Genomic DNA, 228,571 nt, shown 5'->3' on the forward strand with positions numbered 1-228,571 from the left:
CACTGATGCCCCTGACAAGGAAGGCAACATGCTCGACCTCAAGCTTGCGCTGGCTAAGGCCTTCTACGATGGCGGCGAAAAGATCCTCAAGACCGTCTGGGAGATCATCCCGGTTGTCGGCGACCTCGTTCCGGCTGATTTCATCGATAAGATTTCCGGTAAGACCTGGGACGGCATTGCCAAGCTGGTCAAGGAAGGCGAGAAGGACAAGACCGTTACCTGGGATCTCTCCCGCGCCCAGGGTATGGCCATCGGCCGTATCGATAACGCCGATGCCGACGTTGATATGAACAACCCGGATGGTGCTAAGAAGACCGTCTCCGGCCTGCTTAAGTTCGCCGACGGCGCCTTTGGCAAGGGCACCAAGGTTATCTTGAAGCTCTTTAATGCAGCCGTTACCATCGCCGGCCTGGTTCCAGGTGCGAGCGTCGCCGGCGACCTGAAGCTGAGCAAGGACCAGCAGAAGAGCATCGAAGACTCCCTGAATAACATCTCCACCGCAGCTTCCGATCTCGCGGCCGTCAACGCCCCAGCCGGCCAGCTGTGCTCCGATATGCTCAACGGCAAGAAGACCAAGGACCAGCCTTCTGAGGAGCCTTCTTCTGAGGAGACCACTTCCGAGGCTCCGGCTTCTGAGGATGCTACCTCTGAGGAGACCACCCCGTCCGAGTCCGCAGAAGAGACCTCCACCGAGGAGACCTCCGCTGGAGAAACGGCCACCGAAGAGCCGACCTCCGCTGAAGAAACGGCCACCGAAGAGCCGACCTCCGCTGAAGAAACTTCCGCTGAAGAGCCGACTTCTGAGGAATCCACCGAGCCTTCCACTACCGAAGCTGCGGTCGTTCCGGGCAAAGACGGCCAGGACGGTAAGGACGGCCAGGACGGCGAAGATGGCCAGGATGGCCAGGATGGCCGCGACGGTCGCGATGGCCGTGACGGCCGTGACGGTAAGGATGGCGAGAACGGCCGCGATGGCCGCGATGGTCGTGACGGCCGCGATGGCGAGGATGGCCAGGATGGTAAGGACGGCCGCGACGGCGAAGATGGCCAGGATGGTCGCGATGGCCGAGACGGACGTGATGGCCGAGACGGTCGCGACGGACGTGACGGCCGCGATGGCATCAACGGTAAGGACGGCAAGGACGCAGACATGTCTTCCGTCGCAGGGTTCTCCTTCCTGGCTGCGCTCGTAGGCGGCGGCACGGTGCTGGGCATCCTGTCCACCATTGACTACCTCTACACCCACGGCATGCTGCCGAAGAACAGCGTCCCATGGCGCATCAACCAGTAAGACCTTCCTGTTGAGGCATTAGCTGGAAGTAGTAGAGCCTTCGCGAGCATATGCTCGCGAAGGCTCTTTCTTCTTGCAGGCGAAGTTTCAGTGGGTTCTCTTGCAAGGCATTCGCCATCGCCCTCCCTTCGCGCTCACCGGCGCAGCCGACTCCGCGGCGAAAGCACCGCTGGTGAGCGCGAAGGGCGGCGGGGTAGAGGATGGCGGGAGGCAGGAAGCGTGGACTTAGGCAGAACGGGCGGCTTTTTGTCTGGCGGAGATGGTGGAAATGAGGTCGGTTAGGAAACGAGTGGGGCGGTCGATGAGCTGTCGCGGGGTATAGCAGAGGACGGTGAAGCCAGCCTCGCGCAGACGTCGGTGGCGCTCATGCTGATGGCGAAGTGCCTTCGCGGGGATGATGTCGATGAGGTAGGCGCTGTTGATGCATAGGGCGGTCGTGATGCCAGGCAGCGCGGTGAAGGGCGCCTCGAAGAACATGGGCCAGGGGAAATCGGCCTCAATGAGGAGGGCGCGGGCGAAAGACTCGTAGGGAGAGCGGGAAAGGGAAGAGGCGTGGTGGATTACGGAGCGGACGATGCGGCTATTGCGCACCCGGCCCATGCGGGCGAACTCTTCCTTGAGGTCTTCCCGGCTGAGGCCAGAACGCAAAGCCGAGTCGGCGGCGATGAGGCCGTCGGTGAAGCCGTGGTAGCGGGCGACGTCGATAACCGCGCGGGCCTTGGAAACGCAGCGGGTGCCGTCCACAAGGACGGGCTCAGGGAGTAAAGCTTTGCGGTAGATGCGCTCGGGATGGCGGCGGTCCTTGTGGGGAAGCGTATTGGTGGGAAGGGCCATTTCAATCTTTTCCTCGGCCGTGGCGATGACCCACAGTCCGTGCACTCGGGCGGCGGACTTGGAGATGAGCACCGCGGTATAGGCGCTGCGGGCGGCGGCGATGGCGCGCAGGCGCAGCTGGGAGGGGAAGTCGAGGCAGTGGTAGTGATCGCGCCGGACTGCGATGCGCGGTGCGAGTTTGAGGTAGGTGCCGTTTTTCAGGTCGGTCCAGAAGGTGGGGTGGTTGGCGCGGATGGAGTCGATATTGGTCAGTGGTGGTGTCATGCCTCCTAGGAAAGGGCACGCTGCCGGCCGGCGCGAGGAGGTGGCGGCCGGGCCTGTGGATAACAAGGCCGCAGGGAAAAGCGAGTGAGCGAAGTGGCGGGTGGGAAAGTTTCGGCCACAGTTATCCACAGTCGGGAGCAACATCCCTTGCGCGTGGGTGCAAAAACGGCAACGCCCGCGCCGGCCACAATGAAGCGGGCGCGGGCGCGGGCGAGGACGCGGCGAGAACTAGACGGCCGGGGGAGGGGTGACCTTGTCTAGCTGCTCGGTAATCTGCGGCCATAGTTGGCCCATGATGTCGTCCCAGGTGAGGATCCACACGGCGTTGTCCTTATCGGCCTTGCCCACCATGACGAGCTGCTCATTGCGAGCGCGCATGTGGTCCAAGGTCTTTTGCACGGTGGTGGAAGAAGACACGGACAGGGCAGGGCGGGAGAACTCGAGAACCGGGGTTTCTGGTTCTGCCAGCAAGGTATCGCGCACGTGGACCACGCGGGGGACTCGGGAGTCCTTGGGGAAGACCAGCACGCGCATGATGTTCTTGCGTACGACGAGGTCTTGGAGGTCCTCCACGGTGGCGTCGGAAGGCAGGGGCACTACCTCCGAGCCGTGCTCGCGGGCCATGGCGCCCACGGTGGAGTTTTCCAACTCGATGACATCAGAAATCTGGTTGGCAGACTCATCATCCAGAGCACCGGTCTCGCGGGAGTGCTCGACCAAGGTGCGCAGAGTCTCAGCGTCGTAGCCGGCCGCACCGGCGCGGTCGACGGGTTCTTCGCCAGCCAGGGACACCATTTTGTTGGCCATGACGTTGATCCACTTCAGCAGCGGGCGGAAGATCCACACGAAGCCACGTGCGGGGACCGCGATGAACTGCAGGGCGGTCTCCGGGTGGGTAATGGCCCAAGACTTCGGCGCCATCTCACCGAGTACGAGGTGGAGGAAGGTAACGATGAAGAGGGCGAGGAGGAAGCTGACGACGTCGGCAATGCCCAGCGGCAGTCCCGCGGCTTCTAGTGGTGCCATGAGCAGGTGGTGCACCCAGGGCTTGGTTACAGCACCGAGCACAAAGGTGGCGGCGGTAATGCCCAGCTGCGCGCCGGCGAGCATGATGGTCAGCTCATTGAGCGAGCGCAGGCCGGCGCGGGCGGTGCGGGAGTTTTCCGCATCCTCTTCTAAACGGTTGCGGCGAGCGCCCATCAAGGAGAACTCGATAATCACAAAGAAGCCGGAAGCGGCGATGATAAGGAGGGTAACGAGGAGGTTAAACCACCACGATTCGGTCATTATGCATCCTCCTTCTTATCGGCATCATCGGAGTGGTCGGAGTAATCCTCCACCAACTCGATGGCGAGCACGGACGGTACGTGGCGGTCCACCTCTTGCACGCGCAGGCGGAGGGAGCGGACGGGCGCCTCATCGTGGTCCACCCAGTCATCGGGTTCGGCCTCGAGCTGGATGGTGTGTTCCTCGCCTACCTCAGGCAGCGCACCGGAGTGGGCAATGACGAGGCCGGCGACAGTCTCAAAGTCGCCCTCAGGCAGGTCGTGGCCGATGGCGCGCTCGATCTCATCAATCGGCGTATCGCCGTCGACCAACCAGTGGGATTCGTCCTGCTCGGTGATTTCCTCGGTTTCTTCGATATCGTGCTCATCGGTGACATCGCCCAAGATTTCCTCGGCCAAGTCCTCCATGGTCACGATGCCCACGAAGCCGCCGTACTCATCGATCACGCACGCCATCTTCTGGTCGCTATCGCGCAGCTCTTCCACCACATCCGGCAGCGGCATCAACTCAGGGACCACGACGGCCTCCTGCATGATGCTGGTGGCCTTGGTGGCGGCGGGCAGGTCGCTTCCCAGGACGTCGATAAGATGCACCACACCCACCGGGTTGTGGTCGTCATCAATGACGGGGTAGCGCGTGTGGTCGGTAGACATCATCTCGCGGACCTCACCGAGGGTGGTGTCGGGGTCAATGACGTCCACGCGGGAGCGCGGAATCATGGCGTGCTCAACATCGTGTTCGGGGAAGTCCAGCAGGCGGTCGAGCACCATGTAGGTATTTTCATCCAGATCGCCGGCCTCATGGGAGGAGTCCACGATGGATTCCAGGTCATCGGCGGTGGCGGAGGAGTCCACGTCTTCTACCGGTTCGATGCCAAAGACCTTGAGGATGGCATTGGAAGAGTACTCGAAAAAGTGGATGAGCCAGCCGAAAATCCGCAGGTAAAGCTGCGTGGAGGCGGCCAGCCAGCGCGCCGTCTTCATCGGTGCGGCGATGGTGTAGTTCTTGGGGAAGAGCTCCGCAAACAGCATCGTCGCAATCGTGGAGATGAAAAGTGCCGCGATGGTACCAACGGTGACTGACACTGCGGACGGAACGCCGACGCCGCCAAGCAACGTACCCAGTCCCTGGCCCACGAGCGGCTCGGCCACATAGCCGATGAGCAGGCCGGTAATCGTAATACCGAGCTGCGCGCCCGAGAGCATGAAGGAGGTCTGCTGAGTAATAGCCAGCGCGCGTTGGGCTGTCTTATCCCCCTCAGCAGCCTGGGTCCGCAGCTGCGTGCGGTCCACGGACATAAAGGAAAACTCTTGGGCCACGAAGTATGCGTTCGCGACGATGATGAGGCCAATGACTACAAAGCCGGCCAGGATCATCACAATAGCCGATAACATGATTTACTCCCCACCGCCTAGAAGGAGGTAGGGACATCGACTCGGAGGTTCCACTGAGGGTGCCTTTCTACTTGGGAAGATGGAAACATACTACATGCTCAACCCCGCTTTCGGCCATTTTGTTCCCGGCCTATTAGGGTTTTATCCATGACTGAACCCTTCGGGCTGTATATCCACGTTCCTTTCTGTGCCACTCGTTGCGGGTATTGCGATTTCAATACCTATACCCCGGGCGAGCTTGGCAGCCCGCGCGATCTCACTGGGCCATACCTGGATGCCTTGGACCGCGAGCTGGAATTGGCGGCCGCGCGCGTGGGTCGCCCGGCCGAGACCGTCTTCATTGGCGGCGGCACGCCTTCGCTGCTGGGCGGGCAGGGCCTGAGCCGCATCCTGAACACCGTCCGTTCCACCTTCGGCCTAAAACCTGGGGCGGAGGTCACCACCGAATCCAACCCGGAGTCCACCTCACCGGAGTATTTTGCCCAGCTTGCCGACGCCGGCTATACCCGCATCAGCCTCGGTATGCAGTCCGCATCCCCGGGCGTTCTCCAAGTCCTGGAACGCGCCCACACCCCCGGCCGCGCCTTCGACGCCGCCCGCGAGGCCCGAGCCGCCGGCTTCGAGCACGTCAACCTGGACATGATCTATGGCACGCCCACCGAAACCGATGACAACGTGCGCGAAACGCTAGACCGAGTGTTAGAAACCGGCGTAGACCACGTCAGCGCCTACTCGCTCATCGTGGAAGACGGCACCCGCATGGCGCGCAAGGTCAATAAAGGTATCCTGCCCGCCCCCGATGAGGACGTGCTGGCACGGCGCTATGAGATGATTTCGACCACCCTCGAGTCTGAAGGCTTCGAGTGGTACGAGGTTTCCAATTGGTCTAAGCCCGGTGGCGAGTGCGAGCACAACCGTATCTACTGGGTAGATGGCAACTGGTGGGGCGCAGGCCCCGGGGCCCACTCGCATTTGGGCAACGAGCGTTTCTTTAACGTCAAACATCCCTCGCGCTATATCGACGCCCTCGGCCGCGACGAGCTGCCCATCAAAGAAACCGAGACGCTTACCGACGCCGACCGCCACATGGAGAAAATCATGCTCGGCCTGCGCCTGCGCGAGGGCATCCCAGAGGCCTGGCTCGATGCCCACGCCGCTCCCGCCCTCGAGCGTTTCATCGGCCGCGGCCTGCTCGAGCGTGCCGGCGACCGCGTGCGCATCACCAAGCCCGGCCGCCTGCTGGCCGATGGCATCATCACCGATCTCCTCGTCGCCGAAGAAACCTAATCCTCGTTCCCAGACCTTTAGACTTAATTCAGTAGAAACCAAACCAGTTAGTTTTGACTCAGTCGATGGGAAACCTGTTATTCCGCTATTTTCTTGTTAGTCTTTTGATATGGACGATGCACTAAATCCGTATACGCCCGGTTCGGGACTTGCCCCTACAGTCCTCACCGGGCGTGACAGGGATCTACAAGCTTTTGACAACTTGATTAAGCGTGCTGAAAACAGTCTGCTCGGCCGTCCGATGTTGCTTATTGGCCTTCGTGGAGTCGGCAAGACGGTCCTTTTGAACCAATTGAAATCACGGGCCGATAAGTGTGACTGGCTCACGGTAAAAGTTGAAGCTTCGCAAGGAGTGCGCGGGGCAGAGAGCGTACGGCGGGCAATTGCCAACGGGCTAGGAAAAGCTTCGCTGCGCTACCGTGCGAAGGCGTTGGTGAAAGAGAGTGCTTTGGCACTGTCTCGTGCAGTTGCCTCATTTCATCTTTCCCTGGGAGGCGGAGCATTGAACCTAGGGGTGGAGGCTAAGGATTTAGCTCCTGCTACCGGAAACCTCGAGCTCGACCTACAGGACGTAACCTCTGCTGTGGCTGAAACGCTGGTAAAGGACGGCAAGGCCCTCGCATTCTTCATCGATGAAATGCAAGATCTTGATGAGGAAATGCTGGAGGCATTAATTTCGGCACAGCATGAGGCTGGGCAAAACCGGTTACCCTTTTATATTATCGGCGCTGGTCTTCCGAGTCTGCCTGGCAAAGTTGCACGGTCCCGCTCCTATGCGGAGCGAATGTTCGAGGTACACACCATTGACCGCCTTGGCTTGCATTCGGCGCGCAAAGCTCTATCTGCACCCGCTGAGCGCCAAGACGTGGAATTCGAAGATGACGCTCTGGATTTTCTTGCGGAGGCAAGTGGACAGTATCCGTACTTTTTACAGGAGTTTGGATCCCAAATTTGGAAGGTAGGCGAAATCTCACCGTTTACCATTGCGGATGCAAGGCAGGCCGCTCGCTTGGGAACAAAGCAACTAGACGCAGGCTTCTTCCAAGCTCGCTGGGATCGAGCTACGCCAGCTGAAAGAGACTATCTCAGTGCCATGGCAGCCTTAGGCGATGGTTCAGCGGAAACGAAAGAAATCGGTGAACGTCTGGGGAAGGATAATAAAGCTCTTGGTCCGGTGCGGGCTAAGCTCATAAACAAAGGTCTCATTTATTCCCCTGAGCACGGTAAAGTCAGGTACACCGTCCCGAACTTTAAAGAATTTATCATTCGCCGAAGCGAATAGGAGCGCCATAGTGTCTACCTCAACCGATGCCCGCCGCAAGGAAGTCCTGCGCGCCATCGTGGCGGACTATATTGCCTCCCAGGAGCCGGTTGGCTCTAAGTCGCTGCTAGAGCGCTACCAGCTGGGAGTTTCCTCGGCCACCATCCGCAATGACATGGCCGTGCTCGAATCCCAGGGCCTTATCTCCCAGCAGCACGCCAGCTCAGGCCGCGTGCCCACCCAGCAGGGCTACCGCCACTTTGTGGACTCCCTCCACGAGGTCAAGCCGCTTTCGGCCCCGGAGCGCCGCGCGATGCTCAACTTCTTGGAAGGCGGCGTCGACTTGGAGGATGTGCTGCGCCGCTCGGTGCAGTTATTGGCGCAGGTGACGAAGCAGGCGGCCGTCGTCCAGCTGCCCAATCTCAAGGTCTCGCGCGTCAAACACTGCGAGGTCGTGGCGCTCTCCCCAGTGCGCCTGCTGCTGGTGCTCATCACCGATAACGGCCGCGTGGACCAGCGCAATGTGGAGCTCGATGAAATCATCGACCAGGACCAGACCTTCCGCCTGCGCGACATCGTCAACAGCGCGCTAGTGGGCAAGACGCTTAGCGACGCCTCCGTGGAGCTCGCCCACCTTGTCGACGACGCCCCCTTGGATATCCGACACCACGTACTAAAGGTGGCCACCACGCTCATCGAGACCCTAGTGGAACAGCCCTCCGACCGGCTGATTATGGCCGGCGCCTCCAACCTCACGCGCGTGGCGCGCGAGTTTCCGGAAGGTCTGCCCAAGATTATTGAGGCACTAGAGGAGCAGGTCGTCGTCCTCAAGCTGCTCGCCCGCGTGCCCGATTTGGGCAACGTCTCCGTGGTTATCGGTGAGGAAAACGAGGAAGACCAGCTGCGCCAAGCCTCCGTGGTGGCCACGGGCTACGGACTGGGCACGGGCGATGAGGTGGCCACGCTGGGCGGCCTTGGCGTGGTGGGGCCGACCTTTATGGATTACTCGGGAACAATTTCTAAGGTCTCTGCCGTTGCACGGTATGTGAGCGAAATTTTGGCCGGCGAGCAGTGCGAGTAAACTGGCTGGCCGCGCATTATTTTTTCAAGTTAACCCCAACAAGACGAATTAGAAGGAATATCTCTTACAGTGGCTCGTGACTATTACGGCATCCTCGGTGTTGATAAAAACGCAACTGACCAGGAGATTAAAAAGGCCTACCGCAAAATGGCCCGCAAGTATCACCCGGATCTGAACCCGGATGATGACGCTGCCGCGGAAAAGTTCCGCGATGCCGCGCTGGCCCAGGAGGTCCTGCTGGATCCGCAAAAACGCCAGATCGTGGACATGGGCGGCGACCCCATGGAACAGGGCGGCGGTGGCGCCGGTGCCGGCGCGGGTGGTTTTGGCGGCTTCGGTGGCGGCGGCCTCGGCGATATCTTCGCCGAGTTCTTCGGCGGGGGTGCTGGCGGCTCCCGCGGCCCGAAGTCCCGCGTCCAGCCGGGCAATGATGCCCTGCTGCGCACCCGCATCACCCTGGAAGAGGCCTACACCGGCCTAAAGAAGAAGGTCACCGTGGATACCGCGGTGCTGTGCGATAGCTGCGGCGGTACCGGTTCCGAGTCCAAGGCCAAGCCGGTTACCTGCGATAACTGCAATGGCATGGGTGAAATCCAGGAGATGCAGCGCAGCTTCCTGGGCAACGTCATGACCACCCGCCCGTGCCCGAAGTGTCAGGGCTTTGGCGAGGTCATTACCGATCCGTGCAACCACTGCGCCGGTGACGGCCGCGTGAAGAAGCGTCGCGATATTACCGTTAATATCCCGGCCGGCATCAATGATGGCATGCGCATCCGCATGGCCTCCCAGGGCGAGGTCGGCCACGGCGGCGGCCCGGCCGGCGACCTGTACGTTGAGGTCCACACGGAGGATCACCCCGTCTTTCAGCGCAATGCTGATGACTTGAACCTCACCGTGCGCGTGCCGATGATCGATGCAGCACTGGGCACTAACTTCACCATCGAACAGCTAAGTGGCGAAGAGCTCACCATCGATATCGAGCCGGGCACCCAGCCGGGCGAGTCCATCAAGGTCGATGGTGCCGGCATGCCGCGCCTGCGTACCGATGGCTACGGCAACCTCTTTGCCCACGTGGACGTCGTTGTGCCCAAGGACCTGGACCGCAAGACCCGCGAGGCCCTGGAGAAGATTCGCAACTCTCGCGACGAGGGCGCGCGCGTGCGTACCACCGGCGACGGCCAAGAGGAATCCTTCTTCAGCCGCCTCCGCGATAAGTTCCGCCGCTAATGTCGCTGCCCGTCTTCATCCACCCGGATCTCTTCCGCCGCGCGCACCGGCGAGGCTTTCAGCTTTTCCGGCCCAGAGGCCCGCCATGCCGTGACGGTCAAGCGCATGAGGGAGGGCGAGCGCCTCGAGCTTATCGACGGCACCGGTACCCGCCTTACCCTCACCATCACCGCTACCTCGGGCAAGGACTCCATGGAAGGCACGGTCGACTTCATCGACACCGCGCCCGATCCCACCCCGCGGGTGAGCGTGGTGCAGGCCATCCCGAAATCCGAGCGCGCCGAACTCGCCGTGGATTTGGCCACTCAGGCCGGCGCGGATGAGATTATCGCCTGGCAGGCGGATCGCTGCGTGGCTAAATGGGACGGCAAGAAGGCTCCGAAGGCGGTGGCCAAGTGGCAGGCGGCCGCGGATTCCGCGGCCAAGCAATCCCGTCGCGCCCGCATCCCCCAGGTGCGCGGTCCGCTGACCACCCCGCAGCTCGTTCAAGAGCTCACCGGTGGCCGCGACGGCGCTTCCTCCAACGCCCCCACCGTGCTCGTGTTGCACGAGGAAGCAACCGTCTCCATTAAGGACGTGCCGCTGACGGACGATGTCGTCCTGCTCGTCGGCCCCGAGGGCGGCATCGGCGAGGCCGAGCTTGCCCGCCTCAAAGAAGCCGGCGCCACGCCCATCAAGCTCGGCCCGGAAGTGTTGCGTACAGCGAGCGCGGCAATGGTGGCGCTGGCGGCAATCGGCATGCGCACCGAGCGTTGGTAGCAGGCGCTGGTAGCCTAAAGCACGTGCCTATCATCACGAAGAAATGTGAGCTAGATTCCGCCTACGTCAGCAGTGTGCTGGGTAGTGCGGACGATAACCTGCGCGTGCTCAATAACCGCCTGGATGCGGACCTTTTTGCCCGCGGTAATGTCGTCACCGTCACCGGTCCTGATTATGAGGTGGCCCGCGCCGCCAAGATCCTCGATGAGCTCGAGGCAATCGCCCGCCGCGGCCACGCCGTGTCCACCGATACGGTCAAGCACACCATGGACATGGTGGCCGTGGAGGCGCCGCAGTCGGTATCGGCGGCGCTGGCGGCGGACATCGTTAAGCGCCGCGGCAAAGCCGTCCGCCCAAAGACAGTGGGGCAGTCCGAATACGTGCAGGCCATCGACGATAATACGGTGGTCTTTGGTATTGGACCGGCCGGTTCCGGCAAGACCTACCTGGCGGTGGCCAAGGCCGTGCAGGCCCTGCAGACCAAGCAGGTCTCGCGCATTATCCTCACCCGCCCGGCCGTGGAGGCAGGGGAGAAGCTCGGCTTCTTGCCGGGTACGCTCAATGACAAGATTGACCCGTACCTGCGCCCGCTGTACGACGCCCTGCGGGACATGCTCGACCCAGAGATGATTCCTAAGCTCATGGAAGCCGGCATCATCGAGGTCGCCCCGCTGGCCTATATGCGCGGCCGCACGCTGAACGATGCCTTTGTCATCCTGGACGAGGCCCAAAACACCACGCCCGCGCAGATGAAGATGTTCCTCACCCGTCTGGGCTTTGGTTCCAAGATTGTGGTTACCGGCGATATCTCCCAGGTAGACCTCCCGCACGGCCAGGTCTCGGGCCTGCGCATCGTGCGCCGCATCCTGCGCAATGTGGATGATATTCACTTCGCGGACCTTGGGTCTAAGGACGTGGTGCGCCACCAGCTGGTCGGGCGCATCGTCAATGCGTATGAGACCTTTGATAATAAGAAAGCCGCAGAATACGAGGAAATGGAATGAGTATCGAGTTTCTCAATGAATCCGGCTTCGAAGGCGTCAACGAGGAGATGCTGATTGACGTCGCCTCTTATGCCTTCGGCGCGATGGACATCAACCCCGATGCCGAGTGCACCATCACCTGTGTGGATCTGAAGACCATTGAGGATCTCCACGTGCGCTGGATGGATCTGGAAGGCCCCACCGATGTTATGAGCTTTCCCATGGATGAGCTCACCCCTGGCGCCATCGCCGGTGGCGGCCGCCCCGATGCCGCCGACCCGGGCCCGGCCATGCTGGGCGATATCGTCCTGTGCCCGAGTTTGCCCTGCGCCAGGCGGAGGCCGCCGGCCACTCCCTAGGCCACGAGCTGGCCCTGCTTACCGTCCATGGTTGCCTGCACCTGCTGGGCTATGACCACTCCACCCCGGCCGAGGAGAAGGAAATGTTTGGCCGCCAAAACGAGCTGCTCGCGGATTGGTACGACGACGCAGCCGAGCGTGGCGTTTCCTATCAGCCCAAGCCTTCTGGTCCGAAGGCTTTTCCTGACGCCGCCGAGCGCGCCAACCTAGACAAGCAGGTTCCCGGCGGCGGAATCCCTGCGGTGGGCGAGCCACAAGATCGCCCCGAGGAATAATTTTTGTCTTTTCCTTGGTGAGCGCGCGGGCAGCGTAGCACAATGGGTAGCTATGACTATCCTTTCCATCCAGTCCCACGTCACCTACGGCCACGTTGGCAACTCCGCGGCCGTCTTTCCCCTGCAGCGCGCCGGCCATGAGGTATGGCCGGTCCACACGGTGAATTTCTCTAACCACACCGGCTACGGCGACTGGGGCGGACCGATGATTCCAGCCAGCGACGTTACCTCCATCATCGATGGCATTGAAAAGCGCGGCGCCTTCCCGCAGATCGACGCCATCCTTTCGGGCTACCAGGGCGGCGCCGACATTGCCGACGCCATCGTGGAAACCGTCCGCCGCATCAAGGCTGCCAACCCCAAGGCCCTCTACGCCTGCGACCCTGTAATGGGCAATGCCAAGTCCGGCTGCTTCGTCTCCGATGAGATCCCGCCGCTTTTGCGCGACCGCGTCGTGCCCGTCGCCGATATCATCACCCCCAACCAGTTTGAGCTGGGCTACCTCACCGATTCCGAGGTCGGCACACTTGATCAGACCCTCGCCGCAGTAAAGAAGGCGCAGGAAATCGGCCCAAAGACCGTGCTGGTGACCTCCGTTAAGCGCCCCGAGACTGCCGACGACCAGATTGAGATGCTTGCCGTCGACGGCGACCGCGCCTTCCTCGTATCCACGCCGCTGCTGCCGTTCAAGCGCAACGGCTCCGGCGACGTAACCGCCGCCCTGTTTACCGGCCACTACACCGAGACCAGCGACGTCAAGGAGTCCCTGCGCCGCACCGCCTCTTCCGTGTATGACCTGCTAGAAAACACCTACGAGGCTGAGACCTCCGAGCTCCAGCTCATCCAGTCCCAGGACGTCTTTGCGCACCCGCGCATGCAATTCAGCGCCGAGGAGCTCTAAACCCTGCGCGGCCCGCGTTCTCGCGCGTGGGATCCCGTTAAATTGGGCCTCCTAAAGTTAGGTCCATTCTGATCGGGCCGATCTGAGGAAAATTACCCCTCAGATTGGCCTTTTCGCCCTCAATTCAGCCTGATCTCTTTCGACTTTTCTTTTCCGCCCCCTTAAGAACCCGTACCTACGCCCACCCAAGGTCTATCGAGTGTCGGCCGAGCTGAGTAGCCTTCCCCTCAGCTCGGCTCTCTTATTTCATCAAAGGCGGCTTACGATGAGTCTCTTATACGAGACTACTTCTCCGGGCTAATAGTGTGACGTACCACTAGTGCGTCGGTAATATGGCTCCCGTCACATCATCTACTTTGCGATAGGAGTCCACTATGTCCAGCACCGGCAGCATTAGCGCATCCCCCGACGGCCTGTTGATGGCCCTCATTCAGTATCCCGTTCCGGTGGTCAATACCCCGGAAGACGTCCAGGCTAGTGTGGACGAAATCTGCCGCATGGTGGGTTCCACCAAGGCCGGCTACCCAGACCTCGACCTTATTGTTTTCCCGGAATATTCTTCCTCCGGTCTCAACACCAAGATTTGGTCCTATGATGAATTCCTCATCGGCCTCGATGACCCAAAGGTGGACCAGTTCAAGCAGGCCTGCAAAGACAATGATGTCTGGGGCGTCTTTTCCATCATGGAGCCAAACCATGAGGAAGGAAAGCCGCCCTTTAATACCGCCATCATCATCAACTCCGATGGCGAAATCGCACTGCACTACCGCAAGCTGCAGCCATGGACTCCCATCGAGCCTTGGTACCCAGGCGATCTGGGCATGCCGGTTTGCGACGGCCCGAAGGGTTCCAAGCTTGCCGTAAACATTTGCCACGATGGCATGTTCCCTGAGCTCGCACGCGAGGCTGCATACAAGGGCGCCAACGTTTATATCCGCATCTCTGGCTACTCCACACAGACCCAGGATCAGTGGATCATGACCAATAAGACGAATGCCCTCCAGAACCTGATGTACACCGCATCCGTAAACTTGGCTGGCTACGACAACACCTTCTACTACTTCGGTGAAGGTAACGTCTGCAATTACGACGGCCACATGATTTCTGAGGGCCACCGCAATCCCGGCGAGATCGTCACCGCCGAAATCTTCCCAGAGTTGGCTGACAAGGCCCGTATCAATTGGGGCCTAGAAAACAACATCTTCAACCTGGGCAACCGCGGATACGTGGGCTACCCCGGCGGCAAGACCGACAACTATCTCACCTGGGTCGAGGACTTGGCTAAGGGCAAGTATAAGCTGCCGTGGGCTGACGACGTCCGCATCAAGGATGGCTGGAAGTACTACCCGGACGGCCCGCAGCTTGGACCGCTGCCGGATGAGTTTAAGTAAGCTTCACTAGTTTAGCGGCAAGCCCTGCACCCGTTTCGACGGGCGCAGGGCTTTGGCGTTGTCCAGCGTGCGGTCTTTCCCGCTAATACTCGTAGCCTTCTACCGCACCAGTATCGGCATCGGCTGGCGTATCTAACACTGCGTCGGACTCTGGCGTGTATCCAGCATCTACGTCGCCATAGTCATTCAACGAATCTGAATCTGAAGGCGGAAGGCCTCCATTGCACAGCTCGGCCCATTCTTCGGGGTACTTATATCGTCCGTCTAGACTGCCGCACACTCCTTCTGCGCGTGCAGATCGGCGATGAGCGGGAGTATCGCATAGCTCTGTGGGCCTTTGCGTGCCGTCGGAAAATGTACCGATGATGGTCAAATTTCCCGGATCGCAATACAGCAGCTCCGGCTCGGCAGCCGCGGTTTGAGGCTGGGTCTCCGGCTCAGGAGCGGCGCTTTTTGCAGGTTCTTCCGCCATGCTCTCTTCGCTGCTGATGGTAGCGGCAGAAGAGGCCGTACTTGAAGAACTGGTGGCGGATGAAGAAGAGGTAGCCGAAGAACTAGTACTCGTCTCGGCGGGTGACTCGGAATTAGGCGAGGAGCATGCGGAAAGGATGAGAGTAAGGGCAGCGCCCAAAAGTAGGGCAGGGGATTTGCGGGGCATGAGGAGCCTTTCGGAGAGTTAGCGCGGTATGCGCTGGGGAGAAGAGGTTTCTCCATAGATTAGTCCTTTGCTGTGTCACCGGTGCGAATTGGATATGAACTAATCGGAGATCTTGACTCCGTGGGCTATTATTGCGGGTAATGAGTTCTGATTTTGATGCACAGTTTGATGCGGCATTCGAGGGCCTGCCAGAAGACCCCGATGATGCCGTGCCGGAAGGCGCCGAAAATACGGCAGCCCCGCTTGATTATTCGCAATACACCGACACCCCGGAGGGCTTCCGCTCTGGTTTCGTCTCCTTTGTGGGGCGTCCGAATACCGGCAAGTCCACGCTGACTAATGCCCTGGTGGGGCAGAAGATTGCGATCACCGCGGACCAGCCGGAGACCACCCGCCACACCATTCGCGGCTTGGTTCACCGCGATGATGCCCAGGTCATCGTCGTGGATACGCCGGGCCTGCACCGCCCGCGGACCCTTCTGGGCGAGCGCCTCAACGAGGTAGTCAAAGACACCTATGCCGATGTGGATGTAATCGGCCTGACCATCCCGGCTGATGAAAAGATTGGCCCGGGTGACCGTTGGATCCTGGAAAACGTGCGCAGCATCGCGCCAAAGACCCCGATCATCGGTATCGTCACCAAGCTGGATAAGGCCAGCAAAGATCAGGTTGGCGCGCAGCTGCTGGCCCTGCACGAGCTACTCACCCAGGATGACCCGAATGCGGTAGTCATCCCGGTTTCCTCCAAGGAGGGTGTGCAACTGGATGAGCTGGTGCAGGTCATCGTGGATCACCTGCCGGAAGGCCCGAAGTTCTACCCGGATGACCACATCACCGATGAGGGCCAGGAAAAGCGCATCGAGGAACTCATTCGTGAAGCCGCCCTGTCTGGCTTGAAGGCGGAGCTGCCGCACTCGGTGGCGGTGCAGGTTGATGAGATGCTGCCGTCGCGCACCCGTGAGGGCGTGCTGGATATCCACGCCATTTTGTACCTGGAGCGCCCAGGCCAGAAGCGCATTATTGAGGGCAAGGATGGCCTGCGCTTCCGTCGCATTGTGGGCAATGCCCGCAAGGAGATTATCGAGCTGCTCGGCCACAATGTGTACCTGGATCTGCGCATCAAGGTGCTGAAGAATTGGCAGTCTGACCCGAAGTCGCTGGGTAGGCTCGGGTTCTAAACCACTATGCGCGAGAACTATCGTGACCGCGCAGTGGTCATCCGCAGCTATGACTTTGGTGAGGCTGATCGCGTTATAGTCCTGCTTACCCGCGATCATGGCCTCGTGCGCGCGGTGGCCAAAGGCGTGCGCCGCGCCAAGTCGCGCTTTGGTTCGCGCCTGCAGCTCTTCGTCAACCTCGATGTCCAGCTGTATGTGGGCAAGAATCTGGCTACCATTTCCCAGGCGGATACGGTCGACTATTTTGGCGCGCGCCTCATTGAGGACTATGAGCGCTACACGGCCGCGTGCGCGGTGCTGGAATCGGCCGAGCGCCTTGCGTTTGCCGACGCCGCCCAAGACCCCTACCTCTACGACTCCGTCACCGCGACCTTGGAGCAGCTGCAAACCGCGGACCCGACCATGGCGCTGGATGCCTTCTTACTGCAGGCCATGGCGCATGCAGGTTGGGTGCCGAGCCTGTTTAACTGCGCCCAGTGCAACCGGCCGGGCCCGCACCACGCCTTTCACCCGGCGGTAGGCGGCGCGGCGTGCCACGAATGCCGTCCGCCAGGCGCGGCCGAGGTAGACCCGGAAACCCTGCATCACCTGTGGCTTTTGGCGCATAATCACCCGACGAATCCGACGAATGCGCAGAAACAGGAGGGGCATCGCCTAGCGCGGGCGCACCTGCAGTGGCACATGGAGCGCAATGTTTCCGCATTGCAGGTTATGGAGCAGTAGAATATAGCCCGTGATTACGCCAGACCCGAACCGCACTTTGACCCCGCCGAATATCCCGGACGAGTTCATGCCGCGCCACATTGCGTTGGTCATGGACGGCAACGGCCGCTGGGCCCAGGAAAAAGGCATGAAGCGCACCGAGGGGCATAGGCGCGGAGAAGCCGTGCTTCTCGACGTCGTCGATGCTTGCCTCGCCGCCGGCGTTCCCTACCTTTCGGCCTATGCCTTCTCCACGGAGAATTGGCGCCGCAGCCCGGAGGAGGTCCGCTTCCTCATGGGCTTTAACCGCGACGTGCTGCGCCGTCAGCGCGAGTGGCTCAATGAGCGCGGCGTGCGGGTGGTGTGGGCGGGCCGCCGCCCGCGCCTGTGGCGCTCGGTTATTAAAGAGCTCGAGGCTGCCCAGGAGCTGACCAAGGACAATACCAAGATGACCTTGGCCATGTGCGTGAATTACGGCGGTAGGGCAGAGCTGGTAGATGGCTTTAGGGACATCGCCAAGCAGGTGGCCGCGGGCGAGCTCAACCCGCGCGATATCAAGGAAGAAACCATCGCGCAGCATCTTTATGACCCGAGCATGCCGGACGTGGATCTCTTCCTGCGCCCGTCCGGTGAGAAGCGCACCTCAAACTTCCTGCTCTGGCAGTCCGCCTACGCGGAGATGATTTACCAAGACAAACTCTTCCCGGACTTCACTCCGGAGGACCTCTTCGCCGCCATCGAGGAGTATGCGCGGCGCGACCGCCGCTTCGGTGGCGTGAAGAAGTAGCGCAAAAAGAAAACCTCAGCCGCCGGAAACTGGAGGCTGAGGTGAGGGGGAGTGGCTGCGCGCGAGGGCGTGCGGCCGTTTAGGCGGAGGCGGCGCAGTCGCTGCAGATGCCAAAGACCTCGGCATCGTGGCCGGTGAGCTCGAAGCCATACTCCTTCGCTACGGAGGTGGCCCACTTTTCAATCGGGCCGCCGTCGATCTCCTCGGTGCGGCCACACTTGGTGCATACCAAGTGGTGGTGATGGGCGTCGGTCTCGCAGTGGCGGTAGAGGGTTTCGCCATTGGGCATGTGGAGCGCGTCCACTGCATCGATATCAGTCAGGGACTGCAGGGTGCGGTACACGGTGGTCAGGCCCACCTTTTCCTCGCGCTCTTGGAGCTCGTGGTAGATCTCCTTGGCGGAGGCGAATTTCTCCATTTCCCGCAGTACCTCAACCACTGCGGTGCGCTGCTTGGTATTGCGCGCGCCTAGTTTGGGAATACTGTCGTGTAAAGCCATGACCGCAATATTATCAGTGCTTTTTCAATAACTGCACAGTCAGGCGGCTTTTTATGCAGGAGGGGAGGGGCTAGGAGGCGATCTTGGCGGCGTCGGCAAGCAGGTCCAAAACCCGCGGCGCAATGAGCGAGTAGGTTACCTCGCGGCCGCTGCGCTCGGAGTCCACGATGCCTGCCTGCTTGAGCACGCGCAGGTGCTGGCTGATAAGGGGCTGGGACTTGCCGGTGGCCTTGACCAGCTCATGGACAAAGTGATCGCGCTCGGCCAAGCGGGAGATGATTGCGATGCGTAGGGGCGAATCAAGGGCAGCGATAACGCCGGCAGCCGCAGAAGTATTTGGGGCCTTGTAAGTGGTCGTCATAGGGAATGTCACCTTCAATTAAATACCTATTACCTGTCGGTTACCCTTATATTACCCGATACTTGCAATACGTTGTATTTATTTCAGATTAAATTCATGCCCCAATCCCACCGCCGGGAAGCGCTTCGGGTTAGACTGAACGAGATTGTCAAGACTGTCCCCTACCAGAGGAGTCCGAAAACTTATGGCATCCGTCATCGATACCGTTGTAAACCTGTGTAAGCGCCGCGGCTTGGTCTACCAGGCAGGTGAAATTTACGGCGGTTCCCGCTCCGCGTGGGACTACGGCCCTCTTGGTGTAGAGCTCAAGGAAAACATCAAGCGCCAGTGGTGGCGCCACATGGTGCAGTCCCGCGCAGACGTCGTGGGCGTAGATACCTCCGTCATCCAGCCGCGTCAGGTCTGGGTATCCTCCGGTCACGTCGAGGTCTTTTCTGACCCGCTGGTGGAATCCCGCCACACCGGCAAGCGCTACCGTGCCGACGACCTTATTGAGGCCTACGAGGAAAAGCACGGCCACGAGCCAGAAAACGGCCTGGCAGATATCAATGACCCAGAAACCGGCCAGCCGGGTGACTGGACCGAACCGAAGGCCTTCTCCGGTCTGCTCAAGACCTTCCTGGGCCCGGTGGACGATGAGCAAGGCCTGCACTACCTGCGTCCGGAAACCGCACAGGGCATCTTCGTTAACTTCAAGAACGTGATGACCTCCTCGCGCATGAAGCCGCCGTTTGGCATCGCGAACATCGGCAAGTCCTTCCGCAACGAGATCACCCCAGGCAACTTCATCTTCCGTACCCGCGAGTTCGAGCAGATGGAAATGGAGTTCTTCGTTAAGCCGGGCGAGGACGAAGAGTGGCAGCAGTACTGGATTGATGACCGCTACAACTGGTACGTGGACCTGGGCATCAAGGAAGAAAACCTGCGCCTGTACGAGCACCCGAAGGAAAAGCTCTCCCACTACTCCAAGCGCACCGTGGACGTGGAGTACGCCTTTGGCTTCAAGGGCTCCAAGTGGGGCGAGCTGGAAGGCGTGGCCAACCGCACGGACTATGACCTGTCCGTCCACGCCAAGGGCTCGGGCGAGGACCTGTCCTACTATGACCAGGCCAACGAGGAGCGCTGGATCCCGTACGTTATCGAGCCGGCCGCCGGCCTGGGCCGTTCCATGATGGCCTTCCTGGTGGATGCCTACGACGAGGAAGAGGCTCCCAACGCCAAGGGTGGTACCGATAAGCGCGTGGTCCTGCGCCTGGACCGCCGCCTGGCACCGATCAAGGTGGCTGTCCTGCCGCTGTCCAAGAAGGAAGAGCTTTCCGAGCCGGCGCGCAAGCTGGCCGATAAGCTGCGCGCACACTGGAACGTGGACTTTGACGTCTCCGGCGCCATCGGCCGCCGCTACCGCCGCCAGGATGAGATCGGCACCCCGTTCTGCGTCACCTTCGACTTCGACACCCTCGAGGACGATGCCGTGACCGTGCGCGAGCGCGACACCATGGAGCAGGAGCGCGTGAAGCTCGATGACCTCGAGGCTTACCTCGCTGCCCGCCTGATTGGGTGCTAGTAATGCATTACACCAGCTGGGATCGCTCCGACCGCGCAAAGCCCGTGCTCTTGGCCGAGGAAGGCCCGGAGCAACTAGGCGTATTCTCGGAGCATTCCGCGGAGGTGGACGGTCACTTCTGGCGCACCGAGGTCAGTGACCTTGGCGCTTCTGCCACGCTTGCCGACGGCTCCATTTACCGCCTTGCCGGCCGCCCCGGCCGCGACAAGCGCCTGGAGGCATCGCTTAACGGCCGTACCTTCACCTTCATCAACGAAAACAGCGGCGACTGGATCATCGATGATGTCGATGATGAAAAGGTAGGGCAGTTCACCGCCCGCAATTCCGGCGTGCGCAAGTCCATCCTCGAATTCGAGCACGATGCCGAGGGCCTGACCAGCGCGGAAATCGCCGGCCTGAGCTGGTTTACCCGCGTCATCCTGGATGCCAATACCCAGGGCAAAGCCTGGGCGTGGATCATCACCTTGGTCCTGGCGTCCATCGTCGCCCTCGTCGCGCTATTCGTCCTCTAATGCCTATCCAGTGGACCTGGCGCGCGGGCGCTCTCACCAACGCCGAGGGGCACGAGCTTGCCTCCGTGCGCGACGGTGTGCTTGCCACCACGGCCGGCGAGCGCCTCACCTTAGAATCCTCGTTGGATTCTTCCTCCCCGCGGTTCTTCCTGCGCGCGCAGACCGCCGCGGGCGAGGATTTCTCGGTCACCCAGGCTGGGATTACCGTCACCCGCCTGCGCGCAACCTGCGCTGACCGCGAGTACCTTCTCGAGCGCCGCAACCCCTTCCGCCGCGAGCGCCGCATCGTGGCCCGCGGCACGGGCGCCGAGGTTGCCAGCACCGCGCCGGCCGGCGATGGCCTGCGCGTGAGCGTGGGCGATCTGCCGGAGCTCGACGCCATCTTCTTGAGCTACGCCTGCGCGCTTCTCGACGCCACCCCGCGCACCCTGCGCACCTAGCCCTGCGCCGGGGAGAGCTGGGAGCCGGGCCACCCGCGCGCGAGCCTAGGGCAGGGCTGCCGGGCCGTGGGGCGGACTGGCCGGGCTAGACGGAATGGGCGGGCTAGAAGGAGCCGCCGCGGAAGCCGCCTCCGCCACCGCCGAAGTCTCCGCCACCAAAGCTGCCCCCACCAAAGCCGCCGCCTCCGAAACCACCGCCGAAGCCGCGGCCGCCGCTGAGCATCTGGCCGAGGACCATACCGGTTACGACATTGCCGGCGGCGTTGCCCATCTGCTGGCGCTGCTGACGGCGGCGGTGTTCGTCGATGTCCTCCTTGGCGCGCTGCAGCGCCGCCTGGGCGGCGGCCACCGCCTCGCGGGAGGACTGCAGGGCGGCGCGGATATCGCTGCGCTCGGTGTGGAGGGCTTGGGCGTGGAGACGTTTGGCGTCGGCAAGCGCGGTGCGCGCACCCGAGCCGATGATGCGCCCGCGGGAGGAAATGAGGTCTTCTGCGGCCTGGATATTGGATTCCGCTACGGAAATCTGCTGGCGGAAGAGGTCTAGCTGGCGCGCGTGCGTGGAGGTCTTCTCGCGCACGCGGTCGAGTGCTTCATCCAGCTCGGTATCGATGGAGGTCAGCGCGGTGTGCTGGCCCAGCGGATCCTGTTGGCCGTGGGCCTTGGCCTCGTTGACGGCGGTGCCGGCGCGGCCGAGCAGATCCTCGAGCTTGTCCCAATCCGCGGTGGTTCCCTGTGCCTTGCCTTGGCGCTCGAGCTCGCGGGCCTCGTTGATCTCGCCCTCGACCTCGGCGATAAGCGCCTCGAGGTTGCCGCGGGCGGTGGCGATATTCTCCTCGGCGTTTTCCACGCCGGAAATGAGGCGATCCGTCATCTCGCAGGCGTGCTCGATATCGCGAATAAGTCCCACCAGCGGGCCCTGCTGGCCGGCCGGCTGGGCCTGGACCCCACGGGCCTTGTCGAGCAGTTTTCGGCCTCATCGAGGGACGCGGCGGCAAGCTCGGGGTTATCGGCAATGGAGGAGAGCACGTGCTCGTCATAGTTGGACTTCAGGCCGGCCAGCGTGGACTCGGCCTCCGGCAGGCGGGCGCGCAGGCCCACGGTGCGCTGGGTGAGCTCATCCAGCTTTTCATCGGAGTGGATGAGCAGATCGCGCATCTTGGCAAACTCCTCGGCCTGCGCGTCCAGGGCATCATCGGCCTGGCCGCAGGAGGAGACGATTTCTACCAGCATCTGGCGGCGCTCGGCCGGGGATTCCGGCACGGCATCATCCAGGCGCTGGCGCAGGTGGAAGGCCTTTTGCAGGGTAGAAGTGGAGTGGTTCATCGCCTTGGTAAAGGGGCGCACGCGCTCGGGACCGAACTCAGAGAGCGCGATATTGAGCTCTTCCTTGCCGCGGCGGATGGACTCATCGGTAGAGACCAACTCCTCCTGGGCCAGCTGGTCCAAGGTCTCCAGCGGCAGGCGGTCCAACTGATCGGTATCGCCCGGGGCAATCTCGCGGGCGGACTCCAGCGTCTGCGCATTATTTTTCTTGGTGTTGCGGCGCGAGTAGTACATGATTCCGCCACCGGCGGCGACGATGGCGGCCGCGCCACCGCCCAGCCACGCCAGGCCGGAGGAATCGGAGGCGGAGTTGCCCAGGGCGGCGTCGGCAAGCGCGACGGCCGAAGCACCGTATTCATCGCTGGCCAGCTTGTCATAGGCGGCGTCATACATCTGGTCCAGCCGGCCCTTAGGCCATGCATCGCCGGCCTGCACGCCCATCTTGCGGTCATTGATGGATAGCACATAGACCGCGGAGTTCGGCCCCTTGTCCTTGACCGCCTGGCCAGCAAAGCTCTCCGGATCCGTGCCCAGCTCATCGGTGATATAGACAAAGAGCGTCAAGTGCTCGTCCTTTTGCAGCTGGCCAATCTTCTCCCTGAGCTCGGCCTTCTCTTGGGTGCTTAATACACCCGCATCATCGGTAACCTTTTCCGTTAGGGCTGCCGTATCGGTGCCCTGCGCCACCGTGGTGGTCTCGGCGGCGAAGGCAGACCCCGCACCGAGGGAGGTGCAGCCCAAAATGAAAGCGGCAATGGCCGCGCGGCCCAAACGTGCACTCAAATTCATGCCCACCACTTTACCGGCTTAGCTTAGCCCTCCGGCAGGTAATGTAGTGGGGCAGTGAAGTACGCAATTGTTTTAGGAACCGCCCAATACGATGGCCGCCCCTCCCGCATCCTGGCCGGCCGCCTGCGCCACGCCGGTGAGCTCGCCACAGCTGAGGGACTGGAGGTTATTACCGTGGGCGGCAAGCTGCCCGGGGATAGGTTCACGGAGGCCGGCGTCGGCCGCACCTACCTGCGCGAGCACTTCCCGCACCTGACCGTGCACGCGGTGGAGGAGGGCATGGATACCCGCAGCTCCCTCAGCGCAGTCAAGGAAGCCTTCGCGCTTTCCGACGCCACCATCATCACCGATCCCCTCCACCGCCTGCGCACCGCACTCATCGCCCGCCAAGAGGGCATCACGGCCACCGTCTCCGGCACGCCGTACTACCCGGCCGCGCGCTTTTCTAAGCCCTGGTGGCGCTACCTTGCCCACGAAACGGGTGGCGTAGCCTATGCGTTGGTGGCCGGCCTTTTGCCGCCGCGCGGCGCTGCGGCGCTGCGCAATGGTTTCTACCGCGTGGAGCAAGTGCTGCGGCCCAATCAGAAGCTGCGGCATCAGACGATTCAGCAGGAAGACGACCGCGCTTAAGCCACGTTGCTCACCCAAAAGGCCTGTTCGCGGAATAAACTTGGCGCCGTGACCTATTCTTATTCCGCCGCCGACTTTGCCCGCCTGGCCGATGAAAAGCCGAAGGGCTCAGCCTTCCACCCCGTGGAGGAGCACCGCGGGCTCTTCGCCCGCGACCGAGCCCGCGTGCTGCACTCGGCCGCGCTGCGCCGGCTAGCGGATAAAACACAGGTCGTCGGCCCGCGCGACGGCGATACCCCGCGCACCCGGCTGACCCACTCGCTGGAGGTGGGCCAAATCGCGCGCAGCATCGGCTCCGGGCTCGGCCTCGATCCCGATCTCTGCGATATGGCCGGCCTGACTCATGACATCGGCCACCCGCCCTATGGCCACAATGGCGAGAATGCGCTCAATGAAGTTGCCCTTAACGGCTTCGAGGGCAACGCCCAAACCCTGCGTATCCTCACCCGCTTGGAGCCGAAGGTCATCGTGGACGATGCCCGCGGCGAACCCCAAAGCTTTGGCCTCAACCTCACCCGCGCGGCCCTCGACGGCGCCTGCAAATATCCGTGGACCAAGACCAACCCGGATGGCACCACCAACCGCAAGTACGGCGCCTATGACGAGGATGCGCACCTTTTGGACTGGCTGCGCGAGGGTCATACCGATAACCGTAAGTGCATCGAGGCCCAGGTCATGGACTGGTCCGATGACATCGCCTACTCCGTGCACGACGTGGAAGATGGCATCATCTCCCGGCGTATCTCATTGAGCGTGCTCTGGGACTTGGTGGAGCTGGCCCAACTGGCAGAAAAGGGCGCCAAAGCCTTCGGCGGCACCGCCGACGAGCTCCTAGAAGCAGCCGATAGCCTGCGCAACTTAAGTGTCATCAACGCTATCGGTGACTTTGACTATTCCTTGCGCGACTACGCCAACCTGAAAAAGATGACCTCGGAGCTTGTTGGCCGCTACGTGGGCGCAACCGTTGGCGCCACCAGCGAGGCCAATGCCGATCTCATCGCCTCCAATAGCCTTGGCCGCATGCACGGCGACCTCGTTGTGCCCAAGCAAGCCGAAGCCGAGGTCAAGCTGGCTTAAAACCATCGCCGTCCTCTATGTCATGGACGTGCCCGCCCACTTAGCCCGCCAAGACCGCCAGCGCGAGCGCATCTACCGTGTCTACGATTACCTCGTCGCCGGCGCCCCCGGCTCCCTCGATGCCACCTTCCGGCTGTGGTGGGAGCAAGCCGATACCGATGCCGCCCGCGACCGCGCCATCATCGACCAGATAGCCTCCATGACCGAGTCCCGCCTGGAGCGACTGGCTCGGCGGAGTGCGGAGTTGTCCGGGTTCCTCAGCTAAACCTGGCCCACCCAGCATCGCTAGAGTTAGGTCGAAACTCATCGGGCCGAACTGAGCGCGAAAAGGCCGAATTGAGAGCTCACAACCCTCAATTCGGCCTGATATCTATGGACCTAACGCCCCATCCCCAGTCCAGGGACCCGAGTCGCTAGCGCACCAACGCGACACCTTGGTCCTCGAGCACGCTAGTTATTGCTGCCAGGCCTTCGCCTTCGATATCCATATTGGAGGCAATGATGACGCTGGTGCGCTGCTCGCGCAGGAAGTCCGCGAGGTCATCGAGGTTGCGGGGGCCGCAGTCCTCGCAGCCGCGAGTGCGGCCTAGCGCGTTGAAGAAGTCCGCTCGGGTGCGGATGTGTTCAGTAATGAGGATGCGTTGCATTATTACTCCTCCGCGTCTGGGATAGAACAGAAGCTTTCATAGTGGTCATCGGTGTAGTACCACACGTCCGGGTCGGTCTCGCTGCCGCCGCCGGTGATAATGCGGCGGGCGCCGCGGTTCTTGCTGCCCGGGGTTTCTACCGTGTATTCGCGGTAGTAATTCTTGTCCTGCTGCGGCAGGCGTCCCTCGTAGTTGCCAAAGCGGGCATTGTCATTATCCGGGTAGTCGTAGGGTCCACCAGCCAAGATATCGTCCGCGGTGTCCTTGGCCTCGGCGGGGAGGGAAGACATCTGGCAAGTATCGGCGTCGCTAGCCTTAGCGCCACCTGCGGACTCAGACGGCGAAGAAGCAGAGGAATCATCATTGCCGCCGAGGTCGAAGCCGAAGTAGCCTGCAACGACGGCAAGCGCAAGGCCGCCGAGGGCTACTGGGAGCGATTTCTTAGACGCTTGGGACTTGGACATACCTTTATTCTTGCAGGTGCAGCGGTGAATACCGAAATCGGCCTAAGCTGCCAACAAGGCCAAAAATTCCCCCGTCACGGGGGTAGGTAAAGGCAGGCGGAATACACCCCATCAGAGGGTAATTTCCGCCCAAACCGTGAACCCACAGGCACCACACCATCCTGGCCCTGCCATTTGAACATTCCCGCCGCGCGCGGGGTAGTCTGTACGCATGGCAAAAGGCAGAATTCCGGACAGCGACATTCAAGCTATCCGTGAACGCGCGCCTTTAGAAGAGATCGTGGGCGAGTACGTTCAGCTCAAGCCCGCCGGACATGATTCGCTCAAGGGGCTGAGCCCCTTCAAGGATGAAAAGACCCCGTCCTTCCACGTGCGCCCGCAGCGCGGTTACTATCACTGCTTTTCCACCGGCAAGGGCGGCGATGTCTTTAGTTTCCTGATGGAAATGGAGCAGGTTTCCTTTCCAGAGGCAGTGGAAGCGGTAGCGCAAAAAATCGGCTACCACATTAACTACCAGGGCGGTTCCACGGGCGCGCGCAATGAGAAGCCTGGTACCCGCCAGCGCCTCATCGCTGCGAATAAGGCCGCGCACGAGTTCTACCGTCAGCAATTGGAGACACCGCAGGCAGCTACCGCGCGCGATTTTCTGTTAGATCGCGGCTTTTCCCGCGAGGTCATCTATGACTTTGAGTGCGGCTATGCGCCGGAGGGCTGGGATACCGCCACCAAGCACCTGTTGCGCTTGGGCTTTTCCTTCGAGGAGCTGGAGGCGGCCGGCATTTCCAAGATGGGCAAGCGCGGCCCCATTGACCGCTTTCACCGCCGCCTGTTGTGGCCCATCAAGGACCTTTCCGGCAACGTGATTGGTTTTGGCGCCCGCAAGCTTTTCGACGACGACAAGCTCGGCAAATACATGAACACCCCGGACACTATGCTCTATCACAAGTCCAAGGTGCTCTTCGGTCTCGATCTGGCCAAGCGCAATATTGCCGATAACCACCAGGCCGTGGTGGTAGAGGGCTATACGGACGTCATGGCCATGTACGCCGCCGGCGTGAAGACCGCAGTGGCATCGTGCGGTACCGCCTTTGGTGGCGAGCACCTCCAGGTGCTGCGCCGGCTGATGCTGGATGATTCCTACTTCAACGGCGAGCTCATCTATACCTTTGACGGCGATGAGGCGGGGCAGAAGGCCGCCATGCGCGCCTTCGATGGCGAGCAGAAATTCACCGGGCAGTCCTTTGTCGCCGTGGCCCCGGATGGCATGGACCCGTGCGATCTGCACCTACAAAAGGGCGATGCCGCCGTGCGCGAGCTCATCGCGGACCGCATCCCCATGTTCGAGTTCGTCATTCAATCCGTCATCGCGGAGTACCGCATCGATACCGCGGAGGGCCGCCTGCAGGCCCTGCGCCGCGCAGTCCCCGTGGTGGCGCAGATCCGCGATCAGCCCCTGCAGCGCGAGTATGCCCGCCGCCTTGCCGGTTGGGTGGGGTGGGCCAATCCGGAGGAGGTCCTCCAACAGGTCCGCGCGGAGGCGCGCAAGCCCAAGAAGGCCGAAAAACCGACCATCCGCCGCTTCGACAACGCGAAGCAGCAACCGGCGCAGCAGGACGTGCCGATGATCCATCCGCCGAGCCCCAAGGAAACCCACCTGTGGCCACAGCGCGAGGCCCTCAAGCTGGCCTTGCAGATGCCGCAGGTAGCAGGCTCGTACTTCGATGGCATTACTGCCGACGCCTATACTAACGACGCCTACCGCCTCGTCCGCCAGGCAATTTCCACCGCCGGCGGCGCCGCCCAGGGTGCGTCCATGCCCGCCGTGGAATGGATTGCCGCCGTTGCCGGCGAGATGCAGGATCTCACCGGCCGCAACTTTGTCTCCGAGCTTGCCGTAGAAGCAATCCTGCCTACCGACGTCGGCCCCGAAAAATACGCCGACTCCGTCCTTTCCCGCCTGCAAGAAACCGTGGTGGGCGATCAGATAGCCCAGCTCAAGGCCCGCCTCGGCCGCATGCGCCCCTCCGATGATGAGGCCAGCTATAACTCGCTCTTCGCCGACCTCGTCGCCCTCGAGCAGGCCCGCCGCGAGCTCAATGACCGCGCCTTCCGCGGCACGCCTCCCCAAGCATAAAAATCTCCCCTCGGCACGCGACCAAATCGTCGTCGCGCCGAGGGGAGGGGAGAGGCCTAAAGGCTAGTCTGCAATCGACCTAGTCCTCATCGGGCTCATAAATGCGGTCCGCATTATCCACCTGCGATCCGCGCAGCCGGCCCTTGCCCTTGCGCTTGGAGGACAAATCGCGAACCTCGCGCATGCGCGGTTCTGGGTCCAGGCGATTAGCCACCGCCTTGCGTGCCGAGGTGACGGCAGACTTGGTCACGGGGGAGTTGACGGCCTTTTCGTAGGCGCCCTTGATCTGGTGGTAGCGCTTGCGGCCAGCCTTAGTGCCAAAAACGTATCCTGCTGCGGCGCCGAAGACGAATTGGATCATTATCTAGCGTGTCCCCTTATTTCTGTGCGAGTAAAAGTTCCCCACCAGCCTACCGCGAAGCCTAGCCGCGCGCCGCCAGCCACGAGTGAGGGGTAGCGCTAGCCCCGCATTGGACTAGCACTTTTCATGGCGCGGGATACGCGCTAGTTTAAGTGTGTGGAAAATAACAAGCGTAGGGATTCGGCTGCGGCCTCGGCAGTAGCGCTGGCCGCGCTTTTTACCGCGAGCATTTCTGCGGAATCCTCCGGCCACCAACCGGAGGCCGCCGCGGCGCACCAAGGTCCCAATTGGCCTGAAGAGTGCTGAGTGGTGACCGCAAAAGTCTACCCACCAATCCACAATTGTGCATGCGAGTTTAGCGCAGCGTTTACTTCCCCGTAACTTTAGCTGGATATTATTCGTAGGAATTTGATGCTAGTTAAAGGTTTCTACGTTGAACAATCGGAATAAACTTCGACCCGCAGCCCGGGGGCTCGCCCTGTGCGCGACTACTGGGCTGACTATAGCCCTCGCACCGTCGGCCACAGCCCTTCCCGTAGCCGTGCCCCAGCTGCGTGAGCCTGTCACCCAGCAGTCCACCGGTCCGGCCCCAGTCCAGCACCCCGGTGCCCCGGTTCCGGAGCCGTTTAGCACGGACTATATCGCGGGCTTTGAATCCGATGTTTCCTCTTATCAATTTGGCAACTACTGGCAGGTAGTCCAGCTTTTTGATCACATCAAGGCCCAGCCAGAAATCCGCCAAGAAAATATGGACAAGGCCGTGGCCATCAACAACGCCGCAGCCGGCGACCCCGCTCTGATCCGGCGCGCGCAGGCCGACGCCAAGGCCAGCTCCACCAGCGTGCTCAACGCCGTCTCTGATTCCATGGGCAAAAACCTAGGCGATGCCTTCCGCGCCGCCTTGGCCGAGCACCGCCTGCCCAAGACCGAATACCTCCTAGGAAATGGCTATGCGGCCCGCGCAGGCGGACTGGCCAATTCCACGATGTCTGAGAAGTACTACTTCAACTATCAGCGCCCGTACCAGCGCGCGCCGCAAGCGATTAAGCGCTACGACGATGGCTCCAAGGATCTCTATCCCACCTCACCAGCCTTCCCTTCGGGCCATACCAATCAGGCAACGTGGATTACCACGCTGATGTCCTTCATGTTGCCTGAGGTAGGTCCGCAGCTCATGCTGCGCGGCGCGGAGGCCGGCAACCACCGCGTGGTCCTAGGAGTGCATTACCCGCTGGATGTCATCGGCGGCCGCATGACCGGCCAAGCCGCCGCGGCAGACCGCCTCAACGACAAGCGCATGCGCAATGCCCTGTGGCAAGCCTCGATGGAGGTGCGCAAAGAGATCAAGTGGCGCACTGGCAAGACGGTGGAAGAATTGGTGGCCCAGGATAGGGCAGAGGGTACCGACTACCGCTCCACCCAGGATGCGGTGGAGCAATATTCCAAGCTCATGGACTATGACTTCGCCCCGCGCTACCGAACCGACGCCCCGATGGTGGTTCCGCAGGCCGCCCCAGTGCTGCTAACAGCGTCCCACCCAGAACTGACCTGGGAGCAGCGTGCCGAGGTTCTCCGCCAGACCGCGCGCCCAGCCGGCAATCCATTGGATTGGCAGGCAGAAGGCGGCTCCTGGCAACGCCTCGACCTAGTCCGCGCCATGGCTGCCACGGTGACTATCACCCCTGAAGGCGGCGTGAGTGTCAATGGCTAGCGATTCCAACAATCTGCGCGGGGGTACAACGCTCCCGCGCATGGTTCAATAAAGAAGTATCCCCATCAACCAAAAGGAAATGAGTAATGACTAAGCCCAAGGTAATGACCATCTACGGCACCCGCCCGGAGGCCATTAAAGTCGCCCCTGTGATTAAGGCGCTAGACAATGATGAGCGCTTTGACTCCATCCCGGTTTCCACCGGTCAGCACAAGGAAATGCTGGAGCAGGTCAACACCATGTTCGGCATCACTCCGAAGCACGATCTGGGCCTGATGAAGCCGGGCCAGGGCCTCAATGAAATTGTCTCCCGCGCGATTGCGGGTCTGGATTCCATCATTGAGGAAGAACAGCCGGACGTCATTATCTCCCAGGGTGACACCTCTACCGCCATGGCCGCAGCACTCGCTGGCTTCCACCGCGGCGTAAAGATTGTGCACCTGGAGGCGGGCCTGCGTACCGGCGATATCCACTCGCCGTTCCCAGAAGAGGCTAACCGTAAGCTCATCGGCCAGGTAGCCGAGCTGCACTTGGCTCCTACCGCTGGATCGATGGAAAACCTGCGCCGCGAGAACGTGCGCTCCAAGGACATTGTGGTCACCGGCAACACTGTTATCGATGCCCTACTGGAAGCAGCATCCTGGGACACTAAGTTCGAGGACCCTGCCCTGCAGGAGGCCGCAGATTCGGACAAGCGCCTCGTCGTTGTGACCACCCACCGCCGCGAAAACCTGGAAGCTATGAAGGAAATCGGCGGCGCAGTCAAGGATTTGGCTGAGGCCTACCCAGAGATCAACTTCGCTCTGCCATTGCACCTAAATCCCAAGGTGCGCGAGGCGGTTCTCCCTGAGGTTGAGCACCTGCCGAATATCGTCATTACCGATCCACTGCCGTATGACCAGTTCACCCAGCTGCAAAACCGCGCGACCATCATCCTTACCGATTCCGGCGGAGTCCAGGAAGAGGCTCCCGCGCTGGGCAAGCCGGTTCTGGTTATGCGCCAAAACACTGAGCGCCCCGAAGCCGTTGTCGCCGGCACCGTGAAGCTGGTGGGTACCAACCGTGAGCTCATCGTGGCTGAGGCTAAGCTTTTGCTTTCCGACGACGCCGCTTTCCAAGCCATGGCCAACGCCGTTAACCCTTATGGCGATGGTAAGGGCGCGCAGCGCGCCGTCGCCGCCATCGCGGAGCTGACCGGAGTAGGCGAGCGCGTAGACGACTTCCTGCCCGAGGTTGATTCCTCCAAGGCCGCCCAGAATAAGAAATAACCTGCGCATGGGGGAGATATAGCGGATATAATAGAGGTATGAAACCGCTGGATATCCGCTGTAACCACCAAGACCGCATGAAGGCTGCCGACATCCTGGGAGATGCGCTGTCGGCCGGTCAGATTGACCTCACTGAATTTGAAAAGCGCTCGGCCGATTGTGAGGGCGCCACCACCCGCGGCGAGCTCATTGAGCCCCTTGCTGACCTTGTTGAAAGCCCGGAAACAATCCTCTTTGGTGCCCACAGTCAAGTCACCAAAGCCTACTCCGGCCACCAAGAATCCAATGCCATAGCCAAAGTTGAGCAGGCAATGAAGCAGATTCAGCCTTCGGTGGGGCAGCCGCAAACCCTAGCACTGGGCATCTTCGGTGGCTCCACGGTCAATGGCGGGGCAGTAGCCCGTACCCTGACAGCTATTGGAGCTTTCGGCGGTGTTGACATCGACCTGACCGGCGTAGCCCTTCGTAACCGTACGACCACCATCAATGCGGTAGGAATTTTCGGTGGTGCCGATGTCTACATCCCAGAAGGTTTCCGCGTCCGCGTTGGCGGCTTCGGCCTATTTGGCGGCCACGATCTCAAGGTTGAGCACGGCGCTATCCACCCGAATGACCTTCCGATAGATGCACCAGAAATCATCGTCAACTGCTTCAGCCTATTCGGTGGAGTGGATGTGCATGTGGGGCGCCGATACGGAAGTTAAATAGCCCTCGTGCTTTGCTGCTTAAATCGAGGCTGAATCTTAAAAGAAGAACCTTGTAAGGTGCTACCCGAACCGACGGTACCTATTGACTATCAGGAATAAAAACAAAATTTCCCGCTTAGAATACTAAGCGGGATTTTGCTCCTCCAACTGGGCTCGAACCAGTGACCCTTCGATTAACAGTCGAATGCTCTGCCAACTGAGCTATGGAGGAATATGCGTATGCTGTACTTCGAACTCGCTGTTCTCTGTGCAACGAGAATTAACTATATAGGCAACATTGCTGTAGTGACAAATCAGCAGGTAGAGGGCACAATTTTCTAATTGTCCTTTCGTGCTTGGTTGCTACACTCTAGAAATTTCAGAGACGACAACGTGCACATGTTCTTATAGGTCTGATGTACGATGTCAGAATAGATATTGCTCAAATTGGAGGTGCGGACAGATGAGGCTTCTTGTCCTTTCGCAGTTTTGGTATCCAGAGAATGGTGTCCCGCAGCGGCGTTGGACATGGTTGAGTAATATTTTCTCCGAAATTGGTGGTGATATCTCGGTTGTAGCGCCCCCGCCAAACTATCGGCGGAAGCTTGGATTTAGAGACTCCTTGAAGTCCTTCCTTCCAAACGCTCAAATTGAAACTGGGCCGGCAGGGGAAGTAATTTACCGTAGTCCCTTTCTTTATGCCGGAGAATCCTTGGCGGGCCGTGCGTTTTCGCAGGCTTTTATTGCTGCAGGGGCGTTAATTACGGTGGCTAGGAATTGGGGGCGAATCCGTAATGTAGATGCAGTAGTTGGCACAGTTCCTGCATTGCCGACTGCCGTTGTATCTTTCCTTGTGGCGCGAGTACTTCGAGTTCCGTACGTGATTGATCTTCGAGATGCTTGGCCGGACCTCATGAAAGAGCATCGAAATTGGAATCGAGCGTTGGAAACTCGGTCGAGGCATGAAAAAGTTCTTAATTTGGGTCCGATTCGTATCCTAAGTTGGCTAATCGAAAAGGGGCTAACCGCGCTACTTGAGCGCGCCAACGCAATCATGGTCACTTCCGAAGATCTCGGAGCACAATTACGGAACAAGCGGTCAAGTCGGCTGACCGGTAAACGTCAGCAATTGATCACAACAATTAGAAACGTTTTTCCAGCCAGCGTGCCGAAGGAAGTTAAAAGGCATTCTTTTGACGCCCATTCGCTGCGAGTACTTTATGCTGGAACGCTGGGGCGAGCGCAAAATCTGAGAAATGCGGTTGATGCGGCTGTAATTGCACAGAATCAAGGAACCCCAGTTGAACTTGTCTTCGTTGGTGGGGGTGCCGCAGTAAGAGATCTTCAGACTTATGCAGGTCTGAAGGAAGTAAACGCTAGTTTCTACCAGGTGCGTTCCGCTGCGGAGATTGTGGGATTCTACGAGTGGGCTGATACTGCCCTAGTTCATTTAACCGATTGGGAACCGCTAGATAGAGCAGTTCCCTCCAAGACCTACGAGTTAATGTCGGTAGGAATCCATATTTCTGGTGTTGTTAAAGGTGAGACTGCTCGAATTATTAAGTTTCTCGAAGCGGGTGATACCGTTTCGCCTGAAAATCCATATGAGCTTGCTGATCTTTGGACTGCTTTGTATAAAAACCCCTCTCGGCTTTCGATTACAACAAAAGGGAGCATTTGGGTGGAATCACAACGGGAAACCGTAGTTCCCGGCGAAGTTAAAAAATTGGTTGAGTGGATTGAGAACTTAAAATGAAGAAGGTCCTCAGATGGTTAAACTATAGCGCGGTGGTAATCCCCTTTGCGGTAGAAAAGTTCCTGTTGGAGCCTGGACATTTCATACATCAAGCAAAGCAGCGGTTTTTGGGGTATCAGGCTGTAAGACAAAGGAAATTTAGACCCTTCGATATTTTCGGTTCTAGCAAGTCATTTGAAGGTAAGTCCCTATATTTTCTGGTGGAAACTGGAAACTATGAAGAGTTTGAGTCTGCATATTCGAAGCTCCCCTTAGTAAAGAAGTTCCTTCACTCTCACAAGCTTTTTCTCGTGAGAACTAAGCGAAAGCAATTTGATTTCAAGATCCACAAGGGGGTAGAGCGAGTTGCCTGTGGACGAGAAATTAGCCTTTTGTACTATGTCAACAACGCGTCGCCCTATACGCAGTCTGGGTACACTGTACGAACAGCAGCGTTGGTTAACTCTCTCCGAGGAAAAGTAAAGGCCCTTTCCGTGGTGAGCAGGTTGGGGTATCCACTGGTAATAGGAAAAGTCCCAGATTCCAGCAAATGTGCGCCTTATCTAGTGCCACTCATTCCTAAAATTTGGCCATTCGGCGAGCAGAAGAAATATGACCTAGCCAAGAAAATGCTTCTTGAAATCTGTAGGAAACAGGACATAGCAGTTATTCAAACAACTTCTGATTTCAAAAATGCAGCTTTGATTTCTGATGTGGCATACGAACTGGGGGTGCCGTGGATTTACGAGATGCGTGGTGAGCCGCATAATACGTGGTTGTCCAAATTCCCAGACTCATTGGCACCAGAAGCGAAGAGATCCTTCTACTACCGCGAATCCCAGAGTCGTGAGTTGGAAGCTGCGAAAAAGGCAAGTGCGGTGATTGTACTTAGCAAATTGTCTCAAGAGAATCTCGTCCAATCAGGGGTTTCTGAGAGCAAAGTGACCATAGTTCCAAATGCCGTTGATCGGCATATGAAGCTTGATTCAAGTAGTGCCTTTGCTATACGCCGGAAACTGGGGTTCCAAAACAAAAAGATTGTTGGGACTATTAGCTCACTAGTTTCATATGAGGGCCTTGAGACATTAATCCGTGCTGTACGGTTTCTCGATGATGATATTCAAGTAGTTCTGGTGGGAGATGGAGAGGATCGCAGAAGACTCTTCACTCTTTGCAAGTCTTTAGGAGTGAGCAACCGAGTGTATTTTGCGGGGAAGCAGCCCGCAAACGAAATCCAAGGCTGGTATTCAATTTTTGACGTTTTTGTGGTTCCAAGAAAAGACTCCACTGTCACAAGAAACGTTACTCCCATTAAAATCTTAAACGCCCTGGCTTTAGGTACACCTGTCGTTTGTTCGGATTTGCCTGCTCTCAGAGAGGTTACTGGGGGATTTGCTATGTTCGTTCCGCCAGATTCCCCCTCTGATCTCGCAGTCGGAATCCGTGAGGCTATCAAAGACCCGGCGGCATTGACGGCCGAGAAGTCATGGCTTGATGAAAGAACTTGGGAAGCTAATTCTAGAAAATTGGCTATGCTATACCGAGAACTAACCACTGAATCTTAGGAATTTTAGGGCAGGAAGATGTCTAAAGTTATTGATGCTTGGAATAAGGCTGACTTTGAATTCGTTGCTGGACAGAAGCTGAGCCGATTCAAGCGAAAAGACATTAGGGGAGCAATCAGGGAGTCGAGGTATGCACTCAAACTACTTGAGCGTACTCGTGCTCTTGGGGAGGGTGAGAAACAAGCTGCTTCTGAGGGAATGGATGACATCAAAGTCGTGACCATTCTTCACGCGAGCTTGCCGAATCATACTGGTGGCTATACAGGAAGAGCGCAGGGACTGCTTAAGGGGCTGATGCGCAACGGAATCAATGTTCGGGCATATACACGGCCGGGTTTCTATTCCGAACGAGTAAACTCCAAAGAAGATTTTCCTTTTCCGGTCGATCAAGTTGACGGCGTGGAGTATAGGCATCTCCCGGCGGACTTCCCTCGCAAAAGCGGCGAATTTGAGTACATGTTTAAGGCCATCGACTGGTACCGAGAGGTGTTCTTAGTGGAGCGGCCCAATGTGGTACATGTTCGGTCCACATACCTTATTGCGCTCCCAGCATTGATTGCAGCCCATGAATTGGGGGTGCCGGTGCTGTATGAAGTTTCAGGCCTTTGGGAACTTGTGTTTGAAGGTCGAGGGCAAGCTGGCAAAGCCCAAAGAATTGAGCGCATGGAAGACACCACTTGTCGATTCGCTGATCGTGTAGTCACTATGAATAGCTCCATGGCGAAGTTGTTAGATGACCGGAGCGAGCATGGACTCGACATCGGGCTGGTACCCAACGCTGTCGACACGTCAAAGTTTGTTCACATCACTCCGTTGGAGGAGAAGGAAAAATTTAAGTACGACGTAGGCTACGTAGGGTCTCTAGTCGACTATGAAGGACTTGAAACCCTTATTCGAGCTGTTGCTTTGGGAAAGCAACGGCAAAAATTTCTTCGCGTAAGAATCGTAGGCAAGGGTGCTGAGTTGGAAAAGCTCAGAAGCCTAGCTGGAGAGTTAGACGTTTCGGATCTGGTGGATATACCGGGCCCAGTTTCCGCAGACGAAGCGGTGGGGGTTTTTGAAGATACAAACCTAATCGTTCTTCCACGACTGTCAACTCCTGCTACCGAAAACGTAACTCCGTTAAAGCCGTTCGAAGCAATGGCTGCGGGGAGGCCCCTCGTTGTATCTTCAGTTTCTGCGCTCTCGGAAGTTTCACGTGGGGGGAAGGCTGCAGTTGTATTTCAACAAGGCGAACCGGAAGAGCTACTCAACAAGATCTCGGATCTTTTAGGAAATCGGGAAAAGCAAATTGCACTTTCAAAGTTCGCAAGTGCGGTAGTGACCGAGGAACACAACTGGGATTGGGTGGCAGCAACCATGGCGCGTGAAATTAGAGCTACCGCATCGCCTTTCCGGCACTTGCCATTTCTAACCGATGTAGTGCAGGTTCATCGCCGCGGCGATATTGTCTATCCATCAGTATCTTAGGAGAAATATGAAGAATTTTTCACGCCGTCAGTTGTTGCTTTTTCTGATACTCATATTGTCCATTGTTTGCGCTGTTGCAGGCATTGTCTTGAAAAGTGTCTCCTTGCTCTATATCGAGGCTGTCCTAGTGGCTTTAGGGCTCATCGTCGTGTTGCGCGCAACTGAAAGGGGCAGCTTCAAGGCATTTCGCAAAATAGAAAAGGTACAGCGTCAGCTGAATAGCGGAATCGTCAAATTAGAAGAAAAAGTTGATAGCTTTTCTAGCCATGCGTCGACCGAACATGTCAAAGCTGACGAAGTTGAAAGTCTCCGCCAGACTGAATCGCAATTGCCGAGTCAAATTGAATCGTTTATATGCGAAATAAATGAATATCGGCCCACGGAAGATGGTATCCCATTGGCTTCCTTGGTATCTATTGACAAGGTCGTCAAATGGATGGGCCCTACCCTAGTCTTAACTACAGACATATGGTGTGAGCGATTTAGTCGAGAATTGAAGATCGATACTGAAAAGTGGACCAATCTTTCTTCAGATCTACTAGAAGAAAGTTCGGTCAACTTAGTCATCGTTGACGGAGACAGTTTTAACTCGGAGCGAGGACTACTTTTGTCGAGAAACTATCTACGGCACAGTGCACTCTTGATTGTTGAAGCTGGGTGCAAGGAACGGGTTTCGTCGATTTCGGGTTTCAAGGAAATTGCACCCGTTGGAATCATGTATGGTGTGCGTCTGTTCTACCCAAATGCGGCACTCGAGCCGGCTAAGTACTCCCAACTTGTCGAGTATACGAGGTGAGTGGTTTTGAAAACTTATAGTCTTGATGAGATCAACCAAATATCTGACCAGGAGCTGGAAGGAGGGAAGCGTGGTGAATCTCGATTTATAGTCGCAGTCGGGTCCTGCCGCGTCCCCGTTCTTCTAAGTCAGGCGAAGAACAACAGTGATACTTTGCTGGTCACTTATAACGGAGCTATCCAGAGATCGAAGGCTCCTGACGGTATTGTTTTTCAAAGATCGTCATGGTTGGATGAATTTGAGGCAACGGTAGTCCAAATTGCTGACCCGACGATGCTAAAACACGAGCGGTTACAGATTGGATGGGCGCAGAATTCCGAAAAGGAGTGGGCAATTGATGCCTACTACGACGTTATTCAGGCACTTCGCGAGCGCTTCGACTTAGCAGACTCCGATAAGACCGTACACTATGGAAGTTCTGCTGGTGGCTTCCAAGCCGTTTGCTGTGCTGCTAAAGACCGGGGTAGCACAGCCATAGTAAACAATCCTCAGCTTGACTGGTCTTTGTACAACGAACGCTTTGTAAATGCTCTTCTTAGAGATGTTTTTAATGGCTCTGAAATCGAAGAGGTGCGGACACGGCAGCCTTGGCGAGTAAATGTGATAGATTTGTTCGAACATGTTGGTTATGTTCCGAAAACTGAAGTTCTTTTAAATATTGCTAGTGCCGGAGACGTTGAACAGCAGCTAAAGCCAATCTTGTCGAGACTGGAGGACTTCGAGTCATTAGGTAAGAAGCCAACTTTCAGCTTTAACCTCTATCATGATGTGAACATGGGGCACAATCCTCTCGGAAAGCCTTATACTATCCAGAAGATCAATCGAGAACTAGAGCGATTACGTAGCGAATGAAATTTGTTCGTCAACTCGCATGTGGATCACATATGAATCCTAAGGTTCTTCTTTCAACCGCTGGACTACTTCAGCATAGGGTCGCATTGAAAATGTATGCGTTGCTTCTGGGCTCAATTTCAAGGCAGTCGTATGTCCATGGTTCTGAGTCTGGCCGGGAGCTTTTAAAGGCGGTGTCCTCCGATATAGAGGCGTCACGACAAGTCGAGACTAGACTTTACAGTCAGCAACTTTTCAATCGCTTTCCCAGTGTGAGGATGCCATTCTCCGGTAAGTTAACTTCGGACCTTGGGGAGAATTTGGAGCTGATCTGTGCGTTTAGACAGTGCGCACTTTGGTATGAACAAAGTAGGCTTATCGGCGACAACGGTGCTCGGGCAGGTTCAGTTAAACGACGAAACAAAGCAGTTTGGGACGAGGTAAGAAGTTGTTCCCAAGCTATTTCTCTGGGGCCAAGTGTGTTAGACGTTGTTGTTCCAGTCCATAACAACGGCATTTTCTTACTCGCTAAGTGTCTTCCGAGTCTTGTGGCAAACAATGCGTGGAAAAGAATGCGCGTTCTGATAGTGGATGACGCTTCGGATGATGACAGAACAAAAGAAATATTGACTGAACTTGAATCCGGCATCAAAAATGTAGAAGTAATCAGGCTCAAAGGGACACCCAGTGGTTCTGCGTCGGTTCCTCGTAATAAAGGCCTATGTAAGGCAACTTCAGGCCTCGTCTCCTTCCTTGACCCGGACAATGAAATTTCTGTGGGTGGCTACGACGAACTGCTCCGCCAATTTTATTCTGGCTCGAAGCGCCCCGAGGCGGCAACAGGGTATCAGCTAAAAGTAGGGAAGCGTCTAAGCGTTAATTCACGCCATACTTTTCGCAGACGAAAAATTTTATCAAACCCCAAGTCGCTACTGCAGCAAGCGCATCGTTTCCCCGTTATTTCGACTCAGGCCTCGGTGATTGACTTGCAGTTCCTCCAGAATTGCGGTTTGAGGTTTATAGAAGGCGCTGTCGGGCAGGATACAGTTTTCGGCTGGGAAATATTATTGAAAGCAAACCGTATCGTATTGTGCTCACGCCCCTACATTGTCTATTACGCTGAACGAAATGATTCAGTCACCAATGAAATAGGGTCGGAGTATTTTTCCAAGGCGTTGATTCGAGAGAGAGCTCAATCAAAACTCTTGAGAAAATATGGCCTAATCCAGCGGTTTAGAAAGTATCAACTCGAACCAACAATGTCTGAAGTGTATAAGCCGAAACTTGATAGTCTTCAGGGCGATAATCTTATCTATGCGGAAAAAGTATTAGAAGAAATCTATAGGCTTTATGATGCTTAAGAAGTCAAGATGGCTGTGTGTTCGCCCTGCTTCTGGATCAGGCGCCAGTGATAGGATTAAGGGTATTTGTTAGGTTCTCAATAGGGAACATCCAGTAGGATTCAGAAGAGGGAGATCAATGGCTGATCAGCAAGAAGCTGATGCGATCCGCTTCCTTCAAGATGCAGCTCCAAAACAGAGGTACACCGTACTGGTGCCCGATGAGGGGCTGTCTGCAAGCAATAAAAGAAAGTCGTTAGCCGCTTATATTTCGGAGACCTGGCATTACCGGAATTTTATTTATGAGCATGCTAAATTCAAGGCTTCAGCTGACAATGATGATATGTTCTTGGGGCGTCTTTGGAACCTGCTTGAACCATTGTTGCGTATCGCGATGTACGGACTCATGTTTGGATTAGTATTGCGGACATCTCGGGGAGTCGACAATTTTGTAGGGTTTTTGATCATCGGCTTAACCTATTTCTCAATGATGTCGCGCGGGCTTGGAAGCGGTTCGGGGTTGGTCCAGCGATCAAAAGCAATGATGCGGACCTTTAGATTTCCTAGGGTATCGTTAGTGGTCGGTGAAGCCATTAGAGGTTTTATTAGTAACCTCATTCCAGGGCTGCTTGCTGTAGTGGCTGCATTAGCTTTTCAATGGGGAACTTGGCCTAAGTGGACGATTATTCTTATAATTCCGATCTATTTTCTTATTCACATATTTTCGTTCGGGCTGCTTTTAATTTCAGCGCGAGTGACTGCTTTCCTTCCTGATGCTAAAAAGGTCGTGTTTTTCGTTAACCGTGCTTGGTTTTATGTATCAGGAGTGTTTTCTCGGTCGAACGATATGCGCGTATTCCTGAGGTCCAGCAGGTGATGCAAGCAAACCCTGCGTACCAGTTTCTTCAGGCAGCTAGGGGTGTTGTTATGTACGGGCATTGTCCAAATGCTATGGAGTGGTTAACACTTGTTCTTTGGTCCGTTGGTACGGCTGTAGTTGGGTTTATTTTTTTCTGGAGAGCTGAAGACCGATATGTACACGTTAGATAAACCAAGCGTTATTGTACGGGATGTTGCGCGATACTATCGAGCAGATAATAAAAGAAGTATTTTTCGCAGACCGCAGTTATCTAATGAGCGTGAAGGCGACTTTGTACGCGCCCTTGACGGAGTTTCGATGTATGCCAAGAAGGGTGAATGCATCGGCGTACTCGGACGTAACGGTTCGGGTAAGTCTACGTTGATGCGATTGATCGCGGGAAACGAAGCCCCTGATGAAGGAGAAATACTACTCTCTTCGACACCGACGCTTCTAAATGTATCGGCAGCCTTACAACCTAGGCTTCCCGGAAGAACAAATATTAGGCTCGGATTACTTGCTCAAGGAGTAGATCAAAACCAAATCGATAGCCTTACAGACGAAATTATTGATTTCGCCGAGATAGGCAAGGCGGTTGATCGACCTATGAAGACCTATTCTTCTGGAATGGGGGCCAGGCTGAAATTTGCTATATCTACTGCGGTGCAGCGTGAATTGTTGCTGATTGACGAAGCTTTAGGTACAGGTGACGCATCATTTACTGAACGGGCGCAAGAGCGGATGAACACCTTCCTGACTAATGCCGGAACCATTTTCCTAGTCTCCCATGCCATGTCCTCAATCAAAAGTATGTGTACAAGGGTAGTTTGGCTACACGATGGGCAAATTATCGCTGATGGAGATGTAACGACAATTACACTCCTATACAATAAATGGACTGCGAGGATGGCTCGAAAGAATTTTGAATCTGCCGAGGAACTGATTTGCGGTGTTAAAGGTGTTTACAAAAAGCCGTCTATTTTGTTCGACTCTCAAGTAAGTAAATTTCTAAATTGATTTGACAGTTGGGTCTCCTGTTTTAGGGGAGATGCTCTAGGGCGTTTGCTGCAGTATGGTGAAGTAGTTCGTGGGTCAGGCTCCAGACCGAAGAAGAATAGCGAAACTGGCTAGCCTAGAAGGCAGAGCAGAGACTGCCTACGACATCTGGAGCTGGCATTGCGCCAAAGACTAAAATTAGTTGCATCCGTGCGGTCTTGGGGTCATGGGTAGAGAACAATTGAGGACTTGTTCTCTACGAACCAATCATCGTACAACGTGTTAACAGGTGCCAATTAGTCGGGATTTGGCAGAGAAAAGTTTCTAGTTGATGCAACCAAGAGCTGCGGCGGAAGGGCGTCAGATTTGCATTCCTGCCACTCAGTTAGTTTCAAAAGGCTTACATTCTTCCAAGCTGGACCATTAGTACGTGTAGACCTGATCCCTAAGTCGATTTCGTCCCCTTGTTTCAATCCATCAATTGAGACGGTACAAGGGTCATTTCTTTTCCCAATTGGAAGAGTGTAAAGGTCTTCTCCATTTACCCGAATAAAAATTACGACGTTTTTTGCATCACGGCCGATGTTGTAGTGATTGCTAAAAGTAATACGAATTGAGCCCATTTCCGTCTTAAAGGGCTTGCGGAAGAATTGCTCACCGCCTTTGTACAGGTTTTCGGACCTAAGCTGGATTAAGTCTGGGATGTCCTGCCTTTCTTGTTCAGCAGGGAGGCCCTCGGCTGTTCTGCTATAGACCTTTCCGCCGTCGACGTGCGTACTCCACTCAATTGAGAATTCTTGGCCATTAACTGGGAAAGTTGTCAAAGGAGGGAATGCACTTCGAATGAAGGATTTTGCGAAGACGGCGTTTTTGCGGTCGTAAAAGGACGGAGCCTGAGCTAGTTCGAAAAACTTTCGAATTGCCACTGGGTTTATAGGCAGGAAAGCGGTGGCTTGGCAATTAATGGCTTCTGATTGGAACCTTCCAGCTCGAAGTTCTTGATACAGTGCGTTCGCGACTGGATAGCCGTATTTTTTGACCGACTGTACATCAAAAGTCTCCCAAAGCTCTCTGGCTGTATCTATGGTGAAGCTTGTTTGATTACCTTCCTTGGAAAAGCCTCCAAGGTTTTTTACGATCCGAGAAAAGTTTTCAAACTCCGTTGAAGGCCTTCTAGATTGAGAAAAATAATCCCTAAAGGACTCAAATCCGGTGCCTACAAAGCAGATTGCAGGTTGGGCGCCAAGAGAGTTTTCATAAAGGCCTTGGAAGTTCAAAGCATGCTTGCCGACCGTATTTTCTCGAAGTATTTCCTTTTCCTTAGCAGAAAGGGGAAAGTCTTTAACATCCTCCATTGCCAGAACTATGTGTTCCTTATTGAAGGCCTCAGCAATATCACCCGAAACCTGGACATCTTGTTTGTAAGATTTCTTTGTATTCCCGTCCTCTGGGGTGGGTGCTTCGTTACTTCCATAGGTGACGAAACTGAAGTTCGCATTCGCTGCCAACGCGGAGGCTGCGCAGACTCGTGTATCCATTCCGGCTGTCAGAGCACAGTAGACTTTGTAGTTAAGGCCGTTCCAGTGTTCGACAGAACGGATGGCAAGCTGAATCGAGGTGTTGATCGCTTCCTCGAACGGAAGACTATGCGCCGCAAGAGCCTTATGCGGATAGAACCTCTTTAATTTCTTCTGTGTAAAGTCGAAGAAGAAATTCGGAGGCAGAGCCGAAATTCGAGAATCCTCAGTTTGATCCCAAAGCTTATATTGACCTAGGTTGATTAGTTCTTCGACTTGGCCCGTTCGCGCGTTCAGTTCGCGGTGTAGAAGCGGCAGATGTGATGCGAAAAGGATTGATTCGTCGCGCGCGATATAAACGGGTTGGCTGGCCAGCGTGTCATTATAGACAGAAACCTTTCCGTCTTTAACGATTAAAGCTGCCCAACGGCCTACTACCAGATCTAGGAATTCGTGAAATGCCTGCCAGCTTGAAGAAACTGCCTCATATGCTTCGTCGATAAAGGGCTTTCGGGCCTCATCATCTCCGACGAAAGCAGCATGACCGAACCATAGTATGTTTGCATCATTGCCTGTGATCAATTGAACTGGTTCGTCCGGTTGGACGTAGACTTCCAAATCGTCCCAAGCATCCATTTTCTTGAAATGGGGCAGGACAATTTCTTGGTCTGCAATGGGTTTGTCGCTGACTAAGAATCCAAACGGATATGGCCTTACGGTCATTGTGGCTACTTTCGTCTCAATTTTCGGGCTTAGTACTACTGCCAGAGACCCTTAGTGTCGATTACAGTCTTGGTCTTCAGCTTTTCAGCATCGAATTCCTTGAACTGACGGTGGTCGACTAGGAGAAGGACAACGTCGGCAGAATCCACAGCTTGTTCTAGTGGTTTGAGTTCTACGTTATCGAAACCGGAAAGTGAATCAGGAAGCGATTGGATATTTGGTTCGACGACATCAATTTGAGTGTCCTCGAACTGAGTTGAGATTCTTTTCGCGATTTCGAGGGCTGGCGACTCTCGAAGATCGTCAATGTCTGGCTTAAAAGCCAATCCCAGGATTGCAAGCTCCTTGCCCTCGGACTTTTCAAATGCTTCAACGACCTTGTCAATGACCCACTCAGGTTTATCGTCGTTGATGCGGCGCGCGGTACCGATGAGCTTCGAGTTTTCCGGATCGCTTGACACAATAAACCATGGATCTACGGCGATGCAGTGGCCGCCAACTCCGGGGCCTGGTTGAAGAATGTTAACCCGTGGATGGTGGTTAGCTAGCTCGATGAGTTCCCAAACATTAATGTCAAGGTTGTCTGCGATTAGCGAAAGCTCATTTGCGAAAGCGATGTTGACATCGCGGAACGAGTTTTCGGTCAATTTTGCCATCTCGGCGGTTACGTCGTTCGTCGGGAGTAGCTCCCCTTCACAAAAGCTAGCGTAAACTTCGCTGGCGCGACGCGTCGCTTCGCTGGTCTGTCCGCCAATAATCCGGTCATTCGTTCGCAGCTCTTCCATTGCCTTACCGGGAAGAATTCGCTCTGGACAGTGCGCGAAGTAGACGGTTTTCTCTGTTGGGTCAGTACCTTCCTTATCAGCACGGAGATCGGGCCTCAAGTCGAGGATTCGTTGTGCCATTTTTTGAGTGGTTAGCGGAGGGGAAGTCGATTCGAGGACGACGAGCTCATTTCCTTCAAGCTGAGGAGCGATGGCTTCGGCGGCTGAATAAATGTATTTCATATCGACGGCATGGCCGTCAGTGAATGGAGTCGGGACAGCAATAATGTATGCGTCCGCATGAACTTGCTCAGTGCTGGCAGAGAATCGTCCAGAATCGAGAGCCTTCTTAAGCTCATCTTCAAGGCCCGGCTCGATTATGGTTACTTCGCCTCGATTAATCTTTTCAACATTGGCAGCATTTACGTCAACACCTGTGACTTCCAATCCAGAATTGGCCATAACTACTGCTGTGGGGAGGCCGATATAGCCTAGGCCTACGAATGCTACGTGTGAAGCGGAACTCATCTCATCCTCTACAAATCGTCGAATATGGGGCGTATCAAAGTATACGTATGTTTGTTTTCGCTCGTGTCTCTACTCCTGTTTTGTTAGCTAATCCGAGCCGGTAGCCTCTTGGCTAGATGTTATAGGGGCTTTACAAACCAAATGGTCCTCGGTTTCAAAATCGGAAGATTGGTAAAGCGGTTACGGCGGTGGGGCGTCGAGGTTCGCGCTTGCGAGGTCGACAAGCTAGAAAATACGCTGCTACCTTTTGATGCGCTCTCTGTCATAGTAAGTATCTACGAGCGACGGTTGAAGGTGCAGCGTGCGACGGTGATTAATCATCAAGTTGTGGTGACTTAGAGGATCCATTGAGTTTGGCCGTTCTGCGGGGCTGGCTAAGCCGGCTTTGGATGCCGGCGCGGATTATTTGTGATTGTGCTTCTTGACGACGCTATTGAGCTAACCGTCGCCATGAGCGAGATGATTCGGGTGCGCTAAGAGCGTGGCGGCTTGGTGTTGTCGGCGGTGGAGGTTGAGCCGCCGATAATGCCGAATTATGGGGCAATTGATGTTGCGACTACCGACGAAGATTGGGTGAAAAGGCCGCGAGAACGGCGGAAAGCCCACAGTTGAGGATGCGCCGTCGAACTTGGTGGCGCTACTTATTGGATCGCGCGACTTTCGATTCCTTTCATTGCATCGAGCCAGGCAAGGGCAGGGAAATGCAGCTTACCGGTGCCATCGATATGCTCATTTCTGAAGGCCACCCCGTCCACGTCCTAGTCCGTGATGGCATCCGCCACGACCCTGGCAACTCGGCCGGCTTCATTCCCGCCAGCGTCGAATTCGGCCTTCGCAACCCGAAGTACGGACCGGCATTGTTCTATGACCTGGAAGCGATTAGGGAAAACTACCGGCTGGAGCGACACTAGGCGTCGGAGAAGGCAGCGCTCGCCGCGACCTCAACCTTGCCCATGGAGTAGCGCGGACGGGACCTCATTAGGGGCTCGAGTGAAGGCGCGGAAATGTGGGCACTCTCGGTTTCAGGATTGGGAAAGAGGGGTTGGGGGAGGCGTCGCCAAGCGCCCGCTCCTTGTATACCGAGCCCCCGCAGCGCGGCCAATGCTCCACCGAGGTTATGGAGTTCCGATTCACCGGCGTTGGTCTTCTCCACGGACCAGAAACTCTCCGGGCGCAGGTCAGCAGCCTTATGGAGGTGCAGTGCGCCGGTGCGGATGAAGGTGGTGATGCGGAAGGCTTTCGCAACGACGCCCCGCTTAGCGACGCCCCTTATCCATCAAACAGCGCACACCCTCAAGCGCCATCTCCAGCCCAAAAGTACTGGGTAGGCGCTGTGTGCGGGGGTTGGGGTGGTAAGGGGCGTCGGCAAGCGGGGCGGTGGCGGGGACCCGATGGTGCACAGAGCGAAGGTAGATGCGTCTGCGTGGCGTGAATGTTGTGGAAGCCGGACGCGCTAAAGTAAGGGGCCTCCTGGTCGCAAGGCTACAAGCATCACAAGTGGTCGGCTTTAAACGTTGTCCTTGGTTGCGGTGCTTGTGTGCATCCGTATGTCGTTCCGTTTCATACCTTAACCCAGCAGACGCTGGTAGCGTTTAAATTACATACTGCAACCGGTAGCCACGGGAGGTCATATCCATGGACATGGATATTCCCTATCTGCTCTTTTGCGCCGGGTCAGTGCTTGCCATGGTGCTCTTCTGGGCCTACTACATTTTGGAGGTGCGCAGGAATCCCAGATCGGAAGAGTGGTACGACGAATTCGACTCTGAAGGCGCAGCAAGGGATGGCACCCTTTTCGTTTATCCTTACGGCTCGCTATTTTTCGGCGTTGGCGGTATCGCAGGCTTGTTCGAAAATGTAAACCCTCCTGAGTTTGTTTCAGCGGCGCTGGTGTACGTGGGCATGGCAACTCTCGGCATCAGTCTCATTGGACTTACGGGCGCGATCGGGGTACCGCTTCCGTGGCCGTTTGTTCCGCGTTGGGTCGTCGGCATCCGCAAGGCAAAGCGTGCTCGAAGGCGTGCGCGCAGGCAAGCCAGGAAAAGGGAACGGCAGGAATAGGCCTTGCCCCTGTTTGGTAGGCACCTCTGCTTCCTGCCGTGTTGGGTTGGGGGAGAGGCAGTTTACCTCCATGCCTAGGGAAGCTTATTCGGATCAGGTCAAGCGCGACGTGGTCGCGATGTACGAGGACCACTCGCATGTTTCGCTCAAGGCCGCAGTCAAGGAGTTGGGGACCGACCTCGGTAGCCGAGGGGTTGGTTGGGAGGGCGTCGGCAAGCAAGGCGGGGCAGAGGACTCGCTGGTAAGCAGGGCGAAGGCGGGTGCGTCCGCGTGGCGCGAACGCTGTGGAAGTTAGGCACGCTAAAGGGAAGGAGCCTCCTGGTCGCAGGGCTACAAGCATCGTAAAAGCCAAGTCTTTTATAATTTTCCTTGGCTGGGGTGCTTGTGTGTATCCATATTTCGCTTTCGTCTCAGTACTCTCCCCAGTGAACGCTGGTAGCGTTTAAATTACATACCGCAGCCGGCAGCTATAGGGGGCCATGTTCTATGGACTTGGATACTGGTGAACTGCTCTTTTATGCTGGGTCAGTGCTCGTTATGGTGCTCTTCTGGACCTACTACATTTTGGATGTGCGCAGGGATCCCAGATCGGAAGAGTGGTATGACGAACCCGCCTGGGAAGGCATGGAGAGGGATGGCGTCCTCTTCTTCTATCCTTACGGCACGCTATTTTTCGGCGTTGGCGGTATCGCAGGGTTGGTCGAAAGTGTAAACCCTCCTGAGTTTGTAACAGCGGTGCTGAGGTATGCGGTCATAGCAGCCCTCGGCATTGGGTTCATTGGATGCACGGGTGCGTTCGGGATTCCTCTTCCGTGGCCTTTCGTTCCGAGGTGGGTCGTCGACATCCGCAAAGCAAAGCGTGCTCGAAGGCGCGAGCGTAGGCAAGCCAGAAAAAGGGAAAGGGAAGAATAGGGCTGGGGACCTATCGAGAGCCGAAGTCCGTTGAAAATCTTGACTATCAGGATGTAGGCCCTTCAACTCCGAGGCATGGCGGCGGTGTGAAGGTGTTCAGGTAGAGGTACTAGCGTCACGGATTCGGCGGAACTACAAAAGCTTCCAGGACAAGGCTGATGAGGCTATTCCGCGGAAGCAGGTAGAAAGTCCTCAGTCAGGCTAGCGCTACTAAAACATCAGGCGTGGACTAGCTAAAGCGGCGGTAGGTAGCGCGGTCGTTGAGCTCAGTTTCTTCGAAGGGGAGGAGATTGTCGAACTTCGAGAGTTTATCCCACACCCGTCGTGATTCGCCGCGGTCCGTGAGAATGTGAAGCTGCACGCAGCGGAGTAGCACTGCTTCGATGGTAAAGACTGTCGCCGCCTGTCGCTTATTGATGAGCCGCTTCGCTTCTTCGTCATCGATGATAATTGCGGTCTTTACACTGGGATCCTCCTCAAGGGTTGCAAGACAGTGGGCGATAGCGGTGTATTCGCCAAGGTTCTTCGCCTTGCCGCCCTGGATGGTGTAACCAGGGCCAGAGAACAGATGGATGTGCTTCCAGAGAAGAGCATAATTATCCTTGAGCACTTTCACGTGACCATGCGTAACCAGGGAAGTCCAGGTTGTAGAGCCGCTTTGGAACTTTAGCGTTTTTAGTTTTCTTTCCACTTCGTCCTTGACGGCTTCCGGTACTTGAAGCTGTTCATTTCCCACGAACTTGAGGAGTAGATCTTGCTCGCCGGCGCAGATGAAATCGAGCAGCACGCTGGTATCGGCAATAATGAATCTTCTGGTCATGTCGAACCTACTAGTCAGCGAAGAAATCTGCCAGGTCAGCTTCGATATCGCTACGGTCTGCGTGTTCGTTGTTGGGTAGGCGCTGCGAACCACCCGTTGACTCGAGGACTTCCTCAATGCTGACTTGTTCAGCGAATGCAACCGAAGGAAGGGCGATGAGTCCCTGGTTGTAGGCCTTGTAGGCATCGGCTACGAGCCTGTCAGAGGAACGAGGCAACGCTGAGATTTTGGCGGCGTAATCGTAGTCGGCTTTCCAGCCGAATTGAGAGGCGAGAAGCTTGGTGGAGTAGCTTTTGAGTTCTTCTTTAGTCGCCTCCGAAATGAGTCCGGCCTGGCAAAGTTGGATTGCTGCCACAGTGGGGGAGACTTGGAAGCGCTGAACGACGTATGACAGGAGCTCTTCCGGGGTCGAACCCTGGGAAAGATTGTGGAGTGCCTCCACAGGGCACAGCACGCACCGTGCGAAAGTGTTCGCGCGTGTTTCTGAAGGAAGAGTTGTATCGCAGAGCAGGCCGGCTCCGTCTTCTGTGACGTCACCGGCGACGATGTGGCCAATTTCGTGCGCCACAGTGAGCCGTTGGCGGTACGGATTACTGCTCGTTCCAATTCCCACTGTTACAGCACCCGAGCTGGGATCTCGAAGTGTCACGGCATCCAAGTCCTGTGGCAAGTTCAGAACAATGAAGTCTGCCTCGACCAGCTTCATAAGAGCATTGATGTCATTGATCGGTTCCGTACCCAGCATGTGATCTTTTCGAAAGCGGGTAGCTAGTTCAAGACCTTGTTGTGATGGGCTTTTCGATTTATGCATTGAGGCCGTTCAAGTTCACGCGTAGTTGAAGAAATGGCAATAGCTTCTGCGTCGCAGTATCCACTCCGACGCCGTCCCCACGAGCGGCAACGCGTACGCGTTGGGAGAGCGGGGTGACGTCCACAAGCTCAGCGGCATCGATGCCCAGAGCCCATGCGAGGGCCATGATGTGGTGGAGAGTCGGCGTGGCCGTGCCTTTCTCTAGGCGGGCGAGAGTCGGCTCGGACAGAATGCCATCGGTCATAGCGACAAGATCGGTCTGGTTTAGCTCGCGCAGTTCGCGTTGCTTGCAGACGCGCTCGCCAAAGTCAGTAGGGATATTCATTGTGGTGCTCCTTCGTGGCTTCGATTAAACGCGTGAATCAAAAATCAGTCAATGTGATTCAGGGACCGGGGGCTCCTGGGGAAGAGCTTAAATTGAGCTGGCCCATATATCTCTCGAATCTCCACACTCGCATACGCAAAAGAAATCCGCTCTTCCGCAATGCGCAGCCGGCCCGCTGTGAAAGGGAAGCGGTAGGTGCGCTGTTCTTCGATGCCCAGGTGGGGCGGCAGCGGTGCCCGGAGCCGAGGAGGAGATGGAGTTAGGGGCGTCTTAATGAGTGGGCAGTGCGTGGAAGGTTTGTTCTCTACGATGAGCATGCAGGGACGGGTGTCGAGGAAGGTTCGCGGGAGTTAGGGTTGGCGCGCAGCCAGAACAGACTCGATGCTCATGGTTGGTTCGGTGAGCATGGGTTCCCTGACTGAACTCAATGGTTTCTACACTGCAGCAAGCCCTGTGCTGTTTACCTTGGGCTGGGCAAACTTGGTCCCGCGCCGCTTGGGTGAGCTGAAGGGTGACGAGCGCACACCGCGCAATGTGATTCTCTTGGTGTGCTTTGGTGACTCCCTGGATTGGGCGCGCGGCGTTGATGTGGGTTGTTGACATGTCCAGCACCGGCATCACGGTGGTGTATTTCTATACCTGTTTCTACGCGTGGAAGATTGCGCGCAATGGCAGGCGCTTGCGATGCCTAGGCCTATTGAGTCGAATAGGTTTTACGAGTATTTCGCATTGGCGGGATGTGTCCTCTCCATCGAGTTCTTGGCGCTGCTCTTTGTCCCGGGATTGCCGGGCATGGAGGGAACAGCCCCGCTTATCACGTTGGTGTCGTTGCCCATTTAAAGGCCTGCAGCTGAAAGATGTGCCGCCCGAGGAAACAGCGTCGTTGATTTCGGAGTAGATGGGGTGGTTCCCCTTCGAGATTCGCCAAAACTGCGCTTCTGTTAGCGGGAATGTGAATTGAAGAAAACTAGGGTCGTCTTTACTCCTGGTGTGCTTGCGGCACTGTATTAAAAGACTCTTGAGCTATTCTGAAATAAACCTGCCCCAACCTGCAGCTGAAAGTGAAAGACTATGTTCCAGGGAACTGAATGGCTTAAGACTGATCTCCATATTCACGTGCCAAAGACCGCGATGAACGGCCAATACAAGTTGGACGAGACGAGTCAGGCTCTTCTCCTAGAAGACAAGCGCCGGAAATTGGGCGGTCTTGATAAAGCTAGTCTCACCCAGGAAGAAAAAGATAAGGCAATCGAAGAAAAGTTCTTAAAGGAACTGATTGAGTCTGACCTTGACATTATAGGACTCACGGACTACTTCTCTGTGGCTAACTTTGAGGTTTATGCCTCCGAACTGCGAAAACATAAAAAGAAGGTGTTTCCGAACGTGGAACTGCGCCTTACTGAAGACGCTGGGCGCGGGCATATTAATCTGCACCTGATATTTTCTGACCGGGTAAAACTTGAGACGATCTCTGAAATGTTGAACCGTTTAACCTGCAATGGAAGTCCCTTGGGTGCAATCCCCCGCAGTGAATACAAAAACTTGACAGTTTCTCTTAATTCGCTAAAGGACGAACTCGAAAGGACTTTCCCTACCCGAGAAGAATCCTACTTCGTGGTTGTTCCAGTCCGAGGCGATGGTCTGTATGATCCTTCAATGAATTCGGGCAACTCTGGACGTTACCAAAACGTAGCCAAGGACGTTGCGCGGTTTGCAGATGCCCTTTTTGGCAACGCGAACGATCTAAAAAACATCAGGTCAATCGACTGGACAGGACGATTACCCGAGAAAAAGTCATTAAGCTCAATTGAAGAGCTTAGGGTGCGCATCGGTAGACCTATGGCGGTTTTCCGAGGGTCTGATGCGCATAGCTTTGGGCGTTTAAGTGCTTATCCCGACGACGGATTGCACACTTGGGTCCGAGGTCTTAGAGATTTCAGTGTATTACAGCAGACTGTCATTGAACCAACGTCACGCCTAGAGATTTGCCAAAGAAAGCCTGGCCTAAAGCAGCCAGAGCATGTGATCAAGAAAGTAACGTTCGGAAACAGTCAGTACATGCCCGACGTAGAGTTTAATCCGGGATTGAATTCGATTATCGGTCCTCGCAGTTCCGGAAAATCAACCCTTCTGGCTCACACAGCCTATGCCGTCAACTCTGCTAAGACAGTTGAGGCTCAAAAGGCGGCTATCCCAGAAAGAGGTGAAGAAGAATTCGGTCCGGCGGAAGGGCACCGCTGGCAGGACGTTTTGAATTCTTTAAATGTTGAAGTGGAGTGGGCTGATGGGGTAGTAACATCCTCTAGTAGCCGCCAAGGCGACAAGATGGTGCATTACGTCCCACAAAACTTCTTGTTTCAACTTTCTTCGGGAGATCGCCGCAATATCGACAAGTTGGTACAGAAAAAGATAGCTCAGATTCCTTCCGCTAAAAAAGTCTTTGACAAGATATGCGCCGAACATTCCCAGTGCAAGATTGGCATCCGAGAAGCCGCTGAACGCTTTAGATTGGCAATCATTAAGCGGGAATCGGTTGGCTCGAAAATCATGGAGGCAGGTGATCAAAAGGCACTTCAAAATGAATACGAGGAGGCCGAAAATGCGCTCAGCGGAATCTCAGCGGAAGGTGAGGACCCCGACGGTCGAGTAGCATTGCAAATAGCCGAATTCCATAAAGAGATCGAGCACGCGGCGACTGATTTGGAGGCCTCTGCTAATTCCGCAGCGGGCCGGCTAGAGAGTTTAAACGCCGAAACCCTCTGGTCTGCCATTTTTGGAGGGACTGAGAACGATGAATACCTTAAGTCGATCTACAAAAGAGTTGAGCCAGACTTGGTACTCGCAGTCGCTAATGTTACTTCCGAGGTTAGACGTCTTTTGGCGGAAGATACCCTGGTGGCGGAGAAAATCCGGACTAATCTATCAGAGTATATGCAAAGGGCAAATGTTGTAGAACGCGCTAAAGTTTTTTCTGAATTGCGCGGTTCTCGTTTGACTGAGGCCAGCCAAAGGTATGAAAGTGCCAAGACGAAACTAGCCAAATACAAGGAGCTGCAGGCTGAGCTTGAGTCAGCTGAAAAGCAGGTGAACATTGAGCTCGATTCGTTGGTGAGACAATACGAAAATTGGGTAGAAAGTTTCGAGAAAATGCGCGGGGAATTTGAGCAACAAGCGTTGCCCACAGGCGCCGATTCTACTTATATGAACTTTGTTGAGTGCGCCCGTGATCCTAAAAAGCTCGATCACTTCAGAGACTTTTTTCTCGAACGCAAGCAAGATAAGGAGTTCAAGGAGCTGCTCGCCAAATTAGAGAGTGTGCCCTTCGCATCTGAAGTTTTGTCTAGCATGTCTCTTAAAATTATGACTGGGGAAGCGAAGGTAGCAGCGAAGCATCGAGAGCGGGAAGACCTGTTTCTAGAGTTATGCGAGGTCTTAATCCCTGAGCCTCGCTTTGGTTGTAAATTTGAGGGAGACACCATTGGTGGGTTCAGTCCAACCTCTATGACAGCCGGAAAGCGCGCGCTTTTTGCGTTAACCGTACTTCTTGAGGACGATGAGTCTCCTTGGCCACTGCTCTTGGATCAACCTGAAGACGACTTAGACTCGAGATCAATTTTTAAAACCATCGCTCCGTTTTTAAGAAAAGGGAGTCTGGACCGTCAGGTTTTGATGGTCACACACAACGCAAACCTCGTGGTGGGAGCTGACTCCGACTTGACCATTGTAGTTAATCGTCACAGCGATGATTATCCAAATGGTGACCAGAATCCACCGCTCTTTTCTTCCTTGGCGGGCGCCTTGGAGGAACCTCAAGGGAACGCGAAACCCAGTTCGCCTATGTTCTTAAGGCGAAAGAGCATAAAGCGTCACATCTGTGAGGTAGTTGACGGAGGACGTGATGCTTTCGAGAAGCGGCAGACGCGTTACAAGGGAGTTGGCAAATAGTTGGTTCTGCCAGTTCAAGGTGCAGGTGAACATCCTCAATACGAAGAACAGCCTCGTCATCCCTTTTGATGTTCCTCGGTGTTCGTGCTTGAGTTTGACCCATTTGGCTAAAGTCCGCTGGAAGAACCGATTTACATAGTCATATTCGTGAACGGGTGCTCTGACGGTCTTACCGGGCGTCGGTACTCCAGCGTGTACTTCTTGCGCTGATGACTCACAATGAGCATCCATATCCGGTGGCAGTGCGATCTGTAGAGACAGGGTTTGCACCAAACGCGAGTAACCTCATGTTTGAACCTGTAGTTGCGGTTGTTTTCTGGGATTTAAAGGGAGCCGATGGGAATGCGAAAGAAAAATAAAAAGCTTGTTTACCCGATATATCTGGACACGGCGATGCTATTGAGCCTTGTCGCCATGGTTGAGGATGGTGTTTCGATGTCGCGCGAGGTCACAGAAACCATTGGTAGCTCTCGGAATGGGAACTTGTCGTTCGAAGGTGAGGGTAGTTCGGCCCCACTTCTGACAATTTTGGGAATGAATGTGGGTCTCGAGGGGAGTGCTCAAGGCGATTTGGTAAGAGAAAAGGAACTGCAAAAGACTTATGTACTACAGCATTCCTTCGCTTCATTGTTTGGAAAGCTATTTGAATACTTAGAAGCCAATGAATACGTGTGTACGAATCCCGACGTTTCGAGCTTGGAGCCTGGCGAACTGGTTTGCTTTACCGCAACAGTTAACGAAAACCCGGTCGATGCGATTACAGATTTAATTAGAAAAACTCAAAAAGTAGCGGAGACGGCATCATCCGGTTTGTTTGAAAAATCGCGGGGAGCAAAGAAGAAGGCGAACCAGCTTTCAAGTGAAGAAGCTGTGCAAAAAGAAAACATAGAGATTGCAGGAAAGGTATCAGAATTGCTCGGACAAGAGTCTGAAGAGTCCCCATTGACAGACCTCCTTGCGACCGGTGAAAAGTTCCAAGCACTGTTGACAGCTGACAGAGAGTACTTTACGGCCGCTTCTCGCGCCTCGATTATTGGCGGACGATTTCAAATTCTGGGGAAGGTTTCGTACGTTGAGCGGGATAACGACTCATCTGTATCGCTTGGCCGGAGAACTATGTTAGCTCAAGTCCTGGAAAATTCCGGAGGGATGAATGAAATTCAAGAAGGTTTCGGCGAGCTCATCGGCGCACAGGATTTTCCGTCTCTTACCATCGGAGGCCCCTTTATTCAGGTTTTACCTCTGGCAATCTTTATCTAGTAGGTTGCAAGATGTGGGCGAGCAATAGCGGCTTAAGTCCAGGTCACACGATTTTTATTCGGCCAATCATCTCATTAAACAGTTCGAAGAAAGCGAGCCAGAGATTGCCAAAATGTACCGACAGGGACTGCTCGCAGAGCAAAAACGCCATAAAGCATCCGTGAGACTCCGGACAGACCATTAGAGTCTGACCAATTTCCAGTTAGGGTTGAGTATTGAAGACGGCGTTGGGGGCGATAGGTACTGCATCTTTTGACTGAATAATGCTAAATCAAGCATTATTTGGGCCAGGAGCAGCCCTACATCGTGTATAGCTGCTCGACCCTCACCGAAGCTACTGGCAGGTGAGGGTCATTTTTCTTGTGGCGGGGTGTTGGTGCCGCTATGTCGGGCCGAGTTTCTGCTGAATCGCCGCACTCGCACGCGCAAACGGAATCCGCTCCTGCTCAATGCGCAGCCGGCCCGCGGTGAAGAGCAGGCGGTAGGCGCGCTGTTCTTCGGTGGTGAGGTGGGTGAGGGAGGCAGAGCCGTCGCCGGGGTCGGGGACGGCGAGGTGTTGGAATGTGGTGACGGTGGCGGTGTCCATGAGCAGCGACTTGGTGTGGGGGAAGTGGGCGCGCACGGCGTTGAGGATGGCAAAGCCGGCAGCATCGAGGTCGCCCCAGTAAGTGATGTCGGTGTGGTTGAGCCAGTCCAGTGCGTGAAGTTGGTGGGCGGCGGTGCCGGAGCCGAGGAGGGCGATGGTGGGAGGGGTGGCGTCGGAAAGCGTGGGCAAGGCCAGGAAGGTTTGTTTGTTCTCCACGATGAGGACGCGGGGAGGGCTGTCCGTGAAGAGGTTGGCTGCCTGGGCGAGGGGGATTTCGATATCGCTGAGCGCAGGGGCGTGGTTGAGGTAGCGCAGGCGCAGGCGGGTATCGCTGCGGCGCAGGCCCAAGTCCGTGATGCCAAACGGCGCGAGGAGCGAAAGGAGCAGGCGGCGGTGCGCACCAATCCACTTGCCGTCCACGCCCTCCACCGGGACGGCGCGCTCCCATTCGCCGGAGTTGGGGTTGGCGCGCAGCCAGGTCAGGCATGGTGCGAGGCAGCGCAGATCGTAGGTGCTTAAGTCCTTCCACTGGGTATAAGACCGGCGGACGGTGTGGGCGAAGTCGGTGGAGTCGGGAAAGATGGCAGCGATGCTGTGCGCACGCTTACGGGCGCGGGCGTACTCGGCGGTGAGACCGGCAGCAGCGGCGATGCGTTCGGCGCCGTTGATGGTGATGCGGGTAGGGACGTTATTCGTGCCGAGGCCCGCGCGCGACCAATTGCGGGACGCGTAGATGAGCTCATCCTGGTGCGGCCAGCGCTGCCAGGCGCGGATGAAGTCTTGGGTGGTGCCGATATCGCGGGCGGCGGCAGTGGCTGTCGGTGGGTGCAGTGGCCACGCCAAGTGCAGCGAATCCGGTTCGGCGAGCGCTTCGGCGAAGTGGTTGCGCAGGTATTTTGCGGTGTGGTCCTGCAGATCTTTAGGACTGCGCATAGTCCGAGTCCTTGTAGGTGGAGGCGTCGATAAGCGAATAGCCCGTGCGTGCTTGCGGGCGGCCATTGATAGCGGGCTCGTCGTACTTGACCACAATCGTGCCATCCACGTAGGGCGAGAGTGTCTGGATGAGCTTGAAAGGCGTGGCCAGAATCATGTGGAAGCCAAATGAGGTGAAGACGGACATGGCCGTGCGAGTGAACGTAGGATCGGCGCGGTCAAAAGCCTCATCCAAAATGATGGAACCATAGGTGGGCACGTCCTGATCGGGCTCCGCCAGGCGGAAGCGTAGGGCCGCAGCCAGGCAGAAGAAAACGAGCTTTTGCGCCTGGCCGCCGGAGAGTGAGGCGGAATCCTGATAGGTATTGGCCGTGGTGCCATCCGGGTAGCACTCGCGGCCGATGAAGCTGACGTGCCGGCGGGTGTCTAGCACCACGTTGCGCCAGCGGATATCCTCCGGCTGGCTGGAGCCCAAGCGGCTTAAGATCTTGTCCAATGCGTGATAGCGCGCGAGGGCCGTCTCTGTATCATCGGCGCTGATTTCGCCCAAGCTGTGGGAGGTAGCGGCGTCGAGATCCCGCTGGAAATCGTGGACTACTTGGCCGCGGGCATCCTTGACGTCGATGCGCAGCGTGCGCTCCCCGTTGAAGGGTGAACGCTCTAGCGACTTGTTGATAAACTCCATGCGCATTTCAATATCGCTGCGGGCGCGCCGCAGGTCCGTGGTGAGGTGCGAGAGGTTACGCACCGTTGCGCCGTTGAGCAGCTCGAGGAAGCGGGCGCGGAAATCCGCCAGGCGGTCAGCGCGCAGGAACTTGAGCTTTTCGATGCCCTCGCCCGCGTAACTCGCCTGCGGCTCAATGTCTGCGGCTTCTGCCGGCCACTGAGCTAAATACGAGTGGAGGACGGAAACGATCTTCGCGTTGGCGTCTTCGATGCGCCGCGTAGCAGCGCGGGCGGTGTTCTGGAGGCTAGCTTGGACCTCATCGCGCCGAGCGTCGATGTCATCAATGGTGAGCTTGCGCTTGCCTTTGTGTAGGGCTTCTTCGACAGCTTTCGCGATGTCCTGATCCTCGATGTCGGGTACGGTGCCGATGCTGCTACGGCGCGCAGTGGAGCGCTCAAGCTCGCCTTCGATGTTTCCCAGGTGTTTCTGGGCGCCGACAAGCCGGGCGCGTGCAGCCTTGAGCTTAGCCTTGGCCTGCGTGTGCGCGGCGGCTAGGGCTTGAGCTTCCGGGGAGGAGGCTAGCGAGTCATACTGCTCCTGCAAATCCCTCCTGCGAGCCTCAGCGGAAGCGGTGTCGATGTCCTGAAATGAAGTTTCGAGCACCTGCTGGGCCTTATCGCGCTGGGAGCGCAAAATGTCCATCTTCCGGTTGAGGTCCTGGACCTGCTTGGCCGTGGCACGAGCGGTGGCTTTGGCCTCAGCAAGTTGGTTGCGCAGGAGCTCAATCTTGGCGGTGTTGGTGGTGCCCACCCGGTACCAGGCGGTGCCGGTGAAACGTTTGCGGTCATCTTTGATGAAGCGGGTAGAGCCGTCCTTATCCTTGGGGCGGCTTTCCAAGCCATCGCGAGTCACGGCCGGGGCGGCGGTGACCTTATCTAGCTCCCCTACCGAGTCCACGCACTCGTAGTTGAAACGGCGCGAAATATGCTGGCGTACCCAATTCGCCATGGCGTGGTCTGGGAATTCCAGCTTGTGGATGAGCTGCCGCGGGCTGCGCGCGGAGGCCGGAACGGGGGCGAACTCCGGGATGGTGCGGTATTCCAAGCGGGTGCCCACGTTGCGGGAATTGACCCATCGGTTGATGGTGTCGCGCGCAGCTTCGGGCACGAGCAGGGTGGCGGCAAAACCGTGGAGGAGTTTTTGAATCACCGGCTCCCAGTCCGCCTGCTGCGGGCTGATGTCGATGAGTTCACCAGCGAAGGGCAGCTCGGATTCGGTATATCCGGTATCCCGAGCTAGCTGCGCGCGCAGTTCTACCAGAGTCTTGTCGATGTTGGTGCGCCGCGAGCTGAAGGAGCGCAGCTCGCTATCGACCATGGCGCAGGCACTGGCTGCGTCGCGGGCAGCCACGCCGGCTTCCTGCTGCTGGTCGGTGAGCCTGGCGGAGTCAATTTCAAAATCCGCGATGCGCAGCTTCGCGGTAGCCTGCAGCTCAGCAAAGCCGTGGGGGCTAAACTCGTAATCTTTAGTCCATGCGCCAGCGGCCGTGCTCAGACGCTGGAATTCCTTCGCGCGGTGCTCAATCTCCTTATCCGCAGTCTCCATCTTGGCGCTTAAAGCATCGAGCTCGCCTGCACTGAGCTGGCTAACGGCCACCGCGGCGCGGCGTTCGGCATCATCCAGGTGCGCGACCTCAGCGTTGAGGGTCTCCGACTGGGACTGGGCCTCCTCCAGCTGTGCTGTGAGCGCACGGATGCGGTAGTCCAGTTCCTCTGCCACTAGGCGTGCGCGTACCGCCGGCAGCGCCTCACTCATGGCCTCTGCCTTTTCCTTCTCCGCCTCGGCGCTTGACCGTTGAGAGTGGAACTGGGGCAGGGGAGCTAGCGTATCAATCTGGGCCTTCACGTCCTCGACCCGCAGGTAGGCTTGGCGCAAGTCCTCAAACTGTTCCACAGCTTCATCCGCCCTGGTAAAGGTATTCGGCACATCCAGCATGTAGTCCCTAAAGAGCTGGTCCAGGCTGGATAGTGACTTCGCGGACTGTGTGCGGTGCAATAGAAGCTGGCCCTCCACATTCTTAATGCCTAGACGTTTGCGAAAGCGGTCCGCAAACGTGGCATAGGTTGGCGTGAAGGATGCACCGGGCTCCTTATACAGGGCCTTTATCTTGCGAGTATCCAGGCTGCGGGTGAGCAAGGGGCTGAGCTTAACGACGTCCTCATCGCCCGGCACCAGTCCGTACAATTTCTTGATCTGGCCAACGGAGTTCTCGCCGCCGTTGAGGCGGAAAATGGCGAGGAGGGTGTGCTGTCTGCCCTCGCCATTGTCGTAGGTCAGCGCCACCACCGAGTTTGTGGCACCCTCGCGCAGGTACTCTGGGGTAATCTCACCGGTCTGAGTATTCTCCTGCTGCCGCCACGCACCACGCACGTAGGAGACCAAATTGCGGCCGTTGTGCCTACCGAGATCTTGCTGCGAGGCCGCGTTGAACTTCACGTGGTTCTGGGGGACAAGCACTGCCGACATGGCATCCAGCAGCGTGGATTTACCTGACCCCGAGCCACCGGTGATGAGGAAACCTTTGCGCGCTACCGGAATGGAAAAGTAGCCGTGGAAGGTTCCCCAGTTGATGAGCTGGATGCGACTGATGCGGAACTGGCCTGGGTAAAGGGTTGTGTGCTTAGTCATCGGAAGAGTCCTCCTCGGTATCCTCCGTCTGGGCCAAGCGGGCGTATTCATCCCGGATGGCGGTGACCGTGGAGGCGTCGAAAAGCTGGCGCAACACTGGGGAGACCTCCAGCCGGCCTTCGGTCTCCGTGGTGCTGAGCAGGGAATAGTCATTTTGCATACGCTTAATGGCCGCATTGAAGCGCTTGGTGAACCCGGCCTCGTCGCGGTTATCCACCGCGCGGACATAGCCGATGTTTTCCCGGAGATCCTCCACGTCCACGACGACTCGCTCGCCCGGCAGCGCGAGGCCAAGCTCCTGGCGCAGATTCAATAAGATTGCGGTATCTATGTGCTTGAGCTTGTCCGTGCGCAACACCTGCGGGATGCTCAAACTGTCTTTCTCCACCATGCGGGTAAAGGCAAAGCCCTCAGTCTCATCGATGACGAGCTCGAGGAACACCTCGTGCAGCCGGGCACGGAGATTTTCCTCGTCGGAGATAATCGCTGACCACAGCACCGGCTCCTTTTGTGCACGGATGAGTGGGCCTTGAAGTAGCTGTACCAAGGCACGGCGCGAGTGGTAGGTCAGCGTTCCCTTATCGTGCTCCCACAGCGGTGGCTCGTGTGCGGAATCAACGCGGGGACTGTTAGCGGCGGTCACTGGAGCTCCTCAACGGTTGTGTGATCGAAATACATAGTAGGAATCTGCGCGGCACGTATGGTGCCGTCCTCCTCAGCCCACGTGACTTTCTCATAAGACTCTCTCATAGCAGGCAGCGGATGTTGGTCAGCGATGTGGACTAATCCCACCACGCTGGCTAGGCCTTGCGTTGGAGGATAGGCCTGCAAAACTTGAGCGATGGTGCATGGTCCAAAATCACTTACGGCCTTCCGAATTGCTTCGTGCAATTCCTCGAAGTCGATCTCGGACTCGCGTACCAGCTCGTACAGGGCTTGTGCATCTTCCTCGCCCGGTTGGAAGGCCACGGGCGCTTCCTCCACCACCTCCCGCCCAGGGTTGGCCAGACGAATGCGGGAGACAGAGTGAATGGACATGCCGATGCGCTGCAAGGGTGTGTCCATCCGGTGGAAGGCCTTGAGCTCACTAGTTTGCGCGGCATCAATGGCCATGCCGCGGGTTTCTCGCAGTATCTCAATCATGCGGCGATCCTCTGCGAATTGTTCCGAGGATACGTAGTGTCGCAGGCTGCGCGCCAAACCCGTCATGGTCTGGTTTACCTCAAAGCTGGTTTCTTCCATATCGCGAAAGAGGCTGCGCAGCTGCCTACGCCTAACCGGCGCTATGTCTCGCCCGGCATCGCTATCGAGTACCTGCTCAATCCACTGGTCTATCCAGGCGCTGCGCTCCCTATCCATAAGGAGGGAATAAAAGCCCTGGAAACTGCGGCCAGCGTCTGATTCCGCGATGTGGTCCACACCGTTGAAGATCTCCTCCAGCACGTCACCGCGGTATCCCTCCGGATCCAAAAGCTGCCGGCGAAGCTGATGGTTGAGCGCCTCGAGCTCGTGGCGCACTCGGGCGAAATCGCTCGGTACTGCCATAGCCATATTGAGAACGTCCTGGACTCGCTCCTCCGTCTCCGCAGCGGTAAGTCTTTCAAACTGACCTAGCTGTGCTTTCTCGATCTCGCGGTCAATCCGCGCGCGTTCTGCCTCCAAGCTGGCCACGCGGCTGGCGATGTCCTCATTGGTATCCCGCGCCAACCTCTGCAGGGCCGAGCTTATCGATTCCACACGGGAGGCTGTCACCGTGGTCACTGGTGCTTCCCAGCGCTCGATAGCTTCCAGTGCAGAAAATGCTTCCTCGCTGGGCTCGAGGGTTTCACCCAGTGAGCTTCTCCCAGATTTGCGCACCAACCAACCGGCCTTGACCCAATCATTGCAATAGCTTTGTGGCGTGCGGGGCATGGGAAACTCGCTGGCGATGACTTCGAAATCAGTGACCATGAGTTCATAGACTTCCGCCGCCGGACGCGCACGAGTACCGCGCGGAAAGTACTCCGCAATGACAGCCAGGATCACCGGCGCATTATCCGCAGCAAGAAGCCGGATCGCGGCAGAATCGTGCATCAAACGCCGGAGTGACAGCGCGCGAGCTTCAACAGACATGATTCGATTCTGACAGGTGTGATGGACATGCGCAGGAAAGTGAGAACAGTATTAACTCAAGGAGGAGTTTTGCGTTTAGGTTGTGAGTACGACGAGCTGGTTACCGAAACATTGACGCCTAGAGCCGGGTAGGTTCCAGAGCTTTTCTAAGGAATCCGTTACGGATGTTGATGAAGACTATTTTGCCGTCATGCTTCCTGATGATGTTATTGAGCCCACCGCCGCCATGGGTGAGATGATTCGGGTGGGCTAGGAGCATGGTGGTTCGGCGTTGTTGACGGTGGAGGGAGAGTCGTCGCAGGTATCGCATTGTGGCGTTTTTGATGTGGAGTCTACCGACGATGATCGGGTGAAGAGGGTTGTGGGCATGGTGGAAAAGCCTACGGTTGAGGATGCGCCTTCGGATGTGGTGGCCACGGGGCGCTACCTTTTGGACCGCGCGATTTTTGGCGCTCTCCGCCGTATCACTTCCGGCAAAAGCAGAGAACTGCAGCTTACCGAGCCATCGCTCTCTTCATCTCCGAGGGCGACTCCGTCCCCGTCGTGGTCCATGATGGCAACCCGCGACCTCGGCAATCCCGGCGGCTTCATTCCCGCCAGCGTCGAATTCAGTCTCCGCCACTCGGAGTACGGACCGGCATTGTTTCATGACTTGGAAGCGATTACGGAAACTACCGGCTGGAGCGAAACTAGACGTCGGAAAAGGCAGTATCGGCCGCGGCCTCAACCTTGCCCATGTAGAAGCCTGAATGGGCCTTCTTTAGCGACTCGAGTGAAGGTGCGAAAATGCGGGCAATCTCGGATTCAGGATTGGGATAGAGGGGTTAGGGGAGGCGTCGCTAATCGCCCGCTCCTTTTATGCCCCGGCTCTAACGAGCTCCCGCGGCGCGTCCAATGCTTGGCTGAAGCTGCGGAGTTTCGATTCACCAGCGTTGGTCTTCTCTACGGACCAGAATCTCTCCGGGTGAAGGGCGGCCGCCTCATGGAAGGCCGGTACGCCGGTGCGGGTGAGGGCGGTGATGCGGGAGGCTGTGCTAAGCAACATGCGGCAGGTAGACCACATCGTGTACCACTGCGCGGGCGAGCGTGGCGCGGACTGCGGCTCAAAAGTACTGGGTTGTTGTGGGCGGGGTGGAAAGGGGCGTCGGCAAGCGAGGCTGTGGCAGAGTACTCGATGGGGAGTAGAGCGAAGACGTCTGCGCGGCGCGGATGCTGCGGAAGTCGGGCATGATAAAGGCCTTAAGGGCGCAAGACTACAGGCGCGACAATTGTTTGGGCCTATTAGTTTCTCCGTGACCGGTGTGCTTTCTGCAGACGTATTTTGTTTAGTCTCACGCCTTACTCAGCGGGCGTTGGTAGCGTTTTATTGCATACCGCCACCAGCAGCTACAGGAGGCCATATCCATGGACGCGGATACTTCCGATTTGCTCTTTTGTATCGGGTCGGTGCTTGTCATGGTGCTCTTCTGGACCTACTACATCCTGGAGGTGCGGAGGAATCCCCGATCGGAAGAGTGGTACGACGAACTCGCCTGGGAAGGGGCAGCAAGTGATGGCGTGCTGTTCTATTATCCTTACGGCTCGCTAGTTTTGGGTGCTGGCGGTGTCCTAGGGTTGGTCGCAAGTGTGAACCCTCCCGAGTTTATCGGCACGGTGCTGATGGTTGCGGGCATGGCATCTGTCTTTATCGGCTTTGTCGGGATTACCGGTGCGTTCGGGATCCCGCTTCCGTGGCCTTTCGTTCCGCGTTGGGTCGTCGACATTCGCAAAGCGAAACGTGCTCGAAGGCGCGAGCGTAGAGAAGCTAGGAAGAGGGGAGGGGAAGAGTAGTCCTGGCAGCTTTTCTGGGGTGTGGGGGTTGGGGGAATCTCGGCCACTAGGCTGTAAAACCTTCGGCGCTGAGTGACCACTCGTTTAGCGGGCCGCCCCTTGTTTGGCTTTCGTGTCCGTGGAAGAGGAGATTCATTGTGAGTCAAAACCGCCAGAAGTGCATGCCAGTGTAGCTGAGTGAAGCGGCTAACTTGGTAATCAAGTTAGAGCGGTCGATCACTCATGTGTCTGAGGAAATCTGTGTTTCCGCCGGGCTTTGGGCTGGGTAGGAAAACTGGGGCGTGAAGTCTGGGAGGCGTTTGAAGGGGGAGTGAAACTGACCTTCGGGCTGAGAATCCTCGGCTGTGTCGTGAGCGGGCAGAAGTAGAGGGGGATAATGGGGTTTGCCGAAAGCGACAACCTCGAGTTAGGCTTCCGCCACCTAAAATGTGACCCGCCTTTGCTCGCAGGCTCAGGGGTTCTTTTGGAGAAGTATCGGGGGAGAGCGCGGTAGTTGCGCTGGTGTTTGGCGAGCATTGAAATGGAGAATTCTAATGAATTTAAACTATTTCTGGCCCGTGTAATAAAGTTCCGTAATTCGTGAATTAGGATTATCTGTAGTTAGTTTTCTCTTTTCTAGGAGTCCGTAGTCGTGCCAAAGAAGCTGCAAGTTTCTGCTCCCGACGAGCAAGCTTTGTATGAAAGTGCCCTGAATACCATTAACTTGGCATCGAAAATTCCATTTGTGAAGGTGGATCGAACTGCATTCTTGAAGGAGCGATTTAAAGACTCTCCATACTTGGATGAAATTTTAAGGCTTGGTCCGCAGGCGGTATTTTCTCAAGCGACGCTTCGTAAACATGCCAAGAAGGTTGTAGCGTCCAATTCAACCAAGACAGCGGCGGTATCTTTTGCGTCTGGTATTCCGTCCAACATCCTCATGATGATTCCGGCTGGTGCTGCAGACGTTGTGCAGTATTTCGGCTTTGCAATGCGTATGGCGCAACAGATTGCGTATCTGTATGGAGAAGATGAGCTCTTCGAGTCAAATGGGGAATCTGGTCTTTCTGATGAGGCAAAGATCCGAGTTATGGCGTATTTGGGAGGCATGTTTGGCGCTGCCGGCGCGGCAGCGCTTGTTGCTAATACTTCCCAAAAAGTTGGAGCTCAGATAGGCAAAAAGGTTGCTGGAAAAGCCCTGACCAAAACATTCTGGTACCCCATTCTCAAGAAGACCGGCACGATGCTTGGTGCAGAGGTTACTAAGAAGACCGTCGAGAAAACCATTACCAAAGCCGTTCCAGTATTAGGCGGAGCTGTTTCTGGTGGTATCGCGTGGGCCTCGTTCAGGCCGATGGGTAATCGGCTTATTGACGTTTTCGAACGTCAGTTAAACGGTGAGTTTGATGACATCGATGAACTGTCACCGGAGTTCGTTGACAAACTTGAAGGTGAGTCCGCCGAGCTTCCCGTAATTGATGGTGACATAGTCAGCGGGGAGTAGGGGGTTGCCTCCAATTTCCGTATAAAGTGCTTCCCGCCAATCTGTAATCATATGTCCCTTTATCCACTCTATTTTCGGCGGTAATAAAATTGTCAACCTGATGACCCACACTAATCGGAGCGTGGCGAGGGGGATAAGTGGTTCAGCTCGCCCGACTTCGTCCGGCATTTTTCTTAGCGAGATCCATTTCGATCAATTAGCGCGGCTAAGTGAGGAACGAGGGGAACCCTAATTGTTGAAAATCGCTGGTTTTATAAAATAAGCGCTCCAGCTGGCGGGCCAATTGATAAAAACTCGCGTTTTTAAAAAATAGGGTTTGGACCTTGCTGAATCACCGAGCGGTCACCGGGATGTAGATGAAAGAGGTTGCGCAACGCATAAAAAGACCCACGCGGCGCTGAAAGTAGCGCGGCGTGGGCTGGGGGAGAGGACTAGGAATTAGTCCTGTGCAACACCAACGTTGACTTCGATGTTGCCGCGGGTGGCTTTGGAGTAAGGGCACATCTGGTGGGCGGCGTCGGCAAGCTCTTGTGCCTTGTCGTCCTCAACGCCTGGGATGGTGACCTCGAGGTCTACGCCGAGGTAGAAGCCCTCGTCGTTCTTGCCCAGGGAAACGCGGGCACCGACGGTGGAGTTCTCCACGTCAACGCCCTTGTCCTTGGCCACTGCCTTCAGCGCGGAGTGGTAGCAAGCGGCGTAACCGGCAGCGAAGAGCTGCTCCGGGTTAGCGCCCTCACCGCTGCCGCCCATCTCCTTCGGGGCGGTCATGGTGAAATCCAGATCGGAATCCTTGACTACAGAGCGGCCGTCGCGGCCCGCGCCGGTGGAGAGTGCTTCGGTGGTGTAAACGGCGTCCATGATGACTCCTTTTCTATTGGGTCTTTGTACGTCCGCCGATTGTACGCAAGAACGCTAGTCTTCGACGACGCTGACGGTGACCTCGATATTGCCGCGGGTGGCGTTGGAGTAGGGGCAGACTTGGTGGGCGGCGTCGGCAAGCTGCTGCGCAGTGGCGCGGTCCTGGGCGGGGATGGATACCTCCAGCTCTACTGCGAGCTGGAAGCCTTGGCCCTGCTTATCGATGCCCACTCGTGCCCCCACGGCCGAGTCTCCCAGCTCGACCTTCTGGCTGCGCGCCACGGCCTGCAGTGCGGAGTGGAAGCAGGCGGCGTAGCCGGCGGCAAAGAGCTGCTCTGGGTTAGCACCCTCGCCGCTGCCGCCCATCTCCTTGGGGATGGCCAGGGCAAAGTCCAGGTCCGAGCCCTTGATGGCGGCGTGGCCGTTGCGGCCTGCTCCGGTGGCGAGGGCCTCGGCGGTGTACATGGCGTCCATGATTGCTCCTTTCAGTGGGTGCTCGAAACGGTTTTGATTGTACACAATTAAATCGGATGCAATGTTTTGCTGACGTCTATACTTTTTGCCATGAATGACGCGCCCACTGATCGCCTCGTCCTGGATAGTCAGCTGTGCTTTGCGCTCTACCGCGCCAATAGGGCAGTGGTGCGCTCCTACCGCCCGCTTTTGGAGGACCTTGGCCTGACCTATCCGCAATACCTGGTCATGTTGGTGCTGTGGGAGGCGGACGAGCCGGTGCCGCTGAAATTCATCGACTCCCGCCTGGGCCTAGATAGCGGCACGCTCACGCCGCTGCTCAAGCGCCTGGAAAAGCAGGGCTATGTGGAGCGTTGGCGCGACCCGGACGATGAACGGCGCACCCTCGCTGCCCTGACTGCCGACGGCGCCTCCCTCCGCACCCGTGCCGAATGCATCCCCGAAGCCATGGCCAAGGCCTATAAGGAGGTAGGCCTCGACCTTGCCGAGTTCAAAGAATCGCTGGACATCCTGGCCGGCGTGCCTGTGGACGTGGAGCTGCCGTGGCCTTCTGAGGATGACTTTGTGGGTTAAAGTGTGGCCTTCATATAGCAGATGAGGACGGCTATACTGGCTTAAGAATTTTGGCTCTTTACACGTAAAAATTGTTTCACACTATGAGAGGAGGGGTCATGGCTACAGCAATAGACGTCGCGCAGTTTATCTACAACAAACTGGGGTGGGTCGATGCGTGGAAGCTGGAGAAGCTTGCGTATTACTGCCAAGCATGGAGCTTGGGCTGGTACGGGCGACCTCTTGTCTCGAATGAATTTCAGGCGTGGAAAGACGGTCCGGTTGAACCCGACCTCTATCGCGAGAATAAATATCAACGCTCCGAGAAAACCTCCACGGTGTTACCGGGAGCTGATGTAGAGGCTATAGGGGAGGAAGCCGAAAAGATCATCGATGCTGTGATTGCCTTTTATGGTGATAAGACATCCAACGAGCTGATTGAACTTACGCACTCGGAACGTCCATGGATTGTCGCTCGTGGTCAGATGGGCCCCGAGGCGAATACTAACGAGCCGATTTCGCAGCTGGAAATGAAAAAATACTATGCCTTGCAGGAAGCACGTGGAGCTGAGGGGCCGACGCGTCCTATGCTTTCGGTGCAGCATCTTTCCGGCAGTGACCTCCAGCAGCGCTTGCAAGCTTCAGTAGAACGCTGGAAGGGCGCTCTTGAGATTCTTGCAACCCGATGAATGAGTACTGCCTTCCGGTGGAAGACGTGGTTCGACTGAACCGTCAACTCATCGGTCGGGATGGCAACCTCCTCGATCGCTCGAAACTTGAGTCAGCGTTGGCCACCCCTTTACAAACCTTCGGCGGAGAGTACTTGCACCCATCTGCACTGGATAGGGCTGCAGCGTTGTTGCACTATCTGGCAAAAGCGCATGCATTCGTTGACGGCAATAAGCGAATCGCCTGGGTATGTGCCTCCACCTACCTAGAAATCGAAGGCTTTGGGCTGGGGCCAATCCCCGATGAAGAAATTGTGGAGCTCGTTGAAACCGTGGCCGCTGCGCGCGATAAGAAGGAAGGCTTCATTGCAGAATGGTTTGCTGAACGGTTGATCTAGTTCGGTCTGGTTAGTTTCTTGGCTAGCGGTTAGTTCGTGGTGGCCACGCGCTTGGTCCACACGCTCCTATCCGCGGTTTCAAACGAGGCACTCACCGTTCTATCGCCGGGCTTTTCGCAGGTGAGCACACGCTGGTCGCTGCCCATGCGGCAATCCAGGTTATAGGACTGCTTGGTCACCGGGCTGCTGGCGGTGATATCTGCGTGGTATACCGCCGTCACCGTGGGATCTTTCGAACGCATGGTGTAGCTAGCCTGCATCGCGGCGTCGAAGACCGCGGCGGCGAATTCGCATGAGGTCAGATCGCCGGCGTCGATGGAATCGCCCGATGACGATGTGCCGCAGTAGCCGCCAATCTGGCCCGCGTTGATGTTGTGGTTGCCGCCGGCCGGCGGTGCGGGCTGCTCCGGTTCGGCCTGTTTGGTGACCGTCTCGGTGCGGGGTTGCTTTGTGTCCTTCGCCGGGCCGGATTCTTCTTCGGCTGCGCCCGCGGCGGAGTTATTGTCCTGTGCAGTGGAAAAGGCCGGCTCATTCGCCGGCGCGGAGTTGCTATCGGAATTGGAGCCGTCGCCGCAGGCGCTCACGGTGAGGCCAGCGGCGAGAAGGATGGACGCTACGGGAAATAAGGAAGGGCGCTGCATAGGGGATACTGTAGTGCCCTTTGGGGAGTGGTGCGGGGTTACTGCTCGATGCGGGCCGGTGGAACCGGCGCGCCCTCAGGCATTAGCACCTTGGGATACTTCTTGGCGGTGCCGGAAGAAGTGGCAGCCGCGGTTGCGCCCTCGGTAGTACCGGCAGCGCTGGTGGGGGCAGGGCGGTGCGGGGAGGGGTCCCAGTGGGCGTCGACAAGCGTGCGCTGGCATACCCAGCCCAAGGCCAAGATGGCCAGCGCGATAAGGGCAATGAAGAAAAGCCCCAATGCGCCATCGGCGTGGATGGACCAGCCCAGCAGCAGGCCAAGCCAGCCAAAGTCAGCATCGCCGAAGGTGGTATTCGCGGAGCCGAAGGAGCCCAAGACGCTGAGGAGGAACGCCGGCAGGAAGGTAATGATGAGGCCGTTGACAAAGGCGCCGAGTGCCGCGCCGCGGCGTCCACCGGTGGCATTGCCGTAAACGCCGGCCGCGCCGCCGGTAAAAAAGTGCGGCACGAGGCCGGGCAGAATCAAAGCAACGCCAAAGGCAGGGTTAAGCCAGGTGGACAGCACGGCGAGGCCCACCAGTCCGCCCACGAAGGAAGAAATGAATCCGATGAGGACTGCGTTCTGGGCATAAGGGAAGACGATGGGCGCATCCAGTGCGGGAATCGCGCCGGGCACGACCTTGGCCGCGATGCCCTGGAATGCGGGCACGAGCTCGCCCAAAATGGTGCGCACGCCAAAGAGGATAACGGCCACGGCCACGCCGAACTGAAGACCCTGGGTGACAGACTGCATCAAGAAATTGCCCACATTGGTGGCGCCATCAGGGAAGGCGGTAAAGGCTTCTTCCGAACCGGCGCGAGCGATGAATAGCACGGCGAGCACCACGTACATCAGCGCCATGGAGAGCGCGGTTGCCACCATAGAATCGCGCAAGAAGCGCAGGCCTTCCGGCAGCTTTAGGTCTTCAGTAGAGGGCGACATCTTCTTTCCCTTGCCGCCCACCAGCTTGCCGACGCCGCCCGCAGCCAAGTACCCCACAGTGCCGAAATGCCCGATGGCAACGGAGTCATCGCCGGTGATTCGGCGGGTAAATGGGTGCGCGATAGCCGGCAGCGAGACCATGAGAATGCCGAGCAGGGCCGCGCCAAAGGCAATGACGACCCAAGACGAGTACCCGGCAGGGGCGAGCACCATGGTGAGAAGCGTTGCCATGAAGAGGACGTGGTGACCGGTAAGGAACACGTAGCTCATGGGCGTGAAGCGGGCGAGCAGTAGCGAAACGACAAAGCCGAGGATCATAATCCAGGCGACCTGGCTGCCGAACTGGTCTTGGGCAATGCCTACGATCGCCTCATTCGTCGGGACCACGCCTTGCGCGCCGGTGGCACCCGTAATCATGGCACCGAGCGGCTCGAGCGAATCGGTGACGAGACCGGCGCCGGCACCAATGAGCAAGAAGCCAAGCGTGGCCTTGATGGCGCCGCCAATGGTTTTGCCGGTGCCGCGTCCCATCGCGGCCAAGCCGACCGCGGTGATGATGCCGATGAGGAATGCCGGGACGGAGAGAATCTCATTGACGAGGAAGTTTGCTATAGCAAGAAGAAAATCCATGAGGATGCTCCTTAGATGTCATAGAGCTCGCGCAGAGCCCCATCGATTTCAGACATAGAGGTGAAGTCTTGGATGACGTAGACGGGAACGCCGACATCGCCAAGCGTTGCCGCAATTTCGCCGGAGGTGAGGAGGAAATCCGCCTCGCTCGCACGACCCTTGGCGGAGATGGTGTCCGTGGCTTCTACATTCAGGTACGGTCCCCAGCCCCATTCATCGAGAACCTGCTCGAGCGTGTTCTTAAGGAATAGCGAGGTTCCCAGGCCGTTGCCGCACACCGTGAGGATCTTTCCCTTGGACGCGACAGAATCTGCGGCCGTGTCCTTTGCTTCTTGGGGCTCTGATGTTGCCTGCGGCCTGGCCGCCGGCTGCTTTTTGTTTTGCGTGTGTGCAGTAAGAACCGCACGGAGCTCCTCTTCAGAGTCCACGCGATTGAGCTCATCACGCTTGGTAGCAAGCAACTTTGCTAGCTGCTTCATCGCCTGCAGATGCTCGGAGTCATTGCGCGCGGCAAAAGCTACGACTAGGTCGACGGGATCGTTAGAGTCATGGCCGAATTCCACCGGGCTATCCAGCCGTACCCACGACAGGGAGGTTTCCTTCACCGCCTCCGACGGCCGCGCGTGCGCGAATGCGAAGCCAGGAGCAACCACAATGTAGGGGCCCGTTTCTTCCACGGAGTGCACCATTGCCTCGGTGTAGTCCGCGGTGATTGTGCCTGCTTCTTCCAGCAGCGAGCCCGCGAGCCGGATGGCCTGCCTCCAGTTATCTGCGGCGCCGTGGAGCTCCACCGCGCCGGGCACTAAAAGGGAATCTAGTGTCGCCATATGTATCTCCCATCACAGAAATAGTGACATCGGGGTGAATGTCACTGATGATTCTATGCTGTGGAGAAACCGGAGGTAAAAGCAGGGGTAACGTTTGCATAGGGAAGGGTTGGAACAGCCCTAGGGCACTCCATCGGGCTGTGGGAACTGCTGAGTTTGCTGCAGAGTAAGGAGCGGCCATGTGCGGCCAGACAGAGCCGGGGCGCGAAAATGGTTCGATCTCACTTCAGGCCTTGTATTTCAGCGGGCTTCGGCTTCTGCAGTAGCCAGAACGGGAGAGTTACTCGCGTTGAGTACGGGCAGTTAATCGAGCTCGAAAGTTTGGCGGCCGATTTCGTCTTGGCTGAAGGACTTAGACGCGACAAGGTCCACAGGTGTGGTTAAATCATCGAGCTCGTAGGCTATTGTTCCGGCGACAGTTCCTCCCTTTTTAATCTGTTCAAGCTGAGTATCGGAAGTTTCAGGATCAAAATAGGAACCGAGGTCGAGCTCGTTTACCTTATTCGGATCATTGTCTTGAATGGCGGTGAAGTACACGACGAAGTCAGTGGTGGTTAGGGTTTCATCCGTTTTGTTCGTTACGTCATAGTTAAAGACGAGAAGTGGCTTTTCACCTATTTCGTTACCGGGCTCACCGGGTTGAACAACACGGTGATCGGTAATTTCGAACTTGGCGGCTGGAACATCCAGGACTCCGTCTTTGAAGGATTGGCTGAAATCTGTGCTCTTTAGCTCTTTAACGGTTGTCGGATCATCCTTCACCTTTTTCATGTGCGTGGTGAATTCCTTATCTTCAATCGCGACCTTGAAAGTTAAGGAGTCGTCATCGATAGAGAAATCTTTCTTATCGGAAGAAGCGGCCATCCACTCAGAGGCGGTGGCAACGGTATCGCGGTTTGAGCTAACGGTCTCACCGGATGCAGCGGCTTGAGCGTCAAAGGTGCCAATCCAGTAGATCATGCGATTTTCGCCGTTGTCCATGACCCATTCGATAGTGATGACGTCATCGGTGATGCTGGCTTCCATCCAGCCCTCTTCAGAAGCGCTGTCCTCTTGCTTCCACGTTCCAATTGCGGACTTCGCATCGGCCTGTGCACCGGACGCGGAATTATTGGAGTCGCTTGCTTTTGGGCTGTCACTACCGCTATCTGAGCAGGAAGTAAGCGTGATTGCAGAGACGAGAACGAGAGAAGAGAGTAGTTTGCGCATAAATAATGTCTACCCTCAGGGGGTAGAAAACGGACAAATACTCAAAAGGGTAGGGGGCAAATTGGTCTTTGGCCGCTCTTTGACTAATCTTCTGAGGGCAGAGAATCGCCCTAGTGGGCGGTGCAATCTGTGTGGGGCTATAGCTCAGTCGGTTAGAGCTACGGACTCATAATCCGTTGGTCCCGGGTTCGAGCCCCGGTGGCCCCACGGTGAGAGGGAGGCGTCGGCAAGCAATGCTGGCGCCTTTTCTCGTGCCTGGCTGCGCATATGGGTGTGCTAATTGCGCGGTGGCGGGCGGTGAAGTCTAATAGCCATATGGTTGAAGTGGATCCGCTCATTGAATCTCTCTACCGCTGGTCCGATATCAGCGGCGTGCTGCTGATGGGAATCATCGGCGGCACTATGGCGCGCAAACGCGGCTATGACATCATCGGCTTTTTCTTCATCGCGATGTTTTCTTCCCTGGGCGGCGGTATGGTGCGCGACGTCCTTATTAACCGCGGCACCGTGGCGGCCATGAGCCAGCCGGAATACCTTTACCTGGCCTTTGCCGGCGCGCTCATTGCCCGCTTTGTCTACTTCAAGGGCAAGACCTGGGACTATCTGCAAGCGCATGGCGACGCCGTCGTATCCGGCCTCTGGGCTGCCACCGGCGCCGTGAAGGCCATTACCTATGGGCTGCCGCTTATTCCGTGCATCATGATGGGTGTGTTTACCGCCACCGGCGGATCCATGATTCGTGACATCGTCATGGGGCGCGAGCCTAGCGTCTTTGGCGATAACCAGCCAACGGTCATCCCGGCCGTGGCCTGCGCAATCATCGTCTTAGTGGGCCACCACTATGACATGATGGCCGTGGGCATGATTATCGGGCCGCTGGTTTCCATCTTCTTGGCTCTGCTGGGCATTTGGGCCGGCTGGCGCGTGCCGGCGTATCAGGAATGGGCGCCGATTAATCACACCGCGGCGCAGGTGAAGGTGCTGGCGAAGAAGGCCGAGAATAAGAGCCGCGCGGTGGGCCGCCGCTTGGAGCCGCACCGCGTGCGCTCGTGGCGCCACCGCCAGATGGAGGCCGCACTGCAGCGCCGCATCGAAAAGGAAGTGCGCTCCGGCAAGCGGCGCAAGGAAGCGGCCGCGGAGGCCAGCGAGTTTATGGAGTCGTTTGAATCGGACGTCGATCAGCTCAGCGTCCAGGCCACCGAGGCCGAGAACACCGACTTTGGCGTGGACCTAAGCGGTGACTCCTATGAGGCGGAAGAGCAGGCCTCCCACGAGGAATCCCAGCGCCTGCTGGATACCATTTTGGAAGATGACAAGCTTACCGATGAGCTCATTGACCGTCTCATGAAGCGTTATAACTCGCGGGAGTAGGGGCCGGGCAATCCGCGCTCAGGTTATTGGGCGCTTGCTCGGTTGCTGGCAGTCAACTGGCATCTAGTTTTCAGGCACGCGTCCTAATCTGGTGGCATGAATCTGAAGTATTACTTCTACGAGCTGTGGAGCCTCTTTGTTGACCACGGCTTGCCGCTTATCGCGCTATTGCTGATAGGCATTTTGATCCCGCGCATCGGCAGGCTGGCCATCCGCATTATGGAGCACCGCCTCGATGAAGAGGAAGAAGCTACCAAGGCGCGCCTGGCGCTGACCGGTGCGCTGGTCTACATCGTGCAGGCAGCAGCGTACTTCCTCATCATCTGGGCCGCGCTGACCAATCTCGGCGTGCCAGCGGTGGGTGCGGCGGTGCCGGCGACGATAGTCTCGGCCGCCGTGGGCTTTGGCGCCCAGTCCATCATTGCGGACTTTCTCTCCGGCTTCTTCATCCTTTCGGAAAAGCAATTTGGCGTGGGCGATTACGTCAGCTTCGATGGCGTGACCGATGTGGAAGGCACCGTAGTGATGCTGACCCTGCGCACCACCAAGGTGCGCACGCCTACCGGCGAGCTGGTCACCGTGCCCAATAGCTCGGCCGGCGCGGTCACCAACTATTCTCAGGAATGGTCGCGCGCCGTGGTCAACTTTGACGTGCCGGTGCAAGAAGGCGAGACCCTGCCGGAAATCACGCGCCGGGTGCGCACGATTTCCGAGCAAGCCATCCAGGAACCGTCCATCGCCGTGGACGTCAATGGCGAGCTCGAGGTGCTACCGGCCACTCAGTTGGTTGCCCCGCAGGCGGCCGGACAGTCGTGGCACGTGACCTACCGCGTGTTGGTTACCGTAACCCCCGCCCGCCAGTGGGCGGTGGAGCGGGCCATTCGCTCCGCGCTACTTTCCGAGTTCTGGGATCACTACAACGTGACTGACTTGGACGAAATCCAGCGCCCGCTTCTTCCGGTGGGCGACAATGCCGCGGCCCAAGAGTCCGTCAAGGATGCTTCCGCGGCAGGGGAGGGCTCGCGCCCCGATTCCCAGCCGGAACGCCAGACGCCCGAGGCGGATGGCCCGGATAGCGATGGCCCCGGAAAACCTGCGCTGCCGGATGATGACGAAAAAGAGCCCGAGCCCACCCAAGGCATCTGGCGCGCGCTGGAGACTAATACCAAGTTCCAGAAGATCGCCACTATCGGCGGCCGGGTCCGCGCCTCTACCACGGGCCTCATCCTGGCTCTGCTCGTCGTCGGCGCCTTGGCCTTGGCCTCGAGCAATCCCGAAAACGCGGACGCGGGCTGGCTTTCGCCCGAGCATTGGCGCGATAGCGGCGCGGCGGCCTCTTCCTCGCAGCTTTCCGACGCCCCCTCTACCAACCCCACCCCCGAAACCACCGAGACTGGCACGCAGTACGAGCCGACAGAAGACAGCTCTGCTCCCACGGAGACCGCCAACCCGCAAGGCTCTAATGGCACTGGCGCGACTGATACGCCTGCCGGCGGCGGGGGCCAGGGATCAGTCACTACTGGCAATGCCTCGCCCGCCCCGAGCGCTGCCAACGGCGCAGATAACGCCGGGACTGATTCCGGCAACGGGGCCGGCACTGCGCCCACTGCCGGAAGCGACGCTGGCGACGGCACCCAAGCTTCTGGAACCGCCGGTAGCACCGGCCAAGAGATCCCAGCAGAGCCGCGCTAGTACGGCTGGCCTTCTACAGTAAGTCGGTCCGTCCAGCGCTCATTATTTGGCGAGGTAAAGCTGGCATACACGCTGGTGTCATTATCCTTTTGGCAGTGGTGAAATAGTGCAGCCCGGCTGCGCGTTGCACTGGGCATGACTTCGCTTTTCGAACCACTGGAACTTGGCCGATTCAAGCTAGATAACCGCGTCACCATGGCGGCACTGACCCGCCAGCGTGCAGGCGAAAGCGGTGTACCTACCGAGCTGCACCAGAAGTACTACTCGCAGCGTGCCACGGCCGGTCTGGTAGTTACGGAGGGAACCTTCCCGGCGTGGACCAACCGCGCATTCCCGGGCCAGGCGGGCATTGCGACCGACGAGCAGGCAGAAGGCTGGCGCGCCGTCGCAGACCGCGTGCACGAGGAAGGCGGCACCCTGTTCATGCAGATCATGCATGGCGGCCGCACGAGCCACCCGGACCTGATTGACGGTGCGAACCCGGAGGCGCCGAGCGCCTTTGATTGGGGCGGAACCGTGCGTGGCTTCGCTGGCAAGATGGACGCGCCGGTGCCGCGCGAGCTGAAGAAGGAAGAGCTGCCGCGCATCGTGGATGAATTCCGCCAGGGCGCGCGCCGGGCTATTGATGCTGGTGTCGACGGCGTGGAGATCCACGGCGCCAACGGCTACCTGCTGCATGAGTTCATGGCGCCGTCTGCCAATAAGCGCGAAGATGAATTCGGCGGCAGCCCGGAAAATCGCTGGCGCCTGCCAGAGATGGTCATTCGCGCTGTGGTGGAGGAAATCGGTGCCGACCGCGTAGGCGTGCGTTTCTCCCCGGCACACAACGTGCAGGGCGTCATCGAAGACGACCAGGAAGACATGCTGGCCACCTACGGCGGGCTTCTCGACGCCCTGGCACCGCTGAACCTGGCCTATGTATCCCTGCTGCACGGCGAGCCGGACAGCGAGCTCATCGCCACGCTGGCGCAGAAGGCACGTGCGAACGGCGTGACCAAGGTGCTCATGAATGATGGTTTCCCCACGATTACCTCCAAGGAGGATGCCCAGCGCGAAATCGAGCTGGATTACGTGGATGCCGCAGTAGTAGGCCGCCAGCTCATCGCCACGCTGGCACAGAAGGCACGTGCGAACGGCGTGACCAAGGTGCTCATGAATGATGGCTTTCCTACGATTACTTCCCAGGAAGACGCCCAGCGCGAAATCGAGCTGGATTACGTGGATGCCGCAGTAGTAGGCCGCCAGCTCATCGCCAACCCGGACCTGGTGCGCCGCTGGCGCGAAGGCCTCGAGCTCAACGAGCCGGACCAGGATACGTTCTACCTAGGCGGCGAGCGCGGCTACATCGACTATGAGTATGCCGCGGACTAGGGAAGAATCCGCGGCACCAAAGGGGGCCCGAAAGGCGGGCGAGTGATAGGTAGTGAAATTCCCCAGAGAGGGTCTTTCACTATCTCTATCGAAGGTGTACTACTCGTTCGTTAACATCGAGTACCTGTCATGTGACAGAACTTACAACTATTTGCTGTAGCCCTCACCCGGGCGCCAGGTCATGGTCACGGCCTCGCGCACCGGGGACTTGGCGGTGAGCAGGTTATCTACGCGCAGCCAGTGCATTTCCGCCGAATCCGGGCGCACGGTGACAAAGCTGTAGCCGTGGTGGTCCAGATCCACGTGGCGGGTGTGCGGGTTGGCGCCCATCAAGTAGCGCTCGGCCAGCTTGGACAGCTCATTGCCCTCCGGCAGCTTCAGCTGCTCGTTCACGTTGGGTGCAGATACGGAGGCGCAGACCATCTCGGCGCCGAAGATGCGGCCATCCTTGCTGATATTGTGCGCCCACTCGGAGTGGATATCGCCGGTGACAAAGAGGGTGTGGGAGTCGTGCTTAGAGAGGGCGTCGATAAGCAAGCGGCGCTCCGCCGAGTAACCATCCCACTGGTCGCCGTTGACCGGAATGCCGGTGATATTGGAAGACAGCGAGGAAGAGACCGGCTTGGTCTTGTCATCTTGTTGCAGGGTAGCCAGGTTCATAGGGGAGAACATGACGGAATTGCCCAGCATATTCCACTTGGTAGAAGAGGTTTCAATCTTATTGAGCAGCCAGTTGTACTGCTCAGAGCCGAGCATCGTGCGGCCTTCAGCGGCCATCTTGCGCGGGCCAAAGCGCACCTGCTCATCGCGGTAGGTGCGCAGGTCCATCATGGTCAGCTCCACCAGATCGCCGAAGGTCAGGCTGCGGTAGAGGTGGCCCTGCTCGGATGGGTTGGTCGCACGCACTGGCATCCACTCAAAGTAGGCCTGCATCGCGGCCTTGCGGCGGTCCAGGAAGGCTCCTTCTTCACCTTCGGTGTGGTTCTCCGCGCCCTCGCGCCAGTTATCGTTGGCCACTTCGTGGTCATCCCACACCACGACCCACGGCAGCGCGGCGTGTGCGGCCTGCAGGTTCTCATCGGTGCGGTAGCGGCCGAAGCGGATGCGGTAATCCTCCAGCGAGATAATCTCGTGCGCCGGGTGGTGCAGGCGCACCGGGCCATAGCCGGCGTATTCGCGCTGCGGATACTCGTAGATATAGTCGCCCAAGAAAATCATGTAATCCAGCTGGTCCGCGCGGCCGCGCTGGGCAATATCGCCATAGGCATTGAAGAAGCCGGACTCCCAGTTAGCGCAGCTAGCCACGCCGAAGGTGAGCTCTTCCGGGGAGGCGCTCAGCGCCGGGGCGGTCTTGGTGCGGCCGACGGGCGAGTACTTATCCTGCGCCTTAAAGCGGAAGAAGTACACGGTCTCCGGCTCCAGGCCATGCGGATCCACGTGCACGGTGTGATCCTGGCCGGCGTCGGTGGTCACTTCGCCCCGCTTAACGACGTCCCCGAACCCCTCATCCTTGGCAATTTCCCACTCAACCGGGGTGGCCTCGCCCAGTCCGGATCCCGGCATGGCATCGGCATCCGGGGTCACGCGGGTCCACAAGATGACCGAATCTGGAATCGGGTCACCCGAGGCCACACCGTGGAGGAAGGGCCGCTCGCCCAGCTTCGGCTCCACCATGTGCTGCTCCACGCGCGGCGAGAGGCTGCTTTGTGCGTTGGCGGCTGCACCGGACAAAGCGATGGCGGCACCGGCGGTACCGGTGGATTGCAGGAAGCGGCGGCGGTTAACTGCGCTGCCCGTGTTCTTAGAATTATTAGACATGGTTGAAAGTTTTCTCATGTCTAATGGGCGTGCAACCGTTTCCTGTCCGATTCCATAAAATGTTCTTGTTGTTTTAACCGGTGGTTTACTTGGGCGGCCTCCTGCGGGCCTGACGCATCTGGCGGTTGGGCGGTTTAGCGGTTTCTAGGGGCTTTCGCCGGCTCCTGTGGCTTAGGTCCATTCTGATCGGGCTGATTTGAGGCCTTTAGGGCTGAATTGAGGGGTCCATTCGCTCAGATCGGCCCGATCACCTTGGACCTAAGGTGTGCGGGGCCCAGTAGGCCAAAGGAGTGACCGGCTCAAAAAGGCGCGCCCACAGCGGTCCAGTGCTTCCGAATGAGGCTCAGTAGGCTGGTGAGTATGAGTGAATTTAGCCAAATTAGCCAGTGGCCCGCGGATACGGTGGCCGGAGCCTTGCTGCACCGCGGCGAGGTGCAAGAAACGGTGGGGGATACCGGCCGCGAGTTTCCGGTGGCATCGGTAACCAAGCTAGTCGCGGCCTACGGCGTAATGCTGGCCGTGGAAGAAGGTGCCGTGGAGCTTGAGCAGCCCGCCGGCCCGGAGGGCTCCACGCTCGAGCACCTGCTTGCACACGCCTCTGGCATTTCCTTTGATTCTCGGGAACCGCAGAAGCCGGTGGGCGAGCGCCGCATCTATTCCTCGGCCGGTTATGAGTGGGCCGCGGATACCGTGGCCGAAGCTACGGACATGGACTTTGCTGAGTACCTGCGCGAGGGCATACTGGCCCCGCTGGGCATGAATTCCACCCGGCTCGAAGGCTCGGCCGGGCACGGTTTGGTCTCCACGGTGGAGGACCTCGCGGCCTTTGCCGCGGAAGTTCAAGACCCACAGCTTTTGCACCCCTCCACCGTGGCCGATATGCGCCGCGTACACTTCGGCGGCCTGCGTGGCATCGTTCCGGGCTACGGCAGTTTCAAAGACTGCACCTGGGGCCTGGGCTTTGAAATTCACGGCGATAAGGATCACTGGATGGGCGCCCTGCCTGCCGACGCCGTCGGTCACTTCGGCATGTCCGGCACTTACCTCTGGGTCGCCGGCGACTATGCCATGGTCGCACTCACAAACCGCGACTTTGGCAAGTGGTGCAAGCCGCTCTGGCACGATACGAATACCGCCATCTGGAACTCTTTGTAATCTGCCCGCTTTGGTGGAGCGAGCGCCTTCCACTGGGGGAAGTGGTGCGGTGGAAGGCTCCCCCGCGGGGCGGGGAGAAGTCGGGGAATTTCGTGCGAGAAGGGGCCATCCGGCGCAGGAGACCGGCGCGAGCGCACGGGCGGCGGTTGCGTGAGATTCTAGTTGCGCGTTCTCGTGCGTGAGCAGGGCTTCTGTTTCCTTCCGTCAAGAAGGGGCAGAATTTTCTCAGCAAACTCCAAATTTCACATTTGTAACATTGGTTTCACCTGCAACTTTGGCCCCAGTCTGTACCTAGGGTTGAGGTTTAGCGAATGGGGGTTGAAGTGAAAGTTGAGGGTTGTAGGGAGGGGTGTGACGCAGGAAAATTGTGAGCAGACGCATCAGACAGTTCGTTGGGGAAGACGAAGCTCGTCTTGCATCGCGCCGGGCCGGCAGGCCTCGTGCGGTGGTGATCTATGTCGAGGGAGAATCGGCTATGAATACGTGCGTTAACCCTGCGCCGGTTGAACAGCCGGCCTCCACCTCCACGTGGCCCTCCGTCAACGGCGGCGCCACCGTGGTCACCGGTGTGCTTAAGATTTCCGGGATGCCGCGCAAGCTGCGCTCGGAGATTGAACACGCTATGGATCGGTGCATCCGTACCGAGTCGGAATTTATCATTCCGGGCGATGACCCACTGACCGCTCAGTGGTGCACTCGTTGGTTCCGGGATGGGCTTTCTGTAGCGGCGCTTGCCAAAGGCGGGAGCGCCTGCACCAACGCGGGCAGCGGTATCGGCTGCCACCAGGTGCTTACCGGCACCCGCGAGGAGCTAGACGCGCTTGATTGCGTCGTGCGCTACCTCGCGCAGCGCCACGGCTTTAGTGCTGCCGTGCGCCTGCCGTAGAAAGCGCGAAAGGGGTTGGACCAGCTGCTGCTGGCCAACCCCTTTCTTTCTGCCGCCGGATGGTGCGACAAGGGAAGAACTATTCCGCTTCGGCGAAGGGATCCAGGATCTTGTCTGGTAACTCGGCCACGGACTTCAGCACGGCCGACGGGCGGTACGGGTAGCGAGAAATCTCGTGGTCATCGGAAATGCCGGAGCGCACCAGTACCGTGCGCATGCCGGCCTCAAGGCCCGCCTTCACGTCGGTATCCATGCGGTCACCAATCATGATCGTCTCCTCCGAGTGGGCGCCGATATTATTCAGCGCCGAACGCATCATGACCGGGTTAGGCTTGCCCACGTAATAAGGCTCGCGGTTGGTGGCGGCGGTAATGAGCGCAGCCACGGCGCCCGTAGCTGGAAGTACGCCCGTGGGGGCGGGGCCGGTGACATCCGGGTTGGTGGCAATAAAGCGTGCACCATCGCGGATGAGGTTAATGGCGGTGGTAATCGCCTCAAAGGAATAGGTGCGGGTCTCGCCAAGTACAACGAAGTCCGGGTCATCGTTGGTGAGGATCCAGCCCGCCTCGTGCATGGCGGTGGTCAGGCCGGATTCGCCAACTACGTAGGCCTTGCTGGAACTTACCTGGCTGGAAAGAAAGTTTGCGGTAGCGGTAGCGGAGGTCCAGATGCGCTCTGCAGGGATATCCAGACCGGTATTGCGCAGGCGTGCAGATAGGTCCCGCGGGGTAGACATGGAGTTATTGGTCAGCACCATGTACTCGATGTCATTGTCTTTGAGTGCCTGGATAAATTTATCGGCGCCAGGGATCATCTCACCTTCTTTGATGAGCACGCCGTCCATGTCTGATAGGTAAGAAATCATTGGTGATCCTCCACATACTCGGCGATATCGCCGATGGTTTCGCTGTTGAGCATCGTCTCCTCAGAAAAACGCACCTGGAAGGCCTCTTCCGCGCGCACGGTGAGCTCCACCAGATCGAGCGACTCCACGCCGATATCCTTCAGGCGGGTCTCGCGGCCCAAGTCTTCCTCGGTCCCGGTGACCTTGTGGATGAGTGCGATGAGCTGGCCGAGAGTATCTCGCTCCGGCTCCTTGTCCGGCGCACTCGCATTGAACTTTGCCTGCAATTGGGCACTGAGGTCGTTTGCCATGCCCACCAGTCTAGTATTGATCCCGTTATGGCATTGAGAAAACGTTCTTCCGTTGTGGCGCGTAGTTGGCTCAAGCGCCTGCGCCCCTCGCACCGCGCCGAGCTAGAAAAGCTCTATGGCGGATTGCATGATCCCTCCACCGAGCCTGGCCTTACCCAGATCAGCGCCTCCGGCACTGTGGACCACGATGGCCTAGACATCGCCTGGTACGAAGTTGGCCAAGAGGACGCACCGGTGACGGTGGTCTTCATCCACGGCTATTGCCTGTCTTCAGAGGCCTATTATGACCAGGCCAATTACCTGCGCGGCCGCAACGCGCGCGCACTGTTGGTGGACCTGCGTGGGCATGGGCAGTCCTCCACGGTCGCCCCAGAAGAGTGCACCATTGACGCGGCTGCCGACGACGTCCTAGCCGTCATCCGCGAGCGCGCTCCCCACGGCAATTTGGTTCTCGTAGGGCATTCCCTGGGCGGCATGGTTGCCTTGAACCTCATCCGCCGTGCGCCGGCCGAGGTGTATGAGCGCATCAAGGGCGCGCTGCTGATTTCTACCTCCATGCGCCGCTTTGCGGCCAAGGGCGTGGCTCAGATATTGCAGTCCAAGTCCCTGCACGCGCTCTACCGCCTGTGTCTGCGCCTGCCTGGCCGCGTCGATAGTGCCCGCTTCGAAGTTGCCCGCTTTATTGCCCCGCTTTTTGCCGTGACCCTCGCCGGCTTTCCCCAGATGGAGAAGCTGCAGTTCCACGTTTCCATGCTTCTCGATACCCCCTTGGCCTCCTACTCCGGTTTCTTTGACGATCTTCTGGAACACGCTGAGTACGGCGCCGCCGAAAGGCTGGCGAAGCTCCACGGTGAAGTAGTGGTGGGCACCGCCGATATCGTGACCCCGCGTTCGCAATCCGAAGTACTCTGTGAGAATTGGCCCGCCGCGAGCCTGCAGACGGTGGAAGGCTCCGGGCACATGGTGATTCTTGAAGACCCTGAGGCCATCTCCGCGGCGCTCGGACGCGTCCTCGACGCGATATAGGCAGGCTGCTCGATAGAGCCTCTCTCGAGGCATGCAAAAGGCGCCGCGGCGGTAAGCCGGCGGCGCCTTACTTGCAACGTATTGGTGCGGGTCTAGCCCGCGCCGAGGAGGAAATTAGTCCTCGATGTGGGTGGTAGCGGTCGGATCATCCAGCTTGAGATCCTTGGCTGCCTTCTCCACAACGGAGCGCTCAATCTTGCCCTCGCGAGCCAAGCCATCGAGCACTGCGACGACGATGGACTCGGCGTCGATGTTGAAGTAGCGGCGTGCGCCCTCGCGAGTATCGGAGAAGCCGAAGCCATCCGCACCCAAGGTGATGTAGGTACCTGGGACGTACGGGCGGATCTGCTCCTGCAGCTCGGTGGTGAAGTCAGAGACGCCAACGAACGGACCTTCGTAGCCCTTGAGCTGGGAGGTAGCAAATGCCTCGGTCGGCTCCTCGCCCTTGCGCAGGGCCTCCTTGTTGCGGCGGGCACCGTCGCGGGCCAGTTCGTTCCAGGAGGTGACGGAGAAGATGGAGGCCTTGACATCGAAGTCGTCGGCAAGCAGCTGCTGCGCGCGCAGCGCCTCGTGCACGCCCACGCCGGAAGCCAAGATATTGGCGGCAATGGAGCCGCCCTCAGCGGTGTTGTAGTGGTAGATGCCCTTGTGCAGGCCCTCCACGTCCAAGTCCTCCGGCTCGGCCGGCTGGTGCACCGGCTCGTTGTAGACGGTGAGGTAGTACATGATGGCTTCATGGTCCTTGCCGTACATGCGCTCAATGCCGCGGGTGACCAGGTGCGCCACCTCGTAGCCGAAGGCCGGGTCATAAGAAACCACGGCCGGGTTGGTAGCGGCCAGGACAGGGGAGTGGCCGTCCATGTGCTGCAGGCCCTCACCGGTCAGGGTGGTGCGGCCGGCGGTAGCGCCGATAATGAAGCCGCGGCCCATCTGGTCACCGGCCGCCCAGAAGGCATCGCCGGTGCGCTGGAAGCCGAACATCGAGTAGAAGATGTACAGCGGAATCATGGCCTCGCCCTGGGTGGCGTAAGACGTTGCTGCCGCGGTGAAGGAGGCGGCGGCGCCGGCCTCAGAAATGCCCTCGTGCATGATCTGGCCGTCGGTGGCCTCGCGGTAAGAAAGCATCAAGTCATGGTCAACCGGCACGTAGTTCTGGCCGCGCGGGTTCCAAATCTTCATGGTGGGGAACCAGGAGTCCATGCCGAAGGTGCGGGCCTCGTCCGGAATGATCGGCACAACGCGCTTGCCCAGCTCCTTGTTGCGCATGATCTCCTTGAAGGTGCGCACCAGGGCCATGGTGGTAGCTACTTCCTGCTTGCCGGAACCCTTACGCACGGAGCGCAGCTTATCCAGCGCCGGCGCCTCGAGCGGGGTGAAGTCCTCACGGCGCTCCGGCAGGAAGCCGCCGAGCTCTTTACGACGCTCCAGCATGTACTTGATCTCCGGGGAATCCTTGCCCGGGTGGTAGTACGGCGGCAGGTACGGATCCTTTTCCAGCTCCGCATCGGAGAAAGGAATCTCCTGCTTATCGCGGAAGCGCTTCAGGTCATCCAGGGTCAGCTTCTTCATCTGGTGGGTGGCGTTGCGGCCCTCGAAGTTGTGGCCCAAGCCGTAGCCCTTAATGGTGTGCGCCAGGATGACGGTTGGTTTGCCCGTGCCCTTGTTCTCCAGCGCGCGGGCGTAGGCGGCGTAGACCTTGCGGTAATCGTGGCCGCCACGGCGCAGTGCCCAAATCTCATTATCGGACATGTCCTCCACCAACTTGGCCGTGCGCTCATCGCGGCCGAAGAAGTGCTCACGCACATAGGCGCCATCGTTGGCCTTGAAGGTCTGGTAGTCACCATCGGAGGTGGTGTTCATGACGTTGACCAGGGCACCCTCGGTGTCCTTTTCCAGCAGCTTATCCCAGCCGCGGCCCCAAATAACCTTGATGACCTCCCAGCCGGCGCCGCGGAAGAAGGACTCCAGCTCCTGGATAATCTGGGTATTGCCGCGAACCGGGCCGTCAAGGCGCTGCAGGTTGCAGTTGACCACGAAGGTGAGGTTATCCAGCTCGTAGAGGGATGCGATCTGCAGCAGACCGCGGGATTCTGGCTCGTCCATCTCGCCATCGCCCAAGAATGCCCAGACGTGCTGGTTGGAGGTGTCCTTGATGCCGCGGGTCTCCAGGTACTTATTAAAGCGTGCCTGGTAGATAGCGTTAATCGGGCCCAAGCCCATGGACACGGTGGGGAATTCCCAGAACCATGGCATCAGGCGCGGGTGCGGGTAGGACGGCAGGCCCTCGCCCTCACCGCGAGAGACCTCTTGGCGGAAGCTATCCAGATCCTTTTCGGTCAGGCGGCCTTCCATGTATGCGCGCGCGTACATGCCTGGGGAAGCGTGGCCCTGGAAAAAGACCTGGTCGCCGCCCGATGGATCGTCCTTGCCCTTGAAGAAGTGGTTCAGGCCGACCTCATACAGCGGGGCAGCGCCTGCGTAGGTGGAGATGTGGCCGCCCACGCCAATGCCCGGGCGCTGTGCGCGGTGCACCATGATGGCTGCGTTCCAGCGGATCCAGCGGCGGTAGCGCTTTTCCAGCTCCTCATCACCCGGGAACTCCGGCTCCATGGTGGTGGGGATGGTGTTGACGAAGTCCGTAGACGTCAACGATGGCATCTCAACGCGCTTCGCAGTAGCGCGCTCGAGCAGGCGCAGCATCAAGTAGCGTGCGCGCTCCGGATCGGAGTGGTCCAGCAGACCATCGAGGGAGTCCATCCACTCGCGGGTCTCTTCTGGATCATTATCGTGAAGATACGATGCAACGCCGTCGCGGATGAGGGGGAAGTTGGAGTCGCCCTGGTGGGCGTCCTTCTCGGCCATTTAAACCTCCTATTTAAGGGTCTGCACAGTTTGCCTACTAGGATACGCGCTCACAGATCCACAGTCGTTGTGAAGTCCGACTTAAGGGGACGTGCGGTACGTTACATCGCCATAACCAGTACCTTTGCAAAGTTTGTTGGGGTAAAAGAGGGTAGTTTGTTAACTCTGTGGAGCCAGCTGCGCTGGCGGCAGGGCCTGCAAAATGGGGGAATTGCGGCCCTTAGACGGGTAAAAGGGGCCGGTGGACGTTAAAATGCTTCTATTAAGCCGCGATTTACCCGCAGGATGCGGGCGATACGCGGACCAGACATTCACTAAAATAGGAAGGAAATGCATAGTGGCTGACGCTGCAGTCAAGCTCGGAATCAAGGAAGGGCAAATCGCCCTGGAGCTTGGTTGGGACGAGGATTGCGATACCGCAATCTCTGAATCGATCGAGGCCGTGCTCGGCGATGACTTCTTGGAAGAAGAAAATGACGAGCTGTGCGATGTAGTCCTTCTTTGGTGGCGCGAAGAAGATGGCGACCTTGTGGATGGACTGGTGGACGCGAGCCGCCCGCTGGCCGATAACGGCGCAGTCTGGCTGCTTACACCGGGCGCTGGCAAGCCGGGAACCGTCGAACCTGGGCTCATCTCTGAGTCCGCTCAGCTGGCAGGCCTAGTGCAGACCAAGGCGGAGCGCCTAGGCGAGTGGCAAGGCTCGTGCTTGGTGCAGCGTGGCTACACCAAGAAGTAGGTCTTTACCTGCCGATTTGTGTTGCTTTAGCAACCTGCGCTACTGTTTCTAACAGCGCAAGAGCGCATGCGGCTTTAGCTCAGCTGGAAGAGCAATTGGTTTACACCCAATAGGTCGGGGGTTCGATCCCCTCAGGCCGCACAAGGCAGACCGCCTCTAGGATTTGGTTCCGAGAGGCGGTCTTTTTCGCATAGGGGCGTTCACAATGCAGCGTAGCCAAATGGGGGATCGCAGGAGCAGTTTTCCGTAATGGTGGGGAAGACGATGACTGGGGCAAGAAACTGGCAGGGGCCTAATAGGTAGGTCTGGTTTCTCTGATGTACATGTATGGCCTAGGGAGAGGCCAAGGGACAAGTGTTGGCAGCTCGGCTCTTTCGAGCCACATTATGAGAGCAGTTTTACTGGTCAGACTAAACAACCTGTGAATGTTTGAGGGCAATTTGCCTATAGTCGTGGCCATGAAAGCAAAAGTGGAATCTCACGAGCGGAAATATACTTTTGATACCGTTCCGACGCGCCCGACCGTATTCTTAGATGAAAGTACTCGTCCCGATTCGCCCACTACCTCGAAACTGTGCGGAACACCGTATCTCCCGGAACATTCGCCGTATCCCAGTTTCGACGGTGACCCTTTGCTGTTTATCGCCCAGTTCAATTTCGCTGAGCTCCCTCCGCTGCCTGGGTTTCCTACGGCAGGACTACTACAACTTTTCCTGCCGGACGATGGTGATTGGGGAGTGCATTTCTTGAAGCAGGTTGTCGAGGAAGGAAACCAAAGCCCAACCCCATTTGCTCGTTACATTGCTGATCTCACCGCGCCCCATGTAGGCGAGGTTCCGGAAGAAGTTATTGACGAGGGAGACCACCCAGCTGAGGATCCTTCAGTGGCCACTGTCATTGATGGCACTCTGGGGGAAGTAAGCGTCACACCTACAGCTCACGAATATTCCCGCACCGCCTTCTGGGATGATGATCTTCGCACGATACTTCGCCACGGGGAAGATTTCGTAGAGGTACACACCTATTCATGGTCGATCATCATCCGGCGAGTTATTCGTGGAAAAACTTCAATTAAGCAGATCAATCTCTCTGGGCCAACAATGGGTAGTCAAAAGGAACTATTCAAGGCGGAAGTAGCTCGGATAGAAGCCGAAGGATTTATCGTCGACCCTCAGACCGAGGATTACGTGGAACCTACGGTCTTTAAAGATGCCGTGAAAAAGTCGCGTCTAGGCGGCTATGCAACGCTGTGGAACCCCAGCCGCATCCCGACCGACGATGAGCACATTGTGTTAGCCACGGTAGAAGAAGGTGACGGTTCTTTCGTGTGGGGAGATTGCGGAGTCGGAAACTTCTATATCCATCCTGACGACCTTGCCGCACGTGATTTTAGTCGAGTCATCTTCGAATGGGACTGCGGCTAATACGACGGCAAGAAGGCTGAGATACTAACTAGTTTGTACTTTTCATAGCTGCTGTCCTGGGCCAACTTGTGGCCACGTTACTCGTGAAAGGGAGGGGGTAGCGCCCGCTACCGTGGCTGTTCCTTGGGGCCTAGGCGGATGCTCAGGCAACGCGGGCTAGGCGGCCTAGGCAGAGAGTGGCTAGTAGCGCTCGCGGCGGCGCTTGTTCAGCTTGGCGTAGTGATCTGGTTTGGAGTCGCCGTAGCGCGAGCGATTGCGGCGGCTGGCGGCATGCGAGGAGGACGCGGCGGGAACGGCTGGGGCGGTATCGGTGGCGTCGTCAGCGGCCGCGTGGGCGTCGCGTCGGGAGGTCGCGGGGGACGGGGTTTCTACAGGTGCGGAGTCTGCAGCGGAGGCGTCCTCGGGCTCGGATGGGGTTGAGGCATCGGCATCGAGGGCGGCGAGGGCTTCTTCCTCCTCGCGTAGGCGGCGGCGCTCACGGATTTCGGACCACACGAAGTAGCCCAAGCCCAGCGGGGCCATGATGCCGAAGGCAATCCACTGGTAGCCGTAGGAGAGATGGTTGCCGCGGTCGAGCTGCGGGATCGGCATGGCGTTGAGCACGCCGGGCTGGTCGGCGGAGAGTTGGATGTAGTCGTGCGCCAAGGGGGCGTCGATAAGAGTGGCAATCTGCTCCGTATGGATGGAGTAGACCTGCTGGTAGCCCTCCTGCTTAATGGGGGCGGACTGGTGCTCGGCCTCGTCGGCGCGGATCATGCCGGTAAGCGTGGTCTCGCCCGAGGGAGCATCAGGGATATCCGGCACTGCGTTGGCCTCGCCGGCCTTGACCCAGCCGCGGTTGACCAAGATGGTCAGGCCGGAATCGGTGCGGAAGGGCACCAGGGATTGGTAGGACGGACCGGAATCGACCGGGCGCAGGCGCAGCAGCACCTCATCCTGCGGCAGGTAATGGCCGTGCAGGGTGGCGCGGGACCACTCATCGTCCTTGATGGCGCCGTGGTCATCCACGAGGTCTTCCACCGGCTGGGGGTCAGCCTCATAGGCGTGGGTGATGAGCTCATTGCGTTCCACAATGTCATCGTCCTTGCCCAGCTGCCACGGGGCAAGGACGGTAAAAGCGAGGTAGGAAAAGGCCACGACGAACAGCAGCAGTAGAACCCAACCCGGCTTAAGGAACGTCTTTAGCATGGGGCCTAGTTTAGTCGCGGTTAGCGCGAATCCAATCCAGCAGGCCAGGCACGGCGGCCTCGATATTCTTGCGCGTGGTTTCAAAATCCGCTGTGGAACCGTAATACGGGTCTGCCACGTCTGCGTCCTCCGGGGAGCTGGGGTCGAAGCTGCGCATCAGGCGAATCTTGTCGGGGTCGATGCCGTGCTCAATGAGGGCTTCGCGGTGGCCCTTGTCCATAGCAATGAAAAGATCAGCGTCCATGTGCTCGGCGCCTAGCTTGGCCGCGCGGTGGGAACCGCCATCGTGGCCGCCGCGGCGCAGCTCGGCAATCGCGCGCTCGTCCGCGCCTTGGCCCACATGCCAGCCGCCTAGGCCGCAGGAATCTACGGTGGCGACGAGGTCTAGCATGTCCTTTTCCATTTCATCGCGCACGATGATTTCTGCCATGGGGGAGCGGCAGATATTTCCGGTGCAGACAAAGACGAGGTAAAGGCCGGAGCGGTTATCGGATTCGGTCATGCGGAAAACCCCTTCGCGCGAATAGTACTGTGGTGCGGAAGATAGGATATAGCAGTAGTAACTATTCCATGAAACGAGCATAAAGGAGCACCTCTATGTCCGCTGTGAGCGTGGGCGATGTCCGCCGCGTACTCGATGAGGCCTATCCGCCGCACCTGGCGGAAAAGTGGGATGCCGTGGGGCTTATCTGCGGTGATCCTGCCGCGGAGGTAAAGCGGGTGGCCTTCGCTTTGGACTGCACCCAGGCGGTGGCCGAGCGCGCGGTGGAGCTCGGCGCGGACATGCTCGTGGTCCACCACCCGTTGCTGCTGCGCGGGGTGGAGTCCGTGGCAGCCGATACGCCCAAGGGCAAGGTCGTACACACCCTGGTCAGCAATGGCGTTGCCCTCTTTGCGGCCCATACCAACGCGGATAAGGCGCGGCCGGGCGTCAACGACAAGCTCGCGGAGCTGGTAGGCATCAACCCCGGCCGGCCCATCGTGCCGGAACCCCAGGGTGTGGATAAGTGGGGCGTGCACGTGCCGGTCGCCGCGGCCGCGGAAGTAAAGCAGGCGCTTTTCGACGCCGGCGCGGGCCACATCGGCGCCTACTCTCACTGCTCCTTCGACATTGCGGGCACGGGCCAATTCCAGCCGGAAGAGGGCGCTGACCCCACCGAGGGCGAGATCGGCGCGCTGCACCGCGGCGAGGAAATCCGCGTCGAGTTCGTCGCCCCAGCCGCACTTCGCTCCTCTTTGCTGAAGGCCCTGCACACCGCCCACCCGTATGAGGTGCCGGCCTATGACATTACGGAAACCGCTGGCCACCAGGACCTGGACGAGGCGCTCGGCCTGGGGCGTGTAGGGGAGCTGCCGCAGGAGATGACCCTGCGCGAGTTCACCCAGCAGGTGGCTAATGCCTTGCCGGAGACCGCCTGGGGCATCCGCGCCGCTGGCGATCCGGACCAGAAGGTGCGCACGGTGGCCGTGTCTTCCGGCTCGGGAGATTCCTTCCTTTCTGCGGCCGCGAAGCTAGGCGTGGACGTGTACGTTACCTCGGATCTGCGCCACCACCCGGTGGATGAGCACCTGCGCGCCGGCGGCCCCGCCGTTATCGATACCGCCCACTGGGCCAGCGAATTTCCGTGGACGGCCCAGGCGCGCGATATCGTAGAGAATGCTTTAGAACTGGATACGGAAATTATTAGCCTGCGCACCGACCCGTGGACTATCTCTGCGCACCCAAAGGAGTCATAAGTGAAACTATCGCAAGAACTACAGCCGGTACTGCTGGAGCTGGCCAACCTGGAACGCTCGCAGGGCCATGGCGCTGAGAAGGAAATCCCGGAACAAGCCGAATATGACAAGGCCAAGGAGGAGCACAAGCGCCTGCTCGATGCCTCCGGTTCTGCGCAGATGGCCGTCGATGACATGGAGACTGAAATCCTGCGCATCCAGGCCGATGAGCGCAAGCTGCGCCAGCGAGAGCGCGATGACAAGCGCCAGCTTGGCGCCGCAGTGGACCCAGAAACCCGCAAGGATCTAGAGCACGATCTCTACGCCGCCAAGTCCCGCATCGCTGACCTCATGAGCGAGCTGCAGGAGGCGCATAACGAGGTGCACGCGCTGCGTTCCAACCTGGACGTCCACGGCGCGCGCGTTTCTGATTCCGAGCGCAAGCTGGAAAAGCTGCGCCGTGCGGCCGAGGCGGCTAAGGAAGCGGCCGCCAATCAAGAGGATCCGGCCGTGCGCATCGGCGAGCTGCGCGATCAGCTGCCCGCTGGAGTGCTCAGCGAGTACGATACCCAGCGCGAGGAAAATGGCGTAGGTGCCGCCCAGTTCAAGGCCAATCGCGCCTGCGGCGGCTGCTTCATTGTCTTGCCGCCGGCCGAGCAAAACGCCGTGCGCAATGCCCCGGCCGATGAGCTGCCGCAGTGCGGCGATTGCGGCTCCTACCTGGTGCGCCTGGTCTAATGAAGGTCATCATCTACGCCGATGGCGGCTCCCGCGGCAACCCCGGAGTAGCCGGTTCCGGCACCGTTATCTATGACGGCAGCGGGCAGCGCATCCTGCGCGAAATTGTCTACGTGGTAGGTACCAAGTCCACTAATAACGTCGCTGAGTACAACGGCCTGCTGCGCGGCCTTGAAGCCGCCACCGAGATGGGCGCTACCGAGGTGGAATTCCACATGGATTCCAAGCTGGTGGTGGAACAAATCAACGGCCGCTGGAAGATTAAGCACCCCGATATGCAAAAGCTGGCCCTGCGCGCCCGCGAATACATCAACGGCTTTTCCTCTTTCAGCCTGGACTGGGTGCCGCGCGCCAAAAACAAGGTGGCGGACGCCCTGTCCAATGACGCCATGGATGCCGCGGCCGCCGGGCACCCGGAAGGCATCGTGGCCGGCGAAGAAGACGCCGAGTCAGCCCCAGCCGCGGAGCAGGACACCACCGCGCCGCACCCCACCGATTGGCTGGGGGACCGCGGACCTACCACCCGCTTTATCTTGCTGCGCCACGGGCAGACGGAGATGTCGGCCGCCAAGCAGTACTCCGGCCGCGCCAATCCGGGGCTTACGGAGCTTGGCCAAAAGCAGGCGCTCGCCGCTGCGCAGGCGCTTGCCGACGCCGACTTTGACGCCATCGTCTGCTCGCCCCTGCGCCGCTGCCAAGAGACCGCGGCGGCCGTGGCCAATGGCCGCGATATCGAGGTAGAGACCGTCGACGGCCTCATCGAGGTGGACTTCGGTGCGTGGGAAGGCAAGACCGCGGCCGAGGCCCACCAGCGCGATCCGGAACTCCACGAGGAATGGCTGCACGATGCGAGCGTCGCCTGTCCGGGCGGCGAATCGCTGCAAGCGGTCAACCGTCGCGTGCGCACCACCCGCAAGGATCTCCAAGAGCGCTTCGCAGGAAAGACCGTGCTGGTGGTTAGCCACGTCAACCCGATTAAGTCCTTCATCCGCCAAGCACTCGATGCCGGCCCTGCCACCTTTGGGCATCTCTTCCTCGACCTGGCCGCCATTTCGCGGGTGGAATTCTGGGACGGCGGCTCTATGGTGCACGGATTTAACGATGTGGGCCACCTGGCGGGCCTGCGCTAGAATAAGGAACGCGAATGAGCCGGCCGGGTGATCGCGTCGCTTCATACGGGCAGCCACGTGCTGCCGCGTGGGCGCCGAGGAAAGTCCGGACTCCACAGAGCACGGTGGTTGCTAACGGCAACCCGGGGAAACCCGCGGGCAAGTGCAACAGAAAGTAGACCGCCTCGTTCCTCCACTTGGTTTCGGCCACGTTGGAGCCACAAGGTAAGGGTGAAACGGTGCGTTAAGAGCGCACCAGCACCGTCAGTGATGGCGGTGGCTGGGTAAACCCCACCGGGAGCAAGGCATCACGGCCCCGCCACGTTGCGGGGCCCGATCAGGCGTTTTAAGGCTGCTCGCTCGAGCCTGAAGGTAGCTGCTGGAACCAACTGGCAACGGTTGGTCTAGATGGATGTTCACCGCGCGGTATTTCTCAGGGAGTGCCGCGATGAGACAGAATCCGGCTTATAGGCCGACTCATTCGCCCTAATGCGTTTATGGTGGTGGGCATGAAGCTCTACGCCGCTCCGCTCGATTTCCGCGCCATTGCCGCAGAATTTTCGGTAGCCACCGATTTTCCGGCCGAGGTCACCGCCCAGGCCGCCCGCGCGCAGGACCGATACGCCGCATCGCGCCGCGATGCCCGCGATATTCCCTTTGTGACCCTGGATCCCGCCGGCTCCATGGACTTGGATCAGGCGGTCTACATCGAAGAACGCGAGGGCGGATACCGCGTGTTTTATGCCATCGCGGACGTCGCTGCTTTCATTGAGCCCGGCAGTGAGCTGGAGCGCGAATCCTTCCGCCGCGGCCAGACCATCTATCTTCCCGATGAACCCGCGCGCCTGCACCCACCGGAGCTTTCCGAGGACCGAGCCTCGCTGCTGCCTGGCACCGATAAGCCGGCCGTGTTGTGGACCTTTGACTTGGATGGCAACGGCGAGGTGGAGTCCTTCCACGTCGAGCGCGCGCTGATTTACTCCCAGGCCCGCCTGGATTATGAAGGCGCGCATGCGGACCTCGCGGCCAGCAACCTCCACCCATCCATCGCGCTGCTGCCGGTGGTCGGCCGGCTGCGCCAGGAATCTTCCCTGCGCCGTGAGGCCATTTCCTTGCGCCTGCCCTCCCAGCGCGTGGTGGAAAATGACGATGGCACCTTTGAGCTCATCATCGAGCCGCGCTATGAGGTGATGGACTTTAACTCGGAGATGTCTTTGCTTGCCGGCATGTGTGCCGGGCGCCTCATGCAGGAAGCCGGCGTGGGCTTCTTGCGCACCCTGCCCGCGGCCGAGCCAGAGCACGAGCGCCAATTTCGCGCCGAGGCGCAGGCCCTAGGCTTTGCGCTTGGCGACGCCCCCATTCCCCAATTCCTGCTCACCGTCGACGCCGATTCCCCGCGCGGCATGGCCGTCATGCGCGAGGCTCAGAGCCTGCTGAGGGGCGCCGACTATGCCTGGCTAGGCGAGCAAGAGGCGCAGGTACACGCCGGTATCGGTGGCTACTATGCCCACGTCACCGCGCCGCTGCGGCGCCTTTCCGATAGGTTCGCCACGGAAGTATGCCTCGCCTTGTGCGGCGGTTATGAGGTTCCCGAGTGGGTAACAGGCAGCGCCACGGAGGTCATCGGTGCGATGCGTTCGACGTCGCAGCTCGCCTCCCAAGTGGATAAGGCCTGCCTGAACCTGACGGAGGCGACCGTGCTGCGCCCCTGGCTCGGGACCAATTTCCCAGCCACTGTGGTCCGCGGCGATCCGAAGCGGGACAAGGCACGGATTTTCGTTCCGGAGCCACCCGTCTTCGCCCACTCCGTGGGCGCACCGGAAACCGGCAGTGAAACCACTGTCTCACTGGTGACGGCAGATACCGACTCGCGCGAGGTTCTCTTTGCCTGGCCGGCCGACTAGCCGGCAGGGCTCCTAGCCTTCGCCGCGGGCGGCCTCGCCTGGCTGCAGCTCGACGACGAGCAGGCCATCTTCAGCCAAGTCAGCTGCGAAATTGTGCGCGCTTTTCGCCGGAACATAAGCGATGACCGCGTTCGAGGTACCGGCATGCGCCGATCGACCCGCTACGGCACCGCGAACCGTGACCAATTCGGCGAGTTTTTCTGCCGAATCCAAGCCGTAGATATTGGCCAAGGAAGACTGTGACTGCAACAGGATAGGGAAGAGCTCCGCGCCGCGGTGCGAGCGCAGGCAGCGCGCAAACTTTTCTACGCGCTCAGTTTCTTCCTCATAAAAGGCCATCCACTCCGTGGCGGCGCTGATGCTCGGGCGGCCTTCCTCGCCGTAGACCTTGTGCACGGCCTTGAGCCAGTCGAGGACGCGCTGTTGGGCGTCGGGAAGCAAGCGCAGCGAATCGGTGCCAAAGGAGTGGCACGCATCATCGATAAAGCGCTGGCGCTGGCGGATATCGGCGATGGCCTTTTCCTCCTGCGCGGAGAAATCCTCCGCCACCGCTACCGCAAAGGCGGACATCTCGCGGCCCACCACATGCGGGGCGTGGGTGACAGAACCATCGGCGTAGTCCATGATGCACACGCCCTCACCCGTGCTGCGCAGCGCTGCGCTGTGGCGTGCGCGCAGCGGCGGCCGCGCTGCGAAGGTGGAAACGGCTTGGGTGCATACATCCGCCACTCGGGCCCTCAACGGCGCATCGAGGTCCGCATCCGCTCCCATGAGCGCTAGCGCCACCGCGACGTCCGTGGCGGCGTCCGCACCCAGACCCGCGCCCTCCGGAATATCCGTGGCAATGGTGATATCCGCACCGGCCGTCTCCCGGGAGAGCAACTGACGATTAATCATCGTGTGGACAATGCCACCCACGCGGGCCGCCAACCCACCTTGTGGTGCCGGCGGAATAACCGGCTGGCCTTCCGCATCCGTGGTGGGCTGTTGCGCCGTTGCCAGTTCTGCAAGCGCCTGCAGACTAATCGAGTCATGGGCAGTCTCGCCCTGAGCTGGGTGGAAATGTACGGCTACCACGCCGTCGGTGCGCGGGCTTACCGACGCTGCAGCGCGCAACTTTCCCACACACATGGCGACAATGCCGCCGAAGTGATCAATATGTTCACCAATAAGGGACCACGTCGCCGGCGCGCTGGCGGTATGCGTTGGAGCGCTGCCCGTGAGTTCGGTATGCGCTCGGGCGGCGCGCTCGGCTACGGGCTCTGCAGGCGTTGACCACAGTGGCATGGGTGCTAAAGCTCCTTTTCCAGGTTCTGGGACCAGTAGTCTTCGTTGCCCCGCGCACGCGGTGGCGCGTTTAAAGCAACGAACGCCCGCCACCTATTCGCGCGGTGGCGGGGAATACGACATGGAATCGTATAAAAGAATTGTGCTGCCCCACATTCTAGCGGGCATCAATGGGACAGCGTGGGTAGTGTGGGCACAAACCATATCAGCGGCGGCACTTAGCCGGTGCCGCTAATGCAACAACTGAGAGGATAGTTTCATGAGCGATGCAGACCAGAAGTGGTTCTTTGATCCCACCACTAAGGAAGTCAGCCAAGGCAAGACCTCTGGCTGGGAAAATCGGATGGGCCCGTATGACACCCGCGAAGAGGCAGAAAACGCCATCGAAATCGCCCAAGCCCGCAATGATGCGGCAGATGCCGCAGACGAAGAAGATGACTGGAAGTAACTAACTCCCAGCCATCTCTTTTAAAGCCGTGTTTCCCAGCACCTGCCCGGGGAGCGCGGCTACTTTAGTTTCTTGCGCAGCGGTTTAAACGCGGCCTTGATGTCTTTGAAAGACTCGGCGTAATCATCAAGAGCCTTTAGGCCAATGGTTCGCTCGCGCTGGTAGAGCAGGCCATAGCCAAAGGTATTCTCCCCACGGCGGCGAGCGGACTCCGCCAGCTCGAGCAGCTTATCGCGCGAGGTCACGGAATCCTGGAAGTCACCGAGCACCGACTGCATCTGCTTGCAGGCTTTGTAGAGGCGCTTGGTCTTGAGGTTGGTGGCAGAACCAGCTGCTTCAGCTGCATAGCGCAGCTTCTTTGCTGCCTTGCGCATATCGTGGAAATAATCCTCACGCTCATGCAGGGACAGGTCCTGGTTATCCCAGTTCTCCACGGCCTTCTTATGACGCTTGACCAGCTTGTTATAGGCCTTTTCAAGGTGCTGCGCCATCACGGTGTCCATGTCAGCGGACTTGTCCTTGGACTTCTTTTTCTCCGGCTTGTGCTCGGACTTGTCTGCAGCGGGTGCGCTGTCCTCGCTGGATTCGGTAGGAGTAGCGGCGTCCTCTTCCGCAGAGGACTGCTCCTCCGGCTGCTCCGCCTCACTTGCTGCCGGGGCGGAATCCTGTTGCTTATCGGCCGTTGGCGGGTCTGCGAGCAGGCGATCGAGAGACTCCAGCAGCTCAAGGTAGCGCTCGGAATCCAGGGCTGCGATAACGCGGCGGTGCGCGCGGCGGTAGGCGTTGCCCATATCGTGCGCAATGTGCTCACGGGTGGAATCATCCAAGGTGTCAGAATCTTCGGACTCCAATAGCTTCTGCCAGCGCTCTTCCACAACTTCCGCATCGCGAGCAACGCCCAAAATACCGGCAAGCTCCTTGAGATCGGCTTCAATCTTGTCGATTTCTGGGCCGACGACGATGCCATGGAAGGTCTGCAGGTGGCTGCGCAGTTCGCGGGTGGCAACACGCATCTGGTGAACCGAATCCCACTCATCGCGGCGCACGCGAGGGTCATAATCAACTAGCTTGTCGCGATTGGCTTGGAGTGCGGTGATGACGGCCGCGGCAGGGGAGTCTGGGTCCACATCCGGCGATACCAGGGCTGGAGGCAGCGGGGCGTTGGCGTAGGAATCACCCAGGGCGGACTTCAGCTTGGATGGGGAGGAAGAAACGCGCGCACCGGCACCGATAAGCAGGGAAGTGGCACGGCGAATGAACTGCGTGCCTTCCTCGGTCCCCGGGAGGTCACCAGCGAGCTCTACTTCCCATTCGCGCCAGGACTGCTGCTGACCGCCTGGAAGGAAGGAAAAAGCGGTGACGTGGTCATCACAGAACTCTGCTACAGGCTTATTATCGGCATCCGCTAGGACCATCTCGGTGCGCTTGTTATCGACCTGCGCAATCGGGGTGAGTTCGTTGTGGCGGATAATAGAGCGAACCTGGTGGAGAAGCTCCTCAGGTACTTCGTAGCGGCCATCGACAGGCTCTCCCAGCTCGGCATGGATCTCGGTGCGGCCAGCCTCGCTAGGAATCTTGATATGCCAGCCATCATCATTGCCACCGGTGCGGCGGCGGAGGGTGACCTTGGCGTGGGTGAGGCGGAGGTCTTCGGTGTCGTAGTAGATGGCAGAAAGCGCGTGGCGGCGCGTGTCTGCAACGTGGTCAACTCCCTCGAGGCGGGTCAGTTCAGGGAGCTGAGTGGACTCGGCTACGGAGAATTTCGCTTCAACTTCGAGAAAAGACTGTGTAGACATTCACGTACCTTTTACTTTCTAGACCAAATAAATCTCACCGGTGATCTTACCCGTTAAGCACTCACTTCGGTGTCACTCCTCGCCCCCGTTCGCTAGCAGGGAACGGGAGGGAAGAATGGCCTTGAGCAGGGAATAATTACTGCGTGATTTCGGGGACCGGACCGATTCCGGAGGAATCGCCGCCAAAGTGAGATTTATCGGCAGCGGCAATGCCATCGTTGATGCCGTGCATGCTGTTCATCGAAAGCGACATCTCCGTCAGGTTGGGGAAGAGACGATTGCGGGTATCGATGGCGTGATCGGTGCGCGCCTGCAGTGCCGGAAGGGTTTGGGTAGCTACAGTCTCGGCGTGGTGTGAGCAGTACTGAGACTCCCGCAGGTTATCTGCGATGCCATCCTCATTTGCTTGAGTGAGCAATTCACCGATGCGGGCGGCATAAGAGAGCCGGAAACTACGGCGATAAGCGGCGGTAGAGCCCGTCGCGCGTGCAATTTCTGCGCCGTCACCGTTGCGCATAAACCAATCGCATTGACGGTTGAGGGAGGCAAAAAGGTCGGCGCAATGGGCGGCGTCGGCAGGAGCGCCAATCACGCAGGCCAAGCCCTTGTCATGAATGAGGAGAGTGGTGCATCCATTGGCGTCAGAGATGGTGCTTAGCAGGGAAGCTTGGTGCTTGATATACGGCGGGTGGATGTGCACGCGGTGGGAAATGAGATGAGGTAGCTCGGAAGTTAGCAGGTCCTCGATGCGATACTTCTGCTGCAGGGACTGCGCCTTAGAGATGAGAACCTCGGCCTCATCTTCAAAACTGGTGGACTCAGCCTTACGTAAAAGGCCTAGAACCTTTTCGCGGATTTTGCGTTGCTTATCGCTAAGCCCATCCTCCCGCAAGGATTCGCCGGAGGCTAAAAGCTCGGTATCGCGCAGCCTCGGTAGGTGAATGAGCTCTTTCATAATGGCGCGCAGCTTATCGCGCGGAATGAAGTTCTCCTGCGGAGGGGCCATCTGGAGCCATGCTTTGCGCAGCGCAGGGGAGGTAATTCGTGCCGGCACATGGGGGCTTGCTCGGTAAATAATGGGGTAGGCGTGCGGACCTAAGACGTGTTCTAGGTCCGCCGGCGCCCAGCCTTGTTGTGCGGCGGTGATGAGGCGTTCGATTACGTGAGCAGAAAGGTCATCGCAGTGGGTGGTCATAAATATTCGTCCTTTAAGAGGTGTACATGTGTTCGCTTGCCCACTTAGCAAAGCATGGGCTGCAGCTGGCTCCTGCCGGAAAAGCCCCCGCTGGCCACCCCCTGGATACTCTTGCGACCTGCGCATTTCGCCCTGGAAAAACTGTCGCATGAACTGCACATCCTTCGGGGGAGAGCCGGTAAGGTCTAAAGCATGAATAGCCAACACGAATTTGTCTTGCGCACCGTTGAGGAACGCGATATCCGCTTTATCCGCCTGTGGTTTACGGATATTCTGGGCGCCCTTAAATCCGTGGTCATGAGCCCGTCCGAGTTGGAGTCGGCCTTTGAAGAAGGTGTTGGCTTTGATGGTTCTTCCGTAGAGGGCTTTTCTCGCATCTCTGAGTCTGACACCATTGCCCTGCCAGATCCCTCCACCTTCCAGATTCTGCCCTTTGATATGGATGAGCCGGACCTGCAATCGGCCCGCATGTTTTGCGATATCGCACAGCCAGACGGCCAGCCCTCCATGGTGGACCCGCGCCATATCCTGCGCCGCCAGGTCACCGAGGCCGCTAACGATGGGTTTACCTGCATGGCCTCACCAGAAATCGAGTTCTATCTTTTCGAGCGCGGCCGCGAACTCACCGACTTGGTACCGACGGATAACGGTGGTTACTTCGACCAAGCAACGCACGATACCGCCCCGCTTTTCCGCAGGAAGGCGATGCTAGCGCTGGAATCGCTGGGAATTGCGACGGAGTTTAGCCACCACGAAACCGCGCCGGGCCAGCAAGAAATTGATCTGCGCCATGCGGACGTGCTCACCATGGCCGATAACATCATGACCTTCCGGCACGTGATCAAGCAGGTGGCCACCAACTCCAACGTGCGCGCCACCTTCATGCCTAAGCCCTTCGAACATTTGCCGGGCTCTGGCATGCACACCCACTTGAGCCTTTTTGAAGGCCAATCCAATGCTTTCCACGATCCGGATGATGAATTCTCTTTGTCCCAGACCGGCCGCCAGTTCATCGCCGGCATCTTGGAGCACTCTACGGAGATGTCCGCGATTGTGAATCAGTGGACCAATTCTTATAAGCGCCTAATGTTCGGCAACGAGGCGCCGGGCGCAGCCACCTGGGGAGTATCGAATCGCTCCGCGCTGGTCCGCGTTCCCACCTACCGGCTTACCAAGGAAGAATCGCGCCGGGTAGAAATCCGCTCCATTGATGCCTCGATGAACCCCTACCTGGGCTATGCGGTGCTACTAGCGGCAGGCCTGAGAGGCATCCGCGAAGGCTACGAGCTCGATGATCCGGCCGAGGACGATGTCCACCAGCTCACCCGCCGCGAGCGCCGGGCAATGGGCTATAAGGATCTACCCACCAGCCTGGATCAGGCCTTGCGCGAATTTGAAAAATCCGAGTTCATGGCAGAAGTCTTGGGCGAGCACGTCTTTGAGTTCTTCCTGCGCTCCAAGTGGGATGAGTGGCACCACTATCAGAGCCAAATCACCACCTTTGAGCTGCGCAATAACCTGAACTTCTAGGAGAAAAATGCGTCCTGCTGCTGTGCCTTCACCGGCCACACTTGGTCTTACCCGCCCGCATGCTGCGCAGGATATTGAGCAGCTGGGGTGGAAGAATCCGGAATCAGTGGATCTATTGTGGACCCTCGCTGCCGTGGGCGACCCAGACCTGGCTCTCAATAATCTGATCCGCATCTATGAACAAGCCCCAGAGCTCGATGATGCCGTGCGTTCCAATGAAACTCTGCGCGTGCGCCTCTTCGCACTACTGGGTGCGTCGACTGCCTTTGGCGATCACCTCGCGGCGCACCCTGAGCTGTGGCGAGAACTAGAAAAACCTCTTCCACAGTCTGAAGAGATGCTGCAAAGCCTGCTCGGTGCCGTCGATGCCGAGCCCGCGGACTTTGCCGATGACATTGACCGGCCCGATCCGGCGCGCAAGGACTTGAGCGCGCCGGGCACCTACCGCGCCGGCGAGGGCGAGCATAAGCAGGCGTTGCGCACGACCTACCGCACTTTGATGATGCGCATTGCCGCCTGCGATGTGGCGGGCACCTTCCATTCACGTAAGGGCCAGACCAAGCTGCAGCCGGAGGTAGGATTTCGCCAGATTACGGCGCTGACCACCGCGCTTGCCGACGCCGCCTTAACCGCCTCCCTTGCCTGCGCCGTGCGCACCATTTACGGCGATGACCCCTTGGATGCACAGCTGGCAGTCATGGCGATGGGCAAGTGCGGCGCAGGCGAGCTGAACTATATTTCCGATGTGGACGTCATTTTCGTCGGCAGCGAGGCAACCCCTCGAGCCACGCGGCTGGCGGCGGAGTTTAATCGCATTGGATCCACCACCTTCTTCGAGGTGGATGCGAACCTGCGCCCCGAGGGAAAGTCGGGCGCATTGGTGCGCACCTTGGAATCCCACGTGGCCTACTACAAGCGGTGGGCGGAGACGTGGGAATTCCAAGCGCTCCTTAAAGCGCGCGCTATGACCGGCTACCTCCCGCTAGGCCAGGACTATTTGGACCAGATCCGACCGATGGTGTGGACGGCATCGCAGCGCGAGTCCTTTGTTGAGGACGTACAGGCCATGCGCCGCCGCGTGCTGGCCAATGTTCCCGCAGAGCTCAAACACCGCGAGCTGAAGCTAGGCGTGGGCGGCCTGCGCGATATCGAATTTGCTGTCCAGCTCCTGCAGTTGGTCCATGGTCGCTCCGATGAGACGCTGCGCGCGCTTTCCACGGTGGAGGCGCTGGAGGCGCTGATTTCAGCGGGGTACGTCGGCCGCGAGGACGGAACCCAGCTCATTGAAGCCTATGAATTCTTGCGCCTGCTCGAGCACCGCCTGCAATTAGAGCGCTTCCGCCGCACGCACACGCTGCCGGATAAGGACGACGAAGACGGGATGAAGTGGCTCGCGCGCATCGCCGGCTTTTATCCGCAGGGCACCAAGTCGGCGGCCGAGCGCATGCTGTCGCACCTGCGCCGGATCCGCCTGCGGATCTCCGAGCTGCACTCGCGCCTGTTCTACCGGCCGCTGCTTAATTCCGTGGTCACCATGTCCGCTGATGAGCTTAAGCTTTCGCCGGAGGCCGCCAAGCTGCAGTTGGCCGCGTTGGGCTATAACCACCCAAACCGCGCTTTTGAGCACCTGACCTCCCTGGCGGCGGGAACCTCCCGCAAGGCACGCATTCAGGCAATCTTGCTGCCTACCTTGATGGAATGGCTCGCCGATACCGCAGACCCCGATATGGGCCTGTTGAACTATCGCAAGCTCTCGGAGGCCGCGAACGATAGGTCGTGGTTCTTGCGCATGCTGCGCGATGAAGGAATTGTGGGCCAGCGGCTCATGCATATCCTGGGTACCTCGCCGTTTACCTCTGATCTGATTATTAGCGCGCCGGATTCGGTCAAGCAGCTTTCCGACGGCGCCACTGGCCCCAAACTGCTAGAAACCAAGCCCGAACAGGTTTCCAAGGCGCTAGTTAATTCCAGCAAGCGCCACGCCGACCCGGATAAAGCGGTGGCGGTGGCGCGCTCGTTGCGCCGAGTGGAGCTGGCCCGCATCGCCAGTGCGGATTTGCTGGGCTTCATGCCGGTCAAGCAGGTATGTCATGAGCTATCCACAATTTGGGATGCCGTCCTTGAGGCTGCACTTCGCGCCGAGGTGCGCGCGTGGCGCCTTGCCAACGAAGATGCAGAGCCGCCAGCGCGCATCGCCGTCATTGGCATGGGCCGCTTGGGAGGCATGGAGCTGGGATTTGGCTCAGATGCGGATGTGCTTGTGGTGGCAGAACCCAGCGAACCGGCCGATGACTCTGGTGCGGAAGGGGAGGCCGTGAAGTGGGCCATCGGGATCGTCGATAAGCTTCGGCGCCGCCTGTCTAAGCCTTCAGGCGACCCACCACTGGACGTCGATTTGGGCCTGCGCCCGGAGGGCCGTTCTGGTGCGGTGGCACGCACCATCTCCTCCTATGAGCGCTACTACCGCGAGTGGGGCGAGTCGTGGGAGCTGCAGGCTTTGTTGCGCGCGGCCTTCGTGGCTGGCGATAGGGAAGTAGGCGAGCGATTTATATCCATGGTCGATAGCTTCCGCTACCCAGAAGGCGGCGCGAGCGCCTCGACCATTCGCGATATCCGGCGCATGAAGGCGCGCGTGGACAATGAGCGTCTGCCGCGCGGTGCGGACCGTAATACTCATACCAAGTTGGGGCGCGGTGCGCTCTCAGATATTGAATGGACTGTGCAGCTCCTGACCATGATGCATGCCCACGAGTATGCCCAACTGCACGATCCGTCCACACTGCGCGTGCTCGATGCCTTGGAAGAAACCGCAATCCTGTCTGCCGATCAGGTCTCTGACCTGCGCGAGGCCTGGCTTATGGCTACCGACGCCCGCAATGCACTGGTGCTCGTGCGCGGCAAGCGCGTCGACCAGTTGCCCGGGCCCGGCCCGCAGCTGGCCCAGGTAGCCGGTGCCGCTGGCTGGCCGCCGGAGGAGAACCAAGAGTTTCTAGAAAACTATCTGAAACTTACCCGCCATGCCCGGAAGGTTGTCGATGAGGTCTTCTGGGGCGAGGAGGAATCCTTCGAGCATTCTTAGAGTTAGCCTTGAAAGTCCCCGATGTGCGCACCGCGCCCTTACTTTTTGCACTTTCGGACTCTAAAGTGGGATGGGAATAGGAAAGGACTGGCTAGTTATGTCTTTTAAGCTGCAACTCGATGTGGACAATGCCACGGTGGGCGAACTATCCGCGCTGCTTTCCGCAGCGCGTGCCGCGGGCGTGCGCGACGGTGACGCCCTCCACCTTGATGACACCACCTTGACCGTCGAGGTCTCCACGCCGAGGGAGGAAAAGCCAGCGCCGCCGCGGCCAGAATCAGCACCGCACAATTCTCGCCAGGCACCTCGCTCGTGGGGGCGCGCCGACCGCATAGGAGAGGCCACCATCCGCTCCATCATCGACGCCCTCAATGATCGCGGCGAGAACCCTCGCGGCAATGACTACGGTTCCTTCGGCGATGGCGCTGGTTACCATGGCTAAAATCAGCGGAGTGTATCGACATAAGCTCATCTACCTGTGGGCCTTTGTAGCCGTGGCCGTCATCGTGGCTATCGCTGTCGGGGTGTGGGCTACCAATCGCGATAATCCCCCCAAGGGGACGAAGACGGTGGGCGAGGCCGTGGCTGGTGGCGTGGTTCAGGAAGACATGCCCGCACAGGTCAATGGTGACATCAAGGCCGATGATTCCACCGACGCCAACCGCGTGACCTCCCTGGCGAAGGCGCTGGGCATCCCGCTCAATTCCGTCCCGCGGGATATTACCCAGACGGAAAACGGCAAATCCGATGTGCGCGTCTACCTCGAGCGCGAGCTCAACAGTGCGGTGGAGTCTGGTGACATCAGCGAATCAGATGAAAAGGCAGTCCTCGTAGCATTTGAGCGAGGCCTTGTGATGCCGGCCAGCGATGGCATCGTGGCCGAGAGCTATCCAGCAAACTAGCCCTTTATTTCCTCGCGAACTGGGCGCGAAAATTCAGGCAACCCGCAGCTAGGCGGCATGGCCTTGGCAGTAACTCTTCCTAAGGTAAAACATCACAAATTGGTAACGGGCAGGGTGCTCGGTGCCGAAGCCTCTGGAGGAGACTATGACTTTCAAGACCACGCTGTCGACCGCGGCGGGAGTACTCGCCGCCATTGCCATCCCCATCACCGGCGGGGTAGGGGTGGCTTATGCCGTCAATACCGTGCCGGCCGATACCATCGCCCAGTCAGTTCCGGCCGGCGACTTGGGCGGCCACCTGAAAAACTTTGGCGCGGCGGCAGCGCAGGAAGATGCGCTGCGCGTACTCGATGAACTGAATTAACCTAGGGCCCATGCTGGTTGATGCCCTAAGCCTGAAGTTTAAGCCTGATGACTACCGCGCCGAGCTGCCCGTCTTCGACTATTTAGCTGATTTGGGCAGCTTCAAGCTGCGAAGCCCCGTCACCGTCTTTGTAGGAGAAAACGGCATTGGTAAATCGAGCTTGCTCGCTGGCGTGGCTAGCGATTTGGGCTGTTCACCTGCGGGCGGCCGGATGGACGACCCAGATGAAATCGTTCCTCGTAGCCCCATTCGCTGCGATACAGAGGAAGTTATCCAGCGCGCCTACTTCTTGCGCGCCGAAAAGCACGAGTACTTGATTGGACGTGGGGATTCAGCGGCCGAACGTGGCGGCCGTTCGACTCTTTCTCAGAATGTGGATTTGTCCCGCCGCTCGCACGGACAATCCGTCTTCGACCTGCTTTACGAGCACATCAATGGCCAAGGCGTGTACATCCTTGATGAGCCAGAATCAGGGCTGTCCGTTATCCGGCAACTAGCCCTCGTAGGGGAAATTGCCCTAGCGGTTGACCGCGGCGCACAGGTCATTATTGCCACGCACTCGCCGATTCTTCTAACCTGCCCTGGTGCGGACATTGTGGAGCTCAACGATACTGGCTTTGAACGCATTGCCTTTGATGAAGCGGAAGCCGTGGCGGCTACCCGGGAGCTTTTGGCGGACCCTGAAGGAACCATTCGCTTTATCCTCAACCCAGAGTAATCAGTCGAGGGCTTCTAGGAAACCTCCACGATGGTGACAGAAGGCCCGTTCTCGCCGGCGCGGCGGCGAAGGAAGTGGGTGATGACCACACCAATCATGCCTACTACCCAAACGGCTAGTACCGCAGCCGCGGCCGCAGTGAAATCCGGCATGGAGTAATCAGGGGCGTCGGAGGAGTGGTCCAAGACCATGCCAAAGAGCTGCGCACCCAACATGCCGGAGGTAAACCCGCCCATATTTCCCAAGCCCGTAGCGGTGGCCACCACGGAGCGGTCCATGCGCTCACGCACGATATCGAAGCCATAGTTAGCCGTCGGTGTGCACAACGCGGTAATGAAGGACACCACCAAAATTGCGGCTAGTCCGCTGTCGGTGCCAAAGGCAAAGAAAAGCAACCACGCAAGTACGTGAACCGCGACAAACCCGAGGCTAAGCCATGGGCGGACATGCTGCGCGCGGGAGGAAATTTTGCCGTGCAGGGGGCCGACGAAGACCAAGAATACCGCCAGCAAGGTGAGCACCAGGCTGGACTTGGCCTTGGACATCTCCATGCCTTGGGTCATCATGGGCATGCCCCACAGCATGACAAAGACGATGAGCGGGAGCATGCCAATGTAGTGGATGAAGTAAGCCTGCCAGGCCACTGGGGAACGGAATACCGTTTTCAAGCGGGCCGGGATGCTGGTGGCCTGCGAGTTGGGTGGTTCCTTCTCCGTGGGGATAATCCCTAACTTCTCTGGTGAGTCTGCCACCGCCACGATGGCGGCGATTGCTACCAGGATGCCCACCGCGCCAAGGGTAACGAAGGCAGCGGTCCATCCGGCCGCACCCAGCAACCACAGGAAAGGAACCGCGGAAATGAACTGACCCATCTGTCCCAGCGACGACGTCACCTGGGTGAACATGGGTGTGCGGTGCAGTGGGAACCAATAAGGCAGGATGCGCATCACGGAGAGAAACGCTGTGGCATCGCCTGCGCCGATGAGCACGCGCGCGGTAATGGCTACGCCATAGCTGGTGGTAAAACCCAAGACGACCTGGCCAATGCCCATAATGACCGCGCCGACCACGAGGAGTAAGCGCGGGCCAAATTTATCAATCAAGATGCCGGTGGGGATTTGGGCTAGGGCGTACACGCCCAACTGCACAGAGGTAAAGACTGCGATACGACCGGCGTCGACATCGAAGCGCTCAATGGCATCCAAACCAGCCACACCGAAAGAGGTACGGCCGGTAATCGCTACGAGGTAGACCGCCATGGCGGCTACCCAAATGCTTAAAGCCTGAGTGGTAATGACTTCTCTGGGATTCGGCTGCGACATGGCTGATACCTTACGCCTTAACTACTAAGATTCTTTTGTGTGAAGTACATTTCGACCCGCGATACCGCCCGTCAGCCCGCATCTTTTACAGATATTCTCCTCGGCGGGCTTGCCCCCGATGGCGGTTTATACCTGCCGGAGAGCTACCCACAGCTAGATTCCGCCACTTTAAATTCATGGCGCAGGCTCCTAGCGGACAAAGGCTACGCGGCGCTTGCGGCCGAGGTACTTAAGCTTTTCATTGACGATATTCCAGCGCAAGACATCGAGGCCATCGCCGCCCGCGCCTATACCAGCCCTAAGTTCGCGGACCCGGAAATCGTTCCCGTCACCGAACTAGGCGAGGGCCTTTTCATCGGCCATCTATCCGAAGGGCCAACTGCAGCATTTAAGGACATGGCCATGCAGCTTTTGGGTGAGCTCTTTGAATATGAGCTCGCCCGCCGCGGCGAGACCCTCAATATTCTGGGCGCTACTTCCGGCGATACGGGGTCCTCTGCAGAGTATGCGATGCGCGGGCGCCATGGCATTCGCGTCTTTATGCTCACCCCAGCCGGCCGGATGACGGCCTTCCAACAGGCGCAGATGTTTGGGCTGGATGACCCGAATATCTTCAACATCGCTCTCGATGGCGTCTTCGATGATTGCCAGGATGTGGTCAAGGCGGTATCGGGAGATGCTGATTTTAAGGCCGCCTACCGCATCGGCGCGGTCAATTCCATTAACTGGGCACGGCTGATGGCCCAGGTGGTCTACTACATCTCCTGCTGGCTCAAGGTCACCGAAACCGCCGATCAGAAGGTTTCCTTTAGTGTTCCCACCGGTAACTTTGGCGATATCTGCGCCGGCCACATCGCTCGCCAGATGGGCCTTCCCATTGATCGCCTCATCGTGGCCACCAATGAGAACGACGTACTGGATGAGTTCTTCCGCACCGGCAACTATCGGCCGCGCCCAGCCGCAGAGACCATGGCTACCTCGTCGCCGTCCATGGATATCTCCCGTGCCTCGAATTTTGAGCGCTTTGCGTTTGACTTGCTCGGCCGCGATGCAGCCGAAACCGCGGAGCTGTTCGGCACCAAGGTGAAAGAAGGCGGCTTTAGCCTCGACCGCGAGAAGATTGCTGCTGCCCGCGAGGACTATGGTTTCCTGTCCGGTTCCTCCAGCCATGCCGATCGCCTAGCCACCATCAAGGACGTGCACGAGCGCTTTGATTACCTGGCGGATCCGCACACGGTCGATGGCATCAAGGTGGCCCGCGGCGCACAGCGCGAGGGCGTGGAGACGCCAATTGTGTGTCTGGAGACCGCGCTGCCGGTGAAGTTTGCCGAGACCATTACGGAAGCCATCGGCTCCGCACCTGAGCCGCCCGAGCGCTTTGCCGGCATCCTCGATACTGAGCGGCGCGTCAAGGACTTGCCTAATGATGCCGCGGCGGTCAAGGATTACATCACCACGTCGATTCAGAAAACGGAGGTTTAGACCATGGCCCTAGAAAATTTTGCCGGCCCGGAACATTACACCGAGTTTGATCCGGAAAAGTTCATCCGCGATCTCAAAGCCCAGGCGGAGATGGATGCGGAAGAAGATAATAAGGACAACGCCGGGGATGCGGACGCAGAAAGCAACTAGCGTCTTTGTAGCGTGCACGGCCGCGTTCCTTGCGGCCTGCAGCCCGGTGCGGGGTGGGGAAGAGCCAAGTTTCTCCGCCCTGTCTTCTAAAAACCTCATTCCCAATGAGTCCTATTCCCCGGCCACGGCGCCGCTCGCGCCGGGCACCGCCTTGGATCTCTCCGGCGATGAACCGCAGCCGGGTGCCTACTTCAACTACCAGTCTTGCACCGCGGCGTGGTCATTTACGCTTGCCGACGCCCGCACGATCGCCGTCACCGCTTCCCATTGCGGCAAACCCGGCGATAAGGTCTGGGCCGGCACTGCCGACGGCGACTTTAGCTACCCCGCCGAGCCTATCGGCGAGGTCATCTACTCTGATTTTTATGCCGAAGATAGCCACGACCTCGACGTGGCCTTTATCGAGATCACCGGCAGCGCTGACTACTACGTCCCCGGGGCGGTAGACAATAGCGTCGCCACGTCCTTGGCTCACCTGCCGCTTCATGTGTGCAAGCTTGGCCGCGTGACCGATGAGACCTGCGGCACGCTTATCCATGGTGCGGCGATGGCGCAGCTGAACTCGGGGGGACTCCAGCGGGATTCGATCGCCGCTAGGGCGCGCGTATGCAGTACTAATGGCGACTCCGGTGGTCCGGTGTATGGCGAAGTGGAAGGAGAACAAACCATCGTGGGAGTGGTCTCCGGAACGACACAGCGCCTCGAAGAAGGCCACACCTGCCAAACCACGCAGACAGACATGGAGCTGTCTTTCACGTTGGCCACCGATATTCAGGTTCTAGCTAAAGAGGTCTTGGGACCCATGGCCTAAGTACGCCGCACTGGTCTACGCTAGGTGGCATGCCGACTCCAGATTTTATTGTTCAGCTGCGCGAAAAGATTGGTCACGATCAGATCTTTGTGCCGGCCTGCAGCGCCATCATCATCCGCGATGTTCCGGCAGACGCCGCTCTCTGGGAAGTCCCCTCCGTGCTGCTAGTAAAGCGTTCCGATAACGGTACGTGGACCCCGGTGGAAGGAATCTGCGAGCCAGGCGAGGAAATTACTACCACCGCGCTGCGAGAAGTCAAAGAGGAAGTCGGTCTCGATGCCAAGGTGGAAGCGCTATTGGGCGTGGGGCAGTCCGGCCCCGTGACCTACCCCAACGGCGATGAGTGCACCTTTATGGGAACCGCGCTGCGCGTATCAGTAGCGGATGGCGCAGAACCGGTCATCAGCGATGAAGAAAATACCGAGGCTGGGTGGTTCTCCGTGGCGAAGCTTCCCGATAGCGTGTCGCGCCGCCACCGCCTCATGATTGCCGACGCCGTAGCCCAAATGAAGCATCCCCGCGGCTTTGTTCCACGCATGGGCTGGATGAAGCGCAGCGAACAACCGGGACTGTAGGGCTATTCTTCTGCGGCGTCGGCAAGCAGCCCGCACAATTGCTGCGGATTCTGGGCGGCGATGAGTTCTTGTGCAATGCCAGCGCGCGCATCGGCCATGTCGTCCTTGCTGCCGCAGGAAATCACGGTATCGCTGATAGTAAGCAAAAGCTTTCCGCGCCGGGCTAGGTCATAAAAGAGCGGGCAGTCTTCTTCGCCCCAGCGCCAGGCCGTGGCGTAGAAGTCCCGCGCGCCAGAGCCAAGCCACGACGCCTCCAAGAGCAGGTGGCCGCGGCGCAGGTAGATGCCGTCTCGCTGCAGGCTGGCGAGTACGTCTCTCACCGCAGCCAGGTTGGCGCGATCCCAAGCGATGAAGGTGATGGGGGAGCAGCTAAGCATCAGCGGCGCCGGCGACAGTTACCATCTGCGCGGCCGCCGGAGTAGGCGCGCACGGAATTCTCGCCGCCTTCGGGCCCCAAGTCATCGATGCCCCAGGAATCCTCCGCATAGATTGCGTATTCCCTGCTCCAGTGCTCGCGTCGCGGTCGCGCCTCACGCGTACGGCGGCGTGTGCGGCGCTTGCCTCGTTCGAAGCTGGCGTCTCGCATAGTGGCTGCGCCTCCTTGCTACCTTTAGGGCCCAGTCTTAATGAGTGGCTCTTCAGGGCCGGTTTCCTTCTTTCCTTCCCACACCCAGCTGAGGAAGCGGGTGGAGCATAGTATCCAGTGGGCGGTGAGGAGGACGGGGATGGTGAGCGCAATGGCGTCGATAAGCTTGGAGCCATTGACCAATGCCAGCTGGTGGCCGCCCATGCTCACGGTGCCCGGCGGGAAGGTGCAGGACCACCACGCCGGGGAGTACGGAACCCACCGAGCCACATTGGGATAGAAGGTAAACATCGCGTAGATGGACAGTGGAATGGCGATGATAAGGGCCGTAACGCCGTAATAGATGGACACCGTGCCGGGGAAGAGAATCTGCATTGCCGTGGTGGACTGGCCCACCACGCCTAGCGGGACCCATGCGGTGGCTGATTTGGCGCCGGTGAAATCCACCTTGCCGTGCCATGCCGCCCAGTACACGCGGGCGAAGGTGGGCACCGCCGTCACCAGGGACATGAAGAAAAATACCGTACCCATCACGTGGTAGAGCGGGCCGTAATCATTAGCCAGCCAACCGGAAACGGAAGCCGAAATCATGGGGCCGACCAGCGGCAGGCCCCAGGTGAACTTCGGCTCGCCATGAAAGCGCGTGAGCTGGATAGCCCACGTAATAACCGTAACCGGACCACCGATCCAAAAGCCCACGAGACGGAAGGTAGGGATATCCGTCAGACCGGAAAGCGCGGCACCGAGCGCCAAGATTCCGATGAAAAACATCGACCACTCCGCCATAGTGGTGCGCTCAAAGCTAGGGTGGCGGTAGCGCAAGAAGCCCGCGGTGAGAACGACAAAGATGACGCACGCGATGGCGGCAAAAATGCCGGCCAAGAACATCAATCCTTCTTCCACGAGCAGGCGCGAAACGATGGAGGTGCCCATGAGGCTGCCTCCCCACGCGGGGCCAGGGGCTGGGAGTTGGCGGAATCTATCAGTCACACCCACATGTTAATTTCTTTCGGTCGGGTTATCAGAATTTTGCTGTCGTTTTTGCTGGTGAGAACTCTCGCTAAGCGTGCATATAGGGGCGGGGGTCAAACCCACGTGAATGTGTGTCTGGGGTCGCAAGAAAAGGGCTGGAATACCATTGCGTGTTCATGCACCAAGGGAGGCTATGAATGATGAGGATTCGCTATACCTTGGTGGAAATCCGGATTTCGTTCGACCAGCTTCATATACTCATCCAAAAATCCAACCCACGAATTTGTAAGGAAGAGAAAGTTATCAAGGGCTACAATTACTGCTAGTAGCGAGTTCTCGCCATAATTTTGACCTAAAACTTTCTCAGCACGCCGCTTTGTAGCATTGGATACTGCAGGTTGGTCCAAAACGAAACCGTTCCATAACCGAGCTGAGTGAGCACACTTATTTCTCACGAAAGTAAAAGAGCGCAATTGGCGCGCTAAATATTGTTTCTTTACGCCAAGAATGGAACAAGTCTTTGCGTAAACTTGGTTGTTGTCGTTTCGGAAGCTTATTGCTTTCGACAACGTACCAAAGGACAGCGCCTCGACGGCCACCCAAATTGGCACATCGTAAACCCACCTTTCAGTATCGGACCCTGAGTCCTTTTTGTATTTGTGGAGGTATGGTTCCTTAGACCGCTTGAGCTCACTGATAATTAGTTCGTGTGTGGGCGGCATGGCCGGATTTGGTGGGCGCCGGTAAGCAGTGGGCTGAAGGTACTGCTCGTAAGGAGAATGGATTTCACCTTCGCTGAGAGCAAAGGCCGTTCTGGCCGCAAGCTCTGCTTCTTGGAGCCCGCGGAGAAGAAGAGAACGAAGTTCGATGTCCAACCGGTAGAGATTAACTATTTCATCCCACTGGGTGCCAGGAAAGAATTTGGCTTCGTCACCGGCTGAATTTTCTTGGAAGTACCGCATGTAGCCCGAAAAGCGGTAATAATTTTGGCGCTCAAGGAAATCTTTAGCAGATTTTTCGGAAGGCAGGATTAACCCACGGCGTTGAATTAAACTGACTTGCTCTTGAATGCTGAGGAACTTCTTCCTGCGGTTCATTGCTTCAGCATAGCAAAGCCCCCCTCTCATATTGAGCTGTTCTTATGGGAAGCTTGGAGGGGGTATCGATTAACTAAAGTATAGCTCAAAATGCGCAATTTTAGTAATCATTTGCGCAAAATTTTGTTCACGGGCCACGCGTTTGGAAAACGCTGCGGTAGTCAATTAACAAGGAGTGGGGCACCGCTAAGAATCAAGGGCGCTTGTCAATAGTCGGTGTAAAACCTCTGAATCCAAAGTGCACAGAGGATTTGCAAAGCCCCCAATCGGCACTCAGCAATTTGGGAGCCTAGGAAGGCGGAAAGCCGGTGGCGAGAGGGGGCGTCGGCAAGCGCAGCTCTAGCAGTCGTAGTACATCTCAAATTCCTGCGGGGTAGGACGCAGGCGGACCGGGTTAATCTCGTTTTCGTACTTGTAGTTGATGTAGGTCTCGATGAGATCCTCGGTGAAGACATCGCCTTCGGTGAGGAAGTCCATGTCCTCCTGCAGGGCCTTCAGGGAAGCCTCGAGGGAGGTCGGTGCCTGTGGGATGGACTCAGCCTCTGCCGGCGGCAGCTCGTAGAGGTCCTTATCAACTGGAGCGTGCGGCTCGATGCGGTTCTTTACGCCGTCGATGCCGGCCATCATCATGGCGGCAAAGCCCAGGTAAGGGTTGCCGGATGGGTCCGGTGCGCGGAACTCGATGCGCTTGGCCTTCGGGTTGGAACCGGTAATCGGGATACGGATGGCGGCCGAGCGGTTGCGCTGGGAGTACACCAGGTTGATCGGGGCCTCGAAGCCTGGCACCAGTCGGTGGTAGGAGTTCAGCGTCGGGTTGGTGAACGCAAGAACTGCACCGGCGTGGTGGAGGATACCGCCGATGTAGTAGCGAGCGATATCGGAAAGGCCTGCGTAGCCAGCCTCGTCGTGGAAGAGGGGCTTGCCGTCCTTCCACAGGGACATGTGGGCGTGCATGCCGGAACCATTATCGCCAGCCAGCGGCTTAGGCATGAAGGTTGCGGTCTTGCCCCACTGTGCCGCGGTCTGTTTGACCACGTACTTGAAGGTCTGGATGTCATCGCCCGCGTGCAACATGGAGTTGAAGCGGTAGTTGATCTCGTTCTGGCCGGCGCCGACCTCGTGGTGGAAGCGCTCGATTTGGAAGCCAACCTTTTGCAGGTTCTCTACCATGGCGTCGCGTACCTCACCGTGCTTGTCATACGGCGCGGTGGGGAAGTAGCCGCCCTTCAGGCGGGTCTTGTAGCCGGTGTTCGGGGTGCCGTCGAAGTTGGTTTCGCTATCGCGGTTCCACCAGCCTTCATCGGAATCCACCTCGTAGAAGCCGTGCTGTACGTCGGTGCCAAAGCGCACGGAGTCAAAGAGGTAGAACTCGGCCTCAGCGCCAAAGTTACAAGTATCGGCAATGCCGGTGGACTGCAGGTACTCTTCCGCCTTGCGCGCGATGTTGCGCGGGTCGCGGGAGAAAGGCTCAAAGGTAAATGGGTCGTGGACGAAGAACTTGATGTTCAGGGTCTTGGCCGTGCGGAACGGATCGATATGCGCGGTGGCTGGATCCGGCAGCAGGGTCATATCGGACTCATCGATGGTGGTGAATCCGCGGATAGAGGAGCCGTCGAAGGCAAGGCCATTTTCGGCATCTTCTACGGTGAACTCATCTGCTGGGATGGAAAAGTGGTGCTCGGTGCCTGGGACGTCCGTAAAGCGGATATCGACGAACTTTACGTCCTCGTCCTTAATAAATTGGACGATGTCCTGCACTGTCTCGAAAGACACGTTTGTCTCCTCGTTGTTGACCGGTGAATTGTCTCTCTATAGCCTACTAGGTTCGCGCCCTAGGCATCGCGATTCCCCTCGTTTCACATCTCACTTTGTGCCCGCTAGATTGGTGAGCATGGCAGATAAGCGTACGTGGCTCGACGGGCCGAATATTCCGGGCGAATACGATGACATGGAAGGTCCCGGCCGCTGGCCGGGCGAAAAGCTCGGCCTTCCGGAGTCCGGGCCGGGTTCACTGGCCCCCGTTGGCCGCCGCGCCGGCGCCGTGGCCATTGACTGGATCGTGTGCATGCTCATTGCCAACCTCATCCACATGTTCACGACGGAACTCGGCGGTGTGGCCTTCTTGGGCTACGCGCTGTGGGTCATCATGGGCATTGTCTGCGGTTGGCTCTTTGCCCGCACCCCCGGCATGTTGCTGTTGGGTATGGGCGTGGCGCGACTCGACGTCCCCGGTGCCCGCGTGGGCCTATGGCGCGCGGCGCTGCGCACGGTGCTCACCGGTGTGCTGTTCCCGGCGGCCATGGTTGATGCGGATGGGCGCGGTATGCATGACCGCGCCACCGGCACCATCGTTATTCGCTCCTAGATAGCCTGCTATCAAGGGCATAAGAAAATCCCTGCTACGCCGCCGACGGTATAGCAGGGATTAGCTTTAGGCGCTTATTTATTTTTCTTGCGCTGCTGGGCGCGGCGCATGCGGCGGTTCATGCCGGCCATGTTCTGCGCCTGGTGGGGCATCGGACCCTTAGGCATGCCCGGGGTGGTACCCGGCATGGAATCCATGGCCTCGATGCGGCGGATGTTTTCGTAGGTTTCGTTCTTATTGAAGTTGCGCGGCAGCTTCATGACCTTATTGCGCAGCTTGGATACGGGAACCTCGTCCTCGCCGTTGCCCACGAAGATCTCGTAGATGGGAACGCCGCCGGCGATCTTGTCTACACGCTTCTTAAGCTGGTTCAAGGTGGGGCGTACGCGGTTCTTATTGCCCTCGCAAACGAAGATGACGCCGGCGTTGCCGATGACGCGGTGGATAAGATCCTGCTGGCGGGTGGCGGCCACACCGGTCTTTACGGACCACACGATGCCCACGGTATTACGGAGCTGCTGCTCCAGCGCCCAGCCGGCAGCGCCCGGCTGGTCTTCCACGCGCTTGTACATATCGCGCTCAAGGCGGCGGGTGAAGAGGAACATAGCGAGCAGCGCGCCGATGCCCAAACCGAGGATGAGCATGAACCATTCGCCGCCAAAAAGCATGCCAATGAGGAAGAAGAGCAAGCCCATGCCCAGGAAGGCACCCAGCATGATGGGGATAAGCGCCTTATCCTGCTTGCGCTGCATATTGAATGCTTGCCACATCTGGGACCAGGTTTGCTTACGCTGCTGGCGCTTGGCCGCGCGTTCTTGCTTCTTTGCAGCCTTTAGTGCTGCCTTGTCATCTTTCGCCATGGCTCCTACTTTAAAGGTCAACGGGCATAAATGTTAAAACGGCCCACGCGAAAAGCGCAGGCCGTTATGAAAACGTTCGGTTTAGCGGATGGTGGCCGCCGCCGAATTTGCATTAGCCGGGGTCTTGGCCATGCGGGTGGTCACTGGAGTCTCTTCCGAGGGGCCGTACTTCTCCAGCAGGGTGGAGGCCTCTTGGGCGGTGGCACCCTGGGAGGTCTCGGCCAGGTGCTTGAGGTTTTCCGGCAGCTCGAAGCCGCGCTTTTCCATGGCCTGCACGTAGAGGCGGCCGGCGCGGTAGGACGAGCGCACCAGCGGGCCGGACATGACGCCGCCGAAGCCGAGCTCCTTGGCCAGCTTGGAGTGGGCGACGAATTCCTCTGGGCGCACCCAGCGCTCAATCGGGTGGAAGCGCGGGCCGGGGCGCAGGTACTGGGTGATGGTGATGATATCGCAGCCGGCAGAACGCAGGTCACGCAATGCTTCCTCGACCTCATCCTCGGTCTCGCCCATGCCCAAAATCAGGTTGGACTTGGTAATCAGGCCATAGTCGTGGGCCTGGCGGATAACGTCCAGGGAGCGCTCGTAGCGGAAGGCCGGGCGGATGCGCTTAAAGATGCGCGGCACGGTTTCCAGGTTGTGGGCGAAGACCTCTGGCTTGGCCTCAAAAACTTCTTCCAAAAGGTCCGGCTTGCCGGAGAAATCCGGGGTGAGGTTTTCCACGCCGGTATGCGGGTTAAGCTCGTGAATCTTGCGCACGACCTCGGCGTAGAGCCAAGCGCCCTCATCCGGAAGATCGTCGCGGGTAACTCCGGTAATGGTGGTGTAGTTAAGGTCCATTTCCCGGATATTTTCGGCCACGCGGCGCGGCTCATCGCGGTCGAGTTCTTCCGGCTTGCCGGTGGCAATATCGCAGAAGTCGCAGCGGCGGGTGCACTTATCGCCACCGATAAGGAACGTAGCCTCGCGGGATTCCCAGCACTCGTGGATATTCGGGCAGCCTGCCTCTTGGCACACGGTGTGCAGGGAGGCGCCGGCCACGCGGGACTTCATGTCCTCGTAGCCCGGGCCGGTGCGGACCTGGTTGCGTATCCAGCGTGGCTTTTGTTCGATGGGTGACTCCGCATTCTTCTTTTCAATGCGGAGCATCTTGCGTCCTTCAGGCTTTACAGTCACAAAAACTCACTTTATCGGTTGATGGTGGTGATGGCTAATAGCTCTTCTAGGTATAAGTCGCCAGGGTCACATCCTATTCCGCGCCAGCCCCGAACGAGGGCTAGTGCCGCGCTTGCCGACGCCTCTCCCGTGCCCTTTCATTGGCTAGCTTCGTGGGATCCGGGGCTGAGCCGAAGGTGTGGTCGGCAACGATGAGGCGGCCCGAGAGGGCGTCGTCCAGCGCTTGCAACAGCGGCTGGGTGGCGTCTTCGAGACTGACCTGGTGGCCCAGTTCTAGGGATAGGGTGGTCACATCGGCGTCATCGATGCCGCAGGCCACAATGTGGTCGTAATAGTCCAACGTATTGCAGCAATTGAGCGCCAAGCCGTGCATGGTCACCCCGCGGGTAATGCGGATGCCCAGCGCGGCAATTTTGCGGTCGCGCTTCGGGGCAGCCGGATCCTTGGCCTGGGTGGTGGAGGGGACCCATACACCCGAGCGGCCGTCGATGCGCCCTGCGGTGGTCACCCCCATCTGGCGAACCGTCTGGATGGTGGCTTCCTCCAAGCGGCGTACATAGTCGACGACGTCGACAGGCTCAGCCAGCTTGATAATGGGGTAGATGACCAACTGGCCCTCGCCATGCCAGGTGATTCGCCCGCCGCGGTCCACGGTGATAACGGGCAGGCCATTATCCGGCATATCCTCTGGCTGGGTGCGCTTGCCGGCGGTATAGATATTGGGATGCTCGACCACGAGCACCACGTCGCCCTGCTCGCCCTTGGCGCGGGCGGCCGCTACCTCGGCCTGGTAATCCCACGCCTCCTGGTAGTCCATCCGGCCCAGGAAACGGACCTCTAGTGGCTTATCGGAGGCGCGGATAGAGCGCTCGGCGGGGAAGAAAGGATCGCGTGGTGCAGTCATAGCCTCAAAGTTTCCTCTGGTGCGGTGGGCAAAGCAAAGCGGGAGGATGCGCGTGGCACACCCTCCCGCGTGGGGCCGAATTAGTCCAGGCCGTTGGCGGATGCGTAGGCGGCGGCATCCATGAGCTCGCCGGCCTCATCTACCTCGACCTCGAAGAGCCAGCCCTCCCCAAACGGGTCGTTGTTGATGACGGCGTAGTCATCGTGTACGGCCTCGTTGACGGCCTTGACGGTGCCGGTGACAGGGGAGTAGAGGTCAGAGACGGACTTGGTGGATTCGACTTCGCCGCAGGACTCGCCGGCGGTGACGGTATCGCCTACTTCCGGTAGCTCGGCAAAGACGACCTCGCCCAGGCGATCGGCAGCGACGGAGGTAATGCCGATGCGCACGGTAGCGCCAGCGACGGCGTCAGCGGTGGCGTTGACCCACTCGTGGTCTTCGGAGTAGGAGAAATCTTGTGGAAGGGTAGCCATGGTGATGTAGTCCTTTCGGGCTGGTTGAGAAAGTGTTTACTTATCGCGCTTGTAGAACGGCAACGCGGTTACTTCAAAAGGATAGCGCTTGCCGCGGATCTCTACCTCGACTTCGGCGCCGGGCTCGAGTTCGGCGCTGGTTTCCAGCAGCGCGATGGCCACTGGGTGCCCCAGGGTGGGGGAAGGCTGACCGGAGGTGACGGTTCCGACCTTCTTGTCTCCCACGAATACTTCGGCTCCGGCGCGCGCGGCGCGGCGTTGCGTGGAGGTGAGGCCGGTGATCGCCACCTGTGGGCCTTCGGCGGCGCGCTGGCGGATGACCTCGGCGCCGACAAAATCGGCCTCCTTCTTGGCAAAGGCACGCGCCATGCCCGCCTCTACCGGGGTGATATCGCGAGAGAGCTCGTTGCCGTAGAGCGGCATTCCGGCCTCGAGGCGCAGGGAATCGCGGGCGGCAAGGCCGCACGGCTTGAGGTCGTATTCCGCACCGGCCTTGAGCAGTTCTTCCCACAGCTGCGGGGCATCGGAGTTATACACGATGAGCTCGAAGCCATCCTCACCGGTGTAGCCGGTGCGTGCGATGATGGCGAAGGTGCGCGCTACCTTGCCCATGGTGGCGGCGTAGTAGCCGAGGTTATACACCTCGTCCTGCTTATTGTCTTCTACCAGCGGGACGAGGATTTCTGCGGCCTTAGGGCCCTGGACGGCGATCATGGCGACGTCACGGGACTCGTTCTTCAGGGAAACATCGAAGCCCTCGGCGCGATTGTTGAGCTCGTCCCATACGGTATCGGCGTTGCCGGCATTCGGGACGACGAGGAATTTGTCCTCTTCAAAGCGGTAGGTAATCAGGTCATCGATGATGCCGCCGTCTTCAGCGGCAATCATGGAGTACTTGGCCTTGCCCACCTTGAGGGGCTCGAAGTTGGAGATGAAGGCATAGGACAAGAACTTGCCGGCGTCGGCGCCGTTGACCCAAATTTCGCCCATGTGGGATAGGTCAAAGAGGCCAGCGGTGCTGCGCACCGCGCGGTGCTCATCCAGCTCGTTTTGGTACTTCAAGGGCATGTTCCACGGACCGAAGGCCGTGAAAGTGGCGCCGAGTTTTTCGTGCTCGGCATGAAGCGGGGAGGTGAGTAGTTCGGTCATGGTTACTCCTCAGAATCGTCGATGTCGAAAGCTTCTGGTGGTGGGCAGCTGCAGACCAGGTTGCGGTCGCCGTAGGCCTCGTCGATGCGGCGCACCGGCGGGAAGTACTTGTAGCTGTGGCGCAGGGATTTCACGGGCCACGCGGCCTTTTCGCGGCTGAAGGCGAACTCCCACGTATCGGAGCCGATGGACTCCGCGGTAAATGGTGCGTGGTGGATAACGGAGCCTTCGTAGGAAACCTCGCCGTCGATGATCTCTTGGATCTCCGCGCGAATGGTGCGCATGGCTTCAATGAAGCGATCCAGCTCGCCCAGGTCTTCCGACTCGGTGGGCTCCACCATGAGGGTGCCGGCCACCGGGAAGGCGAGGGTCGGGGCGTGGAAACCAAAGTCCACGAGGCGCTTGGCTACGTCGGCTGCGGTGACCCCGGAGGCGTCGGTAAGCGCGCGCAGATCCAGGATGCATTCGTGCGCAACCAAGCCAGCGTTGCCGGTGTAGAGCACAGGGAAGGAATCTTCCAAGGACTTGGCCAGGTAGTTCGCGCCCAAAATCGCGTGGGCGGAGGCCTGGGCCAGTCCCTGCGCACCGGTCATAGCAAGGTACGCCCAGGAAATCGGCAGCACACCCGCCGAGCCATACTTGGTATTGGTAATTGGTACGCCCTGACCTACCGGGGTAGCGGTGGTGGCATCCAGCTGCGGATCCGCGGCGTTGGTGGGTAGGAAGGGGATGAGGTGCTCGGCCACTGCGACCGGGCCCACGCCTGGGCCGCCACCGCCATGCGGAATGGTAAAGGTCTTGTGCAGGTTGAGGTGGGAAACATCGCCGCCGAACTGGCCTGGGCGGGCCCAGCCGGTCAGCGCGTTCATATTCGCACCGTCGATGTAGACCTGGCCGCCCACAGCGTGGACCTTATCGCATACGTCGCGGACCTCGGGGTCAAAGACACCGTGGGTGGACGGGTAGGTCACCATGATGCCGGCGATGTGGTTGCCGTGCTTGGCAATCTTGTCATCCAAATCCGCCAGGTCAATAGAGCCATCCTCGGCGGTCTTGACCACAACAACGCGCAGGTTAGCCAGCGTTGCCGAGGCCGCATTGGTACCGTGCGCGGAAGCTGGGATGAGCACTACATCGCGCTCGTTATCGCCATTGGCTACGTGATAGCGGCGGATGGCCAAAAGACCCGCCAGCTCGCCCTGGGAGCCGGCATTGGGCTGGATGGAGACCTTGGCGTAGCCGGTTACCTCGGCCAGCCAGCCCTCAATCTCTTCTACCAAGGCGCGCCAACCGGCGGTCGTTTCTTCTGGTGCGTAGGGGTGGATGCCTGCAAACTCCGGCCAGGAGATGGGTTCCATGGCGGCGGTGGGGTTGAGCTTCATCGTGCAGGAGCCCAGCGGAATCATGGTGCGGTCGAGCGCCAGGTCCTTATCGGCCAGCTTGCGCAGGTAGCGCAGCATCTGGGTCTCGGAGTGAATGCGGTTGAAGATTTCGTGCTGGAGCGGCTCCTCGCCGCGCTGCAGGTTCTCCGGCAGGGCAAAGTCGGCCTCAGCAGTTTCGGCGCCGAAGGCCTGGGCGAGCTTAGCGACGTCCTCCTTGGTTGCCGACTCACCAAAGGACACCGATACCTTGTCCTCGTCAATGACGCGCACGAGGTAGCCCTCCTTCTGGAGGTCAACCTTGATGGTGGCGGCGTCTACGCCGGCGACGGTAACGGTATCGAAGAAGTCCTCGGACACGAGTTGCTTTCCAGTATCCTTGAGGGACTGTGCAAAGGAGGAAGCGAGCGCGTGGACGCGCTGGGCAATGGCCTTGAGGCCTTGCGGGCCGTGGTAGACGGCGTACATGGAGGCGACATTAGCCAGTAGTGCCTGCGCAGTACAGATATTGGAGGTAGCGCGTTCACGGCGAATGTGCTGCTCGCGGGTCTGCAGCGCTAGGCGGTAAGCGGGGCGACCATCCGCGTCCTTGGACACGCCTACGATGCGGCCAGGCATCTGGCGCTTGAGCTTTTCCGTGACCGCCATGTACGCAGCGTGCGGGCCGCCGAAGAAGAGCGGAACGCCAAAGCGCTGGGAAGAACCGAGCACAATATCGGCGCCCAGCGAGCCAGGTGCCTCCAGCAGGAGCAGCGAAAGCGGGTCGGTGGCCACGGTAGCCAGAGCGCCGCGGGTGTGCAGCTCCTCGATGATGGTGGAGGGGTCAAAGATATCGCCCTCGGTACCGGTGTAGGCGATTACTGCGCCGATGAGATCCTCGCCCACGAGGCCTTCGCGCAGGTCCACGATTTCTACCTCAAGGTCAATTGCGCGGGCGCGCTCCGCGGCGACGGTAAGCACCTGCGGGTGCAGGCGAGAATCCAACACCACGCGGCGACCCTTCTTGACCGCGCGGGACATAAGCCCCACGGCTTCCGCGGTGGCGGAGGCCTCGTCCAGCAAAGAAGCATTCGCGATGGGCAGTCCGGACAGGGACTCAATCATGGTCTGGAAGTTCAATAGCGCTTCAAGACGACCCTGGGAGATCTCTGGCTGATACGGGGTATAGGCGGTGTACCATCCCGCATCTTCCAATAAACCGCGACGGATGACCGCGGGGGTGAGGGTGTCAGAAAAGCCTTGTCCGTAGAAGGACTTCAGCACGGTGTTCTGGTTGGCGTACTCCCGCAATGTAGCCTGCGCTTCATCTTCCGAGAGTGCCTCAGGAAGCTGAGGCAGTTCTGCGGCGCGGATCTTTGACGGAATGGCGGCATCGACCAGCGCGTCCACGCTGTCGTAGCCTACCTTCGCAAGCATGGTGGCCTGCTCCGCAGAATCCGGCCCTAGGTGGCGGGAGATGAATTCCATGTCAGTGAGACTCCTTAATAGGGGGACAGTGGCTGTAACCGCCCCAATTATATGTTTAACAATGGGTGAGCCGATCCCGCTTTGGAAACTTTTATGCAGCGCGTCACTGTATAGAACTGCACCCAGTGCGCTCACCATGGGCTTAGGGGCAAAGCTCCCTCAACACCTCGAATAAAAAGGGATGGATTAGTCCGGCCTTTTTGGATCCATCACCCCCACTTGGCACCCCAGACATAGCTAAAGCCCCTTAGCCCCGCGGTGGGGCTAAGAGGCTTTAAGCGGCGATAGAACCTTTAGACTTCGAGGTCTGCCTGGAAGTCTGCGGTCTGCAGGCGGTCCTTGATGGTGGTGATGAAGCGGCCTGCGTCCGCACCGTCAACTACCTGGTGATCGTAGGTGAATGGCAGGTAGCACATCTGGCGGATGGCGATGGCGTCCTGGCCGTTCTCGTTGACAACGACCGGGCGCTTTTCGATAGCCGCGGTGCCCAGGATGCCGGCCTGTGGCGGAACCAAGATCGGGGTATCGAGCATGGCGCCCTCGGAACCGATGTTGGTCACGGTGAAGGTAGCACCGGTGAGATCGTTCGGCTTTAGCTTGTTATTGCGGGCCTTATCGGCCAGCTCTGCAATCTGCTGAGCGATCTGCGGCAGGGTCATATCCTGTGCCTTGTGGATGACCGGGGTGAGCAGGCCCTTCGGGGTGTCAACAGCGATAGCGATGTTGACGTCCGAGTGGTAGGTCATCTCCTTGGTCTCTGGGTTGTAGGACGCATTGACGTTCGGGTGGGAGACCAGAGCCTCGGCGGTAGCCTTCACGATGAATGGCAGGAAGGACAGGTTTGCACCGTGCTTGTCGATGAACGCCTGCTTGTTCTTCTTGCGCATATCCCAGATGGCAGTCATGTCGACTTCCTGGACGTGGGTCAGCTGCGCGGAAATCTGCAGCGCCTCGACCATCTTGGCGGCGGTGATTTCGCGGATGCGGTTGACCTTCTGGGTGGTGCCGATGAGCTCCTGCTTGGCCGGATCCACGGACTTGGTGGACCAACGTGCGCGTGGGGAGTTATCGGACTGTGCGGCAGACTTGGCAGGTGCATCGCCCTCGCCAGCAGCGGCGAGCACGTCCTGCTTGCGGATACGGCCGCCCACGCCGGTGCCCTCAACGGTGTTGAGGTCTACGCCGTGCTTTTCAGCCAGCTTGCGTACCAGTGGGGTGACGTAAGGAACGTTGTCGCCATTGTTGACCTTGGCAGAGGTGTTCAGGGAGGAATCCTGCGTGGACTCCTTCTTCTCTTCAGCCTTCGGTTCTGGCTTCTTCTCTTCCTTTTCTTCGGCCTTTGGCTCTTCCTTCTTTTCTTCCTGTGGCTCTGGCTTGGCCTCGGAGGAGGATGCGGTGGCGTTTTCGTCGCCGATGCGGGCGATGACTTCGCCGACCTCGATGGTGTCGTCCTCGTCGGCAAGGATTTCTACCAGGGTGCCTGCTACTGGGGAAGGAATTTCGGTGTCGACCTTGTCGGTGGAGACCTCGAGCAGTGGCTCGTCTACCTCGACGGTGTCGCCAACGGACTTCAGCCACTGGGTGATGGTGCCCTCGGTGACGGATTCGCCGAGTTCTGGCATTTCCACGTCGGCTGCGTCGCCGGAGCCGCCGTTGGAGGAGTCAGCCTTCGCCTCTTCCTTTTCTTCTGCCTTGGGCTCTTCCTTCTTTTCTTCCTGTGGCTCTGGCTTGGCCTCGGAGGAGGATGCGGTGGCGTTTTCGTCGCCGATGCGGGCGATGACTTCGCCGACCTCGATGGTGTCGTCCTCGTCGGCGAGGATTTCTACCAGGGTGCCTGCTACGGGGGAAGGAATTTCGGTGTCGACCTTGTCGGTGGAGACCTCGAGCAGTGGTTCGTCTACCTCGACGGTGTCGCCAACGGACTTCAGCCACTGGGTGATGGTGCCTTCGGTGACGGACTCGCCGAGTTCTGGCATTTCCACGTCGGCTGCGTCGCCGGAGCCGCCGTTGGAGGAGTCAGCCTTCGGCTCTTCCTTCTTTTCTTCTGCTTCTTCCTCGCCCTTATCAGCGGAGGAGTCGTTGGATGCGGAGCCTGCCTCATCCTCGTCACCGATGATGGCGATGACTTCGCCAACCTCGATGGTGTCATCCTCGTCAGCCTTAATTTCAATAATGGTGCCGGCTACGGGGGAGGGGATTTCAGTATCGACCTTATCGGTGGAGACCTCGAGCAATGGTTCGTCGACCTCGACGGTATCGCCGACGGACTTGAGCCACTGCGTGATGGTGCCTTCGGTTACGGATTCGCCCAGCTCGGGCATCTCAACGGAGTTCGCCATGAGTTATAAGACTCCTCGAAAGTTGGAAGTGTTCTATCGCTACCCGACAATCTTACAGCGTGATGCTCACCCTCGTGCAGATGTGGGGTTAGTAACTACCCTCCTTCCGGGTAAGCTAGGCAATTATGTTCAACCCTTTCCGCCGCAATAAGTCCAGATCGTCGCTGCGACCACCCCGCGGACCGGGGGAGACCGTCCGCCCGGAAGACGCGCAGGATCTGCAACAGTGGGCCGCCGGAAAGGCTTTTATAGAAGCCTTTGTGGAGCCGGAAACGGTAGTCAATGAGATGTCCGTTGTTGTTGTGGATGAAAACGGCGAGTTCATTCGCCGTCGTATCGGCGGGCCAAAGGGCATCGATGCGGTGGCCAAACTATTGAGCTGCGATATTTATGATGTAGAAGAAACCGGCTATCCGCAGCGCATGCGCGATCGCATGGAAAGGCAGCGCATCTTGCGCAAAAGGGAAGAGCAAAGGCAACGCCGCGCCCGATTTGAGCGCGGCGAAAATCCCGATACAGGGCGAGAGCTAAGCTAGGTCAGCATCCTCGCGTACATAAATTTGAGACCCGTTGCGGCGGAATTCGGCGGATTTTTCCTGCATACCTTCCTCTGGTGCTGAGCCGTGGGCTGCCGCGCGGACCTGGTCGCCCAGCGTCGGCATGCCCAGCTCGGCCATTTGCCCGCCGAACATCTCGCGGATGTCTTGGCTAATGCGCATGGAGCAGAACTTCGGCCCACACATGGAACAAAAGTGTGCGGTCTTTGCTGGCTCAGCAGGCAACGTTTCATCGTGATAGGCCTGCGCGGTCTCTGGGTCGAGGGAGAGCGCAAATTGGTCATTCCAGCGAAATTCAAAGCGGGCCTTGCTCATGGCATCGTCCCAAGCGCGGGCGCCTGGATGTCCCTTGGCCACGTCCGCTGAATGTGCCGCAATCTTATAAGTAATGACGCCAGTTTTTACATCATCGCGGTTGGGCAGTCCCAAGTGCTCCTTCGGCGTGACATAGCACAACATGGCTGTACCACCCATTGCGATATGGGCGGCACCGATGGCGGAAGTGATGTGATCATAGCCAGGGGCGATATCGGTAACTAGAGGGCCGAGGGTATAGAAGGGGGCATCTGAAGCCCAGTCCTGTTCGAGTTCGTTGTTTTCTTGAATCATGTTGAGCGGCACGTGTCCGGGGCCTTCCACCATGACTTGGACGTCATACTCCCAGGCGCGGCGGGTAAGCTCGCCGATAGTCTTTAGCTCTGCAAATTGGGCGGCGTCGTTGGCATCGGCAAGGCTGCCGGGGCGCAGGCCGTCGCCAAGCGAAAATGCAACATCGTATTGAGCGAAAATCTCGCACAGCTCATCGAAGTGCTCGTACAGAAATGACTCTTTGTGGTGAGCAAGGCACCATCCCGCCATGATGGAGCCACCGCGGCTGACAATGCCGGTCACGCGATTGCTTGCTAGCGGTACATACGCCAAGAGCACACCGGCGTGAATGGTCATATAGTCCACACCCTGTTCGCATTGCTCGATGACGGTATCGCGGAAGATTTCCCAGGTCAGATCCTCTGCCACGCCATTGACCTTTTCCAATGCTTGGTAAATAGGCACGGTGCCAATGGGAACTGGGGAATTGCGCAGAATCCACTCGCGGGTGGTGTGGATATCGTCACCAGTGGAAAGATCCATTACGGTGTCCGCGCCCCACTGGGTAGCCCAGCGCAGTTTGGACACTTCTTCCTCGATGGAGGAGGTAACCGCGGAGTTACCAATATTGGCGTTGATTTTGGTGAGAAATTTTCGCCCAATGATCATGGGCTCAGACTCGGGGTGGTTGACATTATTAGGGATAATGGCGCGGCCGCGAGCTACCTCAGCGCGAACGAATTCCGGATCGCAGTGCTCACGCAGTGCTACGAATTCCATTTCGCGGGTGATGATTCCTTGGCGAGCGTAGTGCATTTGAGTTACGCGGCGCCCAGGCTGAGCCTTAAGCGGCGGGCGCTTAGAGCCTTTCCACTCTTGGGAAGACGCCCCGCGGCGCTGTGCGGCACGTCCATCGTCAGCCAGCTCGCGGCCGCGACCGGCGTACTCTTTGGTATCTCCGCGCTCGCTAATCCACTCGCTGCGCAGGGCCGGTAGCCCCACTTCAGGTGCGCATTCTGGCCCACGCGTGCGGTAGACGCGGAAGGGCTCATTGGGGCCTTGTGGGGAATCATCCAGTTGGATTTCGGTCTCTGGAACTTCTAGACCGTCGTGGTGAATGGGGGAATAGGAATGCTTAGGGTGGTTTTCTGGGGCAGCCGTCATGGCAAGCGCTCCTCTCTTCCTTCGTAGGTATTAACCAAACAGGTTCGAACGGTCTATGCGCAGCTTTAGCGCACTCTCAGCCCGTGCTCGGGCACCCGTGGGGACGCAGATCACCCTATAACAATCGTCTCGCGTAGCGCAGAGCTTTCGCCAATTTGGTGGAGACGCATTTGCCGAGGTGAGGTAGTAGGAGCCTTGGTGGCACAATTCAACAGGAAACTTTCAGGTACTTGACACCCGGATCCAATATCGGCATTCCATACTTAAATCATGCGTTTGAGAGAGCGCATGCGAGAGAGATAGAGAGAACCCCTCCCGTTTCCAGAGGGCGGCTACTTTAGCCGATACATGGAAACACCTTGTAGAGAGACGCCAGCGGCCCTCGGACCACATTCGGTTCGAGGGCCGTAGGCGTTTTCCTGTGTTTAGCAGATGATGGCGCCGGCGGCGGCCAACTCTTGCAACGCGGCCTCGCCGCGGGCTTCGTCCACTGGGGAGCAATATTCACGCAGTACGCGGACGGAAAAGCCCTCCCTAAGGGCGTCGGCAGCCGTGGCGCGCACGCAGTGATCGGTGGCAATGCCCACGATATCCACGGCGTCAATGTGGCGCTCGCGCAACCAGTCAGCGAGCAAGGTGCCGTTCGCAGCGCCCTCGAATCCGGAGTAGGCGGCGGTGTATTCGCCCTTGCGGAAGTAGGCTTGCGCCGGCCCGATGGCCTCATGCATGGCTGCGCCGTGGGACTCGGCTACGCAGTGCACCGGCCAAGAATCGACAAAATCCGGGTCCTTTGAAAAGTGAGAACCCGGATCGATATGCCAATCCTGCGTGGCTACGACGGTTTCGTAGTCCTGTTGCAGGGAGGCGATTTTTGCAGCAACCTCATTGCCCCGCTCAGTGCCTAAGGCGCCGCCGGGGCAGAAGTCATGTTGTACGTCAACGATGATTAAAGCAGGCTTCATGCCTCTAGGATTCTAAACGCACTAAGCCTGTTGTGGTGCTACTTTGATTCAGCAATCTCGCGCAGGGCGGCAATTACCGTGCGGGTGGGTACGCCGGTGCCCATCTTCGGGGTGTATCCATAAGCGCCCGTGGTGTTGAAGGAAGGGCCTGCCACGTCGATATGAGCCCATTCGATTCCCTCGCCCACGAAGTGCTGGAGGTAGGTGCCGGCGTATTCCATGCCGCCCTCACGCTTGGCGTTGATATTTCGGATATCGGCGCTGGCGGACTTCACGGATTCCTCGTGTTCCTCTAGCAAAGGCATGGCCCATGCCTTTTCGCCCACCTCGCGGCCAATCTCGGCCATGCGATCGCGGAATTCTTCCGAGCCCATCACGCCGGCGGTGCGCTCACCCAGGGCGACCATCTGGGCACCGGTCAAGGTCGCGGTTTCGATGAGGTAATCGGGCTTGTCCTCGCTGGCGCGCGCAATGGCGTCGGCAAGCACGAGGCGGCCCTCCGCATCAGTGTTGAGAACCTCGGAGGTAATGCCGCCGTAGTGGGTGATGACGTCACCCGGGCGGGTGGCATCGCTGCCCGGCATGTTTTCTGCCAGCGGCAGGGTAGCGGTGATGCCCACCTTCAGATTCAGCTTTGCCGCAGCGATGATGGCCGCGGCCATTGCAGCGGAACCGCCCATGTCAGAAATCATGTCCCACATCTTGGCGCCCGGCTTGAGGGAAATACCGCCGGTATCGAAAGTGATTCCCTTGCCTACTAGGGCGACGTGGCGCTTGGCCTTCTTCGGCTTCCAGCTCAAGCGGACCAAGCGCGGCGGACGTGCGGACCCACGGCCGACGGCCATGATGCCGCCAAAGCCCTGCTTTTCCAGTGCCTTTTCATCCAACACCTCCACCTCAAGGCCGGCTTCTGCCGCTTGGGCAGACAGGAACGCGGCGTAGGTTTCTGGGTAGAGCAGGTTGGAAGGGGTATTGACGAGGTCGCGGGCGATGAGGACGGACTCGGCGGTAATCTTGGCGCCGTCGAATTCCTCTTGTGCGGACTTCTCCGCCACCACGGTGTAGGTGGTGGTTTCCGCGGCCGATTCAGAGCGCAGGCCAGAGTACTTATAGCCGCCGAGGATGAGGCCTTCTACCACTGGGGTGATACCAAAATCGCCTAGCGAGGTGGCTACGGCCCCCACCTTGGTGATGGAACGCGCGGCCTGCCCGGCAGCGCGGCGCAGCGTCTCATCGTCTACCTCTTCAGCATCGCCCAAGCCAACGGCGATAATGGAGGCCACGCCGGCCTTAGCCGGAGCCGGCACGCGCGTGACCTCACCGGCCTTGCCAGAGGCCCCTACGGCCACTAGTGCTTCATAAGTGGAGCGCAGCGCTGCGCCCCCAAGTAGATCGGTGCCTGGCAGTTCGAGGCCGCCTTCGCCCTCGAATGCAGCGATCAGCAGTGCTTCTGCTTTCTTAGGAACCTTCTTTCCCAGCTTTACCTGGGGAAAGTGGCCGCGTGCGGGTAGATCGGTCTGTGCCATTGTGTCCTCCTTTATGGAAAGGCTTATCAATCTTCCCTCCACTGTACCGCGCGGCGATGAACTTATTCCTGCCTCGCTATAGATAAAGGGGTAGATTGTGGGCATGCTTGATTACACGATTACTCGTACCGATAACCCCACGTCCGCGGAAGAATTGAGAGAGATCCTCGCCAACCCCGGCTTTGGCAAGCACTTTACGGACCACATGGTCACCATTGACTGGACCGAAGAAAAGGGCTGGCACGATGCTCAGGTGCGCCCGTACGGACCGATGACCATGGAACCTGCCAGCAACGTATTCCATTATGGGCAGGCAATCTTTGAAGGCATCAAGGCCTACCGTCAGCCGGATGGTTCTATCGCTACCTTCCGGCCGGACCACAATGCGCAGCGCTTTATCAATTCTGCTGAGCGCCTGGCTATGCCCGAGCTTCCGCAGGAAGATTTCATTGAGTCCCTGCGCCAATTGGTGGAGGTGGATCAGGACTGGGTACCAGAAGCCGGCGGGGAAGCAGCGCTGTACCTGCGCCCGTTTATGATTTCCACCGAGGTCTCCTTGGGCGTTCACCCCGCCAATTCCTACCGCTACGTGCTCATTGCCTCCCCAGCGGGCTCCTACTTCAGCGGCGGCATCAAGCCGGTATCCGTGTGGCTGTCCACTGACTACGTGCGCGCAGCACCCGGTGGCACCGGCGCGGCCAAGTTTGCGGGCAACTACGCAGGCTCGCTCTTGGCGCAGGCCCAGGCGGATGAAAAGGGCTGTGACCAAGTGGTCTGGTTGGACGCCATTGAGCGCCGTTACATCGAGGAGATGGGCGGAATGAACCTGATGTTTGTGTATGGCTCTGGTGATAGCGCGGAGATTGTTACACCAGAACTATCGGGCTCCTTGCTGCCCGGCATTACCCGCGAATCCCTATTGCAGGTAGCCCAGGATTTGGGCTACGAGGTCACCGAGCGCCGCATTACTACCGAAGAGTGGCAGCGCGATGCCGAATCCGGCGCGATGTCAGAGGCCTTTGCTTGTGGCACTGCCGCGGTTATTACGCCGGTGGGCCACGTGATGGGAGACTCTGCCGACTTCCAGGTCAATGGCAACGAAGCGGGTGAGATCACCATGGCCCTGCGCGAGCGCCTCACCGGAATCCAGCGCGGCGCAGTGGAGGATACCCACGGTTGGCTCCATACCCTAGTGAAGTAGTCCCCTGCTTAGGCCTCCGCGGCGATCTCCACTCCGGTGAGCAGCATCGGCAGCGCCGCGAGCGCGCCGAGCGCAGGTTGTGGCTCCATTCCCAGTTCCATCAGGGGGTGGAGCCCTAGCTTTTCCAGCGCCAACTTATGCGCAGGGGCAGTGGACAGCGTGGTGGCGAAGAGCCAGTCTTTCACGCCAGGGTTATCGCGCTCAGCAAGGAGCGCGGCGGTGGCGGTCAAGGGGGCGTCGACAAGCAGGGGCGTGCGGCGCTCCGCGGCCCGGGCAATGAACCCCACCGTGGCTGCTAGCACGGTGGACTGGCACGATTCAACCAGCTCCATGCCCTCGAGGTTGCGCGCGCGGAACATGGCGTCCCGGATAGCGGTGACCTCGCGCTTCCAGTCTTCCACGCTGCGCTGCTTGCCGACGATCACTACCGGCTCCGTTTGCGTCATCGTTGCCATTACGACGGCCGGTACTCGGGCGAGCTCTTCGCCGCCGGGAATGAGTAGGTCAGCCCCGGCATCAATTTCCGCATCCGCTGTTGCGGCTCCAAGGCTGTAGGCCTGGGAATAATCCGTCACGGTGACTACATTCAGCCCGGCCTCAGCGCGACGCGCGGCGGTCTCAGCGGCCGAAAGCGAGGTCTCTTGATCCGCGAAAATTACGGCGCGCACGCGCCGCGGCTCATGGGCAGGCGCCGCGCCTTGGCAAGCAGCCAGCCATTGAGCGGCGTCGGTCATGCGCCCCCAAGGGGCGAGCTGTGCGTCCTGTGCGGTATGTGCCTGCTTATCGGGCTGCGGAATGGCCATGAGTAGCCCTCCCTAAACGTCAGCGCCGAGCTCCACGCGAGGGCGCGGGATGCGCCACTTGCGCGGCTGGCTGGCGCGAGAATACGCATAAAAACCAAGGCTAAAGCCGGCTTCGGTGGTGCCAGGGAACTTGGCGCGCACGGCATTATTGCAGCGGCGGGCCAAAATGACGCCCTCGATGGCGAAGATAACGAGGATAACCATCGCTACCGCATTGATGATCGTCGCAATGCTGGGTACCGCGTAGGTCAAGAACATGACCACGATGAGCACCAAGGCCATCGGCATGACCCAGTTGCTCAGGCTGCGGCGGGCATCCACCCAATCGCGTACATAGGCGCGCACTTCACCCTGGTCGCGGGCGGGCAGGAAGCGCGGATCGCCTTCTGCCATGCGGGCCTGCTGCTCGCGGTTGGCCTGCTGGCGCTCTTGGCGCTCCTTCTTCTTATATTCCTTCCACTCGTCCTTGCTCATGGACTTCTTCATGTCCTTGCGGTGCTGGTAGCGCTGCGCATCGGACATGCCATGGGGATCGCGCTTTACACCGCGCGCAATCTCTTGCTCTGCGCGCTTTGGCGTAGGACGACCCTTCGGTGGGGTATAGCCCTTGCGCTGGGGCTCTTCCTGAACTTCTGCCTGAGCTTTGTCCTGTACAGGAGCAGACTCAGTGGAGGTCTTGTCATCTTTTTGCCACGGGAGTTTCACGCTCCTCACACTACAAGGTTTAGGTGTGAATAGGGGAATAGGCCCGGCGCAGATGGTGTTGAAGGTATGGGCTACCTTTTCCCACCTGACCTAACCGGGTAGGGTAGTGGCAACGAATCCAATACTTATTGAGGAGAAGTGATGACCGCTCCAGCTTCCGCAACCGGCGTCATTCTGACCGAAGCAGCAGCCGCAAAGGCAAAGGCGCTGCTTGATCAGGAGGGCCGCGACGATCTCTCCCTGCGCATTGCCGTCCAGCCTGGTGGCTGCGCTGGCCTGCGCTACCAGCTCTACTTTGATGACCGCACCTTGGATGGTGACAAGGTTGACCAGGTAGGCGGCGTAAACCTCGTTGTGGACAAGATGTCCGTTCCCTACCTGACCGGTGCCAAGATTGACTTCGCTGACACCATTGAGTCCCAGGGTTTCACCATTGATAACCCGAATGCCACCGGCTCTTGCGCTTGTGGCGATTCCTTCAACTAAAGAGAAGGAAATACAAAGAGGGTGGGTGCCAGTGGCACCCACCCTCTCTTTTTGTGTGGAAGGCTCTTAGAGCTTGACTGGGTAGTCGCGCTGCTCGATCTGCGGATCGATGCGCTTTTCCACAAAGATGCCGTGCCAGATCATAAAGGACAGGACGGTCCACAAGCGGCGGGAGTGATCGGAAACGCCATCTCGGTGCTCCTTGAGCATCTCGAGAACTTCCTTCTTATTAAAGATGTCCTCGGTCTGGGACTCATTGATGGTGTCCTGGGCCCAGCCGTATAGCTCATCGCCGGCCAGCCAGTGGCGCATCGGCACTGGGAAGCCCAGCTTCTTGCGATGCAGAACATGCGCCGGGACGATTTGCTCCATGGCCTTGCGCAGGGCGTACTTGGTGGTGCCGTGCGAAATCTTCAGGTCATAAGGGATGGACTCTGCAACCTTGAAGACTTCCTTGTCCAAGAATGGCACGCGCAGCTCCAGCGAGTTGGCCATATTGATCTTATCGGCCTTGACCAGGATGTCACCGCGCATCCAAGTGAATAGGTCCAAATGCTGCATGCGTGCGACCGGATCAAAGTCTTCGGACTGGGCGTAGATGGGGGCGGTAACCTCGCGGTGGTCCCATTCGCGCTTTGCCCACGGGATAACGCGCTGCATCTGCTCAAAGTTGAAGGAACGAGCGTTGCCGTAGTAGCGCTCTTCCATCGTCATCGAGCCGCGATTAAGCAGGGACTTGCCCTTCATGCCCTCGGGTAGAACCTGGGAGAGCTTGCCCAGACCGTGGCGCAGTGGGGAAGGGATCTTCTCAAACGGGGCGAGGGACAGTGGTTCCTTGTAGATGGTGTAGCCGCCAAAGAGCTCGTCCGCGCCCTCGCCGGAAAGAACTACCTTGACGTGTTTGCGGGCTTCCTGCGCCACAAAGTACAGCGGGACCAGCGATGGGTCAGCCACCGGATTGTCCAAATACCACATGATCTTTGGAATGGACTCGGCATATTCTTCGGGAGAGACAATCTTGACGATGTGCTCCACACCAATAGCTTCCGCGGACTCTGCCGCGACATCGACCTCAGAATAGCCCTCACGCTCGAAGCCGGTGGTAAAGGTCAGTAGATCCGGGTTGTGGCGCTTGGCCAGGGTGGCAATAGCGGTGGAGTCAATACCGCCAGATAGGAAGGAACCCACGGTGACGTCGGCGCGCATGTGCTTAGCGACGGAATCTTCCAGCGCTTCTGCAATGCGGTTAAATAGCTGCTGCTCTTCGCCTTGCTTTACCTGTTGCACAGGGAAGCGAGGCTTGAAGTAGCGCTCGGCGACAACGTCTTCGCCTGGACGAAGGGTAACCGTGCAGCCGGATTCAACGCGGCGAATATTCGCGTGGAGGGATTCTGGCTCCGGGACGTATTGCAGGTCCACGTAGTGCTCAATGGCGCGACGGTCAAGGTTGAGAGCTAGACCGAGCTCATCCGCCATCTCCAAGATGCACTTCATCTCCGAAGCGAAAACGGTACCCGCCTCGGTAGTGGCGTAATACAGCGGCTTGATGCCAAATTGGTCGCGAGCGGCAAACATCGTCTTGGTGTGGGTGTCCCAGATGACAATGCCGAACATGCCGCGCAGGTGGTTGACTACGTCCTTGCCCCAGTGGTGGTAGCCCACCACGATGGGCTCGCCATCGCCCTCGGTGTGGAAGGTGTAGCCGAGGCCCTTGAGCTCTTCGCGCAGCTCCACGTAGTTGTAGATTTCGCCGTTAAAGGTCATGGCGTAGCGGTCGGGCTCGTCCTCCGGGCCCCAGCGGAGGGGCTGATGGGAGTGCTCCAAGTCAATAATGGACAGGCGGTTGAAGCCGAACGCGGCATCGCCGTCATGCCACGTGCCGGCCGCATCTGGGCCGCGGTGGCGCATGCAGGGCAGGGAACGTTCCAGCGCGTCAACGTACTTATCTACGTTGCCTGTGGCGGCGAGCATACCAAGAAGTCCGCACATGAAAAGATTGCTCCTTATATATAAGCGTCTATTGCTAGTCACCCACTTTACGGCCAGAGAGCGTGAAACCAGAACACGCCACGGCTTAAGGAAACCTGCCGACTGCCTTGGAATTAGCTTCCCCGATAGGGGTGCGAACTTTCGGATGATGGTTCCGTCCGATTCCTGTGAATTGGCGCACATGGATTCTGTGGCTGCTGGGGGTGCGGTTGGAACATTGTGCAGGTGGGGCGGTAACCTACCAGAAAGAGAATATGAAATGAGTGCACTAGGTGCCCTTTTACGCCTTTAAACAGGCTGGGAATCTGGCAATTATCCTCTATTCTGATTGGGTAAGAGTGCTCTGTGAGTATTCGAGAAGTTTTGTGTGGACAGAAAGGCAGAACACACGTGGGACAGCGTAATAAGCGCACCTTTGCCCGCAAGGCGGGCGTAGCTGGCGCACTTGCCCTGGGTGGACTCGCTCTGGCAGGTTGTGACGTTCAGGCGCCAACTGCTGTAGAGAACCTCCTGGGATTCGGTTGGCCGAAGGGTATTACCCCTGAGGCAGAGGCCATGTACAACTTCTGGATTTGGGTCTGGGTTGCGGCATGGATCGTTGGTTTTATTATGTGGGGCCTGTTCCTCACCGCAATCTTCCGCTGGAGCGCGAAGAAGGCAAAGAAGGATGGCAAGGGCGAGTTCCCGCGCCAGATCCAGTACAACGTTCCGCTGGAGATGGTCCTGACCATCGTCCCGATCCTCATCATCATGGGCCTGTTCTTCTTTACCGTTCAGACTCAGCAGAAGGTCACCGCCTTGGATAAGGATCCGAAGGTTGTCGTTGACGTTACTGCGTTCCAGTGGAACTGGAAGTTCGGTTACGCCGAGAATCACGTCAATGGTGAGAACTACGACGGTGCCGACAAGGAGCGTCAGGCTGAGGCAGAGAAGACCGCTCACGACCCTGAGGGTGTAGATAACCCGAACCCAATCCACGGCAAGTCCATGGGCGACCTTTCCTACTTGAACTACAACAAGATTGAGACCGTCGGTACCACCGAAGAGGTTCCGGTTCTGGTTCTTCCTTCCGATACTGCGATTGAGTTCCGACTCGCTTCCGGCGACGTGTCCCACGCATTCTGGGTACCGGAGTTCTTGTTCAAGCGCGACGTCTACGCACACCCAGAGGCAAACGCTCAGGAGCGAAGCTTCCAGGTGGAAAAGATTGAGAAGCAGGGCGCATTCGTTGGCCGTTGTGCTGAGATGTGCGGTACCTACCACTCGATGATGAACTTTGAAATCCGCGTTGTCTCTCCGGAGGACTTCAACACCTACCTGAAGTTCCGTGAGGACAACCCAGAGGCCACCAACGCGGAAGCCCTGGAAGAAATCGGCCAGGACCCATATGCGGTAACCACCCACCCGTTCTCCGGCGAGCGTGACACCGCTAAGGGCGACAACTACGTAAACACCGCGGCATAAGAGATAAGGACACAACACAATGCGTGCAACATCGAAAGTCTTTTACTCAATCGCGACGTACCTTCTTGTCTCGCTGATTGTCTACATCTTCGGCGTCACCTTCGTTAAGGACGATGGCTACCTCTACGGTGCCGAGTGGGTTGGCATCGTGGGCATGTTCCTTGCCTTCCTGCTGTGCATGATGCTGGGTGCTTACCTTCACTTCACCGATGACCGCAGTGACGTCCTGCCAGAGGATTGGGAAGAGGCAGAAACTGAAGATGCCGCTGGCATCCTTGGTTTCTTCTCCCCAGGCTCCATCTGGCCGCTGGCTATGACTGGCGCCATTGGCCTTCTTGGCTTGGGAATCATCTTCCTCTACTTCTGGCTGATTGCCCTCGGCGCTGTCTGCCTCATCGCGGCCTGCACCGGCCTGTCCCTCCAGTACGGCCTGCCGAAGGAAAAGCACTAATTCCTCGATGTAAAGGAATCCCTGCCTAAAACTTCTCCGCCCTCCTAGCCACTATGGCTAGGAGGGCTTTGGCGATCCAGCGTCGTTCGCGGCGCAAGAAAGTTCCCGAGAGTTTCAAAAAGTTTTACCGGTGGGGGAGGCGTGGCTGATCTTGCTGCATGTTCGCGATAGCGTTTCTTCTGCATTCTGGCACGTAAAAGCCGATTTTTGCGGGGGTCGTTCGAAAGTTGTAAAGCAGGGCGTTTGGGGGGCTCGTGGAGTGTGATTTATCTCTCCAGGCAGCGGGGTTCGGGTACACGGACGGGTGCATCGATAAGTGGGGGCGTCGGGTGGCCGGGGTGCTTCGGAATTTCAGGGTAGGGCCCGACGTGTGGTGTCACCTGCATCAATGGGGCGTCGGAAAGCGGGGCGAAAAGTTCCCGTTTGGAAAAATAAAGTTTTTGACTCTGACTTGCTGGCCTTTTGCTGGACGAAGCATCAAAAAAGAATAGAGAAAGCGGGGGGAATCGAGGTGACTTTAGCGCCCAGAACAGCCATAATAGCCACTGTGACGAGCGTAGTTTCTAACCAAGGTATGACAGCACCACGTGCTGCCTCGCTGAACCGACCCAATATGGTCAGCGTGGGCACCATCGTGTTCCTGTCTCAGGAATTGATGTTCTTTGCCGGACTGTTCGCGATGTGGTTTACCTCGCGAGCTAACGGTCAGGAAGGCGATTGGGCGGAGCACACCGCTCATATCAACCTGCCCATGGGTTTCCTCATTACGGCAGTGCTGATTTCTTCTTCTGTGACCTCGCAGTTCGGCGTGTTTGCCGCAGAAAGGGGTGACGTTTACAAGCTTCGACTCTGGTACACCGTGACGCTGGTACTGGGCGTTGTGTTCCTGGGCATCATGGCGTTTGAGTGGACCGAGTTGATTCACGCAGGTGTGACTGTGCAGTCCAGCGTCTTTGGTTCGGTGTTCTACATCATCACCGGCTTCCACGCTGCACACGTGACCGCGGGTCTGATTTCTTTTGCAATCATCCTCGCGCGCGTTGCTAAGTCCAAGTTCACGCCGGCACAGGCGACCGCAGCAATGGCAGTGTCCTACTACTGGCACTTCGTTGACGTTGTGTGGATCGGCGTCTTCACCGTTATTTACTTGGTCCAGTAGCACTGGCCAAGATCCCCAAACAGTCCTCCCGTGTTCGAGTTATCTAAAGGAAAATGATGGATAACAATTCGCAGTCCGTGGCAGTGGAGCAGACCACTGCGGCGGCTAAGAAGACCCGCCGTCGCCGCAAGGCGAAGCGTACCCTTGCCGGTGGCTTCGCTTTGGCGATTGGCCTGTCCGGTGCGGGCGTCTTGGCTTCTGCCTTGACCCCGGACGCACAGGTCGCCACGGCGGAAAAAGATGACCAAGCCCTCGTCCAAGAGGGTAAGGACATCTATGACACCGCTTGTATCACCTGCCACGGTGCCAATCTGCAGGGCATCGAAGGTCGCGGTCCGTCCCTCGTTGGTATCGGTGCTGGCTCCGTGTACTTCCAGGTGCACTCCGGCCGTATGCCGATGATGTCTAACGACGCCCAGGCAGAGCGTAAGGCTCCTCGCTACACCGAGCAGCAGACTCTGGCCTTGGCTGCATATGTTGCAGCCAACGGCGGCGGCGCAGACATTGTCTACAACGACGACGGAAGCGTTGCTCAGGAATCGCTGCGTGGTGCTAACTACAATGGCGAAATCCAGGCAGAAGACGTAGCGAAGGGCTCCGAGCTCTTCCGCATGAACTGCGCTTCCTGCCACAACTTCACCGGCCAGGGCGGCGCCCTGTCCTCCGGTAAGTTCGCTCCGGAGCTGGCTCCGGCAAGCGAGCAGGAAATCTACCAGGCAATGCTGACTGGTCCGCAGAACATGCCTAAGTTCTCCGACCGCCAGCTCACCGCAGATGAGAAGAAGGACATCATTGCCTACCTCAAGTCTGCAAAGGAAACTCCTTCCCCAGCAGGTTGGGACCTCGGCGGTCTTGGCCCAGTAGCGGAAGGCCTGGCAATGTGGATTATCGGCATTAGCGCCCTGTGCGCTGCCGCTATGTGGATTGGATCGCGCTCATGAGCAATGTGAAGAAGAATTACACTAACGCTGAGCTCGACAAGATGAGCAACGATGAACTCGCTGCTCTTGGTACCGAGCTCGACGACGTCACCGTTGCGTTCCGCAAGGAGCGCTTCCCAGTCGAAGGTGACCCGGCTGAAAAGCGCGCTGGACGTAACGTTGCTATCTGGTTGTTCCTGTCCGTCATCGGAGGCCTCGGATTCCTCGGCGTTTACCTGTTCTGGCCGTGGCAGTACAAGCAGCTAGGGGAGGAGGGCCACATTTGGCACACCCTCTACACCCCTCTGCTGGGTATTACTGCAGCCCTCGCAATTTGCGGCTTGGGCATCGCCATCGTTCAGTACGTTAAGAAGATTCTCCCTGAGGAGATTTCCGTTCAGCGTCGTCACGACGGTCCTTCCGAAGAAGTTGACCGCCGTACCCTGACCGCTCTTCTGAACGATTCTTGGAAGACCTCCACTCTGGGTCGCCGCAAGACCGTTCAGGGTCTGTTGGGCGGCGCCGGCGTTCTGTTCGGTCTTACCGTGATTGCTCCGCTGGGCGGCGCAATTAGGAACCCTTGGAAGGTTCGCCACAATATGAACTATGCCGGTGACGGCACTCTGTGGACTTCCGGTTGGACCATGCACAATGAAGGCGTCAAGCTCTACCTGGCGCGCGACACCGGTACTATCGCCGAGAAGCACTCTGGCGAAACCGGTGAGCACTACAGCACCAAGGGTGTTACCCGCTTGGTTCGTGTGCGCCCGGAGGATCTGGCGGCAGGCGGCATGGAGACCGTCTTCCCGCTGGCAGAAGAAGACGTTAACGATGGCGACAAGTACGATGCCGAGTGCGATGTCTACGAGCACCACATGCACTCGATTCACGGCAACCGCAATGCGGTCATGCTGATTCGCCTGCGTCATAATGACGCTCAGAAGGCAATCGAGCGCGAAGGTCAGGAAGACTTCCACCACGGCGATTACTACGCCTACTCCAAGATCTGTACCCACATCGGTTGCCCGACCTCTCTGTATGAGGCGCAGACCAACCGAATCCTGTGCCCGTGCCACCAGTCGCAGTTCGACGCTTTGCACTACGGCAAGCCGGTCTTCGGCCCGGCTGCCCGTGCACTGCCACAGCTGCCTATCACGGTGGATGACGAGGGCTACCTCGTTGCACAGGGCAACTTCATTGAGCCTGTCGGCCCGGCATTCTGGGAGCGTAAGTCATAATGAGCAATAAACTCGCCCAAATGGGCAACAACATGGATGAGCGCTATAGCGCCGCCGGCGTGCTGAGGACTCAGCTGAACAAGGTCTTTCCGACCCACTGGTCCTTCATGCTCGGTGAGATGGCGCTATACAGCTTCATCATTCTTGTACTGACCGGTATCTACCTGGCGCTGTTCTTCGACCCTTCCATCACCAAGGTCATTTACGACGGCACCTATGCACCGCTTAACGGTGTAGAAATGTCCCGCGCATATGCCACCGCGCTGGATATTTCCTTCGAAGTTCGTGGTGGCCTGTTCGTGCGCCAGATGCACCACTGGGCAGCTTTGCTGTTCATGATGTCCATGGTTGCGCACATGCTGCGCATCTTCTTCACCGGCGCATTCCGTCGTCCGCGTGAGGCAAACTGGATCATCGGTTGCGCACTTATTCTGCTGGGCATGATCGAGGGCTTCCTTGGTTACTCCCTGCCGGACGACCTGCTTTCCGGTGTTGGTCTGCGAATCATGTCGGCCATCATCCTGGGCCTGCCGATTATCGGCACCTGGCTGCACTGGGCAATCTTCAGCGGTGACTTCCCGTCTGACCTGATGCTGGATCGTTTCTACATCCTGCACGTTCTGGTTATTCCGGGCATCATCCTTGGCCTGATTGCAGCCCACCTGATTATGGTTTGGTTCCAGAAGCACACCCAGTTCCCTGGACCGGGTCGTGCAGAGAACAACGTGGTTGGCGTCCGCATTATGCCGGTCTTCGCCACCAAGGCTATTGGTATGGGCATGATGGTTGCTGGCGTACTGGCGCTGATGTCTGGTCTGCTGACCATCAACGCCATCTGGACGCTTGGACCTTATAACCCATCCCAGGTTTCCGCTGGTTCTCAGCCGGATATTTACATGCTGTGGACTGACGGTGTTGCCCGTGTCATGCCGGCATGGGAGCTCTACCTCGGTAACTACACCATTCCTTCCGCGTTCTGGGTAGCTCTGCTGTGTGGCCTCATGGTCGTCCTGCTTATGTCTTACCCGTTCTTGGAGAAGAAGTTCACCGGTGACGATGCACACCACAACCTACTGCAGCGTCCGCGCGATGTTCCTACCCGCTCCGCTATTGGTGCGGCTGCCATCGTGTTCTTCCTGCTGGTTACCCTGTCCGGTGGTAACGACCACGTGGCACACTTCTTCCAGATTTCGCTGAACGCAATGACCTGGGTTGGTCGTATCGGCCTCATCGTGCTGCCACCGATTGCGTACTTCATGACCTACCGCATTTGCGTTGGTCTGCAGCGCTCTGACCGTGAGGTGTTGGAGCACGGTATTGAAACCGGCGTTATCAAGCAGATGCCGAATGGTGCCTTCATTGAGGTTCACCAGCCACTCGGCCCGGTTGACGCCGATGGTCACCCGGTTCCGCTCGAGTACGCAGGCGCTCAGGTGCCGAAGCAGCTCAACCAGCTTGGCTTTGCGGACTCCGAGACTCAGGGCACCTTCAGCCCTGATGATCCGGCCCTCATGCACCGAGTACACGAAATCCACTCGGATAACCACGACGAGGAAGCGGAGATGTTCCGCCGCCTCAACGAGGCTAACCGCCGTGAGGACGAGGAAAACGGCCGCATCTAACCGCTTTTCCTGAGGACTTCTCGAAACACGCTCACAGACCCGCCCTTGCTCCTATTAAAGGAGCAAGGGCGGGTCTTGCGTATGTAAAGATCAATTCCGAACCCAGTCCTTATTCTTCTAGCTGCAACAAGAGATTTTGAAGGGGGAGCTGTTGCGCTTCTGTGAGTCTTTATGAATCTTGAAGCATTTGAAGGGCTGCTGCTGAAGCTTGTTGTGTAGTCGGTTTAGTACGTGTTCTGGTGCGCGAATTGTCGGTGGTTAGTGGTTCTCTCATGCTTTGTAGCTTTAGGAGCCTAGTGCGTGGGCTCAGATGGGTGTGGATGCCGGAAGTCTTTGTTTGCTGGAAGCACGTTTCGCTCGTCGATTGAGCGCGTTAGGGGGCGTCGGAAAGCGGTTTAGCTAGAACCACCGCAAGGAAAGGCGGCAAAGCGGGGCGCAGTTGCGATGAAAACTAGGCTCTAGGCGTGCGGTAGAGGAGTCAATTGGTGGGGAAGAAGGGGCTGCCAAAATGTCTTAGTGCTGAAAGTCACAATTTAGAATTCTCTTAATTGTTAAGCGTTTTCTTAGTAAGGGTAATTCTTGGTCGGGTGTCTGTCATCCTCTGTCGTTTGTGCAGCTTGTGACCTTAAAGCCTCTAATTCTGGTGGGAACTAGCGTCCGTGTGGAGGTTAAATCTCGACAAGGTCAACGGAAGGTAACGAAGCGATAACAAACGTTATTTTGGTGTCGCGAATGGACATTGCTTGTGATGATTTCGTAACCTATTCGAGACATTGAGTTACCGCCCGAAAAGGTGCTCAATCTAAACAGAAGAATTACAGCGCCGCATCTGGCCCCTCCTACTGAGGGGCCGAGCGGAGGAAATCCTAAAGGAACGGATTCCCAACGAACGCTAGTCCCCCAGGGTCAGAGCTTCCTTTACAAGGGGAGTAGGCGCGCAGGAAGATTTGGAGTTTTACTCATGGCACAGCACCGTCGTCAGGGCATGAAGAACACCCGTCGCATCGCATCTACTGCAGCACTGGCTGCAACCGCCGCCGTCGTCGCACCGGGCGTCGCACAGGCAGCAGAGGTCGTCGTACCTAATACTGACTACCGCTTTGAGGTAGCAGGTCTGGAAAACGTCCCGAACATTGACCAGGTTCCGAACATCGACCGCTACGTTCCGTCCCTGGGTAAGGTTTCTAACCAGCAGAACACCAACTACGCAGCAGCTGGCCACAAGCAGGCCGCTCCGGCACAGCAGACCGTTGGCCAGAAGGCACTGGCTGCAGCACGCTCCGTCATCGGCTCCCCGTACGTATACGGCGCCGCTGGCCCGAACGCCTTTGACTGCTCCGGTCTGACCAGCTGGGCATACGCTCAGGCTGGCAAGCAGATTCCGCGTACCTCTCAGGCACAGGCTGCCGCCGGTACCCCGGTACCGCTGGATCAGCTGCAGCCGGGTGACATCATTGCTTACTACGGTGGCGCTTCCCACGTTGGTATCTACACCGGCCACGGCACCATCATCGACGCCCTCAACTCCGGCGTCCCAGTTCAGGAGCGCGACCTGAACTACATGCCGATTCACTCCGCAGTTCGCTTCTAAGAAGCAGCGGATCTAGCCCTCCCCTTCGCGGGGAGGGCTTTGTCGTGCATTAGGGGGTAAAACCCGCTATAGTTAATACGATTTCTAAAATTTTCTTAGTCTAAGGGTCCTTACGTGTCTAAACGAGTACTTCCTGCAGCTGCACTTGTGGCGGCTCTTGCTGTTTCGTCGGTTTCTGGGATTTCGCAGGTTGTTGCGCAGGAGGCGGCTCCACAACAGGAGAGCGCCACCGAAGATGTGGACGCCTTGGTAAAGCGCGTTGGCGAAGTTGCGCGCAAGGTTTCTGCCAAGAATGAAGAAGTAAAAGAGCTCGAGGTCAAGCTCGAGGAAAAGCAGGCTGAGGTTGCTGAATCTGAGCAGGCCGCCGCTGAGGCACAAACGCGTGCGGACGATGCGAAGGGCGATGTTTCCACCCAGCAGGACCGTGTCAACGGCATCGCACAGTCGCGCTACCGCGGTGATTCCCGTTCGGCAGTGTCTGGGGCCTTGGCAGCGGAAGATCCTTCCGATGCCGTAGAGCGCATGGGCTACCTCGGCGCGCTTTCCCGCAAGGCCCAGCGCACGCTTGATGCGAAGGCAAATGCTGCGTCCATGGCGGAAGAGGAAAAGCATAAGGCTGCTGACGCCGCTGCCAAGGTGCGCGAGGAAAAGAAGGCGCTGGAAGAGCAGCGTGAAGAGCTCCTCAAGGAGAAAGAGGAGCTGGAAAAGCAGCAAAAGGACATCGAGAAGCAGGTGGACGCCCTCGATGAACAGCAACGCGAGGCTTGGGAAGGCCAGTTCGGCGGATCTGATAAGCCGGATATGGATCTGGGCGAGGTCGCAGATGGCGCTGCTTCCGCAGCGTTGTCGAAGCTGGGCGCCCCATATGGCTGGGGTGCGGCTGGCCCCGATCAGTTTGACTGCTCCGGCCTGATGTTCTGGGCGTATCAGCAGATTGGCAAGTCCATTCCGCGTACGTCGCAGGCTCAGATTGCAGGTGGCACATCGGTACCGTTGGAAGACCTACAGCCGGGCGATATCGTGGGCTATTACCCTGGGGTAACGCACGTGGGCATGTACATCGGTAATGGTCAGGTGGTCCATGCCTCTACCTATGGCGTGCCTGTTCAGGTAGTACCGCTGAAGTCCATGCCGATTACCGGAACGGCGCGGTACTAAGTGGCCCGCGTTCTGCTGGTAACCAATGACTTTCCGCCCAAGATTGGCGGCATTCAGTCTTACCTGCGCGATTTCGTAGCAACCTTAGATCCGCGCGATGTCGTGGTCTTTGCCTCAACCCAGGAATCGCCGGCGGAATTCGATGCCGGGGTGGACTACAAGGTCATCCGCTGGCCTCGCCGCGTGATGTTGCCGACGCCCGCCACGGTGCGTCGGATGCAGGAGATCATCCGCGCAGAAAATATCGACATCGTCTGGTTTGGCGCCGCCGCGCCCCTTGCCTTGATGGGCAAGGCTGCAAAAGAGGCGGGTGCCACCCGTGTGGTTGCTACCACGCACGGGCACGAAGTGGGGTGGTCAATGGTGCCCGTGGCACGGCAGTGCCTGCGCCGTATTGGTGACCATGCTGACGTGATTACCTATATTTCCGACTACACCCTGCGTCGGTTGCGTCGACCATTTGGACCGAATCCGCGCTGGGAGCACCTGCCTTCCGGAGTGAGCGTGGAGGGCCTTTCTCCAGCCACGCCGGAGCAACGCGCAGCGGCGAAGGCAGAGTTCGGGGTCAGCGGGCCGACCATCGTCTGCATTTCGCGGTTTGTCCCGCGCAAGGGTCAAGACCAGCTGCTCCGCGCTATGCCTCTAGTGCGTGAAGAATTCCCGGATGCACGGCTACTGCTTATAGGCCGCGGACGCTATCGCTCGGCCCTAGAGCAACTGGCGGAAATGTACTGCCCGGACGCAGTGATCCAAGAAGCAGAAAGCATTGAGACTGCTTTGCACGCAGCGGATGTTTTTGCCATGCCGGCACGCACCCGTGGCGGTGGGTTAGACGTCGAGGGCTTGGGAATCGTGTATTTGGAGGCCCAAGCGTGCGGCCTGCCAGTTATCGCCGGAGACTCCGGAGGAGCACCGGAGACGATGACGGGGGAGACGGGGGTCGTCGTCAAGGGCGCCTCTGTGCCGGAACTAGCTGAAGCGTTGAAAGCTCTCCTGGCCGACCCGCAGCGTAGGCTGCGCATGGGGCAGGCGGGGCGTCGCCATGTGGAAGAGAATTGGACGTGGCGGATAATGGGGCAGCGATTGCGGCAGCTGATGTCTTGATGTGACCCTAACCCGGTTGTCGGTATATTCTGTTATGCATGCTTAAGAACAACTCCGCCGATCTGACTATCGGCTTCGACGTCGGTGGCACCAACGTGCGCGGCGGAGTGATCACTCGGGAGGGTGAGATTCTCGCGAGCCGCACGGTTCCTACTTCCATGGACGCCGAGCAGCTGGAAGCGGATATTGTGGGCATTGTCAATGAGCTGCGCGCTGACTATGAGGTGGACGCCGTTGGCCTCGCCTTGGCGGGATTTTTGGATCCTACGTGCGAGGTAGTGCGCTTCGCCCCGCACCTTCCCTGGCGGCACGCCAATGTGCGGGAATCACTCTCGCAGAAGCTCGGTATGCACGTGCGGTTGGAGCATGATGCAAATTCCGCCGCGTGGGGTGAGTGGTGCTTTGGCGCCGGCCGTGGAGCGGAGGATTGGGTTTTCTTTGCGGTAGGAACAGGTATCGGTGCCACTCTGATGACGCATGACACCATCTACCGCGGCGCGTTTGGCACCGCCCCAGAATTTGGGCATATCGTGGTAGTCCCTAATGGTCGGCAGTGCTCCTGCGGTAAGCGCGGCTGCTTGGAACGCTATGCCTCCGGCACCGCGTTGCCGGATACCTGCGCCGATTTGCGTGGGAGCTATGAAACCTCGCTGCCGGCTGAGCCCACCGGTAAGGAAATTACCCAAGCGGCGCGCCGTGGAGATCCGCTTGCCGTAGCGGTAATGGAAGACTTCAGCCGGTGGCTGGGCCAGGGCCTATCCATTGTTGCTGATGTTTTGGATCCGGAGCTCATCGTGCTCGGCGGCGGCGTATCCCAAGATGCGGACCTCTATCTCGAGGGCGCTGCCCAAGCCATGGGGCAGGATATTGTCGGGGCAGGGCATCGCCCCCTCGCACGTGTTGCCACCGCAGAATTAGGGTCGGCAGCGGGTATGATTGGCGTAGCCGATTTGGCCCGCAGCGGCCGTTAAAACTAACAAAGGACGACCTGGCGATGAAAAACAAGTGGTACTGGGCTTTTAAGCACATCTTCTTCGGACCCGCCCTGCGAGTATGGAATCGCCCGTGGACCGAGGGCATCGAGAAAATCCCCGCTGAGGGTCCTGCGATTTTGGTGTCGAATCACCAGGCCGTCATGGATTCCTTCTTCTTTCCTTTGGTGTGCCCGCGCCAGATCACGTTTCCGGCTAAGTCGGAATACTTCACCACTCCGGGTCTTGTCGGCAACCTGCAAAAGTGGTTCTTTACCTCGGTAGGCCAGGTCCCCATTGAGCGCGATAGCGAGGACGCAGGCGACGCCATCGTGGAAACCGCAGAGGGTATTTTGTCCCGCGGCGATCTCTTCGGTATCTATCCGGAAGGAACTCGTTCCCCAGATGGCCGTGTGTACAAGGGCCGTACCGGCATGGCGCGCATCGCCATGGAGACTAATCAGCCAGTATTTCCCATTGCGATGATCAATTCGCGCAAGGCCAATCCCATTGGCTCGTGGATTCCCCGTCCATTTAAGGTTGGCGTGCGGGTAGGAGACCCCATTTGGCCGCATGAGTGGGCCAAGGAGCGCGGGATGAATCCGGCCGAGCATGAGACTATCCGCGCCTTCACGGATTTTGTGATGCGCGATTTGGCCGAGCTGAGCGATAAGCCTTATGTTGATGTGTACGCCTCCGATGTGAAGGCTTCGCTTAAAGCCGGCCATGGTTACCCCGCCGGCGCCGAATACAAGGGGAGGTAATCACTATTCCCAAGGCCCGCTTAGCTTGGCCAGATACCGCTAAAGGCGTATCCATTATCGGCGTGGTGCTCTTGCACGTCACGCTGGTGGTTCCGGAAGGTGAGCTAACGTGGTTGGCTGACCTAAACATGTGGCTGGACCCGCTCCGCCTACCCTTGTTTTTCCTCGTATCCGGCTATTTCTCTACCAAGATCTTTCGCTATTCTTTCAGCGAGCTTTTTACCCGCCGCCTTTGGTTTTTTCTCGTGCCCTATACGGTGTGGATGACCGTTGAGCTGTGGACTAAGCGCATCGAGTACCACTGGGTATTTGGTGATCCTTATCTGCAGCTTACGGATCTGCTCTATAACCTGCTGCTGGGCCATACCATGGCGTGGTTCATTCACGCGCTTATCTTTTTCAATATATTTTTGTGGGCCGTACGCAAGTTGCCCGCGTGGGCAGGCATTGGCCTGAGCTTTGCACCGCTGCTGTTTATAGCGTGGCAGGATCATTATTACTTTATTGGCAAGGCAATCATGTTCTTGCCCATCTTCGTCGGTGCAGCCTATCTCCGCGGGCCTATTACGCGGTTTGCCGACGCCGCCGAAGCACCCTTTAAAGGCACCTTCCGCAAGGGCTCTATGTGGGCATATGGCGCGGCAATCATCAGCTACATCGCGGGACTTACCATTCGGCACACCTGGAATGCCGTCGAAGGCGAGGTAGCGGTGCAGTGGCCTCTGCCAGGCGGGGACATTCTTGGCCGAGGCGATCTAGACCTGTTGATCCGCTTTGCGGAGCAGACGCTTGAAACCCCAGCGGGCATCGTTGGTGCTGTGCTTATTAGCCATGTTCCGGCTCTGTCCACTTTTGTAAAGTTCGTGGGCCGGCATACCCTGCCCATCTACTTGGCCCACCCAATCGGCATGACGCTGGGGTACGGCTTCTTCATGGCCCACCGCGATTATGTGGTGAGCCTTGCTGGCCAGTGGCCGATGGAAAACACCTGGTTCTGGATCGGAATGTGCTTCTTCTACTCCGCTGCGGCGTCGGTAGCGCTCTGGGTCCTCGGGAAGGTCCCTATCCTTGGCTGGACGCTGGTTCCGCCGCGGATTGATAAGCGCCGGCCCGTCGTAGAGCCAATGGTAGCGAGCAAAGAACCAGCAGAGCGGTAACGATGGCGTAGTCATTGCCCACAATGTGCTGCCACCATGCCCAGTTCAGCTCTTGGTCATTGGCATGGGGGACGAGCCAATGGCCGCGGGCCAAAAGCGCCAGCCACGTCAGCGCCCCGAGCGCCCAGTGGCGCCGCGCCACTAGCAGCACGCCCGCCAATACTAGCCAGGTGAAGTGGTGTGACCATGACACCGGCGAGCACAGGAGCGATACTGAAGCGGCCAGCAGCATGAGTACCGCCTGGTTCTCGTGGGAGAGGCGCTCCATAGCAAACCACACGATGGCAACGACGAGGACTACGGCTACAAGCCACAGCTTTTCAGCGTGTTCGGGGACTAGGCGGCTAAAGAAACCGCGCAGGGATTGGTTGGAGCTATAGGCAAGTCCACCTATGCGGTTGGAATCGCGCAGCGTTTCGCTCCAGTACTGGATGGAGCTATGCGGATTGCAGGCGAAGGCGATGAGCCCAGCTGCCAGAAAGGAACCCAGGGCGCTGAAAAATGCGCGCCATTCGCGGCGGACGAAAAATACGGCGAGAAATACCGCAGGGGTGAGCTTGATCGCCATAGCGATGCCGGTAAGCACGCCCCTGCCGCGTCCGGGGCGCAGCCAGAGGATATCGACCACGACGAGTGCGGTGAGCAGGATGTTGACCTGCCCGAAGCTAAAGGTCTCCGTTACCGGCTCCGTAAGCATTGCCGCTAGCAGCGCCCAGCCTGCCCAGCCAGGGCAATCAACGGCGCGCAGAACCAAGGCTATGCAGCCCCACAGCGCAAGAAAGGAGGCGATAGAAACCAGGATGCTTGCAGCAGTGAGGGGAATCCAGCTCAGTGGGGCAAAGAGCAGCGCCGCAAAGGGCGGATAGGTGAAGGGAAGAGAGACATCGCGATTGCTGCCAACGAGGTAGTCCTTGGAATAGAGGTCGCTGCCAAAGCCGGCCCCGCCTTCGCGGTAAACGTCCAGGTCAATGTGGTAATACGTGGAAAAATGGCCGGAGAAAAGCTCCGGAATATCAATGAGCCACCAAAGGGCCACGAGGGCAGAGAGGCACAAGGGCAAAGCAGTAAACCACAAAGATTTCTTCACGCCAGAAGTCTACAACCGTCTCTTTAAGGGGCCAATTTATCGCCGCAGACTAGGCGGCACTAGGCTTGGGAGACGTGCGCTACTTCTATGACACCGAATTTATCGAAGATGGACAAACCATTGAATTGGTCTCCATCGGCATCGTCGGTGAGAATGGCAGCGAGTACTACGCCGTGTCTACGGATTTCGATCCGTCCAAGGCCAATTCTTGGGTCAAAGACAATGTACTGGCCAAGCTGCCCAGCCCGCGGGACCCAGTATGGAAGCCTCTGGAGACCATTCGCGCGGAGGTCTTCGAGTTCCTGACCCAGAGCTCAACTCCGGTAGAGCTGTGGGCGTGGGTGGGCGCCTATGATCATGTGGTTTTGGCGCAGCTGTGGGGCGATATGGCCGGACTGCCAAAGCGCATGCCACGCTATACCCGCGAGCTGAAGCAGTATTGGGAATTTGCAGGGCGACCGAGCCTGCCGGCCGTGCCTAAGGGCAATCACGATGCGCTTGTCGACGCCCGCCATAACCTCGCCAAGTTCCGAGCCTGCGCCCAGGTGCTTCCGCTGTCTAAGGGTAATAGAATTAATATCTAGAATTTAACTAACTCGCGATAGGCGCTTGATGGTTAAATAGCAGTGTGAGTTGGACAGTAGATATTCCGCAAGGCGTTCTGCCAGACCTTCCGCCATTGCCCGCCGGCATCGACGAGGTCTTCCAGGACGTCATCAAGCGTGACGCAAAGCAGCAGCCCAGCTGGGATACTTCCCAGGCCGATAACGTGCGCAAGATTCTCGAGTCCGTGCCGCCCATCGTGGTTGCGCCCGAGATCGAGGCGCTCAAGAAGAAGCTGGCAGACGTTGCCTTGGGTAACGCCTTTTTGCTGCAGGGCGGCGATTGCGCGGAGACCTTTGAGTCCAATACTGAGCCGCATATCCGTGGCAATGTGAAAACGCTGCTGCAGATGGCCGTGGTGTTGACCTACGGCGCATCCGTTCCCGTGGTTAAACTCGGCCGCATCGCTGGCCAGTACGCCAAGCCACGTTCTTCCGATACGGACTCCAATGGTTTGCTGAACTACCGCGGTGACATTGTCAACGCCGTGGAGCCGACCGATGAGGCTCGTCGCCACGACCCAGCCCGAATGATCCGCGCTTACGCGAACTCTTCGGCGGCAATGAACCTCGTGCGTTCTTTGACCTCTTCCGGCACTGCGGATCTCTACCGCCTGCATGAGTGGAACCGCGAGTTCGTGCGCAATTCCCGCGCTGGTGCCCGCTACCAGGACTTGGCCCGGGAGATTGAAAACGGACTGAACTTCATGAATGCCTGCGGCGTGCATGATGACACCCTGCGCTCGGCCGATATCTACTGCTCGCACGAGGCTTTGCTGAAGGACTATGAGCGCTCCATGCTGCGCTTGGGCCAGGACAATAACGGCGATACCAAGCTCTACGATCTCTCCGCACACCAGGTATGGATTGGTGAGCGCACTCGTGGCATCGAAGATTTCCACGTGAACTTTGCGGCGATGATTGGTAACCCAGTGGGCATCAAGCTGGGACCGGGCGTCACCCCGGAGCAGGCCGTGGAGTACGCGGAAAGGCTGGACCCGAACCGCGAGCCGGGGCGCCTGACCATGATCTCGCGCATGGGCCACGATAAGGTGCGCACGGTTCTGCCTGCCATTGTGAAGGCGGTGGAAGACTCCGGCCACAAGGTGGTATGGCAGTCCGATCCGATGCACGGCAATACCTTCACCGCTTCTAATGGCTATAAGACTCGCCACTTTGACAAGATCGTGGATGAGGTCCAAGGCTTCTTCGAGGTTCACCGCGAACTGGGTACCCACCCGGGTGGCGTACACCTTGAGTTCACCGGTGAAGACGTCACCGAGTGCTTGGGCGGCGCCGAGGACATTACCGACGTGGATCTGCCGGGCCGCTACGAGTCGGCCGTGGATCCGCGCCTTAATACTCAGCAGTCGCTCGAGCTGTCCTTCCTCATCGCGGAGATGCTACGTAACTAAATCCACAGGTTCGGCGTCATGCCGTAGAGCGAGGAGCCGAACCACCACCCGCCGATAGCCACCGCGCCCACCGCAATCGCGACCACTACTAAGTACAGCACTAGTGACAGCGGATTGCGGTTGGTCAGCGGACGCTCGGCGGGTTCTTCATGTGCGCTTTGGACCGGTTGCTCGGGGACAGGAGCAGGTACCGGTGCAGGCGCAGAGGCAGCTGCCGGCGCAAATGGTTCGAGTGGGGGCTCGGACGCGGAATACGGCTGTGCCTGGGGTTGTGACAATGGTTGCGGCTCCGGTTCAGGAGCGGCCCCGGCCTGTGGCAAATCCAGTTTCGTCTCAAAGCTAAGGCGCTGCGGCGGGATGACTTCAGTCGGGCCGCCGTCGAGATGCTCCGTTTCGCCCTGAGGAATGCTGCGGGTGGGTTCGAAAATTTCCGTGGCCCCAGTGCCAGAAAAATCCGTGGGTGCTTGTGCCGTGCGCGCCGCGGCAGCGTTCCTTGGCACGGGGATGGTCACGTCCGGAAGATCGAGCTCCCGGCAGACATCATCGAGCGCCTCGAGGAATTCTCCGGCGTCGGCGAAGCGCTCGCGGGGATCGCGGGCGGTGGCGGTGGCCACGAGGGCGTCGACAAGCTTGGGCACCCCAGAAATCCGCGAGGACGGCGCGGGGACGTCAGAATCCAAGCGGGCCGTGGCATGCGCTAGGGGAGTATCCCCCGAGAATGGAACGGTGCCGGTAAGCAGCTCGAAGAGGACGATGCCGGCTGAATAGACATCCGAGGCCGGCGTAATTTCTTCGCCCGTGACCTGCTCCGGCGCGAGGTAGGATACGGTGCCCACGATCATGTCCGAGGTAGCCTCGGCATTGGTGGCACGCACCAGCCCAAAATCGCCCACCTTTACCCGGTGGTGCGAGGTAATAAGCACATTATCGGGCTTAATATCGCGGTGGATAAGGCCAGTGGAGTGCACTTCCTCCAAGCCGCGCAAAACATTGCGAAGGGTAGAGGTGGCCGCCTGCACCGGAAAGGGGCCGCCCTCGGCCAGTAGCTCGCGTAGCGTACCGCCGTCGATGAGCTCCATGATGAGATAAATGGGCTCGCCTTCGGCGGAAAAATCGTGAATAGCCACGAGATTGGGATGCTGCAAGCGGGCCATGGCGCGAGCCTCGCGAGAAAAACGCTTGATAAAGACCGGGTCATCGGAATAGCGCTCGTCCATGACCTTGGCCGCGACCGCTCGCCCCAGCCGCATGTCCACGCAGCGATAGACGGTAGACATGCCACCGCGGGCAATGGGGCGATCGATCCGGTAACGATTCTCCAGAACGTCACCAATTTCCAACCTAGTCATGCTTCCCAGTATGGCCGATCATCTAGCCCGCGTTAAAGTAGAAAACGTGACTAACCAAGAAAAATCCCTCGATTCCTTGCTCGCTAACGAAGAACTACTCAGCATGCAGCAGGTGGCAGAAAAGCTAGACCTACCCATCACGCGCGCTTATGACCTGCTCCAGGACCGAAAGTTCATTGCCTGGGATTCCCCAGAAGGAAAGCGCGTACCTCTGGCCTTCTTCAACGACAAGGGTGTGATTGCCAAGCATGTAACTGCCGCAATTACCGTGTTGACAGACGGCGGCTATAAGGACGACGAAATCTTCAAGCATCTCTTTACCGAGGATGACTCGCTGCCGGGCCGCCCGATCGATGCCCTGCACGGTCACCTTGCCCGCGAGGTTATTCGCCGCGCGCAGGCTGCCGCTTTTTAGGCACGCCTTCAAAGATCCACTGGGTGGCAAACCACGCCACCACAATCATGCCGATCACCCAGAACCAGTTGTAGAGCTGGTGATTGCCATCGCCGGAGAAAGAGACGCCAATAAACAGGGCCACGCCGGTGGTGAATTTGATGAGCCAGAGCGGCGGCCGGAAGGTGCCCATCAGGGTAAAGATAGAGGCGTAGTACCACGGTAGGGTCACGGCATTGAAAACAAAGGCAACTTGGTACGCGGCCGCGGTGCCCATAATGGCGTCGCGGTTGTCCTTGCGGCAAAGCCACCACACCGCCACCAGCCCAATGAGCATGCAGGCCATGGCGATGCTGCGCAGGACGGCCAGGATGGCGTTATAGGACGCATCCGGCATAAATATTTGTACCGCTGGGAAGATAATATCGGTGGCCAAGGTGGGGCCGGCTAGCGGGTTAATCACCTTGGAATTGCCGCTTACCTGCGATAGCCAGCCCCATGACGTGCCGGAAACCCACGTGATGAGGGCTACTGCGGCGATGATTTCTGCCACTGCGGCGATGCCAGATAGCACAAAGACAGCAAGTTGTCGCCACTTACTGGAGCCCTTGGGAGCGTAGTGGTGGAGCATCATCCATACGATAAACGGTGCCGCAATAACCGCAGTTGCCTTCATAGCCACGGCCGTGCCCACGAGGATGAGGGCGGCGTGGAAGCGCTGATGCAATGCCGCTAGCAGGCCGATAGACACGAGCCCTACCATGAGCGACTCATTATGCATGCCGCCGATAAGGTGCACGATAATAACTGGATTAGCTACACCAAGCCACAGTGCTACCGCAGGATCCGCGCCGAGTTTGCGGGCGATGCGGGGGATTGACCAGGCGATGGCAATAAACCCGAGCAGAGAAAGAACCTTATAGATCACCACGCCTGCAGTGACGTTATCTCCTACCAGGCTGGTGACCAGTTCTCCTATCCACAGGTGAAGGGGACCATAAGGTGTGGTGGTATTGCGCCAATCTTGTGATACCTCAAGGAGGAAGGGTCCGGGGTTAACGGCGGCACCTTCGGTATACGGGTCGAAGCCATCGCGAACCATAGCACCTTGCATGAGGTAGGAATACACATCGCGTGAGGCCAATGGCCCGGCTAATAAAAGGGGAGCTACCCAGGCGATGAGGATGCGCTGGATGTCGCGCAAGCCGCCCTCGGGGAGAGGATTTTTGAGCTGTGGGCGAATGATGGTGCGCCCAGCAAGCACCCACGCTGCGGCTAAGAGGAAAATGCCCACCCAGTACAACGCGAGGCCGAGATTGCGCCCGTGCCCATAAGACAAGAAGCCAATATTTAATGCTTCGAGGAGTCCTCCGCGGTTGCGGGTGGCTCCGCCAGAAAAGGACGCTAGCAATAAAATGCCGGAGGCAGATAGCCCCAGCGGCAGCGCGCGTGGAATGGGGAAAGAGTACGTTTTTGCCACGGCACAACCTACTTGCGGCGAGCAGTGGCCTTGATCGCCAACTGCTCTAGGGCTTCGGTCACCGCGGGATCCACCTGCGCGGCGTGCAGGTGCTGCAGTCCCGATCGCGTTAGGGCATCGATGCGGCGCTCAATTTCTTCTGGTGCGCCCGAATCAGCGATGATCTGGGCCAGGCGCGATAGCTCCTGGGGATCTGAGGTGTGGCCAATGAGCTTGCGCAGGGTAGCAGCAGCTTGTGGATCGGACTCATCCGCGCGCTGGAGCGCTAGCGCTAAAAGTTCGGTTCGCTTTCCTTCGCGCAGATCATCACCGGCAGGTTTGCCGGTCACCGCGGGATCGCCAAAAACACCCAGCTGATCGTCGCGCAACTGGTAGGCAATGCCTATATCGTGCCCATAGCCGCGGAAGGCTGCGATAAGTTCCTCGCTCGCACCGGCGATGGCGGCGCCCAAGTGCAGCGGGCGTTCAATGGTATAAGCGGCCGTCTTATAGCGGTTGACGGAATTGGCAAGCTCTACCGATTCGGACCCTGCCGCCTCCAAAGAGATGTCCAAGAGCTGTCCACCGATAACCTCAGTGCGCATGCCGCGCCACGGGCTGCGGGCACGGTGCAAAGCGGCCGCACTCAGGCCGGAATCTTGGAACATGTCTTCTGCATACACAAGCGCTAAATCACCCACCAAGATTGCCACGGAGGTGCCGAAGAACTCTGGATCCCCCAAGTATTCCGATTCGCGGTGCAGCTTTTCGACGCCCCGGTGCACCGTAGGATTGCCGCGACGGGTATTTGAAGCATCGATAATGTCATCGTGGATAAGAGCGCAGGCTTGGATAAATTCCAAAGAGGCGGCCGCGCGGAGCATAGCCGCGGGTTCTTCTTCTCCTCGACCTGCAGCAAGGTAGCCCGCCCAAGCATAGGTAGGGCGCACTCGCTTGCCGCCGTCAAGTACGAAGGATTCCAAAAAGCTCACGGCCTTGGTTACCGGGGCACCAATTTCCGCCACCTGCCCTCGGCGTTGATCGAGAAAGGTGGCGAGTTCCTCGCGCACCGCACCGGGGATTTCCGCAAGCTCAGGAATATTCTGCATAGTCACACCCCACACGATACCGGCTAGGCTGCGCAAGAAATAACAGAGGTTTACAGCGGCAGGCTCGCGCCCAATATGGCAAAGGGGCGGGCATCGGCGGGGTAGAGATGATCACGGAGGACATCGAAGAAGCCGGCGGCTCTATAGAGGCGGAAGGCACCGTTATCCTCGTTCGGCACCTCGGGTGTGGACAACAGTGCGTAGCGCGCCGGAGCATTCCATAGCAATCCCTCTAAAAGTTTTCTGCCTAGGCCGTGCCCCTGGTACTGCGGCAAGACGTGGATCTCTGCCAACTCAAAGTAGTTGCGCACAATGTCCCACTGTTCTTCGGTGGGCCCGCCTTGTAGTAGGAGCCCCCGGCGAAGCTCAGCGTCCCACCAGCTATCTGGGGAACCTAAGAACCCATAGGCCACGCCGACGATGCCATTGTCATGGGTGGCAATCTGCGCGCTGAATCCGGGGCGGGTCACGTCATTTCGCCAGCTTGAAATGCGACTATGCAAGATCGCGGGGTTGTAGTGCATTGCCTCGATGTAGATTTCCACCAGTTGCGGGGCTAGCAGGGAGAATTCCGGCGGGGTTAGGCGGCGAATTTCAAAGCTCACACTTCCTATGACACCAGAAGTCTGTGGCGGAGGGGAAAGCAGGGCTCGCTATATTCTTCGAAATTCATAAAAGTGAATCGAACAAGAAGACTGAGGAAAGCGTGTGTCCAGCTATTAACATTGCTCGAATCGAACAGGTGAACTATACTCGGGGTTGAAATGTCTAGCGGCTTACTTAGGGTCAGGGGCAGTTCAACGACGTTATTTATTTAGTTAAGGGCAAAGACAATGGCACAGATTATTTCGGCAACGCGTACCCGTTCTCTTGGGCGAGGAGGTGGCAAGCGGGCACGGTTCCTCTTTCAGGCACGAGAATTATTAGACGCCGCGCGAGGTTATGCGGCTGAGGGGCGATTCGATCAAGCCTTAGAGGTGGCGTACCAATCGGCTCTACGTACTGCTGGCGCACGAGTGGCTGCATCTGTAGTGGCTCGGCGCCGCCGCCTTCCCTCCAGCGCATGGGATCGTTTAGCGCTCGTCGGTGTGGAGGACAAGCGGTGGGCTGAATCCTTTAAGGGGTATTCGCGGACTCGTGCGCGCGTGTCTTCGGGGCTGGATGAAGCGCCGAGCGAGGAATATGTTTATGGCCTCATGCAGCGTGCTGCACAATTTTTGGATGAAAGTGAGGCAGGGACTACTTTCGGCACTTTTGCTGCGTAGTCACTCCGTGGGGCGCTCACTACCTTTTGGGGAACATACTGATTATTCTGGGCGTTAGTATAGATAGAACTATCACCGCCCGAAGCTCAATCCCTAGTTGGAGGAACAGTGTCTCTTTCCGAGCAGGAGCAGCGCACGCTCCGTGAAATTGAGGAATCGTTACTTGCTGACGATCCTAAGTTTGGCGCTTCCGTTTCTGAGCCTACGTCGTTCGGCGGATCTGGCGGTGCGGTAACCCTCCGAGGCGTAGCGCTCGTTGTCGTTGGCCTTTGCATGCTTATCGGCGGAGTTGCTCTCGCCCAGCAAAGCCTGTGGTTTATCGTGCTTTCTATCGCGGGCTTTTTGGTGATGTTTGCCGCCGGTGTGTGGATGCTGCGCGGAGATGGATCTGGGCATTCTGCCCAGGGGCATTATTCCAGCGCTCGTGCAAAGAAGTCCGCGTCCCGCAGTGGTGGAGTCAGCGGCAAGTTGGAGGAAAACTTCCGTCGCCGCTTTGAGGAGCGTTAGCGCTTTTTAATTTAGTTCGCCCCGGTTGGCCCAGTGAGGGTCAACCGGGGCATTTTTGTGCCGCGCCAAAATTCCCCACTTTGCCCCACGGATGAGGCGCTGGGTGGGCAATGGTGGGGTGGTTGCCCCATGGGCTTAGATAAAAGTCCTCGATAACACAGCATATGGGGTCGGTGGGTGGGGTGGGGCGCATTATATTGGTGTTACGGGTGGGGTAAGTGGGGTGGTTGTAGTGGGCTGTCAAGGCCTTTCGCGGGATTTCTTCCCACCGGAAAAACCATTATCTAGCTGCACGTAATTGAAAGTAATCCGAGGGACACGCCGCTTTAAGTGGGTTAGGTGGGGGAAAGTGGGGTAGAGTGGGGCGCAGCGGAGGAAAGAGGGGCTCAAGGGTCTCGATTCTGAAGTAAGAGAATCCGGAGTTTTTGAGTAAGGAAGGTGGACGCCGGGATGTTTCTCGGAACCTACACTCCGAAGCTCGATGACAAGGGACGTCTTACGCTTCCGGCAAAGTTTCGCGATGAACTCGCGGGTGGCCTCATGGTCACCAAGGGGCAGGACCACTCGCTGGCCGTGTACCCGCGGGAGGAATTTGCGGCACGTGCGCGGAAGGCTGCGGCGGTTTCTCGAACCAACCCAGAAGCACGTGCTTTCATTCGTAACTTGGCAGCAAGTGCGGACGAACAGCGGCCGGATGGGCATGGGCGCATTACGTTGTCCGCGGGGCATCGGGAATATGCCAACTTGTCCAAGGAGTGCGTTGTGGTTGGCTCTGTGGACTTTCTCGAAATTTGGGACGCAGCCGCGTGGGCTGAGTACCAGTCGCAAACTGAAGATGCTTATTCGGCAGCAGATGCCGATGACGTACTGGCAGGCTTGCTCTAAGCCTGCACAAGAGTGCGTGTAAGGACTCTGTCCGAGGCGGATGATTCTGGTGTACTTCCCCGATATCAGAAACCTGCCTCGGACAGGGCCCTATACGCACTCGCATGCTTTCCACCACTGGAAGTCAGGGAATTTGAGAAAGGGGGTTGCGGGGAGACATGGCTACCAAAGACCTAAATTATGATGTGGCCGAAAACCACGGCCACGTGCCGGTCATGCGCGAGCGCATGGCTGATCTCCTGCGCCCCCAGGTAGAAGCGGCGGGGGATAAGGCAGTGCTTCTCGACGCCACCCTGGGCGCCGGTGGCCACACTCGCTACTTCCTGGAATCTTTCCCCGAGGCTCGAGTCATAGGCGTTGACCGCGATAAGCAGGCGCTGCGCAATGCATCCGAACGTCTTGCGCCCTATGGCGATCGCTTTGTCGGCGTTAATGCACGATTCGATGAGCTGGGCAGCGCCATCGCGGAAGGCGACGGCGACATCTTTGATTCGGCCCGCACCGTAGGCATTGCCGGCGCCCTTTTTGACCTTGGTGTTTCCTCCATGCAGCTAGACCAGGCTGACCGCGGATTCGCTTATAAGGCGGATGCACCGCTGGATATGCGCATGGACCCTTCGCAGGGGATTACTGCGGCGGATGTGCTTAATACCTATTCGCACGGTGACTTGGCTCGCGTCCTCAAAACCTATGGTGATGAGCGTTTCGCGGGAAAAATTGCCTCTGCCGTGTTGAAAGAGCGCGACAAGGAGCCTTTCGAGAACTCCGCGCGGCTCGTTGAGCTGCTTTATGATGTCATTCCCGCTGCGACCCGCCGTACCGGAGGGCACCCCGCCAAGCGCACCTTCCAAGCGCTGCGGGTTGAGGTCAATCGCGAGTTGGAAGCTATCGAAAATGTCCTGCCGGTCATAACCCAGGCGCTTTCAGAAGGCGGCCGTGCCGTATTCATGAGCTACCAATCTTTGGAAGACCGCATCGTTAAAGCAGCCTTCAAAGAACTGACCACTTCCAAGACGCCGGCTGGGCTGCCGATGGATCTGCCAGGCACCGCGCCGAAGTTCAAGATCGTTACGCGCGGGGCGGAAAAGGCCTCTGAAGAGGAGGTCGCGGAAAATTCGCGAGCCGCGTCGGTGCGTGTTCGTGCCATCGAAAGACTCGAGGGAATGCCAGAATTTCTACCGCCGGGAGGCAGGCAATGAGCACCATCCCACGCCGCAACCACCTAAAGACTGACAGCCGCGACAGAGAGGCCACTCGCACCATGGGCGCCAGCCGAGACTTCACCACCGGAATCGATACCGGAGCCCCGACGGCGCTGCGCGAGCGTCCCAGCACTAAGCGTGCCCCGAGCCGCACTCGCGTGCCGCACCGCAGCACGAAGCGCCTAGGCTCGAAGCAGGTAGTGAGCTTCCGCGGCCGTCAGCTGCAGCCGCAGACGAAGAAGAACGGGCTCCTAACCCGGTTGGGCGTCATTTCTCTCACGCTGCTTATCGTCGGCGTGGCCTTGGCCATGTGGCTGTCCGGTCTGTCCACCAAGCAAACCTTTGCCATCCAGCAGCTGACCGTGCAGAATTCCCAACTGGATAACCAGATTGAGACCCTCAACCGCGATGCAGAAAATCTCAGCTCTTCTGCTGATATTGCGCGCCGCGCGGACGAAATGGGAATGGCTATTCCCAAGCAGCCGGGCATTGCGGAAGTCGGCGGCGATGGAAAGATCGTCGACAAGCGCGAAGGCACCCCGGATACCGAAAAGCTTATTGATGTCAACGGTGAACCAATCCGCCCGGGCCAGGCTTCCAGCGACCCAAAGGATACGGAGGGGATGTCGGATTCCCTCAATGCCGTGCCACAGGGACAGCAGCGCACCAGCAATGGTGGCGATGCCGGCGACCGCAACTCGGACCGTGAGACCAGCGATGCCGGCGCCGCCCAGGACACTGCGCGGCCCAACCTTCCGGCCCGTGCGCCGTATGCCAGCCGCGCCGAGTAGCTAGAGAAGAATAATCGGTGAAAAAGATGATGCTCGCGCGTGGTGGCGCGGGCATTCTCACTTTTGTAGGGCACAATCAATACACGCAAGAAATTGTGGCGGAAATAGGGAAGGTGACACTGGACTGTGACTACGCCAAGTAAGGCTAGGCGCCGCCCGCGCCGCTCGACCAGCTCCGCGGTGCCGCAAAAGAAGATGATGCGCAAACGCCTGCGCATCATCGTATCCGTGGTGCTCGTGGCGATGGTCGTCCTCGCTGGCCGCTTGGCCTGGGTACAGCTTGTGTGGGGCCCGGACCTTTCCGCCAAGGCCGTAACGCAGCGCGAGCGCGTTTATATCGAGCCGGCCCGCAGGGGAGAGATCTTAGACCGCGATGGCCAGCGCTTGGCCTACACGATGAAGTCTCGTTCCTTGACCGTCTCACCGACCCGCCTGCGCGATGAGCTAAAAGACAAGGCCGAGATTGAGGCCCAAAAAGATGGCTCGACGGAGGGCATGGATGATGAGAAGCTGGATAGCTTCCTCACCCAGAAAATGGAGGAGACCCTCAAGGACATGTCTGAGGGAATCCCGAAGCTGATTGAAGATTCCGGCGCCTCGACCTCCAAGGTAGATAAGGACGACATCCTCAATAAGCTCAAAGCCGATACCCAGTATGAGGTACTGGTGCGCAATGTCGATCCGGATGTTGCCGTAGAGATCGCCAATAAGTACCACGGAGTGGCAGCGGACCGCCAAGACATCCGCCAATACCCCAACGGCGCCATTGGTGAAAACGTTGTGGGCAAGGTATCGATGGACGGCCATGGCCAGTTCGGTTTCGAGGCCGCGCGCGATACGGAACTTACTGGCATTGACGGCCAGTCCACCGAGGACGTATCCGCAGATGGCCAGGTGATCCCGGGCACGTTGCGTGACGTCGTGGATACCGTTGATGGTCGCGACGTCACCCTCACTTTGGATCTGGACCTGCAGACCTACGTCCAGCAGAAGCTGGAAAAGGCCAAGGCCAACTCCAAGGCTTCTGGTGCGGAAGCAGTGGTCCTCGATGCTGCAACCGGCCAGGTCCTCGCCATGGCTAATACCGATACCGTGGATCCCAATAAGAATGTTGAGGATCAGCTTGATGAGGGCAAGGACTTTGAAAACCGCAGCGTCTCCCATCCTTATGAACCGGGTTCTGTAGCCAAGGTGGTTACCGCGGCTGCTGCACTGCAGGAGGGCGTGACCACCCCGGATGAGGTGCACCAGGTCCCCGGTTCCATCGATATGGCGGGCGTGACGGTCAACGATGCCTGGGAACACGGCACCGAGCCGTATACCACCACCGGCATCTTTGGTAAGTCCTCCAACGTCGGCACCTTGATGATCGCCGATAAGTTGGGCCAAGAAAAGTACGCCGAGTACCTCAAGAAGTTTGGGTTGGGCAATACCACCGGTATTGAGCTGCCGAACGAATCGGCCGGCAGCGTCCCAGACTTGGAGCAATGGTCCGGCGGCACCTTCGCTAACCTGCCTATTGGTCAGGGCCAGTCGTGGACCACCTTGCAGATGGCCAGCGTGTACCAAGCGTTGGCCAATGGCGGCGAGCGTATCGAGCCGCGCATCATTGACTCGGTCAAGGGGCCGGACGGCAAGGACGAAAAGCTAGAGGAACCGGAAAAGAACCAGGTGGTAAGTCCGGAGACTGCCAAGACCACGGTGGATATGTTCCGCGCCGTCTTCCAAGACGATGATGCGGGTCTGCAAAATGGTACGGCCGGCAATGCGCAGCTTAAGGGCTACCAGCTTTCCGGTAAGACCGGTACGGCCCAGAAGGTGGACCCAAATACTGGGGCGTATTCGAATTCCGCCTATTGGATCACCTTTGCCGGCATCGCGCCGGCCGATGATCCGCGCTTCGTTGTTGCCGTCATGTTGGATGAACCCAAGTCCGGCGTGGAGGACAATGGAGGCGGCGGCCAGTCGGCGGCACCTATCTTCCGCGATATCGCCTCCTGGCTACTTAATCGTGACAATATTCCGACTTCGAAACCAGCACCGCGGCTGACCCTGCGGGCACAATAGGAGCTTAGTATGACCGTTTCTTTGGATACTCTCGCCCAGCTTTCTGGCGGCCGCGTCATTGGTGATGCCTCCGTGGAGGTCGCCGCGTGCGGGCTGGATTCTTCCCGTTTGCCGGAAGGCGCGCTCTTTGCTGCCTTGCCGGGCACGCGCGTACACGGCGCGCAGTTCGCTCGCGATACCAAGGCTGCAGCTGTGCTTACCGACGCCGCCGGGCTCGACCTGCTTACCGAAGCCCAAGAGACCCGCCCCATCTTGGTGGTGGAGGATATTCGTGCCGTGCTCGGCCCCATTTCCGCCGAGATTTACGGCCACCCCACCCGAGACTTGACGGTTATCGGCGTTACCGGCACCTCCGGCAAGACCACCACCAGCTACCTACTGGAAGCTGGCCTGCTCCACGCCGGGCATTCCGTGGGCCTTATCGGAACCACCGGTACCCGTATCAACCGCACGCCGGTCCCCACGTCGCTCACCACACCTGAGGCGCCGACCCTGCAAGAGCTTTTCGCGCGCATGAAGGACGAGGGCGTTACCCACGTGGTGATGGAAGTGTCCTCGCATGCGCTGGAGCTGGGACGCGTGCGCGGAACTCGGTTTGCGGTAGGCGGGTTTACGAACCTGAGCCAGGACCACCTCGATTTTCATCCCACCATGGAGGACTACTTCCAGGCTAAGGCGAAGCTTTTTGCTGGGGAACAGGCGGCCGAGCGGGCCGTCCTCTGCATCGATGATGAGTGGGGCGAGCGCATGCGCGGCGTCGCCAAGAGCACCGACCACCCAGTGACTACGGTTGCCACCCAGGGCGCTGCGGCCACGATTAGCGCGCGCCAAACCGCCACTGAGGCCACCGGTGCCCAGGAGGTAGCCCTGAATTATGACGGCGCTGATTTCACCTTCCGGCTGCCGCTGCCTGGCGAGTTCAATATCGCCAATGCTTGCTTGGCACTCGGCATGGCCACCGCGGTAGGAGAGGACCCAGCGGAGTTCCTATCGGGAGTGGAGAAGGTCGCAGTCCCCGGCCGCATGGAGCGCATCGACCGCGGCCAAGACTTTGTGGCCGTGGTGGACTACGCGCATAAGCCCGCGGCCATCGCTGCGGTGCTCGACACCCTGCGCGGCCAGCTGGAGGGAACCAAAGGCCGCGTCGGCATTGTCGTCGGCGCCGGCGGAGACCGCGATAGCTCTAAGCGCCCCATCATGGGCGCAGCCGCAGCCAGCCGCGCAGACCTCACCGTGGTGACCGATGACAACCCTCGCTCCGAGGACCCCGCCACCATTCGCGCGGCGGTGATGGCGGGCGCACGTGACGCCGCCCCAGAAGGCGATATCCGCGAGGTAGGCTCCCGCGCCCGTGCCATCGATGAGGTCGTCGATTGGGCCGAGCCGGGCGATGCTGTCATCGTCGTGGGCAAGGGCCACGAGGTGGGACAACTCGTGAACGGAAAGACGTTGCACTTTGATGACCGCGAGGAAATGGCCCGCGCTATCGAGGAAAAGCTGGCCGGAGCCCCGCACCGCGATACCCTTGGGGATGCGAAGGAGTAGACATGATTCCACTTTCTATTGCCGATATTGCCGAAATCACCGGGGGCAGCCTCGATTGCGTGTCTGACCCAGACCAGCGCGTTACCGGGTTCATCGAATTCGATTCCCGCAAGGTGACAAAGGGCGGGCTCTTCCTTGCCCTGCCTGGTGCCCGAGTGGATGGCCACGACTATGCAGAAAAGGCCATCGAGCAGGGCGCAGTGGCGGTGCTGGCGGCGCGGCCGGTGGGGGTTCCGGCGGTCGTCGTCAAGCCGCAAGGCCGCGTTACCGGTGATGCCGCCAATGCCGATATTTATGCCCACGACGAGGACGGCTCGGCCGCCGCGGTGGTGCAGGCGCTATCCGATATCGCGAGAGAAGTCACGCGCCGCCTGACCGCCGAGCAGGGCCTAGACATCGTCGGCGTGACCGGCTCGGCCGGAAAGACCTCCACCAAGGACCTACTGGCCACAATCTTCCGCGCTGAGGGCGACACCGTCGCTCCTCCCGGCTCCTTTAATAACGAGGTCGGCCTGCCGTATACCGCTTTGCGCTGCGATGAGCACACCCGTTTCCTGATTGCCGAAATGTCTGCCCGCGGCATCGGTCATATCCGCCATCTGACCACCATCACCGCGCCCACCGTCGGCGTGGTACTCAATGTTGGTACCGCACACTTGGGTGAGTTTGGCTCCCGCGAGAATATTGCCCAGGCCAAAGGCGAGCTCGTGGAAGCCTTGCCCTCGGCCGCTGAGGGCGGCGTCGCCGTGCTCAATGCCGATGATCCCTTCGTCGCGGGCATGGCACCGCGCACCTCAGCCAAGGTCGTCTACTACTCGGCCAATAAGCCGCCGGCTTCCGACGCCCAGTACTACGCCAGCGATATCCAGCTCGATGACGTCGCCCGCCCCTCGTTTGTGCTGCATGCGCCGGGAACGGACCCACTTCCGGTGAAGCTGCAGGTCTTTGGCAAGCACCAGGTTTCTAACGCTTTGGCAGCGGCCGCCGCGGCCATCGAATCGGGCATGGACCCGCAGGTGGTAGCCAACGCGCTATCCGGGCACCAGAATGCCTCGGAACACCGCATGGACGTGCGTACCCGCCGCGATGGAGTAACCACCATCGATGATTCCTATAACGCCAACCCCGATTCCATGCACGCGGCCATTGCTGCGCTGGCCTATACCTCGGCCGCCCGACCGGATGCCCGCGCCATCGCCGTGCTCGGTGAGATGGGCGAGCTCGGCGGAGAAGCAGTGGCCGCCCACCGCGCATTGGGAGAGGTGCTTTCCAAGTACCATGTTGACCACCTCGTGGCCGTGGGAGACAACGATAATATGAGGGCCATGGTTGAGGCCGCACAGGCGCGGGGTATAAATACTACTATCAGCCCGGATGTTGACGCCGCTGCGGCGGCGGTCGAAGACATCATTAGGGTAGCGCCTGCCGGCATCGAAGATTGGACGGGGCGCGAGGCCAAAGATGTAGTCCTCATCAAGTCATCGAATGCCCAGCGCCTGTGGCGCGTGGCAGAACAGCTCAATCGCCGTTAGTCCTCAGTACAAGGAGAAAGACCTCTAGCAATGACTCAGATCATTATCGCGGGCATCCTCAGCTTCCTCGTCGCGATCTTTACCACTCCCATGTTGGTGCGCTACTTTTCCGGTGTAGGCAAGGGGCAAGAAATCCGCGAGGACGGACCGCAGCTGCACCTGCGCAAGCGCGGCACCCCCACCATGGGCGGACTGGCGATTTTGCTGGCCATCACCGTGGCCTACCTCGTGGTAGGAATTTATGCCCGCGTGACCGGTAACGGTGGTTTTAGCCCCTCCGGTCTTTTGGTCTACTTCCTCACCATGGGCCTGGGCGGTCTGGGTTTTGCCGATGACTTCATCAAGCTGTTCAAAAAGCGCAACCTCGGCCTGAACAAGACCGCCAAGCTGGTAGGTCAGCTGGCCGTGGCGCTCATCTTCGGCATCCTGGCGCTGCAGTTCCCAGACGAGCACGGGTTGACCCCAGCGTCTACCAACCTTTCCTTCGTTCGCGATTTTGAAACCTTCGACATCGCCGTGGGCGGCGCCATCATCGGCACCATTGTTTTCCTGGTCTTCCTCTATCTACTCATTGCTGCGTGGTCGAACGCCGTGAACCTCACCGACGGACTCGACGGCTTGGCCGCCGGCACCACCGCGATGGTGATGGGCGCCTACGCACTGATTTCCTTCTGGCAATTCCGCAACTCTTGCGCCGTCTCGCCAGCGGCAGGGTGCTATGAAGTTCGCGATCCGCTCGATTTGGCTGTGCTGGCTGCAGCCGGCCTGGGCGGTTGCTTGGGCTTTTTGTGGTGGAATGCCGCACCGGCAAAGATCTTCATGGGCGATACCGGTTCGCTTGCGCTCGGCGGCCTCGTCGCCGGCCTCTCGGTGACGACTCGCACCGAACTGCTCATGATCATCATCGGCGCCATCTTCGTGATTGAGACGGTCTCCGTAGTTATCCAGATCATCGTCTTCCGCAGCACCGGAAAGCGCTTCTTCCGCATGGCGCCCATCCACCACCACTTTGAAAATGGTGGCTGGGCCGAGACCGCCGTGGTCACCCGCTTCTGGCTGCTAAGCGCCATGGCCGCTATCGCTGGCGTATGCATCTTCTACGGCGACTGGCTGTCCGCCGTCGGCTTTGCTTCCTAAGACTCACGCCTTTTTAGCTTTATCGAGGAAAGAGGAATAGAGATGACCGAGTTGCCATCCTCGTTGCGCGGGCGAGTGCTCGTGGCCGGGGCGGGAGTATCGGGGCGCGGTTGCGTCGCTATGCTGGCAAGCCTCGGGGTGGATACCACCGTTGCAGATTCCAACGAGACCGCGCTGGCGGAATTGGCGGAGGAATACGGGGTAGCAACCGTCTACGTCGATTCTGCCGCCCAAGGCGATTTTGACCTTGTGGTTACTTCGCCGGGCTGGCGTCCCGATTCGCCTTTGTTGGTTGCTTTCCAGGACGCTGGGGTAGAGGTTATCGGTGACGTGGAGCTGGCCTACCGCCTGGATCGTGCGGGCGTCTTCGGGGCGCCGCGCACCTGGCTGGTAGTTACCGGAACCAACGGCAAAACCACCACTACCGGTATGTTGGCCCAGATCATGCAGGCTGATGCCAATCGCACCGGCAAGCGCGCACTGGCGGTGGGAAATATCGGCGTGTCGCTTTTCGACGCCCTCACGGCCACCCCTCGCGTCGACGTTCTCTGCGCCGAGCTATCTTCTTTCCAGTTGCATTGGTCCAGCCACTTGCGCCCGGATGTGGGCGTGTTGCTGAACCTGGCAGACGATCACCTGGATTGGCATGGTTCGTTCGATGCCTATGCCCGCGCGAAGGCCAAGGTGCTCTCCGGTGACGTCGCTGTGGTGGGCAAAGATGACGCCGAGGCGGTCCGCTACGCCGCGGATACCACAGACTTCTACGGCTTTACCGCCGCTGAACCCACACAGGGAGAGGTGGGCGTAAGCGCCGGCCGCCTTGTCTCGCGGCTTAACGAGCAGCGCGAGGTTCTCGCGTCCGCAGAGGGCATTGAGCCCGCCGGCCTGGCAGGTGTCCTCGACGCTGCGGCCGCAGCCAGCGTCGCGCGTCTGGCAGGCGCCACCCCGGAGTCCATTGCGCAGGGGCTGGCCGCATATACCGTCGCCGGGCACCGCGGCGCTGTGGTTCATGAGCATTCCGGCATCACCTTCATCGATAATTCCAAGGCCACCAACCCGCACGCGGCGGATGCGGCGCTCAAGGGGCTCAATTCCGTGGTCTGGATTGCTGGTGGGCAGTTGAAGGGCGCGGAGGTAGACGGGCTCGTCGCCAAGCACGCCGCCCACATCAAGGCCGCGGTAGTCCTAGGCGTGGATAGGGAAGAGGTTGCCCGGGCACTCGCCGCGCACGCGCCGCATGCCCCGGTGGACGTCATCGAAACGCAGGAGCCTGTCGCAGCCATGCATGCTGCGGTGGAGGCTGCACTGCAACACGCCGACGCCGGGGATACCGTTCTTTTGGCGCCCGCTGCGGCATCGTTGGATATGTATACCGGCATGGCTCAACGCGGTGATGTTTTCGCCGCGGCCGCGCGGGAGCTTACCCGTAAGTAGAGCTTTAGATTTAAGGATCAGGAGAACACATGACGGCCACCTCCCAGCAGCGCCCGCGCTCCAAGAGTTTTGGCGACCGCGTTCGCGACCTGCGCGAGCGAGCCCGACAGGAAGCAGGCCTTGATTACCAGCTGCTGCGCTTTATCATCTTTTTCCTCGTCGGCATCGGCGTGCTCATGGTCTTTTCCTCCTCCATGGCCACCTCTTTGACAGAAGACGGCGGCGTATGGAACCAGGCATTGCGCCAGTGCGTGATGGTGTTCTTGGGCCTCGTTGCCTTTTGGTTTGGCCTCAAGGTGTCGCCGCATACCCTGCGCAAATGCGTGCCGTGGATTGTGGGCTTGTCCATCATTTTGCTCATCGCCGTGCTGATCCCCGGCGTGGGCACCGGCCGCGAGGAGGTAGGTTCCCAGTCCTGGATTTACTTGGGACCGTTCTCCCTGCAGCCCTCGGAGCTTGCCCGCATCGCCGTAGGCATGTTTGGTGCGACCGTATTGGCGGATAAGGAGCACAAATCCATGAAGGTAACGGATCCCTTCATGATGTACTCCCTCATTGCCGGCGTTATGTTCTTGCTCATCGTCTTGCAGGGCGACTTCGGTATGGCTTTGTCCTTGGCCCTCGTGGTTGTCTTCACCCTGATTTTCGCGGGTGTCGACTGGCGCGTTCCGGCGACCATCGGCGTCGCAGCCGTGTGCGGTTTGCTGTTTATCTTCCTTTCTGGCGGCTTCCGGTCCAACCGCTTCCACACCTATTTCGATGCCCTCGTAGGCAATATCTCCGATACTCAAGGTACGGGTTTCCAGTCCTATCAGGGCTTTCTCTCGCTTGCCGACGGCGGCTTCTGGGGCGTAGGCATCGGCCAATCTCGTGCCAAGTGGTTCTACCTGCCCGAGGCGAAGAATGACTTTATTTTCGCCATCGTGGGCGAGGAGCTCGGTTGGTGGGGCGGTGCGCTCGTCATCGTGCTTTTCGCCGCCTTGGGTTATGTGGGCCTGCGCACCGCGATGCGCGCGCAGAACCAGTTCCAGTCCCTGCTGGCCGCAACGCTGACCATCGGTGTGGTCACGCAGGCCTTCGTGAATATCGGTTACGTCATTGGCCTGCTGCCGGTGACCGGTATTCAGCTGCCCATGATTTCCGCCGGCGGTACCGCGGCGATCATCACGATCGGTTCGATGGGCATCTTGTGCAACGTGGCGCGTCATGAGCCGATGCAGATTTCCGCCATGCAGAATTTCGGCCGCCCACTGTTCGACCGCCTCTTTTTCATCGGCGAGCCGCAGCCGGTGCCGAAGCCGAAGAAGAAGCAGCAGGGTCGTCACGCTCGTCCGCAGGAACCGCGATCCCGCGTGCGCGAGGAGCGTTTTGGACGCCCCGTGACCGGAAGCGGCCGCCGCTATCCGCGCGCCGAGCGCCGCTATCGCTAGGTGGCGCTGGTAGCCTTTAGGCTATGAATTCCACGCCTATTTCCGTCGTCATCGCAGGTGGCGGCACCGCCGGACACATTGAACCCGCCCTCGCCGTGGGCGAAGCTTTGCGCGAGCGCCACGGCGCACGCATCACCGCTCTCGGTACCGAAAAGGGCCTCGAGCGCGATATCATTCCCGCCCGCGGCGTGGACCTTAGCCTGATTACCCCCGTGCCAATCCCGCGCAAGGTCAACGCGCAGCTCTTCAAGCTACCGTTCAACCTCTCCCGCGCGGTGGGGGAGGCCAAGCAGGTACTCAAGGATGTCGAAGCGGATGTCGTCTTTGGCACCGGCGGCTACGTGGCCGGGCCGGCCTATATCGCTGCGCGATCCCTCGGCATCCCGTTCTATGTTCTCGAGACCAATGCCTTGGCTGGAATGGCCAATAAGCTCGGTGTAAAGATGGGTGGCATCGGACTCAACGCCCACCCGGATTCTGGCATGCCGGGCGAGGTCGTCGGCATCCCCGTTCGCCCGAGCTTGGCGGAGGACCCGAATGGCAACCTGGCCGCAGACGCGCGCACCAAGTGGAACCTGTCCGAGCTTCCCACCATTCTTATCACCGGCGGGTCCCAAGGCGCGGCCAGCATCAACCGCGCTGTTGCCGGAGCGGTAGAGGACTTGGCACAGGACTTCCAGCTTCTGCACGCCTACGGCAAGAAGAATGACCCGCCCGCAGAACACCCGAACTACGCCGCACTGCCGTATATCGAGGACATGGGCTCCGCCCTTGCGGTAGCCGACCTCGTCGTGTGCCGCTCCGGCGCCATGACCGTTGCCGAAGTATCCGCCGCAGGCTTGCCGGCCATTTACGTTCCGCTGCCGCACGGCAATGGCGAACAGGCGCTCAATTCCCGCGACGTGGTCGAGGCAGGCGCCGCCATCCAGATCCCGGACGCGGAGCTGACCGCAGAGCGACTCATCTCCGAGGTGCGCGGCATTCTCGATGACCCGCAACGCCTCGAGTCGATGACGCACGCCGCCGCCCATGCCAGCGCTGGGGACGTGGCCAATACCATCGCAGACCGCATCGCCGCCCGCGTATCCGAGGCCGAAGACGCCGCTGGAAGGAAGGACAAGTAAATGACCGATCCCGCACACTACGATCTGCGCCGCGTCCACCTCATCGGCGTTGGTGGTTCCGGCATGTCGGGGCTCGCGCGAATCCTCGCCGCTCGCGGCGGAGTGGTCACAGGTTCCGATGTCAAAGACTCCACCCCGGTTGAGGTGCTGCGCACCATGGGTGCCAAAGTCGCCATCGGCCACGCCGCAGAAAACCTGCGACTGTCTGGCGAACTGCCCACCGTCGTGGTTACTTCTTTTGCCGCCATTCCCCAAGACAACCCGGAGCTAGTGGCCGCAAAGGATAACGATATTCCGGTAATTCGCCGCTCCGATCTGCTCGCCGCCTTGATGGAAGGCCACAAGCAGGTGTTGCTGGCTGGCACCCATGGCAAAACCTCCACCACGTCCATGACCGTGAGCGCGATGCAACACGCGGGTCTCGATCCTTCCTTCGCCATCGGCGGCCAGCTCAATCGCGCGGGCACCAATGCCCACGGTGGCACCGGGGAAGCTTTCGTCGCCGAGGCCGATGAATCTGATGCCTCCCTGCTGCGCTATAGCCCCGATGTTGCGGTGCTCACCACCATCGAGCCCGATCACCTCGACTTCTTCCACGGCGAGGAAGCCTACTTCCAAGTTTTTGATGACTTTGCTGACTTGGTCACTCCGGAGACCGGCTATCTCGTTGTGTGCGCTGAAGACGAGCACGCTGCCCGGGCTGGCGAGCGGGCGCTGGAGCGCGGCATCAACGTCGTGGCCTACGGCTCGGCGGAGAAGTCTTTCACCTCTACCGTGCCGCTGGCCGCCGAGCTGGTCCGCGAAGAGACCACCGCGGAAGGCATGGACACCACCGTCAAGCTCGACCTTCCTGGCGTTTCTGAAACCGTGCGCTACGAGCTGCAAATTCCAGGCCACCACATGGTGCTCAATTCCATGGGTGCCTTGATCGCCGGCGTGCTCTCCGGTGGCGCTCCAGCCGCCATCGCCGAGGGATTGGCTGATTTTGGTGGTGTGCGGCGGCGCTTTGAGTACCGGGGGAGCGTCGACAAGCAGGGCAAACCCGTGCGCGTCTTCGATGACTATGCGCACCATCCCACCGAGGTTGCGGCAGTGCTGCGGGCCGCACGCGCCAAGGTCGAGGCGGAAGGCCACGGCGGGCGCGTTATTGCCTGCTTCCAGCCGCACCTGTACTCACGCACCATGGAATTCGACGCCGAGTTTGCCCAGGCACTCTCGCTTGCCGACGCCGCCGTGGTCCTCGACATCTACGGCGCCCGCGAACAGCCCGTGGAGGGAATTACCTCCCGCATCATTACCGATAAGATGCCCGCTGATATGCAGGTCATTTTCGAGCCGGATTTTTCCGCCGCCGCCCGCGACGTCGTGTCGGTGGTGGAGCCAAGCGATGTGGTGCTGACCATTGGTGCTGGCTCGGTAACCATGGTGGCGGCGGAAATCCTCGATGAATTGCGGGCAAGCTAGTGCGCGTCTCCGCAAAGCTCATCGCTGGGGTCATCGCCGCAATTGTCGCCGTGGCCGTCATAGCGGCCGCCGTGATGTGGACAGTTCCCGTCCTGAAGGTACGCAATTTTCACGTCGAAGGCGTCCACCAGCTCGATCCCGCGCAGGTGGAGGAAGCCTCTGGGGTTCCCAAGGGCGAAAACTTGCTGCGCGTTAACGCGCGTGAGGCAGCTTCCGGCGTTGCTGGATTGGACTGGGTCGATTCGGTGACAGTCTCTCGCGATTTCCCTTCGACCTTGACCATCAACGTGGCCGAGCACAAGGCCGTGGCGTTTGTAAAGCGCGATAATAAGCCCTACCTGATCGATGATAAAGGCGAGGAATTTACCTCCGCTGAGCCTCCCGCGGGCGCGGTTGAGGTGACGGGCTCCGTCGATAGCGGCTCCCCGCAAACCCAGGATGCGGTGCGAGCGATTGCAGCGCTTTCCGACGACGTCCGCAACCAAGTAGCAAAGCTGGAAGTGGCGGGCGAATATTCGCTGACTTTCACCACCAAAGATGACCGGCGCATCTTCTGGGGTGCCAGCGATTCCAACGATGAGGACAAGGCGCATGCCTTCGCCACCGTGTTGAAGATGGAAGGCCGCGAGTGGAATATTTCCAACCCTGAGTTGGTCACCACCCGCGGATAGGGCGACGGGTGCCCCCGCGGGTACTTTCTATCGCGCTTGTGGGCCCGTGCAGCACCGCTTAGGCGTGTGCGCTGCACGGGCCCATTTCAGTGCCTGAACCATGGGGCGGATGATACGGGTGTGACAAGCAAAACCGCAGGTGAGAAACCCTAAAGTGGAACTTGAGGGTCTCGACACGCGGAAAATGTGCGTGAAAATTACACCGCTGTCGTTAAAGATGGAAAGGAACGCGATTCGCCCTCGGCGGAGCGCATTACATTCCTCGTTTAATGCACGTGCAGACTTAAAGTAGCGAAAGGTGAGACCAACTCACATGATCTCTTCCAATAACAATCTCGCGGATATCAAGGTCGTCGGCGTCGGCGGTGGCGGCGTCAACGCCGTGAACCGCATGATCGAAGAAGGCCTCAAGGGCGTTCAGTTCGTCGCCATCAACACGGACTCCCAGGCCCTCATCTTCTCTGACGCAGATACCAAGCTCGACATTGGCCGTGAAGCCACCCGCGGCCTCGGTGCCGGCGCTAACCCTGAGGTAGGCAAGACCTCCGCGGAAGATCACAAGTCCGAAATTGAAGACGCCCTCGAGGGCTCCGATATGGTCTTCGTGACTGCCGGCGAGGGTGGCGGCACCGGCACCGGTGCTGCTCCGGTCGTGGCGTCTATCGCGAAGAAGATGGGTGCGCTGACCGTCGGTGTTGTCACCCGCCCGTTTAAGTTCGAAGGCGCTCGCCGTACCCGCCAGGCGATGGCCGGTATTGAGGAGCTGCGCGAGGTCTGCGATACCCTCATCGTCATCCCGAACGATCGCCTGATGCAGCTCGGTGGGGAAGAGCTCTCCATCGTTGAGGCTTTCCGCGCTGCCGATGAGGTGCTGCATAATGGTGTGCAGGGTATTACCAACCTGATCACCATCCCGGGCATGATCAACGTCGACTTTGCGGACGTCCGCTCCGTCATGTCTGACGCTGGCTCCGCGCTCATGGGTATCGGTTCCGCCCGCGGTGATAACCGCGCCATGACCGCTGCTGAGCAAGCCATTAACTCCCCGCTGTTGGAATCCACGATGGAAGGCGCCAAGGGCGTGCTGCTGTCCATCGCCGGCGGCTCCGATCTTGGCCTGCACGAAGTAAACGCCGCTGCCTCCATGGTGGAAGAGCGCGCTGACGAAGACGTCAACCTCATCTTCGGTACCATCATCGATGACACCCTGGGTGATGAAATCCGCATCACCATTATTGCCACCGGTTTCGATGCCGAGGCCAATATGACCCAGGCCGCTGCGCAGCAGCAGCCGCAGCAGGAACAGCGCAAGCCCGGCTCCCTTTTTGACAATCGCCAGCGCGAGACCGCAGAGCCCGTCACCCCGGCACCGGCGCAGCCTGCTGCCGCTCAGCCGGCACAGGATGACTACTCCCCGCGCCACTCCTACGAGCCGCGCGCCGGCCAGGAGCGAGAGCGCTACACCCCGCAGCGCCCTGCCGAGGAGCGTCGCCCAGAATCTAGCGGTCTGTTCACCAACTCTGACCGTTTCTCCCGCGAGGAGCGCCGCGATGACTACCGTTTGTCCCGCCCATCCCAGCGTCGTGACGATGACGGCGACGACGATCTGGACGTGCCTTCCTTCATGCGCTAAGCGCAAAGCGCTACGCTGGTGTGCATGCCAGTAAACGAGGAACATCGCACCACACGCCCCGTCCGCATGGTTTTTACTAGCCGTGCTGGCGGGGCGTCTGCTATTCCATACGACTCCTTCAACTTGGGGCACCACGTCGGCGATGACCCCGCCGCGGTTGCCGCTAACCGCGAGCGCCTGAAGCGCGTGACCGGTCTGGACGACATCGTGTGGATGGAACAGCTGCACACCAATACCGTCACCGTCGTCGATGGTCCACAGGACGAGCCCGTGCCAGCCACAGACGCAATTGTCACCACCCAGCGACGCCTCGGGCTAGGCGTTCTCGTTGCGGATTGCACGCCGGTGCTGCTTGTCGACGTCGCCGCTGGCGTCATTGCTGCCGCCCACGCCGGCCGCTTGGGCGCCCGCAACGGCATTGTGGTCAATACCGTGCGCGAAATGCAGAAGCTGGGCGCACAGCCCGAGCGCATTCAGGTGGTTATGGGGCCGGCTGCTTCGGGAAAGAACTACGAAGTGCCTGAGGAAATGGCCACTGACGTCGAGCGCCGCTTGCCCGGCTCCAAGACTCGGACGTCGAAGGGCACGTGGGGCATCGATGTGCGCGCAGGGCTGATTCGCCAGCTCATGGGGCTAGGTATCACCGCGATTGAATCCGACCCGCGCTGCACCATCGAAGACGAAGACTTCTTTTCCTATCGGCGCGAAGGAACCACCGGCCGCCAGGCTGGACTAATTTGGTTGGAGGCTAAGTAATGTCAGACCGAAAGGCACAGCTAGAACACAACCTATCGGACACCCGTGCCAAGATTGAACGGCTAGCAGCGCAGTCAGGGCGAAAACCACCGCAGCTGTTGCCGGTAACGAAGTTTCACCCAGCTGCCGATATTGCCCTGCTGGCAGAGCTAGGAGTTACCGACGTCGCCGAAAACCGGGAACAAGAAGCCCGCGCCAAGGCCACCGAGCTGCCGCAGCTGCGATTCCACATGATTGGCCAAATCCAGACCAAGAAGGCCAACCACGTAGCCCGATGGGCAGCCAGCGTGCATTCGCTTGATTCCCTCAAGCTGGCCCACGCACTGGAGCGGGGAGTTTCCTTAGCCAAGGAACGAGGCGAGCGCGAAAGCAATTTGCCGGTATTTATCCAAGTCTCCGCCGACGGTGATGGTGCTCGCGGTGGTGTTTCTCCTGAGGCACTCGATGAGCTCGTGCGTGCCGTAGAAGAAGCGCAGCATCTAGAACTTGCCGGACTCATGGTCGTTCCGCCTCTCGACGCCGATGCTGGTGAGGTATTCCGAAACGTCCGCGGAGAGGTAGATCGCTTATCCTCTGAGCTCAATCGACCGCTGAAATTCTCTGCTGGCATGAGTGCGGACATGGCCGAGGCAATTGCTGCGGGCAGTGATATCGTGCGTGTCGGAACCAGTATCATGGGGCCGCGGCCAGTAGGTTAAAAACATCGCAAAAGCGCATTTCACGGCGTAAATCACATGAGTCACACCAGACACATTTTACGCGTTTAGACTTGTACAAATTTAGGTCAGAGGGAGACCCAAAAATGTCATTCATTGATAAGACGAAGGATTTCTTCGGGCTGGGCCCGGTGGACATCGAAGAAGACGATGCCTACTACAACGAGGAGCCGCGTTACTCCGAAAATAGCTCCTCGGCCTACGCACCTCGCCGCGCCCCGCAGTCCTACGAGCCGGCCCCGGTACAGGAGGAATTCGTCCCGACCATCGTGGCTATTTCCCTGACGTCTTTCAATGACGCCGCCAAGGTAGGCGAGCCCTTCCGCGACGGCGATGCCGTGGTCTTCGAGCTTACCGACGCCGAAAAGGCCACCGCCAAGCGCTTCATCGACTTCGCTGCCGGCCTCTGCTTCGGCCTGGAGGGGCGTATGCTCAACCTCACCAAGGGCATGGACACTGAGCGCAAGGTCTTTTCCATCGTGCCGAAGTCTGCGGACATTGCAAAGCACGAGCTCGAGCGTGCCGCAGGCCTGCGCTAAGCGGCGCGGTTCATTTGGCCCCCGTGGGGTGCCGATTGGGCACCCGCGGGGGTTTATTCGATAGGCTCGGTCATTGTGACACAACTCGGAATTATTCTTATCCTGCTCGTGCGGATCTATACGTGGGTGCTCATCGCCCGCATCATTATTGAGATGATCCAGTCCTTCTCGCGGCAGTTCAACCCTCCACGCTGGTTCATGGTTGTAGCGGAGCCTCTGTTTGTAATTACGGATCCGCCGGTCAAGGCGTTGCGCCGCCTGATCCCGCCCCTGCAAATGGGTGGCGTAGCGCTTGATGTATCGGTGCTTGTGCTGTTCGTCTTGCTCTCGATACTCACAATGATCTTGCGGATAATTTTCCTGACTTAGCACCCCCGTCGCCTCGAAACCTGTGGTAAACGTTGAGACTCGGCGGGGCGTCGATTATTGTGGGCGTTTGGTTACGATAAATCGCGATAACCCGTATTATGAACCACATGTACCTTTGTGGGGAAGGTTTAGTTAGACCTGAACCGCACTCCTAAGGCCCTGGAAGCTCCGGGGTTGTACCAACCTGAAGGGGAAGAGAAGACATGCCACTGTCACCAGCTGATGTTCACAACGTCGCGTTCAGCAAGCCGCCGATTGGCAAGCGCGGCTACAACGAAGACGAGGTGGATCAGTTCCTCGACCTCGTAGAGGACGCCCTTGCCCAGTTGCAGGATGAGAACGAAGACCTGCAGGCGCAGGTTAGCGATTTGAACTCCCAGGCCAAGGCGGGTGCTGGCGCCGGTGCTGCTGGTACCGCAACTGCGGCTTCCACCCGCACCGATGAGGCTGCGCTGCGCAAGGAGATTGAGGCCAAGCTGCGCGCCGAGTACGAAACCAAGCTGGCGGACTCCAAGTCCGAGGTTTCCCGTGCCAAGGAAGAGACCAAGAAGGCACAGGAGCAGGTTAAGGCTGCCCAGGCTGAGGCTTCCAAGGCACAGGCGTCTGGCTCCGCTGCTGCTTCCTCTTCCGCAGACCTGAAGGCAGCCCGCGATGAAGCGGCTCAGGCCAAGAAGGACGCCGAGGCAGCTCGCGCCGAGGCAGCCCAGGCAAAGAAGGACCTCGAGGCTTCCAAGAAGGAAAACGACGAGCTGAAGAAGTCCGCTTCCGCAGCTGGTTCCTCCAAGGCTGGTGCAGCGGCAGCGGGTATCGCAGGCGCTGGTGTTGCACAGACCGCCGATGGCCTGGCTACCCCGGAAACCCACATGCAGGCTGCCCGCGTTCTGGGACTGGCACAGGAGATGGCAGACCGCCTGACCTCCGAGGCTCGTGCGGAGTCCGAGTCCATGCTGTCCGAGGCGCGCACCGCCGCCGAGAAGCAGCTGACCGATGCAGATTCCCGCTCCAAGGCACAGCTTGCCGACGCCCAGAAGAAGTACGACGCCCAGCTGCAGGATGCAGATTCCCGCTCCAAGAAGCTGGTATCTGACGCCGAGGCTAAGGCAAAGCAGACCGAGTCTGATGCTTCCTCCCGCGCTGAGGCGCAAATCCGCCAGGCTGAGGAGAAGGCTGCTTCGCTGCAGGCTGATGCCGAGCGCAAGCACACCGAGGTTATGAACACCGTCAAGCAGCAGCAGACCGCGCTGGAGGCTCGCATCTCCGAGCTGCGCACCTTCGAGCGCGAGTACCGCACCCGCCTGAAGACCCTGCTGGAGTCTCAGCTGGAAGAGCTGGCTACCCGCGGCACCGCCGCACCGAACGGCGAGGCTGGCAACAACTAAGCCACCCCTTCTTCCTAGCGCCCCCGCCACCGCGGCGGGGGCGCTATTGTTGTTTTAGACCGTCGTGCTTTAGCCCGCCCCTACCGAAAGGAACCACTGTGCTCGTTGCCGCTTTAGTTCTCGCCCTCGTGGCATTCGTGGCCTTGGTCAACTTCGTTATCTCGGGAGCCGACTGGTCGTTGTATATCGTGTTTGCCGCCGCTGGCGTCGGACTCGTGTGCTTCATCCTGGACTGGGCGCATAAACATCGCGCTGACAAAGCCAAGTCAACTGAATCCCCCGAGGAGGAGGCGCTGCGCGCAGCCTTCCGCGAGGACTAACGCCGCGAGACCCAAAGCTTTCGGTTGCAGGCATGCCAATAAGGCGCACGAGGCGCCTTATTCTGCAGTCGGGCTCTAGCAATCGGGCGGTTGCCACCGAATCCGTCCGTTGGTTCGGGCAAGTCGCCCGCGCAGCGGCGGGGCATTGGGATCGTCATCGTTCGCGCCATTGTGGTACGCGCAGGCTGTGGATAAGTTCGCGATATTGGTCAATCCACCGTGCAACCACGGCTCCAAATGGTGAATTTGGCATTCGTCGGCAGGCTTAGCGCAGCGCGGCCATGGGCATACCGGATTTTCCGCGCCCGCCATCAACCGCTGCTTGGCATTGGCGAAGCGCTCCGTGCGGTACAGGTTCACCGCGCCTTCATAGGGGCTCACCAGAGTAATGAGCCCATGCTCCTTTAACGTGCGGCGCACATACTGCGCCCCCGTAAGCGTTGCTCCGTTGGTCATCTGCAAGGTGATTTCCTCGCCATCACCGTTGACGATGCGCACGTAGTCCTCCAGCCGCACGATGACATTGGTTAACACGGTGCTGCGTTGCCCCGTATCGCTGCCGAAGAAGGTATCTTCCACCACATCCAGCGGCTTTTTGTCTTGGTTTTCCACCGCCGCGTGGAGGTCTGCAATGAACGAGGACGAGCCGTCGATAGCTAACGTCCACGGCGCATCCTTGCGGCGGATGATGCGTATACCAGGCTTTATCTTGCGCTTTTTCTTCGGAACCTTGGATTGCGCCAGCTTTTCTAGTGCCGCTGCTGTGGCCTTGGTGGTGCATAGCTGTTCGCGGAGGACCCATGCGTCGAAAAGCGTGGGCATCTTGCGTGCATACTTTTCAATGATGGATAACGCAACGATGGAATGCCCATTGTGCTGAGCTCCTTCGATAGCACGACGACGCTTCCTTGTGAACTTGGTCGTGCCGCAGTACGCCTCTTTGAGCAATGCCAACTCGCGGGCCGTCTTTTCAGCGGCGCCACGCGCGCAGAGGTCGTCCTCGGACATGCCTGCGCACCCGAGGACGATGTCCATCCCGGGTGCCATGGCTGCGAGGTAAGTATCTAGCGCGTTCACGACTCACAATTTATTTCCCCGCGCAAGCCCCCACAAGGGAAAGTTTTTAGCCTGTGGATAACTTCTTGTGCACGAAGATTCTGGGGCGCTATACTGTGGCCTACACGCAGTGATCCGGCCATCACCGGGGAGCAATTCAGAAGAACAGCCAGTGTGGCCCAGTAGAACTGAACGGGTGGGACCGTCAACTCCTTCACCGAAACGAAGCGGAGCCTGCGGGCTCAAGCAGGGTGGTACCGCGAGCCTTAAAGGCGCGTCCCTGCACCGGGTTAAGAGTGAAGGATAATTATGGCGAAAAAGATTTACCCCAAGGTCGATATGACCGGCGGCTCCAGCCGCTTCCCAGATATGGAAGAGGAAGTCCAGAAGTACTGGAAGCAGGATGATACTTTCCAGGCTTCGCTAGAAAAGACCAAGGATTGCCCAGAGTACATCTTTTATGATGGCCCTCCATTCGCAAATGGCTTGCCTCACTATGGCCACCTGTTGACCGGTTATGTGAAGGATATCGTCCCGCGCTATCGCACGATGGCTGGCAATTACGTTCCTCGCGTCTTCGGCTGGGATACCCACGGTCTGCCCGCCGAGCTGGAGGCGGAAAAGCAGTTGGGTATCACTGAAAAGGCGCAGATCGAGGACATGGGCTTGGAAAAGTTCAATGAATACTGCGCCAAGTCCGTGCTGGAGTACACCGACGAGTGGGAAGAGTACGTCAACCGCCAGGCCCGCTGGGTGGACTTTGACAACGGCTACAAGACCATGGATATCAACTACATGGAATCGGTCATGTGGGCGTTCAAGGAGCTTTATGACAAGGGCCTTATCTACAAGGGCTTCCGAGTTCTTCCGTACTCTTGGGCGGAGCACACTTCTTTGTCCAATCAGGAGACCCGCCTGGACGATTCCTATAAGATGCGCCAGGATCCGACCCTAACCGTTACCTTCCCAGTAGAGGGCGCGCGCGAGGGAAGCGCGGCAGAAAAGACGTTGGCGGAGCACCCTGCGCTTGCCGACGCCTCTTTCCTCGCCTGGACCACCACCCCCTGGACCTTGCCTTCGAACGAGGCCTTGGCGGTTCATCCAGAGGTTACTTACGTGCTCTTTAAGGCTACGGAGGGCGATTTCGCTGGCCGTACCTTCATCATGGCGGAAAACCTGCTGGCCACCTTGGAGAAGGAACTAGGGGAGGCCGAGGTGCTGGAGACGTTTACCGGCGCGCAACTCGAGGGCTTTACCTATGAGCCTATCTTCGGCTTCTTCCCGGATCTGCGCAATGCCTACCAGGTTTTGATCGCTGATTACGTCACCACTGAGGACGGCACCGGTGTGGTACACCAGGCTCCTGCGTTTGGTGAAGACGACATGAATACCACCAACCAGTACGACATCGAGCTGGTTATCCCAGTGGACGAGGACGGCAAGTTCACCTCGCAGGTTCCGCCTTATGAGGGCCAGCTGGTCTTTGATGCGAATAAGGACATCATCAAGGACTTGAAGGCTGCTGGGCGAGTGGTGCGCCACGTAACCATCGAGCACTCCTATCCGCACTCGTGGCGCTCGGGCGAGCCGCTTATCTACATGGCGCTGCCGGCCTGGTTCGTAAAGGTGACCGAGTTCCGCGATCGCATGGTGGAGCTTAATCATAAGGAGATTGAGTGGCTGCCGGAGCATATCCGAGATGGCCAGTTTGGCAAGTGGCTCGAGGGCGCGCGCGACTGGAATATCTCCCGTACCCGCTACTGGGGTGCGCCTATCCCAGTGTGGATGTCCGATGATGACAACTATCCGCGCATGGATGTCTACGGCTCCTTGGATGAGCTGGAGCGCGATTTCGGAGTTCGTCCGGAGTCGCTGCACCGTCCGCATATCGACGAGTTGGTGCGCCCGAACCCGGATGATCCGACCGGTAAGTCGATGATGCGCCGCGTGCCAGACGTGCTGGATTGCTGGTTTGAGTCCGGCTCGATGCCCTTTGCGCAGAAGCACTACCCATTCGAGAATAAGGAATGGTTTGAGACCCACTCGCCGTCCGATTTCATCGTGGAGTACTCCGGTCAGACGCGTGGTTGGTTCTATGTGATGCACGCGCTGTCCACCGCGCTTTTTGATCGCCCGGCGTACAAGAAGGTCGTGGCCCATGGCATCGTGCTGGGCAACGATGGCCTTAAGATGTCTAAGTCCAAGGGCAACTATCCGAACGTTAACGAGGTCTTTGACCGTGATGGCTCGGATGCCATGCGCTGGTTCCTGATGTCTTCGCCTATCCTGCGCGGAGGCAACCTCATCGTGACCGAGCAGGGCATTCGCGAGGGCGTGCGCCAGGCTATCCTGCCTATCTGGAATGCCTATACCTTCCTGCAGCTCTACGCAGAAAAGGAAGCAAAGTTCGACACCAGCTCCACGCATGTTTTGGACCGCTATATCTTGGCCAAGACCCATGACGTCGTGGCCAATGTCAACGCGGCGCTTGCCGATACCGATATCGCCACGGCAACCGAAGAAGTACGCCTGTTCGCCGACGTCCTGACCAACTGGTACGTCCGTCGCTCGCGCGATCGTTTCTGGGAGGGCGAGGACGCCAATCCTGAGGCGTTTAATACCTTGTACACCGTTCTGGAGACCGTGACTCGCGTGGTGGCACCGCTGCTGCCGCACGTGGCAGAGGTTATCTACCGTGGACTGACCGGTGAGCGTTCGGTGCACCTGGCGGATTACCCGCAGGCTGCGGACTACCCGTCCGATGCAGATCTGGTGTCTGCAATGGATGCGACCCGCGCGGTCGCTTCGGCTGCATCCTCGGTGCGCAAGTCCAATAAGCTGCGCAACCGCTTGCCGCTGCCGAAGCTGACGGTGGCTCTCGATGGGGCGCAGCGCTTGGCGGACTTCGCCGATATCATCCGCGACGAGGTCAATGTCAAGGAAGTTGAGCTTACTGACGACGTCGATTCGGTAGGCACCTTCCAGGTTGTCTGCAATGCGAAGGTCGCCGGCCCGCGCTTGGGCAAGGACGTGCAGCGCGCCATCAAGAACCTCAAGGCGGGCAACTACGAGCGCCGCGACGACGAGGTTGTAGTGGACGGCGATATCGTGCTTGGCCCGGATGAGTACACCGAGCGCCTGCAGGCAGCGAATCCGAAGTCGACCGCGCGTATCGAAGGCCTCGACGGCCTGGTAGTACTCGATACCGAGGTGACCGAAGAGCTCGAGGCCGAAGGCTGGGCGGCGGACGTTATCCGTGGCCTGCAGGATGCCCGCAAGGCTTCTGGGTTCGAGGTCTCGGACCGCATCGCGGCCGTGCTCTCTGTCCCAGAGGAGAAGAAGGCCTGGGCGGAGCGTCACGCCGACCACATCGCCGGTGAAGTGCTCGCCACCGATTTCCAGGTGACCACCGAGGCACTCGATGGTGTGGACGTGCACGAGGTGGTGAAGGGGGTTAAGGCTACCGTCGTTAAGCAGTAGCGCCTTAGCCGCCACCTAAAAGTATTTGCCCAGCCTTAGCGGCTGGGCAATTTTTTATGAGTGATAGGACTTAACGGACCGGGCCGGGCAGGTGAGCGCGCCAGCCGAGGACGACGTTAACGAGGCAGCACAGTGCGAGCACGGCGCCAATGAGGAATAGGGTGGTAAAGCCGAGCAGCGGCGCGAGTGCGCTGAAGGCCATGGGGATAAAGAAGCCGGTATAGGAGACCGAGTAGTACACGGCGGTGAGGCCGGCGAGTTCTTCGGCGCGGGCGATGCGCTGGACCTCGGAGAGACCGGCGACAAGGGCGAGGCCGTAGCCTGCACCCATGACAGCGGCACCGGCGATGCCGAGCGGCAGGGAGCGAGTATGAGAGGCAACCGCGCCGAGGATGGTGCCCACGGTGATAACGCCCATGGCAACTGCGGAAGCGCGGGCGGAGCGGCTGGTATCGATAACCTTGCCGAGCATCTGGATGCCGACGCCGCAGCCCAAGGTGATAACGGTCATCAGGCCCGAGAAAGCGATGGGGGCATCGCCGGCGGACTTGGACAAAAGCTGGGGCAGGAGGGCATAGGCGGCGCCAGCGCAGCCGAAGACCCACGGTGCGACCGGCAGAACAATGCGCACGAAGCGGCGGTGTGCTGCGGAGGGGATGTGTAGCATGCGCAGCATGTCGCGGATGCTCAGGTCAAGGAAGGTGTCTTTTACCGTAGCGCCACGCGGCGGGCGGGTTTCCGGGGTCTTCATCAACCAGATGGCGGTGGCGACGGTGAGGAGGATGTGCAGGATATACGCCAAGTGGGTCGGCCACGGGCCCCACTGGGCCAGCACCGATGCGAGGCCGGCGCCGATGAGGAAGCCTAAGGTCAGGCACATCGAGGCGTGGCGCGGGCCGGCAGCGGGATCGCCACCTGCGCGGGTGATGAGCTCTGCCACCCACGTGGAGCCGACCGCCATGACGATGCCCAAAGCCAAGCCGCACATGATGCGGCCCACGGCGATAACGAGTGGCTCGTTCGGTGCGATGGACAAAAGGAAGGAACCGAGCAGCGATAGTGGCGCGGCAGGCAGCATCGTGGGGCGGCGGCCAATGTAGTCCGAAAGCGGGCCAGAAATCAGCAGCGCCGGCACGATGCCGAGTACGTAGGCGGCCAAGAGGCCATTGACGGTGACCTGCGAGAAGTGTGACTCCTCGCGGTACATAACTAGGAGAGGGGTGAACTCATTGCCGCCCCACGCGACAGCGACCATGCTGCCAGCGACGGGAAACCATGAGTGTTTGGCAAACTTTTCGGTCATAGTTGATTCCTCGAGTTGGTTAGGTGGGTGTCCAATGCGGAAAGGTAGGCGTCGAGGTCGCCGGTGCGGAGGGCATCGGCAAGCGTGCGGTGCTGATCCACGAAGGTGCGGGCGCGGGCCACGTTGCGGCCAATGGCCGTGGCGGTAAAACGCTGCTGGCGTTCGCGCAGCTGGTGTCCCAGCCCGGCTAGCAGGCTATTGGCACCGCCATCCATGATGATCTGGTGGAAACGCGCATCAAGATGCGTATAGGCATGCAGGTCTGCGCCATCCAACGCAGTGTCCTGCTCCGCGATGGTCGCGTCCAGCTGATCAGCGATGTCCGCGCGCTCGGCATCAGACATTGCGCAGATCTTTTCAGCACAGTGCCTATCCACGAGCAAGCGTGCCTCATAGACCTCGCGGATTTCTTGCGGGCTGATCGGCACGATGAGCGCACCCCGCCTGGGGTAGAGCTGCAGAAAGCCTTCGACCTCTAGGCGCAGGAAAGCCTCGTGCATCGGGGTGCGGCTAATTCCCATTTCGGTAGCCAGGGAGGCCTCGGAAAGCATCTGCGAGGGCTCGAAGGAGCCGTCAATGATCTTCTCTTTGACGAAGTCATAGGCGCGCTCCGCGGCGGGCTGCATTCGTTCATTGGACATGCATCCATCTTGCATGCAAGCTTGCATGCAAGCAAGCGTGCGGTGGCACTTTGTGGGGAACGGATCTAGCTAGGCAAACGTGTGACGTGGCACGTATCGGGGTCGAAGAGTAAGCCGTGGCCCATGCCGACCCAGCCGATGAAGGGGGCGTCGGCAAGCGTGTGCGGGGAGTGGACGTGCCCAAGGATCCAGGCATCGGCCTCGCAGGCCTGTAGCTCAGCCACGGAAAGCGGCAGGCAGGTGCCTTTAGAAAACTCACCGGTGACGGAAGAATGTAGGAGGCCGAGGACGGGGCCGTCGCTCGGGCGCGGTGGAAGCTGGAGGCGGCGCGGGTCCGGATCGGTGGCCACCGCTGCGGTTAGAACCGTGGTGTTTCCTATGCGAAAGGAGTGCACCTGCGTGCCGTGGACCGTGACCTCGGGCGGGAAGTCCAGATTGTGGTGGGTATCGTGGTTGCCGGAAATGAAGTGGACCTCGCCGAACAGTGTGGCAGCGTGGGCCATTACGGCGCGGGCCTGGGGCACGAATTCGGACGCCTCAGCGTTGCGGTCAATGATATCGCCCAAGCATACGCACGCCGTGGCTCCACTATTGGCGGCAACTTCGAGTTCTTGCAGGGCCCAGTCCAGCCCAGGGGCGCCCGGGCGGCCTAGGTGCAGATCGGCAAAGACAAAAATGCTAGCGGGCATGTGCGGCCTTTCGGTTTTGCCACCAGGTGATAGCTACCAAGACAACGGTGGAGGTTCCGACGCCGATGAGCGTCATGGCCATGGCCTCGGCACGGTGGCCTTGATCGAATTGGTTCATGATCCACGGAGCCAAGAGGTTGACTTGGCTCGGGCGAATGAGTGAGGACATGACCAGCTCGCGGATGCCTACGAAGAAGGCGAGGAGCCAGCCAGCGAAGATGCCAGGGGCAAGCAGGGGCAGGGTAATGCGCCCAAAGGTATGCAGAGTGGAGGAGCCGGAAATTGCAGCGGCCTCGTAGACGGTAGGGGAGACGGACTCTGCTGAAGCCTTGATGTTTTGGATGGCCATGGGCAAAAAGAGCACGGTGAAGGCCATAACTAGCATGCCCATCGTGCCGTAGGGCGACCATGGCAGCCAGGGAGAGTTCCACAGCAAAATGAATCCAATGGCCAGGACAATGCCGGGTACGGTGTCGGGGGCGATGGCCAAGAAATCGCTGAATTTTGCGGCAATGGTGCTTTGGCGGCGGGTGAGCACCGTGACCAGGACGCCGAGAGCAACGGCGGTGGTCGCGCCAAGGGCGCCTAGTCCGATGGAGCGAACAAGTGCCTCTTGAGCGGTTGGCATCTGCACAACGATGGAAAAGTAATCGAAGGTGAGGTTATTAGGCGTAGGCGGGGCCGAGCGCAGAATGGTCATCGCGGCCAAGGTGATGGACAGGTAGGGGATGATCACCGCGACCATGAAGATTGTTGCGGTCACCACAGCGCCGAAGGCGGTGCCGACCGAGCCGAGGCGGATACGTACGGGGCGGCTTACTCGGCCCCCGCCGGAGAGGTCGCGGCGTGAAATCCACTGTTGGAAGGCCCAAGCGGCCACGCCGATGGCAAAGAGAACCGACGAGGAGGCAGCGGCGCTGGAAAAATCGAGGGGGTCGATGGTGACGTCTTCATAGATGGAGGAGACGAGCACCTTGTAGCCAATGGCGTTGCCAAGCGTGACTGGGGTGCCAAACTCGCCGGCGGCCTTAATGAAGATAATCAGCGCGCCGAGGGAATAGGGCCCAACAACATTCGGGGCGATGATGCGCACGGCCTGTTGCCAGCGGCTCGCGCCGGCTATCTGTGCCATCTCCAGCGTGGACGCCGGAATGGAATTGAGGCAGGTGCGCAGGATGAGGTACAAGAATGGGAAGAGTTCCGCGGCCATGATGAAGGCCATGCCCCACACCGAGTAGATGGCATCGTGGGCGAGTTTGCCGGCGCCGTGGCCGAGCAGCATCTCGGCCACACCACCGCGGCGGGTGAAATCCATCCACGCCATCGCCGCCGCAAAGGGCGGGGTCATAAACGGGATCATGATGACGATCTCGATCCAATTGGCCCTGCTAAACCGCGTCCACGAACGGAGGAAGGCGAGCGGCGCGGCCATGAGCGTGGCAAAAGCCACGACCAGCACGGAGAGCAGGACGGTATTGCCAAGGATGTGCAGCATGCCCGGTTGGACAATGCTGCCTAGGGCTGAGGGCTCATCGTGGTAGCCCACGGCCGCGTTGACCAGCACGGAGGCTAGCGGCGCGGCGACGAGGGCAAGCAAGATGAGAAGGACCCCGTAGATCCCAAGGCGACGTTGGGGAGTGGTGGTGGAGCTCATCGGTTACTTCAGGTAGCGCTTGGCAAAGGTTTCCTTGATGTCCTTGGACTGAGAAACCAGGCCATCGAGGTCATCGTTGAGGGTCTTAATCTCATCCAGCTTCGGGCCATTCTTTGGAGCGATGTCCTTATTGGCCGGGATCATGTTCTTGGAGGCCGAGATCTCCTGCGCCTCATCGGAGAACATGAAGTCCACGAATGCCTCTGCGGCTTCCTTGTTATCGGAGGACTTGAGGATCATGACTGGGCGCGGGGTAACCGTGGTGCCGGAGGTTGGGATAGCAACCTCGAGCGGCTCGCCCTTCTTCTGCGCGGAGTATGCGGAGTAGTCCACGCCGCCGAGGACGATGCCGCGGGAGCCGGAGGTGACCTGGTCCAGCGCTGGGCCATTGGCGCCTTGGACGATCATGCCGTTGTCAAAGAGCTTGTCAAAGAGATCCCAGGTCTTCTCCTCGCCCCACTGATCTACCATGGCCGCGATGAGGTCGGCTGCGGTACCGGATTCGCGCGGGTCCGGCATGATGATTTGGTCCTTGTACTTTTCATCGGTGAGGTCCTCCCAGTCCTTCGGGGCCTCGTCCACGACGTTGGTGTTGGTTACCAGCGCTAGGGCCGAACCATCGCGGCCGGTAAACGCCCCGCTTTCCGACGCCCACTTGGGAACAACCTTGTCCGCTCCCTCCGGCGTGTACTTTTCAAGGGCGCCGGACTTTTCCTGCTTGCTAGCTGCCGCCCAGGAGGCGAGGTAGACCACGTCAGCCTGCGGGTTGGCTTCCTCGGCCTTGAGCTTGGCGGTGATCTTGCCGGTGGTATCGGCAAAAACATTGACGTGGACGTCGGTCTTTTCTTCGAAGGCCTCCACGAGGGCGTCGGTAAGCCCCTGCGGGTTAGCCGAGTAGTAATCCACCTCGCCGGACAGGCCTTCAGGTGCCTGCCACTTTTCGGCAGAAGAGGTGGACTGGTCGGTGGCGGTATCGGCGCTGTCCTCGACGGATCCGCAACCGGTCAAGGCGAGCGCACCAGCAGCGGTGGTGGCGATGGTGGCGGTGAACTTCTTGGTAAACATGTGTGGCTCCTATGCAGAAAGAGAAGATGGATAGTTGAGGTAGACGGTCTCGCCGCGAGTGAAGCGATGCGGTGAATACGCCACCCACGGCTCCTCGGACCCGGGAACATCGCAGCGCAACTCGTAGCGCCCACCGATGTAGTGAGCGCCAAGAACCTGCGCCTCGACCCGGCGCGGGGAGGCGCCGGTGTCCTCTTCCGCAGTGGTGACGGTGAGATTTTCTGGACGTACGCTGGGCAGCTGTGGGTGGCGGTTCATGGTGCCTACAAAGCCAGCGATGAAATCGGTGGCCGGCTGTTCATAAAGGGTGACTGGATCCGCGAATTGTTCGATATGGCCTTGATTCATAACCACGACGCGATCCGACATGGCAAGTGCCTCGGCTTGGTCGTGCGTGACGTAGATGACCGTGAGCCCCAGCTCCTGTGCCAGCTGGGTGAGCTCGGCGCGGATTTGCACGCGCAGCGCGGCGTCGAGGGCGGAGAGCGGCTCATCCATAAGCAGGACATCTGGATTAGAAACCAACGCGCGGGCGATGGCAACGCGCTGCTGTTGGCCACCGGAAAGTTGGTTCGGCCGCGCCTTCGCCTTGGAAGCGATGCCCACCATGTCCATGCAGGCGCGGACCTTCTCGGCCCGCTGGCCTGCTGCCACCTTATTGCCTGGGGTGGTCAGCGGAAACTCGATGTTCTTTTCCACCGTCATGTGCGGCCACAGTGCGAGGTCCTGGAAGACCATCGACAGCCGGCGCTTATTGACGGCCACGTTGGTTCGTGGACCAAATACCTCCATCTCTCCGAAGGAGATGGTTCCCGCGTCAGGCGTTTCTAATCCGGCTATGCAGCGCAACAGGGTGGACTTACCGCAGCCGGAAGGTCCGAGAATAGAGATGAATTCACCGCGGTTGATACTTAGATCGGTCTCGTGGAGGCCCGTATTATCGGCGAATTCGCGCTTAACGCCGCGCAAGATGACGTGGGGTGAGTTCATAATCAGCGAAATACTTTCTTCAAGAAATAACCTCGAAAAAGATAAGGCCGCAATATTGCATGTGGGTGACGTGAAGATGGAAAGAAATAAAAGCTTTAATTAACGGCACGCAAACACCCAGGAGTGCATGTGGAGGTGCGCCTATTAGACTGGGCCGCATGCAACGCTGGGTTCTACACATCGACATGGACGCGTTTTTCGCCTCCGTCGAGCAGCTGACCCGGCCTACCCTGCAGGGGCGTCCCGTCCTGGTGGGAGGTACCAGCGGGCGCGGCGTGGTGGCCGGCGCCTCCTATGAGGCGCGCGTGTACGGTGCGCATTCGGCCATGCCGATGTACCGCGCGCAGCAGCTTGTTGGACTTCGCGCGGTGGTGGTGCAGCCGCGCCGGGCGGTGTATTCGGCGGCCTCGCGTCGCGTTTTTGAAATCATTGCGCAACACGTGGAGGTCATCGAGCAGCTTTCTATCGATGAGGCCTTTATGGAACCCGCCGCCCTGGAAGGGGCGAGCGCGGAGGAAGTCAAGCGCTGGGCGGATGAGCTGCGCGCGCACATTCGGGAGGAGACGGGTCTGCCGTGTTCCATTGGGGCGGGCTCGGGCAAACAATTTGCCAAGATTGGATCGGGCGAAGCGAAGCCCGACGGCACCTTTGTTATTCCGGCGGAGCGCCAGCTAGATATGCTGCACCCCCTTGCGGTGAACAAGTTGTGGGGAGTCGGCCCGGTGACCGGCGCGAAGCTCAAGTCCATCGGCGTAGAAACCATTGGGCAGCTAGCGGCGATGACGCGCAAGGAAGTAGAGATTTCCATCGGCAGCGTGGTGGGGCTGCAGCTGTGGCAGCTGGCCCGCGGCATTGATGACCGTGAGGTGGCGCCGCGCGCAATTTCTAAACAGATTTCTACCGAGCACACCTACCCGAAAGACCTGCAGACCGCCCCCGAGGTCGATGCAGCCATCACTCGCGCGGCGGAGGGCGCGCACCGCCGGCTGCTTAAGGATGGGCGCGGCGCGCGCACCGTAACGGTAAAGCTGCGCATGGCGGATTTCCATATCGAATCGCGCTCGACCACCTTGCCCTATGCGACTGACGACGCCGCCGTGCTCACCGCCGCCGCCTTCAAACTCGCCCGCTACCCCGATGAGCTGGGGCCCATCCGCCTGGTAGGGGTGAGCTATTCCGGGCTAGAGACCGCTCGCCAAGACGTGCTTTTTCCGGAGCTCGACCGCGAAATAGTGCGCCCTGCACCGGCGGATACGGACTATGAGACTGGGGTGAGCGACGACGCAACACCGGCCATACCAGCGCCTACGGTGACGGTGGAGGAAGAAACCGATAACCAGTGGCACGCAACGCAAGACGTCTTCCATCCTGACTACGGCCACGGTTGGATTCAAGGCGCCGGCCACGGGGTGGTCAGCGTGCGCTTTGAAACCCGCGCCACGGGGCCCGGGCGCACCAAATCCTTCGCGGCCGACGATCCCGCGCTCGTGCCAGCAGACCCGCTCGACTCACTGGATTGGCAAGACTGGCTGACCAGCGAGGGCTAGCCCTCCTGAGCGAAAAGATCCGCCGGATCGGTGCCGGTGGCTAGCGCCGCAGCGAGTAGGATTCGCGCTTGGCTCGGGCGGAACCATCCGGCGTTGATGGCGCCACGCTTCCCCAGGCTCGCGCCACCGCCGTCGCCGCCATAAGCCAGTGCCGTCGGGCCATAGGGCGTGCGGGTAGAAATGGCGATGGGGAGACCGGCGTGGAGGGCGTCGGCAAGCGCGCGGCCCATGTCCTCACCCATGTTTCCCGAGCCCATGGCCTCCACAATGAGGCCGGAGGCGGGGGAGTGTACGGCGGCGTCGACCAGCAGGCGGCCCGCTCCCGGATAGGCAGGGATGATCTCGATACGCTGCGACGCCAGCGGGGCAGGACGCAAACGCGGGGTAGTGCCAGGAACGGACAGCGACTCAAACCCGCGCAGGTCACTGGTGTGCCGCTTGCGCGCACCGCGCGCCGGGATGGTCTCGCCGCCGAAGCAGAGGAAAACCCCAGGGTGCCCGCTGGCCGCTAGCTCGCGGGCAGCCCGCAGATTGGTGGGGCCGTCGGCCGCGGGGTGATCGTAGGCGCGCTGCGCTCCAGTAAGCACGATGGGCTTTGCCCCTGCGCAGAAAATCTCCAACGCCAGCGCGGTTTCCTCCATGGAGTCGGTGCCATGGGTGATGATCACGCCACCGATGTCCTCGCGCGCGGTGTGCTCATTGACCACCGCAATGAGCTCATCGAGGTCCGCCAAAGTAATAGAGGAGGAGTCGAGCTGGCGAAACTCCACTACCTCGGCGTCGATTTCAGCGGCAAGGTCCGCGCCAGAGACGGTGGGAACCAAGGAACCATCGGCCACGGTGGTGCACGCGATCGTGCCACCGGTGGCTATCAAAGCAAGTCGGGTCATGCACTCAAGGTTAAAGAAATCTCCGCCCACGCGGCGGGCGCAGCCCGGAAAAGGCTGGTGCAGCTGTAAACTGATGGGAGTTTAGAACCCAGACGTGAGGAGTTAGAAGTGAAATTCCGCAAGTTTAGCGCCGCGTGCCTCGCACTGACCGCGGCCACCGCCCTGGCCGCCTGCTCTTCCGACGACGAGCAGGACGATACCGCCGCCACCAACACCGAGGCGCAGGAATCCGCCTCTTCCGACGGCGATTCCGCCGCCCCAGCGCTGCCGTCCCCGGCGGACCTCAACGCCATCTTGGCCAAGGCCACTGATCCGAACGCCTCTGAGCAGGAAAAGACCGCCACCGTGCAGGGCGGCGAGACCGCACCGGAAATCTTTGACACCATGGCACAGTCCAAGCAGGAATCCGGCGCCGAGTTCGAGGTCGTCGATCCCGTACTTCCGGGCTATGACCCGCAGTCCGTGCTGACCACCGTGAACTTCACCACCGCTGACGGCCAGCAGCAGACCGCTGACCAGGTGGAATTCGTTTACGAAGACGGCACCTGGAAGCTTTCTAAGGCCTGGGCTTGCACGCTCATCCAAAACACCGTGCCGCCGGAGCAGGTTCCGGAGATGTGCGCGGATACCGGCGCCGGTGCCTCTGCACCCGCCCCGGCACCGGCCGAGGGCGACGCTGCCCCGGCTGAAGGCGACGCCCCGGCTGCCGGCGCCGAGCAAGCCCCAGCTGAGGCCCCCGTAGAAGCCCCGGCCGAGTAATTAGGAAAAGTTCAGCTCCGTCAGGCTCGACTGCACCACGCGCAGCTCCGAGCCGGCGGCGCCATAAATGACCTTCGTGTCGAAAGACACGTCACCGCCCACGGGCAGCGGCTTGCCCAGGTCTACCGTGATGTTGCCCTTGGATTGGGTGCTGGAGTCCACAACCTTGAGCTCCTTGTCCTCCAACTCCGTGCCCTGGGCCTGGCCCTCAAAGGACAGCGCGCCTAGCGACGGCCGCTGCTCCACCTCCACGTTGAGCTTGACCTGGTCACCCTCGATGGAAGCGACCGTATAGCGCGTGGTCTGCAGCAGGGTGGACTCGCCGGTAACGCGCGAATCCACCGTCCAGCTCGCTCCCTTGCCTACCTCCTCGGTGGGGAAAACCACGGGCAGGGCCGTCAGCTTCATAATTGCCTGTTCCACGGAGCCACGGGCTTCATCCGTGGCCTCCTGGGGTGCGGCAAGGCGCAAGGAATTCATCTGGCCGGTATTTTGGCCTCGCCAGCCAAATTGAAATCCCTCGGCCGAAGAGACGTCGGTGTCGCCAGAAGTTTCCGGCGCACCGGCCGTGACGAACGCATTGCGGGTGGCGGGCAGCTGATCTTCAACGTCCTCGCTAGCCTTATCTACCTTGGCCGATAGCGGCAGGGTAGTGGTGGTGGATTCGACGTCGGAGGCCTGAAACTTCTCGGCCGCTGACTTTTTGAGCAGGTCCTGCGAAAAACCCTCGGTAACGCGGTAGTTCACGTCCTGCGTGGAGTCGATATCGCGGTATTCCAGGAGCTTTTTCTCCCCGGTGCCGGGATTGTCCACGGTGACGCGTGGGGCGTCGATAGTCAGGCCCACGGGCTGTTCTACCGCGGGTTCCGGCTTTTCATAGGAACACGCCGTAAGCGCTACGGCGGCTGTGGTCAGGGCTGCAAAAACTTTGACTCGAAACACGCTTACCAAAATACCGGACGCTCCCGTTTAGAATAGAGCGGGTGAGTCAAAAACGAAGGAGCAAGACAGGACTTATCGCCGCGGTCGTCATCGCCGTGGCGCTGGTGGACCAAGCCGTGAAACAAATAATGCTCTCCATCCTTACGGAGGGCGAGCCCCTGCCGGTCATTGGGGATTGGTTCCGGTTTACCCTGCTTTTTAACCCTGGCGCGGCCTTTTCCATGGGCGGGGAGGGATCGACGTGGCTTTTTACCACTATCCAGCTGGTCTTTGTGCTCGGCGTGGCCATTGCCGCCCCGCGCATTACCCACTCCGGCCAGGCGGTGGGCCTAGCGCTCATCGCCGGTGGTGCGTTGGGTAATTTCGCTGACCGCATCTTCCGCGCCCCCGGCTTCTGGTTCGGGCACGTGGTGGACTTTATTTCGGTCGGCTCTTTCGCCGTGTTCAATATTGCGGACGCGGCCATTACCTGCGGCGTGGTGCTGTTCATTATCGCCATGGTGCTGGAGGAAAGGAAGGCCGAGCATGAATAGGCAGATGCGCAGCTTCCCCATTCCTGAAGGCCTAGAAGGCATGCGTGCCGACGCCGCCCTGGCCAAGCTCCTTGGCCTTTCCCGCAGCGCCACCGCGCAGCTGTGCGCCGAGGGCAGTGTGACCATCGATTCCCAAGAGCTGGGCAAATCCGAGCGATTGACTTCCGGCAACGTGGTCTCCGTGCTTTTGCCGGAGCCAGAAAAGCCGTTGCTGCCGCGCGAAGAGCTGGTCGAGGGCATGGACGTGCTTTACAACGATGCCGATATCATCTGCGTGCATAAGCCGGTGGGCGTGGCCGCGCACCCCAGCGTGGGGTGGGACGGGCCGACGGTGATTGGTGGGCTGCGCGCGGCCGGTTATACCGTGGCTTCGTCCGGGCCGACCGAGCGCAAGGGCATCGTGCACCGCCTCGATGTGGGCACGTCAGGCGTGATGGTCGTGGCTTCCTCGGAGCGCGCCTATTCCGCGCTCAAGCACGCCTTTAAGTACCGCAGCGTGAAAAAGACCTACCACGCCGTGGTGCAGGGGCTGCCGGATCCCATCGAGGGCACCGTTGATGCGCCCATCGGCCGCCACCCCAAGTCGGGCTGGAAATTCGCCGTGCTTGACGACGGCAAAGCGGCCATCACCCATTACAGCCTCATCGAGGCCTTCCGCGAGGCCAGCCTCATCGAGGTGCACCTAGAGACCGGCCGCACCCACCAGATTCGCGTGCACATGTCCGCCACCGGCCACCCGTGCGTGGGCGACCCAATGTACGGCTCGGATCCCAACTTGGCTAAGCGCCTTGGGCTTCAGCGTCAATGGCTGCACGCGGTAAAGCTCGGCTTTACCCACCCCGGCACCGGCAAGTGGTTCGAGATTGAAGCGCCGTACCCGGCCGATCTCGAGCACGCTTTGGAGGTTCTGCGGGGATGAGGAAGGTCTACCGGCGGCGTCGGCTAGCGGCCCTGGCGGTGCTTGCGGTGCTTTTCTTGGCCGCGCTCGCGCTTTTTGGCGCCCTAGGGACCCAGGCCTCTTCGCAAGTACAAGGCGATCAGCTCGGCCCGGATGGCGAGACGCGCGCGGAGTATATTGCGCGCGTATCCGGTAGCGACATTCCGGACGCGCCTGCCTACGCCCTTGTTACCTTCGACGAGGATTTGCCACCCGTAGCCGCCGCGGCCGCCGTCGCCGCCGCCCCGCGCATGGATGCCATCCTTATCGGCTCCACCGCCCCCATTGACGTCCCCGAACCCACCGCCGGCGAGGACCGCGCCGCTGTCATCCAACGCGCCTTCGACCGCATCGATGCCTCCTATGGCCAGCGCCCCACCGCGGTGAGCGCCGCCGTGGTGTGGGGATCGGGCGCCCAGCTTGCCGACGTCGCCTCCACCCCCTCCGTCGCCGCCGTCGAACCCGCACCCGCGGACGCCGCCTGGGGCAGCTTCGCCATCCGCCCTCCCAGCTAATATCGCCCTCCTGGGACCTGTGGCGCGCGGTGGCCGCCCAGCGCTTTTAGCATCGAGGGCATGGAACACATTCGGGCTTATATCGCGGCGCTCAACTCGGCGATGGACCTCCTCGCCGAGGCCGCCGACGCCTCCGCCGCGGACCTTACCGCCGCCGGCATGCCCGATGCCACGGCTGACACTATTGCGCAGCTCGCGCAGGTCTACTTCGGGACCACCAGCTTTCGCCGCCGCCAACGCCGCGCGGTGGACGGGGCCCGCCGCAACCGGCATTCGCTGCCGACGCTGGCGGTCATCGAAAAGCATGCCCGGCGCGCGCCCACGCAAGCCCGCGCATGGGCCCTGCGCGCCGAGCTCACCCATATCGCGTGCGATACGCGGGAGATGGAAAGGCGTGCTCGCAAAAAGCTGCGCGAGATGCGCGCGCCGCGCGAACCCAAGCCGGGGGTGCGGTTGCGCCGCCGCGCCGCCGGCAAACCCTGGACGCTGTCCATCACTGGGCCGTCCGCACTCATCGCCGAGTTACACCAGCATGCCGGTTCGCTTGCCGACGTCACCTCCCTCTTCCGCACCGGTACCGGCGCCGCCGCAACCGTGCGCACCAACGTTGTGGTGCCACTGGATAAGTTGGTTGGCGTGGCCCATGGCAGCGACGATGTGGTGTTGACCATGACCAATGGCGCGCAGATTACGGGTGCTGAATTGGCCCAGCGTGCGCTTGCCGAGGAGGGATTTGTCACCCTGCTCCACCCCGTAGAGGGCCCAGTGAACTTGTACCGCATGCGCCGTGGGGCCACCTGGAAGCAGTTCATGATGGCCGCGGCGGAAAATCCCACCTGCCCGGTCAAGGGATGCAATAAGCCTGCCGATGAGTGCCAGGTTCACCACATCTTCAGTTGGGCCGGCGGCGGGTGGACCAATGCGAAGAACCTCACCACCGCCTGCGCCTATCACAACGGCCGCAATGATGACCATCGCACCGGCCCGCCGCGCAATGGCCGCTTCGAGCGCACCGCCCGCGGCGTTCGCTGGGTTAACCCCTGGGATCCGCCCCCACCGGACCTCGTCGATACCGGGCCCACGAATACGACCACCGCGTAGACTAGACCTATGTCCTCACGCCAGCCCTTTTCGCAGTGGATGCCCAACTACAAATTTGGCTATATCGCCGCGTGGGTCGCGGTGGTGGTTTCCGGCATCGCGCTTTTCATCGGCCTTGTCACCGGCGGCACCTCGATGACGCTGGTGTTTTCCGGGATCGTATGTGCCTATGGCATTTTTCTCGTCGTGGTGATGCCGCGCTGGGCGCTGCGCGCAGAAGAGGAACAGGCGGCGCGTCGCCGCGCCCGCGCCGCCCGCGAGGAACTTAAGCGCTCCTAGCCATGCGCACCAAGTCGGCGACGTAAATCGCCACCGCCACGCCGATGATGCCGAAGCCGATCCAGCGGTGCGTCGAAAAGTGCTCGTGGGTGACAAAGAGAGCCCACAGCATCTGCATGATGGGGGTGAGGTATTGGAGCATGCCGATCGTCGATAAGCGCAGTGTCCGTGCGCCCTCCGCAAAGCAGAGGAGCGGCAGCGCGGTAATCAAGCCGGCGCTGACCAAAAGCAGCGCGTGGCCGACTCCCTCGCTGGCGAATGTGCCCTGGCCGCTTGTTTCTAGCCACAGGATGTAGCCCACCGCCAGCGGTGACATCACGAGCGCCTCCGCCGCGACCGAGACGGCCGAGGATACCCGGACCTGCTTTTTGAGCAGCCCATAAAAGCCGAAGCTGAAGGCCAGCAGCAGCGAAATGTATGGCGCCTGGCCGGTAAAGAACGTCAAGTACAGCACCGCGATGGCCGCAACGCCCACCGCGCCGGCCTGCCACGGCCGCAGTCGTTCCTTCAAAAACACCATGCCGAGGGCGACCGACACCAAGGGATTGATGAAATAGCCCAGCGCCGCATCGGCCACGTGGTTGCTATTAATCGCCACCACGTAGGTGCCCCAATTGACCGTGATGAATACACCCGCGGCCGCAAGCCAACCCCACGTGCGCTTGTCCATGCGCGCCATTTCGCGCCACCGGCCGCCGAGGAGCAAAAATCCCGTAACCAACACCGCGGTCCACAACACGCGGTGAGCCAAGATTTCCAGCGGCGATGCCGGCAGCAACAGGGGGAAGAACGCGGGGAAAAATCCCCACATGATGTAGGCGGCGAGCGTGTAGAGCATCACAAAATAATAGCCCATTTTGACCGCCCCGCTATGATGAGCCGCATGGCCAAAAACTCCTCCTTCGTCCACCTGCACAACCACACCGAGTTTTCCATGCTGGACGGCATGGCCAAGGTCGATATGCTGGCCGACGAGGTGGTTCGCCAAGAAATGCCGGCCGTCGGTATGACCGACCACGGCAATATGTATGGCTCTGATGCTTTCTACCGCCGCATGACCGGTGCCGGCGTCAAGCCGATCATCGGCATCGAGGCCTATATGGCGCCTGAATCCCGCTTCAATAAGAAGCGCGTGCTGTGGGGCACGCCGGATCAAAAGCGCGACGACGTCTCCGCGTCCGGTGCCTACCTCCACCAAACGATGATCGCGGAGAATGCCACCGGCCTGCGCAACCTCTTTACCTTGTCCTCGCTGGCTTCCTACGAAGGCCAGTTGGGCAAGTGGCCGCGCATGGACGCCGAGCTCATCGCCGAGCATGCCGACGGCATCATCGCCACCACCGGTTGCCCCTCTGGCGACGTCCAGACCCGCCTGCGCCTGGGCCAGTTCAACGAGGCGCTGGAGGCCGCGGCCATGTGGCAGGACATCTACGGCAAGGACAACTTCTTTTTGGAGTTGATGGACCATGGTCTGGACATCGAAAAGCGCACACGCGATGGCCTGCTAGAAATCGGCCGCAAGCTGGACTTGCCGCCGCTGGTGACCAATGACTGCCACTACGTGTTGGAGTCCCAGGCGCCGGCGCACGAGGCGATGCTGTGCGTGCAGACCGGCAAGACGTTCATGGATCCGGACCGCTTCAAGTTCGGCGGCACCGGCTACTACATTAAGTCGGCCGCGCAGATGCGCGAGACCTGGGACGATATGATTCCAGATGGCTGTGATAACACCTTGTGGATTGCCGAGCGCGTGCAGGACTACGGCGAGATCTGGGAAGAACACACCCACGATCGCATGCCTATTGCCGACGTCCCCGAGGGCCATACCCCAACCTCCTGGCTCACCCACGAGGTGATGGAGGGCCTGCAGGAGCGCTTCCCCGGCCAGGATGTTCCGGAGGAGTATATCGAGCGCGCCAAGTATGAGATCTCCGTTATTGAGATGAAGGGCTACCCGTCCTACTTCCTCATCGTGGCCGAGCTTATTAAGCACGCGCGCTCCGTGGGCATTCGTGTGGGGCCGGGCCGTGGTTCGGCGGCCGGTGCGCTCGTCGCTTACGCGCTGACCATTACCAATATCGACCCGCTGGAGCACGATCTCCTCTTCGAGCGATTCTTGAACCCAGAACGCCCGTCCGCACCCGATATCGATATCGACTTCGACGACCGCCGTCGCGGTGAAATGATCACCTATGCGGCCGAGCGCTGGGGCGAGGACAAGGTGGCGCAGGTTATTACCTTCGGCACGGTGAAGACTAAGCAGGCCATTAAGGACTCGGCCAAGGTGCACTTTGGCCAGCCCGGCTTCCAGATGGCCGACCGCATCAACGGCGCGCTGCCGCCGGCCATCATGGCCAAGGACATTCCGCTTAAGGGCATCACGGACCCGGACCACGAGCGCTACTCAGAGGCCGCCGAGGTCCGCCAGATGGTGGAATCCGACCCGGATGTGAAAAAGATCTATGACACGGCGCGGGGCTTGGAGGGCGTCGTCAGGCAGGCGGGCGTGCACGCCTGTGCGGTGATTATGGCTTCGGTCCGGCTCATGGACCACATTCCTATGTGGAAGCGCCCGGCCGACGGCGCTTATATCACCGGCTGGGATTACCCGGCCTGCGAGGCCATCGGCCTGCTGAAGATGGACTTTTTGGGCCTGCGCAACCTCACCGTTATCGGCGATGCGATTGAAAACATCAAGCGCAACCGCGGCGAAGAAATCCACTTGGAGCAGCTGCATGCCGACGACCCCAAGGTCTCCAAGGTCTATGACCTCCTCTCGCGCGGCGATACGCTGGGCGTCTTCCAGCTCGACTCCGGCGGCATGCAGGAGCTGCTCAAGCGCATGAAGCCGACCGGCTTTAAGGATATTGTGGCCTCCCTTGCGCTCTACCGCCCAGGCCCGATGGGTGTGAACGCCCACTGGGACTACGCGGACCGTAAGAACGGCCGCAAGGAAATCACCCCAATTCACCCGGAGTTGGAAGAGCCGCTCAAGGAAATCCTGGATGAGACCTACGGCCTTATCGTCTACCAGGAGCAGATCATGCGTATCTCGCAGAAGGTCGCCAACTACACGGCCGGCGAGGCAGATGGTTTCCGTAAGGCAATGGGTAAGAAGAAGCCCGAAGTGCTGGCCCAGCAGTACGACAAGTTCTGGGGCGGCATGCAAGAAAACGGCTACTCCAAGTCCGCCATGGACGCGCTGTGGGGCACCATCGAGCCCTTCGCGTCCTACGCGTTTAACAAGTCCCACGCCGCGGGCTACGGCTTGGTGTCCTTCTGGACGGCCTACCTCAAGGCTTACTACGCGCCGGAATACATGGCCGCGCTGCTGACCTCGGTGGGCGATAAGAAAGATAAGTCCGCCATCTACCTATCGGACTGCCGCCACCTGGGCATCAAGGTGCTGCCGCCGTCCGTCAACGAGTCCGAGGAGGACTTCCAGGCGGTGGGAGAGGATATCCGCTTCGGCATGGGCGCTATCCGCAATGTGGGCTCGGAAGTGGTGGAATCCATCATCAAATCCCGCCACGACAAGGGCGCGTTTACCTCCTTTAGCGATTACCTGGACAAGATCGAGCTCGCTGCCTGCACCAAGCGCGTGACAGAAGCGCTGATTAAGGCCGGCGCCTTCGATGACTTGAACCACCCGCGCAAGGGCCTCATGCTCATCCACGAGGACGCGGTGGATGCGGTGCAAACCACCAAGAAGGCCGCGGATAAGGGACAGTTCAATCTCTTCGCTGGAATTGGCGGGGGAGAGGACGACGCGGCTTCCAACGCTTTTGCCTTGGACATTCCAGAAGACAACTGGGATCGCAAACACGAGCTCGCCCTCGAGCGCGAAATGCTGGGTCTATATGTTTCCGGCCACCCACTCGATGGCTTCGAGGAGGCGCTGGCCGCGCAGACGGATACCCCGCTGACCAAGATCCTCAACGACGAGGTGCATAACGGCCAAGAGCTCATCATCGGCGGCATCATTTCGGGCGTGGACCGTCGCTTCTCTAAGCGTGATGGCTCGCCGTGGGCCATTGTCACGGTGGAAGACCACAACGGCGCGCAGGTGGAAATCCTGGTCTTCAACAAGGTGTACTCGCTCGTCGCCCCGCAGATCGTGGAGGACAATATCATCCTCGCGCGTGTCAACGTCAAGGTGCGCGATGAGCGCCGTTCGCTGTTCTGCTCCGATATCCGCGTGCCGGAGCTGGGCCCGGGCGGTGGCGCCGGCCTGCCGCTGCGCCTGACCATGCGCACGGATCAGTGCACCATGGAGAATATTGCCCGCCTCAAGCAGGTCCTGCTCAAAAACCAGGGCGAGTCGGATGTGTACCTCGAGCTTGTCGACGGCTCCGAGTCCACCACCATGATCCTCGGCGACCACCTGCGCGTGGAGCGATCCGGCAACCTCATGGGCGACCTCAAGGCCACCATGGGTGCGGGCATATTAGGCTGAATTTAAACTCGGCGGCGGCAGGCCCCCTCCACTAATCTAGACAGCACAGTCTATAACGATGGAGGAAACCTGATGGTGAACAAGATTCGCACCACCCACGTCGGCTCGCTGCCGCGCACCCCGGAGCTGCTGGAAGCCAACCTGCAGCGCGCGGAGCTGCCGGCCGCGGAGTTTCAGGGGATTTTGGAGGCTGCGGTGGCGGACGTCGTCAAGCGGCAGCTCGATCTCGGCCTCGATATCATTAACGAGGGCGAGTACGGCCATATCACCTCTGGCGCGGTGGATTATGGCGCGTGGTGGAATTATTCGTTTAGCCGCCTGGGCGGGCTGACGATGACGGATACCGACCGCTGGGAATCGGCCGAGGTGGTGCGCTCTAAGCCGGGTGAGCCGCGGCTGACGTCGTTTATTGATCGCCGCGACCGCGCGCTGTTCTCGGAGGCCTATAATGACCCGGATTCTGGCATCTTCACCGGCCGCGCCAAGGTGGCGAACCCAGAGTTTACCGGACCGGTAACCTACATCGGCCAGGATGAGGTCGCCGCCGATGTGCGCTTGCTTGCCGACGCCCTCCCGGCCGGCACCCCCGGCTTCATCGCCGCCCTTTCGCCCGGCTCGGCAGCGCGCCTGACCAACCGCTACTACGACGATGAGCATGAGCTGCTTGCCGACGTCGGCCGCGCCATGCGTACCGAATACCAGGCCATCACCGACGCTGGGCTTACTGTGCAATTCGACGCGCCCGACTTGGCTGAGGCTTGGGACCAAATCAATCCCGAGCCGTCCGTGAAGGACTTCCGCGGTTTTATTCGCGAGCGCATCGACGTCCTCAATGATTCCATCGCCGGCCTGCCCAAGGAACAAACGCGCCTGCACATCTGCTGGGGCTCCTGGCACGGCCCGCACGTTACCGACGTGCCCTTTGCGGATATCATCGAGGAAATTCTGCGTGCCGAGGTCGGCGGATTCTCCTTCGAGGCCGCTTCGCCGCGCCACGCGCATGAGTGGCGCGTGTGGCAGGACCACGCGCTGCCCGAAGGCACTGTGATTTACCCGGGCGTGGTATCTCACTCCACCAACGCGGTAGAGCATCCGCGCCTCGTGGCCGATCGCATCATCCAATTCGCTGAGGTAGTCGGCCCCGAAAACGTCATCGCGTCGACCGATTGCGGCTTGGGCGGCCGCCTGCACCCCCAGATTGCCTGGGCGAAGTTGCAGTCCTTGGTCGAGGGCGCGGAGATTGCTACCCGCGAACTCTTCTAAAACACACAAAGCCGCTCCGGAGCTCCGGAGCGGCTAAATTATTCAGTGCTTAGAAGCGCACGCCCAGCTGCTTGAGGGCATTCTTCATCGGCTCCAGCACGGCCGGGTTCACCTTGGCAACCATGGTGAAGGCCTGCAGCAGCGCGGCAACGAGGCTGGCAGCCACGGTAACCCAGCTCATGACCTCGAGGAACTTCTCTGGGGAAGAGGAACCCCAGATAGGCAGGCGCTTGAGTGCCTCGATCTGTTGCGCCTCTGCTTCCTCGGCTACGCAGTCCGGCTCCTTTGGCATTCCGGAAGAGCCGTAGCCGTTGGCCAGGCCCTGCATGAGCTCCTGCGGGGTGCGGGCGGAAGATCCGAGCTCGCCGCTCTCAATCTTCTTGAGGTGCTCTTCCTTGGCGTTGTCGACCTCGGCCTGGCATTCGGCCGAAATCTCCTTCGGCTTATCTTCTGCGGCAGAAGCGGTTGCTGGTGCAACGAGGCCCGCTGCCACGGCGGTGGCGGCGACGAGCGAAGTGCTGAGACGGTTGCGCATGGTTCTCCTTTAGAGTGAGAGGTATTAGCCTCAAACAATTTAGCAGGTAAATCCCGGAAGGTCTATGGCAATAGCTTGCGCACCTGCGCCGGCAACAGCGCATAGAACTCGTCGACGGTCTTCGGCAGGAAGCCCAGCGCCCCGCCAATCAGGGCGCCAAGACCTACCAAACCAGCCACGATGCCCACGCCGGCAGCGACGCTGCTGCCGCTGCTGCTGTTGCTGGAACCGTCGGAGCTGCCGGATGCGGTAGGGGAGTCGGGGTTGTCGGAGGCGTCGGCAAGCAGGTCCTTGACGGAGAACACGGTGGTGGTGCCGGATACCTCGTTGCCGGCGATGAGAAGGGCGTCCTCGGCAGGGGAGTCAGCGGCGGGAACGAAGGCTAGACCCTCTGGTCCGAGGTCGCCGGCCTTGGTGGTTGCAGCAACATCGTCCTCGTCGTAGCCAACGGAGAAATCGCGATTGTTGACGTAGGTGACAAATTTTGCCTCGGCGGGAGTGGTTACGTCATAGACAAAGATGCCGCCCACGCGCTCTGCGCCGATGAAGGCATAGGTGCGATCGCCAACCTTGCCGATGGTCAAGGCTTCCGGCTCTGGTCCCTTGTTATCGGAGCGGTCATCGAAATCCGGATCCTCGTTATCAGCGTTGAAGTTCAGGCCGGGCATATCCTTAGTGATGTTCTCGAAGTCCGCACCGGAGTCGAAGACGACGTTGCCCTCGGCGTCGTAGATGCTAAAGGAGCGTGAGCCATAGGAATACAGGTCGTCGAAGCACTCTTTTTCTTCGTTCCAGCCAGAAGCGTTGGTGAGTTTGAGGTTGCCGGCAAACTTCTTATCCTCAATGCCCTCGGGAAGCTCGAGATCGTCGCAGACCTTGCCGTCCTTTACTAGGTCCTTGAGCTCTACTTCGTCGGTATAGCCTCCCCACTCGCGGGCATCGCCCTCGTTGGCGGTGGCGAAATAAGTCTGGCCCTCCGCCTCGAAGGCGCCGATGGAGTCCGGCATGGACAGGCCCTTGACCGGAATGGTGCGCAGCTCCGCGGCGTCATCCTTATTGGACGGATCCAGCGGCATCTGGGAGTGGTCCGCGATATGAGCGGGGATTACCTTTTCTACGGTGGCGGATTCGATATCGATGACCGCGATGGCGTTGTTTTCCTGCAGCGTGGCGTAGGCCTTGCCGCCCGCGGAAGAAATGTATTCCGGTTCGAAGTCCCGCGAGGGTAGGTTGTGGTGCGCGGAAGGGCCGAAGACACGGATCGAGGGGTCGAGGTCGGCGGTATCAAAGGCGGTGAAGTCGGCCGTGTGGACGTCGTCAAGCGCGGGCGCTGCGACGTCCTCGGGCAGGCTGATGACAGAAATGGAGCCCTCTGGGTCCTTGAGGTAGGCGGTGCCCTCGGCGTTGAGGGCGTCGGAAGGCTCGCCCTCGTTGGCAACCAGCGCGTGGCGGCCGTCGGCGGTGAGGTGCACGTTATCGGGCAGGGCGCCAACGCCCACGCGCCCAAGCTCCTCGCCGGTTTCGGCATTGAAGAACAGCGCCTCGCCGTTATCGGTTTTGTCCGCCTGCTGCACCGCGGCGACGGCCAGGCCATCGGGGCGCACGGCCACGGAGTTGATTTCCTTGTCCCCGCCGGCGGAGAGGGCGCCGATCTTGCGCGGCTTAGTGGGATCGGAGGCGTCCAGGATATCGACCTCGCCAGAGCGCGCATTGACGGTGAGGATGCGCTGGGACGCAGCGTGGTAGGCGACGATTTCGGCGGCGGATTTGCCCAGCACGCCGGATTCATGGGAACCGATGGGGGTCAGCTGCAGTGCCGCGTTGGGGGCGGAGTGTTCCAGCACGTTATCCACGATATGGGCGTGGGCGGCCGGGGCACAGGCGAGGACGAGCGAGGAGGTAACGCAGAGAGAGATGCGCTTGAGCATAAGTATTCCTTTCTTGTGGTTATGTCCACTATTGCTGATGGAGGTAACGGTGCAACTAAAGGACAGTGAATTTCCAGTGAATGGGTAGACTGTCAAGACATGACTGATTCGACCATCCATGCATCCGATATCCAGCAGGCGCAGGCGCGGATTAGCTCGGAAATCGCCCCGACTCCGCTGCAGTACTGCGCCCGGCTGTCGGCCGAGACGGGCTGCGAGGTCTATCTCAAGCGGGAGGATCTGCAGGACGTGCGCTCCTATAAGATTCGCGGCGCGTTAAACGGTATGTCGAATGTTCCCCGGGAAGAGCGCGGCCGGGGAATTGTTACGGCCTCGGCCGGCAACCATGCGCAGGGTGTGGCTTATGCCTGCCGCACGATGGGCATTGCCGGCAAGATTTTCGTGCCGGAGCCCACGCCGATGCAAAAGCGCGACCGCATCCTGGTTCATGGCGGTGACCAGGTGGAGCTGGTGGTGGTCGGCGCCAACTTCGATGAGGCAGCCGCGGCCGCGCATGCCGACGCCGCCGAGCGCGACGCCACCTTCATCGAGCCCTTCGACGCCCGCGATACCATCACTGGACAAGGCACGGTCGCGGCGGAGGTTCTGGCGCAGCTTTCGGCCAAGGGCAAGTCGCTCGATACCATCGTCGTTCCTGTGGGTGGCGGCGGCCTGATTTCTGGCATCACCTTCTATGTGGCGGATATGGCGCCGCGGACCCGGGTGGTGGGTATGGAGCCGGAGGGGGCGGCGTCGCTAAGAGCGGCGTTTGACCACGGCGGACCGGTCACGCTGGAGGAGGTCGACCCCTTCGTGGATGGCGCGGCCGTCAAGCGCCTAGGCGCGCTGCCCTATGAGATTTTGCAGGCCAATCGCGAGCGCCTGAGCTTCGACACCGTGTCCGAGGGCGCGGTGTGCACGGACCTGCTCAACCTGTATCAAAATGAGGGCATCATTGCGGAGCCGGCCGGCGCACTGTCGGTAGCGGGCCTGCACCAATTGGACCTGGAACCGGGCGCGACGGTGGTGTGCGTAATTTCCGGCGGCAATAATGATGTGCTGCGCTACGCCGAAATCATGGAACGCTCCCTGGTTCACCGCGGCCTGAAGCATTATTTCCTGGTGAATTTCCCGCAGGAGCCGGGCCAATTGCGCCACTTCTTGCACGAGATTTTGGGCCCGACCGATGACATCACGCTCTTTGAATATCTCAAGCGCAATAACCGCGAGACGGGCGCTGCGCTGGTGGGCCTGCAGCTTAGCCGTGCCGAGGATCTCCAGGGCCTGCTAGAGCGCATGGAAGAATCCAAGATTTCGGTGCAGTACCTCAAGCCCGGCACCCCCGAGTACGAATTCCTCGTGGCCTAATGCAGGATTCTTATCGTCGCCCAGTGGGCCAGGTTGAACACGAAATTGAAATTAAGCGCTCCCGGTTCATTACTTTGATCGGCCGCGTCACCAACGAGGAAGAAGCACGTGCGTTTATCGACGCCGCCCGCAGCCGCTTTCCCGACGCCCGCCACCATTGCTCCGCCTACGTCTACCACGTTGATGGCGCGAACCCGGTGGAGCGCTCTTCCGATGACGGCGAGCCCTCCGGCACGGCCGGAAAACCCATGCTGGATGTGGTCAAAGGCTCCGGCATGCTCGATGTGTGCGCGGTGGTCGTGCGCTACTTCGGCGGCATCAAGCTGGGGGCCGGCGGGCTGGTGCATGCCTATGGCGGCGCGGTGAGCGAGGCCATGGAGAAGGTGCGCGCGGTAACCAGGGCGCGCCGGGAGCTTTATGCGGTGGAGTGCCCGCATGCGACGGCCGGGCGGGTAAAGGCGGACCTGCGCGGGCGCGGCTATGAGATAACCGATACCGCCTATGCGGCCGCGGTAACCTTTACGCTGGCCGTGCGCCCAGGCGGGCTGGACGAGCTGGAAGCTACGCTCGCAGCGATCTCGCAGGGCCAGCTCGAAGCGGCAGAGGCCGGCAGCGCGTGGGTTGAGGTAGGATCCTGACCATGACTATGCAGCAGCGACCGAATAACCCCATTGCGCAGCGCAAGCAGCAGGTGCGCAAGCACTCCCGCAACGCCGTCGTATGCGTGGCCGGCGGCATTGGTGTGGGCGTAGTGCTCGGCGTGCTTTCGGCTAACTTCTGGGCCTGGATGCTAATTGGTGCCATCGTTGCCGTCGCAGGTGGCGGCTATAACTGGCTGAAGATCCAGAAAATCGTCAACGAGAACCACAACCAGTACTAGATGCCGGCACCGCAACCTAGCGGCCGCCCCGTCAGGATCGATGCCTGGGTGTGGGCCGTTCGCATGTTTAAAACCCGGTCCGCGGCCGCGACGGCCGTGCGCGCCGGGCACGTGAAGATAAACGGCGAGGCCGTCAAGCCTTCCCAACAGGTGGTGCCGGGCGACCGCGTGCGCGTGTGGCGCAACCACCATGAGCATGACCTCGAGGTTTTAGCGACCGTCGCTAAGCGCGTCGGCGCGCCCGTCGCGCGTACCTGCTATACGGACCACGCGCCACCGCCGCCGCCCAAGGAGTTTCTGCCGTCGGTTCCCGTGCGCCCGCGCGGTGCCGGTCGGCCGACGAAGAAGGAGCGCCGCGATATGGAGAAATTCCGCGGCGGTTTCCGGTAAGTCGCCGAAATTACCGCGCGGCTAGTGGGCGGCGCGCAGGGCTTTCAGGCGCGCAGTAAGCCGCCGCTTGCGGCCTGGGCGGTCGCCGGATTCGGCGGTGGCCTCGATGTGTTGCTTGCCAAACTTGTTGAGCAGCAGGTCGTCGATAAGCCGCACCTGGCCGGGGCGGAAACGGTAGCGCATGGCGTCGTGGACGTGGGCAATGGCGGTGTCATCCAGCAACTGCTCAAGCTGGCCTAGGTGGCGCACGCCGTTCTGTTCCAGGAGCTCCGCCAAGAAGCGGTAGTGCTCCGAGCGCGAGAGCGGGAAGCGGTTACCCAAAATGATGGCGAGCACGCCCGGCAGGGTCTCGGCGGTAAGTTCCACGTCCTTGTCGGTTTCTGTATCGGGGGCCTTGAGGGCGGCGATCTCATCGAATTGCTGGTCGGCGAGCTCGATAAGGCCGGCGGCCAAGGTAAAGAGGCGATCTACCTCCGGCGAGGGCGGGTTCGGTCCCTGCTTATAGCGGATATCGTGCTCAAATTCCGCCCATGCGTGCTGCAGGACGGTGCGAATCTGCACCTCAAAAGTCCATCCCACGTAGGCGGCGAGCTCTTCCATCGCAGCCGCGCTATCTTCGGTCACGGTAAGCACCAGGTGGTGGGAGCCGTAGCCAAAGCCGCCAGAGATGCGAGTTTCGGCCGCCTTGTCTACGGAGCGCTCCACGTGGAAAGACTCCCCAAAGACGTTGAGCGCTTGCGGGATGGCGGTGGAGTGATACAACGTCACGCGCACGCCCATCACATCGTGGATCTCCTGCCAGGGCTGGGGATAGACAAAATCGCCGTTCTCCCGGCGCTTCTTGGCCTTCGCCTTCAGCGAGGGCCAGGTCTTTACGCGGGTAGAGACGCGGTCAAAGATGATGCCGGCGTCATTGAGGAGGTCCTCGATGGCGGTGCGGAAGTCCACCGCGGCGGTGGGGTGGCTGCGCGCCCAGTCGTGGTACTGGTTGCTCAGCCGCGACATCCTACTTTCCGGCATAGTGCTCCTTTCATAACTCCCGCGGGAATCCGTTAGACCATACTAGCGGGCGTGGGTGGAGCACGGTGCGATGGCGGGGCACGCGCGCGACGGCATCGGCGGCCAGCTGGCGGGCATAGGTGTCCGGCAGGTGGGCAAAGGCAAAGAGCGTGGCGGAGTCCGGAACTAGGTAGGTCAGGGAGTGCGATCGCAGGAGCCGGCGCATGTGCTTGTCCAACACGGTAAAGGTCTCTGGGTGGGCAATCCAGGAGGAAATCGGTGCGCCGTGGGAGCGCACCTGCAAGCCACCGAAACGAGCGGCGGAAGGCAGCTCGCAGGCGGCAGGCCGGGTCCAAAAACGCAACCCTTGCGAATCGAGGGCGGCGCGCTGCAGATTATGCGAGGCGTGGTTCCATGCGCGGCGCGTGGAGATGTCCATGTCTGCGAGGCCGCGGTGACTCAGCCGGCGAAAGGTCTGCTTGCCGGGAAAGACCAGCGCCATGGACAGGCTGGGGGAGAGCTGGATGGTGGCGAGGGAGTCGCAGAAGCCGTCGTCGGAAAGCCGCTGTTCCTTCAGCCACGAGCGGGCAAAGAGCGCAGGCAGCAGGTTCGCGGTGGTGGGACGAGGCGGGCGCAGGGCGACGGTCACGGCGGGTTCTCCAGTGTGGCGGTAGGGTGCGGTCGCCTTTATTGGACTGGAGAAACCGCTGTTTGGTTCCCCGGGTGGGTCTAGAAGGGTGGCTCGGCGTCGAGCTGCAGCTCAGCAAAGAGCTTATCGGCCGGCCAGATGTCGATTTCTTGGCCCTTGGCCTGCAGCTCCTCTGCGCGCTTTTCCTTGGAGGTCTTCTTGGCCCATTCGCCCACGATGAGCAGGGTGGACTTTTTGGTGACGTTCTTTGCCACTTGGCCACCGCGCTCGGCGATGCCCTGCCACAGCACGCCCTTGTCATAGGGCTCGAAATCGCCGGTGAGGGTGACATGCTGGCCGTAGAGTGCGCCCTCCGGGTCGGCGTCGGGGTTGGGCTCCGGGATTGTGTCCGGGGTGGCGACGGCCTGCCAGGGGGCAGGACCGCTGGGCTTCTTTTTCTTGGCACCGGCTGCGCGGGTCTGGTCGCGGAAGTCGGTGCCAGCGCCGAGGTCCGCGCCGGAGGTGGGGGCGGTGTGAGCACGCAGGACGGGCAGGATGGCCTCGGGGTCGAGGCGACCCAAGGTGAATTCGCGGGCGGTGAATAGGTCGCGGATGCTGCCGGTGTGTCCGAAGCGCTCGGCCAAACGGGCGATGATTTCGCCGGCCGCACGGGCATCCTCGGTGGCGTCGTGGTGGCTGAAGTCCGGCGCAGACAGGTGGGCGGCGACGGTGGGCAGCTTGTGGTTGCGCACCGAAATAACCTTGGCCTTGGAAGCGTCGCGGGACAGTGCGAGAGAGCAGGCCAGCGGCACGGTGGGCACCTCGGCACCGGCAGTAAGCAGGCCGGTGCGCAGCGCGGTGGAATCGAACTGGGCGTTGTGGGCGACAAGCACGTCGCCGCCGAGGAAATCGAAGAGCTCCTTGGCGACGTCGGCAAAAGCCGGCGCTCCTTTCACATCGTCCGCGGTAATGCCGTGGATGGAGACGTTGATATCGGCAAAGTGCTCTAGGCCTGGTGGAGGGGTGCACAGCCAGGACCGGGAGTCGGTCTCCTGGCCGTCGCGGAAGCGCACCGCGCCAATTTGGCAGATAGAGCCCCAGTTGTCGTTGGCCGTTTCCACGTCCACGGCGGTGAAATCTAGGCCGGGAATGGTGGCGGCGGAGGAGGGCGCTTCGCCGCGCTGTGCGGCGGAAATGGCGCGGGCGACTGCCTGCGGGTCTTGGTGCGGGGCGAAGGCGATAGTGCCGGCGGCGCCCAACTCGAGGGCGCCGAAGCCGGTGGCGGTCGGTTCACTCACGCGCACGGTGTCGATGGACTCAAGCGGGATATCCTGCGTGGCGGGGGCGCCGAGGCTGGTGGCCAGCAGGGTGCGGTGGAGCACGAGTTTATCCGCTGTGACATCGATGAGTGCGCCGTGCGCGGGAAATGACACGAGGGGCCTTTCTTTAGGAATCGAAGATGGGCGGTTCAATCTGACGCAGAATCAGCGTTGAACGCGGCTGCACCGTGATCGTACCCTCTGCCTCAATGAGGGTTTCCTCCGCGGGGTAGCCGCCGGAATCGGCGGTATCGACCATCAGCCGCCACGTAGCGCCGAGATCCTTAGTGGGCAGGGTGAACTCGATTTCGCCGTCATGGGAGTTGAAGATCATGATGAAGGAATCATCGGTGATGCGCTCGCCGCGGGCGGTGGTTTCCGTGATGGCATTGCCATTGAGGCAGACCATGAGGGCGCGGCCGAAATCGTGGTCCCAGTCGTCCTGGGTCATCAGGCGGCCCGAAGGAACCAGCCAGGCGATATCGCGTTCCTTGACATCAGCACCGAGTGGGCCGCCGGCCAAGAAGCGCTTGCGGCGGAAGACGGGGTGGTGGTTGCGAATGGACAGCACGCGCTTGGTAAAGCCCAGCATCGCGGCGGATTTTTCTTCTTCCAGCATGGACCAGTCCATCCACGACAGCTCGTTGTCCTGGCAGTAGACGTTATTATTTCCGTCCTGCGTGCGGCCGAATTCATCGCCATGCGAGAGCATGGGAGTGCCCTGGGAAAGCAGGAGAGTGGTTAGGAAGTTGCGGGCCTGGCGGCGGCGCAGCTTGCGGATTTCATCATTATCGGTGGGGCCTTCTTCACCGCAATTCCAGGAGCGGTTGAAAGATTCGCCGTCGCGGTTGTCCTCGCCATTGGCCTCATTGTGCTTGTCGTTATAGGAAACGAGATCGCGCAAGGTAAAACCATCGTGAGCGGTGATGAAGTTGATGGAGGCGGTAGGGCGGCGGTCATTATCGGCATAGAGGTCCGAAGAGCCGGTCAGGCGGGAGGCGAATTCACCTAGGGTAGCGGGCTCGCCGCGCCAGAAGTCGCGCACGGTATCGCGGTACTTGCCGTTCCATTCGCTCCAAATTGGCGGGAAGTTGCCCACCTGGTAGCCATCGTGACCAATGTCCCAGGGCTCGGCGATGAGCTTAACCTGGCTGACAATGGGATCTTGTTGTACAAGGTCGAAGAAGGTCGCGAGCTTATCGACGTCGTCAAGCTCCCGCGCCAAGGTCGCCGCCAGGTCGAAGCGGAAGCCATCGACACGCATCTCCGTAACCCAGTAGCGCAGCGAATCCATAATCATCTGCAGCGAGTGCGGGTGGCGGACATTGAGGGAATTGCCGGTGCCGGTGTAATCCATGTAGTGGGCCTCATCGCCCTCGACGAGGCGATAGTAGGCGCCATTGTCGATGCCGCGGAAAGCAATGGTCGGGCCCATGTGATTGCCCTCGGCGGTGTGGTTATAAACCACGTCGAGGATGACCTCGATGCCGGCCTCGTGGAAGGCGCGAACCATGGACTTGAACTCGGAGACCACCTCGCCCGGCTTCTTGGCAAAGGCATAGTCATGGTGCGGGGCGAAAAAACCGAAGGTGTTATAGCCCCAGTAGTTGCGCAGCCCCAGGTTGCGCAGGCGATCGTCCTGCAGGAATTGGTGGACGGGCATGAGCTCAACGGTGGTAACGCCAAGCTCTTTGAAGTAGTCAATGACGGCAGGGTGGGCCATGCCGGCATACGTGCCGCGGAGCTCTTCCGGCACGTCCGGGTGGGTCATGGTCATACCCTTGACATGGGTTTCGTAGATGACCTTTTCATTATCCGGAATATGGGGACGGTGGTCGCTGCGCCAATCAAAGAAGGGGTTAATGACCACCGACAGCATGGTGTGGCCCAGCGAGTCTTCCTCGTTGCGGCCGGTGCCGGGTTCCTCGGCATGGATGTCATAGGAGTAAAGGGAGGCATCGCCGTCGAATTCGCCGTCGAACGCCCTGGCATAGGGGTCTACAAGGAGCTTGGAAGGGTCGCAGCGCAGGCCGTTTTCTGGTTCATAGGGGCCATAGACGCGGTAGCCATAGCGCTGGCCAGGGGTGACATTGGGGAGGTAAATATGCCACACATGGGCGGTGACCTCCGACATTTCGATGCGTTCCTCGTTGCCTTCTTTGTCGATGAGGCAGAGCTCGACCTTGTCGGCTATCTCGGAAAACAAGGCAAAGTTGGTGCCGGATCCATCAAAGGTGGATCCCAGCGGGGTGGGTTTGCCAGGCCAAATTTGGCGGCCGTAGCGCTCGGTGGGCGTGGGGACTGCGTCCATGGCGGGAGTGTTCATGCCCACGAGCATAACCACTTTTTAGTCGCCAGCGCCGTGCGTAAGTCCAGCGTTAATAATGCGTACGCCCCGTAGGAGGTCTGCGCGATAATCTGTGGCCGGCGACTCGCCGGTGGTTTCTGCAAGCTGGCGTTGGGACTGTTCCATCAAGGTGGCACCCAGCACGAGGTGAATGGCGGAGAGCGCGGCGGCGCGGTGGGCGCTGTCGGCAGCGAGGGTGCTGCGCGTGGCAGCAGCGGTGAAGGCCGCCAAGAGGCGGTCCCAGGCAGGGGCCTGCGGGAGGGAGAGGCCGGCAATGACTACCTCGGCGCCGTCGCGGCGAGCGAGCAGCAAATCACGGAGATTGAGGCTGATAGCCTCGAGCGACTCCCCAGAAACGGGGGAGATAATGTCCTCCGCTAGGGCTGCAATGAGCGCCTGTTTATTGGCAATATGCCAGTAGAGCGCGCCGGGGGCGACGCCGAGGGAGGAAGCAACGCGACGCATGGTGACGTCGCCAAGCCCGTAGGCATCAAGCAGGGAAAGAGCGGCGTCGATAATACTCTCGCGGTTTATGTGCACCTTGGCAATTGTACGGACTTGGCCGGGGGACGGTAGTTCACAGGTTCTTTTAACGGAGTCTCAATGTCATTTCCATCGTCGGGTTGTTAGTATTGCGAAGACAAATAAGAGGCCGCCCTTGGGGCGGCTTCACACTCGCAAGATTGATTCAGGAGCTTTCCCTTGTCCTTTTTGACCCCTGCAAAGAAGTCCCTCATCGCAGTTGCGCTGGTCACCCCGCTGGCGTTGGCTGCGTGTGGTTCGGATGACAATGACGACTCCAAGAAGGCGGCCGCCACCACGGCATCCAAGTCTTCTGAGGATAAGTCTGCAGATAAGTCCGAGGGCAAAGATGCCGATAAGTCCGAGGACAAGGACAAGGACAAAGAAAAGGATCAGAATAAGGACGGCGAAAAGAAGGACGCCGCTGCGGGTGCAGAAGGCCAAGAAGGCGAGGACGGCGCTGCCGAGGGGCCCGATCAGCTGGCTAACCCGCTGAACAATGGGGAGGATCCTTTCGCTGGCGCGAAGGATATCAAGCCGATCGAAGGCGGCCAGGCCGCTAATGATGGCGATAAGCAGGCCATCGAGCAGCTGGTTCGCGGCCAGCACGAGATCGATAATGTGAAGGAATACTTCAACTACATGCCGCAGCACGCCTGCCAGGCAGTCCGCGATGAACAGTCCCAGGAGTTCGGCCAGTACCAGCAGTACGTCGATAGCCTGCCGAACCAGTCCTTTGCTGAGTACGCCAACACCATGCGCCAGCAGGGCGGTGGCAACCCCGAGGTAGAGAAGTTCGCTGGCCAGCTGGAGTCCATCCCGCAGTCGACCAAGCTGCAGTCCGTCAACGACGTTGTGGTCAATGGCGACGATGCTTCTGCAACCGTGAGCGTGTCCAACTCCGAGGGCACCGAGACCTCCACGGTCCGCTTCCGCCGCGAGAATGGCAACTGGACCTTCTGTAACTAAGTTGTCTCTGTTTAATCATCGGTTACCCCGCACCCTAGGTTTCGGTGCGGGGTTACTCGCGTGTGCGCTCTTAGTCTATGGCGTGGCCGGTGCGCTGTGGGGGCTTTTCCGGCCAACACTTACCGGCCATGAGGTGGATGACGGCGGTTATGCCATCGATGCAATGGGAAGCGCCCAGTTCATCGCCTTTATCACCTTTGCCCTCATTACCGGCCTGCTTGGTTTGTTCTTGGGGTTGGGCGCGTATCTGCGCCGGCAGGGGCGGGGCTTGTCGATGCTCCTGTGGGTCGGCGTATGTGCCCTTGCCGGGGCGGCGTCGTTTTATGTCTTTGGCGGGGTCACCGCCACGCATCCGCCCGAAAACCCAGGGGAAGTCGTTGAGTTCGCCCCAAACTTCTCCCCGGCCATCTCGTGGGCGGTCGCGCCCTTTATGGCGATGTTTGCCTATTGGTCCACGGCCTTTGTGAGTGCCGATGAAGATTGGTGATGTGCGCGGCTAAGGCCATTCGACGGGGGAGGCGCCGGTTACCTCGTGCGCGATGTCATCGATGCCGTGCAGGATGTGCTTGAGCCCGCGGCCGATGGCGCTAAAAAGTTGCGGCCGGGTAAGTCCCGCGGCGGTAATGGTGGCGGCATCCATTCGCACCTGCAGGCCCTCGGAGGTGTGGTGGCAAAATGCCACGGCGCCGTGGTGGGCGCGATTCCAGTCATTGCAAATGAGGAATAGCCGGGTAAATTCCGCCTCGTCCAGGCTGGGGTCCCAATGCCCCTTGATAATGAGGCTGGGCCCGTTGTCCAGTGCAAAGGCGAAAAGGACGTCATTGACCCAGGCGTAGATGGCGGTGGCGCCGTCGCTTTGGAAACGCTGGATGCCGATAAGTGGCAGGATCTCGGCCACGCTATCGAGGGTGAAGGGTTCTAAGGGGGCGTCGGCAAGCGGGGCAAGCTCCGGCGAGGCTTCGCGCACGAGGCCGGGGTGCGACTGAGCGAGCAGATCCATGAGTACCTCCGCGTTGCGCAGCGCCGGTAGGAGGAATGCTGCAAGCTGTTCGCGGCTGGGGGAGGTATCGGCCGGCAGGTAGCTATGGCCGGACACGCTCACGTAGTCGGGCTGGTCATAATCAACCACGACGGCCGGGGAGAGGCAATCGTGATTCCACTCGTTGGCCAAGTGCGCGAGCTCAGAGATCTCGCTGAGATCAACGCCGCCGCGGGGGCTGGTGTGCAGGTGGAGCACCGGTTCTTCCAGCTGGTCTACAAAAACGAAAGTGGAGCCACCGGCCGCATGCGGCACGAGTAGCTCGCCAGTGGGCAGGGTCCAGCAGGAAACATCATTATCGCGGGCGATGGTGCAGGCATGCGCGAGCAGAAGAGAGGGTTCAATCTCGCTCATCGCTGCCACCACCTTAAAGCTGTGTTGACACCGAGTCTATAGCCCAAACCGGCCCCCTCGCTGGCGTTTGGCCATTAGGATATTGGTTTAATAACAGAAATCCGATTGGCAAAAAGGGGATCCGGGAATGCTCCGCACCATCGATCTGCGTGGCCACGAGCTGCGCCCCGCCCAGCTGCGGCGAGTTTTGCCGCGCGGTGGCACCGACGTCGCCGCCGTGGTGGACAAGGTGGCGCCGATGGTTCATCGAGTACGCCACGAAGGCGCTGCGGCCGCCTTGGACTATGGCGAGCAATTCGATGGCGTGCGCCCAGCCCATCTGCAGGTGCCCCAAGCGGAGTTGGAGAAGGCCGCTTCCGGCCTAGACCCGCAGGTGCGCCAAGCGATTGAGGCCTCCATCGAGAGGGTTCGCAAGGTTCACGCCGAGCAAAAGCCGGCGGCGCACACCACCGAGCTGGCACCAAGTGCCACGGTGACCGAGGTCTTTCGCCCCATCGAGCGCGTTGGGCTATACGTGCCGGGAGGCAAGGCGGTCTATCCGTCCTCAGTGATTATGAACGCCGTGCCAGCACAGGCGGCCGGCGCGGAAAGCTTAGTGGTAGCCTCGCCGCCACAAAAGGAATTCGGCGGTCTGCCGCACCCCACGGTCCTGGCCGTGTGCCAGATGCTGGGCGTGGAGGAGGTCTGGGCGGTAGGAGGCGGCCAAGCCATCGCGCTGATGGCCTACGGCGATGATGACGCCGAATTAGCCCCGGTGGACATGATTACCGGCCCTGGAAATATCTTCGTCACCGCGGCCAAGCGGTTGGTGCGCGGCGTGGTGGGCACCGATGCCGAGGCCGGTCCGACCGAAATTGCCATTATCGCTGATGAGACCGCGAATCCGGTGTATGTGGCCTATGACCTTATCTCCCAGGCCGAGCATGATCCGATGGCCGCGAGTGTGCTCATTACGGCATCTCCAAGCCTGGCTCAGCGTGTGAAGGAGGAGGTAGAAGCGCGCTACGGCTCCACCGCTAATGCGCAGCGGGCGGCCGAAGCTCTAGGCGGCGAGCAATCCGGAATTGTGTTGGTCGACTCCCTGGACGCAGCGGTGGCGGTGGCCAATGCCTATGCCGCTGAGCACCTGGAAATCCACACCGCAGAGCCCGGCGCGGTGGCCGAGCGGATTAAGCACGCCGGTGCCATCTTTGTAGGGGACTTTGCTCCAGTGCCGCTTGGAGATTACGCGGCCGGCTCCAATCACGTATTGCCCACCTGCGGTACGGCGCGCTTTTCTGCCGGCCTGTCTACTCATACCTTTATGCGGCCGGTCAACCTTATTGAGTATGACCGAGCTGCGTTGGAAGAGATTGCCCCGCACGTTATCGCTTTTGCGGAGGCTGAGGGGCTGCCTGCCCACGGTGAGGCTATCCGCGCCCGATTCGAGGAGAATTAAATGACGCACTTGAATGATCTTCCCCTGCGCGAGGAGCTGCGCGGCAAGTCTGCCTATGGGGCGCCGCAACTCCATGTGGCCTACCAGCTCAATACCAACGAAAATCCTTATCCGCCCTCGCAGGCGCTAGTGGATGACTTGGTGGCGGAGACCCGGCGCCTTGCCACCACGCTCAATCGCTATCCGGAGCGCGATGCGGTGGAGCTGCGCCAATCCTTGGCGGACTATATATCTGAACAAACCGGCGTGCGCGTGGGTTATGCGCAGGTGTGGGCGGCCAATGGCTCGAATGAGATTTTGCAGCAGCTGTTGCAGGCATTCGGCGGTCCAGGCCGCAGCGTGCTCGGTTTCACCCCGTCTTATTCCATGCACCCTATCCTCGCTGACGGCACCCATACGCAGTTTGTGGAATGCCCGCGCGATGAAAATTTCCGCATTGATATGGACCGGGCGCTCGCAGCCGTGGCGCAGCACCAGCCGGATATTATCTTTGTGACTACGCCAAATAACCCCACCGGCGGGGTGACCAGCGTGGACGAGATTGCCGCGCTTGCCGACGCCGCCCCGGGCATCCTCATCGTCGATGAAGCTTATGGCGAATTTTCTTCCTCACCTTCTGCGGTAACGCTGCTGGATAAATATCCTACGAAGCTGGTGGTCTCGCGCACCATGTCTAAGGCCTTCGATTTTGCCGGCGGCCGCCTCGGATATTTCGTGGCGCACCCGGCTTTCGTGGAGGCCGTAATGCTGGTGCGGCTGCCGTACCACCTGTCCGTGCTTTCCCAAGCGGCGGCGACGGTGGCGCTGCGCCATAGCGCGGATACGCTCGCCACCGTGGAAAAGATCGCCGCCGAGCGCGAGCGGGTGGCCGCTCGCTTGCGCGAATTGGGCTATACCGTCCTGCCGAGCGAATCCAATTTCCTCTTCTTCGGCCGCTTTACTGACCAACACCGCGTGTGGCAACAGTTCTTGGATAAAGAAGTACTCATTCGCGATGTTGGCATCGCGGGCCACCTGCGCATGACCGTGGGGCTAACGGAAGAAAATTCGGCCTTTTTGGCCGTAGCCGAGGACCTTGCGGATACAGTAGTGGCTGATTCCACGGCCGCAGGTGAAAGGAGCGAAGCATGAGCAACCGCGTAGGGCGCGCCCAGCGGGCGACGTCGGAATCGCAGATTTCTGTGGTCATTGACCTCGATGGCACCGGGCGTAGCGATATTTCCACCGGACTGCCTTTCTTTGACCACATGCTCACGGCCTTTGCTACTCACGGCAGCTTTGATCTCACCGTGCAGGCTACGGGCGATGTGGAGGTAGATGCCCACCACACGGTGGAAGATACTGCCATCGTGCTCGGCACCGCGCTGCGTGAGGCGGTGGGGGGTAAGGCCGGCATTCGCCGCTTTGGCTCCCAGCTTTTGCCCATGGATGAGGCCTTGGTGGAAGCGGTGGTGGATTTTTCTGGGCGCGCCTATTTTGTCATGAACGGCGAACCAGAGCACCTGCAGTGGCAGACCATCGGTGGGCATTATGCCACCGTGATCAACCGCCATTTCTTTGAAACGCTCGCCACCCACGCTGCGGTAACGCTCCACCTCAACGTGCGCTATGGGCGCGATCCGCATCACATTACGGAAGCGGAGTATAAAGCCGTAGCGCGTGCGCTGCGCGGTGCGGTGGAATTCGACCCCCGCCAGACTGGAATTCCATCGACGAAGGGAGCACTCTAGAACGCATGCACTTTATGATCTTGGTCCTCTTCCTCGTAGCTGGCATGCTGGTGGGAGGCGCATGGTCTGCCTACCAACAGGGGTCGAAGGCAATGACAGTAGTAGCCTCTCTTTTGGCCGCAATCACCGTGATAGCAGCAATCTCGTGGATGGTAGGAGCGTTCGGTAAATGAGCACAACCCAAGAAACTAATATCTGGAAGGTACCTGGATATACCGCGACCATGTTGGCCATCGCCGCAGCCTTCGGTGCTTGGTCCATCCTCCTTCCAGTGGTGCCGCTAGCGGTCATTGACTCCGGCGGCTCAGCTACCTTGGCGGGCTCATCCACGGGCATATTCATGGCCTTTACCGTGCTGACCCAGATCATTTCCCCATGGCTCCTGCGCCGGTGGGGCTACCGCCGCGTAATGGCACTGTCCGCGTTTACCCTGGGTGTACCTGCCTTTGGCCACCTCTTGGGTACCGATGCCTGGGTAGTCCTGCTCTTTTCTGCCATGCGCGGCGTCGGCTTTGGCGCGCTGACCGTTTCTGAGTCCGCGCTCATTGCGGAACTGGCGCCCGTACGCCTGCTGGGCAAGGCAACCGGCATGATTGGTGTCTTTACCGGCCTGGGCCAGATGGTCTTTTTGCCCCTGGGATTGATCATGGCGGAAAAGCTGGGATATGCCTCGACCTATATCACCGCCGGCATCATTGGCTTTGTGGGCTTTGGTCTGTGCCTGCGCATTCCCAAGATTAAGGTCACCCTCGCCTCCGATACTGAAGAGGAGCCGAACCTGATCCGCGTACCTACGTGGAAGCTAGTGCTCGTTCCTGCGCTGGCGCTAACGACGTTTTCTATGAGCTATGGCGCCGTGTCTTCCTTCCTGCCGCCGGCGGTGCAAGAACTTGATGCCGAGCGCGGCGCTAGCTTGGCCGGCTTCATGCTGTCCATCGTGGGTGGCGCGGCCATGATTTTCCGCTACTTCGCCGGCATGGTGGCAGACCGAGTGGGCACTCCCGGCCGGCTCTACATCCCCGGCCAGGTAATGGCTATCGTGGGCGTGCTCGCCATTGCCGTACCGCTGTACCTCGACGGTTCGGTGTGGTGGCTCGTTCTGGGTGCGTTCCTCTTCGGTGGCGCCTTTGGTATTGCCCAAAATGAAGCCCTGTTGTCGATGTTTGACCGTCTGCCACGCGAGCGCGTCTCGGAAGCTTCGGCCATCTGGAATATTTTCTATGATGGCGGCACTGGCTTGGGCTCGACCCTCTTGGGCGCCTTGGTCGCCGGCTACGGCTATGCAGGGGCTTTTGGCGCCGGCGTGGTCATCCTCGTCGCCGGCGTTGTGATGACGCTGGCAGATTTTATCCTTGGGCGCACCCGCGTGAGCGAAACCAACGATATCCGGACGCGACTGCGTCGCATGCGTAAGGTATAGCCCATGGCAAAGACGGTCGCATTATTGGATTATGGCGCGGGCAATGTGCGCTCGGCCCAGCGCGCGCTGGAGCGAGTGGGCGCGGACGTCACCGTTACCGCGGACCCTAAAGAAGCGGTGGAAGCGGACGGTCTGCTTGTCCCTGGCGTGGGTGCCTTTGCTGCCTGCATGCGCGGGCTACGGGCGGTGCAGGGCCCTCGGGTCATCGGCCAGCGCTTGGCAGGAGAGCGGCCGGTGTTGGGCATTTGCGTAGGCATGCAGGTCCTTTTCGACGCCGGAGTGGAACACAACATCAACTCCACCGGCTGCGGCGAGTGGCCCGGCACCGTGGAAAAGCTGCAATCTGCGGTGCTGCCGCATATGGGATGGAATACCGTAGAGGTACCCGTCGGCAGCGATATGTTTGCCGGAGTGGCCGAAGACGAGCGGTTTTATTTCGTGCATTCCTACGGCGTTCGCCGGTGGGAATTGGAAACAGAAATTACCCGTCCGCCGCAGGTGAGCTGGGCCGAGCACGCGGGCGATAGGTTCGTCGCGGCCGTAGAAAACGGCGCCCTGTGGGCGACCCAATTCCACCCTGAAAAATCCGGGGACGCCGGTGCACAGCTTTTGGAAAACTGGATGCGTACGCTCTAGGTAGGATGAAGAATATGACTTTTACGCTCTTGCCAGCAGTCGATGTATCTCAAGGCCAAGCCGTGCGCCTAGATAAAGGCGAAGCAGGCACCGAAACCTCGTATGGTTCCCCGCGCGATGCCGCACGAAAGTGGCAGTCCCAAGGCGCGCACTGGCTGCACTTTGTGGATTTGGATGCGGCTTTTGGCCGGGGCTCCAACCACGCAGAAATGGCGACGATTACCCGCGAGCTGGGCGTGAATGTGGAGCTTAGCGGCGGAATCCGGGACGATGCCGCGGTGGAGCGCGCACTGGCTACCGGTGCGCAGCGCATTAGTATCGGCACGGCTGCACTAGAGCAGCCGGAATGGATCGAGGACATCCTCGCTCGCTACGGAGATAAGGTCGCCGTGGATCTTGCCGTGCGCGAGGAAGGCGGCGAATGGCGTACCGCCGGCAATGGTTGGGTTTCCGATGGCGGCGATCTGTGGGAGGTACTCGAGCGCCTCGATGCCGCCGGATGTCAACGCTTTGTGGTGACAGACGTGTCGAAAGACGGCATGCTCACCGGACCTAATATTGAGCTCCTGCGCGAGGTAGCGATGGCGACGGAGGCAAAGATCACCGCCTCTGGTGGCATTTCTAGCGTGGAAGACCTGCGCGAGCTCGCGCTTTATGAAAATGAGGGCATCGATTCCGCCATTATTGGCAAAGCCCTGTACGAGGGGAAATTCACCCTCGACGAAGCACTCGCCGCGGTGGCCGAGGTAGAGCCGCTGCCGGCGGAAGAAACCATTGACCCTTTCGACCCTGAGGACAACTAAGTCATGATGGAACCCCGCGAGTTGGTGGCCTTCGCGGAGGCGGCCGTAGACCAAGTAGAACCCATTTTTCGCTCCGGCCTCGGAGCTGCGCCCGCCCGTTTTAAGGGGCAGGGAGATTTCGCCACCGAGGTAGACCTCGTCATCGAGCAACAGCTGCGCGATATCTTGACCCAGATGACCGGTATCCCGGTCTATGGAGAAGAATCGGGCGGCAGCGTGCTCGATACCGTGTGGGTGGTAGATCCGATCGATGGTACCGCGAACTACTCTGCCGGAAACCCCATGGCCGGCATCCTGGTGGCGCTCATTCATGAGGGTGCGCCCGTCGCCGCGGTATCTGACTTCCCGCTCCTGGGGCGCCGTCTGGTCACCTGCGATGGCTCCCCACTGCGCTCAGTAGGTGGGCCTGCCACTGGCTTCGGAGGAGGGGACGAAGCAATGGGATTTGATGAAGCACGCGGCCACGTGGGCTGCTCTTCCCACCTGCCTACCGAAATCTTCCATGAGCTGCGCGAGACCGGACTGCGACCGCGAATGACCGGTTCTGTGGGGCTTGATAATGCCTTCGTCGCGCAGGGTGTGTTCGATGGTGCGATTAACTTCTCTCCGCACCCCTGGGATAACGCCGCGGGTGCACTGCAGATCCAGGCAGCCGGTGGAGTTGTTACCGATCCGGACGGAAACCCGTGGACTGCGCAGTCACGCGGCATGGTGGCAGGTACCCCGCAGGTCCATGCCACCATCGTGGATATCCTGTCTCGTCATACCGGTACTTTTCACCGCTAAAATTTAAACCTTCAAAGGAGGCGGCCGCCATGGCTGTAGCCGTACGCGTGATCCCCTGCCTAGACGTGGACCAAGGCCGCGTGGTCAAGGGCATCAACTTTGACAACCTGCGCGATGCCGGTGACCCAGTAGAGCTGGCCGCGCGTTATGACGCCCTAGGAGCCGATGAACTTACCTTCTTGGACGTCTCTGCTTCTAAACAAGGCCGCTCCACCATGCTCGAGGTCGTGCGCCACACCGCAGACCAGGTATTTATCCCCTTGACGGTGGGTGGCGGAGTTCGCAGCGTTGATGACGTCCGAGAACTATTGCGCGCCGGGGCAGATAAGGTCTCCGTGAACACCGCGGCCATTAAGAATCCGGAACTGCTGCGCGAAATGGCTGAGATTTTCGGGGCCCAATGCATCGTGCTGTCTGTTGATGCTCGCCGGTGCCGCGAAGAGTATGCGCCATCCGGCTTTGAGGTGACCACGCACGGCGGTACGGAATCGGCCGGGATCGACGCCATCGAATGGGCACGCCGCGGCGAAGAACTCGGCGTAGGGGAGATCCTCCTCAACTCAATGGATGGCGATGGCACAAAGGAAGGATTTGACCTTGAATTGCTGCGCGCCGTGCGCGCAGCGGTGATCATTCCCGTTATCGCCTCTGGCGGCGCGGGAAAAGCCGCGGATTTCCCACCAGCCGTTGCAGCCGGCGCCGATGCCGTCTTGGCAGCAAGTATTTTTCACTTCGGTGAGGTAGAAATCAGCGACGTGAAAGACGCCTTGGACGCTGCGGGCTACGAGGTGCGCCGATGAGTACCCCGGGCAACTATGAACTTAACGGGGACATCGCCAAGCAGCTCAAGCGCAATGACCAAGGCTTGGTGCCGGCCATTGCCCAAGCTGAGTCTGGTGAGGTGCTGATGATGGCCTGGATGGATGACCACGCCTTGGCCCATACCCTCGCCACCCGCAAAGCAACGTATTTTTCGCGCTCGCGCAATGAATATTGGGTCAAGGGAGAAACTTCTGGAAATACCCAAGAGGTGCTGGGCGTTCGCCTTGACTGCGATGGAGATACTATTCTGCTGACCGTGCGGCAGCGCGGCGGCGCCTGCCATACCGGTGACCGCACGTGCTTTGACGCCACCGATCTCCTAGGAGGGCAACCGTGAAGGCTAGACGCCTTGGACCACTACTTATCGCTGTAGGAGCCATCGTAGTGTGGCTGTCCTCCCGTGCTACGTGGGTGGTAGCCGCCAGCGAAGACGACAAGGCCGGCTCTGCGGCCAATGACATCATCGGCTCGGCTTGGTCGCTGGAAATCATGGCCTTGACCCTAGTTCTGGTAGCTGGTGCCGTCGCAGGGATGGCGCTGCGTCGCGTAGGTAGGCGAGTAGTGGGCATCGTGTGCGCTCTTGCGGCCGCGGCTAGTGCATGGACCCCGGTGAGCCTGTTGACTGCGGGCGCGGACGCCGAGCGCGCCCAGAAGATCCTGCAGGGAGCCTCGGCCAATGAAAACGCCGTAGACTCTGCCCAGATTTCTGACTGGGCCACGGTCGTTTCCACCGAGGTGCATTCCCTGGGCCCAATTCTGGCCCTAATAGGTGCGGCAGCGGCCCTCTTCGGTGCAGTCATGCTTGCGCGCAATCCAGGCGTGGATAAGGCGAAGGCGTCTAGCAAATACGAAACCCCGGCGGCACGACAAGCAAAGCTGGAGGAGGATTTGGAAACCTCCTCCGACTCTGGCCGCGTGATGTGGGACGCCCTTGATAGTGATATAGATCCCACCGATATGGACAAAAAATAGCCCCGTTTCCTGTGTAATTTCCGGAACGGCACGCTAGCGGGTTAACCTAAGTGTGATTTTAATCGCCCGTGGAGGGAGGTGCTGATGCCTACGCCCATTGCCGTTGACCACCTAGTTGCAGGAGTCTTGGAGGACGTCGCTGCGCGGGAAGCTCGCGTGTCTTTCAAAGATGTGAAAGCCCGCTCGCGTGACATGGAGCCTCCCCGGGATGCCCGCGCGGCGTTGCTGCGCACTGGCTGCTCGGTCATCACGGAGCTCAAGCGCGCCGTACCCTACGGTGGCGAAATCGCACATGTTGGTTCTGCGGAACAGATGGCGGAATGGGCCCGCACCTTTGAACACTGCGGCGTACATCTCATGGCATGCCAGACCGATTTCCGCCGCTTTCACGGTTCTTTAGAAGACATGGCAGCTGCGCGTGCTGCGATTGATATTCCCATGATGTCGCGCGATCTCATCGTGGACCCTTACCAAATTCATGAAGCCCGGTGCTTTGGGGCCGATGCTATTCCATTGCAGGTTGAACTCTTAGAGCAAGCTCGCCTGGAGGCACTTTTGGACCGGGTGGAATCGCTCGGTATGACCGCGATCGTAGAGGTACGCAACTGCGCCGAGGTTGACCGCGCAATCAAGGCAGGAAGTAGCGTCATTGCCATCAATGCGTGGTCGTTGGCTTCGGATGCCATTAACCGCGAGGCGTTTAACGATATCGCCCCGGGCTTACCCGAATCCATCCTCCGCATCGCAGTAGGCGGGGTAAACAACGCGCGCAACCTGTTTCACTATGCTTCACGCGGCGCCGATGCAGTGTTGGTGGGAGAATCAGTCATGGCTGCCCAGGATCCTACGGCGCTGGCGCGCTCTTTGGTGGCTGCCGGGCAGCATCCAGCGTGTCCCGCGCGCAAGATAGAATAAGACCCCAACTAGCTGGTGGGGTGGGGGATAAGGCACACTGGCTACGTGCACACAGAAATTCTTGCAAATATTCCGTCTCCGCCGCAGGGCGTGTGGCAGTTGGGGCCCATTCCCATTCGTGCCTATGCGCTGTGCATCATCGTGGGTATTATCGTCGCCTTGCGAATGACCTTACGCCGCTACACCGCACGCGGCGGTAACCCAGACACAGTATGGGATGCCGCCATCGTGGTCATCCCAGCCGGCATCATTGGCGGGCGGCTCTACCACGTCATTACCGATAACCAGAAGTACTTCTGCGATAGCTGCAATCCCGCGGACGCGCTGAAGATTACCAATGGCGGACTGGGCATTTGGGGCGCCGTAGCCTTGGGCGCACTAGCTTTGTGGGTGCTTTTCAAAGTGAAAAAAGTACCGCTCGGCCCCTTTGCTGACGCGGTGGCGCCAGGCCTCGTCCTCGCGCAGGCGATTGGACGCCTAGGCAACTGGTTTAACCAAGAGCTCTATGGGCGCCCGACCGACGTTCCGTGGGCTTTAGACATCTATTACCGCGTCAATGAAAATGGCGGCTATGCTCCCGTTTCCGGACACTCCACGGGGGAGATCATGACCTCGGTGCACCCGACCTTCCTGTACGAGCTCGTGTGGAATGTCCTGGTCTGCCTTTTCCTCTTGTGGGCTCACAAGGCCTGGAAGTTGGGGCACGGGCGCGTCTTTGCCCTTTATGTCATGGGCTATACATTGGGCCGCTTCTTTATTGAAGGGATGCGTTCCGATGAGGCGACCCATATCTTTGGGGTCCGCGTGAATCTCATCGTGTCGCTTGTGATTTTTATCATCGCCGCGATTGTCTTCTTCGTGCTTGATAGGCACCGCCAGGGCCCAGAGTCCCCCGAAGAGGTAGATCCTAAGTATTGGGCGGAGCGCCGGAATACTGATGGGCACAGCCATGAGCACGCGGTATCTGACGGGCAGCAACCGGGTTCTTCATCGACGTAAGCATTGCCCAAGTGTGTCCGGTTGGTTTTGGGTTTGTGGGAAATAGGGCATTTTGGGGTGCCCGTTCAGAAAATGAACCCGAGAAATTGTGGCCCCAATCCTTTCGAAGTAGTAGGTTGGGGAGTGTTCAGTTTCCCCGACGGAATAGGCCAATAATGCTGGATAGAAGAACGAAGATTGTTTGTACTCTCGGCCCTGCCGTTGCTAGCGAGGATGGCATCTTGCGCCTCGTACAGGACGGCATGGACGTTGCCCGCCTGAATATGTCTCACGGCGAGCATGCAGACCACGAGGCGAATTACAACTGGGTGCGCCAGGCCACCGATAAAACCGGCCGCGCCGTCGGTATCTTGGCGGACCTCCAGGGCCCTAAGATTCGCCTTGGCCGCTTTATCAACGGCGAGGAGCAGTGGGATAACGGCCAGATCGTCCGCATTACCGTGGACGATATCGAAGGCACCCATGACCGCGTCTCCACCACTTACAAGGGCCTGGCGAAGGACGCCAAGCCAGGTGACCGCCTGCTGATCGACGACGGCAAGGTTGCCGTTGTTTGTAAGGAAGTCGACGGCAACGACGTCGTCTGTGAGGTCACCGAAGGTGGCCCGGTTTCCAATAACAAGGGCGTTTCCCTCCCTGGTATGGATATCTCCGTGCCGGCTTTGTCGGAAAAGGATATCGCTGACCTGCGCTTCGCTTTGAATCTCGGCGTTGACCTCGTGGCACTGTCCTTCGTCCGCTCCCCAGCAGATGTGGATAAGGTCCATGAGATTATGGACGAAGAGGGTCGCCGCGTTCCAGTTATTGCCAAGCTGGAAAAGCCTGAGGCAGTAGACGCGCTCGAGTCTATCGTGCTGGCATTCGATGCCATCATGATTGCCCGTGGCGACCTCGGTGTTGAGGTGCCGCTGGAGCGCGTGCCGCTGTTCCAGAAGCGCGCTATCCAGATTGCTCGCGAGAACGCTAAGCCGGTCATCGTGGCTACCCAGATGCTGGATTCCATGATTTCTAACCTGCGCCCGACCCGTGCAGAGGCTTCCGACGTGGCTAACGCCGTTCTCGATGGCGCTGACGCCGTTATGCTCTCTGGTGAGACTTCCGTGGGTATTGACCCGCAGAACGTCGTGCGCACCATGTCCAAGATCGTGGCTAATGCTG

209 protein-coding genes, 3 tRNA genes, 1 other RNA gene, 4 pseudogenes and 1 riboswitch (2 of these 218 running past the window's edge) are annotated in these 228,571 nt (G+C 59.4%); of the genes and pseudogenes, 139 read left to right on the forward strand and 78 right to left on the reverse strand.

The window, feature by feature from the left end; genetic code table 11:
- On the forward strand, positions 1-1,291 hold the 3' portion of the coding sequence (locus ACKFRY_RS05695) for a hypothetical protein (protein WP_408923370.1). It extends 416 nt beyond the left edge of the window; the window shows 1,291 of its 1,707 coding nt (coding positions 417-1,707); the start codon falls outside the window, past its left edge; it ends in the stop codon at positions 1,289-1,291.
- Positions 1,292-1,516: 225 nt separating this feature from the next.
- Here ACKFRY_RS05695 and ACKFRY_RS05700 read toward each other — a convergent pair whose 3' ends face one another.
- From ACKFRY_RS05700 to ACKFRY_RS05710, 3 genes are all read right to left on the reverse strand, one after another.
- Positions 1,517-2,389, reverse strand: a complete 873-nt coding sequence (locus ACKFRY_RS05700) for a hypothetical protein (RefSeq protein WP_408923371.1) — start codon at positions 2,387-2,389, stop codon at positions 1,517-1,519.
- Between the two features lie 228 nt (positions 2,390-2,617).
- On the reverse strand, positions 2,618-3,676 hold the full coding sequence (locus ACKFRY_RS05705; RefSeq protein WP_005324190.1) for a CNNM domain-containing protein: 1,059 nt from the start codon (positions 3,674-3,676) through the stop codon (positions 2,618-2,620).
- Positions 3,676-5,070 (reverse strand): hemolysin family protein, encoded by a 1,395-nt coding sequence (locus ACKFRY_RS05710; protein ID WP_408923372.1) that lies wholly within the window; start codon positions 5,068-5,070, stop codon positions 3,676-3,678. Before ACKFRY_RS05710 ends, ACKFRY_RS05705 begins: the two co-directional genes overlap by 1 nt.
- 147 nt (positions 5,071-5,217) lie before the next feature.
- Between ACKFRY_RS05710 and hemW the strand changes: the two genes are divergently transcribed.
- The 9 genes and pseudogenes from hemW (at position 5,218) to ACKFRY_RS05755 (ending at position 14,594) form a co-directional block, all read left to right on the forward strand.
- The gene (gene hemW / locus ACKFRY_RS05715) at positions 5,218-6,357 is read left to right on the forward strand and encodes a radical SAM family heme chaperone HemW (RefSeq protein ID WP_408923373.1); all 1,140 of its coding nucleotides are present in this window, start codon (positions 5,218-5,220) and stop codon (positions 6,355-6,357) included.
- Between the two features lie 109 nt (positions 6,358-6,466).
- Positions 6,467-7,639, forward strand: coding sequence for an ATP-binding protein (locus tag ACKFRY_RS05720; protein ID WP_408923374.1), 1,173 nt, complete (start codon positions 6,467-6,469; stop codon positions 7,637-7,639).
- A 10-nt stretch (positions 7,640-7,649) separates the two neighbouring features.
- Positions 7,650-8,699, forward strand: a complete 1,050-nt coding sequence (gene hrcA / locus ACKFRY_RS05725) for a heat-inducible transcriptional repressor HrcA (RefSeq protein ID WP_023020999.1) — start codon at positions 7,650-7,652, stop codon at positions 8,697-8,699.
- Between the two features lie 69 nt (positions 8,700-8,768).
- Entirely contained in the window at positions 8,769-9,926 is a 1,158-nt protein-coding gene (gene dnaJ / locus ACKFRY_RS05730; RefSeq protein ID WP_408923375.1) for a molecular chaperone DnaJ, read from the forward strand.
- Positions 9,926-10,685 (forward strand): annotated as a pseudogene (locus ACKFRY_RS05735) (16S rRNA (uracil(1498)-N(3))-methyltransferase). The gene dnaJ and the pseudogene ACKFRY_RS05735 overlap by 1 nt, the downstream one beginning before the upstream one ends.
- Positions 10,686-10,708: 23 nt before the next feature.
- The gene (locus ACKFRY_RS05740) at positions 10,709-11,689 is read left to right on the forward strand and encodes a PhoH family protein (protein ID WP_040425220.1); all 981 of its coding nucleotides are present in this window, start codon (positions 10,709-10,711) and stop codon (positions 11,687-11,689) included.
- Positions 11,686-12,302 (forward strand): annotated as a pseudogene (gene ybeY / locus ACKFRY_RS05745) (rRNA maturation RNase YbeY). The gene ACKFRY_RS05740 and the pseudogene ybeY overlap by 4 nt, the downstream one beginning before the upstream one ends.
- A 52-nt stretch (positions 12,303-12,354) precedes the next feature.
- Complete coding sequence (gene pdxY / locus ACKFRY_RS05750) at positions 12,355-13,203, forward strand: pyridoxal kinase PdxY (RefSeq protein WP_005324206.1); 849 nt, start codon at positions 12,355-12,357, stop codon at positions 13,201-13,203.
- Between the two features lie 374 nt (positions 13,204-13,577).
- Positions 13,578-14,594 carry a formamidase gene (locus tag ACKFRY_RS05755; RefSeq protein WP_408923376.1) on the forward strand — a complete coding sequence of 339 codons (1,017 nt, stop codon included), beginning with the start codon at positions 13,578-13,580 and terminating at the stop codon, positions 14,592-14,594.
- Positions 14,595-14,676: 82 nt separating this feature from the next.
- Here ACKFRY_RS05755 and ACKFRY_RS05760 read toward each other — a convergent pair whose 3' ends face one another.
- Positions 14,677-15,252 carry a hypothetical protein gene (locus ACKFRY_RS05760; RefSeq protein WP_023021002.1) on the reverse strand — a complete coding sequence of 192 codons (576 nt, stop codon included), beginning with the start codon at positions 15,250-15,252 and terminating at the stop codon, positions 14,677-14,679.
- Between the two features lie 140 nt (positions 15,253-15,392).
- Here ACKFRY_RS05760 and era point away from each other — a divergent pair, with 140 nt between their 5' ends.
- From era to ACKFRY_RS05775, 3 genes are read left to right on the forward strand one after another with little or no spacing between them, the layout of a single operon-like run.
- Positions 15,393-16,430: a GTPase Era gene (gene era / locus ACKFRY_RS05765; RefSeq protein WP_284787557.1), complete on the forward strand. Its 1,038-nt coding sequence runs from the start codon at positions 15,393-15,395 to the stop codon at positions 16,428-16,430.
- Positions 16,431-16,436: 6 nt separating this feature from the next.
- Positions 16,437-17,153 carry a DNA repair protein RecO gene (gene recO, locus ACKFRY_RS05770; RefSeq protein WP_316981161.1) on the forward strand — a complete coding sequence of 239 codons (717 nt, stop codon included), beginning with the start codon at positions 16,437-16,439 and terminating at the stop codon, positions 17,151-17,153.
- Between the two features lie 10 nt (positions 17,154-17,163).
- Positions 17,164-17,919 (forward strand): isoprenyl transferase, encoded by a 756-nt coding sequence (locus ACKFRY_RS05775; protein ID WP_005326452.1) that lies wholly within the window; start codon positions 17,164-17,166, stop codon positions 17,917-17,919.
- Positions 17,920-17,998: 79 nt separating this feature from the next.
- Here ACKFRY_RS05775 and ACKFRY_RS05780 read toward each other — a convergent pair whose 3' ends face one another.
- Both ACKFRY_RS05780 and ACKFRY_RS05785 read right to left on the reverse strand, forming a co-directional pair.
- A complete protein-coding gene (locus ACKFRY_RS05780) occupies positions 17,999-18,418 on the reverse strand; it encodes a Fur family transcriptional regulator (RefSeq protein ID WP_408921983.1) in 420 nt (139 codons plus the stop codon).
- A 70-nt stretch (positions 18,419-18,488) separates the two neighbouring features.
- A complete protein-coding gene (locus ACKFRY_RS05785) occupies positions 18,489-18,779 on the reverse strand; it encodes a helix-turn-helix transcriptional regulator (protein WP_005324221.1) in 291 nt (96 codons plus the stop codon).
- A 184-nt stretch (positions 18,780-18,963) separates the two neighbouring features.
- Here ACKFRY_RS05785 and ACKFRY_RS05790 point away from each other — a divergent pair, with 184 nt between their 5' ends.
- From ACKFRY_RS05790 to ACKFRY_RS05800, 3 genes are read left to right on the forward strand one after another with little or no spacing between them, the layout of a single operon-like run.
- Positions 18,964-20,343 carry a glycine--tRNA ligase gene (locus tag ACKFRY_RS05790; RefSeq protein WP_408921984.1) on the forward strand — a complete coding sequence of 460 codons (1,380 nt, stop codon included), beginning with the start codon at positions 18,964-18,966 and terminating at the stop codon, positions 20,341-20,343.
- A 2-nt stretch (positions 20,344-20,345) separates the two neighbouring features.
- Complete coding sequence (locus ACKFRY_RS05795) at positions 20,346-20,855, forward strand: hypothetical protein (protein WP_239280691.1); 510 nt, start codon at positions 20,346-20,348, stop codon at positions 20,853-20,855.
- On the forward strand, positions 20,855-21,295 hold the full coding sequence (locus ACKFRY_RS05800) for a hypothetical protein (RefSeq protein WP_408923377.1): 441 nt from the start codon (positions 20,855-20,857) through the stop codon (positions 21,293-21,295). Before ACKFRY_RS05795 ends, ACKFRY_RS05800 begins: the two co-directional genes overlap by 1 nt.
- Before the next feature lie 103 nt (positions 21,296-21,398).
- Here the strand turns inward: ACKFRY_RS05800 and ACKFRY_RS05805 are convergent.
- A pseudogene (locus ACKFRY_RS05805) lies at positions 21,399-23,407 on the reverse strand (TPM domain-containing protein).
- Positions 23,408-23,461: 54 nt separating this feature from the next.
- On the opposite strand from ACKFRY_RS05805, the gene ACKFRY_RS05810 reads away from it, so the two are divergent.
- Together ACKFRY_RS05810 and ACKFRY_RS05815 are read left to right on the forward strand one after the other, a co-directional pair.
- Positions 23,462-24,037, forward strand: coding sequence for a YdcF family protein (locus tag ACKFRY_RS05810; RefSeq protein WP_200435350.1), 576 nt, complete (start codon positions 23,462-23,464; stop codon positions 24,035-24,037).
- A gap of 48 nt (positions 24,038-24,085) precedes the next feature.
- Positions 24,086-25,379 (forward strand): annotated as a pseudogene (locus ACKFRY_RS05815) (deoxyguanosinetriphosphate triphosphohydrolase).
- A gap of 148 nt (positions 25,380-25,527) precedes the next feature.
- On the opposite strand, the gene ACKFRY_RS05820 reads toward ACKFRY_RS05815, so the two are convergent.
- On the reverse strand, positions 25,528-25,761 hold the full coding sequence (locus tag ACKFRY_RS05820) for a hypothetical protein (RefSeq protein WP_408923378.1): 234 nt from the start codon (positions 25,759-25,761) through the stop codon (positions 25,528-25,530).
- A 2-nt stretch (positions 25,762-25,763) separates the two neighbouring features.
- Entirely contained in the window at positions 25,764-26,225 is a 462-nt protein-coding gene (locus tag ACKFRY_RS05825) for a ribonuclease domain-containing protein (protein ID WP_408923379.1), read from the reverse strand.
- Between the two features lie 211 nt (positions 26,226-26,436).
- Between ACKFRY_RS05825 and dnaG the strand changes: the two genes are divergently transcribed.
- The gene (gene dnaG, locus ACKFRY_RS05830) at positions 26,437-28,359 is read left to right on the forward strand and encodes a DNA primase (protein ID WP_408923380.1); all 1,923 of its coding nucleotides are present in this window, start codon (positions 26,437-26,439) and stop codon (positions 28,357-28,359) included.
- 79 nt (positions 28,360-28,438) lie between these two features.
- Here dnaG and ACKFRY_RS05835 read toward each other — a convergent pair whose 3' ends face one another.
- Positions 28,439-28,720 (reverse strand): hypothetical protein, encoded by a 282-nt coding sequence (locus ACKFRY_RS05835; RefSeq protein WP_005324241.1) that lies wholly within the window; start codon positions 28,718-28,720, stop codon positions 28,439-28,441.
- A 156-nt stretch (positions 28,721-28,876) separates the two neighbouring features.
- Here ACKFRY_RS05835 and ACKFRY_RS05840 point away from each other — a divergent pair, with 156 nt between their 5' ends.
- The 4 genes from ACKFRY_RS05840 to ACKFRY_RS05855 all read left to right on the forward strand — a co-directional run bounded on the left by ACKFRY_RS05840 (position 28,877) and on the right by ACKFRY_RS05855 (position 32,403).
- On the forward strand, positions 28,877-29,026 hold the full coding sequence (locus ACKFRY_RS05840) for a hypothetical protein (RefSeq protein WP_284815474.1): 150 nt from the start codon (positions 28,877-28,879) through the stop codon (positions 29,024-29,026).
- A gap of 235 nt (positions 29,027-29,261) precedes the next feature.
- Positions 29,262-30,431 (forward strand): acid phosphatase, encoded by a 1,170-nt coding sequence (locus ACKFRY_RS05845; RefSeq protein WP_408923381.1) that lies wholly within the window; start codon positions 29,262-29,264, stop codon positions 30,429-30,431.
- Between the two features lie 86 nt (positions 30,432-30,517).
- Complete coding sequence (wecB, locus tag ACKFRY_RS05850) at positions 30,518-31,699, forward strand: non-hydrolyzing UDP-N-acetylglucosamine 2-epimerase (RefSeq protein WP_408923382.1); 1,182 nt, start codon at positions 30,518-30,520, stop codon at positions 31,697-31,699.
- Between the two features lie 38 nt (positions 31,700-31,737).
- Complete coding sequence (locus ACKFRY_RS05855) at positions 31,738-32,403, forward strand: DUF1707 domain-containing protein (protein ID WP_408923383.1); 666 nt, start codon at positions 31,738-31,740, stop codon at positions 32,401-32,403.
- A 141-nt stretch (positions 32,404-32,544) separates the two neighbouring features.
- Here the strand turns inward: ACKFRY_RS05855 and ACKFRY_RS05860 are convergent.
- Positions 32,545-32,617: transfer RNA gene (locus tag ACKFRY_RS05860), tRNA-Asn, on the reverse strand.
- A 231-nt stretch (positions 32,618-32,848) separates the two neighbouring features.
- Between ACKFRY_RS05860 and ACKFRY_RS05865 the strand changes: the two genes are divergently transcribed.
- The 8 genes from ACKFRY_RS05865 to ACKFRY_RS05900 all read left to right on the forward strand — a co-directional run bounded on the left by ACKFRY_RS05865 (position 32,849) and on the right by ACKFRY_RS05900 (position 41,998).
- Entirely contained in the window at positions 32,849-34,141 is a 1,293-nt protein-coding gene (locus tag ACKFRY_RS05865) for a glycosyltransferase family 4 protein (RefSeq protein WP_408923384.1), read from the forward strand.
- Positions 34,138-35,685, forward strand: a complete 1,548-nt coding sequence (locus ACKFRY_RS05870) for a glycosyltransferase family 4 protein (RefSeq protein WP_408923385.1) — start codon at positions 34,138-34,140, stop codon at positions 35,683-35,685. Before ACKFRY_RS05865 ends, ACKFRY_RS05870 begins: the two co-directional genes overlap by 4 nt.
- Before the next feature lie 18 nt (positions 35,686-35,703).
- Positions 35,704-37,155 carry a glycosyltransferase gene (locus ACKFRY_RS05875; protein ID WP_408923386.1) on the forward strand — a complete coding sequence of 484 codons (1,452 nt, stop codon included), beginning with the start codon at positions 35,704-35,706 and terminating at the stop codon, positions 37,153-37,155.
- A gap of 7 nt (positions 37,156-37,162) precedes the next feature.
- Entirely contained in the window at positions 37,163-37,951 is a 789-nt protein-coding gene (locus ACKFRY_RS05880) for a hypothetical protein (protein WP_408923387.1), read from the forward strand.
- 6 nt (positions 37,952-37,957) lie between these two features.
- A complete protein-coding gene (locus ACKFRY_RS05885; protein ID WP_408923388.1) occupies positions 37,958-38,803 on the forward strand; it encodes a prolyl oligopeptidase family serine peptidase in 846 nt (281 codons plus the stop codon).
- A 32-nt stretch (positions 38,804-38,835) separates the two neighbouring features.
- Positions 38,836-40,143 carry a glycosyltransferase gene (locus ACKFRY_RS05890; RefSeq protein WP_408923389.1) on the forward strand — a complete coding sequence of 436 codons (1,308 nt, stop codon included), beginning with the start codon at positions 38,836-38,838 and terminating at the stop codon, positions 40,141-40,143.
- A 118-nt stretch (positions 40,144-40,261) separates the two neighbouring features.
- Entirely contained in the window at positions 40,262-40,999 is a 738-nt protein-coding gene (locus ACKFRY_RS05895; protein ID WP_408923390.1) for an ABC transporter permease, read from the forward strand.
- A 156-nt stretch (positions 41,000-41,155) separates the two neighbouring features.
- Positions 41,156-41,998, forward strand: a complete 843-nt coding sequence (locus ACKFRY_RS05900; protein ID WP_408923391.1) for an ABC transporter ATP-binding protein — start codon at positions 41,156-41,158, stop codon at positions 41,996-41,998.
- A 275-nt stretch (positions 41,999-42,273) separates the two neighbouring features.
- Here ACKFRY_RS05900 and ACKFRY_RS05905 read toward each other — a convergent pair whose 3' ends face one another.
- Both ACKFRY_RS05905 and wecC read right to left on the reverse strand, forming a co-directional pair.
- On the reverse strand, positions 42,274-44,217 hold the full coding sequence (locus ACKFRY_RS05905) for a hypothetical protein (RefSeq protein WP_408923392.1): 1,944 nt from the start codon (positions 44,215-44,217) through the stop codon (positions 42,274-42,276).
- Positions 44,218-44,252: 35 nt separating this feature from the next.
- Positions 44,253-45,509, reverse strand: coding sequence for a UDP-N-acetyl-D-mannosamine dehydrogenase (gene wecC, locus ACKFRY_RS05910; protein WP_408923393.1), 1,257 nt, complete (start codon positions 45,507-45,509; stop codon positions 44,253-44,255).
- Positions 45,510-46,153: 644 nt separating this feature from the next.
- On the opposite strand from wecC, the gene ACKFRY_RS05915 reads away from it, so the two are divergent.
- From ACKFRY_RS05915 to ACKFRY_RS05930, 4 genes are all read left to right on the forward strand, one after another.
- Positions 46,154-46,420, forward strand: a complete 267-nt coding sequence (locus ACKFRY_RS05915; RefSeq protein ID WP_408923394.1) for a hypothetical protein — start codon at positions 46,154-46,156, stop codon at positions 46,418-46,420.
- A 724-nt stretch (positions 46,421-47,144) separates the two neighbouring features.
- Positions 47,145-47,570, forward strand: coding sequence for a hypothetical protein (locus ACKFRY_RS05920; protein WP_408923395.1), 426 nt, complete (start codon positions 47,145-47,147; stop codon positions 47,568-47,570).
- Positions 47,571-47,640: 70 nt separating this feature from the next.
- Positions 47,641-47,865 carry a hypothetical protein gene (locus tag ACKFRY_RS05925; RefSeq protein ID WP_408923396.1) on the forward strand — a complete coding sequence of 75 codons (225 nt, stop codon included), beginning with the start codon at positions 47,641-47,643 and terminating at the stop codon, positions 47,863-47,865.
- A gap of 191 nt (positions 47,866-48,056) precedes the next feature.
- The gene (locus ACKFRY_RS05930) at positions 48,057-48,482 is read left to right on the forward strand and encodes a hypothetical protein (protein ID WP_408922013.1); all 426 of its coding nucleotides are present in this window, start codon (positions 48,057-48,059) and stop codon (positions 48,480-48,482) included.
- Between the two features lie 229 nt (positions 48,483-48,711).
- On the opposite strand, the gene ACKFRY_RS05935 is transcribed toward ACKFRY_RS05930, so the two are convergent.
- From ACKFRY_RS05935 to ACKFRY_RS05945, 3 genes are read right to left on the reverse strand one after another with little or no spacing between them, the layout of a single operon-like run.
- The gene (locus ACKFRY_RS05935) at positions 48,712-49,302 is read right to left on the reverse strand and encodes a hypothetical protein (protein ID WP_408923397.1); all 591 of its coding nucleotides are present in this window, start codon (positions 49,300-49,302) and stop codon (positions 48,712-48,714) included.
- A gap of 10 nt (positions 49,303-49,312) precedes the next feature.
- Positions 49,313-50,113 carry an ImmA/IrrE family metallo-endopeptidase gene (locus ACKFRY_RS05940; RefSeq protein WP_408923398.1) on the reverse strand — a complete coding sequence of 267 codons (801 nt, stop codon included), beginning with the start codon at positions 50,111-50,113 and terminating at the stop codon, positions 49,313-49,315.
- On the reverse strand, positions 50,106-50,438 hold the full coding sequence (locus tag ACKFRY_RS05945; protein WP_408922016.1) for a helix-turn-helix domain-containing protein: 333 nt from the start codon (positions 50,436-50,438) through the stop codon (positions 50,106-50,108). Before ACKFRY_RS05945 ends, ACKFRY_RS05940 begins: the two co-directional genes overlap by 8 nt.
- A 381-nt stretch (positions 50,439-50,819) precedes the next feature.
- On the opposite strand from ACKFRY_RS05945, the gene ACKFRY_RS05950 reads away from it, so the two are divergent.
- From ACKFRY_RS05950 to ACKFRY_RS05965, 4 genes are all read left to right on the forward strand, one after another.
- Positions 50,820-51,038, forward strand: a complete 219-nt coding sequence (locus ACKFRY_RS05950; protein WP_408923399.1) for a hypothetical protein — start codon at positions 50,820-50,822, stop codon at positions 51,036-51,038.
- An 84-nt stretch (positions 51,039-51,122) separates the two neighbouring features.
- Positions 51,123-51,278 (forward strand): hypothetical protein, encoded by a 156-nt coding sequence (locus ACKFRY_RS05955; RefSeq protein WP_408922018.1) that lies wholly within the window; start codon positions 51,123-51,125, stop codon positions 51,276-51,278.
- A 231-nt stretch (positions 51,279-51,509) separates the two neighbouring features.
- Positions 51,510-54,383 carry a TrlF family AAA-like ATPase gene (locus tag ACKFRY_RS05960; RefSeq protein WP_408923400.1) on the forward strand — a complete coding sequence of 958 codons (2,874 nt, stop codon included), beginning with the start codon at positions 51,510-51,512 and terminating at the stop codon, positions 54,381-54,383.
- Positions 54,384-54,725: 342 nt separating this feature from the next.
- The gene (locus tag ACKFRY_RS05965; RefSeq protein WP_408922021.1) at positions 54,726-55,643 is read left to right on the forward strand and encodes a hypothetical protein; all 918 of its coding nucleotides are present in this window, start codon (positions 54,726-54,728) and stop codon (positions 55,641-55,643) included.
- Between the two features lie 382 nt (positions 55,644-56,025).
- Here ACKFRY_RS05965 and ACKFRY_RS05970 read toward each other — a convergent pair whose 3' ends face one another.
- The 5 genes from ACKFRY_RS05970 to ACKFRY_RS05990 form a co-directional block, all read right to left on the reverse strand.
- Positions 56,026-57,162, reverse strand: a complete 1,137-nt coding sequence (locus ACKFRY_RS05970) for a DUF3322 domain-containing protein (RefSeq protein WP_408922022.1) — start codon at positions 57,160-57,162, stop codon at positions 56,026-56,028.
- Positions 57,149-60,517, reverse strand: a complete 3,369-nt coding sequence (locus ACKFRY_RS05975) for an ATP-binding protein (protein ID WP_408922023.1) — start codon at positions 60,515-60,517, stop codon at positions 57,149-57,151. Before ACKFRY_RS05975 ends, ACKFRY_RS05970 begins: the two co-directional genes overlap by 14 nt.
- A complete protein-coding gene (locus tag ACKFRY_RS05980; RefSeq protein ID WP_408922024.1) occupies positions 60,510-61,160 on the reverse strand; it encodes a DUF4194 domain-containing protein in 651 nt (216 codons plus the stop codon). Before ACKFRY_RS05980 ends, ACKFRY_RS05975 begins: the two co-directional genes overlap by 8 nt.
- Entirely contained in the window at positions 61,157-62,629 is a 1,473-nt protein-coding gene (locus ACKFRY_RS05985) for a DUF3375 domain-containing protein (protein ID WP_408922025.1), read from the reverse strand. The genes ACKFRY_RS05980 and ACKFRY_RS05985 overlap by 4 nt, the downstream gene beginning before the upstream one ends.
- Positions 62,630-63,485: 856 nt before the next feature.
- Positions 63,486-63,674 carry a hypothetical protein gene (locus tag ACKFRY_RS05990; RefSeq protein ID WP_408922026.1) on the reverse strand — a complete coding sequence of 63 codons (189 nt, stop codon included), beginning with the start codon at positions 63,672-63,674 and terminating at the stop codon, positions 63,486-63,488.
- Positions 63,675-64,033: 359 nt separating this feature from the next.
- On the opposite strand from ACKFRY_RS05990, the gene ACKFRY_RS05995 reads away from it, so the two are divergent.
- Entirely contained in the window at positions 64,034-64,459 is a 426-nt protein-coding gene (locus tag ACKFRY_RS05995) for a hypothetical protein (protein WP_408922027.1), read from the forward strand.
- Positions 64,460-65,090: 631 nt separating this feature from the next.
- Entirely contained in the window at positions 65,091-65,942 is an 852-nt protein-coding gene (locus ACKFRY_RS06000) for a hypothetical protein (RefSeq protein ID WP_408922028.1), read from the forward strand.
- A 438-nt stretch (positions 65,943-66,380) separates the two neighbouring features.
- Here ACKFRY_RS06000 and ACKFRY_RS06005 read toward each other — a convergent pair whose 3' ends face one another.
- Together ACKFRY_RS06005 and ACKFRY_RS06010 are read right to left on the reverse strand one after the other, a co-directional pair.
- Positions 66,381-66,800 (reverse strand): organic hydroperoxide resistance protein, encoded by a 420-nt coding sequence (locus ACKFRY_RS06005; protein ID WP_005328206.1) that lies wholly within the window; start codon positions 66,798-66,800, stop codon positions 66,381-66,383.
- A 54-nt stretch (positions 66,801-66,854) separates the two neighbouring features.
- A complete protein-coding gene (locus tag ACKFRY_RS06010) occupies positions 66,855-67,274 on the reverse strand; it encodes an organic hydroperoxide resistance protein (RefSeq protein WP_408922029.1) in 420 nt (139 codons plus the stop codon).
- Positions 67,275-67,364: 90 nt separating this feature from the next.
- Here ACKFRY_RS06010 and ACKFRY_RS06015 point away from each other — a divergent pair, with 90 nt between their 5' ends.
- The 3 genes from ACKFRY_RS06015 to ACKFRY_RS06025 all read left to right on the forward strand — a co-directional run bounded on the left by ACKFRY_RS06015 (position 67,365) and on the right by ACKFRY_RS06025 (position 68,892).
- Positions 67,365-67,847, forward strand: a complete 483-nt coding sequence (locus tag ACKFRY_RS06015; protein ID WP_234447273.1) for a MarR family winged helix-turn-helix transcriptional regulator — start codon at positions 67,365-67,367, stop codon at positions 67,845-67,847.
- Between the two features lie 98 nt (positions 67,848-67,945).
- Entirely contained in the window at positions 67,946-68,515 is a 570-nt protein-coding gene (locus ACKFRY_RS06020) for a Panacea domain-containing protein (protein ID WP_408923401.1), read from the forward strand.
- Positions 68,512-68,892, forward strand: a complete 381-nt coding sequence (locus tag ACKFRY_RS06025; RefSeq protein WP_005324347.1) for a type II toxin-antitoxin system death-on-curing family toxin — start codon at positions 68,512-68,514, stop codon at positions 68,890-68,892. Before ACKFRY_RS06020 ends, ACKFRY_RS06025 begins: the two co-directional genes overlap by 4 nt.
- A 29-nt stretch (positions 68,893-68,921) precedes the next feature.
- Here the strand turns inward: ACKFRY_RS06025 and ACKFRY_RS06030 are convergent, their stop codons facing one another.
- The 4 genes from ACKFRY_RS06030 to ACKFRY_RS06045 all read right to left on the reverse strand — a co-directional run bounded on the left by ACKFRY_RS06030 (position 68,922) and on the right by ACKFRY_RS06045 (position 73,179).
- Positions 68,922-69,533 carry a hypothetical protein gene (locus ACKFRY_RS06030; RefSeq protein WP_005328202.1) on the reverse strand — a complete coding sequence of 204 codons (612 nt, stop codon included), beginning with the start codon at positions 69,531-69,533 and terminating at the stop codon, positions 68,922-68,924.
- Between the two features lie 38 nt (positions 69,534-69,571).
- On the reverse strand, positions 69,572-71,143 hold the full coding sequence (locus ACKFRY_RS06035; RefSeq protein WP_408923402.1) for a PTS ascorbate transporter subunit IIC: 1,572 nt from the start codon (positions 71,141-71,143) through the stop codon (positions 69,572-69,574).
- A gap of 11 nt (positions 71,144-71,154) precedes the next feature.
- The gene (locus tag ACKFRY_RS06040) at positions 71,155-71,970 is read right to left on the reverse strand and encodes a PTS sugar transporter subunit IIA (RefSeq protein ID WP_284815334.1); all 816 of its coding nucleotides are present in this window, start codon (positions 71,968-71,970) and stop codon (positions 71,155-71,157) included.
- A 303-nt stretch (positions 71,971-72,273) separates the two neighbouring features.
- Positions 72,274-73,179, reverse strand: a complete 906-nt coding sequence (locus ACKFRY_RS06045; RefSeq protein WP_284868979.1) for a DUF5067 domain-containing protein — start codon at positions 73,177-73,179, stop codon at positions 72,274-72,276.
- A gap of 133 nt (positions 73,180-73,312) precedes the next feature.
- Here ACKFRY_RS06045 and ACKFRY_RS06050 point away from each other — a divergent pair.
- The 4 genes from ACKFRY_RS06050 (at position 73,313) to ACKFRY_RS06065 (ending at position 77,613) form a co-directional block, all read left to right on the forward strand.
- Positions 73,313-73,386, forward strand: a tRNA-Ile gene (locus ACKFRY_RS06050).
- A gap of 108 nt (positions 73,387-73,494) precedes the next feature.
- Positions 73,495-74,550, forward strand: a complete 1,056-nt coding sequence (locus ACKFRY_RS06055) for a trimeric intracellular cation channel family protein (RefSeq protein WP_408922036.1) — start codon at positions 73,495-73,497, stop codon at positions 74,548-74,550.
- 96 nt (positions 74,551-74,646) lie between these two features.
- Entirely contained in the window at positions 74,647-76,242 is a 1,596-nt protein-coding gene (locus ACKFRY_RS06060) for a mechanosensitive ion channel domain-containing protein (protein ID WP_408922037.1), read from the forward strand.
- A 135-nt stretch (positions 76,243-76,377) separates the two neighbouring features.
- The gene (locus ACKFRY_RS06065) at positions 76,378-77,613 is read left to right on the forward strand and encodes an alkene reductase (RefSeq protein WP_408922038.1); all 1,236 of its coding nucleotides are present in this window, start codon (positions 76,378-76,380) and stop codon (positions 77,611-77,613) included.
- Between the two features lie 147 nt (positions 77,614-77,760).
- On the opposite strand, the gene ACKFRY_RS06070 is transcribed toward ACKFRY_RS06065, so the two are convergent.
- Positions 77,761-79,431: an alkaline phosphatase D family protein gene (locus ACKFRY_RS06070; protein WP_408922039.1), complete on the reverse strand. Its 1,671-nt coding sequence runs from the start codon at positions 79,429-79,431 to the stop codon at positions 77,761-77,763.
- 360 nt (positions 79,432-79,791) lie between these two features.
- On the opposite strand from ACKFRY_RS06070, the gene ACKFRY_RS06075 reads away from it, so the two are divergent.
- Together ACKFRY_RS06075 and ACKFRY_RS06080 are read left to right on the forward strand one after the other, a co-directional pair.
- Positions 79,792-80,586 carry a serine hydrolase domain-containing protein gene (locus ACKFRY_RS06075; RefSeq protein ID WP_408922040.1) on the forward strand — a complete coding sequence of 265 codons (795 nt, stop codon included), beginning with the start codon at positions 79,792-79,794 and terminating at the stop codon, positions 80,584-80,586.
- A gap of 475 nt (positions 80,587-81,061) precedes the next feature.
- Positions 81,062-81,472, forward strand: coding sequence for a hypothetical protein (locus ACKFRY_RS06080; protein ID WP_408922041.1), 411 nt, complete (start codon positions 81,062-81,064; stop codon positions 81,470-81,472).
- A 79-nt stretch (positions 81,473-81,551) separates the two neighbouring features.
- Here ACKFRY_RS06080 and ACKFRY_RS06085 read toward each other — a convergent pair whose 3' ends face one another.
- Complete coding sequence (locus tag ACKFRY_RS06085) at positions 81,552-82,337, reverse strand: HAD-IIA family hydrolase (RefSeq protein ID WP_302258337.1); 786 nt, start codon at positions 82,335-82,337, stop codon at positions 81,552-81,554.
- On the reverse strand, positions 82,334-82,627 hold the full coding sequence (locus ACKFRY_RS06090) for an acyl carrier protein (protein ID WP_200435400.1): 294 nt from the start codon (positions 82,625-82,627) through the stop codon (positions 82,334-82,336). Before ACKFRY_RS06090 ends, ACKFRY_RS06085 begins: the two co-directional genes overlap by 4 nt.
- Positions 82,628-82,654: 27 nt before the next feature.
- Here ACKFRY_RS06090 and ACKFRY_RS06095 point away from each other — a divergent pair, with 27 nt between their 5' ends.
- Entirely contained in the window at positions 82,655-83,653 is a 999-nt protein-coding gene (locus ACKFRY_RS06095) for an alpha/beta fold hydrolase (RefSeq protein WP_408922491.1), read from the forward strand.
- 114 nt (positions 83,654-83,767) lie between these two features.
- Here the strand turns inward: ACKFRY_RS06095 and aceE are convergent, their stop codons facing one another.
- A complete protein-coding gene (gene aceE / locus ACKFRY_RS06100; RefSeq protein ID WP_408922492.1) occupies positions 83,768-86,515 on the reverse strand; it encodes a pyruvate dehydrogenase (acetyl-transferring), homodimeric type in 2,748 nt (915 codons plus the stop codon).
- Positions 86,516-86,852: 337 nt separating this feature from the next.
- On the opposite strand from aceE, the gene ACKFRY_RS06105 reads away from it, so the two are divergent.
- The 3 genes from ACKFRY_RS06105 (at position 86,853) to ACKFRY_RS06115 (ending at position 88,675) form a co-directional block, all read left to right on the forward strand.
- Complete coding sequence (locus ACKFRY_RS06105) at positions 86,853-87,251, forward strand: DUF3052 domain-containing protein (RefSeq protein WP_005324380.1); 399 nt, start codon at positions 86,853-86,855, stop codon at positions 87,249-87,251.
- Positions 87,252-87,319: 68 nt separating this feature from the next.
- Positions 87,320-87,392: transfer RNA gene (locus tag ACKFRY_RS06110), tRNA-Val, on the forward strand.
- Positions 87,393-87,709: 317 nt separating this feature from the next.
- Complete coding sequence (locus tag ACKFRY_RS06115; protein WP_150851491.1) at positions 87,710-88,675, forward strand: DUF1963 domain-containing protein; 966 nt, start codon at positions 87,710-87,712, stop codon at positions 88,673-88,675.
- Positions 88,676-88,855: 180 nt separating this feature from the next.
- On the opposite strand, the gene ACKFRY_RS06120 is transcribed toward ACKFRY_RS06115, so the two are convergent.
- Together ACKFRY_RS06120 and ACKFRY_RS06125 are read right to left on the reverse strand one after the other, a co-directional pair.
- Complete coding sequence (locus ACKFRY_RS06120; RefSeq protein WP_294164491.1) at positions 88,856-89,863, reverse strand: SURF1 family protein; 1,008 nt, start codon at positions 89,861-89,863, stop codon at positions 88,856-88,858.
- 10 nt (positions 89,864-89,873) lie between these two features.
- Entirely contained in the window at positions 89,874-90,365 is a 492-nt protein-coding gene (locus tag ACKFRY_RS06125; protein ID WP_297553319.1) for a low molecular weight protein-tyrosine-phosphatase, read from the reverse strand.
- Positions 90,366-90,460: 95 nt separating this feature from the next.
- On the opposite strand from ACKFRY_RS06125, the gene ACKFRY_RS06130 reads away from it, so the two are divergent.
- From ACKFRY_RS06130 to ACKFRY_RS06150, 5 genes are all read left to right on the forward strand, one after another.
- A complete protein-coding gene (locus ACKFRY_RS06130; protein WP_408922493.1) occupies positions 90,461-91,600 on the forward strand; it encodes a Nif3-like dinuclear metal center hexameric protein in 1,140 nt (379 codons plus the stop codon).
- Positions 91,601-92,317, forward strand: coding sequence for a zinc ribbon domain-containing protein (locus tag ACKFRY_RS06135; protein ID WP_005324390.1), 717 nt, complete (start codon positions 91,601-91,603; stop codon positions 92,315-92,317).
- Positions 92,317-93,447: a bifunctional RNase H/acid phosphatase gene (locus ACKFRY_RS06140; protein WP_408922494.1), complete on the forward strand. Its 1,131-nt coding sequence runs from the start codon at positions 92,317-92,319 to the stop codon at positions 93,445-93,447. The genes ACKFRY_RS06135 and ACKFRY_RS06140 overlap by 1 nt, the downstream gene beginning before the upstream one ends.
- 15 nt (positions 93,448-93,462) lie before the next feature.
- An RNA gene (rnpB, locus tag ACKFRY_RS06145) (RNase P RNA component class A) lies at positions 93,463-93,910 on the forward strand.
- Positions 93,911-93,935: 25 nt separating this feature from the next.
- Positions 93,936-95,330, forward strand: a complete 1,395-nt coding sequence (locus ACKFRY_RS06150) for an RNB domain-containing ribonuclease (RefSeq protein WP_408922495.1) — start codon at positions 93,936-93,938, stop codon at positions 95,328-95,330.
- A 12-nt stretch (positions 95,331-95,342) separates the two neighbouring features.
- On the opposite strand, the gene ACKFRY_RS06155 is transcribed toward ACKFRY_RS06150, so the two are convergent.
- Entirely contained in the window at positions 95,343-96,617 is a 1,275-nt protein-coding gene (locus tag ACKFRY_RS06155; protein ID WP_408922045.1) for a galactokinase family protein, read from the reverse strand.
- A 259-nt stretch (positions 96,618-96,876) separates the two neighbouring features.
- Between ACKFRY_RS06155 and ACKFRY_RS06160 the strand changes: the two genes are divergently transcribed.
- A complete protein-coding gene (locus ACKFRY_RS06160) occupies positions 96,877-97,065 on the forward strand; it encodes a hypothetical protein (protein ID WP_250410194.1) in 189 nt (62 codons plus the stop codon).
- Positions 97,066-97,124: 59 nt separating this feature from the next.
- On the opposite strand, the gene ACKFRY_RS06165 is transcribed toward ACKFRY_RS06160, so the two are convergent.
- Both ACKFRY_RS06165 and ACKFRY_RS06170 read right to left on the reverse strand, forming a co-directional pair.
- A complete protein-coding gene (locus tag ACKFRY_RS06165; RefSeq protein WP_408922046.1) occupies positions 97,125-98,861 on the reverse strand; it encodes a CHAD domain-containing protein in 1,737 nt (578 codons plus the stop codon).
- 136 nt (positions 98,862-98,997) lie between these two features.
- Positions 98,998-100,056 carry a DUF2786 domain-containing protein gene (locus ACKFRY_RS06170; protein ID WP_408922047.1) on the reverse strand — a complete coding sequence of 353 codons (1,059 nt, stop codon included), beginning with the start codon at positions 100,054-100,056 and terminating at the stop codon, positions 98,998-99,000.
- Between the two features lie 192 nt (positions 100,057-100,248).
- Between ACKFRY_RS06170 and ACKFRY_RS06175 the strand changes: the two genes are divergently transcribed.
- From ACKFRY_RS06175 to ACKFRY_RS06200, 6 genes are all read left to right on the forward strand, one after another.
- Positions 100,249-101,586, forward strand: a complete 1,338-nt coding sequence (locus ACKFRY_RS06175) for a glutamine synthetase family protein (protein ID WP_150850861.1) — start codon at positions 100,249-100,251, stop codon at positions 101,584-101,586.
- Between the two features lie 7 nt (positions 101,587-101,593).
- Positions 101,594-104,665 carry a bifunctional [glutamine synthetase] adenylyltransferase/[glutamine synthetase]-adenylyl-L-tyrosine phosphorylase gene (locus tag ACKFRY_RS06180; protein ID WP_408922048.1) on the forward strand — a complete coding sequence of 1,024 codons (3,072 nt, stop codon included), beginning with the start codon at positions 101,594-101,596 and terminating at the stop codon, positions 104,663-104,665.
- A gap of 97 nt (positions 104,666-104,762) precedes the next feature.
- Entirely contained in the window at positions 104,763-105,107 is a 345-nt protein-coding gene (locus tag ACKFRY_RS06185; RefSeq protein ID WP_302258209.1) for a hypothetical protein, read from the forward strand.
- Between the two features lie 10 nt (positions 105,108-105,117).
- The gene (locus ACKFRY_RS06190) at positions 105,118-105,567 is read left to right on the forward strand and encodes a hypothetical protein (protein ID WP_236587100.1); all 450 of its coding nucleotides are present in this window, start codon (positions 105,118-105,120) and stop codon (positions 105,565-105,567) included.
- A 145-nt stretch (positions 105,568-105,712) separates the two neighbouring features.
- A complete protein-coding gene (locus ACKFRY_RS06195; RefSeq protein WP_040425194.1) occupies positions 105,713-105,931 on the forward strand; it encodes a hypothetical protein in 219 nt (72 codons plus the stop codon).
- Between the two features lie 10 nt (positions 105,932-105,941).
- The gene (locus tag ACKFRY_RS06200) at positions 105,942-106,649 is read left to right on the forward strand and encodes an AAA family ATPase (RefSeq protein ID WP_408922496.1); all 708 of its coding nucleotides are present in this window, start codon (positions 105,942-105,944) and stop codon (positions 106,647-106,649) included.
- Positions 106,650-106,663: 14 nt separating this feature from the next.
- On the opposite strand, the gene ACKFRY_RS06205 is transcribed toward ACKFRY_RS06200, so the two are convergent.
- A complete protein-coding gene (locus tag ACKFRY_RS06205; protein ID WP_408922051.1) occupies positions 106,664-107,971 on the reverse strand; it encodes a nitrate/nitrite transporter in 1,308 nt (435 codons plus the stop codon).
- 39 nt (positions 107,972-108,010) lie between these two features.
- On the opposite strand from ACKFRY_RS06205, the gene thrC reads away from it, so the two are divergent.
- From thrC to ACKFRY_RS06225, 4 genes are read left to right on the forward strand one after another with little or no spacing between them, the layout of a single operon-like run.
- Positions 108,011-109,453 (forward strand): threonine synthase, encoded by a 1,443-nt coding sequence (gene thrC / locus ACKFRY_RS06210; RefSeq protein ID WP_408922497.1) that lies wholly within the window; start codon positions 108,011-108,013, stop codon positions 109,451-109,453.
- 3 nt (positions 109,454-109,456) lie between these two features.
- On the forward strand, positions 109,457-109,603 hold the full coding sequence (locus tag ACKFRY_RS06215) for a hypothetical protein (protein ID WP_005328137.1): 147 nt from the start codon (positions 109,457-109,459) through the stop codon (positions 109,601-109,603).
- Positions 109,581-110,414: a trypsin-like serine protease gene (locus ACKFRY_RS06220; protein WP_250408620.1), complete on the forward strand. Its 834-nt coding sequence runs from the start codon at positions 109,581-109,583 to the stop codon at positions 110,412-110,414. The genes ACKFRY_RS06215 and ACKFRY_RS06220 overlap by 23 nt, the downstream gene beginning before the upstream one ends.
- 29 nt (positions 110,415-110,443) lie before the next feature.
- Positions 110,444-110,989, forward strand: coding sequence for an NUDIX domain-containing protein (locus tag ACKFRY_RS06225; RefSeq protein WP_239228268.1), 546 nt, complete (start codon positions 110,444-110,446; stop codon positions 110,987-110,989).
- Positions 110,990-110,991: 2 nt separating this feature from the next.
- Here ACKFRY_RS06225 and ACKFRY_RS06230 read toward each other — a convergent pair whose 3' ends face one another.
- The 5 genes from ACKFRY_RS06230 to glnA form a co-directional block, all read right to left on the reverse strand.
- Positions 110,992-111,366 (reverse strand): hypothetical protein, encoded by a 375-nt coding sequence (locus ACKFRY_RS06230; RefSeq protein ID WP_250408621.1) that lies wholly within the window; start codon positions 111,364-111,366, stop codon positions 110,992-110,994.
- Positions 111,366-111,575: a hypothetical protein gene (locus tag ACKFRY_RS06235; RefSeq protein ID WP_250408622.1), complete on the reverse strand. Its 210-nt coding sequence runs from the start codon at positions 111,573-111,575 to the stop codon at positions 111,366-111,368. The genes ACKFRY_RS06230 and ACKFRY_RS06235 overlap by 1 nt, the downstream gene beginning before the upstream one ends.
- A gap of 24 nt (positions 111,576-111,599) precedes the next feature.
- Positions 111,600-112,565, reverse strand: coding sequence for a TDT family transporter (locus ACKFRY_RS06240; protein ID WP_366512201.1), 966 nt, complete (start codon positions 112,563-112,565; stop codon positions 111,600-111,602).
- Positions 112,566-112,738: 173 nt separating this feature from the next.
- A complete protein-coding gene (locus ACKFRY_RS06245; protein ID WP_408922498.1) occupies positions 112,739-113,644 on the reverse strand; it encodes an Abi family protein in 906 nt (301 codons plus the stop codon).
- A 339-nt stretch (positions 113,645-113,983) separates the two neighbouring features.
- Complete coding sequence (glnA, locus tag ACKFRY_RS06250; protein WP_204608276.1) at positions 113,984-115,417, reverse strand: type I glutamate--ammonia ligase; 1,434 nt, start codon at positions 115,415-115,417, stop codon at positions 113,984-113,986.
- A gap of 118 nt (positions 115,418-115,535) precedes the next feature.
- Between glnA and ACKFRY_RS06255 the strand changes: the two genes are divergently transcribed.
- Positions 115,536-116,009 carry an RDD family protein gene (locus ACKFRY_RS06255; protein WP_049377713.1) on the forward strand — a complete coding sequence of 158 codons (474 nt, stop codon included), beginning with the start codon at positions 115,536-115,538 and terminating at the stop codon, positions 116,007-116,009.
- Between the two features lie 74 nt (positions 116,010-116,083).
- Here the strand turns inward: ACKFRY_RS06255 and ACKFRY_RS06260 are convergent, their stop codons facing one another.
- From ACKFRY_RS06260 to sucB, 7 genes are all read right to left on the reverse strand, one after another.
- Entirely contained in the window at positions 116,084-116,869 is a 786-nt protein-coding gene (locus ACKFRY_RS06260) for a DUF4191 domain-containing protein (RefSeq protein ID WP_200435420.1), read from the reverse strand.
- A gap of 81 nt (positions 116,870-116,950) precedes the next feature.
- Positions 116,951-118,015 (reverse strand): lipoyl synthase, encoded by a 1,065-nt coding sequence (gene lipA, locus ACKFRY_RS06265; RefSeq protein ID WP_005327094.1) that lies wholly within the window; start codon positions 118,013-118,015, stop codon positions 116,951-116,953.
- A gap of 127 nt (positions 118,016-118,142) precedes the next feature.
- Positions 118,143-118,946 carry a lipoyl(octanoyl) transferase LipB gene (gene lipB / locus ACKFRY_RS06270; protein ID WP_200435421.1) on the reverse strand — a complete coding sequence of 268 codons (804 nt, stop codon included), beginning with the start codon at positions 118,944-118,946 and terminating at the stop codon, positions 118,143-118,145.
- An 80-nt stretch (positions 118,947-119,026) separates the two neighbouring features.
- Complete coding sequence (gene gcvH, locus ACKFRY_RS06275) at positions 119,027-119,419, reverse strand: glycine cleavage system protein GcvH (protein ID WP_005324433.1); 393 nt, start codon at positions 119,417-119,419, stop codon at positions 119,027-119,029.
- A gap of 36 nt (positions 119,420-119,455) precedes the next feature.
- Positions 119,456-120,568, reverse strand: a complete 1,113-nt coding sequence (gcvT, locus tag ACKFRY_RS06280) for a glycine cleavage system aminomethyltransferase GcvT (protein ID WP_408922499.1) — start codon at positions 120,566-120,568, stop codon at positions 119,456-119,458.
- 2 nt (positions 120,569-120,570) lie between these two features.
- On the reverse strand, positions 120,571-123,414 hold the full coding sequence (gene gcvP, locus ACKFRY_RS06285) for an aminomethyl-transferring glycine dehydrogenase (protein WP_408922500.1): 2,844 nt from the start codon (positions 123,412-123,414) through the stop codon (positions 120,571-120,573).
- Between the two features lie 293 nt (positions 123,415-123,707).
- A complete protein-coding gene (gene sucB, locus ACKFRY_RS06290; RefSeq protein ID WP_250408629.1) occupies positions 123,708-125,753 on the reverse strand; it encodes a 2-oxoglutarate dehydrogenase, E2 component, dihydrolipoamide succinyltransferase in 2,046 nt (681 codons plus the stop codon).
- A 125-nt stretch (positions 125,754-125,878) separates the two neighbouring features.
- On the opposite strand from sucB, the gene ACKFRY_RS06295 reads away from it, so the two are divergent.
- Positions 125,879-126,289, forward strand: coding sequence for an oxidoreductase (locus ACKFRY_RS06295; protein WP_239228200.1), 411 nt, complete (start codon positions 125,879-125,881; stop codon positions 126,287-126,289).
- On the opposite strand, the gene thiC is transcribed toward ACKFRY_RS06295, so the two are convergent.
- The 3 genes from thiC to ACKFRY_RS06310 form a co-directional block, all read right to left on the reverse strand.
- On the reverse strand, positions 126,281-128,062 hold the full coding sequence (gene thiC, locus ACKFRY_RS06300) for a phosphomethylpyrimidine synthase ThiC (protein ID WP_250408630.1): 1,782 nt from the start codon (positions 128,060-128,062) through the stop codon (positions 126,281-126,283). The genes ACKFRY_RS06295 and thiC overlap by 9 nt on opposite strands.
- A riboswitch (TPP riboswitch) is annotated at positions 128,061-128,171 on the reverse strand. It overlaps the preceding gene by 2 nt.
- A gap of 316 nt (positions 128,172-128,487) precedes the next feature.
- Positions 128,488-129,024 (reverse strand): isochorismatase family protein, encoded by a 537-nt coding sequence (locus ACKFRY_RS06305; protein WP_005324446.1) that lies wholly within the window; start codon positions 129,022-129,024, stop codon positions 128,488-128,490.
- 38 nt (positions 129,025-129,062) lie between these two features.
- Positions 129,063-130,550 carry a leucyl aminopeptidase gene (locus tag ACKFRY_RS06310; protein WP_316980835.1) on the reverse strand — a complete coding sequence of 496 codons (1,488 nt, stop codon included), beginning with the start codon at positions 130,548-130,550 and terminating at the stop codon, positions 129,063-129,065.
- A gap of 103 nt (positions 130,551-130,653) precedes the next feature.
- On the opposite strand from ACKFRY_RS06310, the gene ACKFRY_RS06315 reads away from it, so the two are divergent.
- Positions 130,654-131,751, forward strand: coding sequence for a branched-chain amino acid aminotransferase (locus ACKFRY_RS06315; RefSeq protein WP_408922501.1), 1,098 nt, complete (start codon positions 130,654-130,656; stop codon positions 131,749-131,751).
- Between the two features lie 8 nt (positions 131,752-131,759).
- Here the strand turns inward: ACKFRY_RS06315 and ACKFRY_RS06320 are convergent, their stop codons facing one another.
- Together ACKFRY_RS06320 and ACKFRY_RS06325 are read right to left on the reverse strand one after the other, a co-directional pair.
- On the reverse strand, positions 131,760-132,554 hold the full coding sequence (locus ACKFRY_RS06320; protein ID WP_408922502.1) for a nicotinate-nucleotide--dimethylbenzimidazole phosphoribosyltransferase: 795 nt from the start codon (positions 132,552-132,554) through the stop codon (positions 131,760-131,762).
- Between the two features lie 12 nt (positions 132,555-132,566).
- Entirely contained in the window at positions 132,567-133,259 is a 693-nt protein-coding gene (locus tag ACKFRY_RS06325) for a DUF3043 domain-containing protein (RefSeq protein WP_302258181.1), read from the reverse strand.
- Positions 133,260-133,400: 141 nt separating this feature from the next.
- Here ACKFRY_RS06325 and ACKFRY_RS06330 point away from each other — a divergent pair, with 141 nt between their 5' ends.
- On the forward strand, positions 133,401-133,745 hold the full coding sequence (locus tag ACKFRY_RS06330) for an iron-sulfur cluster assembly accessory protein (protein WP_005324455.1): 345 nt from the start codon (positions 133,401-133,403) through the stop codon (positions 133,743-133,745).
- A 66-nt stretch (positions 133,746-133,811) separates the two neighbouring features.
- On the opposite strand, the gene asnB is transcribed toward ACKFRY_RS06330, so the two are convergent.
- Positions 133,812-135,734 carry an asparagine synthase (glutamine-hydrolyzing) gene (gene asnB, locus ACKFRY_RS06335; RefSeq protein ID WP_408922503.1) on the reverse strand — a complete coding sequence of 641 codons (1,923 nt, stop codon included), beginning with the start codon at positions 135,732-135,734 and terminating at the stop codon, positions 133,812-133,814.
- Between the two features lie 390 nt (positions 135,735-136,124).
- Here asnB and ACKFRY_RS06340 point away from each other — a divergent pair, with 390 nt between their 5' ends.
- The 12 genes from ACKFRY_RS06340 to ACKFRY_RS06395 all read left to right on the forward strand — a co-directional run bounded on the left by ACKFRY_RS06340 (position 136,125) and on the right by ACKFRY_RS06395 (position 149,333).
- Positions 136,125-137,198, forward strand: a complete 1,074-nt coding sequence (locus ACKFRY_RS06340) for a cytochrome c oxidase subunit II (RefSeq protein ID WP_005324460.1) — start codon at positions 136,125-136,127, stop codon at positions 137,196-137,198.
- Between the two features lie 19 nt (positions 137,199-137,217).
- Positions 137,218-137,649: a cytochrome c oxidase subunit 4 gene (locus ACKFRY_RS06345; protein WP_005328946.1), complete on the forward strand. Its 432-nt coding sequence runs from the start codon at positions 137,218-137,220 to the stop codon at positions 137,647-137,649.
- A 574-nt stretch (positions 137,650-138,223) separates the two neighbouring features.
- Entirely contained in the window at positions 138,224-138,808 is a 585-nt protein-coding gene (locus ACKFRY_RS06350) for a heme-copper oxidase subunit III (protein ID WP_179386734.1), read from the forward strand.
- Positions 138,809-138,861: 53 nt separating this feature from the next.
- Complete coding sequence (locus ACKFRY_RS06355) at positions 138,862-139,749, forward strand: c-type cytochrome (protein ID WP_005324465.1); 888 nt, start codon at positions 138,862-138,864, stop codon at positions 139,747-139,749.
- Positions 139,746-140,966, forward strand: a complete 1,221-nt coding sequence (locus ACKFRY_RS06360; RefSeq protein WP_408922504.1) for a ubiquinol-cytochrome c reductase iron-sulfur subunit — start codon at positions 139,746-139,748, stop codon at positions 140,964-140,966. The genes ACKFRY_RS06355 and ACKFRY_RS06360 overlap by 4 nt, the downstream gene beginning before the upstream one ends.
- A complete protein-coding gene (locus tag ACKFRY_RS06365) occupies positions 140,966-142,588 on the forward strand; it encodes a cytochrome bc complex cytochrome b subunit (protein WP_179386733.1) in 1,623 nt (540 codons plus the stop codon). Before ACKFRY_RS06360 ends, ACKFRY_RS06365 begins: the two co-directional genes overlap by 1 nt.
- Before the next feature lie 961 nt (positions 142,589-143,549).
- Positions 143,550-144,179: a C40 family peptidase gene (locus ACKFRY_RS06370; RefSeq protein WP_005324468.1), complete on the forward strand. Its 630-nt coding sequence runs from the start codon at positions 143,550-143,552 to the stop codon at positions 144,177-144,179.
- Positions 144,180-144,293: 114 nt separating this feature from the next.
- Complete coding sequence (locus ACKFRY_RS06375) at positions 144,294-145,337, forward strand: C40 family peptidase (protein WP_005328943.1); 1,044 nt, start codon at positions 144,294-144,296, stop codon at positions 145,335-145,337.
- On the forward strand, positions 145,338-146,441 hold the full coding sequence (locus ACKFRY_RS06380) for a glycosyltransferase family 4 protein (RefSeq protein ID WP_150850336.1): 1,104 nt from the start codon (positions 145,338-145,340) through the stop codon (positions 146,439-146,441). It abuts the gene before it with no gap.
- A gap of 38 nt (positions 146,442-146,479) precedes the next feature.
- Positions 146,480-147,412, forward strand: coding sequence for an ROK family protein (locus ACKFRY_RS06385; RefSeq protein WP_005328941.1), 933 nt, complete (start codon positions 146,480-146,482; stop codon positions 147,410-147,412).
- 23 nt (positions 147,413-147,435) lie between these two features.
- Complete coding sequence (locus tag ACKFRY_RS06390; protein ID WP_005328940.1) at positions 147,436-148,176, forward strand: 1-acyl-sn-glycerol-3-phosphate acyltransferase; 741 nt, start codon at positions 147,436-147,438, stop codon at positions 148,174-148,176.
- Between the two features lie 62 nt (positions 148,177-148,238).
- Complete coding sequence (locus ACKFRY_RS06395; protein ID WP_053087544.1) at positions 148,239-149,333, forward strand: hypothetical protein; 1,095 nt, start codon at positions 148,239-148,241, stop codon at positions 149,331-149,333.
- On the opposite strand, the gene ACKFRY_RS06400 is transcribed toward ACKFRY_RS06395, so the two are convergent.
- Entirely contained in the window at positions 149,239-150,420 is a 1,182-nt protein-coding gene (locus tag ACKFRY_RS06400) for a glycosyltransferase 87 family protein (RefSeq protein ID WP_049377665.1), read from the reverse strand. The genes ACKFRY_RS06395 and ACKFRY_RS06400 overlap by 95 nt on opposite strands.
- 74 nt (positions 150,421-150,494) lie before the next feature.
- On the opposite strand from ACKFRY_RS06400, the gene ACKFRY_RS06405 reads away from it, so the two are divergent.
- Both ACKFRY_RS06405 and ACKFRY_RS06410 read left to right on the forward strand, forming a co-directional pair.
- Positions 150,495-151,004 (forward strand): polyadenylate-specific 3'-exoribonuclease AS, encoded by a 510-nt coding sequence (locus ACKFRY_RS06405; RefSeq protein WP_204611416.1) that lies wholly within the window; start codon positions 150,495-150,497, stop codon positions 151,002-151,004.
- Between the two features lie 44 nt (positions 151,005-151,048).
- Complete coding sequence (locus ACKFRY_RS06410; RefSeq protein ID WP_250408646.1) at positions 151,049-152,437, forward strand: class II 3-deoxy-7-phosphoheptulonate synthase; 1,389 nt, start codon at positions 151,049-151,051, stop codon at positions 152,435-152,437.
- On the opposite strand, the gene ACKFRY_RS06415 is transcribed toward ACKFRY_RS06410, so the two are convergent.
- Entirely contained in the window at positions 152,434-153,786 is a 1,353-nt protein-coding gene (locus tag ACKFRY_RS06415; protein ID WP_049377662.1) for a protein kinase domain-containing protein, read from the reverse strand. The genes ACKFRY_RS06410 and ACKFRY_RS06415 overlap by 4 nt on opposite strands.
- Before the next feature lie 10 nt (positions 153,787-153,796).
- Between ACKFRY_RS06415 and ACKFRY_RS06420 the strand changes: the two genes are divergently transcribed.
- Positions 153,797-154,201, forward strand: coding sequence for an Rv2175c family DNA-binding protein (locus ACKFRY_RS06420; protein WP_080970387.1), 405 nt, complete (start codon positions 153,797-153,799; stop codon positions 154,199-154,201).
- Here ACKFRY_RS06420 and ACKFRY_RS06425 read toward each other — a convergent pair.
- From ACKFRY_RS06425 to ACKFRY_RS06435, 3 genes are read right to left on the reverse strand one after another with little or no spacing between them, the layout of a single operon-like run.
- Complete coding sequence (locus ACKFRY_RS06425; protein WP_408922505.1) at positions 154,170-155,660, reverse strand: alpha-(1->6)-mannopyranosyltransferase A; 1,491 nt, start codon at positions 155,658-155,660, stop codon at positions 154,170-154,172. The genes ACKFRY_RS06420 and ACKFRY_RS06425 overlap by 32 nt on opposite strands.
- 8 nt (positions 155,661-155,668) lie before the next feature.
- Entirely contained in the window at positions 155,669-156,748 is a 1,080-nt protein-coding gene (locus tag ACKFRY_RS06430) for a polyprenyl synthetase family protein (RefSeq protein WP_049377660.1), read from the reverse strand.
- Positions 156,749-156,798: 50 nt separating this feature from the next.
- Positions 156,799-157,353, reverse strand: coding sequence for a GNAT family N-acetyltransferase (locus ACKFRY_RS06435; RefSeq protein ID WP_049377659.1), 555 nt, complete (start codon positions 157,351-157,353; stop codon positions 156,799-156,801).
- 228 nt (positions 157,354-157,581) lie between these two features.
- On the opposite strand from ACKFRY_RS06435, the gene ACKFRY_RS06440 reads away from it, so the two are divergent.
- The 21 genes from ACKFRY_RS06440 (at position 157,582) to ACKFRY_RS06540 (ending at position 179,514) form a co-directional block, all read left to right on the forward strand.
- Entirely contained in the window at positions 157,582-158,013 is a 432-nt protein-coding gene (locus tag ACKFRY_RS06440; RefSeq protein WP_408922506.1) for an SAV_6107 family HEPN domain-containing protein, read from the forward strand.
- A 108-nt stretch (positions 158,014-158,121) separates the two neighbouring features.
- Positions 158,122-158,520, forward strand: a complete 399-nt coding sequence (locus ACKFRY_RS06445; RefSeq protein WP_005328929.1) for a DUF3040 domain-containing protein — start codon at positions 158,122-158,124, stop codon at positions 158,518-158,520.
- Positions 158,521-158,970: 450 nt separating this feature from the next.
- Positions 158,971-159,405 (forward strand): division/cell wall cluster transcriptional repressor MraZ, encoded by a 435-nt coding sequence (gene mraZ / locus ACKFRY_RS06450; protein WP_005324499.1) that lies wholly within the window; start codon positions 158,971-158,973, stop codon positions 159,403-159,405.
- A gap of 158 nt (positions 159,406-159,563) precedes the next feature.
- Positions 159,564-160,604, forward strand: coding sequence for a 16S rRNA (cytosine(1402)-N(4))-methyltransferase RsmH (gene rsmH, locus ACKFRY_RS06455; RefSeq protein ID WP_250409950.1), 1,041 nt, complete (start codon positions 159,564-159,566; stop codon positions 160,602-160,604).
- The gene (locus ACKFRY_RS06460; RefSeq protein ID WP_408922507.1) at positions 160,601-161,398 is read left to right on the forward strand and encodes a hypothetical protein; all 798 of its coding nucleotides are present in this window, start codon (positions 160,601-160,603) and stop codon (positions 161,396-161,398) included. The genes rsmH and ACKFRY_RS06460 overlap by 4 nt, the downstream gene beginning before the upstream one ends.
- A gap of 195 nt (positions 161,399-161,593) precedes the next feature.
- Positions 161,594-163,465: a peptidoglycan D,D-transpeptidase FtsI family protein gene (locus ACKFRY_RS06465; protein WP_408923415.1), complete on the forward strand. Its 1,872-nt coding sequence runs from the start codon at positions 161,594-161,596 to the stop codon at positions 163,463-163,465.
- 9 nt (positions 163,466-163,474) lie between these two features.
- Positions 163,475-165,010, forward strand: coding sequence for a UDP-N-acetylmuramoyl-L-alanyl-D-glutamate--2,6-diaminopimelate ligase (locus ACKFRY_RS06470; RefSeq protein WP_408922508.1), 1,536 nt, complete (start codon positions 163,475-163,477; stop codon positions 165,008-165,010).
- A 2-nt stretch (positions 165,011-165,012) separates the two neighbouring features.
- Positions 165,013-166,542, forward strand: a complete 1,530-nt coding sequence (gene murF / locus ACKFRY_RS06475; RefSeq protein ID WP_408922509.1) for a UDP-N-acetylmuramoyl-tripeptide--D-alanyl-D-alanine ligase — start codon at positions 165,013-165,015, stop codon at positions 166,540-166,542.
- Between the two features lie 30 nt (positions 166,543-166,572).
- Entirely contained in the window at positions 166,573-167,679 is a 1,107-nt protein-coding gene (gene mraY, locus ACKFRY_RS06480; protein WP_005328919.1) for a phospho-N-acetylmuramoyl-pentapeptide-transferase, read from the forward strand.
- A gap of 42 nt (positions 167,680-167,721) precedes the next feature.
- Positions 167,722-169,113 (forward strand): UDP-N-acetylmuramoyl-L-alanine--D-glutamate ligase, encoded by a 1,392-nt coding sequence (murD, locus tag ACKFRY_RS06485; protein WP_408922510.1) that lies wholly within the window; start codon positions 167,722-167,724, stop codon positions 169,111-169,113.
- A gap of 29 nt (positions 169,114-169,142) precedes the next feature.
- On the forward strand, positions 169,143-170,543 hold the full coding sequence (locus ACKFRY_RS06490) for an FtsW/RodA/SpoVE family cell cycle protein (protein ID WP_408922511.1): 1,401 nt from the start codon (positions 169,143-169,145) through the stop codon (positions 170,541-170,543).
- Between the two features lie 23 nt (positions 170,544-170,566).
- Positions 170,567-171,667, forward strand: coding sequence for an undecaprenyldiphospho-muramoylpentapeptide beta-N-acetylglucosaminyltransferase (gene murG / locus ACKFRY_RS06495; protein WP_005324514.1), 1,101 nt, complete (start codon positions 170,567-170,569; stop codon positions 171,665-171,667).
- Complete coding sequence (gene murC / locus ACKFRY_RS06500) at positions 171,668-173,131, forward strand: UDP-N-acetylmuramate--L-alanine ligase (protein WP_408922512.1); 1,464 nt, start codon at positions 171,668-171,670, stop codon at positions 173,129-173,131.
- Positions 173,131-173,802, forward strand: a complete 672-nt coding sequence (locus ACKFRY_RS06505; RefSeq protein ID WP_250409960.1) for a cell division protein FtsQ/DivIB — start codon at positions 173,131-173,133, stop codon at positions 173,800-173,802. The genes murC and ACKFRY_RS06505 overlap by 1 nt, the downstream gene beginning before the upstream one ends.
- A 313-nt stretch (positions 173,803-174,115) precedes the next feature.
- The gene (gene ftsZ / locus ACKFRY_RS06510) at positions 174,116-175,435 is read left to right on the forward strand and encodes a cell division protein FtsZ (protein WP_269953148.1); all 1,320 of its coding nucleotides are present in this window, start codon (positions 174,116-174,118) and stop codon (positions 175,433-175,435) included.
- Between the two features lie 24 nt (positions 175,436-175,459).
- Positions 175,460-176,191: a peptidoglycan editing factor PgeF gene (gene pgeF / locus ACKFRY_RS06515; protein ID WP_150850919.1), complete on the forward strand. Its 732-nt coding sequence runs from the start codon at positions 175,460-175,462 to the stop codon at positions 176,189-176,191.
- Positions 176,191-176,889, forward strand: a complete 699-nt coding sequence (locus ACKFRY_RS06520) for a YggS family pyridoxal phosphate-dependent enzyme (protein ID WP_408922513.1) — start codon at positions 176,191-176,193, stop codon at positions 176,887-176,889. The genes pgeF and ACKFRY_RS06520 overlap by 1 nt, the downstream gene beginning before the upstream one ends.
- Before the next feature lie 104 nt (positions 176,890-176,993).
- Entirely contained in the window at positions 176,994-177,446 is a 453-nt protein-coding gene (locus ACKFRY_RS06525; RefSeq protein ID WP_005324522.1) for a cell division protein SepF, read from the forward strand.
- A 75-nt stretch (positions 177,447-177,521) separates the two neighbouring features.
- The gene (locus tag ACKFRY_RS06530) at positions 177,522-177,815 is read left to right on the forward strand and encodes a YggT family protein (protein ID WP_150850916.1); all 294 of its coding nucleotides are present in this window, start codon (positions 177,522-177,524) and stop codon (positions 177,813-177,815) included.
- Between the two features lie 203 nt (positions 177,816-178,018).
- Positions 178,019-179,194, forward strand: coding sequence for a DivIVA domain-containing protein (locus tag ACKFRY_RS06535; RefSeq protein WP_179386714.1), 1,176 nt, complete (start codon positions 178,019-178,021; stop codon positions 179,192-179,194).
- A 98-nt stretch (positions 179,195-179,292) separates the two neighbouring features.
- On the forward strand, positions 179,293-179,514 hold the full coding sequence (locus ACKFRY_RS06540) for a zinc-binding dehydrogenase (protein ID WP_408922514.1): 222 nt from the start codon (positions 179,293-179,295) through the stop codon (positions 179,512-179,514).
- A gap of 75 nt (positions 179,515-179,589) precedes the next feature.
- On the opposite strand, the gene ACKFRY_RS06545 is transcribed toward ACKFRY_RS06540, so the two are convergent.
- Positions 179,590-180,591 (reverse strand): HNH endonuclease signature motif containing protein, encoded by a 1,002-nt coding sequence (locus ACKFRY_RS06545; protein WP_408922515.1) that lies wholly within the window; start codon positions 180,589-180,591, stop codon positions 179,590-179,592.
- A 288-nt stretch (positions 180,592-180,879) separates the two neighbouring features.
- On the opposite strand from ACKFRY_RS06545, the gene ileS reads away from it, so the two are divergent.
- Positions 180,880-184,050, forward strand: coding sequence for an isoleucine--tRNA ligase (gene ileS / locus ACKFRY_RS06550; RefSeq protein ID WP_200435446.1), 3,171 nt, complete (start codon positions 180,880-180,882; stop codon positions 184,048-184,050).
- Between the two features lie 70 nt (positions 184,051-184,120).
- Here the strand turns inward: ileS and ACKFRY_RS06555 are convergent, their stop codons facing one another.
- The 6 genes from ACKFRY_RS06555 to ACKFRY_RS06580 form a co-directional block, all read right to left on the reverse strand.
- Positions 184,121-185,353 carry an MFS transporter gene (locus ACKFRY_RS06555; protein ID WP_284820170.1) on the reverse strand — a complete coding sequence of 411 codons (1,233 nt, stop codon included), beginning with the start codon at positions 185,351-185,353 and terminating at the stop codon, positions 184,121-184,123.
- A complete protein-coding gene (locus ACKFRY_RS06560) occupies positions 185,350-185,994 on the reverse strand; it encodes a GntR family transcriptional regulator (protein ID WP_005324538.1) in 645 nt (214 codons plus the stop codon). Before ACKFRY_RS06560 ends, ACKFRY_RS06555 begins: the two co-directional genes overlap by 4 nt.
- A 65-nt stretch (positions 185,995-186,059) precedes the next feature.
- The gene (locus ACKFRY_RS06565) at positions 186,060-186,683 is read right to left on the reverse strand and encodes a metallophosphoesterase (RefSeq protein ID WP_005324540.1); all 624 of its coding nucleotides are present in this window, start codon (positions 186,681-186,683) and stop codon (positions 186,060-186,062) included.
- Positions 186,673-188,337: an ABC transporter permease gene (locus ACKFRY_RS06570; RefSeq protein WP_408922516.1), complete on the reverse strand. Its 1,665-nt coding sequence runs from the start codon at positions 188,335-188,337 to the stop codon at positions 186,673-186,675. The genes ACKFRY_RS06565 and ACKFRY_RS06570 overlap by 11 nt, the downstream gene beginning before the upstream one ends.
- Positions 188,338-188,340: 3 nt before the next feature.
- On the reverse strand, positions 188,341-189,402 hold the full coding sequence (locus tag ACKFRY_RS06575) for an ABC transporter substrate-binding protein (protein WP_250409978.1): 1,062 nt from the start codon (positions 189,400-189,402) through the stop codon (positions 188,341-188,343).
- Positions 189,403-189,411: 9 nt separating this feature from the next.
- Positions 189,412-190,392: an ABC transporter ATP-binding protein gene (locus tag ACKFRY_RS06580; RefSeq protein WP_408922517.1), complete on the reverse strand. Its 981-nt coding sequence runs from the start codon at positions 190,390-190,392 to the stop codon at positions 189,412-189,414.
- 158 nt (positions 190,393-190,550) lie between these two features.
- Here ACKFRY_RS06580 and ACKFRY_RS06585 point away from each other — a divergent pair, with 158 nt between their 5' ends.
- Positions 190,551-191,939: a DNA polymerase IV gene (locus tag ACKFRY_RS06585; RefSeq protein ID WP_408922518.1), complete on the forward strand. Its 1,389-nt coding sequence runs from the start codon at positions 190,551-190,553 to the stop codon at positions 191,937-191,939.
- Here the strand turns inward: ACKFRY_RS06585 and ACKFRY_RS06590 are convergent.
- On the reverse strand, positions 191,936-192,829 hold the full coding sequence (locus ACKFRY_RS06590) for an asparaginase (protein ID WP_408922519.1): 894 nt from the start codon (positions 192,827-192,829) through the stop codon (positions 191,936-191,938). The two genes, ACKFRY_RS06585 and ACKFRY_RS06590, sit on opposite strands and share 4 nt — an antisense overlap.
- A 108-nt stretch (positions 192,830-192,937) precedes the next feature.
- Here ACKFRY_RS06590 and ACKFRY_RS06595 point away from each other — a divergent pair, with 108 nt between their 5' ends.
- Positions 192,938-193,588: a hypothetical protein gene (locus ACKFRY_RS06595; protein ID WP_049377625.1), complete on the forward strand. Its 651-nt coding sequence runs from the start codon at positions 192,938-192,940 to the stop codon at positions 193,586-193,588.
- Here the strand turns inward: ACKFRY_RS06595 and ACKFRY_RS06600 are convergent, their stop codons facing one another.
- Positions 193,589-194,530 carry a hypothetical protein gene (locus ACKFRY_RS06600; RefSeq protein ID WP_408922520.1) on the reverse strand — a complete coding sequence of 314 codons (942 nt, stop codon included), beginning with the start codon at positions 194,528-194,530 and terminating at the stop codon, positions 193,589-193,591. It abuts the gene before it with no gap.
- Between the two features lie 41 nt (positions 194,531-194,571).
- Here ACKFRY_RS06600 and lspA point away from each other — a divergent pair, with 41 nt between their 5' ends.
- From lspA to ACKFRY_RS06625, 5 genes are read left to right on the forward strand one after another with little or no spacing between them, the layout of a single operon-like run.
- Positions 194,572-195,063: a signal peptidase II gene (lspA, locus tag ACKFRY_RS06605; protein ID WP_394371979.1), complete on the forward strand. Its 492-nt coding sequence runs from the start codon at positions 194,572-194,574 to the stop codon at positions 195,061-195,063.
- Positions 195,056-195,982: an RluA family pseudouridine synthase gene (locus tag ACKFRY_RS06610; RefSeq protein WP_005324559.1), complete on the forward strand. Its 927-nt coding sequence runs from the start codon at positions 195,056-195,058 to the stop codon at positions 195,980-195,982. The genes lspA and ACKFRY_RS06610 overlap by 8 nt, the downstream gene beginning before the upstream one ends.
- Positions 195,979-196,515 (forward strand): hypothetical protein, encoded by a 537-nt coding sequence (locus tag ACKFRY_RS06615; RefSeq protein WP_005328865.1) that lies wholly within the window; start codon positions 195,979-195,981, stop codon positions 196,513-196,515. Before ACKFRY_RS06610 ends, ACKFRY_RS06615 begins: the two co-directional genes overlap by 4 nt.
- 60 nt (positions 196,516-196,575) lie before the next feature.
- A complete protein-coding gene (locus ACKFRY_RS06620) occupies positions 196,576-197,616 on the forward strand; it encodes an HNH endonuclease signature motif containing protein (protein ID WP_250412561.1) in 1,041 nt (346 codons plus the stop codon).
- Positions 197,617-197,625: 9 nt separating this feature from the next.
- Complete coding sequence (locus ACKFRY_RS06625; protein ID WP_200435451.1) at positions 197,626-197,895, forward strand: permease; 270 nt, start codon at positions 197,626-197,628, stop codon at positions 197,893-197,895.
- Here ACKFRY_RS06625 and rarD read toward each other — a convergent pair.
- The gene (gene rarD / locus ACKFRY_RS06630) at positions 197,882-198,733 is read right to left on the reverse strand and encodes an EamA family transporter RarD (RefSeq protein WP_040425232.1); all 852 of its coding nucleotides are present in this window, start codon (positions 198,731-198,733) and stop codon (positions 197,882-197,884) included. The two genes, ACKFRY_RS06625 and rarD, sit on opposite strands and share 14 nt — an antisense overlap.
- Positions 198,734-198,778: 45 nt before the next feature.
- Here rarD and dnaE point away from each other — a divergent pair, with 45 nt between their 5' ends.
- Together dnaE and ACKFRY_RS06640 are read left to right on the forward strand one after the other, a co-directional pair.
- Complete coding sequence (gene dnaE / locus ACKFRY_RS06635) at positions 198,779-202,351, forward strand: DNA polymerase III subunit alpha (RefSeq protein WP_408922521.1); 3,573 nt, start codon at positions 198,779-198,781, stop codon at positions 202,349-202,351.
- 72 nt (positions 202,352-202,423) lie between these two features.
- Positions 202,424-203,614: a cobalamin-independent methionine synthase II family protein gene (locus ACKFRY_RS06640; RefSeq protein WP_408922522.1), complete on the forward strand. Its 1,191-nt coding sequence runs from the start codon at positions 202,424-202,426 to the stop codon at positions 203,612-203,614.
- 49 nt (positions 203,615-203,663) lie between these two features.
- Here the strand turns inward: ACKFRY_RS06640 and ACKFRY_RS06645 are convergent, their stop codons facing one another.
- Positions 203,664-204,149 carry a hypothetical protein gene (locus ACKFRY_RS06645; protein ID WP_005324567.1) on the reverse strand — a complete coding sequence of 162 codons (486 nt, stop codon included), beginning with the start codon at positions 204,147-204,149 and terminating at the stop codon, positions 203,664-203,666.
- A 62-nt stretch (positions 204,150-204,211) separates the two neighbouring features.
- On the reverse strand, positions 204,212-206,077 hold the full coding sequence (locus ACKFRY_RS06650; RefSeq protein ID WP_408922523.1) for a choice-of-anchor I family protein: 1,866 nt from the start codon (positions 206,075-206,077) through the stop codon (positions 204,212-204,214).
- 99 nt (positions 206,078-206,176) lie between these two features.
- Between ACKFRY_RS06650 and ilvA the strand changes: the two genes are divergently transcribed.
- The 4 genes from ilvA to ACKFRY_RS06670 are packed head-to-tail and all read left to right on the forward strand — an operon-like array spanning position 206,177 to position 208,715.
- Complete coding sequence (gene ilvA / locus ACKFRY_RS06655) at positions 206,177-207,445, forward strand: threonine ammonia-lyase IlvA (RefSeq protein ID WP_408922524.1); 1,269 nt, start codon at positions 206,177-206,179, stop codon at positions 207,443-207,445.
- A complete protein-coding gene (locus ACKFRY_RS06660; RefSeq protein ID WP_408922525.1) occupies positions 207,445-208,083 on the forward strand; it encodes a YigZ family protein in 639 nt (212 codons plus the stop codon). Before ilvA ends, ACKFRY_RS06660 begins: the two co-directional genes overlap by 1 nt.
- Positions 208,084-208,085: 2 nt before the next feature.
- A complete protein-coding gene (locus tag ACKFRY_RS06665; protein ID WP_005324573.1) occupies positions 208,086-208,325 on the forward strand; it encodes a hypothetical protein in 240 nt (79 codons plus the stop codon).
- Positions 208,326-208,715: an RNA-binding S4 domain-containing protein gene (locus tag ACKFRY_RS06670; protein ID WP_005324575.1), complete on the forward strand. Its 390-nt coding sequence runs from the start codon at positions 208,326-208,328 to the stop codon at positions 208,713-208,715.
- Between the two features lie 21 nt (positions 208,716-208,736).
- Here ACKFRY_RS06670 and ACKFRY_RS06675 read toward each other — a convergent pair whose 3' ends face one another.
- The 5 genes from ACKFRY_RS06675 to ACKFRY_RS06695 all read right to left on the reverse strand — a co-directional run bounded on the left by ACKFRY_RS06675 (position 208,737) and on the right by ACKFRY_RS06695 (position 214,548).
- On the reverse strand, positions 208,737-209,735 hold the full coding sequence (locus ACKFRY_RS06675) for a GTP pyrophosphokinase family protein (RefSeq protein WP_005328829.1): 999 nt from the start codon (positions 209,733-209,735) through the stop codon (positions 208,737-208,739).
- A 10-nt stretch (positions 209,736-209,745) separates the two neighbouring features.
- Entirely contained in the window at positions 209,746-210,363 is a 618-nt protein-coding gene (locus ACKFRY_RS06680) for a hypothetical protein (RefSeq protein ID WP_005324579.1), read from the reverse strand.
- An 80-nt stretch (positions 210,364-210,443) separates the two neighbouring features.
- Entirely contained in the window at positions 210,444-211,775 is a 1,332-nt protein-coding gene (locus tag ACKFRY_RS06685; protein WP_408922526.1) for an exonuclease domain-containing protein, read from the reverse strand.
- A gap of 13 nt (positions 211,776-211,788) precedes the next feature.
- Positions 211,789-213,987: a glycogen debranching protein GlgX gene (gene glgX, locus ACKFRY_RS06690; protein ID WP_408922527.1), complete on the reverse strand. Its 2,199-nt coding sequence runs from the start codon at positions 213,985-213,987 to the stop codon at positions 211,789-211,791.
- Between the two features lie 21 nt (positions 213,988-214,008).
- Positions 214,009-214,548 carry a TetR family transcriptional regulator gene (locus tag ACKFRY_RS06695; RefSeq protein ID WP_408922075.1) on the reverse strand — a complete coding sequence of 180 codons (540 nt, stop codon included), beginning with the start codon at positions 214,546-214,548 and terminating at the stop codon, positions 214,009-214,011.
- 162 nt (positions 214,549-214,710) lie between these two features.
- Between ACKFRY_RS06695 and ACKFRY_RS06700 the strand changes: the two genes are divergently transcribed.
- Positions 214,711-215,499 carry a hypothetical protein gene (locus ACKFRY_RS06700; RefSeq protein ID WP_408919827.1) on the forward strand — a complete coding sequence of 263 codons (789 nt, stop codon included), beginning with the start codon at positions 214,711-214,713 and terminating at the stop codon, positions 215,497-215,499.
- Positions 215,500-215,581: 82 nt separating this feature from the next.
- Positions 215,582-215,986, forward strand: a complete 405-nt coding sequence (locus tag ACKFRY_RS06705) for a hypothetical protein (RefSeq protein ID WP_284820201.1) — start codon at positions 215,582-215,584, stop codon at positions 215,984-215,986.
- Positions 215,987-215,995: 9 nt separating this feature from the next.
- Here the strand turns inward: ACKFRY_RS06705 and ACKFRY_RS06710 are convergent, their stop codons facing one another.
- Positions 215,996-216,892, reverse strand: a complete 897-nt coding sequence (locus ACKFRY_RS06710) for a hypothetical protein (protein WP_408922076.1) — start codon at positions 216,890-216,892, stop codon at positions 215,996-215,998.
- Between the two features lie 127 nt (positions 216,893-217,019).
- Here ACKFRY_RS06710 and hisD point away from each other — a divergent pair, with 127 nt between their 5' ends.
- The 13 genes from hisD to pyk all read left to right on the forward strand — a co-directional run.
- Positions 217,020-218,330, forward strand: coding sequence for a histidinol dehydrogenase (hisD, locus tag ACKFRY_RS06715; protein WP_408922077.1), 1,311 nt, complete (start codon positions 217,020-217,022; stop codon positions 218,328-218,330).
- Positions 218,331-219,461, forward strand: coding sequence for a histidinol-phosphate transaminase (locus ACKFRY_RS06720; protein ID WP_408922078.1), 1,131 nt, complete (start codon positions 218,331-218,333; stop codon positions 219,459-219,461). It begins immediately after the preceding gene.
- The gene (hisB, locus tag ACKFRY_RS06725) at positions 219,458-220,060 is read left to right on the forward strand and encodes an imidazoleglycerol-phosphate dehydratase HisB (protein WP_408922079.1); all 603 of its coding nucleotides are present in this window, start codon (positions 219,458-219,460) and stop codon (positions 220,058-220,060) included. Before ACKFRY_RS06720 ends, hisB begins: the two co-directional genes overlap by 4 nt.
- A gap of 169 nt (positions 220,061-220,229) precedes the next feature.
- A complete protein-coding gene (locus tag ACKFRY_RS06730) occupies positions 220,230-221,480 on the forward strand; it encodes an MFS transporter (protein ID WP_150850767.1) in 1,251 nt (416 codons plus the stop codon).
- A gap of 3 nt (positions 221,481-221,483) precedes the next feature.
- Positions 221,484-222,116: an imidazole glycerol phosphate synthase subunit HisH gene (gene hisH / locus ACKFRY_RS06735; protein ID WP_179386691.1), complete on the forward strand. Its 633-nt coding sequence runs from the start codon at positions 221,484-221,486 to the stop codon at positions 222,114-222,116.
- A 14-nt stretch (positions 222,117-222,130) separates the two neighbouring features.
- The gene (priA, locus tag ACKFRY_RS06740; protein ID WP_150851874.1) at positions 222,131-222,919 is read left to right on the forward strand and encodes a bifunctional 1-(5-phosphoribosyl)-5-((5-phosphoribosylamino)methylideneamino)imidazole-4-carboxamide isomerase/phosphoribosylanthranilate isomerase PriA; all 789 of its coding nucleotides are present in this window, start codon (positions 222,131-222,133) and stop codon (positions 222,917-222,919) included.
- Positions 222,920-222,922: 3 nt separating this feature from the next.
- A complete protein-coding gene (locus ACKFRY_RS06745; protein ID WP_179386689.1) occupies positions 222,923-223,705 on the forward strand; it encodes an inositol monophosphatase in 783 nt (260 codons plus the stop codon).
- Positions 223,706-223,734: 29 nt separating this feature from the next.
- A complete protein-coding gene (gene hisF / locus ACKFRY_RS06750; protein ID WP_150851220.1) occupies positions 223,735-224,505 on the forward strand; it encodes an imidazole glycerol phosphate synthase subunit HisF in 771 nt (256 codons plus the stop codon).
- Positions 224,502-224,864: a phosphoribosyl-AMP cyclohydrolase gene (hisI, locus tag ACKFRY_RS06755; protein WP_150851219.1), complete on the forward strand. Its 363-nt coding sequence runs from the start codon at positions 224,502-224,504 to the stop codon at positions 224,862-224,864. The genes hisF and hisI overlap by 4 nt, the downstream gene beginning before the upstream one ends.
- Positions 224,861-225,499, forward strand: a complete 639-nt coding sequence (locus tag ACKFRY_RS06760; protein WP_005324612.1) for a TIGR02234 family membrane protein — start codon at positions 224,861-224,863, stop codon at positions 225,497-225,499. Before hisI ends, ACKFRY_RS06760 begins: the two co-directional genes overlap by 4 nt.
- Before the next feature lie 84 nt (positions 225,500-225,583).
- The gene (locus tag ACKFRY_RS06765; RefSeq protein ID WP_005324614.1) at positions 225,584-226,414 is read left to right on the forward strand and encodes an indole-3-glycerol-phosphate synthase; all 831 of its coding nucleotides are present in this window, start codon (positions 225,584-225,586) and stop codon (positions 226,412-226,414) included.
- A gap of 45 nt (positions 226,415-226,459) precedes the next feature.
- Positions 226,460-227,413 carry a prolipoprotein diacylglyceryl transferase gene (gene lgt, locus ACKFRY_RS06770; protein ID WP_005328808.1) on the forward strand — a complete coding sequence of 318 codons (954 nt, stop codon included), beginning with the start codon at positions 226,460-226,462 and terminating at the stop codon, positions 227,411-227,413.
- A 158-nt stretch (positions 227,414-227,571) separates the two neighbouring features.
- Positions 227,572-228,571, forward strand: the 5' portion of a protein-coding gene (pyk, locus tag ACKFRY_RS06775) for a pyruvate kinase (protein WP_100067822.1). The gene runs 416 nt beyond the window's last position; the window shows 1,000 of its 1,416 coding nt (coding positions 1-1,000); its start codon is at positions 227,572-227,574; its stop codon lies beyond the right edge, outside the window.

The sequence above is a fragment of the Corynebacterium tuberculostearicum genome (genome assembly GCF_046097255.1).
Taxonomy (GTDB): Bacteria; Actinomycetota; Actinomycetes; order Mycobacteriales; family Mycobacteriaceae; genus Corynebacterium; species Corynebacterium tuberculostearicum_J.

Coding starts and splice junctions, on each gene's coding strand:
- ACKFRY_RS05700 (WP_408923371.1), bottom strand. CDS start 2,389: ATGACACCACCACTGACCAATATCGACTCCATCCGCGCCAACCACCCC.
- ACKFRY_RS05705 (WP_005324190.1), bottom strand. CDS start 3,676: ATGACCGAATCGTGGTGGTTTAACCTCCTCGTTACCCTCCTTATCATC.
- ACKFRY_RS05710 (WP_408923372.1), bottom strand. CDS start 5,070: ATGTTATCGGCTATTGTGATGATCCTGGCCGGCTTTGTAGTCATTGGC.
- hemW (WP_408923373.1), top strand. CDS start 5,218: ATGACTGAACCCTTCGGGCTGTATATCCACGTTCCTTTCTGTGCCACT.
- ACKFRY_RS05720 (WP_408923374.1), top strand. CDS start 6,467: ATGGACGATGCACTAAATCCGTATACGCCCGGTTCGGGACTTGCCCCT.
- pdxY (WP_005324206.1), top strand. CDS start 12,355: ATGACTATCCTTTCCATCCAGTCCCACGTCACCTACGGCCACGTTGGC.
- ACKFRY_RS05755 (WP_408923376.1), top strand. CDS start 13,578: ATGTCCAGCACCGGCAGCATTAGCGCATCCCCCGACGGCCTGTTGATG.
- ACKFRY_RS05760 (WP_023021002.1), bottom strand. CDS start 15,252: ATGCCCCGCAAATCCCCTGCCCTACTTTTGGGCGCTGCCCTTACTCTC.
- era (WP_284787557.1), top strand. CDS start 15,393: ATGAGTTCTGATTTTGATGCACAGTTTGATGCGGCATTCGAGGGCCTG.
- recO (WP_316981161.1), top strand. CDS start 16,437: ATGCGCGAGAACTATCGTGACCGCGCAGTGGTCATCCGCAGCTATGAC.
- ACKFRY_RS05780 (WP_408921983.1), bottom strand. CDS start 18,418: ATGGCTTTACACGACAGTATTCCCAAACTAGGCGCGCGCAATACCAAG.
- ACKFRY_RS05785 (WP_005324221.1), bottom strand. CDS start 18,779: ATGACGACCACTTACAAGGCCCCAAATACTTCTGCGGCTGCCGGCGTT.
- ACKFRY_RS05790 (WP_408921984.1), top strand. CDS start 18,964: ATGGCATCCGTCATCGATACCGTTGTAAACCTGTGTAAGCGCCGCGGC.
- ACKFRY_RS05795 (WP_239280691.1), top strand. CDS start 20,346: ATGCATTACACCAGCTGGGATCGCTCCGACCGCGCAAAGCCCGTGCTC.
- ACKFRY_RS05800 (WP_408923377.1), top strand. CDS start 20,855: ATGCCTATCCAGTGGACCTGGCGCGCGGGCGCTCTCACCAACGCCGAG.
- ACKFRY_RS05820 (WP_408923378.1), bottom strand. CDS start 25,761: ATGCAACGCATCCTCATTACTGAACACATCCGCACCCGAGCGGACTTC.
- ACKFRY_RS05825 (WP_408923379.1), bottom strand. CDS start 26,225: ATGTCCAAGTCCCAAGCGTCTAAGAAATCGCTCCCAGTAGCCCTCGGC.
- dnaG (WP_408923380.1), top strand. CDS start 26,437: ATGGCAAAAGGCAGAATTCCGGACAGCGACATTCAAGCTATCCGTGAA.
- ACKFRY_RS05835 (WP_005324241.1), bottom strand. CDS start 28,720: ATGATCCAATTCGTCTTCGGCGCCGCAGCAGGATACGTTTTTGGCACT.
- wecB (WP_408923382.1), top strand. CDS start 30,518: ATGACTAAGCCCAAGGTAATGACCATCTACGGCACCCGCCCGGAGGCC.
- ACKFRY_RS05855 (WP_408923383.1), top strand. CDS start 31,738: ATGAAACCGCTGGATATCCGCTGTAACCACCAAGACCGCATGAAGGCT.
- ACKFRY_RS05865 (WP_408923384.1), top strand. CDS start 32,849: ATGAGGCTTCTTGTCCTTTCGCAGTTTTGGTATCCAGAGAATGGTGTC.
- ACKFRY_RS05870 (WP_408923385.1), top strand. CDS start 34,138: ATGAAGAAGGTCCTCAGATGGTTAAACTATAGCGCGGTGGTAATCCCC.
- ACKFRY_RS05875 (WP_408923386.1), top strand. CDS start 35,704: ATGTCTAAAGTTATTGATGCTTGGAATAAGGCTGACTTTGAATTCGTT.
- ACKFRY_RS05880 (WP_408923387.1), top strand. CDS start 37,163: ATGAAGAATTTTTCACGCCGTCAGTTGTTGCTTTTTCTGATACTCATA.
- ACKFRY_RS05890 (WP_408923389.1), top strand. CDS start 38,836: ATGAATCCTAAGGTTCTTCTTTCAACCGCTGGACTACTTCAGCATAGG.
- ACKFRY_RS05895 (WP_408923390.1), top strand. CDS start 40,262: ATGGCTGATCAGCAAGAAGCTGATGCGATCCGCTTCCTTCAAGATGCA.
- ACKFRY_RS05900 (WP_408923391.1), top strand. CDS start 41,156: ATGTACACGTTAGATAAACCAAGCGTTATTGTACGGGATGTTGCGCGA.
- ACKFRY_RS05905 (WP_408923392.1), bottom strand. CDS start 44,217: ATGACCGTAAGGCCATATCCGTTTGGATTCTTAGTCAGCGACAAACCC.
- wecC (WP_408923393.1), bottom strand. CDS start 45,509: ATGAGTTCCGCTTCACACGTAGCATTCGTAGGCCTAGGCTATATCGGC.
- ACKFRY_RS05920 (WP_408923395.1), top strand. CDS start 47,145: ATGGACATGGATATTCCCTATCTGCTCTTTTGCGCCGGGTCAGTGCTT.
- ACKFRY_RS05925 (WP_408923396.1), top strand. CDS start 47,641: ATGCCTAGGGAAGCTTATTCGGATCAGGTCAAGCGCGACGTGGTCGCG.
- ACKFRY_RS05930 (WP_408922013.1), top strand. CDS start 48,057: ATGGACTTGGATACTGGTGAACTGCTCTTTTATGCTGGGTCAGTGCTC.
- ACKFRY_RS05935 (WP_408923397.1), bottom strand. CDS start 49,302: ATGACCAGAAGATTCATTATTGCCGATACCAGCGTGCTGCTCGATTTC.
- ACKFRY_RS05940 (WP_408923398.1), bottom strand. CDS start 50,113: ATGCATAAATCGAAAAGCCCATCACAACAAGGTCTTGAACTAGCTACC.
- ACKFRY_RS05945 (WP_408922016.1), bottom strand. CDS start 50,438: ATGAATATCCCTACTGACTTTGGCGAGCGCGTCTGCAAGCAACGCGAA.
- ACKFRY_RS05950 (WP_408923399.1), top strand. CDS start 50,820: ATGCTCATGGTTGGTTCGGTGAGCATGGGTTCCCTGACTGAACTCAAT.
- ACKFRY_RS05955 (WP_408922018.1), top strand. CDS start 51,123: ATGCCTAGGCCTATTGAGTCGAATAGGTTTTACGAGTATTTCGCATTG.
- ACKFRY_RS05960 (WP_408923400.1), top strand. CDS start 51,510: ATGTTCCAGGGAACTGAATGGCTTAAGACTGATCTCCATATTCACGTG.
- ACKFRY_RS05965 (WP_408922021.1), top strand. CDS start 54,726: ATGCGAAAGAAAAATAAAAAGCTTGTTTACCCGATATATCTGGACACG.
- ACKFRY_RS05970 (WP_408922022.1), bottom strand. CDS start 57,162: ATGCGCAGTCCTAAAGATCTGCAGGACCACACCGCAAAATACCTGCGC.
- ACKFRY_RS05975 (WP_408922023.1), bottom strand. CDS start 60,517: ATGACTAAGCACACAACCCTTTACCCAGGCCAGTTCCGCATCAGTCGC.
- ACKFRY_RS05985 (WP_408922025.1), bottom strand. CDS start 62,629: ATGTCTGTTGAAGCTCGCGCGCTGTCACTCCGGCGTTTGATGCACGAT.
- ACKFRY_RS05990 (WP_408922026.1), bottom strand. CDS start 63,674: ATGTTGCTTAGCACAGCCTCCCGCATCACCGCCCTCACCCGCACCGGC.
- ACKFRY_RS05995 (WP_408922027.1), top strand. CDS start 64,034: ATGGACGCGGATACTTCCGATTTGCTCTTTTGTATCGGGTCGGTGCTT.
- ACKFRY_RS06005 (WP_005328206.1), bottom strand. CDS start 66,800: ATGGACGCCGTTTACACCACCGAAGCACTCTCCACCGGCGCGGGCCGC.
- ACKFRY_RS06010 (WP_408922029.1), bottom strand. CDS start 67,274: ATGGACGCCATGTACACCGCCGAGGCCCTCGCCACCGGAGCAGGCCGC.
- ACKFRY_RS06015 (WP_234447273.1), top strand. CDS start 67,365: ATGAATGACGCGCCCACTGATCGCCTCGTCCTGGATAGTCAGCTGTGC.
- ACKFRY_RS06020 (WP_408923401.1), top strand. CDS start 67,946: ATGGCTACAGCAATAGACGTCGCGCAGTTTATCTACAACAAACTGGGG.
- ACKFRY_RS06025 (WP_005324347.1), top strand. CDS start 68,512: ATGAATGAGTACTGCCTTCCGGTGGAAGACGTGGTTCGACTGAACCGT.
- ACKFRY_RS06030 (WP_005328202.1), bottom strand. CDS start 69,533: ATGCAGCGCCCTTCCTTATTTCCCGTAGCGTCCATCCTTCTCGCCGCT.
- ACKFRY_RS06035 (WP_408923402.1), bottom strand. CDS start 71,143: ATGGATTTTCTTCTTGCTATAGCAAACTTCCTCGTCAATGAGATTCTC.
- ACKFRY_RS06040 (WP_284815334.1), bottom strand. CDS start 71,970: ATGGCGACACTAGATTCCCTTTTAGTGCCCGGCGCGGTGGAGCTCCAC.
- ACKFRY_RS06045 (WP_284868979.1), bottom strand. CDS start 73,179: ATGCGCAAACTACTCTCTTCTCTCGTTCTCGTCTCTGCAATCACGCTT.
- ACKFRY_RS06055 (WP_408922036.1), top strand. CDS start 73,495: ATGGTTGAAGTGGATCCGCTCATTGAATCTCTCTACCGCTGGTCCGAT.
- ACKFRY_RS06060 (WP_408922037.1), top strand. CDS start 74,647: ATGAATCTGAAGTATTACTTCTACGAGCTGTGGAGCCTCTTTGTTGAC.
- ACKFRY_RS06065 (WP_408922038.1), top strand. CDS start 76,378: ATGACTTCGCTTTTCGAACCACTGGAACTTGGCCGATTCAAGCTAGAT.
- ACKFRY_RS06070 (WP_408922039.1), bottom strand. CDS start 79,431: ATGTCTAATAATTCTAAGAACACGGGCAGCGCAGTTAACCGCCGCCGC.
- ACKFRY_RS06075 (WP_408922040.1), top strand. CDS start 79,792: ATGAGTGAATTTAGCCAAATTAGCCAGTGGCCCGCGGATACGGTGGCC.
- ACKFRY_RS06080 (WP_408922041.1), top strand. CDS start 81,062: ATGAATACGTGCGTTAACCCTGCGCCGGTTGAACAGCCGGCCTCCACC.
- ACKFRY_RS06085 (WP_302258337.1), bottom strand. CDS start 82,337: ATGATTTCTTACCTATCAGACATGGACGGCGTGCTCATCAAAGAAGGT.
- ACKFRY_RS06090 (WP_200435400.1), bottom strand. CDS start 82,627: ATGGCAAACGACCTCAGTGCCCAATTGCAGGCAAAGTTCAATGCGAGT.
- ACKFRY_RS06095 (WP_408922491.1), top strand. CDS start 82,655: ATGGCATTGAGAAAACGTTCTTCCGTTGTGGCGCGTAGTTGGCTCAAG.
- aceE (WP_408922492.1), bottom strand. CDS start 86,515: ATGGCCGAGAAGGACGCCCACCAGGGCGACTCCAACTTCCCCCTCATC.
- ACKFRY_RS06115 (WP_150851491.1), top strand. CDS start 87,710: ATGAAAGCAAAAGTGGAATCTCACGAGCGGAAATATACTTTTGATACC.
- ACKFRY_RS06120 (WP_294164491.1), bottom strand. CDS start 89,863: ATGCTAAAGACGTTCCTTAAGCCGGGTTGGGTTCTACTGCTGCTGTTC.
- ACKFRY_RS06125 (WP_297553319.1), bottom strand. CDS start 90,365: ATGACCGAATCCGATAACCGCTCCGGCCTTTACCTCGTCTTTGTCTGC.
- ACKFRY_RS06130 (WP_408922493.1), top strand. CDS start 90,461: ATGTCCGCTGTGAGCGTGGGCGATGTCCGCCGCGTACTCGATGAGGCC.
- ACKFRY_RS06140 (WP_408922494.1), top strand. CDS start 92,317: ATGAAGGTCATCATCTACGCCGATGGCGGCTCCCGCGGCAACCCCGGA.
- ACKFRY_RS06150 (WP_408922495.1), top strand. CDS start 93,936: ATGAAGCTCTACGCCGCTCCGCTCGATTTCCGCGCCATTGCCGCAGAA.
- ACKFRY_RS06155 (WP_408922045.1), bottom strand. CDS start 96,617: ATGCCACTGTGGTCAACGCCTGCAGAGCCCGTAGCCGAGCGCGCCGCC.
- ACKFRY_RS06160 (WP_250410194.1), top strand. CDS start 96,877: ATGAGCGATGCAGACCAGAAGTGGTTCTTTGATCCCACCACTAAGGAA.
- ACKFRY_RS06165 (WP_408922046.1), bottom strand. CDS start 98,861: ATGTCTACACAGTCTTTTCTCGAAGTTGAAGCGAAATTCTCCGTAGCC.
- ACKFRY_RS06170 (WP_408922047.1), bottom strand. CDS start 100,056: ATGACCACCCACTGCGATGACCTTTCTGCTCACGTAATCGAACGCCTC.
- ACKFRY_RS06175 (WP_150850861.1), top strand. CDS start 100,249: ATGAATAGCCAACACGAATTTGTCTTGCGCACCGTTGAGGAACGCGAT.
- ACKFRY_RS06180 (WP_408922048.1), top strand. CDS start 101,594: ATGCGTCCTGCTGCTGTGCCTTCACCGGCCACACTTGGTCTTACCCGC.
- ACKFRY_RS06185 (WP_302258209.1), top strand. CDS start 104,763: ATGTCTTTTAAGCTGCAACTCGATGTGGACAATGCCACGGTGGGCGAA.
- ACKFRY_RS06195 (WP_040425194.1), top strand. CDS start 105,713: ATGACTTTCAAGACCACGCTGTCGACCGCGGCGGGAGTACTCGCCGCC.
- ACKFRY_RS06200 (WP_408922496.1), top strand. CDS start 105,942: ATGCTGGTTGATGCCCTAAGCCTGAAGTTTAAGCCTGATGACTACCGC.
- ACKFRY_RS06205 (WP_408922051.1), bottom strand. CDS start 107,971: ATGTCGCAGCCGAATCCCAGAGAAGTCATTACCACTCAGGCTTTAAGC.
- ACKFRY_RS06215 (WP_005328137.1), top strand. CDS start 109,457: ATGGCCCTAGAAAATTTTGCCGGCCCGGAACATTACACCGAGTTTGAT.
- ACKFRY_RS06220 (WP_250408620.1), top strand. CDS start 109,581: ATGCGGACGCAGAAAGCAACTAGCGTCTTTGTAGCGTGCACGGCCGCG.
- ACKFRY_RS06225 (WP_239228268.1), top strand. CDS start 110,444: ATGCCGACTCCAGATTTTATTGTTCAGCTGCGCGAAAAGATTGGTCAC.
- ACKFRY_RS06230 (WP_250408621.1), bottom strand. CDS start 111,366: ATGCTTAGCTGCTCCCCCATCACCTTCATCGCTTGGGATCGCGCCAAC.
- ACKFRY_RS06235 (WP_250408622.1), bottom strand. CDS start 111,575: ATGCGAGACGCCAGCTTCGAACGAGGCAAGCGCCGCACACGCCGCCGT.
- ACKFRY_RS06245 (WP_408922498.1), bottom strand. CDS start 113,644: ATGAACCGCAGGAAGAAGTTCCTCAGCATTCAAGAGCAAGTCAGTTTA.
- ACKFRY_RS06255 (WP_049377713.1), top strand. CDS start 115,536: ATGGCAGATAAGCGTACGTGGCTCGACGGGCCGAATATTCCGGGCGAA.
- ACKFRY_RS06260 (WP_200435420.1), bottom strand. CDS start 116,869: ATGGCGAAAGATGACAAGGCAGCACTAAAGGCTGCAAAGAAGCAAGAA.
- lipA (WP_005327094.1), bottom strand. CDS start 118,015: ATGCTCCGCATTGAAAAGAAGAATGCGGAGTCACCCATCGAACAAAAG.
- lipB (WP_200435421.1), bottom strand. CDS start 118,946: ATGACTGCACCACGCGATCCTTTCTTCCCCGCCGAGCGCTCTATCCGC.
- gcvH (WP_005324433.1), bottom strand. CDS start 119,419: ATGGCTACCCTTCCACAAGATTTCTCCTACTCCGAAGACCACGAGTGG.
- gcvT (WP_408922499.1), bottom strand. CDS start 120,568: ATGACCGAACTACTCACCTCCCCGCTTCATGCCGAGCACGAAAAACTC.
- gcvP (WP_408922500.1), bottom strand. CDS start 123,414: ATGGAATTCATCTCCCGCCACCTAGGGCCGGATTCTGCGGAGCAGGCC.
- sucB (WP_250408629.1), bottom strand. CDS start 125,753: ATGGCGAACTCCGTTGAGATGCCCGAGCTGGGCGAATCCGTAACCGAA.
- ACKFRY_RS06295 (WP_239228200.1), top strand. CDS start 125,879: ATGTTCAACCCTTTCCGCCGCAATAAGTCCAGATCGTCGCTGCGACCA.
- thiC (WP_250408630.1), bottom strand. CDS start 128,062: ATGACGGCTGCCCCAGAAAACCACCCTAAGCATTCCTATTCCCCCATT.
- ACKFRY_RS06305 (WP_005324446.1), bottom strand. CDS start 129,024: ATGAAGCCTGCTTTAATCATCGTTGACGTACAACATGACTTCTGCCCC.
- ACKFRY_RS06310 (WP_316980835.1), bottom strand. CDS start 130,550: ATGGCACAGACCGATCTACCCGCACGCGGCCACTTTCCCCAGGTAAAG.
- ACKFRY_RS06315 (WP_408922501.1), top strand. CDS start 130,654: ATGCTTGATTACACGATTACTCGTACCGATAACCCCACGTCCGCGGAA.
- ACKFRY_RS06320 (WP_408922502.1), bottom strand. CDS start 132,554: ATGGCCATTCCGCAGCCCGATAAGCAGGCACATACCGCACAGGACGCA.
- ACKFRY_RS06330 (WP_005324455.1), top strand. CDS start 133,401: ATGACCGCTCCAGCTTCCGCAACCGGCGTCATTCTGACCGAAGCAGCA.
- asnB (WP_408922503.1), bottom strand. CDS start 135,734: ATGTGCGGACTTCTTGGTATGCTCGCCGCCACAGGCAACGTAGATAAG.
- ACKFRY_RS06345 (WP_005328946.1), top strand. CDS start 137,218: ATGCGTGCAACATCGAAAGTCTTTTACTCAATCGCGACGTACCTTCTT.
- ACKFRY_RS06350 (WP_179386734.1), top strand. CDS start 138,224: ATGACAGCACCACGTGCTGCCTCGCTGAACCGACCCAATATGGTCAGC.
- ACKFRY_RS06355 (WP_005324465.1), top strand. CDS start 138,862: ATGATGGATAACAATTCGCAGTCCGTGGCAGTGGAGCAGACCACTGCG.
- ACKFRY_RS06360 (WP_408922504.1), top strand. CDS start 139,746: ATGAGCAATGTGAAGAAGAATTACACTAACGCTGAGCTCGACAAGATG.
- ACKFRY_RS06365 (WP_179386733.1), top strand. CDS start 140,966: ATGAGCAATAAACTCGCCCAAATGGGCAACAACATGGATGAGCGCTAT.
- ACKFRY_RS06370 (WP_005324468.1), top strand. CDS start 143,550: ATGGCACAGCACCGTCGTCAGGGCATGAAGAACACCCGTCGCATCGCA.
- ACKFRY_RS06385 (WP_005328941.1), top strand. CDS start 146,480: ATGCTTAAGAACAACTCCGCCGATCTGACTATCGGCTTCGACGTCGGT.
- ACKFRY_RS06390 (WP_005328940.1), top strand. CDS start 147,436: ATGAAAAACAAGTGGTACTGGGCTTTTAAGCACATCTTCTTCGGACCC.
- ACKFRY_RS06415 (WP_049377662.1), bottom strand. CDS start 153,786: ATGACTAGGTTGGAAATTGGTGACGTTCTGGAGAATCGTTACCGGATC.
- ACKFRY_RS06420 (WP_080970387.1), top strand. CDS start 153,797: ATGGCCGATCATCTAGCCCGCGTTAAAGTAGAAAACGTGACTAACCAA.
- ACKFRY_RS06430 (WP_049377660.1), bottom strand. CDS start 156,748: ATGCAGAATATTCCTGAGCTTGCGGAAATCCCCGGTGCGGTGCGCGAG.
- ACKFRY_RS06440 (WP_408922506.1), top strand. CDS start 157,582: ATGGCACAGATTATTTCGGCAACGCGTACCCGTTCTCTTGGGCGAGGA.
- mraZ (WP_005324499.1), top strand. CDS start 158,971: ATGTTTCTCGGAACCTACACTCCGAAGCTCGATGACAAGGGACGTCTT.
- rsmH (WP_250409950.1), top strand. CDS start 159,564: ATGGCTACCAAAGACCTAAATTATGATGTGGCCGAAAACCACGGCCAC.
- ACKFRY_RS06460 (WP_408922507.1), top strand. CDS start 160,601: ATGAGCACCATCCCACGCCGCAACCACCTAAAGACTGACAGCCGCGAC.
- ACKFRY_RS06465 (WP_408923415.1), top strand. CDS start 161,594: ATGATGCGCAAACGCCTGCGCATCATCGTATCCGTGGTGCTCGTGGCG.
- ACKFRY_RS06470 (WP_408922508.1), top strand. CDS start 163,475: ATGACCGTTTCTTTGGATACTCTCGCCCAGCTTTCTGGCGGCCGCGTC.
- murF (WP_408922509.1), top strand. CDS start 165,013: ATGATTCCACTTTCTATTGCCGATATTGCCGAAATCACCGGGGGCAGC.
- mraY (WP_005328919.1), top strand. CDS start 166,573: ATGACTCAGATCATTATCGCGGGCATCCTCAGCTTCCTCGTCGCGATC.
- murD (WP_408922510.1), top strand. CDS start 167,722: ATGACCGAGTTGCCATCCTCGTTGCGCGGGCGAGTGCTCGTGGCCGGG.
- ACKFRY_RS06490 (WP_408922511.1), top strand. CDS start 169,143: ATGACGGCCACCTCCCAGCAGCGCCCGCGCTCCAAGAGTTTTGGCGAC.
- murG (WP_005324514.1), top strand. CDS start 170,567: ATGAATTCCACGCCTATTTCCGTCGTCATCGCAGGTGGCGGCACCGCC.
- murC (WP_408922512.1), top strand. CDS start 171,668: ATGACCGATCCCGCACACTACGATCTGCGCCGCGTCCACCTCATCGGC.
- ftsZ (WP_269953148.1), top strand. CDS start 174,116: ATGATCTCTTCCAATAACAATCTCGCGGATATCAAGGTCGTCGGCGTC.
- pgeF (WP_150850919.1), top strand. CDS start 175,460: ATGCCAGTAAACGAGGAACATCGCACCACACGCCCCGTCCGCATGGTT.
- ACKFRY_RS06520 (WP_408922513.1), top strand. CDS start 176,191: ATGTCAGACCGAAAGGCACAGCTAGAACACAACCTATCGGACACCCGT.
- ACKFRY_RS06525 (WP_005324522.1), top strand. CDS start 176,994: ATGTCATTCATTGATAAGACGAAGGATTTCTTCGGGCTGGGCCCGGTG.
- ACKFRY_RS06535 (WP_179386714.1), top strand. CDS start 178,019: ATGCCACTGTCACCAGCTGATGTTCACAACGTCGCGTTCAGCAAGCCG.
- ileS (WP_200435446.1), top strand. CDS start 180,880: ATGGCGAAAAAGATTTACCCCAAGGTCGATATGACCGGCGGCTCCAGC.
- ACKFRY_RS06555 (WP_284820170.1), bottom strand. CDS start 185,353: ATGACCGAAAAGTTTGCCAAACACTCATGGTTTCCCGTCGCTGGCAGC.
- ACKFRY_RS06560 (WP_005324538.1), bottom strand. CDS start 185,994: ATGTCCAATGAACGAATGCAGCCCGCCGCGGAGCGCGCCTATGACTTC.
- ACKFRY_RS06565 (WP_005324540.1), bottom strand. CDS start 186,683: ATGCCCGCTAGCATTTTTGTCTTTGCCGATCTGCACCTAGGCCGCCCG.
- ACKFRY_RS06570 (WP_408922516.1), bottom strand. CDS start 188,337: ATGAGCTCCACCACCACTCCCCAACGTCGCCTTGGGATCTACGGGGTC.
- ACKFRY_RS06575 (WP_250409978.1), bottom strand. CDS start 189,402: ATGTTTACCAAGAAGTTCACCGCCACCATCGCCACCACCGCTGCTGGT.
- ACKFRY_RS06580 (WP_408922517.1), bottom strand. CDS start 190,392: ATGAACTCACCCCACGTCATCTTGCGCGGCGTTAAGCGCGAATTCGCC.
- ACKFRY_RS06585 (WP_408922518.1), top strand. CDS start 190,551: ATGCAACGCTGGGTTCTACACATCGACATGGACGCGTTTTTCGCCTCC.
- ACKFRY_RS06590 (WP_408922519.1), bottom strand. CDS start 192,829: ATGACCCGACTTGCTTTGATAGCCACCGGTGGCACGATCGCGTGCACC.
- ACKFRY_RS06610 (WP_005324559.1), top strand. CDS start 195,056: ATGAATAGGCAGATGCGCAGCTTCCCCATTCCTGAAGGCCTAGAAGGC.
- ACKFRY_RS06615 (WP_005328865.1), top strand. CDS start 195,979: ATGAGGAAGGTCTACCGGCGGCGTCGGCTAGCGGCCCTGGCGGTGCTT.
- ACKFRY_RS06620 (WP_250412561.1), top strand. CDS start 196,576: ATGGAACACATTCGGGCTTATATCGCGGCGCTCAACTCGGCGATGGAC.
- ACKFRY_RS06625 (WP_200435451.1), top strand. CDS start 197,626: ATGTCCTCACGCCAGCCCTTTTCGCAGTGGATGCCCAACTACAAATTT.
- rarD (WP_040425232.1), bottom strand. CDS start 198,733: ATGCTCTACACGCTCGCCGCCTACATCATGTGGGGATTTTTCCCCGCG.
- dnaE (WP_408922521.1), top strand. CDS start 198,779: ATGGCCAAAAACTCCTCCTTCGTCCACCTGCACAACCACACCGAGTTT.
- ACKFRY_RS06640 (WP_408922522.1), top strand. CDS start 202,424: ATGGTGAACAAGATTCGCACCACCCACGTCGGCTCGCTGCCGCGCACC.
- ACKFRY_RS06645 (WP_005324567.1), bottom strand. CDS start 204,149: ATGCGCAACCGTCTCAGCACTTCGCTCGTCGCCGCCACCGCCGTGGCA.
- ACKFRY_RS06650 (WP_408922523.1), bottom strand. CDS start 206,077: ATGCTCAAGCGCATCTCTCTCTGCGTTACCTCCTCGCTCGTCCTCGCC.
- ilvA (WP_408922524.1), top strand. CDS start 206,177: ATGACTGATTCGACCATCCATGCATCCGATATCCAGCAGGCGCAGGCG.
- ACKFRY_RS06660 (WP_408922525.1), top strand. CDS start 207,445: ATGCAGGATTCTTATCGTCGCCCAGTGGGCCAGGTTGAACACGAAATT.
- ACKFRY_RS06665 (WP_005324573.1), top strand. CDS start 208,086: ATGACTATGCAGCAGCGACCGAATAACCCCATTGCGCAGCGCAAGCAG.
- ACKFRY_RS06670 (WP_005324575.1), top strand. CDS start 208,326: ATGCCGGCACCGCAACCTAGCGGCCGCCCCGTCAGGATCGATGCCTGG.
- ACKFRY_RS06675 (WP_005328829.1), bottom strand. CDS start 209,735: ATGCCGGAAAGTAGGATGTCGCGGCTGAGCAACCAGTACCACGACTGG.
- glgX (WP_408922527.1), bottom strand. CDS start 213,987: ATGAACACTCCCGCCATGGACGCAGTCCCCACGCCCACCGAGCGCTAC.
- ACKFRY_RS06710 (WP_408922076.1), bottom strand. CDS start 216,892: ATGAGCGAGATTGAACCCTCTCTTCTGCTCGCGCATGCCTGCACCATC.
- hisD (WP_408922077.1), top strand. CDS start 217,020: ATGCTCCGCACCATCGATCTGCGTGGCCACGAGCTGCGCCCCGCCCAG.
- ACKFRY_RS06720 (WP_408922078.1), top strand. CDS start 218,331: ATGACGCACTTGAATGATCTTCCCCTGCGCGAGGAGCTGCGCGGCAAG.
- hisB (WP_408922079.1), top strand. CDS start 219,458: ATGAGCAACCGCGTAGGGCGCGCCCAGCGGGCGACGTCGGAATCGCAG.
- ACKFRY_RS06730 (WP_150850767.1), top strand. CDS start 220,230: ATGAGCACAACCCAAGAAACTAATATCTGGAAGGTACCTGGATATACC.
- hisH (WP_179386691.1), top strand. CDS start 221,484: ATGGCAAAGACGGTCGCATTATTGGATTATGGCGCGGGCAATGTGCGC.
- priA (WP_150851874.1), top strand. CDS start 222,131: ATGACTTTTACGCTCTTGCCAGCAGTCGATGTATCTCAAGGCCAAGCC.
- ACKFRY_RS06745 (WP_179386689.1), top strand. CDS start 222,923: ATGATGGAACCCCGCGAGTTGGTGGCCTTCGCGGAGGCGGCCGTAGAC.
- hisF (WP_150851220.1), top strand. CDS start 223,735: ATGGCTGTAGCCGTACGCGTGATCCCCTGCCTAGACGTGGACCAAGGC.
- hisI (WP_150851219.1), top strand. CDS start 224,502: ATGAGTACCCCGGGCAACTATGAACTTAACGGGGACATCGCCAAGCAG.
- ACKFRY_RS06765 (WP_005324614.1), top strand. CDS start 225,584: ATGCCTACGCCCATTGCCGTTGACCACCTAGTTGCAGGAGTCTTGGAG.